This is a genomic window from Enterobacter sp. BWH52, assembly GCF_001037565.1.
GTDB lineage: Bacteria > Pseudomonadota > Gammaproteobacteria > Enterobacterales > Enterobacteriaceae > Enterobacter > Enterobacter hormaechei_C.
In genome coordinates this window covers 3,388,214-3,583,962 of sequence record NZ_KQ089854.1, presented here as the reverse complement: position 1 = coordinate 3,583,962, position 195,749 = coordinate 3,388,214, and the positions used below count along the sequence as shown (strand labels likewise).

Annotated in this window: 173 protein-coding genes, 1 tRNA gene, 1 other RNA gene, 7 pseudogenes and 2 other annotated features; of the genes and pseudogenes, 90 read left to right on the top strand and 92 right to left on the bottom strand. The window is 52.5% G+C overall.

Annotated elements, in window-relative coordinates; all coding sequences use genetic code 11:
* The first annotated feature begins 13 nt into the window (after nt 1–13).
* The 6 genes from SK47_RS16855 (at nt 14) to SK47_RS16830 (ending at nt 4,446) form a co-directional block, all read left to right on the top strand.
* Nucleotides 14–90 (top strand) — tRNA-Arg (locus SK47_RS16855).
* Nucleotides 91–340: 250 nt separating this feature from the next.
* Nucleotides 341–907, top strand: a complete 567-nt coding sequence (gene yqaB, locus SK47_RS16850; RefSeq protein WP_048244815.1) for a fructose-1-phosphate/6-phosphogluconate phosphatase — start codon at nt 341–343, stop codon at nt 905–907.
* Complete coding sequence (locus tag SK47_RS16845) at nt 904–1,332, top strand: YqaA family protein (RefSeq protein ID WP_017692791.1); 429 nt, start codon at nt 904–906, stop codon at nt 1,330–1,332. The genes yqaB and SK47_RS16845 overlap by 4 nt, the downstream gene beginning before the upstream one ends.
* An 83-nt stretch (nt 1,333–1,415) precedes the next feature.
* The gene (gene gshA, locus SK47_RS16840; protein WP_022649137.1) at nt 1,416–2,960 is read left to right on the top strand and encodes a glutamate--cysteine ligase; all 1,545 of its coding nucleotides are present in this window, start codon (nt 1,416–1,418) and stop codon (nt 2,958–2,960) included.
* Between the two features lie 152 nt (nt 2,961–3,112).
* Nucleotides 3,113–3,628: an S-ribosylhomocysteine lyase gene (gene luxS, locus SK47_RS16835; RefSeq protein WP_003862180.1), complete on the top strand. Its 516-nt coding sequence runs from the start codon at nt 3,113–3,115 to the stop codon at nt 3,626–3,628.
* A 53-nt stretch (nt 3,629–3,681) separates the two neighbouring features.
* Complete coding sequence (locus SK47_RS16830; RefSeq protein ID WP_003862181.1) at nt 3,682–4,446, top strand: AraC family transcriptional regulator; 765 nt, start codon at nt 3,682–3,684, stop codon at nt 4,444–4,446.
* Here SK47_RS16830 and leuA read toward each other — a convergent pair.
* The 13 genes from leuA to SK47_RS16765 form a co-directional block, all read right to left on the bottom strand.
* Nucleotides 4,433–6,088 carry a 2-isopropylmalate synthase gene (gene leuA / locus SK47_RS16825; protein WP_048244813.1) on the bottom strand — a complete coding sequence of 552 codons (1,656 nt, stop codon included), beginning with the start codon at nt 6,086–6,088 and terminating at the stop codon, nt 4,433–4,435. The genes SK47_RS16830 and leuA overlap by 14 nt on opposite strands.
* Nucleotides 6,089–6,254: 166 nt before the next feature.
* A complete protein-coding gene (emrB, locus tag SK47_RS16820) occupies nt 6,255–7,802 on the bottom strand; it encodes a multidrug efflux MFS transporter permease subunit EmrB (RefSeq protein WP_006811709.1) in 1,548 nt (515 codons plus the stop codon).
* Between the two features lie 16 nt (nt 7,803–7,818).
* Entirely contained in the window at nt 7,819–8,991 is a 1,173-nt protein-coding gene (gene emrA, locus SK47_RS16815) for a multidrug efflux MFS transporter periplasmic adaptor subunit EmrA (protein WP_022651722.1), read from the bottom strand.
* Between the two features lie 130 nt (nt 8,992–9,121).
* Complete coding sequence (gene emrR / locus SK47_RS16810) at nt 9,122–9,652, bottom strand: multidrug efflux transporter EmrAB transcriptional repressor EmrR (RefSeq protein WP_017694792.1); 531 nt, start codon at nt 9,650–9,652, stop codon at nt 9,122–9,124.
* Between the two features lie 314 nt (nt 9,653–9,966).
* Nucleotides 9,967–11,151, bottom strand: coding sequence for an MFS transporter (locus tag SK47_RS16805; protein WP_022651721.1), 1,185 nt, complete (start codon nt 11,149–11,151; stop codon nt 9,967–9,969).
* 188 nt (nt 11,152–11,339) lie between these two features.
* Nucleotides 11,340–12,335, bottom strand: a complete 996-nt coding sequence (gene proX / locus SK47_RS16800) for a glycine betaine/L-proline ABC transporter substrate-binding protein ProX (RefSeq protein ID WP_048244811.1) — start codon at nt 12,333–12,335, stop codon at nt 11,340–11,342.
* A 9-nt stretch (nt 12,336–12,344) separates the two neighbouring features.
* Nucleotides 12,345–13,409, bottom strand: a complete 1,065-nt coding sequence (gene proW, locus SK47_RS16795) for a glycine betaine/L-proline ABC transporter permease ProW (RefSeq protein WP_015571659.1) — start codon at nt 13,407–13,409, stop codon at nt 12,345–12,347.
* Nucleotides 13,402–14,604 (bottom strand): glycine betaine/L-proline ABC transporter ATP-binding protein ProV, encoded by a 1,203-nt coding sequence (gene proV, locus SK47_RS16790; RefSeq protein ID WP_048244809.1) that lies wholly within the window; start codon nt 14,602–14,604, stop codon nt 13,402–13,404. Before proV ends, proW begins: the two co-directional genes overlap by 8 nt.
* A 333-nt stretch (nt 14,605–14,937) precedes the next feature.
* Nucleotides 14,938–15,897, bottom strand: a complete 960-nt coding sequence (nrdF, locus tag SK47_RS16785; RefSeq protein ID WP_045335676.1) for a class 1b ribonucleoside-diphosphate reductase subunit beta — start codon at nt 15,895–15,897, stop codon at nt 14,938–14,940.
* Nucleotides 15,898–15,906: 9 nt separating this feature from the next.
* On the bottom strand, nt 15,907–18,051 hold the full coding sequence (gene nrdE, locus SK47_RS16780) for a class 1b ribonucleoside-diphosphate reductase subunit alpha (RefSeq protein WP_048244807.1): 2,145 nt from the start codon (nt 18,049–18,051) through the stop codon (nt 15,907–15,909).
* Nucleotides 18,024–18,434, bottom strand: coding sequence for a class Ib ribonucleoside-diphosphate reductase assembly flavoprotein NrdI (gene nrdI / locus SK47_RS16775; protein WP_003862188.1), 411 nt, complete (start codon nt 18,432–18,434; stop codon nt 18,024–18,026). Before nrdI ends, nrdE begins: the two co-directional genes overlap by 28 nt.
* Complete coding sequence (gene nrdH / locus SK47_RS16770) at nt 18,431–18,670, bottom strand: glutaredoxin-like protein NrdH (RefSeq protein WP_017382770.1); 240 nt, start codon at nt 18,668–18,670, stop codon at nt 18,431–18,433. Before nrdH ends, nrdI begins: the two co-directional genes overlap by 4 nt.
* 243 nt (nt 18,671–18,913) lie before the next feature.
* On the bottom strand, nt 18,914–19,240 hold the full coding sequence (locus SK47_RS16765) for an ElaB/YgaM/YqjD family protein (RefSeq protein WP_017382769.1): 327 nt from the start codon (nt 19,238–19,240) through the stop codon (nt 18,914–18,916).
* Between the two features lie 158 nt (nt 19,241–19,398).
* Between SK47_RS16765 and SK47_RS16760 the strand changes: the two genes are divergently transcribed.
* Nucleotides 19,399–19,743 (top strand): DUF2002 family protein, encoded by a 345-nt coding sequence (locus tag SK47_RS16760; RefSeq protein WP_006811693.1) that lies wholly within the window; start codon nt 19,399–19,401, stop codon nt 19,741–19,743.
* A 32-nt stretch (nt 19,744–19,775) separates the two neighbouring features.
* Here SK47_RS16760 and alaE read toward each other — a convergent pair whose 3' ends face one another.
* On the bottom strand, nt 19,776–20,225 hold the full coding sequence (alaE, locus tag SK47_RS16755; RefSeq protein WP_022651718.1) for an L-alanine exporter AlaE: 450 nt from the start codon (nt 20,223–20,225) through the stop codon (nt 19,776–19,778).
* A 496-nt stretch (nt 20,226–20,721) separates the two neighbouring features.
* On the opposite strand from alaE, the gene stpA reads away from it, so the two are divergent.
* Nucleotides 20,722–21,126, top strand: coding sequence for a DNA-binding protein StpA (gene stpA / locus SK47_RS16750; protein WP_022651717.1), 405 nt, complete (start codon nt 20,722–20,724; stop codon nt 21,124–21,126).
* A gap of 37 nt (nt 21,127–21,163) precedes the next feature.
* On the opposite strand, the gene SK47_RS16745 is transcribed toward stpA, so the two are convergent.
* Together SK47_RS16745 and SK47_RS16740 are read right to left on the bottom strand one after the other, a co-directional pair.
* On the bottom strand, nt 21,164–21,343 hold the full coding sequence (locus SK47_RS16745; RefSeq protein WP_003862199.1) for a hypothetical protein: 180 nt from the start codon (nt 21,341–21,343) through the stop codon (nt 21,164–21,166).
* Between the two features lie 82 nt (nt 21,344–21,425).
* Entirely contained in the window at nt 21,426–21,944 is a 519-nt protein-coding gene (locus tag SK47_RS16740) for a rhodanese family protein (RefSeq protein ID WP_022651716.1), read from the bottom strand.
* 179 nt (nt 21,945–22,123) lie between these two features.
* On the opposite strand from SK47_RS16740, the gene SK47_RS16735 reads away from it, so the two are divergent.
* Nucleotides 22,124–22,282 carry a YqaE/Pmp3 family membrane protein gene (locus SK47_RS16735; RefSeq protein ID WP_003862203.1) on the top strand — a complete coding sequence of 53 codons (159 nt, stop codon included), beginning with the start codon at nt 22,124–22,126 and terminating at the stop codon, nt 22,280–22,282.
* Here the strand turns inward: SK47_RS16735 and SK47_RS16730 are convergent.
* A complete protein-coding gene (locus SK47_RS16730; protein ID WP_015571650.1) occupies nt 22,279–23,208 on the bottom strand; it encodes a LysR substrate-binding domain-containing protein in 930 nt (309 codons plus the stop codon). The two genes, SK47_RS16735 and SK47_RS16730, sit on opposite strands and share 4 nt — an antisense overlap.
* A gap of 320 nt (nt 23,209–23,528) precedes the next feature.
* Here SK47_RS16730 and SK47_RS16725 point away from each other — a divergent pair, with 320 nt between their 5' ends.
* The 6 genes from SK47_RS16725 (at nt 23,529) to SK47_RS16700 (ending at nt 31,125) form a co-directional block, all read left to right on the top strand.
* Nucleotides 23,529–24,134: an ankyrin repeat domain-containing protein gene (locus SK47_RS16725; protein WP_022651715.1), complete on the top strand. Its 606-nt coding sequence runs from the start codon at nt 23,529–23,531 to the stop codon at nt 24,132–24,134.
* A 108-nt stretch (nt 24,135–24,242) separates the two neighbouring features.
* Nucleotides 24,243–25,784, top strand: a complete 1,542-nt coding sequence (fdrA, locus tag SK47_RS16720; RefSeq protein WP_048244805.1) for an acyl-CoA synthetase FdrA — start codon at nt 24,243–24,245, stop codon at nt 25,782–25,784.
* On the top strand, nt 25,784–27,199 hold the full coding sequence (locus SK47_RS16715; RefSeq protein WP_048244803.1) for a YlbE family protein: 1,416 nt from the start codon (nt 25,784–25,786) through the stop codon (nt 27,197–27,199). The genes fdrA and SK47_RS16715 overlap by 1 nt, the downstream gene beginning before the upstream one ends.
* 11 nt (nt 27,200–27,210) lie before the next feature.
* Nucleotides 27,211–28,791: a hypothetical protein gene (locus SK47_RS16710; RefSeq protein WP_022651712.1), complete on the top strand. Its 1,581-nt coding sequence runs from the start codon at nt 27,211–27,213 to the stop codon at nt 28,789–28,791.
* The gene (locus SK47_RS16705; RefSeq protein ID WP_022651711.1) at nt 28,788–29,744 is read left to right on the top strand and encodes a carbamate kinase family protein; all 957 of its coding nucleotides are present in this window, start codon (nt 28,788–28,790) and stop codon (nt 29,742–29,744) included. Before SK47_RS16710 ends, SK47_RS16705 begins: the two co-directional genes overlap by 4 nt.
* Nucleotide 29,745: 1 nt before the next feature.
* Nucleotides 29,746–31,125, top strand: coding sequence for an amidohydrolase family protein (locus SK47_RS16700; RefSeq protein ID WP_023314699.1), 1,380 nt, complete (start codon nt 29,746–29,748; stop codon nt 31,123–31,125).
* 18 nt (nt 31,126–31,143) lie between these two features.
* Here SK47_RS16700 and SK47_RS16695 read toward each other — a convergent pair whose 3' ends face one another.
* Nucleotides 31,144–32,064 carry a LysR substrate-binding domain-containing protein gene (locus SK47_RS16695; RefSeq protein ID WP_023323646.1) on the bottom strand — a complete coding sequence of 307 codons (921 nt, stop codon included), beginning with the start codon at nt 32,062–32,064 and terminating at the stop codon, nt 31,144–31,146.
* A 215-nt stretch (nt 32,065–32,279) separates the two neighbouring features.
* Here SK47_RS16695 and SK47_RS16690 point away from each other — a divergent pair, with 215 nt between their 5' ends.
* From SK47_RS16690 to SK47_RS16670, 5 genes are all read left to right on the top strand, one after another.
* The gene (locus SK47_RS16690) at nt 32,280–33,611 is read left to right on the top strand and encodes an MFS transporter (protein WP_023323645.1); all 1,332 of its coding nucleotides are present in this window, start codon (nt 32,280–32,282) and stop codon (nt 33,609–33,611) included.
* A 36-nt stretch (nt 33,612–33,647) separates the two neighbouring features.
* The gene (locus SK47_RS16685) at nt 33,648–34,397 is read left to right on the top strand and encodes an SDR family NAD(P)-dependent oxidoreductase (protein ID WP_003862216.1); all 750 of its coding nucleotides are present in this window, start codon (nt 33,648–33,650) and stop codon (nt 34,395–34,397) included.
* Nucleotides 34,398–34,409: 12 nt separating this feature from the next.
* Entirely contained in the window at nt 34,410–35,255 is an 846-nt protein-coding gene (locus SK47_RS16680) for a transketolase (RefSeq protein WP_022651707.1), read from the top strand.
* The gene (locus SK47_RS16675) at nt 35,255–36,253 is read left to right on the top strand and encodes a transketolase family protein (protein WP_045346167.1); all 999 of its coding nucleotides are present in this window, start codon (nt 35,255–35,257) and stop codon (nt 36,251–36,253) included. Before SK47_RS16680 ends, SK47_RS16675 begins: the two co-directional genes overlap by 1 nt.
* Nucleotides 36,254–36,327: 74 nt before the next feature.
* Nucleotides 36,328–37,059: a class I SAM-dependent methyltransferase gene (locus tag SK47_RS16670; protein WP_045343780.1), complete on the top strand. Its 732-nt coding sequence runs from the start codon at nt 36,328–36,330 to the stop codon at nt 37,057–37,059.
* On the opposite strand, the gene SK47_RS16665 is transcribed toward SK47_RS16670, so the two are convergent.
* A complete protein-coding gene (locus SK47_RS16665; protein ID WP_045343782.1) occupies nt 37,056–37,658 on the bottom strand; it encodes a short chain dehydrogenase in 603 nt (200 codons plus the stop codon). The genes SK47_RS16670 and SK47_RS16665 overlap by 4 nt on opposite strands.
* 97 nt (nt 37,659–37,755) lie before the next feature.
* Here SK47_RS16665 and SK47_RS16660 point away from each other — a divergent pair, with 97 nt between their 5' ends.
* Both SK47_RS16660 and SK47_RS16655 read left to right on the top strand, forming a co-directional pair.
* Complete coding sequence (locus tag SK47_RS16660) at nt 37,756–38,643, top strand: LysR substrate-binding domain-containing protein (protein ID WP_048244800.1); 888 nt, start codon at nt 37,756–37,758, stop codon at nt 38,641–38,643.
* A 20-nt stretch (nt 38,644–38,663) separates the two neighbouring features.
* Complete coding sequence (locus SK47_RS16655) at nt 38,664–39,845, top strand: aminotransferase-like domain-containing protein (protein ID WP_023314694.1); 1,182 nt, start codon at nt 38,664–38,666, stop codon at nt 39,843–39,845.
* A gap of 75 nt (nt 39,846–39,920) precedes the next feature.
* On the opposite strand, the gene SK47_RS16650 is transcribed toward SK47_RS16655, so the two are convergent.
* From SK47_RS16650 to SK47_RS16620, 7 genes are all read right to left on the bottom strand, one after another.
* Nucleotides 39,921–40,268: a HigA family addiction module antitoxin gene (locus tag SK47_RS16650; RefSeq protein WP_022651701.1), complete on the bottom strand. Its 348-nt coding sequence runs from the start codon at nt 40,266–40,268 to the stop codon at nt 39,921–39,923.
* A gap of 10 nt (nt 40,269–40,278) precedes the next feature.
* Nucleotides 40,279–40,578 carry a type II toxin-antitoxin system RelE/ParE family toxin gene (locus SK47_RS16645; RefSeq protein ID WP_015571638.1) on the bottom strand — a complete coding sequence of 100 codons (300 nt, stop codon included), beginning with the start codon at nt 40,576–40,578 and terminating at the stop codon, nt 40,279–40,281.
* A 250-nt stretch (nt 40,579–40,828) separates the two neighbouring features.
* On the bottom strand, nt 40,829–42,028 hold the full coding sequence (locus SK47_RS16640; protein ID WP_003862224.1) for an HlyD family efflux transporter periplasmic adaptor subunit: 1,200 nt from the start codon (nt 42,026–42,028) through the stop codon (nt 40,829–40,831).
* Nucleotides 42,009–44,201 carry a type I secretion system permease/ATPase gene (locus SK47_RS16635; protein WP_048244798.1) on the bottom strand — a complete coding sequence of 731 codons (2,193 nt, stop codon included), beginning with the start codon at nt 44,199–44,201 and terminating at the stop codon, nt 42,009–42,011. The genes SK47_RS16640 and SK47_RS16635 overlap by 20 nt, the downstream gene beginning before the upstream one ends.
* Nucleotides 44,198–45,601 (bottom strand): TolC family outer membrane protein, encoded by a 1,404-nt coding sequence (locus SK47_RS16630; protein WP_023295304.1) that lies wholly within the window; start codon nt 45,599–45,601, stop codon nt 44,198–44,200. Before SK47_RS16630 ends, SK47_RS16635 begins: the two co-directional genes overlap by 4 nt.
* An 82-nt stretch (nt 45,602–45,683) precedes the next feature.
* Nucleotides 45,684–57,107 carry a BapA/Bap/LapF family large adhesin gene (locus SK47_RS16625; protein WP_048244796.1) on the bottom strand — a complete coding sequence of 3,808 codons (11,424 nt, stop codon included), beginning with the start codon at nt 57,105–57,107 and terminating at the stop codon, nt 45,684–45,686.
* Nucleotides 57,108–58,000: 893 nt separating this feature from the next.
* Complete coding sequence (locus tag SK47_RS16620) at nt 58,001–58,918, bottom strand: LysR family transcriptional regulator (RefSeq protein ID WP_023323641.1); 918 nt, start codon at nt 58,916–58,918, stop codon at nt 58,001–58,003.
* Between the two features lie 98 nt (nt 58,919–59,016).
* On the opposite strand from SK47_RS16620, the gene SK47_RS16615 reads away from it, so the two are divergent.
* Nucleotides 59,017–59,739 (top strand): SDR family oxidoreductase, encoded by a 723-nt coding sequence (locus SK47_RS16615; protein WP_048244794.1) that lies wholly within the window; start codon nt 59,017–59,019, stop codon nt 59,737–59,739.
* Between the two features lie 39 nt (nt 59,740–59,778).
* Here SK47_RS16615 and SK47_RS24380 read toward each other — a convergent pair whose 3' ends face one another.
* Genes SK47_RS24380 through SK47_RS16575 form a run of 8 tightly spaced genes read right to left on the bottom strand, consistent with a single transcriptional unit; the run spans nt 59,779 to nt 71,638 of the window.
* The gene (locus tag SK47_RS24380) at nt 59,779–60,204 is read right to left on the bottom strand and encodes a Rossmann-fold NAD(P)-binding domain-containing protein (protein ID WP_232926573.1); all 426 of its coding nucleotides are present in this window, start codon (nt 60,202–60,204) and stop codon (nt 59,779–59,781) included.
* Nucleotides 60,205–60,239: 35 nt separating this feature from the next.
* Nucleotides 60,240–62,438, bottom strand: a complete 2,199-nt coding sequence (locus tag SK47_RS16605; protein WP_048244793.1) for a glycoside hydrolase family 2 protein — start codon at nt 62,436–62,438, stop codon at nt 60,240–60,242.
* The gene (locus SK47_RS16600; RefSeq protein WP_048244791.1) at nt 62,407–65,139 is read right to left on the bottom strand and encodes a hybrid sensor histidine kinase/response regulator; all 2,733 of its coding nucleotides are present in this window, start codon (nt 65,137–65,139) and stop codon (nt 62,407–62,409) included. The genes SK47_RS16605 and SK47_RS16600 overlap by 32 nt, the downstream gene beginning before the upstream one ends.
* Before the next feature lie 2 nt (nt 65,140–65,141).
* Nucleotides 65,142–65,576 carry a globin gene (locus SK47_RS16595; RefSeq protein ID WP_003862244.1) on the bottom strand — a complete coding sequence of 145 codons (435 nt, stop codon included), beginning with the start codon at nt 65,574–65,576 and terminating at the stop codon, nt 65,142–65,144.
* On the bottom strand, nt 65,573–66,967 hold the full coding sequence (locus SK47_RS16590; protein WP_022651690.1) for a DUF3131 domain-containing protein: 1,395 nt from the start codon (nt 66,965–66,967) through the stop codon (nt 65,573–65,575). The genes SK47_RS16595 and SK47_RS16590 overlap by 4 nt, the downstream gene beginning before the upstream one ends.
* A complete protein-coding gene (locus SK47_RS16585) occupies nt 66,952–68,499 on the bottom strand; it encodes a DUF3131 domain-containing protein (RefSeq protein ID WP_032609971.1) in 1,548 nt (515 codons plus the stop codon). The genes SK47_RS16590 and SK47_RS16585 overlap by 16 nt, the downstream gene beginning before the upstream one ends.
* Nucleotides 68,496–69,827: a DUF3131 domain-containing protein gene (locus SK47_RS16580; protein WP_048244788.1), complete on the bottom strand. Its 1,332-nt coding sequence runs from the start codon at nt 69,825–69,827 to the stop codon at nt 68,496–68,498. The genes SK47_RS16585 and SK47_RS16580 overlap by 4 nt, the downstream gene beginning before the upstream one ends.
* On the bottom strand, nt 69,824–71,638 hold the full coding sequence (locus SK47_RS16575) for a glycosyltransferase family 2 protein (RefSeq protein ID WP_048244786.1): 1,815 nt from the start codon (nt 71,636–71,638) through the stop codon (nt 69,824–69,826). The genes SK47_RS16580 and SK47_RS16575 overlap by 4 nt, the downstream gene beginning before the upstream one ends.
* Before the next feature lie 282 nt (nt 71,639–71,920).
* Between SK47_RS16575 and opgC the strand changes: the two genes are divergently transcribed.
* Genes opgC through SK47_RS16550 form a run of 5 tightly spaced genes read left to right on the top strand, consistent with a single transcriptional unit; the run spans nt 71,921 to nt 76,026 of the window.
* Entirely contained in the window at nt 71,921–73,138 is a 1,218-nt protein-coding gene (gene opgC / locus SK47_RS16570; protein WP_048244784.1) for an OpgC domain-containing protein, read from the top strand.
* Between the two features lie 10 nt (nt 73,139–73,148).
* Nucleotides 73,149–74,048, top strand: a complete 900-nt coding sequence (locus SK47_RS16565; protein WP_003862255.1) for a hypothetical protein — start codon at nt 73,149–73,151, stop codon at nt 74,046–74,048.
* Between the two features lie 8 nt (nt 74,049–74,056).
* Entirely contained in the window at nt 74,057–75,271 is a 1,215-nt protein-coding gene (locus SK47_RS16560; protein WP_032609966.1) for a PP2C family protein-serine/threonine phosphatase, read from the top strand.
* Complete coding sequence (locus tag SK47_RS16555; RefSeq protein ID WP_003862258.1) at nt 75,261–75,599, top strand: STAS domain-containing protein; 339 nt, start codon at nt 75,261–75,263, stop codon at nt 75,597–75,599. Before SK47_RS16560 ends, SK47_RS16555 begins: the two co-directional genes overlap by 11 nt.
* Nucleotides 75,600–75,606: 7 nt before the next feature.
* On the top strand, nt 75,607–76,026 hold the full coding sequence (locus SK47_RS16550; protein WP_022651685.1) for an ATP-binding protein: 420 nt from the start codon (nt 75,607–75,609) through the stop codon (nt 76,024–76,026).
* 100 nt (nt 76,027–76,126) lie between these two features.
* On the opposite strand, the gene SK47_RS16545 is transcribed toward SK47_RS16550, so the two are convergent.
* The 6 genes from SK47_RS16545 to SK47_RS16520 all read right to left on the bottom strand — a co-directional run bounded on the left by SK47_RS16545 (nt 76,127) and on the right by SK47_RS16520 (nt 82,243).
* Nucleotides 76,127–77,302, bottom strand: a complete 1,176-nt coding sequence (locus tag SK47_RS16545; protein WP_048209485.1) for a cupin domain-containing protein — start codon at nt 77,300–77,302, stop codon at nt 76,127–76,129.
* A gap of 11 nt (nt 77,303–77,313) precedes the next feature.
* Nucleotides 77,314–78,105, bottom strand: coding sequence for an HpcH/HpaI aldolase family protein (locus SK47_RS16540; RefSeq protein WP_048209482.1), 792 nt, complete (start codon nt 78,103–78,105; stop codon nt 77,314–77,316).
* Nucleotides 78,087–78,830, bottom strand: a complete 744-nt coding sequence (locus SK47_RS16535) for an alpha/beta fold hydrolase (RefSeq protein ID WP_048244783.1) — start codon at nt 78,828–78,830, stop codon at nt 78,087–78,089. The genes SK47_RS16540 and SK47_RS16535 overlap by 19 nt, the downstream gene beginning before the upstream one ends.
* Before the next feature lie 8 nt (nt 78,831–78,838).
* Entirely contained in the window at nt 78,839–79,603 is a 765-nt protein-coding gene (locus SK47_RS16530) for an SDR family NAD(P)-dependent oxidoreductase (protein WP_048244781.1), read from the bottom strand.
* Between the two features lie 3 nt (nt 79,604–79,606).
* A complete protein-coding gene (hisD, locus tag SK47_RS16525; RefSeq protein WP_048241972.1) occupies nt 79,607–80,929 on the bottom strand; it encodes a histidinol dehydrogenase in 1,323 nt (440 codons plus the stop codon).
* 75 nt (nt 80,930–81,004) lie between these two features.
* Nucleotides 81,005–82,243 carry an MFS transporter gene (locus SK47_RS16520; RefSeq protein WP_022651680.1) on the bottom strand — a complete coding sequence of 413 codons (1,239 nt, stop codon included), beginning with the start codon at nt 82,241–82,243 and terminating at the stop codon, nt 81,005–81,007.
* 308 nt (nt 82,244–82,551) lie between these two features.
* Here SK47_RS16520 and SK47_RS16515 point away from each other — a divergent pair, with 308 nt between their 5' ends.
* The 5 genes from SK47_RS16515 (at nt 82,552) to SK47_RS16495 (ending at nt 88,499) form a co-directional block, all read left to right on the top strand.
* A complete protein-coding gene (locus SK47_RS16515; RefSeq protein WP_003862277.1) occupies nt 82,552–83,622 on the top strand; it encodes a LacI family DNA-binding transcriptional regulator in 1,071 nt (356 codons plus the stop codon).
* A complete protein-coding gene (locus SK47_RS16510) occupies nt 83,619–84,590 on the top strand; it encodes a nuclear transport factor 2 family protein (RefSeq protein WP_015571630.1) in 972 nt (323 codons plus the stop codon). Before SK47_RS16515 ends, SK47_RS16510 begins: the two co-directional genes overlap by 4 nt.
* A 105-nt stretch (nt 84,591–84,695) precedes the next feature.
* On the top strand, nt 84,696–85,838 hold the full coding sequence (locus SK47_RS16505; RefSeq protein WP_048244779.1) for a nuclear transport factor 2 family protein: 1,143 nt from the start codon (nt 84,696–84,698) through the stop codon (nt 85,836–85,838).
* Nucleotides 85,839–87,134, top strand: a complete 1,296-nt coding sequence (gene hisD / locus SK47_RS16500) for a histidinol dehydrogenase (RefSeq protein ID WP_022651679.1) — start codon at nt 85,839–85,841, stop codon at nt 87,132–87,134.
* A gap of 54 nt (nt 87,135–87,188) precedes the next feature.
* Nucleotides 87,189–88,499 (top strand): amidase family protein, encoded by a 1,311-nt coding sequence (locus SK47_RS16495; RefSeq protein WP_048244776.1) that lies wholly within the window; start codon nt 87,189–87,191, stop codon nt 88,497–88,499.
* A gap of 312 nt (nt 88,500–88,811) precedes the next feature.
* Here SK47_RS16495 and SK47_RS16490 read toward each other — a convergent pair whose 3' ends face one another.
* From SK47_RS16490 to SK47_RS16450, 9 genes and pseudogenes are all read right to left on the bottom strand, one after another.
* Entirely contained in the window at nt 88,812–89,891 is a 1,080-nt protein-coding gene (locus tag SK47_RS16490) for an NADH:flavin oxidoreductase (RefSeq protein WP_219810790.1), read from the bottom strand.
* Between the two features lie 27 nt (nt 89,892–89,918).
* Nucleotides 89,919–91,034 (bottom strand): oxidoreductase, encoded by a 1,116-nt coding sequence (locus SK47_RS16485; RefSeq protein WP_075262108.1) that lies wholly within the window; start codon nt 91,032–91,034, stop codon nt 89,919–89,921.
* Nucleotides 91,035–91,098: 64 nt separating this feature from the next.
* Entirely contained in the window at nt 91,099–91,530 is a 432-nt protein-coding gene (locus SK47_RS16480) for an ArsR/SmtB family transcription factor (protein WP_255354012.1), read from the bottom strand.
* Between the two features lie 37 nt (nt 91,531–91,567).
* The gene (locus tag SK47_RS16475; protein ID WP_048244774.1) at nt 91,568–91,843 is read right to left on the bottom strand and encodes a PIN domain-containing protein; all 276 of its coding nucleotides are present in this window, start codon (nt 91,841–91,843) and stop codon (nt 91,568–91,570) included.
* Entirely contained in the window at nt 91,840–92,070 is a 231-nt protein-coding gene (gene vapB / locus SK47_RS16470) for a type II toxin-antitoxin system VapB family antitoxin (protein ID WP_048244772.1), read from the bottom strand. Before vapB ends, SK47_RS16475 begins: the two co-directional genes overlap by 4 nt.
* 485 nt (nt 92,071–92,555) lie before the next feature.
* Entirely contained in the window at nt 92,556–93,224 is a 669-nt protein-coding gene (locus SK47_RS23405) for a GntR family transcriptional regulator (RefSeq protein ID WP_075262107.1), read from the bottom strand.
* A 149-nt stretch (nt 93,225–93,373) separates the two neighbouring features.
* Nucleotides 93,374–94,485: pseudogene (locus SK47_RS24010) on the bottom strand (IS3 family transposase).
* Between the two features lie 172 nt (nt 94,486–94,657).
* Complete coding sequence (locus SK47_RS16455; protein WP_048244768.1) at nt 94,658–95,863, bottom strand: mandelate racemase/muconate lactonizing enzyme family protein; 1,206 nt, start codon at nt 95,861–95,863, stop codon at nt 94,658–94,660.
* Nucleotides 95,864–95,905: 42 nt separating this feature from the next.
* On the bottom strand, nt 95,906–97,192 hold the full coding sequence (locus SK47_RS16450) for an MFS transporter (protein ID WP_048244766.1): 1,287 nt from the start codon (nt 97,190–97,192) through the stop codon (nt 95,906–95,908).
* Between the two features lie 552 nt (nt 97,193–97,744).
* Here SK47_RS16450 and SK47_RS24005 point away from each other — a divergent pair.
* A pseudogene (locus tag SK47_RS24005) lies at nt 97,745–98,389 on the top strand (IS3 family transposase); the annotation flags it as partial.
* Between the two features lie 602 nt (nt 98,390–98,991).
* Here SK47_RS24005 and SK47_RS24370 read toward each other — a convergent pair.
* Both SK47_RS24370 and SK47_RS16430 read right to left on the bottom strand, forming a co-directional pair.
* Entirely contained in the window at nt 98,992–99,300 is a 309-nt protein-coding gene (locus tag SK47_RS24370; RefSeq protein ID WP_255354011.1) for a hypothetical protein, read from the bottom strand.
* Between the two features lie 153 nt (nt 99,301–99,453).
* Complete coding sequence (locus SK47_RS16430; protein ID WP_048244761.1) at nt 99,454–100,542, bottom strand: hypothetical protein; 1,089 nt, start codon at nt 100,540–100,542, stop codon at nt 99,454–99,456.
* An 870-nt stretch (nt 100,543–101,412) separates the two neighbouring features.
* Between SK47_RS16430 and SK47_RS16425 the strand changes: the two genes are divergently transcribed.
* On the top strand, nt 101,413–101,970 hold the full coding sequence (locus tag SK47_RS16425) for an NAD(P)H-dependent oxidoreductase (protein WP_048244759.1): 558 nt from the start codon (nt 101,413–101,415) through the stop codon (nt 101,968–101,970).
* 142 nt (nt 101,971–102,112) lie between these two features.
* Here the strand turns inward: SK47_RS16425 and SK47_RS16420 are convergent, their stop codons facing one another.
* Both SK47_RS16420 and SK47_RS16415 read right to left on the bottom strand, forming a co-directional pair.
* Nucleotides 102,113–103,030, bottom strand: a complete 918-nt coding sequence (locus SK47_RS16420; RefSeq protein WP_048244757.1) for a LysR family transcriptional regulator — start codon at nt 103,028–103,030, stop codon at nt 102,113–102,115.
* 27 nt (nt 103,031–103,057) lie between these two features.
* The gene (locus tag SK47_RS16415; protein WP_048244755.1) at nt 103,058–103,414 is read right to left on the bottom strand and encodes a winged helix-turn-helix transcriptional regulator; all 357 of its coding nucleotides are present in this window, start codon (nt 103,412–103,414) and stop codon (nt 103,058–103,060) included.
* A gap of 111 nt (nt 103,415–103,525) precedes the next feature.
* Here SK47_RS16415 and SK47_RS16410 point away from each other — a divergent pair, with 111 nt between their 5' ends.
* Nucleotides 103,526–104,551: an NADPH:quinone reductase gene (locus SK47_RS16410; RefSeq protein WP_255354010.1), complete on the top strand. Its 1,026-nt coding sequence runs from the start codon at nt 103,526–103,528 to the stop codon at nt 104,549–104,551.
* A 388-nt stretch (nt 104,552–104,939) separates the two neighbouring features.
* On the opposite strand, the gene SK47_RS16405 is transcribed toward SK47_RS16410, so the two are convergent.
* Nucleotides 104,940–105,695, bottom strand: coding sequence for an SDR family NAD(P)-dependent oxidoreductase (locus tag SK47_RS16405; protein ID WP_048244750.1), 756 nt, complete (start codon nt 105,693–105,695; stop codon nt 104,940–104,942).
* 254 nt (nt 105,696–105,949) lie between these two features.
* Here SK47_RS16405 and SK47_RS16400 point away from each other — a divergent pair, with 254 nt between their 5' ends.
* Nucleotides 105,950–106,810, top strand: a complete 861-nt coding sequence (locus SK47_RS16400) for an AraC family transcriptional regulator (RefSeq protein WP_048245094.1) — start codon at nt 105,950–105,952, stop codon at nt 106,808–106,810.
* A gap of 119 nt (nt 106,811–106,929) precedes the next feature.
* Here the strand turns inward: SK47_RS16400 and SK47_RS16395 are convergent, their stop codons facing one another.
* The 3 genes from SK47_RS16395 to SK47_RS16385 are packed head-to-tail and all read right to left on the bottom strand — an operon-like array spanning nt 106,930 to nt 111,058.
* A complete protein-coding gene (locus tag SK47_RS16395) occupies nt 106,930–108,465 on the bottom strand; it encodes an MFS transporter (RefSeq protein ID WP_048244748.1) in 1,536 nt (511 codons plus the stop codon).
* Between the two features lie 2 nt (nt 108,466–108,467).
* Nucleotides 108,468–109,610 (bottom strand): HlyD family secretion protein, encoded by a 1,143-nt coding sequence (locus SK47_RS16390; protein ID WP_053071091.1) that lies wholly within the window; start codon nt 109,608–109,610, stop codon nt 108,468–108,470.
* A 2-nt stretch (nt 109,611–109,612) separates the two neighbouring features.
* Nucleotides 109,613–111,058 carry an efflux transporter outer membrane subunit gene (locus tag SK47_RS16385; protein WP_048245090.1) on the bottom strand — a complete coding sequence of 482 codons (1,446 nt, stop codon included), beginning with the start codon at nt 111,056–111,058 and terminating at the stop codon, nt 109,613–109,615.
* A gap of 79 nt (nt 111,059–111,137) precedes the next feature.
* Here SK47_RS16385 and SK47_RS16380 point away from each other — a divergent pair, with 79 nt between their 5' ends.
* Both SK47_RS16380 and SK47_RS16375 read left to right on the top strand, forming a co-directional pair.
* Nucleotides 111,138–111,791, top strand: a complete 654-nt coding sequence (locus SK47_RS16380; RefSeq protein ID WP_048244746.1) for a TetR/AcrR family transcriptional regulator C-terminal domain-containing protein — start codon at nt 111,138–111,140, stop codon at nt 111,789–111,791.
* 19 nt (nt 111,792–111,810) lie between these two features.
* The gene (locus SK47_RS16375; RefSeq protein ID WP_048244743.1) at nt 111,811–112,176 is read left to right on the top strand and encodes a hypothetical protein; all 366 of its coding nucleotides are present in this window, start codon (nt 111,811–111,813) and stop codon (nt 112,174–112,176) included.
* Nucleotides 112,177–112,928: 752 nt separating this feature from the next.
* On the opposite strand, the gene SK47_RS16370 is transcribed toward SK47_RS16375, so the two are convergent.
* Nucleotides 112,929–113,696 carry an AraC family transcriptional regulator gene (locus SK47_RS16370; RefSeq protein WP_048244741.1) on the bottom strand — a complete coding sequence of 256 codons (768 nt, stop codon included), beginning with the start codon at nt 113,694–113,696 and terminating at the stop codon, nt 112,929–112,931.
* 108 nt (nt 113,697–113,804) lie between these two features.
* On the opposite strand from SK47_RS16370, the gene SK47_RS16365 reads away from it, so the two are divergent.
* The 4 genes from SK47_RS16365 to SK47_RS16350 all read left to right on the top strand — a co-directional run bounded on the left by SK47_RS16365 (nt 113,805) and on the right by SK47_RS16350 (nt 120,898).
* Complete coding sequence (locus tag SK47_RS16365) at nt 113,805–114,593, top strand: sulfite exporter TauE/SafE family protein (RefSeq protein ID WP_048244739.1); 789 nt, start codon at nt 113,805–113,807, stop codon at nt 114,591–114,593.
* Nucleotides 114,594–115,076: 483 nt separating this feature from the next.
* Nucleotides 115,077–117,386, top strand: a complete 2,310-nt coding sequence (locus tag SK47_RS16360; RefSeq protein ID WP_048244738.1) for a tellurite resistance TerB family protein — start codon at nt 115,077–115,079, stop codon at nt 117,384–117,386.
* Nucleotides 117,387–117,389: 3 nt separating this feature from the next.
* Nucleotides 117,390–118,706 carry an ATP-binding protein gene (locus SK47_RS16355; RefSeq protein WP_015063045.1) on the top strand — a complete coding sequence of 439 codons (1,317 nt, stop codon included), beginning with the start codon at nt 117,390–117,392 and terminating at the stop codon, nt 118,704–118,706.
* Nucleotides 118,703–120,898 (top strand): DEAD/DEAH box helicase, encoded by a 2,196-nt coding sequence (locus SK47_RS16350; RefSeq protein WP_048244736.1) that lies wholly within the window; start codon nt 118,703–118,705, stop codon nt 120,896–120,898. Before SK47_RS16355 ends, SK47_RS16350 begins: the two co-directional genes overlap by 4 nt.
* A gap of 390 nt (nt 120,899–121,288) precedes the next feature.
* On the opposite strand, the pseudogene SK47_RS24365 reads toward SK47_RS16350, so the two are convergent.
* A pseudogene (locus tag SK47_RS24365) lies at nt 121,289–121,519 on the bottom strand (LysE family translocator); the annotation flags it as partial.
* 335 nt (nt 121,520–121,854) lie between these two features.
* Between SK47_RS24365 and SK47_RS16340 the strand changes: the two are divergent.
* Genes SK47_RS16340 through SK47_RS16330 form a run of 3 tightly spaced genes read left to right on the top strand, consistent with a single transcriptional unit; the run spans nt 121,855 to nt 124,271 of the window.
* Complete coding sequence (locus SK47_RS16340) at nt 121,855–122,502, top strand: hypothetical protein (RefSeq protein ID WP_048244733.1); 648 nt, start codon at nt 121,855–121,857, stop codon at nt 122,500–122,502.
* Nucleotides 122,499–123,722 (top strand): helix-turn-helix domain-containing protein, encoded by a 1,224-nt coding sequence (locus tag SK47_RS16335; protein WP_048244731.1) that lies wholly within the window; start codon nt 122,499–122,501, stop codon nt 123,720–123,722. Before SK47_RS16340 ends, SK47_RS16335 begins: the two co-directional genes overlap by 4 nt.
* Before the next feature lie 54 nt (nt 123,723–123,776).
* Complete coding sequence (locus tag SK47_RS16330) at nt 123,777–124,271, top strand: hypothetical protein (RefSeq protein WP_156172563.1); 495 nt, start codon at nt 123,777–123,779, stop codon at nt 124,269–124,271.
* A gap of 360 nt (nt 124,272–124,631) precedes the next feature.
* Here the strand turns inward: SK47_RS16330 and SK47_RS16325 are convergent, their stop codons facing one another.
* Complete coding sequence (locus SK47_RS16325) at nt 124,632–125,624, bottom strand: ankyrin repeat domain-containing protein (RefSeq protein ID WP_048244729.1); 993 nt, start codon at nt 125,622–125,624, stop codon at nt 124,632–124,634.
* Nucleotides 125,625–125,765: 141 nt separating this feature from the next.
* Here SK47_RS16325 and SK47_RS24230 point away from each other — a divergent pair.
* Nucleotides 125,766–125,946 (top strand): annotated as a pseudogene (locus SK47_RS24230) (ATP-binding protein); the annotation flags it as partial.
* Between the two features lie 65 nt (nt 125,947–126,011).
* On the opposite strand, the pseudogene SK47_RS24495 reads toward SK47_RS24230, so the two are convergent.
* Nucleotides 126,012–126,140, bottom strand: a pseudogene (locus SK47_RS24495) (IS3 family transposase); the annotation flags it as partial.
* Nucleotides 126,141–126,366: 226 nt separating this feature from the next.
* On the opposite strand from SK47_RS24495, the gene SK47_RS16315 reads away from it, so the two are divergent.
* The 3 genes from SK47_RS16315 (at nt 126,367) to SK47_RS16305 (ending at nt 128,029) form a co-directional block, all read left to right on the top strand.
* Complete coding sequence (locus SK47_RS16315; RefSeq protein WP_048244725.1) at nt 126,367–127,221, top strand: DUF6387 family protein; 855 nt, start codon at nt 126,367–126,369, stop codon at nt 127,219–127,221.
* 122 nt (nt 127,222–127,343) lie between these two features.
* Nucleotides 127,344–127,550, top strand: a complete 207-nt coding sequence (locus tag SK47_RS16310; RefSeq protein WP_032625843.1) for a helix-turn-helix transcriptional regulator — start codon at nt 127,344–127,346, stop codon at nt 127,548–127,550.
* 203 nt (nt 127,551–127,753) lie between these two features.
* Nucleotides 127,754–128,029 carry a hypothetical protein gene (locus SK47_RS16305; RefSeq protein ID WP_032625841.1) on the top strand — a complete coding sequence of 92 codons (276 nt, stop codon included), beginning with the start codon at nt 127,754–127,756 and terminating at the stop codon, nt 128,027–128,029.
* 543 nt (nt 128,030–128,572) lie between these two features.
* Here the strand turns inward: SK47_RS16305 and SK47_RS16300 are convergent.
* Nucleotides 128,573–129,136, bottom strand: a complete 564-nt coding sequence (locus SK47_RS16300) for a helix-turn-helix domain-containing protein (RefSeq protein WP_032625838.1) — start codon at nt 129,134–129,136, stop codon at nt 128,573–128,575.
* Nucleotides 129,137–130,173: 1,037 nt separating this feature from the next.
* On the opposite strand from SK47_RS16300, the gene SK47_RS16295 reads away from it, so the two are divergent.
* The gene (locus SK47_RS16295) at nt 130,174–130,599 is read left to right on the top strand and encodes a hypothetical protein (protein ID WP_053071088.1); all 426 of its coding nucleotides are present in this window, start codon (nt 130,174–130,176) and stop codon (nt 130,597–130,599) included.
* Between the two features lie 137 nt (nt 130,600–130,736).
* Here the strand turns inward: SK47_RS16295 and SK47_RS16290 are convergent, their stop codons facing one another.
* From SK47_RS16290 to gcvA, 7 genes are all read right to left on the bottom strand, one after another.
* On the bottom strand, nt 130,737–131,057 hold the full coding sequence (locus SK47_RS16290) for a hypothetical protein (protein ID WP_048244719.1): 321 nt from the start codon (nt 131,055–131,057) through the stop codon (nt 130,737–130,739).
* Nucleotides 131,058–131,083: 26 nt separating this feature from the next.
* Nucleotides 131,084–131,470, bottom strand: a complete 387-nt coding sequence (locus SK47_RS16285) for a hypothetical protein (RefSeq protein ID WP_032625831.1) — start codon at nt 131,468–131,470, stop codon at nt 131,084–131,086.
* 48 nt (nt 131,471–131,518) lie between these two features.
* Nucleotides 131,519–131,791: a hypothetical protein gene (locus SK47_RS16280; protein ID WP_032625830.1), complete on the bottom strand. Its 273-nt coding sequence runs from the start codon at nt 131,789–131,791 to the stop codon at nt 131,519–131,521.
* 188 nt (nt 131,792–131,979) lie between these two features.
* The gene (locus tag SK47_RS16275) at nt 131,980–133,179 is read right to left on the bottom strand and encodes a relaxase/mobilization nuclease domain-containing protein (RefSeq protein WP_048244717.1); all 1,200 of its coding nucleotides are present in this window, start codon (nt 133,177–133,179) and stop codon (nt 131,980–131,982) included.
* A complete protein-coding gene (locus SK47_RS16270) occupies nt 133,176–133,583 on the bottom strand; it encodes a hypothetical protein (protein WP_048244715.1) in 408 nt (135 codons plus the stop codon). Before SK47_RS16270 ends, SK47_RS16275 begins: the two co-directional genes overlap by 4 nt.
* 201 nt (nt 133,584–133,784) lie before the next feature.
* A complete protein-coding gene (locus SK47_RS16265) occupies nt 133,785–134,735 on the bottom strand; it encodes an ankyrin repeat domain-containing protein (RefSeq protein WP_048244713.1) in 951 nt (316 codons plus the stop codon).
* A gap of 1,140 nt (nt 134,736–135,875) precedes the next feature.
* Nucleotides 135,876–136,799, bottom strand: coding sequence for a transcriptional regulator GcvA (gcvA, locus tag SK47_RS16255; RefSeq protein ID WP_048244709.1), 924 nt, complete (start codon nt 136,797–136,799; stop codon nt 135,876–135,878).
* 235 nt (nt 136,800–137,034) lie between these two features.
* Between gcvA and SK47_RS16250 the strand changes: the two genes are divergently transcribed.
* From SK47_RS16250 to SK47_RS16160, 21 genes and pseudogenes are all read left to right on the top strand, one after another.
* Nucleotides 137,035–137,316 (top strand): hypothetical protein, encoded by a 282-nt coding sequence (locus SK47_RS16250; RefSeq protein WP_048244707.1) that lies wholly within the window; start codon nt 137,035–137,037, stop codon nt 137,314–137,316.
* 21 nt (nt 137,317–137,337) lie between these two features.
* Nucleotides 137,338–137,679 (top strand): carboxymuconolactone decarboxylase family protein, encoded by a 342-nt coding sequence (locus SK47_RS16245; protein WP_004137105.1) that lies wholly within the window; start codon nt 137,338–137,340, stop codon nt 137,677–137,679.
* Between the two features lie 53 nt (nt 137,680–137,732).
* Nucleotides 137,733–138,404 (top strand): cupin domain-containing protein, encoded by a 672-nt coding sequence (locus SK47_RS16240; protein ID WP_048244705.1) that lies wholly within the window; start codon nt 137,733–137,735, stop codon nt 138,402–138,404.
* Nucleotides 138,401–138,613, top strand: a pseudogene (locus SK47_RS24490) (FAD-dependent oxidoreductase); the annotation flags it as partial. The gene SK47_RS16240 and the pseudogene SK47_RS24490, both read left to right, overlap by 4 nt.
* Before the next feature lie 42 nt (nt 138,614–138,655).
* Nucleotides 138,656–139,474, top strand: a complete 819-nt coding sequence (locus SK47_RS16235) for a flavin monoamine oxidase family protein (protein ID WP_369799490.1) — start codon at nt 138,656–138,658, stop codon at nt 139,472–139,474.
* A 3-nt stretch (nt 139,475–139,477) separates the two neighbouring features.
* A complete protein-coding gene (locus SK47_RS16230) occupies nt 139,478–140,503 on the top strand; it encodes an alcohol dehydrogenase (protein WP_048244702.1) in 1,026 nt (341 codons plus the stop codon).
* A gap of 43 nt (nt 140,504–140,546) precedes the next feature.
* Nucleotides 140,547–140,870: a thioredoxin gene (trxA, locus tag SK47_RS16225; protein ID WP_048244700.1), complete on the top strand. Its 324-nt coding sequence runs from the start codon at nt 140,547–140,549 to the stop codon at nt 140,868–140,870.
* 35 nt (nt 140,871–140,905) lie between these two features.
* On the top strand, nt 140,906–141,427 hold the full coding sequence (locus tag SK47_RS16220; RefSeq protein WP_048244698.1) for a carboxymuconolactone decarboxylase family protein: 522 nt from the start codon (nt 140,906–140,908) through the stop codon (nt 141,425–141,427).
* Nucleotides 141,428–141,538: 111 nt separating this feature from the next.
* Nucleotides 141,539–142,957 (top strand): cytochrome ubiquinol oxidase subunit I, encoded by a 1,419-nt coding sequence (locus SK47_RS16215; protein WP_048244697.1) that lies wholly within the window; start codon nt 141,539–141,541, stop codon nt 142,955–142,957.
* Entirely contained in the window at nt 142,950–143,954 is a 1,005-nt protein-coding gene (gene cydB / locus SK47_RS16210; protein WP_048244694.1) for a cytochrome d ubiquinol oxidase subunit II, read from the top strand. The genes SK47_RS16215 and cydB overlap by 8 nt, the downstream gene beginning before the upstream one ends.
* Nucleotides 143,955–143,992: 38 nt before the next feature.
* Nucleotides 143,993–144,106, top strand: a complete 114-nt coding sequence (locus tag SK47_RS23365; protein WP_075262121.1) for a DUF2474 domain-containing protein — start codon at nt 143,993–143,995, stop codon at nt 144,104–144,106.
* A 158-nt stretch (nt 144,107–144,264) separates the two neighbouring features.
* Nucleotides 144,265–145,203, top strand: coding sequence for a LysR family transcriptional regulator (locus SK47_RS16205; protein ID WP_048244691.1), 939 nt, complete (start codon nt 144,265–144,267; stop codon nt 145,201–145,203).
* Between the two features lie 363 nt (nt 145,204–145,566).
* Complete coding sequence (locus tag SK47_RS16200) at nt 145,567–146,847, top strand: amino acid permease (protein ID WP_048245085.1); 1,281 nt, start codon at nt 145,567–145,569, stop codon at nt 146,845–146,847.
* A gap of 193 nt (nt 146,848–147,040) precedes the next feature.
* Complete coding sequence (locus SK47_RS16195; RefSeq protein WP_048244689.1) at nt 147,041–148,225, top strand: aminotransferase-like domain-containing protein; 1,185 nt, start codon at nt 147,041–147,043, stop codon at nt 148,223–148,225.
* Nucleotides 148,226–148,305: 80 nt separating this feature from the next.
* On the top strand, nt 148,306–149,508 hold the full coding sequence (gene metC, locus SK47_RS16190) for a cystathionine beta-lyase (protein ID WP_075262105.1): 1,203 nt from the start codon (nt 148,306–148,308) through the stop codon (nt 149,506–149,508).
* A gap of 82 nt (nt 149,509–149,590) precedes the next feature.
* Nucleotides 149,591–150,511 carry a LysR family transcriptional regulator gene (locus SK47_RS16185; protein ID WP_048244687.1) on the top strand — a complete coding sequence of 307 codons (921 nt, stop codon included), beginning with the start codon at nt 149,591–149,593 and terminating at the stop codon, nt 150,509–150,511.
* A 72-nt stretch (nt 150,512–150,583) separates the two neighbouring features.
* Nucleotides 150,584–150,970, top strand: coding sequence for a RidA family protein (locus tag SK47_RS16180; RefSeq protein WP_048244685.1), 387 nt, complete (start codon nt 150,584–150,586; stop codon nt 150,968–150,970).
* A gap of 16 nt (nt 150,971–150,986) precedes the next feature.
* A complete protein-coding gene (locus tag SK47_RS16175) occupies nt 150,987–151,286 on the top strand; it encodes a DUF2913 family protein (RefSeq protein WP_048244683.1) in 300 nt (99 codons plus the stop codon).
* 41 nt (nt 151,287–151,327) lie between these two features.
* Nucleotides 151,328–151,795: a methyltransferase family protein gene (locus SK47_RS16170; protein ID WP_228732874.1), complete on the top strand. Its 468-nt coding sequence runs from the start codon at nt 151,328–151,330 to the stop codon at nt 151,793–151,795.
* Complete coding sequence (gene asd, locus SK47_RS16165) at nt 151,792–152,661, top strand: archaetidylserine decarboxylase (RefSeq protein ID WP_048244679.1); 870 nt, start codon at nt 151,792–151,794, stop codon at nt 152,659–152,661. Before SK47_RS16170 ends, asd begins: the two co-directional genes overlap by 4 nt.
* A 102-nt stretch (nt 152,662–152,763) precedes the next feature.
* Entirely contained in the window at nt 152,764–153,951 is a 1,188-nt protein-coding gene (locus tag SK47_RS16160; protein ID WP_048244677.1) for an MFS transporter, read from the top strand.
* A gap of 30 nt (nt 153,952–153,981) precedes the next feature.
* Here the strand turns inward: SK47_RS16160 and SK47_RS16155 are convergent, their stop codons facing one another.
* The 4 genes from SK47_RS16155 to SK47_RS16140 form a co-directional block, all read right to left on the bottom strand.
* On the bottom strand, nt 153,982–155,526 hold the full coding sequence (locus SK47_RS16155) for a GMC family oxidoreductase (protein WP_048244675.1): 1,545 nt from the start codon (nt 155,524–155,526) through the stop codon (nt 153,982–153,984).
* A 120-nt stretch (nt 155,527–155,646) separates the two neighbouring features.
* Nucleotides 155,647–157,197: a GMC oxidoreductase gene (locus SK47_RS16150; RefSeq protein ID WP_048244673.1), complete on the bottom strand. Its 1,551-nt coding sequence runs from the start codon at nt 157,195–157,197 to the stop codon at nt 155,647–155,649.
* 403 nt (nt 157,198–157,600) lie between these two features.
* The gene (locus SK47_RS16145; protein ID WP_048244671.1) at nt 157,601–158,908 is read right to left on the bottom strand and encodes an MFS transporter; all 1,308 of its coding nucleotides are present in this window, start codon (nt 158,906–158,908) and stop codon (nt 157,601–157,603) included.
* A 101-nt stretch (nt 158,909–159,009) separates the two neighbouring features.
* Nucleotides 159,010–160,212 carry an amidohydrolase gene (locus tag SK47_RS16140; RefSeq protein WP_048244669.1) on the bottom strand — a complete coding sequence of 401 codons (1,203 nt, stop codon included), beginning with the start codon at nt 160,210–160,212 and terminating at the stop codon, nt 159,010–159,012.
* Nucleotides 160,213–160,447: 235 nt separating this feature from the next.
* Here SK47_RS16140 and SK47_RS16135 point away from each other — a divergent pair, with 235 nt between their 5' ends.
* On the top strand, nt 160,448–161,326 hold the full coding sequence (locus tag SK47_RS16135) for a LysR family transcriptional regulator (protein ID WP_048244667.1): 879 nt from the start codon (nt 160,448–160,450) through the stop codon (nt 161,324–161,326).
* Nucleotides 161,327–161,867: 541 nt separating this feature from the next.
* On the opposite strand, the gene SK47_RS24485 is transcribed toward SK47_RS16135, so the two are convergent.
* Nucleotides 161,868–162,083 carry a 5' nucleotidase, NT5C type gene (locus SK47_RS24485; protein ID WP_075262104.1) on the bottom strand — a complete coding sequence of 72 codons (216 nt, stop codon included), beginning with the start codon at nt 162,081–162,083 and terminating at the stop codon, nt 161,868–161,870.
* A gap of 80 nt (nt 162,084–162,163) precedes the next feature.
* Here SK47_RS24485 and SK47_RS24480 point away from each other — a divergent pair.
* Nucleotides 162,164–162,397: pseudogene (locus SK47_RS24480) on the top strand (ExbD/TolR family protein); the annotation flags it as partial.
* A 76-nt stretch (nt 162,398–162,473) separates the two neighbouring features.
* Here SK47_RS24480 and SK47_RS16125 read toward each other — a convergent pair.
* From SK47_RS16125 to smpB, 5 genes are all read right to left on the bottom strand, one after another.
* On the bottom strand, nt 162,474–163,349 hold the full coding sequence (locus tag SK47_RS16125) for an ankyrin repeat domain-containing protein (protein WP_053071086.1): 876 nt from the start codon (nt 163,347–163,349) through the stop codon (nt 162,474–162,476).
* A 711-nt stretch (nt 163,350–164,060) separates the two neighbouring features.
* Entirely contained in the window at nt 164,061–165,299 is a 1,239-nt protein-coding gene (locus SK47_RS16120) for an ankyrin repeat domain-containing protein (protein WP_048244665.1), read from the bottom strand.
* A 1,205-nt stretch (nt 165,300–166,504) separates the two neighbouring features.
* Nucleotides 166,505–167,734, bottom strand: a complete 1,230-nt coding sequence (locus SK47_RS16115) for an integrase domain-containing protein (protein ID WP_181007764.1) — start codon at nt 167,732–167,734, stop codon at nt 166,505–166,507.
* A gap of 165 nt (nt 167,735–167,899) precedes the next feature.
* Nucleotides 167,900–168,263: a transfer-messenger RNA gene (ssrA, locus tag SK47_RS23355) on the bottom strand.
* A gap of 89 nt (nt 168,264–168,352) precedes the next feature.
* Complete coding sequence (gene smpB, locus SK47_RS16110) at nt 168,353–168,835, bottom strand: SsrA-binding protein SmpB (RefSeq protein ID WP_003863115.1); 483 nt, start codon at nt 168,833–168,835, stop codon at nt 168,353–168,355.
* Nucleotides 168,836–168,991: 156 nt separating this feature from the next.
* Here smpB and SK47_RS16105 point away from each other — a divergent pair, with 156 nt between their 5' ends.
* Together SK47_RS16105 and SK47_RS16100 are read left to right on the top strand one after the other, a co-directional pair.
* Nucleotides 168,992–169,429 (top strand): type II toxin-antitoxin system RatA family toxin, encoded by a 438-nt coding sequence (locus SK47_RS16105; RefSeq protein ID WP_003863117.1) that lies wholly within the window; start codon nt 168,992–168,994, stop codon nt 169,427–169,429.
* Nucleotides 169,419–169,706 carry an RnfH family protein gene (locus SK47_RS16100; RefSeq protein ID WP_003863119.1) on the top strand — a complete coding sequence of 96 codons (288 nt, stop codon included), beginning with the start codon at nt 169,419–169,421 and terminating at the stop codon, nt 169,704–169,706. The genes SK47_RS16105 and SK47_RS16100 overlap by 11 nt, the downstream gene beginning before the upstream one ends.
* 61 nt (nt 169,707–169,767) lie before the next feature.
* Here the strand turns inward: SK47_RS16100 and bamE are convergent, their stop codons facing one another.
* The 3 genes from bamE to nadK all read right to left on the bottom strand — a co-directional run bounded on the left by bamE (nt 169,768) and on the right by nadK (nt 172,870).
* Complete coding sequence (bamE, locus tag SK47_RS16095; RefSeq protein ID WP_003863121.1) at nt 169,768–170,106, bottom strand: outer membrane protein assembly factor BamE; 339 nt, start codon at nt 170,104–170,106, stop codon at nt 169,768–169,770.
* A gap of 138 nt (nt 170,107–170,244) precedes the next feature.
* Nucleotides 170,245–171,906, bottom strand: a complete 1,662-nt coding sequence (recN, locus tag SK47_RS16090; RefSeq protein WP_023314691.1) for a DNA repair protein RecN — start codon at nt 171,904–171,906, stop codon at nt 170,245–170,247.
* A gap of 85 nt (nt 171,907–171,991) precedes the next feature.
* Nucleotides 171,992–172,870, bottom strand: a complete 879-nt coding sequence (nadK, locus tag SK47_RS16085; RefSeq protein WP_003863124.1) for an NAD(+) kinase — start codon at nt 172,868–172,870, stop codon at nt 171,992–171,994.
* Nucleotides 172,871–172,992: 122 nt separating this feature from the next.
* Between nadK and grpE the strand changes: the two genes are divergently transcribed.
* The gene (grpE, locus tag SK47_RS16075; protein ID WP_003863126.1) at nt 172,993–173,586 is read left to right on the top strand and encodes a nucleotide exchange factor GrpE; all 594 of its coding nucleotides are present in this window, start codon (nt 172,993–172,995) and stop codon (nt 173,584–173,586) included.
* Between the two features lie 52 nt (nt 173,587–173,638).
* Here grpE and SK47_RS16070 read toward each other — a convergent pair whose 3' ends face one another.
* Together SK47_RS16070 and SK47_RS16065 are read right to left on the bottom strand one after the other, a co-directional pair.
* Entirely contained in the window at nt 173,639–174,925 is a 1,287-nt protein-coding gene (locus tag SK47_RS16070) for an HlyC/CorC family transporter (protein ID WP_026094274.1), read from the bottom strand.
* Between the two features lie 19 nt (nt 174,926–174,944).
* Nucleotides 174,945–175,736, bottom strand: a complete 792-nt coding sequence (locus SK47_RS16065; protein WP_003863130.1) for a cytochrome C assembly family protein — start codon at nt 175,734–175,736, stop codon at nt 174,945–174,947.
* 166 nt (nt 175,737–175,902) lie between these two features.
* Here SK47_RS16065 and ffh point away from each other — a divergent pair, with 166 nt between their 5' ends.
* The 7 genes from ffh to SK47_RS16030 all read left to right on the top strand — a co-directional run bounded on the left by ffh (nt 175,903) and on the right by SK47_RS16030 (nt 181,320).
* Nucleotides 175,903–177,264: a signal recognition particle protein gene (ffh, locus tag SK47_RS16060; RefSeq protein ID WP_003863132.1), complete on the top strand. Its 1,362-nt coding sequence runs from the start codon at nt 175,903–175,905 to the stop codon at nt 177,262–177,264.
* 116 nt (nt 177,265–177,380) lie between these two features.
* Entirely contained in the window at nt 177,381–177,629 is a 249-nt protein-coding gene (rpsP, locus tag SK47_RS16055; protein ID WP_003863133.1) for a 30S ribosomal protein S16, read from the top strand.
* A 15-nt stretch (nt 177,630–177,644) separates the two neighbouring features.
* A complete protein-coding gene (gene rimM / locus SK47_RS16050) occupies nt 177,645–178,184 on the top strand; it encodes a ribosome maturation factor RimM (RefSeq protein ID WP_048244661.1) in 540 nt (179 codons plus the stop codon).
* Nucleotides 178,185–178,215: 31 nt separating this feature from the next.
* Nucleotides 178,216–178,983: a tRNA (guanosine(37)-N1)-methyltransferase TrmD gene (gene trmD, locus SK47_RS16045; RefSeq protein WP_003863138.1), complete on the top strand. Its 768-nt coding sequence runs from the start codon at nt 178,216–178,218 to the stop codon at nt 178,981–178,983.
* 43 nt (nt 178,984–179,026) lie between these two features.
* The gene (rplS, locus tag SK47_RS16040; protein ID WP_002914145.1) at nt 179,027–179,374 is read left to right on the top strand and encodes a 50S ribosomal protein L19; all 348 of its coding nucleotides are present in this window, start codon (nt 179,027–179,029) and stop codon (nt 179,372–179,374) included.
* A gap of 132 nt (nt 179,375–179,506) precedes the next feature.
* Nucleotides 179,507–179,911 (top strand): DUF2946 domain-containing protein, encoded by a 405-nt coding sequence (locus SK47_RS16035; protein ID WP_046621127.1) that lies wholly within the window; start codon nt 179,507–179,509, stop codon nt 179,909–179,911.
* Nucleotides 179,912–179,949: 38 nt separating this feature from the next.
* Nucleotides 179,950–181,320 (top strand): PepSY-associated TM helix domain-containing protein, encoded by a 1,371-nt coding sequence (locus tag SK47_RS16030; protein ID WP_023314689.1) that lies wholly within the window; start codon nt 179,950–179,952, stop codon nt 181,318–181,320.
* Nucleotides 181,321–181,322: 2 nt separating this feature from the next.
* On the opposite strand, the gene SK47_RS16025 is transcribed toward SK47_RS16030, so the two are convergent.
* From SK47_RS16025 to SK47_RS16010, 4 genes are all read right to left on the bottom strand, one after another.
* Nucleotides 181,323–181,808 (bottom strand): OmpA family protein, encoded by a 486-nt coding sequence (locus tag SK47_RS16025; RefSeq protein ID WP_003863144.1) that lies wholly within the window; start codon nt 181,806–181,808, stop codon nt 181,323–181,325.
* 12 nt (nt 181,809–181,820) lie between these two features.
* Nucleotides 181,821–183,041, bottom strand: a complete 1,221-nt coding sequence (dgcN, locus tag SK47_RS16020; RefSeq protein ID WP_023323614.1) for a diguanylate cyclase DgcN/YfiN — start codon at nt 183,039–183,041, stop codon at nt 181,821–181,823.
* Nucleotides 183,034–183,570, bottom strand: coding sequence for a regulatory sequestration protein YfiR (locus SK47_RS16015; protein ID WP_023323613.1), 537 nt, complete (start codon nt 183,568–183,570; stop codon nt 183,034–183,036). The genes dgcN and SK47_RS16015 overlap by 8 nt, the downstream gene beginning before the upstream one ends.
* Nucleotides 183,571–183,723: 153 nt before the next feature.
* Nucleotides 183,724–184,098: a DUF2799 domain-containing protein gene (locus tag SK47_RS16010; protein ID WP_003863151.1), complete on the bottom strand. Its 375-nt coding sequence runs from the start codon at nt 184,096–184,098 to the stop codon at nt 183,724–183,726.
* A gap of 212 nt (nt 184,099–184,310) precedes the next feature.
* Between SK47_RS16010 and aroF the strand changes: the two genes are divergently transcribed.
* Genes aroF through SK47_RS15995 form a run of 3 tightly spaced genes read left to right on the top strand, consistent with a single transcriptional unit; the run spans nt 184,311 to nt 187,446 of the window.
* Entirely contained in the window at nt 184,311–185,381 is a 1,071-nt protein-coding gene (gene aroF, locus SK47_RS16005) for a 3-deoxy-7-phosphoheptulonate synthase AroF (protein ID WP_006811632.1), read from the top strand.
* Between the two features lie 10 nt (nt 185,382–185,391).
* Nucleotides 185,392–186,513 carry a bifunctional chorismate mutase/prephenate dehydrogenase gene (gene tyrA / locus SK47_RS16000; protein WP_022649060.1) on the top strand — a complete coding sequence of 374 codons (1,122 nt, stop codon included), beginning with the start codon at nt 185,392–185,394 and terminating at the stop codon, nt 186,511–186,513.
* A 60-nt stretch (nt 186,514–186,573) separates the two neighbouring features.
* The gene (locus tag SK47_RS15995; protein ID WP_032609874.1) at nt 186,574–187,446 is read left to right on the top strand and encodes an SMP-30/gluconolactonase/LRE family protein; all 873 of its coding nucleotides are present in this window, start codon (nt 186,574–186,576) and stop codon (nt 187,444–187,446) included.
* Here the strand turns inward: SK47_RS15995 and pheA are convergent.
* The 4 genes from pheA to bamD all read right to left on the bottom strand — a co-directional run bounded on the left by pheA (nt 187,443) and on the right by bamD (nt 190,210).
* A complete protein-coding gene (gene pheA, locus SK47_RS15990; RefSeq protein WP_003863160.1) occupies nt 187,443–188,603 on the bottom strand; it encodes a bifunctional chorismate mutase/prephenate dehydratase in 1,161 nt (386 codons plus the stop codon). The genes SK47_RS15995 and pheA overlap by 4 nt on opposite strands.
* A gap of 30 nt (nt 188,604–188,633) precedes the next feature.
* Nucleotides 188,634–188,759 (bottom strand) — a sequence feature (Phe leader region).
* Nucleotides 188,711–188,758, bottom strand: coding sequence for a pheA operon leader peptide PheL (pheL, locus tag SK47_RS24000; RefSeq protein ID WP_100229775.1), 48 nt, complete (start codon nt 188,756–188,758; stop codon nt 188,711–188,713). It overlaps the preceding feature by 48 nt.
* A 104-nt stretch (nt 188,760–188,863) precedes the next feature.
* Nucleotides 188,864–189,205, bottom strand: coding sequence for a ribosome-associated translation inhibitor RaiA (gene raiA / locus SK47_RS15985; protein ID WP_003863162.1), 342 nt, complete (start codon nt 189,203–189,205; stop codon nt 188,864–188,866).
* A 267-nt stretch (nt 189,206–189,472) separates the two neighbouring features.
* On the bottom strand, nt 189,473–190,210 hold the full coding sequence (gene bamD / locus SK47_RS15980) for an outer membrane protein assembly factor BamD (protein WP_003863164.1): 738 nt from the start codon (nt 190,208–190,210) through the stop codon (nt 189,473–189,475).
* 131 nt (nt 190,211–190,341) lie between these two features.
* On the opposite strand from bamD, the gene rluD reads away from it, so the two are divergent.
* The 3 genes from rluD (at nt 190,342) to clpB (ending at nt 194,753) form a co-directional block, all read left to right on the top strand.
* The gene (gene rluD / locus SK47_RS15975; RefSeq protein WP_003863165.1) at nt 190,342–191,322 is read left to right on the top strand and encodes a 23S rRNA pseudouridine(1911/1915/1917) synthase RluD; all 981 of its coding nucleotides are present in this window, start codon (nt 190,342–190,344) and stop codon (nt 191,320–191,322) included.
* Nucleotides 191,319–192,050 carry a purine nucleoside phosphorylase YfiH gene (gene yfiH / locus SK47_RS15970; protein WP_003863167.1) on the top strand — a complete coding sequence of 244 codons (732 nt, stop codon included), beginning with the start codon at nt 191,319–191,321 and terminating at the stop codon, nt 192,048–192,050. Before rluD ends, yfiH begins: the two co-directional genes overlap by 4 nt.
* A 129-nt stretch (nt 192,051–192,179) precedes the next feature.
* A complete protein-coding gene (clpB, locus tag SK47_RS15965; RefSeq protein ID WP_003863168.1) occupies nt 192,180–194,753 on the top strand; it encodes an ATP-dependent chaperone ClpB in 2,574 nt (857 codons plus the stop codon).
* 424 nt (nt 194,754–195,177) lie between these two features.
* Nucleotides 195,178–195,749 (top strand) — a sequence feature (16S ribosomal RNA rRNA prediction is too short).

Genomic DNA, 195,749 nt, shown 5'->3' with positions numbered 1-195,749 from the left:
AGTAAATCCCGATGCATCCGTAGCTCAGCTGGATAGAGTACTCGGCTACGAACCGAGCGGTCGGAGGTTCGAATCCTCCCGGATGCACCATATTCTCCTGGATAACAGCGATGCTGTTGTTTTAAGGTCTGCGAGTTAATCGCAAGCACCAGGGAGGATAACGTTGCTTTAGCAACGGCCCGCAGGGCGAGGCGTAAGCCGAGTAATCCTCCCGGATGCACCATCTTCTCCTTCTTTGTTCATTCCTTCGACGTTTCGTCAGCAATCACGCTCTCTGTCAGCGACAAAAATCCCCTTTTACGATAAAGTAATGCTTTGTTAATCGTTTAGCGAGAGCACGATGTACGCACAGTATGACGGTTTGATCTTCGATATGGACGGCACCCTCCTGGATACCGAACCCACGCATCGTCAGGCCTGGACCGAAGTCCTGGGCCGTTACGGTATGCGTTTCGATTTACAGGCGATGATTGCCCTCAACGGATCGCCCACCTGGCGTATCGCACAGGCCGTGATTGAGCTGAATCAGGCCGATCTCGACCCTCATCAGCTCGCGCGTGAAAAAACCGACGCGGTAAAAGCCATACTGTTAGACACCGTGCAGCCTTTACCACTCATTGACGTCGTCAAGGAGTGGCACGGCCGTCGTCCTATGTCTGTCGGTACGGGCAGCGAGAGCGCGATTGCTGAAGCGCTACTCAATCACCTTGGCCTGCGCCACTATTTTTCTGCCGTCGTTGCCGCCGATCATGTTAAACATCACAAACCCGCACCGGATACCTTCCTGCTCAGTGCAGAATTAATGGGTGTTCCACCTGCAAAATGCGTGGTGTTCGAAGATGCTGATTTTGGCATTCAGGCCGCGCGTGATGCCGGAATGGCGGCGGTGGACGTTCGCTTACTGTGAGTGACGCGCTGTCACTCGCTTCATTATTCGCCAGCAGTTTTTTAAGCTCCACCCTCTTACCGGGGAATTCGGAAGTGGTGCTGGTGGCGATGCTGTTGTCCGGCGTAAGTCAGCCCTGGTTGCTGGTCTTAATAGCAACAATGGGTAATAGCCTTGGAGGGCTGACTAACGTTATTCTTGGACGTTTCTTTCCGCTACGCGAAAAATCTCGCTGGCAGGAAAAGGCAGTGGGCTGGCTAAAACGCTATGGCGCTGCCACGCTGTTATTAAGCTGGATGCCTGTAATAGGCGATTTACTGTGTCTGCTGGCGGGATGGATGCGCATCTCCTGGGGACCGGTGCTCTTTTTTTTGTGCCTTGGCAAGGCGTTACGCTATGTTTTACTGGCATGGGTAACACTACAGGGTATGACGTGGTGGCACTAATTGGTGGAATGAATTCGCGACCTTCAATCGTCAACCATTACAATTATGCTGAGTGACAATTTTTTGACAGGCGGGAGGTCAAATTGATCCCGGACGTATCACAGGCGCTGGCCTGGCTGGAAAATCACCCTCAGGCACTGAAGGGGATTCAGCGTGGGCTTGAGCGCGAAACGCTGCGCGTAAATGCGGATGGTAGCTTAGCGACTACGGGACACCCGAAGGCGTTAGGCTCGGCGCTGACACATAAATGGATCACAACCGATTTCGCCGAAGCGCTGCTGGAGTTCATCACGCCAGTAGACGGTGATATTGATCATATGCTGACGATCATGCGCGACGTGCATCGCTTCACCGCCCGCAACCTCGGCGACGAGCGTATGTGGCCGCTCAGCATGCCGTGCTATATCGAGCAGGGGCAGGATATCGAGCTGGCGCAGTACGGCACCTCGAATATTGGTCGGCTGAAAACGCTGTATCGCGAAGGACTGAAAAACCGCTACGGCGCATTGATGCAGACGATCTCTGGCGTGCACTACAACTTTTCTCTGCCGATGGCGTTCTGGCAGGCGAAGTGCGGTGAAACGGATAAAGAAGCGATCTCCGCGGGCTACTTCCGCCTGATCCGCAACTACTACCGTTTTGGCTGGGTTATTCCGTATCTGTTCGGCGCGTCCCCGGCTATCTGTTCATCGTTCCTGCAAGGGAAACCGACCACGCTACCGTTCGAGAAGACCGAATGTGGCATGTATTACCTGCCATACGCGACCTCCCTGCGCCTGAGCGACCTTGGCTATACCAATAAATCGCAAAGCAATCTCGGAATTACGTTTAACGATCTGCACGAATATGTGGCAGGCTTGAAGCGGGCGATAAAAACCCCGTCGGAAGAGTACGAAAAAATCGGCCTCGAAAAAGACGGCAAACGCCTGCAAATTAACACCAACGTGTTGCAGATTGAAAATGAACTGTATGCGCCGATTCGTCCGAAGCGCGTGACGCGCAGCGGTGAAACGCCGTCGGATGCGCTACAGCGCGGCGGGATCGAATACATTGAAGTGCGCTCGCTGGATATCAACCCGTTCTCACCGATTGGCGTTGACGAGCAGCAGGTTCGTTTCCTTGACCTGTTTATGGTCTGGTGCGTACTGGCGGATGCGCCGGAAATGAGTTCCGACGAACTGCTGTGTACCCGTGCCAACTGGAATCGCGTGATTCTGGAAGGGCGCAAGCCGGGCCTGACGTTAGGTATTGGCTGTGAAACGGCTCAGTTCCCACTGTCTAAGGTAGGGAAGGATCTGTTCCATGACCTGAAGCGCGTAGCCCAGACGCTGGATAGCGTGTACGGCGGCGAAGCTTACCAGAAGGTCTGCGACGAACTGGTTGAAAGCTTTGATAACCCGGAACTGACATTCTCAGCACGTATTCTGCGTTCTATGATTGAGCAGGGAATTGGTGGCACAGGGCGTTCACTCTCAGCGGAGTACCGTGAGATGCTGATGCAGGAGCCGTTAGAGATCCTGAGCGAAGCGGATTTTGTGGCAGAGCGCGATGCGTCCGTTGTGCGTCAGAAAGAGGTCGAAGCGGCGGATACGGAGTCGTTTGAGGCGTTTCTGGCGAAGCAGGCCTGAACCAAAAGAAAAAGGCCACATCGCTGTGGCCAAAATATACATCTCTGAATTCAGGGATGATGATAACAAATGCGCGTCTTTCATATACTCAGACGCGCATTCTGTAGAAGAGTTCAGTTTATTTTAAAAAAAATCACTATCGGAGGTGACGTATGCCGTTATTAGATAGCTTTACTGTCGACCATACCCGTATGGAAGCACCAGCAGTCCGCGTGGCGAAGACCATGAACACGCCGCACGGCGACACGATCACCGTTTTCGACCTGCGCTTCTGCGTGCCGAATAAAGAAGTGATGCCAGAGAAAGGCATTCACACGCTGGAACACCTGTTCGCCGGATTCATGCGCGACCACCTGAACGGCAACGGCGTGGAGATCATCGATATCTCTCCGATGGGCTGCCGAACCGGTTTCTACATGAGCCTGATTGGTCAGCCTGAAGAGAAACGCGTCGCGGATGCGTGGAAAGCGGCGATGGAAGACGTGCTGAAGGTGAAAGAGCAGAACCAGATCCCTGAGCTGAACGTTTACCAGTGCGGCACTTACCAGATGCACTCTCTGGAAGAAGCTCAGGAGATTGCCCGTCATATCATCGAACGTGATGTTCGTGTAAACAGCAACGACGAGCTGGCCCTGCCAAAAGAAAAACTTCAGGAACTGCACATTTAGTATCGTGCCTGTGGATGCCCGGTGGCGCTTCGCTGACCGGGCCTACAATCCTGATGACGACAACCACCACCTTCTCCTTTACCCATCGCCCGCTTGTGCCGTTTTCGCATGATTATGCTCATGGCGACAGCGAGCCGTGGCATCAGCACGACTGCGCGCAGCTCCTGCACAGCCTCACCGGCGTCGTGCGGGTGGATACCGCATCCGGCTGCTGGGTGGTGCCGCCCGGTCGCGGCGTCTGGCTACCTGCGGGTACGCAGCACGCCCTGCGCATCACCGGCAACGTTGCCGCCCGCACGCTGTTTATCGACCCGCTGGCGCGCGCCGATCTCCCGGCGACCTGCCAGATCGTGCAGATCTCGCCCCTGCTGCGCGAGCTGATCCTGACCTCCCTCACGCTTCCTGAATCTTACGCACCCGGAAGCCGCGATGAACGTGTTTATGAGCTGATCCTCGATGAAATTCGTCTCATGCCGGTGCTGCCGTTTCACCTGCCCGAGCCGGAAAGCGAAGCGCTGCGCCATCTCTGCCAGCAGATTCGAATGGCCCCGGGAGAAAGCTGGAGCAGCGCCCAGGCCGCAGGTATTGTGGGGATGAGCGAACGCACGCTGAACCGTCATTTTCAGCAGCAGACAGGCCTGAGCTACGGCGAATGGGTGAGAAGGGCGCGACTGCTGGAAGCCTTAGTGCGGCTGGCGCAGGGCCAGCCGGTATTACGCGTGGCGCTGGATCTGGGGTATGGCAGCCACAGCGCCTTTACGGCAATGTTTCGCCGGGTAATGGGTCTCTCACCCAGCGATTACTTCAGGAACGACTGACCGCGTTAAAAAGCGCCTGAATCGACGCGCGTGCCACGTCGCTGTCGATGCCCACGCCCCAGCGGCTGGTCCCATCCTGGAACAGGCAGCGGATATAGGCCACCGAGCGGCTGTCGCTGCGTTCGCCTAACGTATGTTCGTGATAATCCTTGATCACAAACGACGCGTTGATCCAGCGGCTTAAGCCGTGAGCGGCGGCGGAGAGCAAACCGTTTCCCTGGCCTTCCAGCTGGCGGGTGCCCCCATGCGTGGCGACGCTTGCCGTCAGCCGCAGCTGGCCGTCCTGCTGACTGTCGCTGCGGTACGATTGTAGCGCTAATGGCGGGCTCGCCACCAGGCCGTAACGGGCGCGGAACAGCTGCCAGAGCGCATTCTGCGTCATCTCTTTTCCATGGTTATCCGTTTCCTGCTGCACGTGCTGGCTAAAATCCTGTTGCAGGGCGCGAGGCAATTTCAGGCCGTGGTTTTGCTCAATAAGCCAGGCGCTTCCGCTTTTTCCTGACTGGCTGTTCACGCGGATCACCGCTTCATAGGTACAGCCAATATCCTGCGGGTCGACGGGCAGATAGGGCATCTCCCAACGTTCGCCAGGCTTACGGGTATCGAAACCTTTCTTGATGGCATCCTGGTGCGAGCCGGAGAAGGCGGTGTAAGCCAGACGACCCGCCCACGGATGGCGCGGATGGACGGGCAGCTGGTTGCAGGTTTCTACCGTTTCAACCACCCGATTCATATCGCTGAAATCCAGATTCGGGCTAATGCCCTGGCTGTAGAGGTTCATCGCCAGCGTCACCAGGCAGACGTTGCCCGTGCGCTCACCGTTGCCAAACAGGCAGCCCTCCACGCGGTCAGCCCCGGCCATGACGGCCAGCTCCGCGCTGGCGACGCCCGTTCCGCGATCGTTATGCGGATGTACGCTGATACAGACGTCACTGCGGCGGCTGAAGTGGCGGCAGAAATACTCGATCTGGTCGGCATAGACGTTCGGCGTGCTCACTTCGACGGTAGCGGGCAGGTTGACGATCATCGGACGCGCCGCGCACGGCTGCCAGATCTCCGCCACGGCTTCACAAATCTCCAGCGCAAACTCCGGTTCGGTAAAGCAGAAGGTTTCCGGGGAGTACTCGTACTGCCAGCGGGTGTCAGGGTTCTCTTCACACAGCTGACGAATCAGGCGCGTCGCGCGCGTCGCCAGCTCGACGATTTGCGCTTTCTCCATGCCGAATACCAGACGGCGGAACAGCGGGGCGGTAGCGTTATACAGGTGAACGGTGGCCTGCTTCGCGCCGCGCAGGGAGTCGAAAGTGCGATGGATAAGATCGTCCCGCGCCTGCGTTAACACCTGAATGGTGACGTCATCCGGGATGCGGTTCTCCTCAATCAGCTGACGTACAAAATTAAAGTCCGTCTGCGAGGCGGACGGGAAGGCGACTTCTATTTCTTTAAACCCGCAGGTCAGCAGCAGATCCCAGAATTGCAGCTTGCGCGCGCTGTCCATCGGCTCGGCCAGCGCCTGGTTACCGTCGCGTAAGTCGGTCGAGAGCCAACGCGGGGCGCAGGTGATAATCTGCTCCGGCCAGCGGCGGTCGGGCAACGAAAGGGTGGGGTAAGGCTGGTATTTGTCGGCGGGTGTGTTCAGCATGGTGCGCTCCTGTTGTCTTTTCACTATCGTGAATCGATTTCAGGCGCGCTGCTTTATCGGAACTGACAATCGCTGTCGCGTTTTGGACAACCGTAGAAGTTGCCCGGTGGCGCTGCGCTTACCGGGCCTACGATCGTAGGCCGGGTAAGGCGTCCTGTAATGAGGGCTAATGCGCCCCACCGCCCCCGCTACCGGCCCCAAACGGTGGTTTGGCAAACCACACCAGCCCCAGCAGGACGATAAAGATCCCTGCCGATATCCAGAAAATCTCGTTTGCCGAGATAATCAGCCCCTGGTTGGTGATCTGCTGGGCAAGCCAGCCGGACGCCTGCTGCTCCGTCATCCCCATCCCCTCAAGCTGGCTATACATCTGCTGAGCGTTAGGGTTGAACGGGTTCACCGCTTCGGTGAGTTGAGCATGGTGCATCGATTCCCGGTTGGTCCACAGCGTGGTGGTGATCGATGTCCCGATGGAGCCCGCCAGCGTACGGGTGAAGTTCGACAGGCTCGATGCCGCCGCCATCCGCTCAGGCGGCAAGCCGGAAAGCGTAATGGTGGTTAGCGGCATGAAGAAGCACGCTACGGCGAAGCCCTGAATAAACTGTGGCCACGCGGAGGCGCCAAAGTCCATTCCCGGTTCAAACGTATACGCGCGCCAGTAGAAGCACACGGCGTACATGATGAAGCTGAACGTCACCAGCCTGCGCATGTCGAGCTTATGGGCGAAACGGCCAATAATCGGCGACAGCAGAACCGGAATTAACCCCACCGGCGCGGAGGCCAGCCCCGCCCAGGTTGCGGTATAGCCGTACACCTCCTGCAACAGCTGCGGCAGCAGAACAATCGCGCCGAAGTAGAGCATATAGGCGAGGCTGATACACAGGCAGCCGATGGTGAAGTTTCGCGATTTAAACAACGAGAGGTCGACTATCGGGTTATCGTCCGTCAGCTCCCAGACAATCAGGAAGCTGATGGCCACCACAGCGACCACCGTCAGTACGATGATTTCCGTAGAGGCGAACCAGTCCAGCTCTTTACCGCGGTCGAGCATGATTTGCAGGCTGCCGATGCCGACAACCAGCAGTGCCAGTCCGATGCCGTCGATCCGCCGCTGTTCGGTCCGCGTTTCGCGACCACGCAGAGACTGTAGCGTCATCAGTACCACCAGCGCACCGATGGGCACGTTGATGAAGAAGATCCAGCCCCAGTGATAGTTATCGCTGATATAGCCGCCGAGGATTGGCCCGCAAATCGGAGCGACAATCACCGTCATCGACCACAGCGCGAGCGCGATGGAGCGTTTGGCGGGCGGATAGTTGTTCAGCAGCAAACTCTGAGACAGCGGAATCAACGGCCCGGCGACAATCCCCTGGATGACGCGGAAGAAAATCAGCATCGTCAGGCTGCTGGACATGCCGCAGGCCCAGGAGGCCAGCACGAACAGGATCGTCGACCAAAGGAACAGCTTCACTTCACCGACGCGCTTCGCCAGCCAGCCGGTGATGGGAATGGAGATGGCGTTCGCCACCCCGAACGAGGTAATGACCCAGGTCCCCTGGCTCAGCGATGAGCCAAGGTTCCCGGCGATCGTAGGGATCGCCACGTTTGCGATGGTGGAGTCCAGCACCTGCATGAATGTCGCCAGCGACAGCGCAATGGTCATAATGACCAGTTGCGCCCCCTCCAGCGGTTTTTGCGGCTTTTGCTGTTGCATAACGCTCACCTTCGGCTTAACCGGCGTTTGCCTTCACGATGTCATCGATCAGCTTATTGACGGGATCGAGGCTAATTTCACGGGCGTTACTTTCATAAGCTGGCGTACTGCGCACCTGGCTTGCGAGGATCTGACCGTCTCGGTTGGCGGTATCGACCGTCACCAGCGTGGAAAGGCCAATTCGCAGCGGATGGTCTGCCAGCTGCTTAGGATCCAGTTCGATACGCACAGGCAAGCGCTGTACCACTTTGATCCAGTTGCCGGTGGCGTTCTGTGCAGGCAGCAGGCTAAACGCGCTGCCGGTCCCCATGTCCAGACCGACCACTTTCCCGGTGTACTTGATGTCATCGCCGTAAATATCGCTGACCACAGTTGCGGTTTGGCCGATACGCATATGCGCCAGCTGGGTCTCTTTGAAGTTCGCATCGACCCACAGATTGTTCGCCGGAACTACCGCCATCAGCGGCGTGGTGGTGCTAATCTGCGCCCCTGGCTGTACGGAACGACGGGAAACGTAGCCGGTCATCGGGCTGACGATTTTGGTACGTTGCAGGGCAAGCCATGCGTTACGCACTTCGGTCGCCGCCTGTTTCACCGCCGGCTGGTTTTCCAGAGAAGTACCCAGCACCATCGCCTGATTAGCGTTGTACTGTTGGATCGCCACGTCCAGCTGCGCCTGTGCGCTGGCCACCGCATCGCGGGCGTGCTGCAACTCTTCACGGCCAATCAGGTTGGCGGTGCCGAGAGGAACACGACGATTGAGGTCGCTCTGCGCCTGAGCCAGCGCCGTTTTCTGCACGTCGATATTGGCCTGAAGCTGCTTGCTGTTGATCATCAGCTGGCGGGTCTGGCGAACGCTGGAGGCCAGAGCCGTCTGTGCTTTTTCAAAAGCCTGTTGGGCGTCGGTTGGATCGAGCGTGACCAGCACATCGCCTTTTTTCACAAAGTCGGTGTTATCAGCCCAGACTTTCGTCACGCTGCCTGACACCTGGGCCATGATTTGAACCTGATTCCCTGCCACGTATGCATCGTCTGTCTCTTCAACATGACGCAAGACTAAAAACCAATAGATCCCATATGCCACGGCAATAATAATAAAGAGCAAGGTCAGCAGAATAAGGGCGCTCTTACGTTTGCCCTTTTTGTTGACCGGTTGCTGCGGGGGGGTGTTCTCCGCATTTGCGCTCATTGTTGTTCTCCACGATCTTTTTATTTTCACATCGGCTGAGCCGACCTGTTGTCAGAAAGGCCAGCAGTTTCACGTGCTGGCCTGTCAGTTTTTCTTTTTAGCAATCTGGAATGTTGAGCGGATCGTCGCGTTAGCGCAGCGCCTCAAGGATGACGCCATCTTCATCCATCTGGTCCAGACGGGTGAGCAGCTTGCGAGTAATATGCTCAAGCTGGTCGCGCTCGGCGGTGCTGAGGGCAGACCAGAGCTGGTGCAGGCAGTTGTGCTGCGGTGGCAGCACTTCGCGCAAGAATTCGTGACCTTTCTCGGTCAGTTGCAGATGCAGGCAGCGGCGATCGTTATCGCTTTCACGGCGTTCAATCCAGCCGCGCTTTTCCAGTTCATCCGCGATACGGGTTGCATTGGTACGGGATGACCCCAGCGCACAGCTCAGTTCCGATGGCTGAATGCTGTGATTTTCCTGAGACTCCAGCGTAATCAACGCCATAAACAACGTCTCGTTAATCCCTTGCGCTTTCAGCATCTTGTTACGATTTTCCAGCAGCTTACCCTGCATGTGCATGCACAGGCGGGTCAGCAGAATTTCCTGATACGGGAAGTCCTCATGACGACTGGCGCGGAACTTAAGCATTTGTTCAATGGGCGTAAACGAACTATCCATTTTGGGCATAACCTCATTAATTACAGCCGATATAGTAACGACAGTGACAAATAATGTAAATGAATTATTTGTGCGGTTATATCCGCCAAACGTATGTCACCATCAGAAAGCGCCGGGTAAATCCGTGACCCGGTGAGCACAGAGAGTGTGGGGTGTGTACCCGCGAAAGAGGGGATGTGAGGACAGGGGTCTGAACTATTCATGCCGGTAGTAAATATGTCACCCACAGTAAAATTTCTGGGATAAATGATTGCTGTTACCTTAACAGATGCAGGCCCCCTTTACACCCCGGGGGGCCCAAAGCAATGTAAAACTTAGTGAATTGCTTCCTGACGGTGATAGCCGCGCCACCATACCAGCAGATTTATCGCCGCGACGATGGCGCCGATGGCGCACACTCCCGTCCAGCCCGCATGCTGCCAGGCGGAGGCTGAGATGAGCGAGCCCGCCGCGCCGCCGATAAAGTAGCTGGTCATGTACCCGGCCGTCAGACGGTTACGGGCGTCCGGCTTCACGCGGTAAATCACGGTCTGGTTGGTGATGTGTACGCCCTGCACGGTGAGGTCTAGCACCAGAATACCGACAATCAGCGCCAGCACGGAGACGTGTCCGTACCAGATGGCCGCCCAGGAGAGCAGGAGTAAAACCAGCCCTGCGGAGGTGGTCATATGAGATTTACCTTTATCGGCCAGCCCACCCGCCGGGCGCGCGCCCAGTGCGCCAGCCGCGCCTGCCAGCCCGAACAGGCCAATCACGCCTTCTGAGTAGTTAAACGGTGGCGCGGCGAGCAGAAACGCCATCGACGTCCATAAGATGCTGAAGTTGGCGAAGGTGAGACACCCCAGAATGGCGCGCGTGCGCAGGAGTTTATCCCGGGTGAAAAGGCTGAAAACGGAGGCGAGGAGCTGCGGATAGTTCAGGTGATTTTCCTGCTTCACCTTTGGCAGGCCGCGCCACAGGGCCAGCGCCATGATAAGCATCAGCACGCTCGCCACCCAGTAAACGGTGCGCCAGCCGCCGAGGCTCGCCAGCAGCCCGGCAACGGTTCGCGCCAGCAGGATGCCCAGCAGCAGGCCGCTCATGATAGTACCGACCACTTTGCCGCGTTTTTCCGGGGAAGCCAGCGTCGCGGCGAGGGGAACCAGAATTTGCGCCACCACCGAGAACAGCCCCGTCAGCGCGGTGCCGATAATCATCATCGTTAACGACTGGCTGCTGGCGGTGATCAACATTCCGCCCGCCGCCAGCAGCGTCATGGAGACGATAAGCATCCGGCGCTCAAACATATCGCCTAATGGCACCAGGAACAGCAGCCCGGCCGCATAGCCGAGCTGTGCTGCGGTGACAATAAAGCCGGCGGAGCTGGCTGAAAGATCGAAGGCGCGTGCGATGGTGTCGAGCAGTGGTTGTGCGTAATAGTTGCTGGCGACGGCCAGACCCGTTGCCACGGACATTAAAAGGATGAGTGCGGGGCTAAGCCCTTGAGTTGTTTTTGTCATTAGTTTCAGGAATCGTGAGTTAAGTGATTATTTTTCCGGAAACATAATAACCAATGATGGTGAATGTTGGGGAATTGTTATGTGTGTGTTTGTGCGGTTAAGCCCCTCACCCTAACCCTCTCCCGAAGGGAGAGGGAACGCTAACACCCTCTCCCTTCGGGAGAGGGCTGGGGTGAGGGGAAAGTACTTTACTTCTGCGCCTCAAGCGCCTCTTTCACCCAGCCATCGAACTGCTGCTGGTGGGCTTTGATCCAGCCATCCACGTGGCCTTTGATATCTGCTTCGGATGATTTACCCGCGTGCATCATCGCGTTCTGGGCGTTAATGTCAGCCAGCGGCAGTTTCATCACCGAGAACAGCTTCGCCGCCGCAGGGTTTTTCTCGGCCCAGGCTTGGTTCGCCACGATATGCATGGTATTCACCGGGAAGCCATAGTTCATGCCATTTGGCAGTTTGGTGTCGATATCTTTCTGCTCGCCCGGCAGGGAAGAGAAGGGCACCTGCAACCACACCACGTCTTTGCCCGGCTTCAGCACGTCGCTCACCCAGTACGGCGTCCAGGTGTAGTAGATCACCGGCTTGCCTTCTTTAAAGCGGGCGATGGTGTCGGCCATCATCGCAGAGTAATTGCCGTGGCTCACGTCGACGGTCTTCGCCAGATCGAAGGCTTTGTTCTGGTGGTTAATTACCGCTTCACAGCCCCAGCCCGGCGAGCAGCCCATCATGTCGGCTTTGCCGTCACCGTTGGTATCAAAGAGTTTGGCGATCTTCGGATCTTTCAGCTGTTCAATATTGGTGATGTGATACTTATCGGCGGTTTTCTTGTCGATCAAATATCCCTGCGCAGCGCCGGTCACAAAGGTGCCTTCACGGTAGAATTTCTTGTCACCGCCTGCGGCGGCATACATATCGTCGTGCAGCGGCTGCCAGTTCACGGCGGTAAAGGTGGCATCGCCGGAGGCAATGGAGGTATAGCCCACGTTGTAATCCACTTCGCTGGCGGTATTCACCGTATAGCCCAGTTTCTCCAGCGCACGGCTGACAATCTGGGTCTGGAAGGACTCTTCCGAAATGGTGCTCTGCACCGGCTGCACGGTAATGCCTTTGCCCGGCAGGTCAGCGGCAACTGCGCTGGTGGAGACAAGGGTCGCAAACGCTGTGGCAAAAAGTACGTTATGTCGCATCGTTGTTCCTTATTTTGTGAATGGGCGGGTGAGTAACCCGACAGGGCCGGTGGTGTACCAGCGACGGTTGCCGCGACTGCGTGAATCACGACCGACAGCCTGGGTCAGGCGGTCAAGAATGATGGCGAGGATCACAATCCCGACGCCGCCGACGGTCGCCAGCCCCATATCGAGACGGCCAATGCCGCGCAGTACCATCTGACCTAACCCGCCAACGGCAATCATTGAGGCGATCACCACCATCGACAGCGCCAGCATCAGCGTCTGGTTAACACCTGCCATAATGGTCGGCATCGCCAGCGGAAGCTGAACCTTAAACAGCATCTGACGCGGGCTGGCGCCGAACGAGCGCGATGCCTCTATCAGATCCGCAGGCACCTGGTTAATGCCCAGAATGGTCAGACGAATAATTGGCGGAAGGGCGAAGATAATGGTCACGACCACCCCCGGTACGTTACCGATGCCGAACAGCATCACGATAGGCACCAGGTAAACGAACGCTGGCGTGGTCTGCATCGCATCCAGCAGCGGGCGGATAATTTTCGCGGCCCGGGGGCTGCGCGCCAGCCAGATCCCCATCGGCAGGCCGATCACCACGCAGAACAGCAGGGCGGTCAGCACCAGCGCCAGGGTGATCATCGCCTGAGACCACGCGCCAATCGCGCCGATGGCAATCAGCGAAATCAGCGTGGCGATCCCCATACCCGCGCTGCCGAACTGCCATGCGATCAGCGAGAACAGGATAATCGCCACCGGCGCGGGCATGCCCAGCATCAGCTGCTGGAAGCCGTTCAGGATGTAATCCACCGGGATGCGGATCCCCTGGAACACCGGACGGAAGTGGGTAACGACCCAGTCGATCCCCTCCGTTACCCAGCTATCCAGCGGGATCAGCGTCTTGTGGAACGGATCCATAATATTGAAATGCTCTGGGGCAGGCGCCGGTGCGCTGTTGAGCCAGTCTGCCGCGCCGCCGCCATCGGCAGGCGCAGGCGTCGAACCCCACGCATCGGCAGATTGCGCCGCGCTGTCCGCTGCTTCAGTGGTGCCCCATGGGTTTGATTGATCAGCCATTGTTTGTCCCCTCGCGATCTAAAGCCTGTAGCAGCATCCGTTTTGAGATGATGCCAACGTACTGTTGTTCTTCACCGACAACCGGCACGGCGCACGGCGCCTGACCCACGTGAGAGAGCAACTCGCTGAGCGGCGTTTCGGCGTCCACGGCAAGCGGAGCGTCAATCAACGCTGCATCGATTCCCTGGTTTTCGCTCAGGGCGGTTTTCAGGGAGTCGATGGAGACCACGCCGACAAATTTATTGCCGCGTTCAACCAGATAACCGTATTCACGGTCTTCGTCCTGCAACAGCTTCAGCGCGGAGCGCGGACCAAAACCTGGCGTTTTTCGAATAATGCCGTTTGGTGTTCGACGGGCAATATCTTTCGCACTGAATACGTGGCTAATATCCACGCCGCGGAAGAAGGTGCGCACATAATCATTCGCCGGATTATTGAGAATTTCATCCGGTGTGCCGACCTGCACCACTTCACCATTTTGCATAATGGCGATACGGTCACCAATACGCATGGCTTCATCCAAATCGTGAGAAATAAAAACAATGGTGCGCTGATGTTTGGCCTGTAATTTTACCAGCTCATCCTGCATCTCGGTGCGAATTAAGGGATCGAGCGCCGAGAAGGCTTCGTCCATTAATAAAATATCCGGATTAATCGCTAATGCGCGCGCTAATCCCACACGCTGACGCATACCGCCGGAGAGTTCATCCGGATACGCATGAGCATAATTTTCCAGCCCGACCTGACGCAGTGCATCAAGGACTTTTTCCTGACGTTCCTGAGCGGGGATACCGGCTAACTCCATGCCAAAGGCGGTATTATCGAGTACCGTCATGTGCGGCATCAGTGCAAATGACTGAAACACCATCGCAATTTTCTTTCTGCGCACCTCGCGGAGTTCCGCGTCTGATATTCTGGCGATATCAACGCCGTCAATCAGCACCTGTCCGCGGGTGGGTTCAATCAGGCGATTGAGAAGGCGAACCATAGTGGATTTACCCGAACCGGATAATCCCATGATGACAAAAATCTCGCCTTCTTCAATGGCCAGACTGGCGTCTTTAACGCCAAGCGATAGCCCGGTTTTTTCCAGAATTTGCTCTTTCGAAAGGCCTTTCTCAATATATTTGAAAGCACGCTGCGGGTGCTCGCCAAATACTTTATAAAGATTTTTCACTTCTAATTTAATTGCCATGCAATAGAGAGTGTCCTGTTATTTGTTTATGTCGATATGATTACCATGGTAAATAGTTAACTGGCATTACCCTAACATACTCAGAATCTGAGACAACCCTGGGCCAGCCGAAGGCCAGAATTTTGCCGCAAGCGAAACGGCTGAATTTCCCATGAATAAAGGGCTGAGGGCGGTTTGAATTTTTCTCAATTTTTTGCTGCTGCATGGGGAAATTTCGCCTGAATCGGTGTGTTTCAGGCGAATATGACGGGGAAATTACAGTGTAGTACCTGGTGGAATATTTGGCTGGAAATAATGAAATGCAGAGTTAATTAATGAACGTTAATTCATTCATTAAAAATCCCAGTCCTCGTCTTGCGTCTCCACCGCTTTACCCATCACGTACGACGAGCCGGACCCGGAAAAGAAGTCGTGGTTTTCATCGGCGTTGGGCGACAGCGCCGCGAGGATCGCCGGGTTCACTTCCGCCATGTCTGGTGGGAATAACGCTTCGTAGCCCAGGTTCATCAGCGCCTTGTTGGCGTTGTAGCAGAGGAAGGCTTTTACGTCCTCTTCCCAGCCCGTTCCGGCGTACAGCTCTTCGGTATAGCTCAGCTCGTTGTCATACAGATCCATCAGTAAATCGAGGGCAAAACCTTTGAGTTCCTCGCGTTTTTCCGGGGTGACTTTCTCCAGTCCTTTCTGGTACTTATAGCCGATGTAATACCCGTGTACCGCTTCATCGCGGATGATGAGGCGAATCAAATCGGCGGTGTTGGTGAGCTTGCCCCGGCTCGACCAGTACATAGGCAGCCAGAAGCCGGAATAGAAGAGGAAAGATTCCAGGAATACGCTGGCGATCTTCTTCTTCAGCGGCTCGTCGGCCCGGTAATATTCCAGCACCAGATCTGCCTTGCGCTGCAATGACGCGCTCTCTTCACTCCAGGCGTAGGCGGCGTCCACGTCCCTGGTCTGGCACAGAGTGGAGAAAATCGAGCTGTAAGAGCGGGCATGCACCGCCTCCATAAAGCTGATATTCGACATTACCGCCTCCTCGTGCGGGGTCAGCGCATCACTCATCAGCGCGGGCGCACCCACGGTATTCTGAATGGTGTCCAGCAGCGTCAGGCCGGTAAAGACGCGGATTGTCAGCTGCTGCTCGGCATGGCTCAGAGTTTGCCAGGCCGGAATATCGTTGGAGAGCGGCACCTTTTCCGGCAGCCAGAAGTTGCTGGTCAGGCGGTTCCATACCTCCAGGTCTTTATCATCCTGAATTTTGTTCCAGTTAACGGCGCTTACGCGTGACAGTTTCATCCTTTCTCCTTACAGCGCGCAGGACACGCAGCCTTCAATTTCGGTGCCTTCCAGCGCGAGCTGGCGCAGGCGAATGTAGTACAGCGTTTTGATGCCTTTCTTCCAGGCGTAGATCTGCGCTTTGTTGATATCCCGCGTGGTGGCGGTGTCCGGGAAGAAGAGCGTCAGCGACAGCCCCTGATCCACATGTTTAGTCGCCTCGGCGTAGGTATCAATGATCTTTTCCGGGCCAATTTGATAGGCGTCCTGGTACAGAGCCAGATTCTCATTGGTCATAAACGGGGCAGGGTAGTAGACGCGCCCGGTTTTGCCTTCCTTACGGATTTCAATCTTCGACACGATGGGGTGGATGCTCGACGTGGCGTGATTGATATAGGAAATGGAGCCGGTTGGCGGCACCGCCTGAAGGTTCTGGTTATAAATGCCGTAGCGCATCACCTCTTCACGCAGCTGTTGCCACATCTCACGCGTCGGCAGGGTGATGCCAGCGCGGGCAAACAGCGCGCGTACTTTTTCGGTTTTCGGCTGCCAGTCGCCTTCCAGATACTGGCTGAAATACTCTCCGCTGGCGTAGCGGGACTGCTCAAAGCCTGCGAACCGCTGGTGGCGTTCGCGCGCCAGCATCATCGAGGTATGCACCGCATGCCAGGTGACGGTGTAGAAATAAAGGTTGGTGAAATCCAGCCCTTCGGGGCTGCCGTAGGCGATGCCCTCCCGCGCCAGATAGCCGTGCAGGTTCATCTGCCCAAGGCCGATGGCATGCGACGCGGCGTTGCCCGCTTCAATAGACGGTACGCTGCGGATGTGGCTCATGTCTGATACCGCCGTCAGTCCGCGAATGGCGGTCTCTACCGTGCGGCCAAAATCGGGAGAGTCCATGGTGTGGGCAATATTCAGCGACCCGAGGTTACAGGAGATATCCTTGCCCACGTCCGCGTAGTCGAGGTTCTCGTCGTAGCTGGACGCGCTGTTGACCTGCAAAATCTCCGAGCACAGATTGCTCATGTTGATGCGCCCGCCAATCGGGTTGGCGCGGTTCACCGTATCCTCGTACATGATGTACGGATAACCGGATTCAAACTGAATTTCAGCCAGCGTCTGGAAGAAATCCCGGGCGTTGATGGTTTTTTTACGAATGCGATCGTCGGCCACCAGCTCGTCGTACAGCTCGCTTATCGCCACGTCGCCAAAGGCTTTGCCGTAAATCCGCTCAACATCATACGGTGAGAAGAGCGCCATGTCGGCATTCTCTTTAGCCAGCTTAAACGTGATATCCGGGATCACCACGCCGAGCGACAGGGTTTTAATGCGGATCTTTTCATCGGCGTTTTCACGTTTGGTATCCAGAAAACGCAGAATGTCCGGGTGGTGCGCGTGCAGATAAACCGCACCCGCGCCCTGACGCGCGCCAAGCTGGTTGGCGTACGAAAAGGCATCTTCCAGCATCTTCATCACCGGGATGACGCCGGAGGACTGATTTTCGATGCGCTTAATCGGCGCGCCCGCTTCCCGCAGGTTCGAAAGCAGAAATGCCACACCGCCGCCGCGTTTCGAAAGCTGTAGCGCCGAATTTACCGCACGGCCAATCGACTCCATATTGTCTTCAATACGCAGCAGGAAGCAGGAGACCAGCTCGCCGCGCTGGGCTTTCCCGCAGTTAAGGAACGTTGGCGTGGCGGGCTGGAAGCGGCCGGAGAGGATCTCCTCCGTGAGACTTTCGGCCAGCACTTCATCGCCCTGCGCCAGCGTCAGCGCCACCATCACCACCCGATCTTCAAAGCTTTCTAAATAGCGTTTGCCGTCAAAGGTTTTCAGGGTGTAGCTGGTGTAATACTTCCACGCGCCGAGAAACGTCTGGAAGCGAAAACCGCAAGCGTGCGCCCGTTCAAACAATGCCACCACGAAGGCGCGGTCGTAGCGGGTCAGGACACGCTCTTCGTAATAACCCTCTTTTACCAGCCAGTCGAGACGTTCCTGCTGGCTGCCAAAAACGATGCTGTTCGGGCGCACATGAGCAGCAAAAAAGGCGTCCACCGCCTCACGATCTTTATCAAACTGAATGCGCCCCTCCCGGTCATAGAGGTTTAGCATGGCGTTTAATGCGTGGTAATCCGGCGTTGCCTGAATCACGCGCTCTGCGGTTGTCGTTGCCAAAATTCGTTCACTCCTTTACGCACGTTCTCTACGTCCTGCTGTGTCCCCATCAGTTCAAAACGATAGAGATACGGCACGCCGCATTTTTGAGAGATGACATCCCCGGCGCGGGCAAAGGCCTCGCCGAAGTTGCGATTGCCTGCGGCGATCACGCCGCGAATAAGCTGCCGGTTATGGGGATCGTTCAGAAAGCGGATCACCTGACGAGGCACAGCCCCTGCGGTGCCGCCACCGCCATAGCTGGGCACCACCAGAATGTAGGGTTCGTCTACCTGAATACGCTCCCGCTCGTTCAGCGGAATGCGTATCGCGGGCAGCCCGAGACGCTCCATAAACCGAAGCGTGTTTTCCGAGCTGCTGGAAAAGTAGACCAGCGTGCTCATGCACTGACGCCCTGAGCGGCAAGGCGGTTGATCATGTCCGGACGGAAGCCAGACCAGCTGGTGTCGCCGGCAACCACAACCGGAAGCTGACGGAAACCCTGCGCCCGCAGGGTGTCTGCCGCGTCGGGCACCTGATCAATATTGACCATCTCAAATGCCACGCCGCGGCTCTCCATCGCCCGTTTCGTGGCGTGGCACTGAACACAATCGTTACGAGTGTAAATAATAATGCTCATGATTCGCATTTCCATTTAGAATGAGAGGACGGCGCGAGTAAACGCGTCATATTGTGTGTGTCTTACTAAAGGGAATACTAGATGTAGTTTATATAAGTTTCAACCACACAAGATATGGGAAATTCAGATTAATAAGGCCCCGATGATGAGCCTGGCGGGGCAGGGCGGGCTGTACGGTTTTTTCAGGTTGTCAGGCAAAGAAAAGCCCCGGCGCCTGAGGCTACCGGGGCTAAGAACGCGCGCTTACTTACGCAGACTAAGCAGGGCGCCGACAAAAATCCCGACCGCCGCGACCGTTCCCAGCGTACAAAGCGGTTTTTCACGTACGAAGGTGGTGGCGCAGCTGGCCATGTCGCAGGCCGCCTGAGTGGTACGTGAGCGGCCGTTCATCCTTGCCCGCGTTTCACGCAGCAGAGACTGAGCCTTACGTTTCGCGGCATCTGCTTCGTCCTTCGCGTCAGAGCCCCAGGATTTCAATACGGCTTCCAGCGTGTCCGCTAATTGGCTGACATCGTTACGAATATCCTGTGTGTCGTCATTAATATCGTTTCGGTTCGGTCTGTTAAACATACGATCCTCCATAATTTGTGTTCCCGTTTAGTTTAGTCCAGAAATGTAATATCTGAAGCGAGTCACGGCTTATTGGGCAGTTTATGGAATATTCTGAAAGCCCTGCTAATGCTGAATACTGTAAGGTTGCCGGGCAGGAATGATAATGAGGAAAAGATATGTATTTACGACCCGATGAGGTGGCGCGCGTTCTTGAAAAAGAAGGGTTCACCATGGATGAGGTAACATCAAAAGCGTACGGATATCGCCGTGGTGAGAATTATGTTTACGTCAACCGTGAAGCAAGAATGGGGCGTACTGCTCTCATTATTCACCCGACACTCAAAGACAGAAGCCTGTCATTTGCTGAGCCCGCCTCGGATATTAAAACCTGCGATCATTATCAGCAATTTCCGCTCTATTTAGGCGGCGAGACGCATGAACATTATGGTATTCCGCACGGTTTCAGCTCGCGTATGGCGCTGGAGCGATTCCTGAAAGGGCTGTTTGGCGACGTACAATAACTCTGCGACTGGCATGAGCCAGTCGCCTTACCTTACGCTTTTGCCTGGCTATAAGGGCTGACTTTGAACAGGCGGCGGCAGTAGTCAAGAAAGTAACCGTACACCGCACCCATCAGCATGGATACCACGATATTTGAACTTACCGCAGCGGCGATTTGATGCCAGTCTGCGCCCACCGTCAGCAAAATAAACACATACACCGGGGACTGGAACGTCACGTAAGCCAGCACGTCCGCCAGGTTTTTTACCCAACCCGCCGGGCTAATACGCCGGGCTAAACGCATCACTGCATCGCGGTACAGGCCGTACGGCCAGGCGATCATGATATTCACCGGAATGGCCACCAGGCGCGACGAGAGAGATTGCTCAAAGGACATTCCCGACAGGAAAATTTCAATCAGCATATTCACGACGGAACAGTAAACGACCATCGCGAACGTATCCGCTACCGCATGGCGCAGGCGAGACTGCGGTGAGAACATGTCTGAACTCCTCGAACAGGACAAAAAAGTGGCGTTTTACCTGCGGCCTTTAGTGCTTTAGGTTGGTTTGTTTTGAGTGTATAGCGTATCTCTCTGGCTTTTAACTAACAAGTAGTGATTAATTTTTATTTACTGGCGCTTTAGCCATAAAATTCTCTAAAATTGTGCGTTTTTTGCGCGCTTCGTTATTTTCTCTCCTCGCGCCTATTTTAGTGAAATATATCAATGAATTAGATTATCTATGCGCGTGTGAAACCTTTGTTGTGTGGGATTTTGGAGGCGGTTTTTTGAACGGTTTAAAACAGGGTTTTTTGGCCTGGGGAAGGGCGGTATATTACGCTTTAAAACAGACATATATTTCAGGGTTATATTAACGGGATATTCTAAAACATTTACAATAATGTCAAAACGTCACGGTGGGTAGATATCAGAACCAAAATCAATTATTCTGTTGCCTGATTTATGTTATACACAAGAAGAAAGGTTTTTCATTATTATGGCTTTAACGTTACAGAATCTTAATAATATTCGTACCCTCCGGGCGCTGGCACGTGAATTATCCATGGATGTTCTGGAAGAAGTGCTGGAAAAATTCCGGATTGTCACTGAAGAAAAACGCAGCGAGCAGGCTGAATTAGAGCGTCAACGCGCTGAACAGCAGGATAAAATTAATGCTCTGCTGGAACTGATGAAAGCTGACGGTATTTCTCCGAGCGATCTGTTAGGCAGTGACCTGGCGCAGGCGGGTCAGCCGACGAAAAAACGTAAAGCGCGTGCGGCGAAATATCGTTTTATTGACGCGAACGGTGAAGAAAAAACCTGGACCGGTCAGGGACGTACGCCAAAGCCAATTGCGACCGCACTGGCAAACGGTAAATCGCTGGACGATTTCCTGATCTGATGATTATTCGGGCGGTGTATTCCGCCCGATTATTGACTTAGCAGACGCCAAAGTCACCTTCTTCGGAGTACAGAACTACGTCCGCCGCTTTCAGGTGATATTTCTCGCCCTGCTCATCGCTGGCCTGCACGGCCACAATGTTTTCACCATTCACTTCGAGCACTTTCAGTTTCGGACCGCCCTGACGCGGTTGGACATAATCACCGACAGAAAACATAGCACCTCCTCATCATTGTCATGATCTTCACCATAGCCCACGTCCGGGACGGGGTACAGCCTAATCTTTCAGATACTCCTTATCAGGTACGTCGGTTCCACGGCATCACTTTCAGAAGTCGCGCCATACCGCAAAAACCTGTCACTCCGGCGAACAGCAGCCCGACGCCCACAAAACCGCTCAGCAGGAAAAAACCGCTGGAGACGCTGTAACCCAACACCACGCCGCAGAGGATCAGCAGCCCGGCAGCGATCTGCACCTGACGCATCAGCGGAAGCGGCTGCGATCGATCTTCAACGGTCAGCAGCCCGGCCTGTTTCCAGCCCTGAATGCCTCCCTCAACCACACAGGCGTTCGCAGGGGATGCTGCCTGCGCCAGACGAGCAGCATTGTTTGAGGTTCGTGCGCCGGACTGACAGTGGAAAATCACCGTTTCTCCCGGCGCCGCGTTAAGCCCGCCGGGTAACGAATCCAGCGGAATGGAGTGCGCCGCCGGAATATGCTCGCGGGCATACTCGTCGGGGTCGCGAATATCGATAAGTTTGGCGCCTTCAGCAATAAGCGCGTTTGCCTGCTGCGGCGAAATAAGAGGAAGAGACATTATGTTTCCTTACGGTCAATTTCAGAACAGTAGAGCATTTAAGGCCGGGTTTAAGCCAGTGTAAAGAGGGTAAAGGCAGGTAAAAGCGCGAGAGACGAATGGCAGTTACCCGTAAACTGGCTACGCTTAGAGAAGTGTCTTTTATAATTTTCAATTGGTTAGCTTGCACGGAGTTATTTATGGGTTTTTGGCGCGTTGTTTTTACGATTATTCTCCCGCCGCTGGGCGTGCTGCTTGGCAAGGGGCTGGGCTGGGCGTTTATTCTGAATATCCTTCTGACCATCCTGGGCTACTTCCCCGGTCTTATCCACGCATTTTGGGTTCAGACGAAGAGCTAGGTACGCCACAGTAAGTCACTGTAGATCCGGGTCAGCACGCCTTCGGGGCCAAATTGCTGTTTTATCCAGCGCGTGACCTGACCGGTCGCCGCATGCTGCGTGGCGAGCAGCATGCGCGAATCCTGGCGCGGATTATTGATTCGCCGCGTTACCAGCAGCCCATCCTCCACCGCCTCACGCGTCATGTATTCCGGTAAAAATCCAATACCTTCCCCCAGGATCTGACACTGGCATTTCGTGTTGAAGTCCGGCACCAGAATCGCCTCCTGACCGTGAAGCAGCCAGCCCACCTTCTTATTGATGGTATGCGCGGTATCCTCGACCATGATATTGGGATACAGACGCAGCTGACTTTCGGAGATGGGCTCCGGGGCGAACGCCAGCGGATGCGTGGGCGCGATGGCAAATACCCAGCGGATCGCGCCTATCTCGGTATAATCAATGCCGCCGCCGTCCAGCAGCGTATCCGGCGCGCCAATGGCGATATTGGCCTGATTATTAATGATGGAATCCCAGACGCCGTTATACACCTCGGTTGTCACCGTGATCTGGCAGGTGGGAAACTGTTTTTTCAGCACCTGGAGCAAACGCGCGGTATGGCGTGGCGTATACAAAAGCTGATTTATGCAGATGCGCACCCGCGTCTCAATGCCCTGAGAAATGGTATCAATCCCGCGCTTGATGGCATGAAAGTCATTCAGCAGGTCGGTCGCTTTACGATAAAAATAAAAACCGGATTCGGTCAGCTCAATGCTGCGCGTGTTGCGTACAAACAGCACCACGTCCAGGCCGGTCTCCATGCGTTTGATGGTGTAACTGATGGCCGAGGTGGTTACGCCCAGCTCGGCAGCCGCTTTGCTAAAACTGCCAAAACGTGCCGCGGTGGTGAAGGCCAGCAAATTCTCTTCGGTAAAGATGGAATTCATATTATGGCTCCTGGTGACCATCAGTTTTGAACATATTTTAACACTGGCGTTACATCATAGTTGATGTTGGTCACAGTTCTGTATTTTTACGTAGGGCCGCGCTGTGTAAGGCTTTTTCAGCCATAAGGATAATGCAGCCTGAAGTGTGTAAAAGCGGTAAAACATAAGAAAAAGGTTGCACAGACGCACGTTTCTGCCGGACCGTTGAATTTAACTCAACAATGAATTGCGTGTCGATGAATGATTTTTAAGCGGATTCTTTTATGACCAGGCTGTTGCTATTCTCAGGCCATCAGAAGTGAAACATAGGGAGTCTGAATATGTCTGCAACTGCACTGGTTACAGAATTTCTGCTGGCGGCAGAAGAGGGCAATATCGACGCGCTAAAAGCCTGCCTGGAAAAAGGCGTGGATATTAACGTAACCAACCGCCAGAAAAGAACCGCCATTATTATTGCCAGCCTGAAAAAGCATTACGCCTGTGTGGAATTTTTAATTGCCGCCGGGGCGGATATTGATAAACAGGACCAGACCTGTTTTAACCCCTTCCTGATCAGCTGCCTGACCAATGATTTAACCCTGCTGCGCATTGTCCTTCCGGCGGATCCGGATCTCGACCGTCTGACGCGCTTTGGCGGCGTGGGCATTACCCCTGCCAGTGAAAAAGGGCACGTTGAAATCGTGCGTGAGCTGCTGGAAAAAACCGACATCAACGTCAACCACACCAATTTTGTCGGCTGGACGCCGTTGCTGGAGGCCATCGTATTAAACGACGGCGGCGCAAAGCAGCAGGAAATTGTGAAGCTGCTGCTGGATCACGGCGCGAACCCGCACATGACCGATAAATACGGCAAAACCCCGCTCGAACTGGCGCGGGAAAAAGGCTTCAACGCGATCGCAGACCTGCTGCTGGCGGCAGGCGCGTAGCGCATTCGGTCAGCCTTCCCCTGGCTGGCCGTTACTGAAAAAACGCATTGTTACCGACGTGCATTTAGCACGACGGCGGCCCCCTTTTATCTTAAACAGGTGAAAATAATGCCAACCAAAATCGTCATAAAAAAGAATACGTATTTCGATTCGGTTTCCTTAATGTCGGTTTCCACCAAAGCCAATAAATTGCCGGGCGTCGAGCAGGCGTTTGTGGCGATGGCGACGGAAATGAACAAAGGCGTATTAAAAAACCTCGGGCTATTAACGCCGGAATTAGCGGACGCGAAAAATGGCGACCTGATGATCGTGATTAAAGGCGACGCGGCAAATGATGAAACCCTGGCCTCCATTGAAGCGCTGTTCACGCGTAAAGAGCGCACGGGCTCCCATGAAGCACGCTACGCGTCGATTGCCAGCGCCAAAACCCATCGTCCGGACAGCAACCTGGCGGTGATTTCCGTCAACGGCACCTTCGCCGCCCGGGAAGCGCGTCAGGCGCTGGAAAACGATCTTAACGTGATGCTGTTCTCCGATAACGTATCGCTCGACGACGAGCTGGCGCTGAAGCAGCTGGCGCATGAAAAGGGTCTGCTGATGATGGGGCCAGACTGCGGCACCGCCATTATCAACGGCGCGGGGCTGTGCTTCGCCAACGCGGTGCGTCGCGGGACGATTGGCATCGTTGGCGCCTCCGGTACCGGCAGCCAGGAGCTGAGCGTGCGCATTCATGAGTTCGGCGGCGGCGTGTCGCAGCTGATCGGCACCGGCGGGCGCGATCTTAGCGAGAAGATCGGCGGCCTGATGATGCTCGACGCCATCGACATGCTGGAGGCGGACGACGCTACTCGGGTGATAGCGCTCATCTCCAAACCGCCAGCACCCGCGGTGGCTGAGAAGGTGCTGGCCCGGGCACGCGCCTGCCGCAAGCCTGTAGTTGTGTGCTTCCTGGGCCGCAACGAACCGCCTGCCGATGAAGACGGTTTGCAGTTTGCTCGTGGCACCAAAGAGGCGGCCCTGAAAGCGGTGCTGCTTACCGGCATTAAAAAAGACGACCTGGATTTACATCCGCTCAACTGGCCGCTGATCGAAGAGGTACGCACCCGCCTGACGTCGCAGCAGAAGTACATTCGCGGCCTGTTCTGCGGCGGCACCCTGTGCGACGAAGCGATGTTTGCCGCGCTGGAGAAGTTTGACGATGTTTACAGCAACATCCAGCCGGACCCGGCCAGGCGTCTGAAAGATATCAGCGTTAGCCAGGCCCACACCTTCCTTGATTTCGGTGACGATGATTTCACCAGCGGCAAGCCACACCCAATGATCGACCCGACCAACCGCATCAGCCGCCTGCTACAGGAGGCGCGCGATCCGCAGGTGGGCGTCATCGTGATGGACTTCGTGCTGGGCTTTGGCGCGCACGACGATCCGGTGGGGGTGATGATCGAGGCGATCAAAGAGGCACAGGCGATCGCGAACGCCGACAACCGTCCGTTGGAAATTCTCGGCTACGTGCTCGGCACCGATCAGGATCCGCAGTCGCTGGCGCAGCAGTGCCAGCTGCTGACCGACGCAGGCGTCATCTGGGCCAGCAGCAGCACCAACACCGGATTACTGGCACGCGAATTTGTCTGCAAAGGGGAGAAAGCATAATGACCACTTTATTCAACCAGCCGCTAAACGTCATTAACGTCGGCATTGCGATGTTCAGCGACGACCTCAAAAAGCAGCACGTTCCCGTGACCCAGCTCGACTGGACGCCGCCGGGGCAGGGCAATATGCAGGTTGTTGAAGCGCTCGACCAGCTGGCGGAAAAACCGCTGGCGGAGAAAATTGCCGCCGCAAACAAAATTGCCCTGGAGCGGATTATTCAGTCCCATCCGGTGCTGGTGGGCTATGACCAGGCCATCAACATGGTGCCGGGCATGACCCGCACGACCATTCTGCACGCCGGTCCGCCAGTTACCTGGGAAAACATGTGCGGTGCGATGAAAGGTGCGGTTACCGGCGCGCTGGTGTTTGAAGGGCTGGCGACGGATCTGGAGGACGCCGCAAGGCTGGCGGCGTCAGGTGACATCACCTTCTCGCCGTGCCACGAGCACGACTGTGTGGGCTCTATGGCGGGCGTCACCTCCGCGTCGATGTTTATGCACATCGTTGAGAACAAAACTTACGGCAACCGCGCCTTCACCAACCTCAGCGAGCAGATGGCGAAGATCCTGCGTATGGGGGCTAATGACCAGAGCGTGATCGAGCGCCTGAACTGGATGCGCGACGTGCTCGGCCCGATGCTGCGCGACGCGATGAAGATTATCGGCGAAATCGACCTGCGCCTGATGCTGGCCCAGGCGCTGCACATGGGCGACGAGTGCCACAACCGCAACAACGCGGGCACCACGCTGCTTATTCAGGCGCTGACGCCGGGGCTGATCCAGGCGGGCTATCCCGTGACGCAGCAGCGTGAAGTGTTCGAGTTTGTCGCCAGCAGCGACTATTTCTCCGGTCCGACGTGGATGGCGATGTGTAAGGCCGCGCTGGATGCTGCCCACGGCATTGAGTACAGCACCGTCGTCACCACCATGGCGCGCAACGGCTACGAGTTCGGCCTGCGCGTTTCCGGCCTGCCGGGGCAGTGGTTCACCGGCCCGGCGCAGCAGGTGATCGGCCCGATGTTCGCGGGCTATAAGCCGGAAGACTCCGGGCTGGATATCGGCGACAGCGCCATCACCGAAACCTACGGCATCGGCGGCTTTGCGATGGCGACGGCCCCGGCAATCGTGGCGCTGGTGGGCGGCACGGTGGAGGAAGCCATCGATTTTTCTCGCCAGATGCGCGAAATCACCCTCGGCGAAAACCCGAACGTCACCATTCCGCTGCTCTCCTTTATGGGGATCCCGACCGCCATCGACATCACGAAGGTCGCGGGCAGCGGCATTCTGCCGGTCATTAATACCGCCATTGCCCACAAGGACGCCGGGATCGGCATGATTGGGGCGGGCATCGTTCACCCGCCGTTTAGCTGTTTTGAAAAGGCGCTGTTGACCTTCCGCGATCGCTACTTTTTATAAGGCATGCATCCATGAAAAACATGAAACTGGAGTGGAAAAGAGGTGACTGGGCAGCTTATTTCGGGTTGATGACCAACAACCTGACCAATTTGCTGACCATGATGGGGCTGCTCATTTTTGTCGTCGGCATCCCGAAGGAGATTGTTTATGGACGCATCGCGCCAGCCTTCGGGCTGGCGGTGCTGGTGGCGAGTCTTTGCTATACGTGGTTTGGCCTGCAAATGGCGCGCGCTACCGGACGAACGGACGTCACCGCGTTGCCGTCCGGCCCGAGCGCGCCGTCGATTTTTACCGTGACCTTCCTGGTCTTAATGCCGGTTTACCAGCAAACTGGCGATGCGGATTTCGCGATTCAGATTGGCCTGGTGTGGTGCTTTGTGGAAGCGATGATCCTCGCGGGCGGTTCCTTCCTGGGGGAAACCATCCGCAAGATGATCCCGCGCACCGTGCTGCTGTCGTGCCTGTCCGGTCTTGGCTTGCTGCTGCTGGCGATGAACCCGATGTTGCAGGCGTTCGAAGCGCCGACCGTGTCGTTTATCGTCCTGCTGCTGATCTTCATTAACTGGTTCGGTAAAAAGCCGATTTTCGCCCGTATCCCGACCGGCCTGCTGCTGTTAATTGCCGGTACTCTACTTGCGTGGATCTCTGGCCTGCAAAGCCCGGATGCCATTAAAGCGTCCATGTCATCCTTCGGCTTTAACCCGCCGGAAGTGCACGTGGACAGCTTTATGCAGGGGCTGCCGCACGCGCTGCCTTATCTGGCGTCCGCCGTACCGCTGGGGCTGGCAAACTACATCTTTGACCTGGAGAACATCGAAAGCGCCCACGCGGCAGGGGATGAATACCCGACCCGCAAGGTAATGCTGGCGAACGGTCTGGCCTCGATGCTCGGCTGCCTGATGGGCAATCCGTTCCCGGTCACGGTCTACGTCGGCCATCCTGGCTGGAAAGCGATGGGCGCCAGCATCGGCTACACCCTGGCGTCCGGCGTGACCATGTTCATCGTGCCGCTGTTCGGGCTGGGGGCCTTTATGCTCGCCATCATACCGATGACCGCCATCGTGCCGATTCTGGTGTTTATCGGTGTCGTCACCGCCAACCAGGTGGTGAGGGAAACCCCGAAAGTGGAGGTGCCCGTCATCTTCATCTGCCTGTTCCCGTGGATCGCCAACTGGGCGCTGACCATGATGAACAGCGTGATGAGCGCCGCGGGGACCAGCGCGGCGAAAATCGGCACCGACGTGCTGCACAGCAAGGGGATCTACTACGAAGGCCTGATGCATCTCGGCAACGGCGCGCCGCTCGCCAGCATGCTCTGGGGCTGTATCGCCATCTTCGCCATTATCAACAAACCGCTGCGCGGGGCCGTCGCCGCCGCAGGAGGCGCGCTGCTGGCGCTGTTTGGCGTGATCCACGCCCCGGTGGTGGGCTTTGCCGAGGGCAGTTCCCTGATGTTTGTCACGGCCTACCTGATGATGGGCGGGATGTTTGTGGTGAAGCATGTGCTGGATACCTCTGTTAATCCCCCTCTCCCTGTGGGAGAGGGCCGGGGTGAGGGCACCAGAACGCACCTTCTAAAGGAAACAAAATGAAAGAGCTTATGGTCGTCGCCATCGGCGGCAACAGCATTATCAAAGACAACGCCAGCCAGTCGATTGAGCATCAGGCGCAGGCGGTCAAAGCGGTGGCTGAGTCGGTGCTCGAAATGCTGGCCTCGGACTATGACATCGTGCTCACCCATGGCAATGGCCCGCAGGTGGGGCTGGATCTGCGCCGCGCCGAAATCGCCCACGAGCGGGAAGGGCTGCCGCTGACCCCGCTGGCAAACTGCGTGGCGGATACCCAGGGCGGCATCGGCTACCTGATCCAGCAGGCGCTCAACAACCGCCTGGCGGCGCGTGGCGAGCAAAAGGCGGTCACGGTCGTCACCCAGGTGGAGGTGGATAAAAACGATCCCGGCTTTACGCACCCGACAAAACCGATCGGCGCGTTCTTCAGCGAGGCGCAGCGCGACGAGCTACAGCTCGCGCACCCGGACTGGCATTTTGTCGAGGATTCAGGCCGGGGCTATCGCCGCGTGGTGGCCTCGCCCCAGCCGCGGCGCATCGTCGAGGCGGATGCGATTAAGGCGCTAACGCAGAAAGGTTTTGTGGTCATCGGCGCGGGCGGTGGAGGCATTCCCGTGGTGCGCAGTGAACAGGGCGATTACCAGAGCGTGGATGCGGTTATCGATAAAGATCTCTCCACCGCGCTGCTGGCGCGCGAGATCCGCGCCGACGTGCTGGTGATCACCACCGGCGTGGAAAAAGTGTGCGTGAACTTCGGCAAGCCGAACCAGCAGGCGCTGGATACCGTCAACGTGGCGCAGATGACGCGCTACATGGATGAAGGCCACTTCCCGGCAGGTAGCATGTTGCCAAAAATCGTCGCTTCGCTGGAATTTTTACGCCATGGCGGCAGGCGCGTAATCATCACCTCGCCGGACTGCCTGCCCGCAGCGCTGCGCGGTGAAACGGGTACCCATATTATTAATGAAGGAAGATAAGATGAGTGAGAATAAAAGCCGCCGCGAGTTTATCAGCCAGAGCGGCAAAATGGTTACTGCCTGCGCGCTGTTTGGCGCCACGGGTTCCGTCGCGTATGCTGCCGATTCTGTAAAGGCAACCTGCGAGACGGGTAAACCGATGAACATCACCGCAAAACATTACTATCTCGACAACGTGCTGCTGGAAGCCGGGTTTAACTACGACGGCAGCGTGGCGACAAGCACCCGCACCGAGCTGAAAACGCTGGAGATCAAAGACGGGAAAATCGTCGCCCTGCGCGATAACGGCAGCCACGCCGACGCGACCCTGCCGCACTACGACGCGGGTAAAAAGCTGATGCTTCCGGCGATGCGCGACATGCACATTCACCTGGATAAAACCTTCTACGGCGGCCCATGGCGCTCCCTGAACCGTCCGGCGGGCACCACCATTCAGGACATGATCCGCCTGGAGCAGAAGCTGCTGCCGGAGTTACAGCCCTACACGCAAGAACGCGCCGAAAAGCTGATCGACCTGATCCAGTCCAAAGGGTCCACCATCGCCCGCAGCCACTGCAACATAGAGCCGGTTTCCGGCCTGAAAAACCTGGAAAATTTGCAGGCGGTACTGGCGCGCCGGGGCGCAGGCTTTGACTGCGAAATCGTTGCCTTCCCGCAGCACGGCCTGCTGCTGTCGAATTCTGAAAAGCTGATGCGCGAGGCGATGCAGGCGGGGGCGCATTATGTGGGCGGGCTGGACCCAACCAGCGTCGACGGCGCGATGGAGAAATCGCTAGATACCATGTTCCAGATTGCGCTGGATTACGACAAAGGGGTGGATATTCACCTCCATGAAACCAGCCCGGCGGGCGTGGCGGCGGTGAACTACATGGTAGAAACCGTGGAGAAAACGCCGGCGCTGAAGGGGAAGCTGACCATCAGCCACGCCTTCGCGCTGGCCACGCTTAACGAACAGCAGGTGGATGAGATCGCCACCCGCATGGCGGCACAGCAGGTAACCATCGCCTCGACCGTGCCGATTGGCACCCTGCACATGCCGCTGAAGCAGTTACGTGATAAAGGCGTGTTTGTCATGACCGGTACCGACAGCGTGATCGACCACTGGTCGCCGTACGGTCTGGGGGACATGCTGGAGAAAGCCAACCTCTACGCCCAGCTCTATATTCGCCCGAACGAGCAGACGCTTTCGCGGGCGCTGGGCATCGCCACCGGCGACGTGCTGCCGCTGAACGACAAAGGTGAGCGCGTGTGGCCTAAAGCGCAGGACGACGCCAGCTTTGTGCTGGTTGACGCCTCCTGTTCCGCCGAGGCGGTGGCGCGCATTTCTCCGCGCACCGCGACGTTCCACAAGGGGAATCTGGTCTGGGGCACGGTCGCCTGACGCCACGTTGGGGTATCGCTACAGGTGATACCCCGACAATCGCAACTCACGGTCAATCCACTCGACGAACTGCTGGATCTTCCACGCGCGTTCGTTCATGTGCGGCATCACCAGATGGTGCGCGTTGATGGCGATACCCATTTCATCAGGCAGCACCTGCACCAGCGAGCCATCCTTCAGGTGATCGGTAGCCATCATTTTGCTCTCCAGAATAAACCCAAGCCCCATGCGCGCCGCTTCAAAGCTCATGTAGGAGCGGTCGAAGCTGAGGCTGAAATTAAGCCAGGGCCTGTCGATATTGTGCCAGGCGAACCATTTCTCCCAGTTCACGAGAGTGCTGGTGGACGAGATAAGCGACTGTTGCAGCAGATCGGCGGGCGTGCTGATGGGATGCTCTTCTGCATAGTCCGGCGAGGCCAATACCACCAGCGTGTCGTTTTTAATGGTCATCACCCGGTAGGCGTCCCAGTCCGGAATACCGTGACGGATATCAATGTCGATATTATCTCTGGCGAACTGTAGGTTCTCATAGGAGCAGGTGAGATTGATGGTGATATCAGGATATTCGGCGCGGAATCTGCCCAGACGGCGCAACAGCCAGGACAGCCCGAAGGTGGGGGAAGAGTGCACGCGAAGCACAGCATTGTCTTTTTCTTTCACGATTTGATCGGTGGCGCGCCCGATGGCGCTCATCGCCGCCGAGACCTCCCGCAGATATTTTTCTCCCGTCGGGGTGAGTTGAACCCCTTTGCCGCTGCGGATAAATAATTTCTTGCCCAGCCACGATTCCAGCGACGCGATCTGGTGGCTTACCGCCGAAGGCGTGACGTTGAGCTGTTCCGCCGCCTGATGGATGCTCAGGGCGTTAGCAACGGCGATAAACGCCTGCAAATTTCTGAGCGAGGGCAGCGATAACGTCTGGCGATCCTGCGCGGACATGGCCTACTCCTTACACGATAATTGATAAAAAACATAACATTGAGACTGCGAGCGGGCAATTTTATCCCGATGTTATTTTTTTGAGCTGTATCGCGAATCAAATTTATCTCAGCAATAAATGAGCTTTATTGAATGGCGTTTCATGGGTGAGCCGATATATTGACGTTGAACGCAATAATAAAACGACTCACGGTGTTCGAATAATGAGGTAAGTTATGTCTCGTATAGAACAAGCTGTCCCCTACATAAAGACTAAAAAAACCAATTACCGTTTCGTTGTGCTGGCATTAATTTTTATTGTTTATGCCATTAACTATGCTGACCGAACAAATATTGGTGCAGTACTGCCGTTTATCATTGACGAATTTCATATCAATAATTTCGAAGCCGGTGCCATCGCCAGCATGTTTTTTTTGGGATACGCCCTGAGCCAAATTCCTGCGGGCTTTTTTATTGCCAAAAAGGGAATTCGCGGCATGGTGGCACTGTCGATATTCGGCTTCTCTGCCTTTACCTGGCTGATGGGCACCGCAACCTCAGTTCTGGGCCTGAAGTGTATCCGCCTGGGGCTGGGGTTAACAGAGGGGCCGTGCCCGGTCGGGCTGGCCTCCACCATCAATAACTGGTTTCCGCCAAAGGAGAAGGCCACGGCCACGGGCGTCTACATCGCCGCCACCATGTTCGCGCCCATCCTCGTGCCGCCGCTGGCAGTGTGGATCGCCATGACCTGGGGCTGGCGCTGGGTCTTCTTCTCCTTTGCGATCCCAGGATTGGTCATTGCCGTCCTGTGGTATCTGCTGGTACGCACCAGGCCGTCCGAGAGCGCATTCGTCTCGAAAGCGGAGCTGGAGACCATTACCGCCGGTCAGGAGACCCCGGACGCCAGACGGGAAAATATCGTGATTTCACCAGGCTTTGCACGCCTCGATCGGCTGATCCGCGTGCGGGAATTAGCCCCGGTAAGCACGGTAAAAGGGCTGTTTACCTCGAAGAATATTCTCGGCGACTGCCTGGCCTATTTTATGATGGTCAGCGTGCTGTACGGACTGTTGACGTGGATCCCGCTCTATCTGGTGAAAGAGAAAGGCTTTACGTTTATGAGCATGGGGCTGGTCGCCAGCATGCCGTGCATCGGTGGATTTATCGGTGCGATTTTTGGCGGCTACGTCTCCGACAAACTGCTCGGCCGCCGACGTAAACCGACCATGATGTTTACAGCCATCAGCACCGTTTTAATGATGGTTATTATGCTGAATATTCCGCAAAGCACCGTCGCGGTTTGCGTCGGGTTATTTTTTGTCGGCCTCTGTCTGAATATCGGCTGGCCCGCTTTTACGGCTTATGGAATGGCTGTTGCGGACAGTAAAACCTATCCGATTGCCGCGTCCATTATCAATAGCGGCGGTAATCTCGGCGGATTTGTTTCCCCGATGCTGGCAGGTTATCTGCTGGATAAAACAGGTAGTTTTAATTCCGTGTTTATTTATTTCGGTATTTGCGCAGCCATTGGCTTAATAATGATTATGCTGCTGGAAGAGCCGAAATAAAACATTAAATCTCTCTTGTCCTAATGGAGTAAATGTATGCTACTGAAAAATAAAGTCGCCGTTATTACCGGCGCGGCTTCCGTACGCGGTTTGGGTTTCGCTACGGCGAAATTATATGCTGAACAGGGTGCGAAAGTGGTGATTATCGATTTAAACGCTGAAGCCAGCCGGGCTGCCGCCGCGAGCCTTGGCGACGAACATCTGGGCCTTGCGGCGAACGTCAGCAATGAATTACAGGTTAATGCCGCCATTGAGCAGGTGCTGGGGAAATACGGGCGCATCGATATTCTGGTGAATAACGCCGGCATAACTCAGCCGATCAAGCTGATGGATATCAAACGCGAAAATTACGATGCGGTGCTTGACGTCAGCCTGCGCGGCACGCTGCTAATGTCCCAGGCGGTTATTCCCACTATGCGCGCGCAAAAGTCGGGCAGCATCGTCTGCATTTCATCGGTATCGGCCCAGCGCGGCGGCGGCATCTTTGGCGGCCCACACTACAGCGCTGCAAAAGCGGGTGTGCTGGGGCTGGCAAAAGCCATGGCGCGTGAGCTGGGGCCCGACAATGTGCGCGTAAACTGCATCACGCCGGGTCTTATCCAGACGGACATTACCGCAGGCAAGCTGAGCGATGAGATGAAAACGTCCATTCTGGCGGGCATTCCGCTTAACCGCCTCGGAGACGCGCAGGATATTGCCCGCGCCGCGCTGTTCCTCGGCAGCGACCTCTCTTCTTACTCCACCGGTATCACGCTCGACGTGAACGGCGGGATGCTGATCCATTAAGGAGATACGACGATGACGGATACCACAGTTCAACAGGTTGCCGCCGCGGCCTGGCGCATTCGCCGCTACGCGCTGCGCATGGGCGAAGTGCAGGGGCAGGGCTACATCGGGCAGGCGCTGGGCTATGCCGATGTGCTGGCCACCGCGTTTGCCCACGGGATGAACCTTAAGCCGGGCGAGCCGGAGTGGGAGGGGCGTGACCGTTTTTTGCTCTCTCACGGCCACTACGCCATTGCCTGTTACGCCGCCCTGATTGAAGCGGGGATCGTTCCTGAAGAGGAGCTGGAGACCTACGGCGCGGACGACAGCCGCCTGCCGATGTCCGGCATGGCAACCTACACGCCGGGCATGGAGATCTCCGGCGGTTCGCTGGGGCAGGGCTTAAGCATTGGCGTTGGCATGGCGCTGGGGCTGAAGCGCAAGCAGAGCGCGGCATGGGTCGTTAACTCCATGTCGGACGGCGAGCTGGACGAAGGGTCAACCTGGGAAGCTGCGATGTCGGCGGCACATCACGGCCTGTCGAACCTGATCGTGCTGGTGGACATTAACCGCCAGCAGGCGGATGGCAACTCGCACGCGATCCTCGGCTTTGAGCCGCTGGAAGATAAATGGACCTCCTTCGGCTGGTACGTGCAGCGCGTCAACGGCAACGATGTCCCTTCACTGGTAACGGCGTTTGATAACGCCAAACGCTACCCGGAAAACCAGCCGCGCGTCATTTTGTGCGACACGCTGATGGGCAAGGGCGTGCCGTTCCTCGAAAAGCGTGACAAGAACCATTTTATTCGCGTGGATGCTGACGAGTGGCAAAAGGCACTCGCCGTGCTGGATGCCAACAAACCTGAAGGAGTGCTGTAATGAGCCAGACCACGGAGAAAAAACCGCGTTTAACCACGTCGGCGATGATTGCCTCTATCGCGGAAGAGGGCCAGGAGACGCGAGCCGCACCGTTCGGTCACGCGCTGGTGAAGCTGGCGGAACAGCGACCGGAGATCGTCGGCATGACGGCGGATCTGTCGAAGTACACCGATCTGCATATTTTCGCTCAGGCCTACCCGGAACGCTTCTTTCAGATGGGCATGGCCGAGCAGTTGTTAATGGGGGCCGCGGGCGGCATGGCGAAAGAGGGTTTTATTCCTTTCGCCACCACCTATGCCGTCTTCGCCACCCGCCGCGCCTACGATTTTATCCATCAGGTGATTGCTGAAGAGCACCTGAACGTGAAGATCTGCGCGGCGCTGCCGGGGCTAACCACCGGTTACGGGCCGAGCCACCAGGCGACGGAAGATATTGCGATTATGCGCGGTATTCCGGGCATGACGATTATCGATCCCTGTGACGCAATCGACACCGAACAGGCGGTGCCGGCGATGGCAGCGCACGATGGCCCTGTCTATATGCGCCTGCTGCGCGGCAAGGTGCCGGTGGTGCTGGACCAGTACAACTACCAGTTTAAGATTGGCAAAGCTGCGCTGCTGGAAGAGGGGAACGATGTCCTGATCGTCGCCTCAGGCCTGATGACCATGCGTGCGCTGGAGGCGGCGAAGCAGCTGCGTAAGGATAACGTCAGCGTGGCGGTGCTGCACTCGCCCACCATTAAGCCGCTGGACGAAGAGACGATCCTGGCGCAGGCTGCGAAGCCGGGACGGCTGGTCATCGTGGCGGAAAACCACAGCAGCGTAGGCGGGTTGTGCGAAGCCGTCGCGTCGCTGTTGATGCGCAACCGCGTGAACGTGGATTTCGATACCGTCGCGCTGCCGGACGCGTTCCTTGATGCGGGCGCGCTGCCCACCCTCCATGACCGCTACGGGATCTCAACCACAGCCATGGTGGAGAAAATCCGGCGCAGGCTGTGATTTATAAGACGGATACGTTGTCAACGGGCGAGGGGTGCTTTACCCTCGCCACTGTTGCGATAAAGGAATCCGTTATGGCACAAAACATCTACGACAACCCGGCATTTTTTGAAGGCTATGCCCAGCTTCCGCGCTCGGTTCAGGGCCTGAACGGCGCGCCGGAGTGGCCCGCGCTCAAGGCAATGCTGCCAGATTTAACCGGTAAAGCGGTTGTCGATCTCGGCTGCGGCTACGGATGGTTCTGTCGCGCAGCGCGCGAGCTGGGCGCGTCTGACGTCACGGGTGTTGATATTTCAGAAAAAATGCTCGCCCGCGCGGCTGAACTGACTGATGACAATCGGATTCACTATCAGCGTAGCGATCTGGAATCTCTTCAGCTTCGCGAAAACAGTCTCGATCTGGTCTACAGCTCGCTGGCGCTGCACTATCTGCCGGAACTGGACGCGTTATTCGCCAGGGTGCAGCGTGCGCTTAAACCCGGCGGCAGCCTGGTCTTCTCGATGGAGCACCCGATTTATACCTGCGCCACCCGTCAGGGCTGGCTCACCGACGACAGCGGTGAGCGGTTCTGGGGCGTGAACCATTATCAGGACGAAAGCCAGCGCGTCAGCAACTGGCTGGCGGACGGGGTAATCAAATACCACCGCACGCTGGGTACCACGCTTAACGCGCTGATCAAGGCCGGATTGACGATAAGCGAAGTCAATGAGTGGGGACCAACGCAGACGCAGGTTGACGCCTGGCCCGCGCTGGCCGAAGAGGCGGAACGCCCGATGCTGGTGCTGATCGCCGCCCGTAAGGCTTAATAGCCGACTTTATATACCCGCCCGCTCTGTACCCCTTCCACGCTGCGGCGGTAGGCCTGCGCAACGGTCGCAGCGGGAACGCTTTCAAACCCGGGGAAGAAGCCATCATATGCTTCGGCGGATTCGGTCAGCACCGTCGGGCTGATCAGGTTAATGCGGATCCCGCGCGGCAGTTCACAGGCCGCGGCGCGCACAAACCCTTCCAGCGCCGCATTCACCGTGGTGGCATTGACGCCCTGAGCAATCGGCTCGTGAGCCACAATGCCGCTTATCAGCGTAATCGAGCCGCCTTCGTTCAGGTAGTGCTGGCCGGTCAGCGCCAGACGAATCTGCCCCAGCAGCTTATCCTGTAAGCCCCAGTTGAACTCGCCGTCGGTCATGGTTGCGAGCGGGCCGAAGTGTACCCCACCGCTGGCGGAGACAATCGCATCCACCGGGCCGATCTTTTCGAACAGCGCCTGTACGCTCGCCTGCGAGGTGATATCCACCTGATGGTCGCCCTGCGTGCGACCCACGCTGATCACCTCGTGACGACGGCTTAGCTCTTCTGTCACAGCACGACCGACCGTACCGCTGGCACCAATAATGACGATTTTCATAGCAGACTCCTTATGTTGTGAGCCTTCATTCTTTAATAAATAAAAATTCAGATAAACTGGGTTGATGTTAGAAGATTGCTAACCAGAGGTTCGGAATATGGATAAGCTTCGCGGCATGGAGACGTTCATCGCGGTGGTGGAAAGCGGCAGCTTTACCGGCGCGGCGGCCCGGCTGGAGATGTCGGCGGTGATGGTCGGGAAGTATATTACGCAGCTGGAATCGCAGCTCGGTACGCGGCTGCTGGAGCGCAACACCCGTCGCCAGAGCCTGACGGATGCCGGACGCGTTTATTTCGAAGAGGCCAGGCGCGTGCTGGAGCAGGTCTCGATTGCTGAAAACGCGGTTGAGCGCCTGCGAGCCACACCCGCCGGCACCCTGCGCGTGACAGCGCCCACCTCGTTTGGCGGCTGCGTTATCGCGCCTCTGACGGCCACGTTTTTGCAGCGTTACCCGGAAGTGCGCATCGAACTGGATCTCACCAACCGAATGGTTGATCTGGTCGAGGAAGGGGTCGATCTGGCCATTCGTATCGGTGAGATCCGTAATGAGGACCTGGTGGCGAAATATCTGTGTCCCTACAACATGGTGATCTGCGCCGCGCCGGATTATCTGGCGCGTCACGGTACGCCGCAAACGCCAGCCGATCTGGTGGATCACCTGTGCCTGTCGCACACGGTATGGACGGCGCGTAACGAGTGGCGGCTGCCGGGTGTGGAAGGCGAAGTGCGCTGGAAGCGTGATGCCGTCTTACGATGCAATGACGGCTACGGCTTACGCATGGCGGCGCGAGCCGGGGCGGGACTCCTGCTGCAACCGGAAGTGCTGGTGGCGGAAGAGCTGGCGAGCGGCAGGCTGGTTCGGGTTCTGGAAGCGTTTACGCCCGCGCCGAGGCCGGTGCATTTACTGTGGCGCCAGGATTTGCGGCCGCTGCCTAAGCTAACGGAATTTATTGCCCATATTCTGCTAAGATTGGGCACAATATAAAAAAAGAAGGTAAGTAAAGAATGTCTGCAAACAAACTCGCCAGCAGCGCGCAGGGCCTGCAATCCTCTGCCATCCGTGAATTATTAAAACATAGCAAAATGGCAGGCGTGATTTCGCTGGGTGGCGGTATTCCAAATCCGGACCTGTTCGATCATGAAGGTTTAAAAATCGCCGCTGATGCCGTGCTGTCTCAGCATTTTGGCGAAGCATTCCAGTACGGTCTGACGGAAGGCGTCCCGGGGCTGCGCGAAGAGATCCAACGCATCTCTGAAGGTCGCGGCATCGCCTGTAAAGCCGATGATGTGGTCATTACTTCCGGCTCGCAACAGTCGCTTGACGTGCTGGCGCGGGCGTTAATCAACCCGGGCGATACGGTCGTCGTGGAGCGGCCTACCTACCTCGCCGCGTTGCAGGTCTTTGGCCTGGCGCAGGCGAAATTTGAATCCGTCGGTACCGACGGCGACGGCATGAAAGTGGATGAACTTGAAGCGCTGGTGGCAACTAAAACCATCAAAGCGGTTTATATCGTGCCAACCTTTGGTAACCCGGGCGGCGTGACGCTCTCCGAAGCGCGTCGTAAACAGCTGGTGGAATTATCGAAGCGCTATGACTTCGTGATTATCGAAGACGACCCGTACAGCGAGATCAACTACACCGACGAAGCGTTCCGCCCGCTGATTGCTCATGCCAAAGATATCGGCAATGAGGATAACGTGGTGTACACCTCCACCTTCTCTAAAATCCTCGCGCCGGGCACCCGCGTGGGCTGGGTGCTGGTGCCGGAGTGGCTAAAGCGCGCGGTAGTGAACCTCAAGCAAACCACCGATCTGCACACCAGCACGCTGTCGCAGCTGATGACGTACGAATATCTGAAAACCGGTCGTCTGGCGAATCAGATTAAAATGATCCGCGAAGCCTACCGCCAGAAATACCAGACCTTTGCCAGTGAACTGGAAGCGGAGCTGGGCGATGTGATGTCGTTCCACAAGCCAAAGGGCGGCATGTTCCTGTGGGCGAAAATGAATAACGGCATCAATACGACGAAATGGCTGGAAAAAACGTTGAGCAACGGCGTCGTGTTTGTGCCGGGTGAGTTCTTCTACTGCAACGAGCCGGACCACACCACGCTGCGCATGTCTTTCGTTACCCCAACGGATGAGCAGCTTAAAGAAGCGGTTCGACGCCTGAGAATTTCCCTGTAACCGGATGCGCATAATGGCAGATGCCGTTATGCGCCGTTCCCGTGTCGGGTAAGCGTATTGCGTGGCGCGGGCGGATCAGGCGACGTCCGGCTTGCCGGATTTTCGCTTCGCCATGACTTCCGCAACGGTTTTTATCCGGCTTAACTCCTCCTGCGTGCGGGAGTTAGATTGCGCTTCCCAGATATCAACGTTTAGCTGTAAGTTCAGCCAAAATTCAATAGTGGTATTAAAGGCTTTTGCCAGTTTGATCGCCATATCGGCAGTAAGTTTGCGATTGTTATTGACCAACGCGCTTACGGTATTGCGGTGTACATTTAGCATCTCTGCCAGATCGTTGATTTTCAGATTGAGCGGTTCAAGATACTCATACTGCAACACCTCGCCCGGCGTGGTGGGTTTGCGGAGTGCCTGTTGAAGTGTCATAGGTGATGCCTCACTTGTGTTGCGTGTACTTGTGTGGAGAGAGATAGAGATCGTCTGCTTTTCCCTCTGACCAGCGAAATACAAGCCTGTATTGTCTGTTTACCCGGATAGAGGAGTATCCCTTCAACGGAGGACTCAATGCTTCATACATATTGCCCGGTGGCGATCGTAAATCCAGGTGCGACATGGCCGCATTGATGATGTCGAGCTTTCTTGCAAGCGCTGTTTCCAGATTCAAAGGAATAACATTGCTCGATCTCCCGTAGAGAAAAAAATCCTCAAGCCATTGATCCCGAAAATGATTAATCATAATGCTGGTAAGCTCCAGTCCTTGAAGCTGAGTGGATATTAATGCACTCCTGCACTGTGCGCAAGTGCGTTTTGTCTGCGAGTAATATTACCCTGGTCATGGCTGAAGGGAAGTGTGATGCATGACTAAAGGTTAATTCTTCGAGGCGGATTCCACGTCTTGCGTGCGGATTAATGCCCGGCGGCGCTGCGCTTGCGCGGGCCTGCGAGAATGTAGGCCGGGTAAGGCGCAGCCGCCACCCGGCGTTTGACTACCGCTCCCTCAGCGCCTCCTTCGCCCGGTTAAACGGTTTGATCATATAATCCAGCACCGTTTTCTCTCCGGTCTTAATATCCACCGTCGCTATCATCCCCGGCACGATCGAGAAGTGCCTGCCCGCCTTATTCACCAGATAATCCTGGCTGGTACGGATAAATACCCGGTAATAGAACACCTCCGGCTTCGCTTCGTCCTGAATGGTGTCCGGCGAAATGGTCTCCACCACCCCGTGCAGCCCACCGTAAATCGCGTAATCGTAGGCAGTGATTTTCACCAGCGCCTCCTGATTAGGGTGGATAAAGGCGATATCCCGCGGCGAGAGGCGGGTTTCAATCAGCAGGTGATCGTCCACCGGCACAATCTCCATTAACTCGCCGTTGGGCGGTATGACGCCGCCGATGGTGGTCACCTTGATGTTTTTCACGATCCCGCGCACCGGAGACTTCACCGTCAGGCGGGTAACGGAATCCTCGCGGCCTTTCAGGATCGCTGACACCATATCCACCTCGGCGTTGGCCTTCGACAGCGCTTCACGGGCCTGCACGTAATACTGGGAACGGACGTCAGTGAGCTTCAGCTCCAGGTCGCTTTTCTGCCGTTGCAGGCGCAGCACTTCCACGTGGCTGGCGGCCCCGGTTTTCACCAGCCGCTGGGTGATCGCCAGTTCTTTGTTCGCGAGATCTAACGCGGCGCGCAACTCCCGCTGGGTATCCTCCAGCTGGGCGCGGCGCGAGTTGTAGAGCCGCGTTTCAGCGGCGGTCAGGTCGGTCCATTTCGCCAGGGACGGCGGGAATTTGAGCGGCAGATCGTTCACCTCGGCATACAGACGCGCGCTGGAGGCCAGCGACGCGCGGTAACGCGCCGCGCTTTCGCCGACGTTAGATTCCGAGCGGGTAGGATCCAGCCGCGCCAGCACCTGTCCGGCCTGCACCTGATCCCCTTCGTGCACGTTCAGCTCGGTGAGGATCCCCCCATCCAGCGACTGCAACACCTGCTCGCGTGAGCTGGGGATCACTTTACCGGTCCCGGTTGAGACTTCGTCCAGCACGCCGAACCACGCCCAGACGCCGAGCACCACAAACATCACCAGGGAGAAGAAAACAATGCGCCGGGCGCCGGTATAACCGCTTTCGGAGTCGAGCGCGTTATCCAGATCTTCTACTGCGGCAACGTCACGCTGACTGATTTTCATTTTTCCACTCCCGTCCGGTTGCCTGCTGCTGTTGCTGCATACGGCTGTTGTTCAGCGCCTGGGCTTTTGGCGCGTCCATCACCAGCATGCCATCTTTGAGTACCACCACGCGCTCCACCAGCTCCAGCACCGGCACGCGGTGGGTCGCGACAACCAGCGTGCGGTTGCCGAGCCACGCCCCGAGACGTTGAATAAATTCCCGCTCGGTATGTTCATCAAGGGAGGCGGTCGGTTCATCCATCAGCACGATATTCGGGTCGCGCAGCAGCATCCGCGCCAGCAGAATAGACTGCCGCTGCCCGCCGGACAGCCCGACGCCGTTCTCCATAATCGGGTAATCCAGCCCCTTTGGCAGCTTCTGCACAAAGCTGGCCGCGCCGCACATCTCCAGCACCTCGAAGATCTCTTTATCGGTGGCGCGCGGCATGCCGAGCGTGATGTTCTCGCGCAGGGTGCCATAAAACAGCCGGGCGTTTTGGGTCATAAAGCCGACGTTTCTCCGCACGTCAGCCACGTCCAGATGCGGCAGGCTGAGGTTGTCGAGCCGCAGTTCACCACCCGCCAGATCCATCCCGCCCGCCATCGCCTGCAACAGGGTTGATTTGCCCGCGCCGTTGCGCCCGAGGATCGCCACTTTTTCGCCCGCTTTGATCTCCAGGCGGTTAATGCGCAGCGCCATGCGGGGATCTTCCGGGTGATAGCGGAACTGCGCCTGCTCGAAAAGATAGTGGCCGCGCAGCACGTCCTGGCGGATCGGTGTCTCTTCGCGCTGGTTCTCGGTCGGCAGCTGCATAATGCTGTCCAGCCCCTCTTTGGCCGCCTTCACCTGCTGCCAGCGGGCCAGCACGCCGCATAGCGTCGCCATCGGGGCGATCATCCGTGAGGCGAGCATCGAGGCGGCCACCACCGAACCGGTGGTTAAGGTGCCGTCGATCACCATCGGCGCGCCCACCACGATCACCCCGGCATAGACCAGGCTCTGAATGGTCATCCCCCAGCTGATCAGGTTCTGCGTCAGTTCGCGGGTGCGCAGGCCGGATTCGGCGGTGATCTGGATATAGCTGTTCCACTGCTGCAAAAAGCGGTTCTCTGCCTGCATCAGCTTGATGTCCTCCAGCCCCTGCACGCTTTCCACCAGCACCGCGTTGCGCAGGGTTGATTCATGCGCCGACTGCTTCGCCAGCTCCGCCAGCTTCTTTTGCAGCAGCAGGCCAGGCAGGACCATGATCACCGCCGCCACCGGAGCGATCCACGCCAGCTGCGGCGCGATGATCGCCAGCACAATCACAAACAGGATAAAAAACGGCAGATCGACGATGGTGGAGATGGTGGAGGAGGTGACCATCTCGCGGATCTGCTCCAGCTCGCGCAACTGGGAGATAAAGCTGCCGGTGGATCGCGGAATGGCGCTGTGGCGCAGCCGCAGCGCGTGGCCGAACACCCGATCCGAGACGCGCAGATCCGAGCGTTTGCCCAGCAGATCCATAATGTGTCCGCGCGCCACGCGCAGCACAAAGCCAAACAGCGTGGCGATCAGCACCCCGATAGTCAGCACATAGAGCGTCGGATAGGACTGGGCGGGGATCACCCGGTCATACACCTGCATGGAAAAGACGATGCCCGAGAGGGAGAGCACGTTAATGAACAGTGCAGCCAGCATCACCCAGCTGTAAGGGCGAAGGTCGCGCATCACCAGCCGGTAGAGCCAGTCCGGGCGGTATTTTGAGATATAGGCATCCACGCGGCTGTCCTTCAGCGCCGCCAGCGGACGCAGGGCGATGACGTGGCGGATGGCAGGCAGCATCGCGCTCATCGACAGGCGGTTGGTGTGCGTGCTGTCGTCGAAAAAGCTGACCTCCAGCGTATCCTCGCCGTCGAAATTGTCGATGACGCCGATTTTTCCGTCGTTCAGCTCCACCACCACCGGCAGACGCCAGCTGTTGATGGACTGCTGATCGGCCGTCAGCAGCTGGAATGTCAGCCCGGCTTCACGGGCGAGCTGCGTCAGCGCGGGCACCATCGGTTTGCCTTTCAGCCACGGCGCGCCTGCGACGAGCGAGCCTGGCGAGCAGGCAACGCGATAGCGCGTCGCCACGTAGCCAAACGCCTGCGCCCACTGCTCTAGCGCCTCATCCGTCATGTTTTCACCCTGCGGGATATCGCGTTGCTTCATGGCTGGATCTCCACGGTCTGGATGGTGCGGTTTTCAAGATCGAACGCGTGACGCAGGCGCCCGGTGTTGTACAGACAGTTGAGCTGAAGCTGATGCAGCTGTCCGGCGGTTTGCTGTTGGGTAAAGCGCGCCTGATACACCTCCTGCTCGGCGTTGAGCACGTCGAGCAGCGGGCGGGAACCAAGATCGAGATACTGCTGCTGATACAGCTCGCGGGTGCGGGCGCTGAGCGCTTCCTGACGGCCCTGGATCTGAAGCGTGCTCATCAGGCTCATCACCTGGCTGCGCGCTTCCAGCAGTTTTTGCCGCACCTCAAGACGGGTGCGCTGGATGGTGGACTGGGCGGATTCCACCGCGTGTCCGGCGGCGTTACGCCGGGCAGTGAGGCCGCCACCCTGATAGAGCGGCATTTGCACTTTAACCCACGCGGAGTACTGGGTGCGGTCCCGCGTTTCGTTGCCCGCGTAGCGGTCGTTCAGGTAGTGACGAACTTCCGGCTCCAGAGAAACGGTAGGGGTCATTTGCGCGTTGGCATAATCGAGATTTGCCTGCGCGACGTTGGCCTGCGCCCAGGCCGCTAATACCGAGGGCACCAGACGATCGTCCGGCTCGGCGATGTCGCAGCTGCGGGCCAGGCTTTGCGGAAAGTCATTGCTGACCGCGTTCAGGCTGTCCCAGCCCAGCAAGCTCATCAGCGTGGCGCGCGAGCTGTCGAGGCTCGCCTGATACTGCATCAGCTGCGCACGCGCCCCTTCGATACGGGCATCGGTCTGGACCACGTCAGAGAGTGACGTTGCGCCTTCATCATTACGTTGTTTCGTCAGGGTGCCGATGGAGGACAGGGCATCCAGCTGTTCTTTGGCGGTCTCGACCATCTGCTGCCAGGTCTGCACCTGCACCATGGCGATGGCGGTATCGTGGGCGATGGTGTCGATGCTCACCAGCACGTTGGCCTGCTGCTGGGCGACGCCCGCGTTTTCGGCGCGCACCTGGCTTGCGACTTTGCCGAAGTCGTACAGCATTTGCGAAAGAGAAAGCACCAGCGAGGGGGTAAAGCCATTATCGTCGCCGTCGTGGCTATAGCCGTTATCCATGCCAGCGTTAATTTGCGGATAATATTTCGATTTAGCGACGTCCACATTTTCGCTCTGCTGATAAAGTTTGCCGACGGCTTCACTGATAGCCGGATGCCAGGTCACGGCGCGGTTAACCGCTTCATTCAGCTGTAGCGTGCCGGGGGCGGCTTTGCTGGCTACGGGCGCCACGCGGCCATTTAAAGAGGGGAGTTCCTGCGTTTCGCTTAATTGTCCGGTATTAATCATCGCCGCAGGGTTTGCCGCGATAGCGGGCACAGATATCAGGCAGCACGAGAGCCACCAGTAAGGCATCTTCTTTCCCATGTCTTGTCCCTAATAAAAAAGTACTGCTTTTTTGTTTATGCCCGGGCGCTGCGCGCGCCCGGGTCATTTCTTGCAGGTGCTATCAGGTAATGATGTGTTGCTGGTTTACAAGCTCGTCGTAGGTGGTCTGAACATTGTCCAGCGTAACGAGTGTAGATTTAGTGTAGGCGGCTCCCGTGCCGTCACGGTCGATGGAGATCACAGTATTGTTACCGCTTTGTGAAACAGAGACATAGTTCCCCAGCGTCGACGCGCTACCGTTCCACCCCACCAGCAGATCGCCAATGTCGATCTTGTCTCCCTGCGTGAGGGAGAAGTTCGTCCAGTGGTCGCCCGTGCTGTTACCTGCGGTGGCGTTACCCGCCGTGTTGTTCAACACCTGATAAATCAACGTGTCGCCGTAGGCCGTACCGCTAATCACATCGTTATGCTCCGAACTGACAAATTTCGGCGCCATGTCAATGGTCAGCGACGCGGTATCTTTAACACCGTTGGCATCGGTCAGGGTGTAGTTAAAGACCTCCTTGCTGGTAATGGTAGAGAGCGAGATACCCGGGTTGAGGGTGTAGGTGTAACTGCCGTCAGCGGCAATCGCCAGCGTCCCGTAGTGGCCCGTGATGTTTGACATCGTGCTGCCGGTGTACGGATCCAGCGTAGTGGTAACGCCGTCGTAGCCGGTAATGCTCACGCGGGTATCAACCGAGTGGAGCTGGTCCATCGCCCCTGCGGAGTCGGTGCCGTCGAAGATATTGCCGTCAACGGTGTGGGTACCCGTCGCGTCGAACTGCGACAGCGAGTAGCTGGTGCCGGTCACGCTTGGGGTGATGGTGATATTTCCTACCCCCAATGGCCCCATTTTGCCCGTATAGCTCAGCGTATAGGTTCCCGCCTCCAGATCGAGACCCGTCAGGTTGATGGTCGCCGTGCCGCCCAGCAGTAACCCACCGTTAAACGAGCCGGTTCTGACGGTGGTTGCGCCGTTGGACAGCGTCCAGTCCACCGTTAACCCGGTAAGCGTCAGCAGCGAGGCGACGTTAAACGACAGAACCACGTTATGCAGCGCGGTATTAGGATCCACCACGAAGGTCCCGCTCCCGCTGCCCTGGGTTGAGGCAAGCAGCGCAGCGTTCCAGCTCGCCGACCCGACCGTCGTATCGGAATAGGCGGCCGTATGGTGAACCGACGTGACGTCCATCGCGGTGCTGACATCGTTTACCGCATCCATTGGGCGCGCGGTTGGGGTGATGTTCAACGATGCCGTGTCTTTCGAGCCGTCAGGCGCGGTGATGGTGTAAACGAAGGTATCCGGCGTGCTGATATGGTCCGCGCCGACCCCGCTGTCCAGGGTGTAGGTGTATTCCCCGGCCGCGTTGATCCGCAGCGTACCGTACTCGCCGGTGATCTCCGTCAGGCCGCTGCTGTTCACCGCCACGCCGTTAACGTCGGAGACCACGGTACCCGCTGGCGCAATATCATCCGCCAGCACATCCCCGGTGGTGCTCTCGCTCACGCTTGCCACGCTGTAGACATGATCCTGCAAGACGTTCAGCGTGTAGGCCGTCAGCGCGGTGATCCCCGCCGCCGTATTGAGCAGGAACAGGTACTCGCCAGCGGGCAGGTTCAATGTCAGCTGCGGGGAGGTGCCGCCCAGCAGCGGCGCGCGCAGCCAGCCGGGTTCAACGCGCATCTGCTCGAAGGTCTGTGTCGCATTGTTGAACTTATAGATGTAAAGGTCGAACACCGAGGCCAGCGCGACGCCGCCCACGGACGCCTGAACGGTCATGGTACGGGTGGTGCCTTCTTCCACGTTATAGATGATCGGGTTGGCCAGATCGTCCAGCAGGTTCAGCCCCAGCGTATTGCCAAGGTTGATCCCCACCAGGGTAAAGCCGCCCTGCGACGAGGTGCCGTTGTTGATCGCCTCCACGGTGGTATCGAAGGTCAGCGAGGCGGTATCGTCCACGGCCACGATACCGCTGCTGCTGGTGCCTTCGCCCAGCGACAGCACCAGATTTGCCGAGGCGCTGGTGCCGTTGTGGGTGATGGTGTAGGTAAAGTTCTCCGTGCGGCCAATGACGGCGGCGCTGGTGTTGGTCAGGTTATAGGTATAGCTGCCGTCCAGGTTGATGGTCAGCGTGCCGTACTGCCCCTGAATCACCGTGCCGTCAGCCGTAACGCTGGTGGTGGTGCCCTGGGCGTTGGTGACCGCAGTGACGGTGGTGCCCGCCGGGGCGTTGTCGCTGCCTGCGGTTGGATCCACGTCGGTGATGACGTTACCGACAATGTTGGTTTCGCCGGACACGGTGCCTGCGCTGGTCTCTTTCACCGCCACATCGAGGCTGGTGTAAGAGCCGGTTGCCAGCAGGTTAGTGTTGTAGCTCAGGACGCGATACTGACCATCCGCCAGACCGGTCAGGTTCAGCGACACCCCCGTCGCGCCGAGGGTCAGCAGGTCAGCGAACTGCGGCTGTCCGGTATCGACCACGGTGGTCCAGGTGTTGTTGGCGGCGTCAAAGCGCTGTACCACCAGCTCAAGGGTATTGAGCAGGGAAAGAACGGCACCCGTGGCGTTGGCGTTCACGGCAATATCCGCACTGCCGCCGTTGCCGACGGTGAAACCTACCTGCGCGGTGTCGTTGCCGAGCAGCGTCAGCACGTTACCTACGGCGCCCACCAGCAGGAAACCATAGTCGCTGTACTGCGAGTTGGTCACCGTTGCGGTGGTCGTCAGCGCCAGCTCTTCAACGTTGGTGCTGGCAGAGAGCGGCACCACCGGCGCAAGGGCTGAGCCGGGCAGCGAGACGTTCCCTGCCGCATCGGTGGCGGTGATTTGCAGCGTCTGGCCTTCCGTCTGTTTATTGAGGAAGGTGTAGCTCCAGGATCCGTTGCTGTCTGCCGTGGCGGTGACCGTTGAATTGTCCGCCAGACGGATGGTGACGGTGCTGCCCGCTTCGGCGCTACCGGTCAGTACGCTGCCGTCTGCGTTGAAGGTCCCGGTTGGAGCCGTTGGCGCAGTGAGATCGACAATGACGGTGGTCGACGTGGAAATCGGGCTGGTGCCCGAGCCGTTGCTCGCCGTGGCGGTGAAGGCATGTGGCCCTTCGCTCAGCACCGGCGTGGTGAAGCTCCAGTTGCCGCTGGCATTCGCGGTGACCGTGCCCATCAGCACCCCGTTGTTATAGAGGGTGATGGTCGCGTTCGGCTGCGCCGTGCCGCTCAGGGTTGGCGTGGTGTCATCGGTGGTTTTCCCGTTGGTCAGGTTGCCCGTCACCGTGCCGACGTTATCGTCGATGTTAGCGATAACCGGCGCGTTCGGGATCGTGGTGATCGGGGCAATCACGGAGGTGGTGATACCCGCGTTACCGGCCTTATCGGTAGCAAAGACAATCAGTGACTCCCCGCCGGTCTGTGGAGGGGTGAGGGTGGCGCTGAAGTTTCCGCTGCCGTCCGCAACGGCTGTGCCAAGCACGGTTCCGGTGCTGCTGGTGATGGTGACGGTACTTCCCGCTTCCGCCGTACCGGTAACCTGCGTCCCGTTGGTGATCACCGCCAGCCCGGTTGGGGCTGCTGGCGGCGTCAGGTCAACATTGATCGTGATAATCGGCGATGGCGCGCTGGTATTGCCCGCGGCATCGGTGGCGGTGGCGGTGAAGCTATGCGCGCCTTCGATCAGCGTGGTGCTGGTTTGCGGCAGCGTCCAGTTGCCGTTGGCATCGGCGGTAACGGTTCCCACCAGCGTCGTGCCGTCGTAAATACGTACGGTGGCATTGGCTTCCGCCGTGCCGTTTAAGGTCGGACGGGTGTCGTTGGTTGGGTTGGTGCCGGTGACAGGGCCGGTGACGGTTCCCACATCATCCACAATCGAGGTGATTGCCGGTGCGACAGGGGCGGTGGCATCCACATTGATGGTGTAACCCCCGGTCTGCGCGCTGGCGTTGCCCACGGCGTCGGTGGCGGAGAAGGTCAGATTATGCGGCCCGTCAGCCAGCGGGGTGGACGGCGTAAAGCTCCACGCGCCGCCGGTGGCGACCGCGGTGCCAATCTGTACCCCATTGTCGTAGATGGTTACCGTCGCGCCGGCTTCTGCCGTACCGGTGAGCGTTGGTCGTGCATCGTTGGTTAACCCGCCGTTGGCGACAGGCGTCGCAGCATTACCGACGTCGTCGGTGACACTGGTCAGCACCGGTAGGGCTGGCGGCGTGGTGTCAATGATCAGGCTGAAGTCGGCGGACGGCGCGCCGGTGTTACCCGCCTGATCCGTTGCTTCTGCGGTAAAGGTGTGTGACCCGGTGCCCAGCGGCACGGTGATATCGACGGTCCAGTTGCCGTTAGCATCGGCAGTACCGGTGCCCACCAGCGTAGTGCCCTCGTAGATATTCACGGTGGCCAGCGGCTCGCTGGTCCCCACCAGCCGCGGGAGAGGATCGTTCGTGGTCTGGCCGGAGCCAATCGCCCCGGTGATGGTGCCAACATCGTCTATCGCCTGGGTGATAACCGGCGCGGCAGGCACAGTTGTATCCACAACCAGCGTAAAGCCCGGTGAGGCAGGACTGATGTTGCCCGCGGCATCGGTTGCCGTGGCGGTCCAGGTGTGGCTGCCGTTTGCCAGCGTGCCGGTAGTAAAGCTCCATACGCCGTTGGCATCAGCCACGGCGGTGCCCACCGGCTGACCATTCTCATAGATGGTAATGGTCGCGTTGGCTGCCGCGGTGCCGTTCAGCGTTGGCGTGGTGTCGTCTGTGCTTTGTCCCGAGGCGACCGGGCCCAGCACGGGACCGGCATTGTCGGTGGCAGGGGTAAAGACCGGTGCTTCGGGCACCGACGTATCCACCGTCAGGTTGAACGGTGGCGAGGTGACCCCGGTATTGCCTGCGGCATCGGTGGCGTTAAAGGTAATGGTATGCGGCCCTTCACCCAGCGCGGTGGTCGGCGTGAAGGTCCAGTTACCCTGGGCGTTGACGACCGCCGTGCCGATTTCCACATCATCGACAATAACGTGCACCGTTGCGCCCACTTCCCCCGTACCGTTGAAGGTTGGACGGGTGTCGTTGGTGGAACCGTTGCTGGCGATGATTCCCGTTCCCGGGCTGACATCGTCTATCACCGTGGTGACCACCGGGGCCGCAGGGCCAGTGGTATCCACCGTAAAGGCGAACACTGGCGAGTTGGCGGAGACGTTTCCGACATCATCGCTGGCGTTTACGCGCAGGTTATAGGTCCCGTCCGTCAGGACCGGATCCGGCGTAAAGGTCCAGTTACCGTTGCCGTCGACCGTAGTGGTACCAATCTCCACGCCGTTATTCAGAACGTGAATAGTGGTGCCCGCCTGGCCGGTGCCGCTCAGGGTTGGCGTGGTGTCATTGGTCACCTGCCCGGCGGTAAGCGGGCCGGTTACACCACCCGGGGCGTTGTCGCTGACCGTAACGATCGTCGGCACCTGTGGCGCAGTAAGATCGATTTCGACGCTCCAGGCGTTGGACGGCTGGCTGACGTTGCCCTGCGGATCCGTGGCTCTGACGGTAAAGTCATGCGTCCCTTCGCCGAGGGCGGTTTCAGGAGTAAATGTCCAGGCGCCGGTACCGTCTGCTGCCACGGTACCAATCTGCGTGGTGCCATCAAAAATGGCGACGACGCTGTTCGGCTCAGCGGTACCGGTCAGGGTTGGCGTGGTGTCGTTGGTTGGATCGCCGCTTGGAACAGGCGTTGCCGCATTGCCTGCGTTATCCGTCACGCTGGTAATCACCGGCGTGGTGGAGACGGTGTCGACCACAATGGTGATCCCGGCCGACGGGGTGCTCTCATTGCCTGCCGGATCGGTGGCGGTCACGGTCAGGGTGTGGCTGCCGTCGTCCAGCGCAGGCGGCGTGTAGCTCCAGGTGCCAGTCGGACCGACAATAACGGTGCCCAGCGGGTCGCCGTCATCGTACACCGTAATGGTGTCCCCGGCCGTGCCTGTCCCGGTCAGGGTAGGACGGTTGTCGTTGGTACTCTGCCCGTCGGCGATTGGCCCGGTGATCGGACCTACGTCATCGGTCACCGCACCGATGGCTGGCGCTGTCGGGGCGGTAAGGTCGACGGTGACGGTCGCGACAGGCGACTGCCCGCTGGTCGCGCCGGTGGTGGTGTTAGTGGCGGTCACGGCGAAGGTGTGTGGCCCTTCCGTCAGCGGCAACAGCGGCGTGTAGCTCCAGTTGCCGTTGGTATCCGCAACAACGTTAGTCAGCGGAACCAGCACCCCATCCTGATAAATGGCGATCACGCTGCCCGGATCGGCGGTGCCGGTAAGGGTAGGCGTGGTGTCATTGGTGGTTTTATCTTTCACGTCGCCAGTGACAGGATCGACGTCATCGTTGATCGCCGTAATCACCGGCACCGCAGGCAGATCGAGCGGGGAGTCCGGCACGTCAAAGGTGGTTGACGGGCTGGCATTGCCTGCGGGGTCCGTGGCGATCAGCGTCAGCGTCGCGGCATCCAACTGGGCCGGGGAGAGGGCAATGGAGAAGGAGCCTCCCGTCGCGACCCCGGTCCCGATGATATTGCCGTTGGCGTCACGAACCGTCACCGTGGTTCCGTCATCCGCCGTCCCGGTCAGCGGGGTGCCCTCCGCGGCAATGGTCATATTCGTTGGCGTTGCAGGCGGCAGGGTATCCACCGTCACGCTGAGATCGCCGGAGCTGGCGGAGGTATTCCCCGCCGCGTCACTCGCGACCACTGAGAAGGTATGCGGCCCCTCGGTGAGCGCAGGGTCGGCGGTCCAGGACCATGTCCCGTTCGGCTGAACCTCCACGACCACCGGCGAGGCGACACCATCAACGGAGACGGTGACGCTCGAACCCGGCTCGCCAATCCCGGTGAGGGTTGGCGTACCGTCGCGGGTGTAAAGCACGCTGTTGGTCAGCTGGCTGTCAGAGACGGCGTCAATTTGCGGCACGGTTGGCGCCTGCGTATCAACCTCCACCGTAAAGACCGGACTTACCGGGCTAACGTTACCGGCATCGTCCACCGCGGCGACGGTGATATTCAGCGGGCCGTCGGTTTGTGTCGGCAGGGTATAGGACCATTCATTATTGACGACTTCTACGCGCGCGACTTCCACGCCGTTGTTGTAGATGATCACCGTCTCGCCGGTGGTGCCGGTTCCGCCGATGCCTGGCGTAGTGTCGTTGGTAGACTCGCCATTCTGCACGCCACCAATGGCACTGATAACCGGAGTATCCGGGGCGAGGGTATCGACCGTTATCGTGATACCGGCTGATGGCACAGATTCATTCCCGGCTTCATCGGTGGCGGTCGCCGTGTATTCGTGCGTCCCTTCGCCAATGTTGCTCTCAGGACGCCAGCTCCAGTTACCGTTACCGTCCACCGTAACGCTGCCCACGGCCTGCGGCTCGCCTGTACCCACCTGGTCATAGATGGTAATGACGTCATTCGGCGTACCGGTGCCACTCAGGACCGGACGCGGATCGTTGGTGGATTCGCCATCCAGCACGGGTCCGGTGATCTGGCTTACGCTGTCTGTCACCGTTGGGGTTCCCGGTTGGGCAGGCGCGTCAGTATCAATGGTAATGGTCACCGGCGTGGACGGCGCGCTTTCGTTCCCGGCGCTGTCCTGGTTAGTGACCGTCAGGGAGAGATCGTAGGTGCCGTCAGGGAGCGGATCATCCGGCGTCCAGCTCCAGTTACCGTCGCCATCGATCTCGGCTTCACCAATTTTAGTAGCGCCATCGTAAATGTTCACGATATCCCCCGGCGTGCCCGAGCCGCTCAGGGTTGGCGTGGTATCCCGGGTGGTCTCCCCTGGATTCAGGGCCGTCCCCGGCGTGCCGCCGTCCGGGTTGACGGTGATCTCAGGAATATCCGGCGTTGCAGGCGCGGTCGTGTCGATCGCCAGTTCAAACGGCGGCGAAATGGTGGTGTTACCCGCCTCATCCGTTGCGTGGACCGTCAGCGAGTGCGGGCCGTCCGTCAGCGGCGTGGTTGGCGTAAAGCTCCAGCCGCCGCTGCCGTCGAGCACCGCCGTGCCGAGCAGGGTGGTTCCGTCATAGATCGTGATGGTGGTGCCGTCCGGTGCGGTTCCCTGCAACTGCGGCAGCGTGTCGTCGGTGGTGTCCCCGCTGTTAAGCGGAAGCTGCACGGGCCCCACGTTATCGGAGACGGTGTCAATGGTGGCCGCTGGTGGCGGGGTGGTATCGACGGTAAGGGTAAAGCCGGCTGATGGTGCGCTGGCGTTACCGGCCGCATCGCTCGCGACGACGGTGAACGTATGCTGCCCGTTCACTAATGGGGTAGCAGGTGTGAATGTCCATGCGCCACCGCTGTTAACAACGGCAGTACCAATATCCTGTCCGTCCAGGCGGATCGTCACGGTGGAGCCCGGCTCACCGGTACCGTTCAGCGTCGGGAGCGTGTCGTTGGTAGTTTCATTGGTGTCGAGCGCACCCGTGCGGCCCGGTACGTCATCAATGACCTGCGTAATGGCCGGCGCGCCCGGCGCGGCGGTATCCACCGTGATGCTCCAGGTGTTCGATGTCCCGCTGAGGTTATTATTGGCGTCAACCGCCGTCGCCGTCAGCACGTGCCCGCCGTCCGGTAGCGCGGTTTCCAGCGTGATGGACCACTGACCGTTCGCCGAAACCAGCGCGGTGCCAAGCACGGTAGTACCGCTGTAGAGGGTGATGGTGGTGCCAGGCTCGCCCGTTCCGTTGATGGTTGGCGTGTTGTCGTTGGTGAGACCGTTCTGGCTGACAGGACCGGTGACGCCTGGGGCATCATCCACCACGCCCGTGATGACCGGGGTTTGTGCCGCGGTGATGTCCGGCGCGTCAAACGGCGCGGTCGGGCCGGTGTTTCCGGCGGTATCGGTGGCATCGGCGGTCAGGGCTTCGCCGTTGGCTTTCGGCGGGATCAGTTCAACGCTGAAATTCCCCTGATCGTCGGCGACCGTTTCCCCGACCTTCACGCCATTTTCACGGATGGTGACGGTGCTGCCCGGCTCGGCTGTACCGGTTACGGTGGTGCCGTCGGCAGAGATCACCACGTTTTCCGGCGCCAGCGGTGGGGTGCTGTCTGGCGCGTCGGCAAAGCCAGACGGGCTGGTGTTACCGCTGCCGTCGGTGGCCGTCACTTCAAGGGCTTCGCCGTTGGTCTGGGCTGGCGAAATCGGGATGGTGAAGGTGCCGTCCGGGCCGGCGGTGGCCTGGCCGATGATCGTACCGTCCGGCGCTTTAATGATAATCGTGCTGTTTGGCTCGGCGGTTCCGCTGACGCTGGCCCCGTCTTCCGCCACCACCAGGTTGCCCGGTGCGGCAGGTGGGGTGATATCCGCTGCGTTGACCAGCGCCGGTGAGCTCTGGTTGCCTGCGGCATCGGAGGCGACCACGGAGATAATCTCGCCGTTGGTCTGCGCAGGGTTCAGGTTGACGACATAGTTGCCGTTGCTGTCGGCAGTGGCGGTCCCGATTTGCAGCCCGGCATTGTTGGTGATGACGATTTTACTGCCCGGCTCGGCGGTACCGGTGATCTGGGTGCCTGCGGAGTTGAGCGTCGCAACCGGCATGTCTGGCGGCGTAAGATCGACGGTAAAGTTGATCGGCTGAGACAGACCGCTCTGGTTGCCTGCCGCATCGGTTTCCCGCAGGGTAATCGAGTGTGCGCCTTCTGCCAGTGGACTCGTCGGCGTGATGCTCCAGGTGCCGTTCGGCAGAACGGTGGTGGTGCCGATAACAACGCCGTTATCGTAAACCGTGATCGTGCTGCCCGGTTCGCCTCTGCCCGTCAGACGTGGCTCTGAGGCATCGGTAAACTGCCCGGCACCGATCGCTCCTTTCAGTACGCCCGTGTCGTCGTTAATGATAAACCCGGAAGGCGTTTGCGGCGCGGTGACATCTACCGTGACGGTAAAGACCGGCGAGGCTGGGCCAGTGTTACCGGCGACGTCGGTGGCGCGCACGGTAAGCTGGTGGCTGCCTTCGCTCAGGTTCACCGACGGCGTAAAGCTCCAGCTTCCGTTGCTGCCCACAATCGCTGTGCCAATAGCAATGCCGTTATCATAGATGGTGATCGTCGAGCCCGCTTCCGCCGTACCGGTGAGCTGTGGCCGTGGGTCGTTGGTGCTGCTTCCACTCCCGAGTGTGCCGGTGCCAGGCGCAACATCATCGGTGATGCTGACGATCGCTGGCGCGCCAGGCGCGACGGTATCGACCACGAAGCTTACCGCCGTGGACGCCGGGCTAGTATTGCCTGCGGCATCGGTCGCGGTGGTGGTAATGGCGTGGTTGCCTTCAGACAGGTTGGTCGACGGGGTAAAGCTCCATTTCCCGGTGGCATCGGCTGTGGCGGTGCCAATCGGTTTCCCGTTGTCATAGAAGGTAATGACGGTGCCGGCTTCACTGATGCCGCTGAAGGTCGGGCGGGCATCGTCCGTGCGTTGTCCGTTGCTCAGCGGGCCTGTTTCGGCGCCTACGTTATCATTGACGGTGACAATCTCCGGTGCATCCGGCGCGGTTAAATCCGGTGCCGTGACCTGAACGCCCGGGCTGGTATTGCCGGACGGATCGGTGGCGGTAGCGGTGATCTGTTCCCCGTTGGTGAGCGGCGTACCCAGATCAATCGTAAATTTCCCGTCGCTACCCGCTTTGCCCGTTCCGATGGTGTTGCCATCGGCATCTTTCAGGGTAACGGTGCTGCCCGGCTCAGCGGTACCGGTGACGGTTTTGCCGTCAGGGGAGACCTCCAGATTGGCCGGGGCATCCGGTGCGGTGAGATCCGGTGCCGTGACCTGACCGCCCTGGCTGGTATTGCCGGATGGATCGGTGGCGGTGGCGGTGATCTGTTCCCCGTTGGTGAGTGGCGTACCGAGATCAATCGTAAATTTTCCGTCGCTGCCCGCCTTGCCCGTTCCGATGGTGTTGCCATCGGCATCTTTCAGGGTAATCGTGCTGCCCGGCTCAGCGGTACCGGTGACGGTTTTGCCGTCAGGTGAGACCTGTAGATTGGTGGGGGCATCCGGAGGCGTGGTATCTGGCTCGGAAGGATTTCCCGGATTGCCGGGATTCGGGCTGTTGTTATCGTCATCTCCGCCACCTCCACCGCCGGTTCCCGCCGCAATGGCAATCCCACCTGCGACGGCCAGGCCACCCAGCACCCAGGGCCACGCAGCGGCGCCGCCGGCATCACTCCCTGACGCCGCCAGTAATGCATCGGTGGAGGCGATGGATTCATAGGTTGCGGCACCGGTTGGATCTTCAATCCACCACAGCGCACCGTCGCTCTCCTCAAGCACCAGCTGGCTCACGCCCTGCGCGTCGGTGACGTAGAAATTCTTGAGGGTAATCACTTCGCCCGAGTTGAGGGTAATCACCAGATCGTTTCCGCTGCGGGAGTAACCTGAGATGTCGGCGCGATCCACGTTAAGTTTAACGATTGAGGAGTGATCGAGTGTTATCTGTGTCCCTTCCGTGGTCGTTTCCACGCCAGTTAATTTAGATATAACAGATATTTGGCTCATACAATTATTACTCCAGCTGAGTGATTGGTTACGGCGTGTAAAACAAAGCCATCGTTTCTGAAGAGACGAACGCGCTCCCGGCGAAAATACTGTTTAATAAACAGGATTTACCGTTACTTTCTTTAGCGCGACCGATGCCCGCCAGGATTAAAAGTGGCAACCTCAGGGCAAAGCTAATTATTTACACAGGAAATAGTTGTTTATTTATATGTTTGCGATTTATAAGCCTTATTATTTGTGCAGGTATTGATTTATTTCGTTATGAAAATGATATAGCTATAAATGTCTGAATATGCAAATTAAGTGTTCGTAAACCCAGTACGGCTATTGCAGGGGCGATTAATTGATAGCGTTAATATATTTCGTTAGCTATGAGGGCTCGTGGGTAAAGGGTTTTGGCGTTAAAGGTGCAACCCTTAAAACGCTGCTGGTGGGGCGATAATAATAATTAAAATGTGCGGTAAATATTTAATTTTGGTTATGTTTAATTTCTGCTTAATAGTAATTTAAGTTAGGGTAAAATTTCTGGTGTATGATATATTTTAAATTCTCTCATTTATAAAATATATTTTTGCGTGCGGGTTAATTTCTGCTACTCCAAAAATAACGTGATTTCTTCTCATGTTTTATAAATAAAAGGCCGCAAGCGTGGCCTTTCAGAGGCAATCGGTATTAGTCTAAAGAAATTAAGCCGATTTCCACGAGGGCGGCTAATGTCAAAAGAATAAAAAGGATAACAACTATTGGTCTGTACATTTTTAAGGTTCCATCCTTGTGTGAAGTCCTGCCCATCGTGTCCGTTGTCATTTTCCATGGTAATGACGTGCTGTCGTTGATGCTCATCAAAGGGACGCAGCAGATTGAGGAAAATCTGCATTCAGGGTTGGAACCATTCAACGCTGTGTGGGTTGCGTGGCGGGGAGCTGTCGCCACTGGCGGATGTGCTCGATCAGGGCTCTGAGCTTGGGGGCCATATTGTGGCGCTGGGGAAAATAGAGATAAAAACCAGGAAAAGATGGAAGAAACGCATCCAGTAAGGAAACCAGCTGTCCTGATTCAATGTACGGTGTGAAGGTGTCCTCGGTGGCAAAGGTTATACCACCGCCGGCCAGCGCGAGGCTGAGCATAAGACGCAGATCGTTAGTGGTGATTTGTGGTTCAATTGCCACATCGAAAGGGACGCCTGCTTCCTCAAACTCCCAGCGATAGGGGGCAACGTCCGGGGAAGGGCGCCAGCCGATACACCGATGAGCGACCAGCTCACGGGGATGCGCCGGTGCGCTGTGTGTCGCCAGATAGGAAGGTGAAGCCACCACCCGTTCACGCTGCTGGCCCGTAAGGGGAATCGCGATCATGTCTTTTTCGATAACTTCGCCCAGTCTCACCCCAGCGTCATAGCCCGCTGCCACGATATCGAATTCCTCATCTGACACGAAGACATCAAGCGATACCGCAGGATGCGCTGCCGCAAACGAGGCGAGCAGTGGGCCAGAAAGAAACGCTTCCGCTATTGAGGTGACAGCGATCCTGAGCTGTCCGCGCGGCATGCTGTCCGAGGTGACATCGTCAAAGGCCGCCTCAATGTTGGCGATGGGCCCCAGCAACGATTTATGCAACCGTTCACCCGCTTCGGTGAGCCTTACCGAGCGCGTGGTGCGCATCACCAGCAGGGTCTGAAACCCATCTTCGAGACGTCTTATCCCCTGGCTGACAGCGGAACGGGTGATGCCCAGCCGCCCGGCGGCCGCGCTGAAGCTGCGCTCCTCGGCGACCGCCAGAAAAAGCGGTAACAAATTAAGATCAATTTTCATTGTTTAACATCGCTAACCAGTGAGTCCAGTAAAGGCAGGATACAAGAAACAATGTTGAGACTCTATGATTGCTTTGAACTCAACTGAAGGAGCAAAACATGAACAAAGTGATCTTAATTACCGGTGCCTCCAGCGGTATTGGAGAAGGTATTGCCAGAGAGCTGGGAAAGGCAGGCGCAAAAGTTTTCCTGGGGGCACGCAGGCTGGAGCGCATCCACGCCCTGGCTGATGAAATCCGCAGCGCAGGAGGAGAGGCAGAGGCTCAGGTATTAGACGTTACCAGCCGCCAGTCGATGGCCGCCTTCGTTGAGGCTGCACGGGAAAAGTGGGGCCGCATTGACGTTCTTATTAACAATGCGGGCATTATGCCTCTGTCTCCGCTTTCGGCTGGCAAGCAGGATGAGTGGGAACGCACCATTGACGTGAATATTAAGGGGGTACTGTGGGGAATTGGCGCGGTTCTGCCGATTATGGAAGCCCAGAACTCGGGGCAGATCATTAATATTGGCTCGATCGGTGCCTTGTCCGTCGTGCCCACGGCCGCCGTCTATTGCGCGACCAAATTTGCGGTCCGGGCCATTTCCGATGGTTTGCGTCAGGAAAGTTCAAACATCCGCGTGACCTGCGTCAACCCCGGAGTGGTGGAAAGCGAACTGGCCTTGACCATTACGCACGAAGAAACCATGGCGGTGATGGATGCGTACCGGGCTATTGCTCTCAAACCAGCTGATATCGCTCGCGCCGTGCGCCACATCATCGAGGCGCCTGAGAGTGTCGATACCACCGAAATCACCATCAGACCTACGGCCTCCGCAAACTAACGTAGCGTGTCAGGCATCAGCCTGACCCGCTTCACTCTCTTACCACGGCTGTTCGGGCGGCATAATAAACAGCTCTGCCACGTTCACATGTTCCGGTGCCTGCAACACGTAAGGAATCGAGTCGGCGACATCATCGGCTTTCAGGAACGTCATCTTTTCCTTCAGCTGTTCCATCTGTGCACGATAATTTTTGTCACTGATATGCTCGAATAATTCACTTTCAACGGCACCCGGCTGAAGCGAGGTGACGCGAATGTTGAACTGAGGCGCCAGCTCCACGGACGGGGGGGTTATATGCCGCTGCCAATGGTCGAGGAAGATTTCGCAGCGGGAAAACGGGTTACGCTGAACGTGCAGATGCAGCCCGACGTCGGGACCGGTTTTTCCTTGTGGGCAGTGCACCTGGAAGAACCTCCGCCCGGCCTGGCCAGGTGCTGGTTCGTTAACACGCTGAAAGGCTGACATGCCGGGTATCATTAGCATCGTTGGGTAGCCAGCATTCATTGCTCAGGAGGGCTTTCCACTCTCTCATTGCGCTGGTTGGAACCCACGGTGTTACCGGCGCGATCCGAAATCTCATACTCAATGGTAACGTTATGCCTGGTGGTCGGTGTGACGGTGATGTCCTTGATCCTGCTGCCCGAATCGGGGGGAAGCGTGAGGCTTGTATTGCCTTTAGCCAGCACCCGACCATTTTGCTTCACCTGCCACTTCAGACGACACGCCTCACAGGCGGACCAGGTGTCATTGATCGCCCACAGGCGAACCGTTGCTTCGCTTCCCTGACGCCACACCGCCGTCACGGGTTCAATCGACGGCAGAATGGGCTGATAGGCTTTTTGCAGGGCGTAGTAGCCCGCTTTCGGCTTACGCAGATAATCCACGACGCCCCAGTTGATGGAGGGCCAGGTTTCTACAAACATAAAGTGGAAGAGGGCAGTTACCGGCTGGTAGCGCTGCCGACGATAGCTCTCTGCCGCCATTGCCACCAGCTCTGCCTGGTAACGCTGGGTGTTGGCAATCATCTCCTGAATGGTATTGCCCCGCGGAATATTGGCAAATTTAAAGGTCTGGAAGGGCTGGAAGTTATGGTATTTCCAGTGCGTCCAGCCGGGATCGTCGGCGGAGGTGCTTTTCGGCCACATCAGGCGGGCGGGAATGATGGTTTTCAGGGTTGAGAGTCGCGGTAGCGCCTGAGCGCCAAACTCCGTGATGATCGCGGTTTTGGCGGGGCCAAGAAGATCGCGCATGGTGCCAAAGTACCATCCGGCCCAGTAGTGTTCTTCCACCGCAGAAAAACGATGCACTATGCGCGAGGTATCTTGCGAAAGCGCGTCTCCGACGCGTTTCGTCAGCGTCTGGTTCAGGTTTTTATTCCAGTCGGGAAAGCGTTTTTCCATCCACGGTGAATTCCATGGCGGCTCGTTATGACCGCCCCAGACGATAATGGCCGGGGAATTACCAAACTGTTCAACCATCTCGCGGGTCTGTCGCGCGGCATTATCCGCGAAGGCGTCGCTGTTATTGTAACCCCATTGCAGGGGGACATCCTGCCAGATCATCAGCCCCATTTCGTCAGCCACATCGTAAAGTGCCCGGCCTGCCACATGCGAGTGAACGCGTATCGCGTTGGCGTTCATTGCCTGCACCAGCCTGAAATCGCGGCGATATTTTTTGCGTGTCATGGTGCTAAGCCACGGGGAGCCGATGTAATTACTCCCTTTGATAAACAGGCGTTTGTCATTAAAGAGCCAGCCCTTGTTGTCAGGCTGCTTCACTATCTTGCGTAACCCGGTACGGGCAACTGCGGTATCCATCACTCCTTGCTTATCCGTCAGGGTTGCGCGCACTCGGTACAGGTTTGGCCTGCCATAGCCCACTGGCCACCAGAGCCTGGCGCCTTGCATTGGCAGCGTGACGCGAAGCGATTGCGGCTTTCCGTCCGTTCTCGCAAGGTTTACAGGGAATTCCTGCTTTACAGGCGGGCCCGTAAAATTGTCTGGCGTGGCCGACAGGCGCAAAGTTACGTCACCGGCAGACAATGCCCGGTAGCGGATCTCGGCGTGCAGCGCTGGTTTGCTCAGCCCTTCACGCCAGTCCGGACGCAGTATTACCTCGTCGATGGTCACTCCGCGGCTCAAATGTAGCTTTACCGGCGACCAGATCCCCCCGGAGTTGGCATCCTGGCCGTCCTCTGACCAGGCCCCGCCAGGGCGGGTATCGTGCTGGTTAAGTACGCCTTTAACCATCGTTTTATGCAGCGGCCAGATTGTTTTCGGATCTTCCCAGGGACTGTCCACCCGCACGGCGAGCTTATTGTGTCGCTGCAAAGCATCGCTTATGTCTACCGAGAAGCGCTGAAAATACCCCTCGTGATGGGCAAGATGCCTGCCGTTGAGCGTGACGTCGGCAAAATAGTCCACGCCATCAAAGACCAGGGTGGCCATGGTATCGGGCGCGCGCCTGGGCAGGGTAAATTCGTGCCGATACCAGAGGGCACCCTGATGATCGTATCCGGCGCTGTACCAGTTGGCCGGAACCGCAATCGATCGCCAGTCGCGGTCAGGCGCGCTGGCGCCATCAAAGGTGCTGAGGTTGGCGTCATGCACGCGCCACATTCCGGCCAGTGACCAGGTGACGGGCTGGCTGGCCTGGGCCAGCAGAGGGCTAATTGCCAGCAGCAGAAGAAGCCTGATCATCTTTAACCTCCTGTGCTCTGCGGCGCAGCCAGGCCGCAGAGCGTCTGGCCTCCTCGATAAGCTCGCCATGTAAAACGCTCAGCCCCGTCTGGTTCAGCGAGACCGCCTGACTCTCCAATTGCTGGAGCACTTCTGAAAGACGAATGAAACCGAGGGTGACGGCTTCGCCGCGAAGCTTATGAGCGGCCCGCCGCAGGGCATCGCGGTCATTATGCGCAATGTTCAGCGCCATGGCTGCCACCGCCTCGTCAAGACCGTTGCCGAACAGCGCCAGCAATTCATTAACCAGTTCAGGATCGTCCGCGCACTGTTTTAACAGCTGTGCCTCATCCGGCAGACCCTTATCTTCTCCGGCGAGAACATGGGCTATCTCCTCCCTGAGCGCCTCCTGACTTACCGGCTTGGCAATATAGCCGTCGAAGCCCATTGCCAGACAGCGCGCCTTGTCACCCTGCATGGCATGGGCGGTCATCGCGATGGCGGGCTGGTGGCTACGCCCCCGCGTCAGTGTCTCCTCACGAAGCAGGCGAATGGCCGTTTCACCGTCCATTTCTGGCATTTGCAAGTCAACCAACATCAAATCCCAGGACTGTTCACGCCAGCGTTCGAGTGCCTCCCGGCCATTGGATACCACTTCGCAACGGTGGCCGAGCTGCTCCAGCAGGCGTCTGGCGACTTTCTGATTCACCAGGTTGTCCTCGGCCAGCAGGATACGCAGACTGGCCTGCGCAGTAACGGGCGCAGTAACGGGCGCAGTAACGGGCGCAGTAACGAGCGCAGAAGCGGGCACAGCCGTGGGAGAGGCAAGGGGAGCGGGTGCCAGGACGCTGGCTATGGTTTGATAGAGTTCACGTTGGGCAACCGGCTTATGCAAATAGTGGGCAACCCCGATGCGCTTGAGCATATTGGCATCGAAATGGCGGCTCATGGAACTGAGCATAATGATGTGGCTTTGCTCGGCCTGCGGCATAACAGAGAGCTCAATGGCCAGCGATACACCGTCCATATCCGGCATCTGGGCATCCAGCAGGATCAGCGGCCAGTATCCCCTTTTTGCGGTCAGGCTTAACGCTTCCCCGGCGTTGTTAACACAGGTCGGTGTCAGACCCATCTGGCGAAGCATGGTGTCCAGCAGCCGCAGGTTGGTACTGTTGTCGTCTACCACCAGTACCGATTCGCCGTTAAAGCGTGCTACAGGAGCATCGGTTGCTGAGACAGCCAACTGACCTTCCAGTGGCAACGTAAAAGCAAATTCGCTGCCTTCACCCGGCTCGCTCTGAACCGTTAGCTCTCCGCCCATCAGACTTACCAGGCGGGCAGAAATGGTCAGCCCGAGGCCAGTACCGCCGTAGCGGCGGGTGGTAGAGCTATCGGCCTGGCTGAACGCCTCGAAAATGGCTTTTTGTTTCTCCATCGGGATGCCAATGCCGCTGTCGCGTATGCGAAAACGCCAGTGCCCTTCACTTTCTGTAGGCTCTATTGCCAGCATAACCTCACCGTGATGGGTGAACTTCAGCGCGTTGCCCAGGAGATTAGTCAGAATTTGACGTAGTCGGGGACCATCAACGATGAGCACTTCCGGCACCCCCGGAGCGATATCCACCAGCAGTTCAATGCCTTTTTCGCTGGCGGAGGGCATATGCGGGCGGATGAGCGACTGCACAAAGGGGCGGATTTCCAGCGGCTCTGTATCGACGGTCATCTTACCTGACTCAATGCGTGAGAAATCGAGAATGTCATTGATGATATGCAGCAGTGACTGCGCTGAACTCATCACCAGAGAAAGATATTCACGCTGTTCGGGGGTGAGCTGTGTATCGAGGCAGAGCTGAGTCATGCCCAGAATGCCGTTCATCGGGGTGCGAATTTCGTGGCTCATGTTGGCGAGAAATGCACTCTTCGCCTCGTTGGCCTCCCGGGCCACTTTCGCCGCTTCAATGGCTAACAACTCGGCCTCCTTGCGGCGGGTGATGTCCTGTAGGGTGCCGATCACCCGTTCGGCCTGCTGCTGCATACTGAGGGTGACCACCTGTCCCGAAACCAGCATCCAGCGCCAGCCCTGCGTCGCGTGTTGCACGCGAATCTCACTTTCAAACACCGGCATGTGCTCCTGCCTGGAGGCGATCATCGCGTTGCGCAGGACGGCACGATCCTCTTCATGGACCAGATTCAGTAAAAAGCGCAGCGGGTAGTGCAGCTGCGTACGCGACTGACCCACCATCGCCAGCAACGTATCGTTCACCTCCAGGCTGTCGTGAGAGACCTGCCAGTTCCAGATGCCGATCTGAATGGACTCTGCGGTCAGTAAAAAATCATCGTGCAGCTGCTGGCGCGAGCGCTGGGCGTCGTCAAGCTCGGTAATATCGGTATGCAGGCTGAGAATGCCGCCATCGGCGAGACGCTGATGCTGCACGTAGAGCCGCCGGTTTCCCGACTGCCGCACCTCTCGATGGCTTGACTGACGGCAGTTGCGAACGATCGCTTCACGCAGGGTCCGGCGGCGGGTGGAGTCGATGTTATAACCCGCATCAATAAATTTCTCCGCCAGGCTCTCGAGGGAAGCGCCGGCGATCAGCCAGGGGGCGATCACCGGGTAAAAGCGCGATATCTGGTCATTCCAGGCCAGCAGATGCTCGGCGGGATCGTAAATCATCACCCCCACAGGCAGCGCGTTGAGATCGAAACGGGATGTGGCTCGCATGGTTACTCACCTCTGGCCTTATAATGCAGCTCCGCCTGGCGGCGCAGATACTCCAGCCCGGGGGCAATTGCCATCGCCCAGGCTGTGAGGATCTCTTCATCGCAAAGTGGATCGCAGGCGCGCACGGTCCTGAGCATTGCCTCCCGCCAGAGGCCGAAAAATCGCGGTGGCAGGCCTAGTCCTTCATCACTCTGCTCCCGCGCCAGGCGTTCCAGAAAATCGGGTACAAACAGCGCACCGTCAACGGCAAGCATGGCGAAAAAGCTCTTGAAGATCGTCTGCTGGCCATCTCCGCCCTGGTCCCGGGCAAAGTGCTGTTCTGTCTCCGGTGACATATGGATAAACGTTTCCCAGAACGTTTCAAAAAAGTGCCGTTTATCATTCTCCGGCAGGACGCGGTTCAGGCTGGCGTCAAAGAGATCGCGATAAAATTTCATGGTGCGGCCCTCAAGGCACGTTCGCCGGGCAGACAGAGGCCGGGCGGATTGAAAGGATCCGACGTGCGGCGGGCAAAATAGCCATCATTCTTCACAAGGCCGTTTTCAAACAGCGGTCCGGCGTTGTGTTTGTACAGCAGCGCTTCCAGCACCATGGCGTTCGTCGAGAGGGTTAGCGTCGGGTTGATATCGCCGGTGGCCTCAACGCGGCCCTCAAACCAGCCCTGTTGCGGGTTATTCAGGTGTCGGGTTATAGCCATCAGGGCATCGGTATATTCGTTTTCCCACAGCGTCCAGAGCATGAAGACCGCTTTGGTGGTCACCTGTGCCAGCCGGGGATAGCTTTTACCGTCATCGCCCAACGTATTCCAGGCGTAACCATTTCCCCAGACGGTGTCCTCGACGTGCCATGGCGCCTGAGAGAGGTAAAAATCGGCGCGTGCGGTGAGTATGCCGTCGTGCTCCCAGCGCGTTTTTTGGCTGAGCCATACTCCTTCGGCCCGGGCGCGCAGCCTTTTTTGAATATCGACGGCCACTCCGGGAGCCTGCCAGCCAAACTCCAGACCCGGGAGCATCGCGGGGAGGGTGGAGAGCAGCGATGGCTGCCAGGTTGTTCTTGGATCGCGCGCGTCAACGGCGAGGCTGCGCTGGTACATGATGACGTTCTGGGAAGGCGGGGAAAATGCCTTGCCCGCCGGGAATCCCCACAGCCGAAACGCGCTGGCGGCATATTCGCTTTCACCCAGCCGCAGTTCGTCGCGTACCAACAGCTGTTCGTTCTGCTCGGACGCAGACCACAGCTCCCCGTCTTTATCCACCACCGGACAAAAATTCCAGCGCAGGATGATCTTTTCCAGATATTCGCGGTACTCAGGTGCTCGCTCGGCAGTGAGACGCAGGGCCAGCATCAGCCGCGCCATATCTTTCGCCGACCATCCGCGCTGCGCCGGTTTTCCTGTGAAATCGATGGGCGTGGCCGTACGGCTGGAATAGAGTCTGCCTGGCGTGCGGGTTTCGGTCAGCGTCAGGCGATTGAGTGTTCCGAGCAGGCGCGTCAGCCGTGCATCAAACTCGGCCGCCTGGATCAGACCCAGCTCGCGGGCTGCCAGCAGGGCGATAAGCGTATCGCCCATTTGCCACAGCGTAACGCGTGGCTGTTTATCGCTACCGTTGACCAGCCCTGTCTGAGGCTGTGTGTTATTCTCAAAATAGCGCCAGGCGATACCCGCCCACTCCCGCTCCTGCGGGGTCAGGCTACTGATGCGAGCGGTGGTGTGCCAGCCGCCTTTGGTCAGCCAGCGCCACCCTGCGCTTTCGCAGCTGAACAGGGCGAAGGCGATAATAAGAATGAGGACGGCGGCAGCCAGCCAGCGGGCTAAGGTCTTAAGCATTGTGCGGTCACCGGCGGCAGTTTCACAGGCTCGTCCGTATTACAGGTAGCACATTGACAGGCCTGGCAAGCGGGTTTGGTGCGCAGAGTGGTCCCGGTTTGTTCACACCATGTCTTCACTGCGGGCGTACTGTTCAGGAATGGACGGTTGCGCGAGGCATTATTAGGCTCAAAGAGATCCACCAGCTTTTTTTCCCACAGGGAAGGGGCAAAGTGGGGATCTTTGGGATTATCGCTGTTGAACTGCAACAGCTTGCCCTCTTTTTTGAACAGCAATGCTTCAAGCATGATGCCGTTGTTATTGGCCGTGAATTCTTTGATGGGGCCGTCGCCGTTTTCGTACAGCCCTTCATAGTAGCCTTTGCCCGCCTCGTTGGCGTTTTCAATGGCGTCCAGCAGGCGGTCGGTATAAGGCGAATTCCAGAGAACCCACATCCCGAGCGCCGCTTTCAGAGAGACGGCGGCCGTATTGGGAACGTACACGCCTTTATCGGTGATGGTGTTCCAGTTGAAGCCGTCGCTAAAGACGGTGTCGTAGACGAAGTAGGGTGACTGATCGAGTTGATGCTCAGAGCGAGCAGATAAAATACCGGTGATGGCGTAGCGATTCTCCTGAGCCTGGTAAACCCTGTCGGCGAAGTTTTTCATCCACGGATGGGTGTAGTCACGCGGGCTGTTTTCCCTGTCCGTCGGTTTGTCGAAACCAAATTCGAGGCCGTAAAGCACATAGGATTCGGTTACGACGTAATTATGCTGGCTGGTAAGGCGCGGATCGCGCGAGTCATAAGGCACCATTACGCAGTAGATCTCAGCCAGCTCGTAGGGCTGAGGCTGGCTGGCCTGACAGGTGCCAAAGCCCCACAGCGCAAAGCCCGCTGCACCATACTCTTCGTAGCCCAGCCGCCCCTCCTGCACGTACTTTGGCTGGCCATTTTCCAGGTAGGCTCCGTACATCATTCCACAGGGGTTGATGACGTTGGTGAAGTTCCATCCCAGCAGCACGTTATCAATGCTGTTGCTGTATTCCGGATAGCGCTCCTTAATGACCTTCAGCCAGATCAACATCCTGCCGATGTCCAGCGCCGAGAAGCCAATCTCGCCAGGTTTGTTCTGGTAGTTAACCTTCTGACCTGTGATGGTGTTATAGGCTTTATTGGGCAGTTCGTTGCGGAATAAATCCAGTTTGTTCAGGGTAGCGAGTAATTTCAGCATTCTGCGATCGAACTCAGCTTTATCAATAATCCCCAGCTCCCTTGCGGCCGTCATCGCGGCCATATAAGAGGCGCTGTCCCACATAGTGGTTGAGGGGTATTTATTAACGGCATTTACCAGGCCGGTTGTGGGCTGATAGTTAGCAACGAAATATTGCCAGGCGTTTTTGGCAATAGTCATCTCGCGAGGCGTGAGTTCGCCGCTACGCGGTGGGTAATCAGAAGCGGGAAGTCCAGCCGCTGCCTGTGCCGCAGAGAGTGAGAGCCAGCACGCCACAAGCCCGGCCAGAAGAGGAAAAAAGAGTATTGATTTCAGCTTCATGGCTTCGCTCCTGCTGAAGAGGTTTGGGGAGTGGCGGGGCCAGGGCAGGCCAGACAAAGCATCTGACCGTGCGCAATGTACGCCAGGCTTTCGAGGACGACCGCATTGGTATCGGCATCAACGATCTCGTTCACGCTGCTGTTGAGGTTAAGCCCGCGCTGCCAGCCCTTGCCTGGTACCTGTAGCTTTTGCACCTGCTGGCGCAGTGCTTCGCTCCAGCCGTTGCGGAACAGGGCGTACCAGGCAAAGGCGGTGCGGGTCGAAGTCATCGCCGTTTGCTCCGGCGTGGCGTCAAGCAGAGCGCTATTTTGCAGCGGCTGGCGATTGGGCAGATCGTTGACGTAATCCGGCGCGGGCTCGGCGTAATCGGTGCTGATCGGCGGCTTGCGGACCCGAAGGCTATGTCGACGCTGTTGGATCTGCATTATGCGCCATGTGATTTCTGCGCTCTGCGCATCAAAACCCAGCTCAAGCCCCGTTAATAAATAGGGAAGGCTGATAAGCGAAGGTTGGCGACCCCACGGCGTACGCAGCCCCTCGTCGGGCACCATTATTCCGTCGATGTCGATCATCTGCTGCCCTTCTGGTGGATTCGTCACGGCCAGTCCCGCCGCGCTGTCGATCAGCCGAAGCGTATGGCTTGCATAAAGACGATAGCCGAAGCTGTTTCTCGGCTCGTCCGTCGCCAGCGCCCAATGGTGGAGCGGGACCGCGGCCTGGCTGGTGGTGTTATTGGCAATCAGGGCGCCCATCTTCCAGCGATCGAGCAGATTGCGTACGGCGCCAGCGTGCTGAGGATAGCGCCACAGCAGCGTTTGCAGGGCGTTAAGCAGGCGGCCCATGCCGATAGCCGAGGCGTCCGGTATGCCCAGGGTCTCAAGTGTGTCGGCATGGTAATAGGCGGCGGGCAGCCCCTGAGGATTGAGTGGAAGGCTTGCGAGGGCCGCCAGTGCGGCCGCGATGCGTTCATCAAACTCCTCGGAAGTAAGAACGTTGAGCTGCCTGGCGGCTGCAACCGCAAAAAGATAGCTGCCGGTGCTCCACAGGCTGAGCCAGGGTTCACCGTCGTGCGCGTTGGCCAGGCCATTCGGCTGCGTGTTGTTCACATAATATTGCCAGGCCACCCGCGCCCAGATGGCTTCTTCGAATGTCAGTTCACGCGGAGCGGGCAAGGGTGGGAAATCGTTACTCAGCGATATCCCTGCGCTGCTCTCAACGCGTGTCGGCATCTGTTTTTCAACCCAGACGACAATAGCGAATCCCAGCAGAAAGCCGAGCAGAATGGTGAGGTAGCTGCGGGCTGACAAAAGTGCGTCGCGTTTTCTCATTCGCTCACCTCTTCTTCAGCCGGGGTCCACATGGCGGCGAAGATCAGCGGCAGCATGGCGGCAATGTTGACTGCACCCCAGAAGATATTGATAACGTAGCCGGACGGATCGTCAACCTGCCCACGTGCAACCTGAATACCGCCCCAAATCAGCCCCGCCAGCGTGAGCACGACGATGGCGATTTGCGGTTTCACCAGGTATAGAAACCGTCCCGTCTGCCTCTCTTTGGGGGTAACGTGGAATTTGATCTGCTCTCCGCGCAGGACTGTGTTGAGCGCGCGCAAATTCATGGAGAAGAATGAGAGATACGATGCTCTGCCATCCCAGGCTGATATTCCCCAGGTGCCGAACATAAACGCCAGCTCCGAAACAATAAAAAAGGGCAAAAAATGAAGATAAAAGGGTTCAGACCAGGCTGATACAGGCGGAATGCCGGTAAACAGGTACACAATGGGCGATATCAGGAAAACAGTGTTCCACACGCAGGCCAGATAGGACCAGAAGGTGGTGGCGTACATCAGCGTTTGCGGCAAAGAGAGCTTAAAACGGCGGCGGCTGAAAATATTGTCATGGAACAGAATATCCAGTGAACCCGCGGCATATTTGAAGCGCTGGATCATCCACGTCAGCATATCCTGCGGTGAGAGCATTTTCGATTCAATCCGCGGGTGCATTACCGAGCGCCAGCGGCGGGCGGCATCGCCGTGGAGCAGGATGGAGGTATAAATATCTTCTGAAACGTGAAACTTATAGGGCGTAAGTTCTGTGTCGAAGGCCACGTGAGGACGCATGGCGTCCTGAAGGGTTTCACGCATGACGGGATCGCGTATATCCCGCGTGTGGCGATCGATCTCTTCTTCTATCGTCCAGACGTAGCTGCGCAGCGCTGCCTGCATTACCGCTTCGCGCCTGTGTATAGAGGCCGCACCGCAGCAGAAGGCGGCGTTGGCCCAGTTTCGCCGTCGCAGAATGACGTCATAAAACATGCGCGGATCGTTAAAAAAGGGATCGCGGCCGATGGTTACTGGCCCGATGAACTTCTGGGCGAGCCATCCGAGCCCGTATCCCGTTTTGCCCGCTTTTCGCCCAAGCCAGCGCGCGAGGTTTTCCCCCTCCGGCAGGTCGAAGAACCACTGCGGTGTCTGAACCCAGGCCACGTCAGGGTCACGAAAGTAGCCCAGCGTGTGGCTGAGCAGAGTGGGGAAGACCCGGGTATCGGCATCGCAAATGATCAGGAAATCACCGTCGGTTTGCTCAAGTCCGTTTCGCAAGTTACCGGCCTTAAAGCCAATATTGGTCTGGCGGGAGATGTAGTTTGCGCCTTCCTGATCGCAGACGGCTTTCATCTCCGGACGCCGGCCATCATCGAGCACGTGCACCTTGTAGTCCAGCGGGCCGGGGTAATCCATCTTCATGGCGTCCCGAATTGAAAGCCTGACCAGCTCAACATCTTCTGAATAGGTTGCGATAAAAAGATCGACCTTGATGGGTCTTGAGGCTTCCGCGTCTTCGGAGCGCAGGCAATCATTGATCTCAATCGGGGGCGGATTTTGCGGCGGATCGTCTTCTTTCCACAGGTTTATGGTGAATAGCACTGTGCCGATCCAGGCCAGGGTTTCAGCCAGCACCAATGGAATGGCATACCACAGCGCGTCGGTATTTAAGGAAGCTGTCCAGCGCCAGTAAATATAATTAGCGCCTAAAATCAGCGAGGCAACCGCCAATACCTGCCATGTTAACATGACCCATCGCGGTGTCTTAAGCGGTTCAGGCGGCTGGCGATGTTCAAAACGGGTAAAATAAAAATCCATAGAGAAGGATATCCTGTTTCCACGATAGTTATTAATTACAGACCCGTTACTGACAGGGAGCGCAAAACGGAAAATAACGTCCGTAAACAAAAAGTAAAGTAAGTGTAGATGGCGGAGGAAATAATTCCAGAGAGGTTAAAACTCGATTGTTTACACGCGCTAAAATAACTGTTAACTACGCTTAATAATATTTGAAGCGTTATCAAAAATTGCCAGATGCTTTTGTTTACGCTATCTAAATAAAATACAAGAAACTTTTTAGCATGGAGAACGCGACGCCCCATGAGCCAGATTGCGCCTGTGCTTATAAATAAAGACGTTGAAAAACCAACGACATGGCGTTACATCGCGTCGGATAAACGTGATTTACGTATTGATTTTATGCGCGGTATCGCCTTAGTGATGATGGTGGTGGCGCACACGGAAGTGATGTCGATATTTAATATATTTACCTGGGAAAGGTTTGGTCTGGTCACCGGCGCTGAGGGTTTTGTGATCCTTTCAGGATTTATGCTGGGAATGTTAAACCGTGTAAGATTGCAAAAAGCAGTATTGTTGACTATATCCTGGGGACTTTATCTGCGTGCATGGAAAATATATCGGATAAATATCATCATTATTCTTTCATTTTTACTGTTAGGATATCTGCCGTTTATTAACGTCTTTGAGGTGACCCATTTTACCGATCGTTACTCAGGTACAACCTGGTCACTGTATCCGGTGACGCCGCAAATTAAAGAAACCTGGTTTAACATTGTCCTCTACCTGCAAATTGGCCCTCATCAAACGCAAATCCTTGGGCTCTATATTTTTCTTCTGCTGTTAAGCCCCCTGTTTTTGGGGATGCTCCAGAAAGGATACGTCTACTGGCTGCTGGGTTTATCGTTGCTCGTCTACGGCGGCTGGCAGATGTGGCCGGTACGCGCTACGCCGTCTCAGTTTGAATTCGCGTTTCCGCTGCTGGCCTGGCAGTTTATTTTCGTGCTGGGTATGTGCAGCGGTTGGTACAAAGAGGATTTGATCTCTTTTGCCCGTACGCCCGCCGGTAAGGTCGTGCTCGTGGCGCTGGTGATAATTGCGCTGCTTCTTGGCTTTATCGCCCAGAACCATACCAACCCGTTTATGCCGCCCGCACTGCTAATGCACAGCCTCTCGCCGGAGGACTTCAACGCTTTTTATCATACCTGGGCGGCAAAAAATGGCCTTGGGCCCGTCAGGGTACTTAACGATATCTGTCTGATGGTGACCGTCTATTTGGTGCTGACCTGGTGCTGGCTGCCCCTGTATCGCCTCGCAGGCTGGTTTCTTATTCCGCTGGGTCAACATTCGCTTTATACCTTTATTTTGCATGTCTACGTCGTATTTCTGATAAGCCAGTTCGTCACGTTCGATCTGTGGCGCCAGGACTGGATAGTGAACACCTTCATTCACGCTGCGGCGCTGGGCGTGCTGTGGCTGATGGCGAAATATAACGTCGCCGCGCGCTGGATACCTAACTAAGGAAGGGCTGATGCGGGATAAATTTTTGCTGACCTGCGCACTGCTGTGCGTTGCCACTGGCGCAGAGTCGGCGCCGAAGGACGATGCGGATTCACTACGTGACAAGAACGGCGAGCCGGTGCAGGCTGGCGTGTTCACCAGCCGCTGGGGTCGCCTGTTCTCCGGTAATGAAGACGTCTTCTCTGGCGCGCTGAGCTTTAGTTCGGGACTAAAAGAGCAGTGGATGACTATCCCTAACAGCTCGGACACCGCAGAGCAGAAACGTAAATACAACCAGACGCTTAATCTCAGCCTGCAATACTCACCCTACAGTTACTGGTTTGCGAACGTGACATCGCGTTTGCCGGTGACGGACACCAGCCGCTACACGGCCGATTTTCGTTACAGTTTTGGCTATGATGACTGGCATGCCAACACTTTCAGCCTGGTGTACAGCAATTACGGGGATAACCGCTTCTGGACGTCAGGAAACCGTCGCCACACCTATTTTGAGCAGGGGGCCGTGACGCTGGCGTATAAATTTTCACTGCCGAAACCGATAGAGAATACGCTCCTGATTAACAAAGGCGACTCTATCATTTGCCAGATGGGCTACAGCTGGGTTCCGCGTTATTACGATCTGGACAGCAACGATATCCGCAAAAACAAGAACGTGGTATTGGGCGGGTGTGGTTATACCTTTAAGCAGCACTTCTTCGTGCGCGCCACGGCGTTCTGGTTTCCGGACAGCAGCCAGCAACAGCCCTGGAACGGCGACTACAGCTATAGTTTTGGCTATGCGGGTTATACGCCAGGTTCATTCTCTGTTCAGTATGCTAACTACTCCGGCACCCGTTACCCCGGTCACCAGAGCGGCAGCGGTAAATTCCGGGAAGGCACCGTCAGCGTCATCTGGTTCTTACCGCTTTAGGAGGGCGTATGTTGTCACAGCACGTCCTGATAGTTGAAGACTCACTGGTTTATCGTCGCCTGCTTAGCCGAATGCTGACGCAGTGGGGGTATACCGTCTACGAGGCGGAGAACGGCGTTGCCGCGCTTGAGATCCTCGAAAACCAGCCAGTCAGCCTGGTGATCAGCGACTGGGATATGCCGGAAATGGATGGCCTGACGTTGTGCCGGGAGGTTCGCAGCCGTCAGTTCGGACATTATGTTTATTTAATTTTGCTTACCGCACGCGAAGAGCCGGGCGATCTGACGGTGGGGTTTGACGCCGGTGCGGATGATTTTCTCAACAAGCCGGTCGAGCAGAGTGAGCTGCGGGCGCGATTGCACGCGGGGGCACGGGTTCTGTCCCTTGAGGCCACGCTTGCTACGCGTAATGCACGTCTCAGTGAGGCGTTAAGGCAGATAGAGCAAGACCTTGAAGTGGCGGCGCGGATCCAGCAGTCGGTTCTGCCTGCGCATCAGTTGCGTTACCGGGATTACTTTGCAGACTGGATTTTTTTGCCGTCAGCCTGGGTGTCCGGCGATATTTTCAATGTCTTCCCGCTGGACAATCACCTGGGATTCTACTGTGTAGATGTGTCGGGGCACGGCGTTGGTGCGGCGATGATGTCACTTGCCGTGGCCCGTCAGTTTCTGCATGGCAGGGCGGTAGAGCGTTTTCTGTTTGCGGACGATAGCGACGTTGCTTCCCCTGCGGAAGTCGTTCGGATCCTGAATGGTCGCTTTTGCAGCGAAGAGGTTGAGATAATGAGTTATTTCACCATGATTTACGGTGTTATCGACCTGACAACAGGTGAAGGCAAGCTTTGCCAGGCCGGGCATCCTACGCCGTTCATTGTGAACCCTGGCGGCGAGGTCAGGACGGTAGGTGAAGGCGGCGCGCCGGTAGGATTGATGCCGGATCTCAGCTGGTCAGACGTAAGCTTCTCGCTGGCGCCGGGTGAGCGCCTCTGCCTGTTTAGTGATGGCATCACCGAGTGTGAAAATCCTGACAACGAACAGTTTGGTCAGGCTCGTTTGCAGCGTCGGCTTCAGGATGACGCCACGCTCGCACTGGAACGGCTCTTACCGCAGTTTGCGCAGCATCTTATACGCTGGCGCAGCGGAAAATACCGTGAACAGCAGGCCATGGCGGACGATGTTTCCTTATTAGTGATTGAGCGTACAGGAGTAAACGATGAACATTGATACAGACCGACTGGACGACGTAAACATTATGACGCCTTCGGTGCGCCGACTGGACGCCTCGGTGGCGGCGGTATTTAAGGAAGCTATTGCCCGGGAGATTGGGGTGGATCGTAAAGCCCTGATAGTCGATTTCAGCAAAATCGATTTTATCGACAGCAGCGGCCTTGGCGCACTGGTTTCCCTGCTGAAGATGATGAATGGTAAAGGTGAAATGATGCTGTGTGCGCTGAACCCCGGTATACGCAACATGTTCACCCTGACCCGTATGGATCGCATATTTCGCATTTGCCCGGATCGCGCTACGGCACTTTCGCATCTAAATCAGTGAGTTGACTGTGGCTAACGACATTACTTTTCCCGCCACGTTAACCTCCGTCTCGCCGCTTGCGGCATGGCTTGAGCGTCAGATGGCTTCGCTGTCCGTTAGCGATGACTGGCGCTTTGCGCTCGATCTCGCCGCCTGTGAAACGGCTACCAACATTATTCGTCATGCGCTACATGAGGATCCGGAACGTTGCTTCACCGTGGAGTTCATCGTTACCGTCTCGGACGCGGCGCTGCGTTTTACGGACGATGGCGATAAATTTCCCGCTGAACGTCTCGCGGCGGTGCGTGACGACGCGACGTTCGATGCCTCTCTTTTGGCTGAAAGCGGCAGAGGACTGAAACTCATTTTGTTGTATGTGGATAATTTCACGGTGGAAAATATTGCAGGGAAAAATATCACCGTTCTGGAGAAGAGGATGGTCGGATAATTGTGACGTTTAAGAAGGTCCGATCAGGGCTGTATGTGGGTATTCACAATGGCGCAGTGATCAATCTGCGCCAGTATCGTGATGACGAGCACAAGCCCAGTCAGGCCTCCGCCAGCCATTTTGCCAGTATCGCACCGGCCCGACGGGCCGTGGCTGGCAGGATGTCGGCATCCGCCACGTAGCCATCAGGATCGATACAGCGATTGTGTTCTCTCGCCTCGTGCAGGATCGCCTCGTCCCAGTAGAGGCGCTTACGCTGATCGCCCCGGGTCGTCAGAATAAACTCCACATTGCCATCAACCGCGCGGTAGCGGCGCCAGCTGTTTGCCGGAATGGAGATCACCGAACGTTCCGGGGCGATAATGCTGACTTCCTTACCCGCCTCGTTCCAGGTCACCTCCAGCTGGCCTTTAAAGACCATGATCACCTGAATATCCGGGCAGAGATGGCGACCGACAATGTGGTCGTCAGCAAGACGCAACCATTCGACGGAAAAACCGTGCGGGCTCAGGATAGCGGGAGCGGAATCCCGATCCTGTGAAATGCCGAAACCGATAACCGGCGCAATTTCGCCGCCGTGTCCCGGCAGCACCGAATCCAGCAGTCCCTGTGCTGACCAGCGGCGGTCATCGCCGGTTACCGCACGCTGGCGCATCTCCTCAACGCTGTAGTCACGCAGACCGGCAATATATTGCTCTGACAGCGGCGTCAGCAGCGCGGCGGGATCGGGCGTTGGCTCACCTGGCTCCTGCGCAATCAGCATATTATCCTTGCTGAGATACATACCGTACTCGCTGGCGGCCGCCAGCACTGACGGGTGCCAGATGATGCCGCCCGTGTTGTCCCCGCCGAGCACGGTAAATACCATGCCGCAGGTATCTTCTTTACTGACGTTGGTGAAACCGCGGAAGATCCAGGTCGGTATTGAGAGGATGGTGGGCGCGCTAAATTCAGCTTCATGCTCGCCGTTGGCGCCCCAGCGAAAACGCCACGTCCCTTCATGGATCAGGAACACTTCTGCGGTGAAATGCAGATGCAGGTTATTCGTCACCCCTTTTGGCATAGCCGCCGCGCCAATGTTAAAGCCGTGCGGCTCGGGAATATTGACGACCTGCTCGCTGGACTGGGTTACACCCGGGCCGATGAAGGAATAGTTTTGTTTGAGATGCGAGCCGGGCAGCTTGCAATCAATAAAAGCAAGATTGCAGGAGACCATATCGTCGGGGGCGATTAACCGTGTTCGTGCCTGGCTCTGGGTAAGATGGATAGTTTTCATCATTTCTCCTTTTAATAACCGGATGCACCGGTGGTAGGGATGGCGTTGCCGCGGGCGAGGGCAATGGCTTCACGTGAGGCGCGACCCAGCTGCATAACGTCGTTTGCAGGGGTAACAAACTGGAAACCCTGAGCAATACGCGCTGCCGCGGCCGCGCCGGAAGTGCAGAAAATACCGGCAATCTTTTGCTGCTGGCGGCAGCAGTGAATCACCCGCTCAATAGCAGCAAGCATTTCGGGATGTTGGGATTCGGCGCTGGCACTGCCGGTCAGCGTCAGCGAGAGATCGTTGGGGCCAATAAACACACCGTCCAGCCCTTCGGTATCAAGGATGGCGTCAAGATCCGCCAGCCCTTGGCGGGTTTCGATCATTGCCAGCGTCAGGATCTCGTCGTTGGCGTGCTGTGGATAATCGCTGCCGCCATAGAGTAGACCTCTGGCCGGACCAAAGGAGCGAACCCCCAGCGGTGGATAGCGACAGGCCGCGACAAAACGGCGAGCCTGTTCCGCGCTGGAGATCATCGGGCAGATTACGCCGTAGGCTCCTGCGTCTAATACGCGCATGATTTGCGCCGGATCGTTATCTGCCACCCGCACCAGCGGCACGGCATGCGTGGCCGATAGCGCCTGTAGCATCGACAACGCGCTGGCAAAATCAATCATGCCGTGCTGCAAATCGACGGTGACGGCGTCGTAACCCTGATGGCCCATAATTTCCGCGCTATACCCGGAGGGGATTGCCAGCCAGCCGTTAACGATCGGGGTATTTTCCAGAAATGCGGTCTTTAAACTGTTTTTGCGCACTGTATGCACTCCGTTATCCACTGACGCAGCAGCGGCGCGATCTCATCCGGGGTTTCCAGCGGAATAAAATGCCCGCCAGCCTCCACCGTATGCCTGGTCACGTTCGCATTGCCTGCTGCCAGTAGTTGATGATGATGAGGCGTGCAGATAACGTCCTGCGCGCCGTTTAGAAGTAATGTGGGGCAGTCGAGGGCGTTAAACGCAGTCCGGTTGTCCTGCCGGTGAATGGCCATTTCCGTTTGCCCGGCAAAGGTCTCAATGCCGCACTCTTGCGCCATTCGGCAAATAGTCTCTTGCAGGATCCGATCGGACAGACGTGACGGGGTGACATAGCTCTGCCACAGCGAGGAGACCAGCCAGTCGGCCAGGCCCCGCGCCTGTGCGGTGTGTACCGCTTCCCGGCGTGAAGCGAGGGTTTCTGGCGCAACGGGCAACGGATTAACGGAAATCAGCGTCAGCCCGTTCACTCTTTCTGGCGCGTCGGCGGCCATTTGCAGCGCGACAATCGCGCCGAGCGAAAAGCCCGCCAGCAGAAAGCGCGGCGGCAGAACCTTTAATAACCGCCGTGACGCCTGCGGCGCGGACTCTGCGCCCGTCAGCGTGATGCACAGCACCGCTGAGATGTTCAGCCTTTCAATAAGGGGCTGCCAGAGCCGGGCGTTACACAGGGTGCCACCAAGCAGCACCAGCGGCAGATCGGTATTGTCCAGAAGCGGATATTCCATTGCATCCCTCACGTAGCCGTCCAGCCGCCGTCAACCATCAGGGCACTGCCGGTGATCAGCCCGGCGGCGTCTGAGGCGAGGAACACCACCGGCCCCATAATGTCCTCCAGCCTGCCTAACCGGCGCAGCTTGATATTGTCCAGCACGTAGTGGCGGAACGCCGGATCGGCAAGCGACGAACGCGTCAGGTCGGTTTCAATGAAGGTCGGGCACAGCGTATTGACGCGGATCCCCGCATCGCCCAGCTCCAGCGCCATCGTTCGGGTTAACCCTTCAAGCGCGAATTTGGAGGCACAGTACACGCTACGCTCGGGGCCGCCAACGTGTCCCATTTGCGATGAGATGTGAATAATCGATCCCCCCTTACCGCCCGCCCGCATTCTGCGCGCCACGCGCTGGCTGACAAAAAAGGTGGCGCGCAGGTTAAGCGCCATCACCGCATCGAAATTTTCCTCGTTTACCTCAAGAAACGGCTGGTGGCGGGCCAGCCCGGCACTGTTCACCAGAATGTCGGGCGTGGGCAACGTTGTCAGCACACGCTCCACCTCCTGAGCGTCGGTAATATCCAGTTCCAGCGGGTGAAATGCGAGGCTGTGTTCCGCTGCCAGACCTGCGGCATGCGCCAGCGCCTCGCGGCCCCGGGCGGCAATCCAGACCTCTGCCCCTGCCTGTGCGAGGGCGACGGCGGCAGCGAAGCCAATCCCTCTTGACCCGCCGGTCACCAGCGCGCGTTTGCCGTGCAGGGTGAAAGAGGGCGTTTGCAAAAGCGTCATGGCTTACACCTTTTCCCTGACCGGGGCCGGTGTGGCGTAGGGAACTTCCGTCTGGCCATAACGGCGCACGCGAATATTGGCCTGCTCGGCATGTCCGGCGAACCCCTCCAGGAGCGACAGACGCGAACAATAGCTGCCGATTTCGGCGGTGGCTTCGTCGCTGAGGACTTTCTGGAAGGTGCAGGTTTTCATGAACTTGCCCACCCACAGGCCGCCGGTATAACGTGCGGCTTTCTGCGTGGGCAGGGTGTGGTTGGTGCCGATCACCTTATCGCCGTAGGCCACGTTAGTACGTGGTCCAAGGAACAGCGCGCCGTAATTGGTCAGGTTAGCCAGGAACCAGTCGTCCCGGTTGGTCATCACCTGAACATGTTCGGAAGCGATACGATCTGCCTCCAGCAGCATCTCATCGTAGCTGTCGCAGACGATGATTTCCCCGTAGTCCTGCCACGACTGGCGGGCAATGTCGGCGGTAGGGAGCTTTTCCAGCAGCCGTTCCACTTCGCTGAGCGTCTCTTTGGCAAGCTGGAGCGAGTTCGTCAGCAGGATGGCAGGGGTGGTGACGCCGTGTTCGGCCTGGCCCAGCAGATCCGTGGCGCACATTTCCGCGTCAACGGTGTCATCGGCAATCACCAGCGTTTCCGTCGGACCGGCAAACAGATCGATACCTACCCGGCCGAACAGCTGTCGTTTGGCCTCCGCGACGAAGGCGTTACCGGGGCCGACCAGCATGTCGACCGGTGCCAGCGAGTCCGTGCCCAGCGCCATGGCGCCTATCGCCTGAATGCCACCAAGGGCATAGATTTCCGTTGCGCCAGCCATTTTTTGCGCCGCGACGATCGCCGGGGCGGGCTGACCGTTAAACGGCGGGGCACAGCTGATAATTCTTGAGCATCCCGCCACGCTGGCGGTGATGATCGACATGTGCGCGGAGGCGAGCAGGGGATATTTTCCGCCAGGCACGTAACATCCCACGGCGTTAATCGGAATATTTTTATGCCCGAGAATAACGCCGGGACGCGTTTCAATTTCCAGGTCCCGCAGACATTCTTTCTGCGCGCGGGCAAAATTCGCGACCTGCTGTTGGGCGAATTCAATATCCTGAATATCCTGACGGCTTAACTGTTTTATGCAGCGGTCAATCTCCGCGGACGTCAGACGATAATCCTGACGGTCATAACGATCGAATTTAATGGATAATTCGCGAATGGCTTTATTTCCGCGTTTTTCAATATCCGCAAGTATTTGTTCAACCGTTTCTCTTATTTGCTGGTTGGCTTGCTGGCGCTCTTCGGTAGATTTACCGGTTTTTAATTTCCAGGACACTCGCTTCTCCTTACCTTTTTCAGATGTCAGTTGTCCTCCCGGCGAGCCGGGAAAGGGTATTTACTTCAGAAAGGGTTATTGATCCGGCGCGGCAGCGTACGCACCGTTTTTTAATAATTGGGCTGAGGTTTGCGTTTTACGGGCATATACCCATCGAGCGGACAGCGGCGTGGCAATAGCGGCCACAACGGAAAGGGCGGCAATCAATATATAACCGGACGACAGGTTAATATGTTGCATCATTACGCCCATCATTACCGGCCCGACAAACATGCCGCAGGAATAAATGGTCTGGAATAGCCCCATTCGCGTGGATTGTTCATCAGACGAGGTATTCACTACGCTGAGCGACATGAATGCCGCAAAGGCCATACCGAACGAGAACCCCGCCAGCGCCTGCCACAGGTAAATAACATAGATATTGCTGGTGAAGGGAATGCCGAAAGTGGATATCACCTGTAAAACGATGCCGAGCACGGCGGTTTTTACCAGCCCAAGTCGCTGATAAAACACCGAGCTGCACAGGGCGATGGCCAGCCCGTAAAAAAGAAGGTGAATGTTACCCAGCAGCGCGAGGATCCCCGCCCGGGCGCCAAGCTGCTCGGCATAGACCGGCGTCAGCGTGTCGCGGGTGGCGAAGGGCACCAGAATGACGACGGTCGCCAGAATGCCAATCAGCCAGACGGAACGGTCGGCCAGCTGCTGGCGCGCGCCGGTAATGCAGGCTTTAAGCGTGGGGGCCTGAACCGGGTCGTGCACGTCCTGAATGCGGGTCGTCAGGATCAACGCCACCAGGGCGGAGATGCAGGAGACAAAAAAGGCGATGTTATTGGCGAAATAGTGAATCAGCACCGCGCCAATACAGTTGCCGAGAAACACGCCGATGGGCCCTGCAAGCGCCAGCAGCGCGACGGCGGCAGGGGCTTCGTTGCGACCGAAGTAACGCATGAACAGGATGTTGTACAGCACCCAGGTCGCCGCCGTGACGCCGTCTGCCGCTTTCGCCAGATACAGCGTAATGGCATTGGGTTCAAGCCAGGCAATCGGCCAGGCGATAATTGGCAGCAGCAGGCCAATCTGGATGAAGATCCTGCGGCTTTTAACCACGTCGGAAATAATGCCTAACGGGAAGCGTATCAGAAGGGTTGCCAGACCAGACGCGCCCATAATGATGCCCATGATCTGTGGCTCAATGCCCTGGTTGATCATCATGGGGGCCAGGAATGCATCAATGCTATGGATGCAGATAAAGAACAGGATGCTGATGATAAAAAAGAGCCGGGCTTCCCGACGGCGTAACAGTGCTTGAAACATGGTTTTGAACCTCTTGAGAATTAATGGGTTATAACCAGTCAGGGACGACGTTTACCGGTTCAATCCTTTGGGCGACTCCTGTTCTCTCCGGTACCATTGACGGTATGAAAACTCTTTGCATACGTATTCAATATTTGAAGTTACGAAAAGGTTTCATGTTTGTAAAGTGATCTCGATCTTGTTGTGAGAATTTTAATTTTTTGTGTTGCATACGCATGCAAAGGTGGTGTAAGTATAAAAAAAACCCACTTGCTGAGGCGTTTGAAGCACGCGCAAATGGGCAGGACGTTGATAAGGAATCAGGGGTAATGAAACGTAAGACTTTTGCAGCAGTCACATCCCAACAGGTCGCTCAGCTGGCGGGGGTATCGCAATCTGCGGTGTCGCGAACGTTCACGCCGGGGGCCAGCATTTCGCCGGCAACGCGTGAAAAAGTGCTGAAGGCAGCGCGCGAGCTGGGTTATCGCCCGAATGCGATTGCCCGTTCGCTCAACACGGCTCGTTCGCGCATTATCGGTGTCGTCATTTCTTACTTTGATAACCCCTTTTACTCGCAGGTGCTGGAGGCGCTGGCGCAAAAGCTGGATACGCTGAACTATCACCTGCTGCTGTTCGTTGGCGACCGGGAAGGCAACGTTGACCGTATTTTTGACCAGATTATGCAGTACCGGGTGGATGGTATTGTGCTGGCCTCGGTGACGCTGTCGCTGGAGTTATCTGAAGAATGCCTTGCCGCCGGGATCCCGGTAGTGCTGTTTAACCGCAGCGAAGAGAGTGGCATGGCCTCCAGCGTCAACAGTAATAACGAAGCGGCCGCGCGGCAGATTGCCGAGTTTCTGCTGGCGGGGGAGCACAAGCGTTTTGCCTACGTGGGCGGCGTGGCCGATTCCCCGGTCAATATTGCCCGCCAGCGCGGGTTCATCTCCACGCTGGAAGAACATGGCATCACCGATGTGCGGGTGGTGCACGGGAATTACGACGCTCAGCAAACCACCCGGGCAGCCTATACCCTGTTTTCGACGTCGCCAGCGCCGGATGCGGTCTTTGTCGCCAACGATCATATGGCCGTCACGGTAATGGATGTGGCGCGCTATGAGTTTGGTTTGCGCATTCCGGAGGAGGTCTCCGTTGTCGGGTATGACGACATTGGCCCTTCCGGCTGGCCCTCTTATGCGTTGACCTCGGCGTCGCAGCCGGTCGGCGCGATGGTGGATGCCACGGTGGAACTGTTAATGAAACAAATTGACAGCGGAACCATAGAGCCTGAACAGATTACGGTGCCCGGTACGCTGGTGATACGCCACTCGGCGCGTCGCCCACGCAGCGGCGTTATCGAAACCAATGGTTTAACGCTATTCCAGTCTAAGGAGCGCACATGACCAGATTGCGGGGCTTCAGCCCTCAATTCGACTCTATCCAGCAGTTCATTTTGACGCTGACGCACGTGGTGTGGGAGCAGAAAGATATCGGCCAGCTGGCGGATTTTTACGCCACGCCGGTGGTTTTCACTACCCCCGAAAAACAGCTGCATGAGCTTTCCCAGTTTATGCGCCTGACGCTTGAGGCGATGCACAGCTTCCCGCAGCGAGCGGTGCTGACGGAGGATATTCTGTGCAGCCAGAACCCGGGGGATGAGTACTATGCGGCGCAGCGTACCGTAGCCCGCATTCAGCATCAGGGGGAGGGGTTTTTTGGCCCGCCGACGGGGAAAAATGTCTGGGTCCGCACCTGGGCCGATCGCATTTGTGTTGATGGTGCCGTACGCCAGGAGTGGCTGCTTCAGGATCGTGCCGCGATTGTGGCGCAACTGGGGCTGGATGTCCGCGACTTTGCTTTTAACCTGGCGACCATGCGCCAGCAGCTTGGGCTGGAATCTGTGTCTGCTGAGACGCTGGACGCCCGCTGGGCGGGCGGGCCCGAGGGCGACGACGTGGAAGGGGCGCTGGCCGGGGTCGTTGAGCGCTACTTAACGATGTGGGCGGGCGGTAACAGCGGCGTGGTGCCCGGTCTCTATCACCCGGCGGCGACGCTGTACGCGCCGGGGCACTGCCTCTGCACCGGCGAACAGGAAATTGGCGCACAGCTTTCCGGTTATCGCGCTTCATTTGCCGACAGCGAAACGCAACTTCATCACCTGATTGTGCGTAAAGATCCTAATGAGCCGATTCGACTTTCATTGCGCTGGTCGTTGTTAACCTGGCATGACGGTTACGGCAAATTTGGTGCGCCGACCCGTAAACCCATATCAATTACCGGTATCAGTCAGCTTGAATTACGTGATGGTTTAATTTTCCGTGAATACCTGGGGATCGATGAATTAGCGATTTGGTCGCAAATATTTAATTAATGGGGCGGCAGCCCCCTTATTCCGGCTGCAAATATTAACCGTGTTTAATTCACCCTCACTTACGGGTGCGGGTTCTTATTGTCTGAAAACAGAGAAGGAGTTTATATGTCTTCCACCGAAGCAACAAATAAAGCACCAGCCGTACCCGAAAAAAGCAGCGTGAAATCGCTGAAAGAGGAACCTGTATTACAGGTGGAGCGTCGTGATTTTCTCGATCTGGTACCGGAAAAAAGACCGCGTGTGCAATCATTACGCGGCTTTGATGACTGCTATACCGATATTGTCGATTATATCGTTCGCTGCACCCATAAAATATGGGATGAGCGCGATGTCGGCTTAATTTATTCTCACTATACCCATAACTGCGTGCTGTATAACGCGCTGGGGACACTCTATAACCGTGAACAGGTGGTACAGGATACGCTGCAACGCTTAATTGCCTTCCCGGAACGGCGCGGAATGGCAACCCAGGTTATCTGGAACGGAAATGATGTTGACGGTTTTTATACCTCTCACCTGGTGACGGGAAGCGGGCGGCATACCCAGCACAGCCATTTAGGCAAGCCGACCAACCGCACCTTCGTTACCCGGACCGTGGCGGATTGCATGATCCACGAGAATAAAATTTATCGGGAGTGGGTGGTCAGCGACAACATGTCGTTAATGAAACAGCTTGGCCTGAACACCGATCAAATCGCATTTAATATGGCAAAAGAGCAGTTCGATAAAGGCTTCCGCGTGATGGACATCGGCGAAAACGGCCGCATGCTGGGGCAATATCCGCCGGAGATGGAGTGCGATGTTTCCATTGCGCACACCGATACTGAGGAGCAGTGCCTGCGTTGGCTGCATGAGATCTACAACCGCCGGATGTTTGGCAAGATCAAAGAAGTGTATGCGCCTAACGTACAGTGGCACGGTCCGCTGATGAAAGAGCTGTACGGCACCGCGGCGGTAACCCATCAGACGCTGGCGCTGGTGGGGATGATCCCTGACGGCGCGTGGCTGCCGCAGCATATTTGTTCCAACCCGTGCGATGAAGGCGGCGTCAAAGTGGCCGTTCGCTGGATCATCGAAGGGCATCACCTGGGTTACGGCGAACTGGGCAAGCCGACCGGAGAACGACTGTTTGTGATGGGCATGTCGCACTACCACATCGTCAACGGAAAAATTGTTGATGAGTGGGTGGTTTACGACCATCTGGCGCTGTTGGCGCAGATCAAACTCGGCCAGATGGAGGACGCGTAAATGTTAAATAAGGTGAGCTGGATTAAGCGCCCGCAGGGGCAGGATGCGCAGGCCGATCGTTCCCTGACGGAGAAGGTCAGCGCCATTATCGAGCGCGTGAAAACCGAAGGCGATACGGCGCTAAGAGCCTTTTCGCAGCAGTTTGATAAGGTCGTGCCCGCGCAGTTTGAGGTGAGCGAGCAGGAGATCGCCGAAGCACTGGAGGGGATGGATGCCCAGACGCGCCGCGACAGTGAGTTTGCGATTAATCAGGTGCGTCGTTTTGCGCAGGCGCAGCTGGCGACCATGCAGCCGCTGGAGGTAGAGACGCTGCCTGGCGTGCATCTCGGTCACCGGATCATCCCGGTGCAGACGGTGGGCTGCTACGTGCCGGGCGGTCGGTATCCGATTCTCTCCGCTCCCGTGATGTCGATTGTTCCTGCGACGGTGGCGGGTTGTGAACAGATTATCGCCTGTCTGCCCCCGGGCGCCCATCCGGCGATGATTGCAGTTTGCCATCTGGCAGGCGCGCACCGCATTTTCAAAGTTGGCGGCGCGCAGGCCATTGCGGCTATGGCCTGGGGAACGGAGAGCATTCCGTCGGTGGACAAAATCGTTGGGCCAGGCAACGCCTTCGTTAATGAAGCGAAACGCCAGGTTTTTGGTCGGGTCGGCATTGATGCCCTCGCCGGGCCGAGCGAGATTTTCACTATCGCGGACGACAGCGCCGACCCGCGCATTCTGGCCGCCGATATGCTGGCGCAGGCAGAGCACGATATTCATACCCGCGTCGGGCTGGCGACAACCAGCCGGGATATCGCTGAGCGTACCCTGGCGGAGGTTGAGCGTCAGCTCGCCAGCCTGCCAACGGCGGCAACGGCGGGGGAGGCGTGGCGCCGGCAGGGTGAGATTGTGCTCTGCGAAGATGAAGCGCAGCTGATTGCTTTTGCTGACCATATGGCGACGGAGCATTTGCAGGTGCATACCCGCGATCCGCACGCGACGGCGGCGAAGATCCGCAACTATGGCTCGCTGTTTATTGGTCAGAACGCCAGTGTGGTGTTCTCTGATAAATGCTGCGGCACCAACCACACGTTACCGACGATGGCGGCGGCACGCTATACCGGCGGTCTGTGGGTTGGCGCGTACGTCAAAATCTGTACCCATCAGTGGATTGACGAGCAGGGTATCCCGGCAATCGCAGAACCGGCGATCCGCCAGAGCCGTACCGAGGGGATGCAGGGGCACCGACGGGCGGCGGAAATTCGTCTGCGTCCGCAGGACATTGATGCCATTACTACCGGCATGCGGGACTAAAACGTATCCCGGGCAGCCTTCTGCCCGGTTTTCATCACGAGAGAGCCTGAGACTATGAAGCGCCTGATACCGCCAGACGACTGCCCGGAGGAAATTGCCCACCGTCTCGACGTCATACAGCAGCACCGGGCGCTCAACGCGATCCTCGGGGTTAACCCTGACGCTATGTCTCAGGCGGAACAGCATCAGCAGCAGCGTCGACGTGGAGAACCGATCGGCCCCCTGCACGGCGTGCCGCTGATCGTCAAAGATAATATTGCCTGCGCGCCGATGCCCATTACTCTTGGCTGCCGGGCGCTGGCCTCACTTAACGCGACAGCGGATGCACGGGTGGTGCAGCGATTGCGCAGCGCGGGGGCGATTATTCTCGCCAGGGCCAATATGTCCGAGTTCGCGTTCGATGTGCGCTCGCGAAGCTCGCTGGGGGGCGATGTGGCGAATCCACTTTGCCCGACACTCACCGCCGGAGGTTCCAGCGGAGGATGCGCTGCGGCCGTGGCGGCGGGAATGGCGGATGGCGCATTGGGTACCGATACCGGCGGCTCTATCCGCATTCCCTGTAGCTATACCGGGCTGGTGGGGCTACGGCCTGCCTTTCGCCGTTCACAGCTGGACGGTGTAGCGCCGCTCTCGCCCAGCAAAGATACCGTTGGGCCAATGGTACATAGCGTTGAAGATGCCGCCTTGCTGCATGCGGTGATCCATGGCCTGCCGCCGGTTGCGCTTCCTGTGCGTTCGCTGAAAGGCGTTCGCTTTGGTGTGGTAACCGCGTTACAGGGAGAGGATGAGGTACAGCTGGAGGTCTGGCAGTCGGCGCTGCACACGTTGCGCCGTGCCGGAGCGACGCTGGTGGAGGTTTCACTCCCTTTCCTTGAAGAGGTGAGGCAGGCCACCTGCCTCAGTCTGTATGAATTTCGCGTGGCGATTGACGACTGGCTTAGCAAACAGCCTGGCGCTCCCTCCGGACTGACAAGCATTGTGGACTCCGGCGCTTTCCTGCCGGAGTTTGCGCCGTTTCTACGTCAGATGCTGGCGAGTAACACGCTGAAAACCCCGCTCTGGCTGGCGGGGCGTCGCTTTCAGCGCCTGTTGCGGCAGAACCTTTGCCAGGTGGCTGAGGCGCAACGCATCGTCGGATTTGTGTATCCCACCGTACAACGGTTACCAGAAAGTATGGCGAAGATGCCGCCAGGCTGCGCGCCAGAACTGGCCGCTATCAGCGGCCTGCCTGCCATTACGTTACCGTGCGGCGTAAGCCGTATCGGTCTGCCGGTGGGGATGGAGATGTTATCGGTGCAGAAGGATGAGGCGGCACTGATGGTGCTGGCGCTGGCGTGTGAGGGGGCGCTGGGCGAGAAGGGATAGATACAAAAAAGCCCGCAGAGCTTGCGCAGTGCGGGCTTTCTGTACTTCACCGGACATATCCGTATCATTATTTGGTGGGCTGGCGTCTCTGTGCTTTGAATTATATCTTGTTGATATTTAAAATTTTATTTTAAATTCATTTCGTAGAGGGTTCCAAAAAGGTACCTTAAAATATAACCATAGCACGTTGAATGGTTCCAGTACGCCAAGTAACTTCAAAATAACATGCCAGTGTAGTCATGTCTGCTATGAGCGAAGAGCGGACGTTACGCATTAGATCAGCAACAGTTACGGTCTCTGTTTCATACGCAGTTAGTCACTTACAAAATTATCCCAGTGGCGCATGTAATCTATAAAATCATTACTGAGTCCATTTTCCCTTAGATATGCTTCGGTAACCGGAAGGGATGGTGATGTATGATGGGGATCGTTTTTGATCTTTTCGGGGAAATCCGTTTCCAGGATTGCGGCCCGTCCAATCATGACAAAATCAAGCCCTGCCTCGATAACCCTCCTGGCATCGTTCGCGTTCATCAGCTTCCCTGATGCGCCCAGCTTCACCTTCCCGCGGGGCAGACTTGAAAATACATCTATCGCTCGTTTTCCGGCATAAGCGCCGCTCTCCAGCACATATCTCACATCCCATGGCGCAAGGTCGAGATAATCAATCAGCTCTTCTGCCAGACACTTTCTGGCGACATACAGGATATCTTCAAAGTCCATCCCATACCGTTCGAAAGACAGTCTGAGTCCAATCTGGAAATCCTGACCGCATTCCCGGCGGATGCCTTCGATGATCTCAATAATAAGCCGGGCCCGGTTTTCACGGTTCCCGCCGTATTCATCCGTGCGCTGATTCAGTGTGTATGAGAGAAACTGACTCAAAATCCAGCCAAACGCACCGTGAACTTCTGCTCCGTCAAACCCTGCTTTTTTGGCCCTGCTCGCTGCACCGATAAAATCATCACGCAGCTGTTGTACCTCTGCCCGGGTAAGGCAGCGTGCGTTATAAGTGAGGTTATCAGAAGGGCCAACGCTTCTTCCGCCTTTAAGGTTAAACCCCGCCCGGAAACCACCGTGATGCAGCTGAATGGAGGAGACCGCACCTTGTGTGCGTATTATGTCGGCCATCCGGCGAAGACCCGGCAGCTGATCGTCATTCCAGATGCCGAGCTGATTTTTGAATGTTTTCCCGTTTTCCTGGACATTGGCTGCACACGCCATAATCATGCTATAGCCACCGCGCGCAACACGTTCTATCCATTCAAAATCCGCCAGTGAGGCTGTGCCGTCAACCTCACTTTGCTGGTTGGTTAACGGGGCGAGGAGCATTCGGTTTTTAAGCTCTGCCCCCCGCATTAATGAAAGGGTGTGGAATAATGGATCATTCACGGTTGAACCTCCTGTGGATGCGAAAAATTAGCTCAAGCTTGTTTCAAGGAGAGGCTCGAAGTATTCAATTCCTTCAGGCACCTCTTCGCTACCATTGGGATCAAGCAGCCATTCAATCATGCGGTGCGGCCACCGCAGGCTTTCCGCCATCGCGGTCGATGTGATAGCGGTAATGATTTCACTTTCCCGGCCTTCATTGATTTTGCTGGCAAACTCAGGCTCGATGAGACAAGCCCGTGCCAGGGAAACCATATCGGCATGCTCCAGTTCTTTTTGGGTTTCTGACGCTGAGAACGTGTGTGGCACAGTGATAAAGACTGTTCGCCCATTAATGGTGCTGGATATTGCTTCATTAAAGCTGTTATCACAGGCCTGAATGTAATCCAGCTCCTTACCGGCAAGCGCATCAATCAGCTGTAACGTTTCCTCGATGCCGTAGCCGTCACCGTTGGCATGCCGTTTCTCTTCGGTAAGCCGGTATCCAACGATGTAGTTTTCACCCCAGCAGTCACGGGCAACTTTCTGCACTTCATCCACTATTGCCAGGGCAAAGTTCATCCGCTTCTTCAGCGTTCCGCCGAAAAAATCCGTCCGTTTATTTGAATAAGGTGAGAAGAACTGCTGAATGAGATGACTGTAAGCGCCGTGAATCTCCACGCCATCAAAACCCGCGAGGTATGCGCGCCTTGTCGCAGCACCAAACATGCGCACCACGTCCCAGACTTCATCTTCGGTAAGTTCAGTGATTTCATAAGGAATTTCACCAAACTTAACGTTGCTCGGCCCGAATACCTTGCCGTGTTTTTCCAGTGACACGACAGAACGCAAACCCGAGTGATAGATTTGCACCAGGGCTTTATTAGCGTGACGCTTCATTCGCTCAGCAAGTTGACGCATTCCTGGGATAAAGCTGTCGTCATAGAGGGACATCTGAAATGGAAATTTTTCACCGTACTTACTCACCGCTGTCGCGCCGGTCACCAGGATGGACGCGGCTTTAGAACGATGGCCAAAGAAAGCCAGGTCTTCATCTTCAATATACCCTTCCCAGGACGCCGCTTTAGATGTCATGGGTGCCATCATTACACGGTTGGGGATCTCGATGCCGTGTCTAAAAGTAAGAGGGGAGTTAAGTTTACGCATAATCAGAAGTACCTTGTTAAGATAAACATCTACATATTGCGAATTATCAATATGTATGGATAAATTAAAGACCGTCAGAGATGTACCTGGCGAACTGCTTGATAACAGCCTCATTCCTGCGGTAGTAAGTCCATTTCCCGATACGGGTAGCAATCACCAGGTCTGCTTTCTGTAAGGTATTGAGATAGATCGATGCGGTTGACTGAGTCATATCCAGCTTTTTGGTTATCTGACTCACACATACCCCCGTCGCCACAAGATCCACATCGGCCTGAGTGACAGGCGTAAAGTGCTCAAGTGGATGTTTGAGCCAACCAAGAATCTGGCGTCGGGAATCGTTGGATATGGCTTTGAGTATCGCAGATACGTTCATAGATACATCTCGTTTTGATGTTGTAATGCCCTTTACGGTATCAACATATTTAAATATGTCAATATGAAGTGTGCCAACAGCATTTTGGCAATAGAGTGCGCTGGCAATGTCCGCTTCTGGCACTAAGCGGATATGCGTCCCTTATGCGTTATTTCTGCCGTCAGTTAACCCAGTCTTCCAGCACCAGACCCGGCACCCGCTCAAACTCCCGCACATTTTTTGTCACCAGGACGGCGCTGGCGGCGATGGCGTGCCCGGCGATAGCCGTGTCGTTCGGGCCGGTGGCACCGAAGCGCATCTCGGAGTAGGTGATGGCCGAGATCACGATGCGCTGGTTGCGCAGCACCGCCTGCTCTAGGCGCTTCAGGACGGCTTCCGGCTGCTCGCGCATGATGAAGGAGCAGATACAGGTGTCGAGCATCCAGGTCTTGTTCAAAGGTCAAATCGTCCTTCGTCGGTGACAACGTCCTCGCGCTCCGCCATAAAGTCCGGGTCTGCCTTTTCCAGCTGTGCAAACGAGCCCCAGGTCGGCCGGACGGGGCGCAGGATGATGCTGTCCCCTTCCAGGACGATCTCCAGCTCGCTCACCCCCTCAAAATCCAGATCGCGGGGCAGACGGATGGCGCGGTTGTTGCCGTTTTTAAAAATGGATACGGTTCTCATGGTTTCATCTCCCGTGTCTAGCTGGATATGTTGCACATATGCTAAATGTGTTCATTACACCGGGTGTGTACATATGCCAAGTATAGGCAGATGTGTTGCATATGTATGTGGATTGCATATGCAGATGGCAGGGATATGCGTATGCCGAACCTATGCAGATGCATGGCATATGGATATGTTCAGCCTATGCTATTTCTTCTCTTTCTCCGGTCAGATCCGAAAAATAGCATAGCCGGATCTGGACTGACTAATCGCATGGAAGAGTGAAGAAGATAGGGTAGGCAAGTTTTTAACTTGCATATTGGATAATATTGATGCCGATTAGCTACTAATACGTTAAAGTCGAAGCACCGAAATGGCGGTAAAATTGCAGGTTTTTTTAATCTTCTCGTAAGATAGTACATCCTCCGGTCAATGGTAATCTATAAGCGAAGAGAAGAAGCTACATTTACAGAAGCACTTAAGGGATTTAAATAACCTCAAGTCTAATCGCAAAAATTTGTAAGGAGAAGTTTTGCACGCTTTGTAAAACTCACATCAATATGTAATTTATTTAATCTGCATGCTTCTTCAATGTTTTTTTCTCTTATGCTTTCAAAAATATCAATATGATAAGCAATGGATTTAAATTGATATTCAGGTGTGAAATTGATTCGGTTACGCATAGCATAAAATCTGGAATCAATCAATTTATAAGCATTCCTTAGTGTTAGATCACCACAGGATTCTAGAAAAAGTCGATGAAAAGATACATCCAGTTTTCGATAAGATGAAAAATTATTTTTTTCTATCATGTCAGATTGCAGGGATATGTTTTTTGATAAGGATTTAACAAATGAAGAGTGATTGTTTTCGATTGCAAGGCGTAATGCCTCATTTTCAAGTAACACCCTGATTCTAACAAGTTCTTCTATCAATGTTGATGTAATACTAAAAACAAAAGATCCGATTCTAGGCCTGACATCAATTAGGCATTCTTGAATGCTTAATCTTAGAAGTGCATCCCGAATAGGGGTTTTACTAACGTTGAGTATTTTTTTTAAATCATCTTCTATTATTCTTTGACCAAAATGTAATTCATCGCAAATTATCATTTCTCTTATTAAATCGGTAACCACATCAGTAACGGATTTTGGAATCGGAACATGAATCATTCTTAAGGAGCCTTTGTTATGATTGTTCTGTTGATCATATCATAGTTAAATGCCTTCACTAATTGTATTATTGATACAGTGTGATTCTTATCAAAGATTAGTTGACTATTGGGGGATTTATGACCTGGCCCCGGTATTAGATACAACGATCAGTTAGTAATGTCGGTTTGTTTGCCTTCTAATTTTCCATTTCTCCAGCTTGTTGCAAATTCAGCCGGCATCTGGTAGTTCAGCGATGAATGAGGTCTGGACTCGTTATATGCCTGCGGCCAGTCATTAATGATTTTCCGGACATGAAGAATATCGCTGAACAAGTGTTCAATCAGGCATTCATCCCAAAAGCGACCGTTGAAACTCTCAATAAATCCGTTCTCCGTTGGTTTAACTGGCTGGATAAGCCGCAACTCCATACCATGCTCAAATACCCATTGATCGAGCGCGCGGCAGGTAAATTCCGGGGCCTGATCGGTCGCCGGATAGCCACGAAAGAGCGCGATGCTGTCCAGAATACGCGAAACCTGAACGCCTGAAATACCGAAAGCAGCGGTGATCGTCAGACACTCCTTCGTGAAATCATACACGCAAGTCAGGCACTTAATCCGACGGCCGCTGGCAAGTGCATCCACGACAAAATCCATCGACCATGCCGGGTTCGGTGCATCCGGACGAAGAAGCGGAAGCCACTCAATCGCCAGACCTTTACGACGTCATCTGCGCTTCACACTCAGGCTGTTAAGGTGGTAAATGCGATATACCCGCTTGTGGTTGACGTGAAGGTCTTCCCGACGTGATAACTGCCTGATGCGCCGGTAACTAAAACGCCTTCGTTCGAGTACCAGTTCTGTGATACGCCCTGGTAAATGCGCATCAGCCGCCGGACGCTGGATCTCGTAGCAACAGGTCGACAGTGACAAACCTGTAAGCCCGCAGGCACGACGTTGTAACAGACCGGTCTCATCACACATAAACTCAACGGCTTCCCACTTCAGGTCTGTCGTCAGTACTTTCGCCCCAAAGTCACCTGAAGTGCCTCCTTATCCGGCATGGCTTCGCCAAGCAGCATCTTGAGTCTAACGTTCTCTTCCTCAAGCAACTTCAGGCGTTTAACCTCGGGTACTTCCATACCGCCATACTTCTTGCGCCACGTGTAAAAGGTGGCGTCGGAAATGGCGTGCTTGCGGCAGAGCCCACGAGCAGAAACTCTAGCTTCAGCCTCGCGGAGAATACTGATGATCTGTTCGTCGGAAAAAAGCTTCTTCATGGAGGTGTTCTCATGGGGCTTATGAAGACATTACTAACATCGCGGTGTATTAATCAACGGAGAGCAGATCATTGAAGGGGTAAATATAATAGCCGAAATTCAATGCTGCAGAGGCACAATGCATTTTCAATGATATAAAAAGGCGGTGAGGGATAACCCTCACCGCTAAATATTATTTAATCTCGTAAGCAAAAAATTCTTTCACTACATCGTTATTCAGTTCCTGCCCAAGCCCTGGCAATTCTGGGACATGGAAGAATCCATTGACAGGCTGATAATCATATTTGCAAAGTTCAATCATTCCTTCTTTTAATGCAACAGTATGATGTTCATGTACAATAAAGTTAGGGATGGCGGTTTCTATATGAAGTGATACAGCTGTAGAGATAGGTCCACCACATACATGGACTTGGACAGTGGCATGATAAATATTTGCATAATCACAAACCTTTTTAGTTTCAGTCACACCGCCAACCAAGCAGGCATCAGGCTGGATAACTGCGACAGATTGTTTCTCAAGAAGTTCACGATATCCCCAACGGGTGTAACTTCTCTCTCCGGTAGATACTGGGATATTGATCCGGTTAGCGACTTTTGCAAAGGCATCAGAATTCATTGGGTTTGTTGGTTCTTCGAAGAAATAAATACCTAATTCTTCAACAGCATTCGCTAATTGAATGGCTGCATTGGCTCCCAAAAGTGAATGTACCTCCAAAATGATTTTAATATCTGGCCCTACGGCATCACGCATTGCTTTAAGTCTGTTGTATGCACGTTTGATATCTGAAGGATCGAGTAAGCCAAAGTAGCTTTGTTTTGGATTCCTTAATGCATTGAACTCTGGAGTTTCCCCGTAGAATTGGATCGGATCGACTTTGAGACAGTCATAACCTTCTTCTACTGCTTTAACTGCGGCTTCCGCGTACTCCGCGGGATCCAATAATGCTCTCTGATTTTTATCCCAGCCAAATTGAAGTTGGCTCGCATAAGAACGCAATTCGGGATTAGTTTTCCCCCCAATCATCTGGTAAATTGGGGCGTTGAAATATTTACCTTTGATATCCCATAATGCAATATCGATAGCACTCATTCCCGCGTAAAAGATTGGGCCTCCGCTCATCCCCCAGAATGTCCCTCGGTAAAAATGCTCCCAGATGGCTTCAATGTTTAATGGATCTTGACCAATGAGGAATGGTGCCAAGTCTTTAAAAATGCCGACGGCAGCATTGGCACCACTTCCGTAAGCCAGGCCAGCTTCACCAATACCAGATATTCCTTCGTCAGTATTAATACGAATAAATACTGGGTTGAAATAACTTAATGATGGGTCTTTTTTTCCCAGCTTGCAGTCAAAAACTTCAATGCTTGTAATCTTCATATTACTCTCCAATTATTTACATATAAACTTAGTTAGGGGTATTTAAAATTTTCGCAATGTCAGTATGATGCCGCATATAAATCCAACAACGGCCAAACCAATAATAAGACTTAAGGCTGCACTGAAACTTCCGTAATTCGACATAATAAAACCAATTACAACGGGCCCTAGCGCGGCAACAGCATAGCTAATGCCGTTGAGCAATCCTGTCCCAAAAGATAATGCATTTTTGGGAAGGATTTCCTGTAACATCGTCATCATTATTGGCGCGCCTGGAGTGATGACTCCCATCGCGATAAGAATATATATTGCTGCCGCCCAGTTATTTACTTCATTTGCAGAAAGATAGAGCATAATAGCTGCTCCCCCCATGGCAATGATACAGAATGGTGCCCGTTTGCCAATTTTATCGGAGGCCCATCCTGCTAATAATTTACAGATAATCCCGAGAATAAATGGCATTGATGCTAGCACACCCATCTCTGTCCAGGAAAATCCTCGCTCTGCCTTTAAATATGTAGGAAGCCAGGTCATCAGAGTCCACCAGACGATATTATGGATGCTGTAATATATCACCATTATCCAGTAAAGATAATTTTTTGAAACGAGGTTAAAACTAATTTTAATGGTGTCAGTTAGTTTCTTTGTATTGTCATTTTGCTCAGGTTCTGGCATTCCTGATTCTATATAATCTATTTCCTTCTGGTTGATTGTTGGATGTTCCCTAGGAGTGTCTGCGGTGTGAAACCAGACAAAATACATCGGGATCAGACCCAGTATGGCGCATAAAATAAATGTATAGTGCCAGCTATAATTCGCTACCAGCCATACAAATACTGGTAACCCAAACGCCGGGGCCAGTGATGTACCTATAAACCATACAGCATTAGCCTTGGCTTTTTCATGATTAGGAAACCACGGGCGGCAAAACACATTCATGGTAGGAAAATGCAAGCCCTCTCCGAGTCCCAGCAGGAATCTGGAAATCAGCATAACCATCAGCGTCGGCGCAAGTCCACCAATGACCATCGCGATAAACCATCCTAACATAGCAATAACCATTGTTTTCCTAGCACCTAAATAATCGCCCAGCCCGCTAAGAACTACGTTGCCGACACCATATGCGATGAGGAATAATGTCATTATTAGTCCAGCTGCAGCAGGATCGCCCATTATCCCAAGGTCTTTCTGAAATGTTTCATCTGCTATTAATACTGTTACGTTGACTCTGTCAAAATACGCAATAGTAATAGTCAGCAGCAAAATCAAGAGCAACGATATTCTTTTTTTAGTCGGTTTATCTATCTGTTTAATGATTGTTTGACTCATATTTGTCACCGTAGGGTAAGTTTTTGTAATTGGTTTTTTTGTTCTTGTCATCGATTTTATGTATGAATTTTTTACTGTCAATTTGTGATGTATCACAAGTAGAAAAGGGGGCTTAGAGATAGTCATTTTTAACCAAATTTCTTATGTATAACATACAGATGAAATAAAAAATAATTATCTGATATATCAGATCCAATTAGATTATTAAATGGAATTGATGAAAGATATCACTTGGATATACGAATTATTTTTTGGAACATTTTTGATGTTAATCACAAAGTTATGGTGATCTGTGTCACGTTATGGATAAGCATATCGCATGTCTATAATTATCATTGAAGTCATTTCACTATAAAGTGCTTCGAATTAGATATTACGACTCAAAAGCGGCGAAAAGATTGGCTGGAATTGGCCTTGCTAAAGCGGGCACGGCTAGTTAAATGCTAACATGGCATCACGGTATTCATAAGGGGATTTCATATTCAGCTCTGAATCGCAACGGGTTTAACACATTCCTCAGAGTCATTTAAGATGGCCTGAAGAGAGGTGCACATGAGCAGTAAGCGTTATCCTAAAGAGTTTAAAATTGAAGCAGTCAAACAGGTTATTGATCGTGGCCATTCTGTTTCCAGCGTTGCAACACGCCTCGATATCATCACCCATAGTCTTTACGTTTGGATAAAGAAGTACGGGCCGGACTCTTCCATCAACAAAGAGCAGTCAGATGCTCAGGCCGAGATCCGCCGACTCCAGAAGGAGCTGAAGCGGGTTACTGACGAACGGGACATATTAAAAAAACCGCGGCGTACTTCGCAAAGCTGTCCGACTGAGGTACACCTTTATCCGTGACAACACCTGTTGCTGGCCTGTTCGTCTGCTTTGTCGGGTTCTGGATGTTAATCCGAGTGGGTTTTGCAACTGGCTTCAGCAGCCACATTCACTACGACATCAGGCGGATCTGAGTCTAACAGGACAAATCAAACAGTTCTGTCTGGAGTCCGGTTGCGTTTATGGCTACCGCAAGATCCATCTCGACCTACGAGATAGCAGGCAACAGTGCGGGATTAACCGGGTCTGGCGGCTGATGAAGCGTGCCGGATAAAGGCTCTGGTAGGATATCGAAGCCCACGAGCGCGTAAAAGGGAGGCCAGTATCGTGACACCCAACAGCCTCCAGCGGCAGCTCAACCCGGAGGCCCGCTCCATTTCAACCGCACAGTCGTGTAATGCACGCCGGAAAGCTATCACGCTCTGCTCATAATCGGTGCGGATATGGAAAATGTCCTGTAACGAAAGATCCTGCAGAAACGGGAGATTAACCTTGAGCATCCTGCGTGAAAGTTTTCCTGAGGCATCCAGTTTCTGTAGTATTTTGCCTTGTACCGGGCAACGGGTGACAAGTGAGACGCCGGCCCGGGCTGGCTGGTTGATATCGGTGAGCAGTCCCCGGTAGTGAAAATAGACGCTCCGGTTTATGGCCCCGCGCACCCACGGTCATATCCTTTACGACTTTCGTGTCTCCCGCGTGGGATCCTTGCCCTGAATGTCCCGTCCTCCTTCACTTCGACTGGCTGAAACTCTTGGTACATATACGCATTGGTAAAAGGACTCAGGCAGTCCCGCAGCTCCTGCATGATTTCGTCCGGGAGCGTTTTTGCTGACACAAAACGGAAATGCCCTTCGTCGCTAACCCGTCTTATGCCCCGCACGGTGAGGCCACGCTCGTAAAGCTGAACTACTTCCGGTGGCATCACGCTGTAGAGGAAATGCCGGGCGGGGTTATCCTGCAGGAGCTGCATCTTACGCTGCTGCTCCTTGCCTGACCGATTCACAGGGTGTGAAAGCAATGAAATCAGCTTGGATATGATGAAAATGTTCCTTCACAAAACTCACAAATTGCGTCACGCCGGCCCTGATATCTGCAAGCTGATCAGTTGCACTGTTAAGTACCAGATGGTCCATAGCTTGCGAAGAATCCACGGTATCAAGGCGTAACGCCGCTTCCTCCAGCCTATCGGTCAGGATGATTCGCTCAGCCGACAGCAATCCGGGACGATAAAGAGTCAGCTGATCGTGACGGGCAATCCACAGGCTGGCAGGGTATGCCACTCCCCGCGGAGCATGGCGAGAGCCTGAAGGTAGCGCCTGAGCGCATCCCCGAGGGCCTTAGCATCCAGCTCTGAATAGTTTTTTGCCAAAAGGCGGTTATCCCTCAGAATACTGTCGCTGAGGGCGGGCAGGTTAATTTACATATGGTTCTCCTTACATGTCTCCGTATAGACAGCGCAGCCCGATTAGGGCCTCTGACAACGTGCCTGTTTCTGCTGCAGAAGTCAGCTGGCTGACCAGAGTTTCAAACCCATCCGCTGGCATAAAAATCCGCAGCCCGTCGATCCCGAAAAATCCCTCTTTTGATACGTGTCCGGGCGGGGAGAACATGACGCGCTCCCCCTGGTGGCCGTGCGCCAGGGCTTCAGGATGACGGGCATAGAGCGTGAACAGGCCCAGCAGTTCGGAGAACGCTTCCCAGCCGTACGGCACCACAAAGTCCTGGCCGGTGATGATCAGGTGCAGACGGGGCGTGGTGTACCAGGCCCCCGGGCGCTCGCCGGGCTGCTGGCCGTCGGTGCGGATCTGGAGGCGCAGCGTGCCGGCTTCGATGGTTTCCGTCACGGCCGGGATTGCCGGGCGCAGATCCTGTGCTAGGGCGGTGGCCTTCCCTTCTGTCCAGTCCAGCCCGCGCAGAAGCAGGGGAAAAATGGCCTTCAGTCGCGGCAGGGTGAAGATTTCCGCCAGGACCGCGTCAGGCACGTCCGCCAGGCCAAAACAGTCGCTCTCCAGCGGGCGCAGCAGGTGCTCGGCATACATCTGATCCACAACAGGACGCAGATTTGCCAGGAAGGCGTCAAACTCTTCCGTCCAGTTTTCCCCGGCCAGGCGGAATATCCCCGTCAGGTAATGGTCGTCCAGAGGACGGTCGGAAGCCACATGCCAGGCCAGCAGATCCCGGGTGATGTCCATGAGGGTACGCAGGGCCGGGAGAGTGGCCAGTCTGCCCTGCCCACGCAGGAAGGCCTCCCTGGCATGAACTAGGATGAAGCGCAGCTCATCCCGGGAGACGGTTGCGGTACCGAAGGTCTGGCCGAGGATAATATGCCGGTACAGCTGCCGGACCGTGGCCTCCGGATCGGCGATCAGCTGAAAGTACCCGTCGCCGGGCGCGACCGTTTTCAGGCCGTCATCAAGGAAGCGTTCGGCCAGGGCATTGACCGAGGTATTTTCGCGACCGGCACGCACTTTCAGCGCCTCGATCAGCTTTTTGTGAAAACGCAGGTTAAGCTGGCTAAGCATCATCGTTCCTTTCATCTTTGTTTTGCTTATTATGCTAACCTAGCATTCATAATGTGCGTTATTAAATTCTGTCCTTCAAAGCTGTAATTTGTGATGGGTCAGTCATTGCTGAAAGTGATGCTGAGCTTAGTATGCTGGTTCCTTTCTCTTCTCATTTCAGTAGAGATCCGAAAACCCTGAAAGCCGGATCTGGACTGATTAATCGTATGGAAGGGCAAACGAGATACGGCAGAAAGGAGTTCAAGGCAAAAGGCAGGTGGGAACGGAAGGTCCGCTTTGAGCGAAAAGCGGACATTATGGTTAAACGGTAATATCGTTCTGATGTTATTAATTATGAGCTGTTATCAGAAAACATATTTTCAGCCATAGCCACCAGGAAAGCGTTAGCAGAGTTAGCGTAAGTAATGTGACTATTGACTATTGACTATTGATTGAGAAAAGAGACTGCTTTTATTTTTTTTAGCGTCAATACCCTAAAATAGCCTTGACGGTAACGGGATGAAACTTCATCTCCAAAAAAATTGCAGTAAAGTGACCTTCAACGGCAGGTTTTACTATATAGTGACCATAGCATCAAGAAAATACTGCAAAAAAATAATTAATAATCTTAAAGTTACACAACTTCCCGTTCGCTATCGATAAACTCTAAAACACGTATCCTTCACTTCTGTAACAGCTCCTTGAGTTTCGTAGACTGTCGCTTGACGGGGTTGTCTTCGCTCATCATGCGCTTCTGATGGCTGCGTTAAGGCATCAATAATATTCAATGCCATACATTCACACAATCAATAATCTGTCATATCAATAATCCATTAGACAAATAACACGTACAGGATAAAGCTAACAGGATATACCAGCCGGAGTATTCCCATGTCGAAAACGCTTGTGTTACTTTTCCATCCTGATATTACTCGCTCCTGTGCAAACGCTGCTCTTTCCACTGCCGCCTCCCAGCTTGCTGAGGTCGAAATCTTCGATGTACAGCAGGCCTATCCCAATGGCGTGATTGACACCGATGCCGAGGTGCATCGCTTGTTGGGCGTGGAGCGTATCGTCCTGCAGTACCCTATGCAGTGGTACGCTACCCCACCGATATTGAAGGCATGGCTTGATGCCGTGCTAACTCGATTGTTCTACATTAACTACGAGTCGGAGGGGCGCAGGCTACGAGGCATGCCTATAATGGTCTCGGTTACCGCAGGCAATAGTCCTGACGCTTATAGCCAGGGCGGACGTAATATGTTCACCATGTCAGAACTACTTGCTCCTATTCGCGCTACAGCCCACCGTTGTGACCTGACCTGGAATACCCCATTTATCGTGTACCGTGCCAATCAGCTGTCTCGGGACGAACTCAAGGATGAGGGAACCCGCTATGTTGAGGTATTAAAATCCTGGATTTCTTCAACCGGGCTGCAGGAGATCTGATATTGGTCAGTAGTCCAGGATAGCAGACAAACTTGGTCTTTCTTCGTAAACATCAACTTGTCTCAGCTACTAAGCCCTTCAGGGACTGATATAGCTTTCGACATTCGTACTTATGCCAGAAAGATTAAAGTTCGATAAGATACTATCGAACAGAAGTTACGTTACCCTCTTTTTGAAAGAAGGATCGTAGTGTTTCGATTACATGTTTCACGACCAAATCGCTATCTCTTCGCGTGTGCCAGGCTAAATGCAGACTGAAGCCTGGCAACGGGGTAGGTGGCTCGAAAATCGCCAGGGATTGGGTGTCAGAAAGACAATTTATAGGCGTAATAGCAATCATATCCGTTGCTTTAAGCAAAGGTTCGATCATGGTGAAATTCGGTACAACCGCGCCAACATGACGAGCTTTTCCTTGTTGAGCTAATACTTCTTCCAGAGACCCACGTATATTCCCTTCGCCGGAAACAACTATATGGGGCCATGCCAACCACTCATCCACGTTAAATTTTTGAACGGCAGGATGCGAGGCCCGCATGGCCACAACATAGCCTTCATGTCCAATTTCCTGGCGATGAAATTCTGGAGGAAGCGCAGGAAACGTTGAGATCGCAATGTCAGCCTCACCATTCTCCAGACGATGGAGGGCATCCTTACTGCTGCGCCATGGCAATAGCGCTAAATTCACCTTCGGAGCGCTGGTACTTAATTTGGTTAAAAGATGGGTCATGACCGCCAGGCCTGGTTGATCAGCCATTACCAGATGAACAGTTTGACGAATATGCGTCAAGTTAGTTTGTGGTGTCTCTACAACAGCCGATATGGCAAGCAGTGCCTGGGACAACGGCTCTTTTAACGACTGTGCCTTAGCCGTTAATCGCATTTCACCTGCGACACGCTCCAATAATGGATCATCAAAGACATGTCGACACCTGTCCAGAGCGTTACTGGTTGCTGGTTGTGACAGCGCGAGACGTCGTGCAGCTCGTGTTACGTGCCGTTCCTCTAACAAAGCATGCAGGACGACCAGCAGATTAAGATCCAGAGAGCGAAGATTGGCCATGTCAATTACCAGGATTAAAAGAGTCTGTTATTCAGCATGTTTATTGTTCCCATTGATTTCTTGCCAGATGAGATAGCTATCTCCCCACTCTTTCATAGCGTTGAGAACGGGGGTCAGAGTCAGCCCAAACTCTGTTAGCGAATACTCGACGCGTGGTGGAACTTCGGCAAACACCTCCCGAGAAATAATACCGTGCGATTCAAGCTCCCGAAGTTGCAGTGTCAACGAACGCTGAGTGATGCCGCCGATGAGTTTTCGAAGTTCTCCAAATCGTTTGGTTCCGCTAAGCAGGTAGTAAATAATCAGCGGCTTCCATTTTCCTCCAGCAACCACAACGGTCGCTTCAACAGTGCACCGATACTCATGAGTCGCTTGCTTCTTCATCAGTCGAACATCTACCATTAGTATAAAATATATCCCTATGTATCAAAAGACTCCCTACTTTTCAATGTAAACCATAGTATCTAAAATATCTTTCTCGTAGCGGACGGTACCGTGCCGCGTTCTTTTTTCTTGAAGAAATTGAAGGATACAGTGATGAAAGCCGCTTTTTATGAAGTCCAGGGCAGTGCTCGTGATGTTTTGAAAGTCGGCGAAATGCCAATACCGGAACCGGGTCCAGATGAAGTGCGCGTGCGCATTCATGTTTCTGGGTTAAATCCTACCGATGTTAAAGCAAGAACTGGCTTCTCCGCAGATATGCCTTATCCACGCATCATTCCTTATCAGGACGGCGCAGGCGTTATTGATGCGGTTGGCGCGAACGTGTCACCGGAAAGGCTTGGTGAGCGGGTTTGGGTATACGAAGCACAATACGGCCGGGCAACAGGCACGGCAGCAGAGTTCGTTGTGGTTCCGTCTCGTCAGGCGGTTCACTTGCCAGATACGGTCTCATTCGAAGTAGGAGCTTCCCTCGGGATCCCCGCGCTCACCGCTCATCATTGCCTGTGTTCTGATGGCCGTCTCGAAGGCCGGCGAGTGCTGATTCATGGCGGAGCTGGAGTGGTCGGAACAGCGGCAATTCTGTTGGCAAAGTGGGCAGGCGCATGGGTTGCAACTACAGTAATGAACGCAGAACAAGCCGCCGTAGCGAAGGAGAATGGTGCAGATTTAGTGCTTGACCGGACATCGGAAGATATCGCGACTATTATTATGAAAATGACCGAAGGATTCGGCATTGACCGTATTGTTGATGTCGCTTTGAAAGATAACCTTGATATCAATTTAGCTTGCTTGTCCCAGGGTGGGGTTATAAGCGCCTATGCAACTTCCAGCGCATCGGACGAGCTTTCCATTCCCTTGCTGAAGGCAATGAAGCATGGCTGTGTTTTGCGTTTCGTATATATCTACAATGTTCCTGACGAGTTAAAAAAAGCTGCTATAGAAGATATCAACTCGTGCCTTGAATCAGGATGCTATTTGCCAAAAATCGGATTAAACATGCCTCTCCAAAATATAGCCGAAGCTCACGAGGCACTGGAATCATCCAAAATTATAGGCAAGGTTCTTATACACATGTGAGCTGAATTGCGCATGGTAACTGTCACCGGATTAAGTGTCTGACCTGATTTGCAACAGACTGGAGAAAGGTAATTTTGAAAGTGAAGGATCCGACATTATTAACTGAGGGCTGTATCTAATACAGGCGGCAGGTTAGTCGGGGTGTTCAGGCAAAACTGCCATTGATGCCGTCCGCCAGGTGATGTAAACAAATTTTTCGTCTGGCAGTGCTGTCGCTGTTACGGGCTGCACCTGCAGCCCGTCTAGTAACGTTTCCAGTTCATTTGGTTCGCTTACGTTTAACGCTGTACCGGTCTCCGCGTATTATCCCGCACCAGGACCTCTTATGGTTATGGTAGACAGGGGGAAACGATAGATCCCACCAGGAGCGGAATCTATTACGGAGCGGTTAAATCGACTGCCCGCCGGAAACTTCAATGCGTTGACCATTGACCCATCGGTTGTCCTCGCCCAACAGGCTTGCGATCATCGGGCCGATATCATCAGGTAGTCCCACGCGACCAAGCGCCGTCATACCTGCAAAGGCTTTGTTATAATCGGGAATGTCACGTACAGCGCCGCCAAGGAAGTCCGTTTCGATCGCGCCAGGAGCAATGGCATTAACTGTAATGCCGCGGCTGCCTAACTCTTTAGCCATATAAACGGTGAGCACTTCTACCGCACCTTTGGCTGCCGAGTAGGCCGAGAACCCAGGGAATGACACCCGAGTCAGACCCGATGAGAAATTGATAATCCGTCCATAATCGGTCAGGATCGGCAGAAGTGACTGAGTCAGGAAAAATACGCCCTTCACGTGGACATCAAAGAGCGCATCAAACTGCTCTTCTGTGGTATTCATGAAATCGGTCATTTCTCCATGTCCGGCATTATTGATCAGATGGTCGAACGTATCGCGTCCCCAGTTGCTTTTCAATGCCGCGCTTATGGCGGTCACGAAATCGGGAAAGGAGGACATATTGCTCACGTCCAGTTGAAGTGTAATTGCCTTACGGCCAAGGGACTGGATGTCTGCCGCCACTGCGTCTGCAGCTTCTTTACCATTACGATAGGTGATGATCACATCGCCACCATAGCGGGCGATGTTCAGTGCTGTGTTTCGACCAAGGCCGCGACTGGCACCGGTCACAAGAGAAATGGTTGTCATGAAATATCTCCCGATGAATGGAGATAAAATACTACCCATCACGAAGCATTTCAGGTTGCCCGATAATATCGAAAACTTGCCTGATAATTTTGAAATTTCTATTCAACCAGAACCGCACTAAGATTAGCGCACAATCAAATCACATTTCTTAGCCTAAAAATATGATAGCGATGGCCCGATTATCTGAAGGATGTGCCTTAGACACCGATCAGTCTGAAGGTGCAAAGACGACTACGACTGCGGCGCTACTACGGGTGGCGCGGAAATATGCCGACGCGCACCTCAATAAAGAAGGTGTGGCAACAACCCCCATTCCAGGAGTATTCATTTTAAGCGAGACCGCACCTTCAATGTTGCAGTTCGCCATTACTAAACCACTGCTCGCACTTGTGCTGCAAGGCCGAAAGCGCGTGACGATGGGAAGTCATACTTTCGATTTTGGCATGGGGGAGTCTTTGCTGGTCACGATGGATGTGCCGACAGTAAGTCAGGTAATCACGGCCAGCGCCGCCACCCCATATTATTCATTTGTCGTGGAGCTTGACGCCGCTGTGATTACCGAACTGGTTGACGATATGGACAAACTGGAGGCGTCTCCGGATTTGCCCGTGAGGGTTGACCAGATCGAAGAGGATGTTGCAGAAACTGCGTTGCACCTGCTGAAATTGCTCGACAGACCGCACGCGTTGAAGATGCTGGGTCGCCAGTTGGTACGCGAGTTGCACTACTGGCTGCTGTCCGGACGATATGGCAAATCTATGCGCGCCCTGGGAAATACTGATAGCCATGCCCGTCGGATCGCCCGGGCTGTCGAGATTATTCGGGCTAAATATGATCAGCCGTTGCGGATCAAAACACTGGCCGATGCAGCGGGTATGAGTATTTCGGTGTTTCACAAGCATTTTCGCAACGTCACTACGCTTACACCGCTGCAATTTCAAAAACAGTTGCGCCTGGTCGAAGCCCGAAAACTTATGCTTGTGCAAGGTGCTGCAATCAGCACTGCTGCCCACCGCGTAGGCTACGAGAGCGTGACGCAGTTTACACGTGAATATTCGCGTATGTTCGGTCAACCACCGGCTCGCAGTATCCGTGACGCTCGCGAAAGTGGATAGTCGGTGAAGTGCGTTGCGCCGACAGATGGCCTGACTTAACAGGAGGAATCGTTTTCAGCGCATGCCCTATCCCGAAGCTCATCCAGTCATCATCAGGAATAACCAGCGTCGACTGCCGGTTACGTACCACTGGTTACTTTCAACAGCGGAGGTGCAATCTGATTAGGCGGGGATGGACGTATGAAGACGGCCAGGCTAAGTGCCAGCAAACTGCACCAGAAAACAAGGTGATAACCGCTGATATGTGCGGCAACGTGCGCTTCTCGCGCCAGTAATTGAGCGATTCCCGCCACCCCTGTTTCAGCACGTTCCACTACCCAGGGATCGCCAGCCGAAAAATAATTGCTCAGGCTTGCGCGACTGGTGTCACCGGATATTCGCAGCCACGTTGACATGACTGTACCGGCCGCAACCGGCATCAGCACGCGGGCGATGGATACGTATGCCCCCAGTGCCACACCGTGCAGTGGATTGAGATTGGTGACGAAAGCGGCAATAAGGCCGGTAAGCATGATGCTTTCGCCTAACGACTGCATGACAAGGATCGTGACGAATTGATCCACCCTCCAGTCATGGCTGATGTGAGAGCCTTGCCAGGCGGTCAAGGCAATAACGATAAGGCCGCAGATGATAAGGAGCCGGGGTTCCATTCGTCTTGCCAGGTAAATGGCCAATGGTGTCGCAGCAAGGTAGGCACCGAAAGCAATCCACGTCGATGTGCCGGTCTGCATTGGCTTCAGGTTCTCCATTTGCGTCAGAAATGTCGGGATCAGTAGAGACGTGGGGGTCATCAGCACGCCGAACAGGCAGGCGATCACCAGACAGATGCAAATATTGCGGTTGCCGAAGGCAATGAGACTTGAAAAGCTGTTTTTCTTGCTCAGGGCGCGCAAGACGGATGTGCAGAACAAAACGGATCCACCGGCCAGCGTGGACATGGCGAGTCCAGAATCGCTCCAGCCCAGCCGCTCAGCCGAGTCAATGCCAATGAAGGCCAGTACCAGTCCCAGGCAGAACATGGCCATCCCCGCCCAGTCGCCCTGCCGCAATTGGGATTGGTCGAGCGGTGACAACGGCATCGCCTTCCATGCCAGAAAAGCGATGATCGGGCCGACAAAGGCAGTTATCCAGTATACCCAATGCCAGCCAATATCCTCGATCAGAAAAGCGGAGGTGCCATAGCCCGCGTCCATACCCGTGGACACGCGCAGGCTGTATGCCCCCATGATCAATAACCAGAAACGGGGGTGTAAGCTTCGCAGCGCCAGCGAAATGGTTAACGGCAGATAAATTCCCAGGCACAACCCGGCAATGGCGTGCAGCGTGACCAGCACCGGATAGTGGTGGGAAAATGCGGGGATCAGAAAGGTGACGAGCCCCAGCAGGAGGCTGGGCGCGATCAGTACACGGGTTGGACCAATTACCGTGGCAAGCCAGGGAACGATCGGCATTGTGACAAGTTGCGCGCCATTCAATGCCGTACCCAGCCAGGCGGCTTCCAACAAGTCTAGGCCGAACTGTCCGCGCAGGTCAGGCAGGGCCGCCGAGAATAAGCGCCCCTGCAATGTGGTGAGCACCGCGCCAAGAAAAATTGTCGCGACCGTCAATATGGGGCGCGGACGCGTCGTGTTAGCAAAAAAGTTGATCAGCGCCATAGTTAGTCTCCTGCACGGCCAGGGCCGGTGGCAAGTTGCACTGTTTTCTGCATGCCCGCCGCATAGGGCGCAACAATCTCCCCTCTGGTGTCGATGCGTGTTTCTACCGACATGCCGGCCCGCAAGCGGCTCAGATCATTCTGGCCCGGCTCCAGCTCGATACGCACGGGGATCCGCTGTACCACCTTGGTGAAATTGCCCGATGCGTTATCCGCGGGCAGCAGAGCGGACTCTGCACCGCTCATGGGCGCTATTTCAGAAACGCGGCCCCGGAACGCTTTGCCTGGCAAGCCATCCACAGTCAGTGTCACAGATTGTCCCGCTTTAACATGGGCAAGCTGGGTTTCCTTATAGTTGGCAACCACGTAGGACTGAGAGTCCGGCACGATCGACACAATCTGCGCTCCATTGCCGATCAGGTTGCCCACTTGCACATGGCGTTTATTCAACATGCCGTCAAAGGGCGCGACAATACGCGTATAGGTCAGATTTCTGAGTGCGGTTTCCAGCTGAGCGCTGGCGGCATCGATATCAGCCTGTCGCACGGCACGCTGACCCTTCAGGACTTTCATAGAACGGTTTGCCAGTTCCAGCTCTGCAGCAGTCGCGTCACGCTGGCTGACGGCTTGATCGAAGTCTGCCTGAGCCGTTTCGAAACGCTGACGTGACAACGCGCCTTGCCTGACGAGTTCCGCCTGTCGTGCCGGATTATTCTTGTACTGGATAATCCTTACCTCTGCCGTTTTGACGTTGGCTTGCGACGCTTTGATACGCGCATGTTGCTGGGCAATTTCACCGTCCAGGTTATCCAGGTTCGCCTGTGCCTTAGCCAGGGCAGCCTGTGCCGCCGCTACCGCAAATCCATATTCGCTGTCATCTATTTGCGCGATCAGGTCACCTGCGTGTACTTTTTCATAGTCACCCACTGGCAGGCTTTTGATATAACCAGATATTTTGGCACTTAATACAGCGTAATCCGATTTCACATACGCATTCTGGGTCGTCTGGATTCTGTGTCTGCTCGTCCATTCAGACCATTGCGTCGTTGCCAGGAATACGAAGGTGATGACGGCAACGCACCCCAGCCAGGGCACAATACGTAGCGCAAAAGGACGTCGTTCAGTTGCTTTTTCAGGAGTGCTCATGATTATTTCCACAGGATATTGCTTGTTGCATCGGTTGCACTAAAGCCACCGCCCAAAGCGCGATTGAGCTCCGCGTCCAGAACAAGCGCACGTTTTTTTAGGGTTAACTGCTCACGACGCTCATACAGCAGCGCGTTTTGGGCGTTCAGAACTGTCAGGTAGTCGGTCAGTCCAGATTCGTATTGCCTTCGTGCCAGGTTGAAAGCAACTTGTCTGGCCGCCAGTGCCTGTTTTTCCGTGTTGAGTTGCGGTAGCAGAGCATCCAAAGACACCAGCCGATCCGCCACATCGCGCATGGCGTTCAACAATGCTGAATTGTAAGTCTCAATGGCGGCATCCAACTCTGCTGCCCGGCTTTTGTATTGCGCCCGCAATCGGCCGGCATCGAAAATGGGCAAGCTGATGGCAGGAGCCACACCATAGGTGCGACTGCCTGCGGTCAGCCAGTCAGACAAACCGACAGTCAACCCTGTGCGTGCCAATCCCGCGAACGCACGCAAGCTGATATTGGGGTAGAAATCCGCCCTGGCGACTTCGACATGTTGTGTGGCAGCTTCCACTCGCCAACGGGCAGCAACAACATCTGGACGATGCCCAAGCAACTCTGCGGGTATCGAGTCAGGAAGCTCGCCGTCCACCGCCGCCGTCATCAAATCCGGTCGCGCATTCTCCAGCGCATCCAGCGGTAGCCCTGCCAGAGTGGATAAGGCATGCCGTTGCAAGGCGATCTGCTCATTCAGTTGCAGGATGTCGCGCTCGGTCACCGGGAGGTCACCCTGTGCCTGCTGACGCTCCACTTCGGTATCCAGGCCAGCGTGAACTCTTCGTTCGACTAACTGAAAGGTCTGACGCCGCAATTCCAGTGATTGCTGTGCCAAATCCCGCATGGCAAACAAATGGGACAATTCAAACCAGGCGCTGGCGATACGGCTGGTCAACATCAGCCGGGCGGCCTCGACCTCGGCATCTCGCGCCGCCGTCTCTCCCAGTGCTGCCCGCAGCGCAGCACGCTGCCCCCCCCAGAAGTCAAAGGTGTATTGCACGTCCGCGCTCAGCGTAAACGTCGTGCCGAAATTTCCTGCGAGTGGCGGGGCCGCGTCATACGCCTGCGCGTAGCGCTTGCGTACCGCATCAGCATCTGCGCTAATCGTCGGCCATCGCTGCGCACCGGCCTGTTCAGCGATGGCGGCGGCCTGTACCAGACGGGCCCGGGCCAAACGCACATCCGGACTCAACGACAGGGCGCGATCCATGAGGCTGTTCAGTTCCGGGTCACGATAACGCTCCCACCAGTGAGGGGATGGCCATCGCCAGGGCGCATCGCTGACGGTGCCTACTGCCGTCGTTGTGAGCATCTTTGCGCTGGGTGTATTGCGATCCAGCACCCCCATACCGGCACACCCTGTCAGGCTTGCCGTCAGTAAACCGATCAAAAGATGGTGTTTCATTTCAAACCTAACGTTGTTAGTCTTTGGGTTGGATGATACACTAACATTGTTAGGTTGCAACCCCATAAGGGATGAGAGAATGAAAGCCCCACGAATACAACGAGAGCAGATTATCCAAACCGCTCTTGCACTGCTGAATGAGAATGGCCTCGAAGGGTTGACCCTGCGCAAGCTCGCACAGGCATTGCGCATCCAGGCGCCCTCTCTGTACTGGCATTTTGGAAGTAAGCAGGCGCTGATCGACGGCATGGCCGATGCATTGGTGCAGGACGTCGCCCTTCACTTTGCCGACGCGCAAACATGGGCAGACCGCATCCGACAAGTCGCCGGAGAACTGCGTCAGGCGCTACTGCAACATCGTGACGGCGCGCGTGTATTCGCTGGCACATACGTCGTCACAGACAATGTGCTGAGAACCAGCGAAGCGTTGATTTCCGCTATTGTTCAGGCAGGCGCAGACGTTCAACTTGCAGCGACGTGCAGTTTCAGCGTGACCTATTACGTGCTGGGTTTCGTGATGGAAGAACAGGCCCTGGGACCAGGCAGTTCGCTTGATCTTCCTTCGAGAAAGCAGGCATTCATCGAGCTGGCTCAAAAGAAATACCCCCACAACTGGCGTGCGCGTGAAGCGATATTTTCGGAAGAGTTCGAGGGGAGGTTCTCGGTCGGTCTGGATCTGTTAATCGACGGGATACAACTGCGTATTCATGCAGGCACCTGTCCGCCTGGCTGACGTGACAAGGATTTTTCTCATGCACATTTTGCTCGATCAATTCCCGCAAGTATGGGTATCCGCTGCGCCTTCATCCACCTGGGAGGCCGAGCTGGATGCTTTGCTAAGCCGGGGCGAACGTTTTGTCTTATTGACCCGCAACCTGCCTGATAAAGAGCACTCCAGTAGCACAGAGAAAAAAGTGTTCGCTCTGTGGTTTAAACGCAATCGGAAACGGCTTGCCGAAGTTTGCGCGGGCAGTATTGTGATCGTCCCCAACAAAATGGTTGCGACTGGTTTGGCTCCTCTGTTAGTTCCGTTGTGCAGGGTGTTCGGTTATCCGGTTCGGGTCGTGACAGAAGATCGTCTTGATGGCGAAATAGCCAATCTGATTGGCGAATGTTGATGCACGGACATAGCGACCGGATATGGCTGTTATTTACATTCCGCGACAGGGAAGCCGGATTAATGAGGATGCTTTAATGCAAGTCAATTTCCTGTTTTCGCAGCATTCACACAGTTCAAGCTGGCCGGTCCTGTGAAATTGATTTCGTTTCGATATCAATGGAGCCGCTATGTTCCGATAGGGTGTTAACCATGTTTTCTCCGTCACGCTCGACCTTGCGACCAACCGGTTGTGGCTGGCGGACCAGGAACGGATTATGCCTGGGTGGAATTACCACTCGCCAGGCTAAGCAGACCCTATTCATCCCGGGTATTTGTACCTGTTTCATTTTGCCTGGTGCGGCCGGACTGTTGTGTGGAAAGCGCGTGGCCAGCCACAGACAGGCGCGGGAGTTCTTGAGTGCATTTGACGCCATCCCGACGAGTTCTGTATATGTGTGGACGGCAATGTTTTGACTTCAGACGGCGTAATTTCTGGCCTCGATATGCTTTTCAAGACAGTCGCCCTGATACTCGGCGAGGACACTGCACGCCATACTCAATTGTAAATCGATTACGGCCCCGAACCCGAACTGCTTTTCCCCAGCGTAATCCGTGCTAAAGCTGTAGCGCGGACGATGGAATAACGGCTGCGTGTCCGGTGTTTTACTGGTTTAACCGTGAACTGCAGTTGTTATAGTGCCAGTTTACTGGCTATGTTTGCTTCTGATACAAAGCTGCCGTGATGACCGTTACCCTGTGTGACTTTTGAAATCAAGCAGGATGGTAATATGACGGTGGCTGCCCTGTAACGCGGCGGAACATCGTTGCGAAAGAGGAGGCACTCTCATATCCAAGAGACAAAGCCACTTCATTCACGGGTTTGCCTGTTATCAGCAATGCCAGCGCACTAACCACACAGGCTTGCTGGCGCCAGGCGGAAAACGACATGCCAGTTTGCTGTCGAAAATGGCGACGAAAGGTGCTGGCGCTCATAAACAGCGCGCTGGCCCAGCGCTCGACCGGATCGTGGATGGCTGGGGCGAGTAAAAAAGCCTGACACAGCGCCAACAACCCTGGCTGCTGCGGCAAAGGAATATCGAACTCGCGCACCGGCATCGCCGTCAGTTCCAGCAGCATCAAATCCGTCAGCGCCCGATCGCGTACGCTGTCATAGCATGGCGGCAGATCCACCGCCTCCAGCAGTAGCTGCCGCAACAGCGGCGATACGCTGATCACTTCGCACCGGCTGCTGTTACGTAATTTGTCCGCGCAGGCGGGTTCGATATACAGGCTGCGCGTCGTGACGCCCACAAACTTTACGGCATGCAGTGTTTTGGCAGGGATCCATACCGCATGCTGGGGCGGTACCACCCATTCTCCGTCACAGGTTGAAACGTGCATCAGTCCTGTTGCGCCATACAGAAGCTGCGCGCGGCGGTGCTGGTGTGGCGGCAGGAAAAAGCCCTCCGCATAGTCATTTCCTAGCGCTACTACCTCCCGATTCAGCCGATCGAAATCGTCAATTTTTCCGTTTCGCACATCCGCCTCCTTCTGACCGGTTTGAAAGGATAATTGAGCGCTATGCAAATGGGAAGCGGGGCGCTGGCGCGATAAGCTGCTGGCTCATTTTCACAACGGGATACTTCTTTGAACGATCTGATTATTATCGCACTGGCCGGTTTTACTACCGGCATGACAACAGTGCTTTTTGGCTTTGGCGGCGGCTTTGTAGTGGTGCCCTTTGTTTACCAGCTGCTGGTGCGGCAGCCACCGCTGGCAGGTGATGCGATGCATATCGCCGTGGCCACTTCAACGGCGGTGATGATTTTTAACGCGGGCTGGGTCAGCTTTCAAAACTGGCGTGCGGGCAGGCTTTCTTTGCCCATCTTATTCCCGCTGTTGTGGTTTATCGCCGTGGGCGCAGTGGCCGGTTCGTGGTTGGCGGGAATATTAAGCGAGGTGGTGATTCGCGAGCTGTTTATTTTTTATATGCTGATGACGATTGGGGACTGTCTGTTGCGCAAAGGTTTCTTAAGCGGCAATGCGCCGCGTCGTTTGTCGCTTTTGACGGTCACCGGTGGCGGTATGCTAATCGGCACGATTGCCGCATTGCTGGGCGTGGGTGGCAGCGTAATGACGGTGCCGTTGTTGCGGCGACACGGTCATACGATGCGAGAGTGTATTAGCGCGGCCAACCCGCTTTCCCTGCCGGTGGCGTTGTGCGGTGCGGTGACCTATGCGATAAGCGGTTGGCACAAAATTTCGGCAGGCGGTTTTGTAGGTTTTATCAGCCTGAAGATTCTGGGCCTGCTCCTGGTGGCTGGCTGGGTGGGTATAGTATTTAGCCGCCGGGCGATCCCCGCCGTCCCTGATGTCTGGCATGCGCGAATCTACGTGATGCTGTTGTGCATGGTACTGGTGGCTATGTTGCTTTAAGCAAATCCTGCTTTGCAAATTTAGTTGCTTTTACAGCGGCAATATCTGCAAGAACGTCCGTTTCTGGCACAAAGTGGAGGGCCGTAGTCAAGGTCCGCTTAGAGCGATAAACGGAAATTCGAGACGGTATAGTCTCTAAAAGCTTCCCTGCCATAAAGTTGCCGACATTCTCAGCGAATAGGTAAGTATCATCATACAGTGGTCAGGTGTGCATCCGCAGTACATTTGCTCGCATGTTAACGTAGCAGTAGTACAACATCATTTAGAGACGAATAGCCTAACAGGTTTTAACACCTTAAAATTTCACTGCTGGTTAAACACATTATTAAATGATTTTTATCATTTAAATCATTGGGTTAATTTTAATTGTGATTTGCTTTTAACCCTCGCAATTTAGAAGTATTATTTTGAGATTAAACCACTTGCCCTGCCTTCATCACTGCTTGTAAATATGCGTGAAGAATAATTTTAAGGTTATATATCATGGAGTTATTGAAGTTTTTGGCGGCGATTTTTGTCATTTACTTGTTGTTTTTTAGAAAGAAAAAACGTAAATCTCCAAAGTCTTATGCTTCAGACCCCGTGAAAGCACCGCCAAAAGAATGGCTCGCTGACATCAAGAAAAAAGAGGCGGTTGTGCGAAACGATGATAGTGAAGACGATAACCTTGCAACTTTTACATTGAGCGGTGGCCGGGCTGTTGAACTTCGGGTGACAACCAATCATTACCGGAACACCTCAAAGTCAGCAGGTGCACTAGCTCGATGGGTACTTCCGGGTGAGATGATAACTGTAGCTGGTGTAGCAATTAGCGGTGGCCACATTTACGTGGGGCAACGTATGAAGCCCTCCGGTCAGGAATCAGGCGGCTATTATGACGATGGAAGTGAGGCATCATTAATTGATGACACATGTAAGATAAAACCTACTTCTTATCTTTACGAGGACAGTTCATTAGGATATTGGCCCAGTTTTTCCTCTCTTTCCCCAGAAGCCCGCGGTGCGTATGTCAGTTGGCTTGCCAGCGATAGGTCTGATCCATTGTGTCCTATCGGCTATGTTTTTATCTACCTCTACGGCCTGGAAAGAAAAGCGCTCGTAGATTCCACTGATCCAAAATTCCCTGATGCTGAGTTCCGTAATCTGTTCAATGAAGTCGCTCGGTTAAGATCGGTATTCATTGAGAACCGCTCCTTCCGTGGATATTCGACCCAATTACTCGAAGCCATGTCTATTCTGCGCCCGAACATGGGCTTAGCCACTGAGCTCGATAGCAATTCAGGTTTCAGCAACAGCATGCAATTTAAGCTGGCTCTGGCAAAAACTGTACATGAAGGAGTTGCTGTATCAGCTGAACTGGCGTTGAACTGGGTAATAAACCACACCGAGTATTCGCTGCGTACCCCGGCTCGCCGCTGTGCTAAAGAGTTTGCTGCGCTTTTCAAACGGCGTTACACCCTCAAATATGGTGAAGGGATGGTCGTTAAGGCGAATAAAACGCGCCTAAGGTTAGATTACACACCAGCAAGTCCTAGTTTGCGAGGTGTTCGACTTCCTGTTCCCGACCTGCCTGATCCAAGTGCGTTGAAGAGCCCTGTCCAGAAAATTATGGCTCTTGCCGATATATGTACAGATGAACTTGATGCTTATAGTCGCTACCTTGGTAGGAAAGGTACGTCAGTCAATGATACGGCTGCAATTATGCTGCTCCCTTCAGAGATCGTTAATGAAAGCGCAGAAAAAATATTAAGCTCATTCAAACGCTGGGCTGATGAGGCGATCCTCGTCAAGGAGGGGTTAGTCTCAGTTGCTGACTTTTGGGCACATATGAATGCCAGTTGCCCCAATAAGATCAATAAAAAAGAGGCCGATTTGATGCAGGCCTTTGCTCTGAAGATGGGTTACGGTCTGGCACCTGACCCGTATTATCACCATGTGAAGGCGGATGTTGATGGGACACTTGTTCTATTTCCTGCCGCCGAAGGTGGACGCTTCTCACCTTCTCTTGAATTTATCTCAGCCGTAATGACGCTCAGATTAGGGGCGATGGTCGCCTTGATTGACGATTCTCTTGATCAAGCTGAACAGAAAGTGCTTGAGAATGCCATCAACAACAATCCTGGCTTCACCGATGATGAAAAACGCTCTCTACATGCGTATTTAACGTGGCAACTTCATACCCCAGCTAATATGACAGGAATGAAAAGTAGGATTGAGTTGATGGGGGCCGCAGAAAAAGCTGCTGTGGGTAAGGTTATCGTTAGTGTTGCCTGTTCGGATGGGACAATAGCGCCTGCCGAAATCAAACAGCTTGAGAAGATTTATTCAAGTTTGGGGCTGGATCCCTCATCTGTCTCGAGCAATATCCATCAGCATTCCGCAACTGAACATGATCTCGTCTCGTCTGTACCAACTGATCAGCCAGCAGCAGGGTTCACACTGGATGCTAATGTACTTGCCCGCCACGAATCTGCCACGGATGATGTTCGTAAATTGCTGAACACAATTTTCACCGAAGAAGAACCGGAAGAGCCAGAAAGCGCTCCAGCCTCATCAACGGAGGCGGGGGGGCTTGACTCCGCACATAGCCAGCTTTATCGCAGTTTGCTGGAGAAAGAACAGTGGTCCCGAAAAGAGGCGACAGAATTGTGCGGAAATTTGAATTTGATGCTCGGCGGTGCGCTTGAGGTGATCAATGACTGGTCCTATGCGGTGGTTGATGCTCCAGTACTGGACGATGCCGATGATGATATCTGGGTTGACCTGGAAATTGCCAAAGAATTAGAGGGATAGTGAATGTCTGTAACACGTATAAGAGTGAAAGAACGTGACGCTATTATTCAGTCACTTAAGTCAGGTGTAACGCCAAGGATAGGCATTCAGCATATCCAGGTTGGCCGCGTGAATGAGATCACCGCTCTCCACCAAGATATCGAGAGGACTGCTGACGGTGGTGCAAGCTTCAGACTTATCATCGGTGAATATGGTTCTGGTAAAACGTTCTTTCTGAGTGTTGTGCGCTCTATTGCGCTAGAGAAGAAGCTGGTGTCAGTCAGTGCAGACCTTTCTCCTGACAGACGCATTCACTCATCGGGAGGTCAGGCTCGTAATCTCTATTCTGAGCTTATGAAAAACATGTCCACCAGAAACAAGCCAGATGGTAATGCGTTACTTAGCGTTGTTGAAAGATTCGTTACGGAGGCAAGAAAGGAAGCGGACACGGACGGCTCCGAGGTTTCATCAGTTATTCATAAACGCCTGGCAGCTCTGTCAGATATGGTGGGTGGATATGACTTTGCGAAGGTCATTGATGCATTCTGGCGCGGGCATGAGCAGGATAACGAAACGCTAAAATCCAATGCTATTCGCTGGTTGCGGGGAGAGTACACCACCAAAACTGATGCCCGTAACGATCTCGACGTTCGGACTATTATCTCAGACGCATCATTCTATGATTCTTTGAAGCTGATGAGCCTTTTTGTCCGCCAGGCAGGCTATGCCGGTCTTTTGGTCAGCCTCGACGAAATGGTGAACCTCTTTAAGCTGAATAATACGCAAGCAAGAACAGCGAACTACGAACAGATTTTGCGGATCCTGAATGACTGCCTGCAAGGCTCAGCCGAGAACATTGGTTTTATCCTCGGGGGTACGCCAGAGTTTCTTTTCGATCCGCGTAAAGGTCTTTACAGCTATGAGGCGCTCCAGTCGCGTCTGGCGGAAAACCGGTTCGCGCAAAAAGCAGGAGTGATTGACTACTCATCCCCCACTTTGCATCTTGCCAGCCTCACCCCTGAGGAACTGTATATTTTGCTGAGAAATCTTCGTCATGTTTATGCAGGTGGAGATCCAGAGAATTATCTGGTACCAGATGAGGCACTGACTGGATTCCTGCATCACTGTAGTAAAACCATTGGAGACGCTTACTTCCGTACCCCCCGTAATACCATAAAAGGTTTCCTGGACATGCTGGCCGTGCTGGAACAAAACAGAACGATGAACTGGCAAACACTAATCGAGGGTGTGGCGATTGAAGAGGACCGGCCCAGCGATATGGATGACACCACTACGGAGGAAAGCGATGACGACGACGGACTGGCGAACTTCAAACTATGAGCAGTGCCTACGATAGCCTCGATCCCCGCGTCCGTAAGTGGGTTTACAAGCAGGGGTGGTCGACATTAAGGCCCTTGCAGGAGAGTTCTATCCCGGCAATTTTAGCCCGTGATCGAGACGTGCTAATCAGTGCAGGTACAGCAGCGGGTAAAACAGAGGCTTTCTTTCTTCCTGCCTGTTCGGCAGTTGCAGATCTCACGAATGGATTTGGCATCGTCTATATCAGTCCGTTGAAGGCATTGATTAACGATCAGTACCGTCGTCTTGGGAGCCTTGGAGATGCATTGGAAATGCCAGTGACTCCCTGGCACGGGGATGTACCACAAAGCAAAAAGAAGAAGGCTCGGACGAACCCTGCTGGCATTTTACTGATTACACCTGAGTCACTTGAGTCTTTGCTCATAAATTCAATGGGCTGGCTCAAACAGGCATTTTCTTCAGTCGCATACATCGTTATTGATGAGTTTCATGCTTTTATTGGCTCAGAGCGTGGTGTACAGCTGCTTTCTCTGCTCAATAGAATTGACCATGTGCTAGGATGCCAGGTAAATCCAATTCCCCGCGTTGCGTTGAGTGCCACGCTGGGGGAACTGGAGAAAGTGCCCGAAATGTTGCGCCCGGACAAACGACTCCCCTGCGTAACTGTTACAGATAGTAATAGCACGGCCACTCTTCAGGTACAGGTCAAAGGGTACCTGGAGCGAGTGATCCAAAAAGAGGAAGAACTTCAGAGTTCAGCTGAACATGACGTTTGCGCTGACATTTTTAGACTTTGCCGTGGCGATTCTCATTTGGTCTTTGCAAACAGCCGAAAACGCACTGAAAGCATTGCGGCAACGCTGAGCGACATGTGTGAGGAACAAATTGTTCCGAATGAATTTTTCCCCCACCATGGTTCCCTTGCCAAGGAATTACGTGAGGCGCTTGAATCTCGTCTTCAGAAAGGAAATTTGCCCACAACAGCTGTTTGTACAATGACGCTTGAGTTGGGAATAGATATCGGTAAGGTTAAGTCGGTTATCCAAGTTACGCCTCCGCATTCTGTTTCCAGTTTGCGCCAGCGTATGGGGCGTTCTGGGCGACGCGATTCCCCGTCAGTACTCAGAATGCTAATTACAGAAAATGAGCTTACTGTGAGTAGCAGTATCGTTGATCACCTACGACTCCAGTTGGTGCAGTCGATGGCAATGATCAGGTTGATGATCTCTAAACAATGGTTTGAGCCTGCCGATTCCCGGCAGATGCATTACTCCACGCTGCTACACCAAATACTTGCAATTACCGCACAATGGGGTGGAGTTCGTGCCGACCAGCTCTGGTCACAACTATGCCAGACAGGGCCGTTCAGAAATGTAGATTTAAACGATTTCAAAAGCCTGCTTAAACATATGGGAGCATGTGGCCTGCTCACTCAACTTGCTAGCGGTGAAATAGTTGTTGGGGTAGAGGGGGAGAAACTGACTAACCATTACACTTTTTATGCCGTGTTCAATACACCAGAAGAGTTCCGCATTGTCACCGGAAACAGAACCCTTGGAACAGTGCCTGTGGACTCCCCACTGCTACCAGACCAACACATCATCTTCGGTGGGCGGCGCTGGAAAGTGACAGAGATCGAGACAGAGAAAAAAGTTATCTATGTAGAGGCAACCAAAGGCGGTCAGCCACCACAATTTAGTGGGGGAGGTATGTCTGTTCATGATGCCGTTCGTCAGGAAATGCTCGCTATCTATAGGGAAGGTGATTACCGCATAGCAATAGGTAGCAAGAAAGTAGATTATGCCGATACTGCCGCCAGAAACCTATTTGCGGAAGGCTGTAGTAACTTTCAGCGTTTTAAACTTCAAAATGAGTGTTTTATTGCGAGTGGACAACACTGTTACGTAATACCCTGGATGGGGGATAAAGTTGTCAATACGATTACAGCCTTGCTCATACGTTGTGGTTTTAAAGCAAATTCATTTGCTGGCGTTATAGAAATCGATAACTCCAGTGTAGCTTCCGTTCAGCACGCGCTCAAAGAAATGCTGTTGTCAGGCTTGCCATCTGCATTTGATCTTGCCACAGATGTTCCAGAAAAGTACTTAGATAAATATGACGAGTATTTACCAGAGTCCCTTCTTGCGAAAGGGTATGGTACAAAGGCGTATGAAACAGAAGGTACGCGCATCTGGTTGCAGAAACATTTTTAGTAATCTGGATATGTAATCAGGGTATAAATAAGACATATATACCCTGAATTTTTTATTTCCCTGTAGATTTACTAGGCTTTAGTCCCGGGGTATTACCAGGAGTATCTTTATTATCACGTCGACGTTGATCCGGTTTTCCTGTCGATTTAGCAATTGGTTTTGGACCAGGTTTAAGACCCATGATAGTTATCCTTTAGAGGTGTAAGAGGGAAGCCTCAACATTGATATATTGGATAATGTGAAATTTTTCAATGGGAGCGAGCAACATATCCAATGATTAACTCGATATTGTGAACAGTGTCCGCTTCTGGCACGCAGCGGACCTTCTTAAGCGTCGCTATGCCCGCTTAGAGCGAGGTGCGGACACTGGGTTTACCGTTTCGGCAAAACTTAACTGGCAGATATCGATACGACACCAGACCCGCTAAACAACATGCGGATACCGAGGCTTATCATGACAACGCCTGGGTGTTTACCTAGCCAGTTCTCAAATGTTCCTGATGCCTTCACGACTGACCTCAGGGAAACAATTCCAGCCAGCTTCTGGATACTGCCCAAGACAAGAAATTGCAGCCAGACAGGATCCGCCGCGGGATCGACAAACTGAGGAAGAAAAGCAAACTCATTGCAGTTGAGCCGCAAGAGACAGAGGATAGTATTACAACAGGTTTTCTAGAGCACTCATGTATGTTCGCCTTACACGTCACCGCCTTGAGAAAATAGGTGAGGCAAGCTGCAAGGCGTGATCATTTTTCTCCCCATCGGGATAGACTCAATTCTCTTATTATACCGCTTTATTTCAGAGCAAAAGTACAACTTCGGTACTATCGGGTCGATAAAATAAATACCATCATCAATGTTATTTTCCGCGTAAAGGAAATTTTTTGATGTTTTTTTGTGGACACACGAAAAAAATATGGGTGTAAAATCACACCTATCAGTGACAGTGATAGGAAATGGTCGTGAAAAAATCAAAAGTGGCAGATCTCATTGTTCAGCATGTACAAAAACAACTCTTCATGGCCCTTTCTGACGCGATTTACGCGGCATCAAAGCGTTCTTACGATTATGCGCAAAAGAAGAAGCTAGACCACAGAGCGACCGCGCTTGGTTATGATCGTCATTTAAACCTGAATGAAACTATTTATGAGGTGTTTGAGGCCAACGGTTGTAACCCCGGCAAGCTGCGTGGTAACCGTATTGTAGAAGGCCATAGCGGTATTTTCACGATTGTTCGTGAAAGCTACAATGATAACCAGTGGAAGAGACTATTTCGCAGCAAACGTAAGCAAGAGCTCATTGCCGAAAACGTTTTTGTGGAAAAAGTGGTTCAACCGGATTTATTCTCCGATGGTTCTGATGTACCGAAAGCTACACTGTTCGTAGTATGCCGTTTTTCCGGTTCATTGCAGAATCAACCCGAAGCCCCGATGTCTATAGAGCTTGTCGTTCCAAGTTCTGACGGGAAGAGCTGGGTTTTCCATGAGCCACTTGAACTTTTTTTAACCCGATATGATATAGTTCCATTCCAAGAAGATAATGCATTCTCTGCACTCAAAAAGGGCATTATCAAAAAAGATGGAACCGAGGAAGATGATGTATGAGCCGAGGCATCGCTGAATTTCAACCGGATAGGTTAGTGCAAGTACTAGCCGCCCGGCGGCTATCCCAAACTCAATTAGCTACGATGGTTGGCGTATCGCCAGCTACCATCAGTAAATGGCGTTCTGGCCAGCAAGCTCCAGAATCCGAGGCCTTAGAACGCTTGGCTACAGTCGTAAATGTTACTCCTGAATGGTTTACGCGCCCTCTGTTGCCGGGTATGTCAAAGCCCCTGTTCAGAAGTAATGCATCAGCTCATGTAGCAGCACGAGCAATGTTAGAAACTCGAATCCATTGGGCTAATGAGTTGGTTACTAAGCTGACTGAGTTTGTAGATCTGCCGGAGCTAAAATTACCGCACCGTAGTTTTACAAACATCGATCAGATTAGTGATGCAGATATCGAAGATGCCGCTAGTGAGTGCCGTGCCCTTTGGAATCTTGGTACAAAGGAAATACCGGACCTTACTTTAGCCGCAGAGAGTAACGGTATTATCGTTGTCAGAGAGGAAACAGGTGTCGCGCAGATTGAAGGGCTTTCCGCTTGGAGTGAGACTCTAAGTGTTCCTTTTGTTCTCCTCTCTTCGGATAAAGGTAATGCTTTTCGCAGCAGATTTGACCTTGCTCACGAAATTGGACATCTAATCCTTCACCGCTACGTTGGCAACGAGCTCGAAGCTGAACGTTATAAGCTGAAGGAAAGCCAGGCTCATAAATTTGCGGGGGCGCTGCTGCTTCCTGCCGAGACGTTTGCCGAAGAAATTAGAACCCCGGTCACATTAGATAGCTTGCTTTTAATTAAACAACGCTACGGTATTTCTGTCGCGGCAAGCATCATGCGTTTGCATGTGCTGAATATTATTACTGAAGAAGAGAAACAAAATCTTTATAAACGCCGTTCAGCACGTTGGGGAGTGAAATCAGAGCCGGGAGATGATTATCGTGAGCCTGAAAAACCACGTTTGTTGAAACGTACTATTGAATTGTTGGCGTCTTCTGGAATTATTTCAGTTGAACGGCTTGCTGCCTTTGCGGGATTGTCTGCTATCGATGTCGAAATGATGGTTGGTTTACCAGAGGGCTATCTGACCGGCAAGAAAGCTGCTGTTGTGCATCTGGCAAAATTAAAATCTATGCTGGCCGAGCGGCGTGAAGAGCAGGCTAACGAGCATAAAGGAGCTTTGGTACAATTTACGAGACCACCTAAGCGCTCTAATTCTTAAGGTTCACGTAGCCATGCATGTTAAATGCATGGCTTCTTTATAGTAGAAACAATCATGGACGGATTAGTTACAAAGCTTGCCAAAGACCTGCGGAATGTCTTTGAAGAAAATTTCGATTATTTTGATGAGTCGGGTGTGCCATTCTTCGGTATGTTTCCTGAGAATTGTTGCCAAGGTGCATCTGTATTTCTGGGGATGCTTCTTAGCCACTTTTTTACCCGCGATATCATAAAAGTAGTACATGGTTCTACTCGTAATAGGCTATATCATCATTTTTGGGTAGAGGTTGATTCAAAGATCTATGATCTTACCTTGGACCAATTCTATAAAAATATTGGGGATAAGTATACTGGGATCGAATTTCCAGTATATGGCGAAGATAAACATCCACTAAGAAAATACTTTTTCTATAAAGAAAAAATGAGTGCGGTTCTGGCTTTTTCAATCTTCGTACAAAAACATGCGAATCTGGAAGAGGTACTACCTGCATACCAATTCATTTGTAGAGAACTCGAAGTTATGGGATGGAAAATCCCATCCCCAGAATAAACTTAATACTTATGGCGGTATTTATCGTTACACGCTTTCAGATTGTGCCGTTCATAGCGCATCCCCTTCGCAGAAAACCGGAACGGTGCCAGCAATTGGCGTTACCGGTGCATATTGCTCCGTTCACAAATTGTCTTTTGGGTTATCCGTAGGAGCCCGCATACCTCGTCTGGAGTGAGTAGATCATCATCTGTTTCACCGGGTTTTGTTATGATGCCCATCCCTTTATGTTCGGAGGGTAATTGTATATTTCACCATCAATGGTAAAGGTATGACCACATGTATAAAGACTTAACTACGGATCTGGATACCCTCAACGCCTTCAATTCGGTGGCTCAGACAACACTCTGCAAATAAATATCACAGCCTTCCACCGTTTTTGACTTTTGCAATTATATTTTTAGCATGTTTTAAATTTCTGGATAACTCTTTTTGTTCGTAACTGATTTTATATTTTAATATATGATCATGATTTTTATCATCAGAAATTTTTGTAAGATCAATGAGAAAATTATTTCTTATCATCCACTTTACAATTCGCTCATCGATATCTTTGTAAAGAGGATTACCGCCATAATTATAGAAATTAACATCTTGAATGTCACTAATACAATCAAGAGTGCTTAAAATATCTTTGTAATCTCTAATGTTACTGTTAATTACGAAACGGTCTTTATTGAGCTCTATTTTGAATCCATATTCAGAGAGCTTATATAAAAATAATACTGAGTTGGTATTGCAAAAATCGACATGCAACGTTCTTCTTTCGAATTTATCAATATGGCGGAGAATGATCTTGTGTTGTTCATCATCATATTCTTCTTCGATGAACCCTTTTTCTGCATGATTAATATGGTTGACATTGCATCCGGCATCTATTGCTATGGATAAAACATCAGGGGAGAGGGGAAGGAAGAGAATATTTCTTCCTCTGTTATCGACATGATTTATGTCACAACCTGCATTAAGTAATACTTGTAGTCCTTCAGCATCCCTATAATGTTCAAAAATACAGGTATAGCCTTTAGCATCTGTATGCGAGGTGTCTAAACCTAGTTCAATCAGCTTCTTTAGTATTTCGGGATTTTTTTGATGGAAGAGAGCATTTTGTCCCTGCTCGTTAATATGGTTTGCATTAATTTCATGGCTGAGCAGAAAATCCAGTGCTTCAAGGGTTCTACAGCCAAAAATGGCATTGTTGCCGTTACTGTTAACAGCATTAATATCATACCCAGCTTTTAAAGCATGCTTTATATCATCAGGTGATCTTGAATTGAAGAATGATTCAGAAATGGCAAGGTCTAATGCCCTTTCTAATAATCCCCTTTGTAATAATGACGTAACTAAGTCCATAAACACCCCCATGAAAAAATGTTTAAATTCATTAGATATCAGAAATTCTGAGAAATGCAACAGAGGGGACAGGCGTTTCTGATGTAAGGAAGTATAATTTTAACAAACCACCCATGGAAACATCAGAAACCCCTGCTGTAAATTTACGTCTGTAACCTGCCGTTCGGACTATAGGACCAAACATTCGCGGGAGATGCTACCATTACATCGGCAATGTTGAACTGGATTTTACATCACACACGTCGTGCAAATAAAAGGAGAAGGCTATCGACTGAAGCAAAAACAGAAAGCCGGGGTTATCGCTGAAGCTAATACTGAGTAAACAAGGTGGATCAACACTAGACCGTAGGTGGTGCGGTATGTGGATCACTTTTTACCCGTTGTTGACCCATGGCGCTCCCACGCCATTTCCAGTGCTCTGATGGCAAGTTTGCTCTCAGGTGAGAATTGAATTTCATTGCCCACCCCTCTGGGTTTTCTGGCGAACAGGTCGAGAACAACGACAAGATACGCCCAGAGTAAAGTAAGAGGCAGGGTGTAGTCGGGCCATTTCCCTGCCAGGACGTAGACCTTGGCAAGATGCATCAAAAGTTAACAAATTTCTCAGTCCAACTTCCTTCTGTCTAGGTTAACTTGCAAGCAGGAACTGCTTTTCATCGATTAGTGAATACGGTAGTTTTTTCAAACTAAATGAAATGTATTCGTATGACTTAAATCTTTAAGAAGGCAGGAGATTTGAATTTTGAAAAACTGGTCACCAGAGCATACTAAAGAAATCAAAGCTTGGCTTGACATAGATAACTATCGCAAGCTCGAAGACATCAGTTTAAATGCCTTGTATCACGAACTTTGGGCAAGAGCACTTCTGTACAAGCCATGGCCTACTGAAGAAGAAAAGAAAGGGCTTTGGGTGTACATGACTGAAATTTTCAGTGGGAACCCCCATCTATTCAAAGGGAAGCAACTCGATTATCCAACCGTTAACTATACCCTCTACAGTCCTCCACACATTTTTATCACCGATATCACCAGGCTTGCTGAACTTAGTGTGATGGCCCTTAGTGTCAATCTTTTCACCTGGGAGGAAGGAAACGATGAATATTGTGTTAATGCGCCTCATCACGAAGCTTATGTGTCACAACTCTTGTCCCCCTTATGCGAGAAAACGGTGTTGCTTGAAATCGATCTTGGTAGTGGTACTGACGATGAAATAGCCGAATCGATAAAAGCGGCCCTGCCACAATGGAGATCGGTCAAAGGAGTGGAAGTTAATGAAACCGGTATCGTTCGTTTCGGCTATGGAACCATTAAAAAAATCATAAATTATAGGTTGATTGCGATGCTGGACATCTTACTTTGGGCAAAAAGGAAAGAACTAAGAATCTCAGATGATCGCCTCTCCCGGCTTCTTTATACTGATGAAGATGAAGAAACAACTATCCGTTTAGGGTATCACATTAAAGACTCAGATCGTCCACTTGCGATGAAAGCTGCAACGATAGACTTCATTAGGCAGTTCAATTTTTTCATGAACCGAAATCCCCACCTGAAAAACATGAGAGTTTCAGATGTGATGAAACTCTCTGATTCTAACTGATCCCAAATTCCCGAAGTCTACTACTGCAGGGCAGACCATGACCCTGCAGTTAGGAAGCTCGCTCCTTTCTTTTCCCAACTGTTCGTATAGTGACCCCATTACAACGACAAAGGGAAAACAAAATGAACAATAAAAATATACGCCTGCTCCGACTTCCTGAAGTTATGAATAAAACCGGCTATGGTAAAGCCTGGATTTATCGTCTAATCAACGAAGGTTTATTTCCACAACCAATAAAAATTGGTTCGCGTGCAATTGCATTTGTTGAAAGTGAAATTGATGAATGGATCGCATCTGCAATTGAACGTTCACGTAATAATGCAGCCTGATTACGGGGTTAACGATGAATATATTAAATTTAGTATGTAAAAACAAATGGCGATATTCAGCAGTGAGCAGAGGGCCACCTGATATGTCATAAGTAGTATTAGGTCAGGCTTTAGTATTAGGAAGTAATAAAAATAGTTATGGGGGAATATTATTATGATAGTTCGCCGTGACACTATATATTAATAAGAATAGGGGATTTAAAATGAATGATTCTATCAGAGTGCCGGAAGATAAAGATTTTGTATGTGCATTTGTAGCTTCACCGAATAGCTTGTATGAAGCTATTGAGGCCTATTGTGATTATGTAGATCCAGTCGAAGAGATAGCGTTTGAGCACGTGCTTCTTTATGTGTTGTGTTCTATACTCGTCGAGGGTGGTACAGATATTACCATTAATGATGAGTTACGAATGTGTATTGAGCAAATTGTCAATGAAAAAAATAGTGCCATAAATAATAATGTGGATAAAAAGATGTAAGGTCTGTAGTAAATTATCATGGGTACAGACAGCACAAGTCTGTACCCTATCATTTGAATTCAACTGGTTATAATATATGAAAATTATGTTCTTTTAATCGTGGTCATCTGGTTTTGCTATAGTAAATATTATAGGGGTAATAATATCCTGGGCTTTTATTTCCTGCTGTTTGTTTTTTTAGAAAACTGAAAAATACAGGGTTTAAACGATACTGATATTTTAATTCAGTAGGCATAATAACCTTAACATCAATCAATTTATCGATGGTTTTATAAAATGGGCAGGTGTGTTTAGTAACCCTTCTTGCTGTGCAATGGATGTAGCGCGATGAAAACTCAGGTAAACTATGCTCTTATCTGGTGTATACGACGCGATTAATGTAAGCAACCAGAATACATAGTGAATAGTATTATACAGATTATGACTTTCAGCTGATGATTTATTCTTTTGAAGATAAGTGGAGAGTCTTTGTTGCATATAGATATCCTTTGTTTTGTTAAAGTTTTCACTCGCGTGTAGAAAATTACCACGCTGTAATGTTTTTTAAAATGGAATGCCGTCTGCAGGATATCGTCTTCTGGAGTTTTTAACTGGCTTGGTTTTGTTCCCTGCACGATAAAAATTAAACGAATTGGCAAAGTCTTCTGTCTCCAGTCTGGACTTTCTGAATTTATCCATCAGATCCTCATTGAAACGACGAGGAATTCCTTTAACACACAAATTTGAATTCAGGTATACTTGATTATCTATGGTGTCACGAATAAGTATTTTCCTCCCAAATAACTCTTTGAATGCACGTGAAACATTTGATTTATTCAGCCCAAGCTCTTTGGCAGTACGTGACTGTGAAAAATCAGGAATAATATTTCCATAATCAATGGCTGAGAAGAGATAAAGCACAATTCTAAATGCTGTGGGCGTCAAATCCATTCTGGCGAGTGTAGCCATATTACCTTTGAAGATCATTGAAAAATCGTCTCTGAATGACGTTTTTTTATAGCTGTTTGCTTTTATTTTTATTTCTTCCAGATCTTCGGGCATAACCTCTAATGCTTCTGCAATAATGGATTTTTGTTCTTTAGTTAATACAACACTTGTGATTGACATAATGGCTCCTTTTTTATTGTTATCATTACAGATATGGCATATTTAATTTATTTGTCAACGGCTTTGGTGATATTATTTTAATTATATTTTACTTGAATTTTTTATCCGTTATTTTGTGGTGGTAACAGGTTGTAGAATTTAAAACAAGGGGTGCTAAATTTAACCATCACCTGTTATGTGATTGATAATTTTTGGTGCTGAAATCAATAACGGCAGATCTTGTGTAAATATATGATTTTATTATGTAATTTTCGATTTTTATCTGCAAGATAAAAGAGTGATAAAGAAATAAGAAACCACAGTTTTGCATTAGATCGATACTCAAGGCCTTGGTGTACCTGATGAAAACACTTTTATTATTGTTTTTCTTACATAATATCATTTTATTAAATGAAGCCTGCGCAACTGTGTGTTGCGCCCTTGGGCTTCAGAACATTACTACAGTGTTTTCTATTAGTATAAATACGCTTCGCGTACGAGTTCATAGACCTGAGGTTAACTGTCATTACAAATACGCTTCGCGCAGAAGTTCATACAAATGGGTTTAGCTGTCAGCACAAATACGCTTCGCGCAAAAAAAATCAGGAGGCTGAGTTGATCGGGAAAGCGAACACAGATACATGATTTACCCGTTTTCTGACTACGGCTCACGCCGGGACCCTTCGGAAAAATCCTTTCTGCTTCAGCGAGTGAGTGCTGCGGGCACTCAGCGGCGCTGCCAGGGAAACAAAATTACGGTTTTTCAATTGTTCGGTAAAAATAATTAACATTTATCGGTAGTAAGGGCGTAAGCCAGTGCGTAGCACGCTCTCAAAAATATTCCTGTGGTTTCTTATCTGCAATAGGGAAATAACTCAGATAATTGAAATATGAAACAGTAATGCAATCGGTAAGACAAAACATTTCCACAGTAAAAGCTGTTTTTTATTTATGGAAGAAGAAAAACATATATAAATAATAAAATATTCCATTTTACTATTGATTTTAATTTTTAAGATGATAGTACTTAATTATAAAAACAAAAAATGGAGGAAATCATGAGTGCTATTAGTGTATTATCTCAGGAAGAAAAATTTATACATGTTGTTGATAAATTTATAACCCATCATCACAACAGCGTTAATAACAATACCTTTTATAAAAAACTTTATGTTCTCTTCGCTGGGTATCATCTAAAGTATTTTTATTCACGGGCGCAGTACCGCAACTCTTGTTATCACGTTGATAATATTATGCAGATGTTTACAGGAGTCGTTTCGACCCTGAACACAACGCTGCTCAGGAAGCTTGCAAATAGCGACACGTTGCTGCATTGCCTGAATTCACTCGTGAATTATATTTCAGGCAATCTGGATGAAGCAGAGCATATTTATGCTGATTTGCTGGCACAGTATGAAAAGAAACGCATTACAGGCTCTCTGGCTTATACTCCTCCTGGCTCAGTGATCAGAAAAAGACTGTGACAGCGACAGCGGCGTGGATAGGGCATGGGATACTGGAGATAAATGGGGCTGGCGTATCCGGCAGGACACCAGATGCAATAAAAAAGGCAGGGCCACCCATTCGGTGTCCCGCCTGTCGTGATGGTTTTACGGTAGGTTTACTTATCAACGACCTGCCAGCCATCATCCGTTTTGACAAGGATTACAGCAGCAGTACGCTTTTCGTTATCAACAACAACCGTCACACTACATTTATAGCTTTTATCCGATACTTCTACGCAGTCATGCTTTTTGACAGATTTTAATTCCCGCAGTGCGTCTTTCGGGACATCTTTACCTGCTATGGATTTAACGATGGCATTCGTCTGCTCTACGACCTTATTCATGGCATTATAAAGATCCTGTTCAGAGGGCTCACTGTTACAGCCGCTCAGCAAAAAGACAGCGGTAACGAGTGTGATAACGGCAGAGGTTTTCATAAATTGATTCCTGGCTGTAGGATGAATTACTGAATAAGACCCGTGTTCATTCTGCTGTTATTTTCAGAGAACGACCACTTGCTGACTGTTTCGCCTTTAAATTCGATTTCCAGCGTTCTGGCCTGCGTCTGTGAACCCCCCGTCAATAGCCCAATCACGGGAATAAATGTGGTGGCATCGAATTGATTGTTATCCATCGTGTACATCCATTCTTCATTGCCATCATCCAGCGTGGTCCGGGTATCTGGTTCACCCAGACTGGCCGTTATTTCTGATTTGGTTGTTTTATTTTTGATAATTTTTGACTGCAGACTTTGTGATGTTTCATTTTTAAGATGCTGATTGCCTGATGTTGAACATCCAGCGATAAGGAAAGTAAAAATAAAAAATACAGAAGCAATGAGTCTGTTCATAAGTTCTCTCAATTTAATTTTTATGTTTGCGGTGGTGCGAAATTAATATCACCGTATAAAAACGACTCTGTCTGCATATTTCTTTTTTATAATGCAGAGAAGAATAATGACGCTGGCAAAAAAAGTAATGACTGAGGTAGGAGTGCTGCCGGTCAATGAAAATACTAACCAAGCGAGAGCTAATGCCACGAATTGAAACAGGAATGCCACACTGAGCGGGCTTTCACCATAGGCCACTTTTGCATGGCAGCCTTTGCAAATCCGCACGCCGTGGGGACTTTGTGTAAAGCAGAAGGGGCACTGAACGGTCTGGTTACTCATTGCGACTCCGGGGCCTGATTTAAGATGATGTCTTTTTGAGCATTTTCGTTGAATGATCCTCTTTAGTAAAATTGCTTGTACCGATCGATGGATCTCCTATGATAGGTTATAACTATCATAAATATATTATCGATCTATATAAACGATCAATATTTTATTGACTATCCTTGATTTATGTACTAATTGGATTATGGTATGCGATGAGTGTGATTGCTAACTGTTTGTTCCTTAAGAGAATGACCTGCTCTGAAATGAACAGGGGTCAACAACTCCAGGTGCAGGATCTGGCGGAAAGGATGTCTGGTGGCATTCAGCAGAGACAGCCCCCTACATTTGAGAAGTACAACAATATGACTGAGTAATAAAAGCCACAACTGAAGACGACGCTGGGGGGGTATCTGACGAGCTGTATTGTGCAGTTTGCTCCTGAGTTGAATGATACCCACGGTTTCCTGCTGCCTTTCCCGACAAATTTTTTCTTCAAGCTGATGGATTTTCTCGAGGATTGTTTCCCGGTTTACAGTCTGTTTTTCAGGTCTGCATGATGGCACTGGCACAGAAGCAGGCTCTGTTGGGTTTTGCTCTTGTTTCAGTAAAGTCAGATGCTCCGGTGTAAAATCAATCAGTGTTTGCAGGGAAGACCAGCCATATTTTTTCCCAAACTGAGAAGCTTTAAAGGCAATGCCCTGGTACTGAAATGAAAAGCCGTTCATTTTTCCTGTCGACGCGATATTGGGTTTACAGGTCACACCTTTCCGTTCCAGCATATCGATAAAAGTCAGTAAATCGGGACGGCCGGTTAACGCATTATCAATCAGGCTCTGTAGAGTGGACTTAGGGCAGGGAGTTGTCGTTCGTTCAGCCATCATCAGCTCATTGCGGGAAGGCTTTCTTTTCTCCTGACGCTGACTACCGGTGGCAGGTGTGGTTTGAGTGAGTTTGTGGACTTTCTCCAGTTCGCTGATAATCCGGGTACTGATGAGATTTTCATTTTTTCCCAGGTACAACTTTCCATCGGCTATATCAATCCTGCTGGCAAGAATATGAATATGCTGCCCGTCTGTATCGTCGTGCACGATATAACAGCGAAGGTGCGTGTCAGTGAACCCCATCCGTGTCATGTAATCGTCAGCAAATGCCGCCCATTGTCTGACTGACAGTGTTTCTCCTTTGGGCAGTCGAAGCGAATTATGCCAGACAGGTTTAGCGACGTCGGGGCGCAGCAGTCGGGTACCTTCAAATTCACTGATAAGCTCAGCAGCAGTACTTCCGGTCATATTACCACCGATGACATAAGGCGTGATTTTGTGGTGAGAGCCTGACTTCAGGCTATAGAGAACTACACCTGTAAATTGTTTACCCCGCTTTATTTTCTGCATGCCTTTCATTGATTTGGATCCAGAAAGGCTGAAGGAATAAGGTGATCGCGAAGCGTTTTGATTTGTCTGCGCAGGGCGAAGAGTTCTGTTCGGGTCAGTTCGCTGTCAGAGCTTTTGCTGTCGAGATGACTCAGCAGGTGGTTTAAATCCTGTGAAAGGCTGCCAAGTTTAATCCATGCTTCACGATTGATTTCTGGCAGAACCGGCGGGAGTTTATTCAGGGAAGCCATCCTGAGCCATTCTCCTTTTTTATACTGACCTCTTTTACTGTCGAGAATAATTAACTCTTCTTCATTTAATCTGACACTGACGCAGTGATGTCGTATTTCATTCTCAGGAAGTTTGTCCGTATGGAATTTACCGCGTTTTGATACTCTGGTTATATCATCATCATTACTCATGTCACTGCTCATAGTTATCCTTTTATTGCATGTTTATTACTACAGATAACCGATGAAGTGAATAAGTCAAGCTGTTACGGGGTAAATAATTTAATTGGCTGGATTGAAAAAGGTATACCATTTGATAAATAGTATACCCACGAGGACATATCGGATTAATGATCATGAAATAAAATCTTTCAGACTAAGAAAAGGGTTGTTTACTCCAGAATTTTAGAGTCTTTTTCGCACAGGTGCACGGGGGATCTCTGGCTTCATTTCTTTTAACAGGGTTTTTTTCTCTCTTCTGGCGATATAATCAAAAATTTTATCAGCGTCAGAACGTTGTCTCAGTATATCGTCGTCCATTCTGATATCATTTCGGATAAACCATTTCACTCTCTCAATGCCGGTGTATACACCAATATGTTCATTACAAAAGTTATAAAACTGAGTGTTCCTAATATCGACAAGCTTCTTAAGTTCAGTAAAGAATGGCTTCATATCTTTTACATTTAAACTGAGTGTACAGTGATCAGCGATCAGGACATTTAGCCCTCTCTGATAAAGGAAATTAATCAGGTTTAGAGAGTGGTATGTCACATGTCTGATCAGAACAGGAGTACAGTCTATTTTATCAATATGCCGCATAAGCGCATTGACATTGAAATCATATGCGTAGCCCCCGTATACAGTTGACAAATCGAGCGCTGGTATACCATTATAGTCTCTGTAATTTATGTCGCAGCCTTTATCTATCCAGTAATCAAAATGTTCCTCTATGTAATGATTAATGAGAACAGTCTGACCTTCATTATCGACGCAGTGGATATCAGCCCCCGCATTAATAAGAACCTCCCTGCCTTCTGTATTGTCGCGTTGATGATGAAGGCATGACTTTCCTCTATTGTTTTTGTGATGAATATTAACGCCTGAATAGATTAGAAACAGCAGCATTTGTGGGTTATAATTAACAAAGAGTGCATTATTGCCATAGTGGTTTGTATGGTTTACCTCTATGCCAGCTTCAATCATTGCTTTTGCAGCTTCCACGTGGTTGCAGGAGAAAAGAGCATTATCACCGTCTTCATTTAATGCATTAATATCGATTCCTGCCTTAATACAATCAAGGACATTATCTCTGGTCCAACTGTAAAATAAATTATCTGTTGTATATTTTGTCATGGTTATTCTCCTTTGTTAAGCTGCGAATTTGTTATAAATTTCATTGTTAGTACTATACTCTTTTATTTTTATGATATCGTCGTAGATCCGCGAAAACGAAAACCATGAGATCTCTTTAACTTCTCTTTTCTTGTTTTGATAAATGATATTGCACCCGCGAAACAGGAATGCATTGTTGAAGGTGTCATGGTTTGCGTTTCTGAGAAAATGAACAAATGATTTAATTGTCTCTTTCTTGCTTATGTTATAAGAGAGAAAAGTATGGATAGAAAAGAGGGTTAAGATATTTCTCTGAGTGATCATATGTCTTGCGAAGTAACAAAAGTAAAAATCCTGCTCTTCACTTACTGGTTTTCCGAATACAGAAAATTGTGGGTTATATAATCTATAGAGATCTGCATTCTTTTTGATTTTGGCAAGGTGGTTAGTCAGTGTTGGGCAATTATGTTTTTTCATTTTTATTCTCCTTTATTGTTTTGGAGAAATGAATATATATTATTAAATAAATATAAATCAAATTTATTTTTAATGATAAAATAACGTAAACTTTTTATTTTCATTTTATTGATCTAATATCATGTTTTATATAATAAAAATACATTTTAGCAAAAAGTGCTTTATATACTAATGCTTTATCATTTTAGTTATAGTTGATACTTATTTAGAGAGGGTGATGTCATTATCTTTCAAAGGGGGCTTGTGTTGAGGTTAATGCATGTTCTGTTATCAATTTTGCAAGTTATCATTCAAAAATTAACTATTCGTTATTTGTATTTTACCAACACAGGCTAAATTTTCAGAAATGCTTACCATGCGCAATACTCGGTTCTTATGTACTTAAAAGCAATAACCTGGAAGCGTTGTCTTATCGTTCAGACTTTTCCCCGGCAGGAACAATTTTTGCCTTTTACTGTGCCTGACCTCCACGGCAGGGAAAAACTACCAGTCATTCTTACTTGACAACGCCGACTAGTACAGCGCAATAGCGACATACATTAGCATCCTTTATTCATGCTGGAGTGGGGCTGATATAAAATAGCAATCCGAAGCAGGCTGATAGGTATGTCGAGATGCGGTTTGACTTGAAGGAGTAACTCTTTTCGCAGGTTAAGCCGCTGTCATGCGGTTTAACCTTGGATTCTAACTGTTGTCACAAATTCTTGTTTGCTCAATAACCCATTCCCTGAAGTAAGCGATTTTCGGCAGGCTGTCGCAGCCAGGCCGATAAACCAGATAGTAAGATAATGGGCTGACCAGTGAAACATCCGGGCACAGGCGGATAAGACGTCCGCTTTTAAGATCATCTTCGACCATTATACTGCGCGCTAGTGCAATGCCTTGGCCTTCCACGGCAGCCTGAAGGACGGCTGCAGAATTATTAATTCGAAGGCCTGGCTTGCGGGCAATAGCCTGGACGTTGAAGCGGCGTAACCAACGATCCCAAGTGATGAAATCTTTGTGCTGCTCCATCGACAAATCATGAATCAACGTTTGCTCGGTTACTCCCGTCAGGCAATTAATAGCAGGGTTAACTGCTATAAGAGAAGGGGCGCAGACCGGGAAAACTTCTTCTGACATCAATAGTTCTGCATGTAGTCCTTCCCAACGTCCCAGACCGTAGCGAATACCGACATCCATTCCCTGTGCAGTAAAGTCCATCAGCTTAAGACTGGTTTCCAGGCGGACGTCAATATCGGGCCAGCGATGCTGGAAATCTTCAATTCGCGGCAAGAGCCATTTGGCTGCAAAAGCTGGGCTAATGGTGACGTTAAGAATGCCGTTAGATGCACCTTCACGGAGGAGGGTCATTCCCAGGTTCAGGCTTTGGAAACCCATACGGATATCGGGCAGGGCGCGCTGGGCAGGATCTGTTAACACCAAGGCTGCTCGGCGATTATTGCTTCGATGAAACAATGGAAATCCAACAACGTCTTCAAGAGCGCGCACCAGCTGGCCAACAGCAGCTGGGGTGACATTTAATTCTTCTGCCGCAAGCGAAAAGCTCAGATGCCGAGCGCTGGCTTCAAAAGCACGTAGCGCATTGAGATGAACGGGTACTTTCATATCTGATAGAAAACCTTTTTAAAAAGCCAAGATTATCTCATTTGTTCATGAGCCCTTCGCTAAACATAATGCAGAAGCAGTAAGGGATACAAAAGAAATTGTGGAATTCTCAAATCTGATGATGACTTTATGCGCAAAGATATTCTTTGTGTTTTAAAGAATCGATGACACCGTATCGAAGCGGAACCTTAAGCACTTTTTTGGCTTCAGCGAACAAACGAATGAAGGAGTAAATATGGCTTACTTGCAGATCACCCTGGATATCAGCGAACAGAACCGTGCAGCAGCAGCAGCGGTTTATCAGAAATATAAGGCACCATTCCTCTCGACTATTGAAGGCGCGGTCTCAAAAGAGTTGCTGGTACGTGCAGAAGATGTGCAGGTGCTGCATGGCTTTGAAACGACCAAACAGGCCGAAGCGTATCTCGGATCCCAGCTGTTTAACGCGGATGTAGTTGAAGCCTTGAAGCCTTATCTTAACAGCGCGCCAGACGTGCGCATCTATGCCGTTGCCTGATTGCTTTAAAAAGGGGCTGTTATGTTTTTGAACTGGACTGAAATGCGTAAAGAGATACGTGCCGCGATCGGGAAATTTGCAGGTCTGCAGCCCGATGTGATGCAGGGCATCGATAAAATGCAAAACGGTGCGGCGGCAACAGGACACCTGGATGCCAAAACCCACGAGCTTATTGCGTTGGCTGTTGCCGTTACCACGCGCTGTGACGGATGCCTGTCGGTACATGCCGAAGCTGCCGCCAAACACGGCGCTACACGCGAAGAGATTGCCGAGGCACTGGGTGTTGCTATTACGCTCAACACCGGGGCTGCGCTTGTTTACTCCAGCCGCGCTCTTGATGCTTTTGATTCATTACCGAAGTAACTCTCATAAAGCGGTTTCGCCTCGAAGCCGCTTTTTCTTTTCAGGAATGCCGCATGTTGATTAACCACGATTTTACCCGGCGCGTTACAGTTGCCACAGACGATTACCACTGGGTTCACTCCCCGCAGGGAGGTATTGATCGTGTGATGCTGGATCGCATCGGCGATGAGCTGGCGCGTGCAACCAGCCTTGTTCGTTATTTGCCTAAGACCTCTTTCCCACACCATGTTCACCCGGGCGGTGAAGAGATTCTGGTGCTGGACGGGCGGTTTTCGGAAGGTGAACGAGATTATCCCGCAGGCTGGTATCTACGCAATCCACCGGGTTCTTCCCATCAGCCCCACAGCACCAACGGTACGCTGCTGTTCGTCAAACTCGGACAGATGAGCAAAGATGAAAATCGTGCTCTGCGTATCGATACCCGCGATGGAGCAAACTGGCAGAAGGGAGAGGGTATCTCGACCTGCTCACTGTTTGAAAATGCCTGTGAGAACGTCTGTCTCTTACGCATGGCATCCGGCTCGCTTCTGGTTGAGCCGGATCTCCCGGGCGGCGCAGAGCTGTTGCTCTTACAGGGCTGTCTGATTGAAGGTAACAGTATTCATGCTGAAGGAAGCTGGATCCGCATTCCTGCCGGGCAGCAACTGGCGTTTATTGCTGAAAAAGATAACACCCTCCTGTACCTGAAAAAGGGCCACCTCGGCGCTATGCAGGAACCTCAATGATGGTAAAGACCCAGGTTGCGATTATTGGGGCTGGGCTCAGCGGACTCTATGCGGCCTGGCTGCTGCAGCGGGCCGGGATTGATTACGTTGTATTCGAAGCGCGCAGCCGCACAGGCGGCCGTGTCCTCGCAACTGCTAATTCAGGTGCAGACCTTGGGGCAACGTGGCTCTGGCCGGGGATCCAGCCCGTACTCTCCAGGCTTCTTGCTGAACTGGACATTGGGGTTTTCTCCCATCAGGAAACGGGGGACATGCTGTTTGAGCGAACAATGGATGGCGCTTCGCGCCATCAGGGATTTGTCTCTTCACCTGCGGCGGCTCGCGTGCGTGGAGGGATGTCACAGCTGACCGATGCGCTGCTGGCGCGTCTCGAGCCTGAGCGTGTTGTCATGGAGGTGCAAGTAACGCAGGTTGAACAAACTAACGAAACGCTGACTGTTCGTGGACAGAATGGAGATAAACAGGCTGTGACCGTGCATGCCCAACACATCCTGCTGGCATTGCCTCCGATGCTGGCAGCCCGGATCGCATTTACGCCTGCACTGCCTGAACCCTGGCTACAGGCGTGGCGTGATACCGGCACCTGGATGGCGCCGCATGCCAAATATGTCGCGCTCTATTCCCGCGATTTCTGGAAAGAAAAGGGCCTCTCCGGTGAGGCACGAAGCAGCGTCGGACCCATGGTGGAGATCCACGATGTTTCTGAGCCGGATGGGATGTACGCCCTGTTTGGTTTCATCGGGCTACCGTATAGCGCGCGCCGGGCTATGGGAGAGAATGCTTTACTCGAGCAGTGCAGGGCGCAACTGACGCGACTGTATGGCCCCGACGCAGCATATCCCTGTGCTGAATTTATCAAAGACTGGGCGGCCGATCCTTTTACCGCAACATCGCGTGATCTGTCTTTGCAGGCGGGCCATTCCGTACCGCCAGCCCTGGTGGATGATGGGTCCTGGCGACATGCAGTAACAGGAATCGCCAGTGAGTGGTCAACCGCATTCCCGGGCTATCTTGCTGGTGCGATTGATGCCGCTGCCGAAGGCGTTCAACGAATCTTAAACGAGAGATAAGGTATGAAAGAAACCTATAAGGCCATCCAGGTTACTCGTCCGGGTCTACTTGAAATGGTGGAGAAAGATCTCCCAGAGCCGGGGCCGGGTGAAGTGCTCATCAAAGTCGAAGCCTGTGGTATTTGTGGGGCGGACGCCGGGGCTATCGAGGGACTGGAAAAGGGGGTTGAATACCCACGCGTTCCGGGCCATGAAGTGGTTGGAACGCTCTGCAAAACATCCGATCCGTTGCCCGCATGGCTGAAGCCAGGCCAGCGTGTCGGGGTAGGGCGTTTAGGCGGGCATTGCAACGCCTGCGAACAGTGCCGTCTGGGGCACTTTAACCTTTGCCAAAACCAGCCGGTCACCGGCAGCTCACGTGATGGGGGGTATGCCGAATATATGCTGGCGCGGACCACGGGGCTGGTCGCCATCCCGGACGATCTGTCATCCGTAGAAGCCGCACCGTTGCTTTGCGCCGGTATAGCGACCTTTAACGCCCTTAAAAAATCGCATGCTCAGGCTGGAGATACTGTCGTGATCCAGGGAATGGGTGGTTTAGGTCATCTGGCCGTGCAGTATGCCCGGAAAATGGGTTTTCGTGTCGTCGCTGTGGGCAGAGGTGATGATATCGCGGATGAGGTTATGGCGCTTGGCGCGCACCACTACGTCGACACACATAGTCAAGATACCGTGGAAACAATCAAAGCGCTTGGTGGCGCGGAAGTGATCTTGTCGACCATAACGGATAGTTCTGCTGTATCGGCGTTATTACCGGCGCTGGTGCCGCAGGGGCGGTTAATGATCGTCGGCGTAGGCAAGGAGCCTTTGACGCTGATGCCGGGTGTGATGATAGGAAGAGAATTAGCGGTCAGGGGCGCTATTACCGGTACGGCCATTGAGTTAGAAAAGGCTCTGAAGTTCAGTCTGCTGACAGGTGTACGAGCAATGATCGAAACGCGGCCTCTGGGTCAGGCGCAGGAAGCCTTTGAAAAAATGCGCAGCGGTCAGGCCAAATTCCGCATGGTTCTCACACTGGACCATAGCTAAATCCAAAGTGAGCAATAGATACACAGATTGAAAGGAGAAGGTCATGTCCATCCGCGAGCTATCAACAGCTGAATTTTCTACTGAAGTTTTAGACGCTTCTGTTCCGGTATTAGTCGATTTTTGGGCGCCATGGTGCCAGCCTTGTCGCTCGGTTGCACCTGTGATTGATGCTCTGGCTCGTGAAAACGCCGGAAAACTGGCGGTATTTAAAGTCAATATCGACGAGCAGCCGGAGCTGGCGGCTAAGCACGGTATTCGTTCTATTCCCTTCTTTAAGATTTTTGTGCGTGGCGAATCCGTAATGGAGTTTTCTGGTGCCAGACCAAAAGGTGATTTTGATGCGTTGCTAACTACCGTTATTGATTGATTTACAAGTTAATACATTCATCTGCGAGAATAATTATGAGCAAAGTACGTGTTACGCCGTGGCAGGATAACGATCCTGTTCAGGCTGAGTTACTGGCTGCTATGCAGGCCCGCCGCCCCGGCGGCGAATTAATTGGCATTGACAGGGTATTATTGAAAAGCTTCCCGCTGGCAACCGGCTGGAATGCGTTGCTGGGAAGGGTTCGGGCCGATTTTAGCCTCGAGCTGATCTATCTCGAGTTGATAATGCTCCGCGTTGCGGTACTTAATGGCGCTGAATTCGAGTGGGGCGTGCACTACCCGGTTTATTTAAAGGCGGGAGGATCGGAAGCAAAGGCACAGGCACTGAAACAAACCGAGCCGGAACGCAACCTATTTGATGAACGCGAATGGACGCTAATTACCTTAACCGATCAATCAACCAAAAAGGTGGATGTCGATATTCAGGTGATCGAGTCATTGAAAGCCCTTTTTGGTGAACCCAAAACGGTGGAGGCTGTCGCGACCGTTGCCGCTTATAACATGGTTTCGCGTTTTCTGGTCGCGCTGGATATCTAGCGTCGCCATTCTCTCCCTTCTGTTGTCTGGATATCTCTGTAGTGCACGCTGCGGTGATGCTATGGGCGAGAACTGGCGGATCGCTCGCCGCGCCCATAAAAAGGAGTGCGTATGTTCGAATTAGATGCTTTTCATCTGGCAAGGATCCAGTTTGCCTTCACGGTTTCGTTTCATATTATCTTTCCTGCGATTACCATTGGCCTTGCCAGCTATCTGGTGGTGCTGGAAGCTTTGTGGTTGAAGAAACGCGCGATGGTATATCTGGATCTTTATCATTTTTGGTCCAAAGTTTTTGCCGTTAACTTCGGTATGGGCGTGGTCTCCGGGCTGGTCATGGCCTATCAGTTTGGTACCAACTGGAGCGGATTCTCTCAGTTCGCCGGTAGTATTACGGGGCCTTTACTCACCTATGAAGTCTTAACGGCCTTTTTCCTCGAGGCTGGTTTCCTGGGCGTTATGCTGTTTGGTCGTAATAAAGTCGGGCCAGGCCTGCATTTTTTTGCCACCTGCATGGTGGCGTTAGGCACATTAATTTCGACCTTCTGGATCCTTGCTTCCAACAGCTGGATGCACACGCCGCAGGGGTACATTATTGAGAACGGCGTGGTAATGCCTCAGGATTGGCTGAAGATTGTTTTCAACCCCTCATTCCCGTGGCGTTTAGCACATATGACCACTGCCGCCTTCCTGGCGAGCGCCTTTTTCGTCGGGGCATCCGGCGCGTGGCATCTTCTAAAAGGTCAGGATACGCCAGCGATCCGTAAGATGTTTTCAATGGCGCTGTGGATGGCGGTCATCGTTGCGCCCGTCCAGGCTTTTCTGGGCGATGGACATGGGCTGAATACGCTAGAACATCAACCTGCAAAAATTGCCGCTATTGAAGGACACTGGAAAAATATCCCCGGTGAAGCTACACCACTCATTCTGTTTGGCATTCCAGATATGGCGCAGGAGCGCACCAAATATGCTCTTGAAATACCTTATCTCGGTAGCGTGATCCTCACTCATAGCCTGAACAAACAAATTCCCGCCTTAAAAAGCTTCCCGCCTGCTGACCGGCCAAATTCCACTGTGGTGTTCTGGTCATTTCGCATCATGGTGGGGCTGGGGCTGTTAATGATTGCCCAGGGCGTATTGAGCCTCTGGCTGCGATATCGCAAAAACCTTTACTCGTTCCGGCCTTTCCTGTGGTTTGTGATGTTAATGGGGCCTTCAGGGCTGATTGCGATCCTGGCAGGGTGGTTCACCACCGAGATAGGGCGGCAGCCCTGGACCGTTTACGGCGTTCAGCGTACCCGGGATGCGGTATCGGCCCACGGCAGCTTACATATGAGCTTTAGTTTGCTTGCTTTTATCGTGGTTTACAGTGCGGTATTCGGTGTGGGTTATATCTATATGATGCGACTTATCAAAAAGGGGCCCGTTAGTGGCGAAGGTCAGCATCTGGAGGAAGGGGGGCCAGGCCAGTTGCGCACCCCGGCGCGGCCTCTCTCTGCGAGCAGCCAGCAAGAAGGAACCTGTCATGATTGATCTCTCGCTTATCTGGTTTGGCATTATCATCTTCTCCATACTGATGTATATCGTTATGGACGGATTCGATCTGGGCATTGGGATTATCTTCCCGTTCAGTCAGGATGCCGAAGAGCGTGATGTAATGGTCAACACGGTGGCGCCGGTATGGGATGGCAACGAAACCTGGCTGGTGATGGGCGGTGCCGGTCTATATGGCGCGTTTCCGCTGGCCTACGCCGTCATCACCGATGCGCTGGCCGCCCCCTTAACGTTGATGCTCATCGGTTTAATCTTCCGCGGAGTGGCATTTGAATTTCGGTTTAAGGCCACGCTCGCCCATCGTCCTTTCTGGGATAAAGCATTTATCTCTGGGTCTGTTATCGCCACTTTCTCACAGGGTGTAGTGGTTGGCTGCCTGATTAATGGTTTGCCTGTAAGTCATCGTGCTTATGCAGGGCCGGAGCTCATCTGGCTGGATCCGTTTGCGCTGTTTTGCGGCCTGGGGCTCGTCATTGCCTATGCGCTATTGGGCAGTACTTGGCTGGTGATGAAAACAGAAGGGCACTTACAGCAGAAAATGGCCAGGCTCACGCTACCTTTAGTCATGGCGTTACTGGTGGTGATGGGAATCGTTAGCCTGTGGACGCCGCTGACGCATCCGCTCATAGCCACGCGATGGTTCAGTCTGCCAAACCTGTTCTGGTTTTTACCCGTCCCTGTGCTGGTATTAATCTGCTCATGGGGGATAATCCGCTCCATTCGCCGTGGAGCGCACTACTCCCCCTTCTTATTGACGCTAATGCTCGTTTTCCTGGGCTTTTCCGGGCTCGGTATCAGCATCTGGCCCTGTATCATCCCGCCGTCGGTCACGCTTTATCAGGCAGCATCACCAGAAAGTAGTCAGGCGTTTATGCTGGCCGGCAGCCTGGCGATCATCCCGATAATTCTGGTTTATACCTTCTGGAGCTATTACGTCTTTCGCGGGAAAGTCAGGGCCGGGGAGGGATACCATTGAAAAACAGGGTCACGCGCACCGACAAGAAAAATCGTACGTTGCTGAAAGGGCTGTTCTGGCTGGTTGTCATCTGGACCGCCAGCGTCCTGGCGTTGGGAATCGTTTCACTGCTGTTCCGCGCGCTAATGTCTGCGGCAGGTATGAAGGCATAATCCAAAACAGACGCCTGGTCTATTCCATTCAGGCGTCTTACATGAAAGAAAAACTTCTCTGGTAAACAAGTTTATCTGCTTTGTCTGGAGCGACGTATCCACCTCATACTGATTCGGATATACCCTTTCGTCCTACGCCATACCTGCCGAACAAATCTATGACAATTCCATTGACGATCAAACAAATTGAGATGCTGGTGAAAATCAGTGAGGGAAAAGGGCTGTCGGAAGCGGCGCGCCTGCTCAATATCTCTCCTTCCGCCGTCAGCAAGGGGCTGGCTGTGATGGAGGAAAACCTGGGTGTGCCGCTCATTCAGAGAACGACCCGTTCATTTCAGTTAACAGAAGCCGGGGAATACTTTGTCTCAAGAGCCACCGAGCTTCTGAAAGAATTTGACGATATTGTCAACACGACATGTGGGTATTTCAACCACCCTCACGGTGCCCTGCGAATCACCTGTTCCGTGGCGTTCGGTTATGCCCATTTAATTGATCTTTTCGAAGAATATCGCAAGAAAAATCATGACGTTGAGTTAATCCTCGATCTCGACGACCATCTGACGAATCTCAATGAGAATAACGTTGACATCGCGTTGCGGATCACCGCCACGCCACCACAAAACTATGCAGCCAGGAAGTTATCCAAAATAAGCTGGTTGTATTGTGCTTCACCTGCCTACCTCGCCCGAAATGGCACCCCGACCAAACGGACGGAGCTCGCAAGCCATGAGTGCCTCGTATATCCGGGCTTAACGCCACCGCTTCGCTACAACGAGATAGCGTCCCAGCATCCACAGTGCAATATCAAATCCAGAACGCCTGTGCAGGCTAATAGCAGCCTGTTGCTGCTCAAGGCGGCACTCTCCGGACAGGGAATCGCCTGGCTTCCTTCCTATCTTATCAGTCGACACATTGATAACGGGGAGTTGGTTCCGCTGACGCTGGATGGTAAATGCGCTTATCCGACCCATAGCCTCTACGCTCTCTATTTCCCGAGCAAGTTCCGCAATCCCAAAGTGAGATCCTTTATCGATTTCCTGGTTGAGGAGAATCAACCCTGGAATCGTTGGGAACAGGCAATTGAGAACCTGCTTTAACCGGCAGGTTTTTTATGTGATATAGTTCACAAATATTATTAGGTATAAGAATGAATTCATAAGAAAAAACTATTATCCAGATCACATTGGTTGATAAATAATTTTATATTTTGTGGTGCTTGTCATGTTGTTCTTAAATAAATAACTTGTGAGTAAAAGTGGAAACTGTTTTCTTAATTTTTCATTCGCTACGTCTTTGTTGCTGTGTAAAGCTTCTGGCATTCAATCATTAATACCTGCGGTTGCATGGTTGAAATATCGGCAGGGACTTGTTTATTTCGCTTAAGGAATTAAACAAGTTAATACAGCATGTATTAAGTCATGCTCAACCTGGTGGTTATATTTAGTCAGTTGGGGTCTCCTATGACTGTAGAAATTAATAACGAAGCAATTAATAAAAAGAATATTCCTTTTAGTATGTATGATTTAGGGTGGGTGGTGCTCTGTATCGGCGCAGCCATTGGATCAGGCATTGTTTTTTTCCCATTACAGGTTGGTCTGAAAGGGGTATGGGTATTTGCACTGGCGGTTATCCTTGGTTATCCGGCCGTCTATTACATGCAAAAATTGTTTATCGAAACCATGGCACGTAGCGATGAGCAGGATTCCTATCTGAGTATCATTGCCAGCTACGTTGGCAATCGCTGGGGAGTGCTGCTGGGGGCGCTTTACTCTATCACCATGCTGAAATCGATGGTGGAGTACGCTCTTGCCATCACCAATGACAGCGCCTCGTACCTGAAAACGTTTGGCCTTACAACCCAGACGCTCTCAGAACACTGGTGGTGGTCGCTGTTGTTAATCGCAGGGCTATCTCTTGTGGCTTCAAAGGGGGAAAAGGTCCTGTTCAAAGTCTCGGGAAGCATGATTGCCGTAAAACTGGTTATCATCGTAGCCATTGGCTTTGTGGTTGTACCTTTCTGGGATGTGAGCAATATTAGCGAATTTCCTACAGTTAGCCATCTCGTTGTTGGCACCTTCCCAACACTGCCATTCGCTATCTTCTCTATCATGTTCGTTGGGATTTTGAACCCCATGAATATCGCTTATAAAAAGCGCGAAGAAGATAAAGACGTGGCGAAGTACAAAATATTGCGTGTACACAAAGTGGCGTATCTGGTTCTGGTGGCTACCGTACTGCTGTTCGTAGTGTCCATCGTACTTTCCATTAGCGAGGCAGACGCGTTGCGGGCTTACCAGGATAACATCTCGGCGCTTGCCCTGGCCGCAAAGGTGATTCCGGGAGCCGCGGTGAAATACATGAGCGTGATTCTCAATGTGTTCTCCATCGTAACCGCATTCCTGGCGCTTTACCTCGCCGTTCATGAGTCTTTTGTTGGCTTGATCAAAGTGGCTGTGAAAAAGCTGTTTAAGTCGCAGGACCACAATAGCAATGCCATTTCAGTTGCTGCATTTTTCATGGTGGTGTTGGTACTGTGGCTTATCGTCCTGACGAACTTCCCGATTCTTAAGGTGTTTGTATTTGGCGGTGTCACTTATGGTCTGATCAGCTGCATCATCCCTGGGTTAATTATATTAAAGAATGATAAGTTCACCGATCTGCGTGGCGTATCGGTCTACTACGTAATCTTAATTGGTATGCTGATGTGCATCGGTCCATTTGTGATGCTGTTTTCACAATAGAAAACTTACCTCTGTAACTCACACTATGCTGTAACCATAATAATTAAAATGCTTTATCATTAGTTATATTCCGGATCATCATTAATTACATTCATGATGATCCGGCAATAAAGTGTTGCGAGTGGAAAATAATTATCAAAGACGCTTGCCTGTGATATTAAGAAAGAGACGTGAAAGACAATGGGGAGCGGAGATGTCGCAAAATAAAATCGCAAAAAAATTACAGAACCTTCAGTCATCTGCAATTAGAGAATTATTAAAACATAGCAAAATGGAGGGCGTCATTTCTCTTGGCGGAGGCATTCCGGATCCCAATCTGTTTGATCTCGAAGGCTTACAGATCGCCATGGATAATGTGCTTACGCACGACTGGAAAGACGCTTTTCAGTATGGGCTTAGCGAAGGTAGCCCACAACTGCGGGGCGCTATCTGCCAGCTCATGAGAGAAAGGGCGATTCGCTGTGATATAGATGATGTCGTCGTAACCTCCGGCTCTCAGCAGTCGCTGGATATTCTGGCTCGCGCGTTGCTTAACCCGGGCGACGTTGTCGTGGTAGAGCGGCCCACCTATCTCGCGGCATTGCAGGTGTTACAGCTTGCGGAAGCAAATCTGATGTCAGTCGGCACAGATGGCGAGGGGATGATCGTCGATGAGCTCGAAGCGTTGCTGAAAACCACATCGGTGAAAGCAGTTTACATCGTGCCTACCTTTGGCAACCCCGGCGGCGTTACCCTTACGGAGCAGCGACGCAAGCAGCTGGTTGCCCTGTCTCAGCGCTACGACTTCGTCATCATCGAAGACGATCCTTACGGCGAGATTAACTTTACCGATACGACTTTTATTCCGCTCAGAGCCTGGGCGGTGGAAATGGGTAACAGCGATAACGTGATTTATACCTCCACGTTCTCCAAGATCCTTGCGCCAGGCGCACGGGTAGGTTGGTTAGTGTTGCCGGACTGGCTGAAACGGCAGGTGGTAAACCTCAAGCAGGCCACGGATCTGCATACCAGTTCGTTATCCCAGTCGCTGACGTACCACTATCTGAACAATGGCCGCCTGGCTGGGCAGATTGCACTTATCCGCGAAGCCTATAAGCAGAAATGCCTTGTCCTGAGTCAACACCTTCAAAACGAGCTGGGTGACCATCTGACTTTCCATCAGCCGATTGGCGGCATGTTTTTATGGGCAAAATTTAGATATGAGATGAATACCACGCAGTGGCTGCAGAAAACGCTGAATAACGGCGTGGTGTATGTGCCAGGCGAGTTCTTCTATTGCAATGAGCCAGATCACTCCACGCTGCGTATGTCGTACGTCAGCACCACGGAAGAGAATCTGAAAGAAGCGGTAATGCGCTTAAAAGCCGCACTAAATTAAACGTCTTCGCCATCTGGTCATGGGCGGGGGCATTGGTCAAAAACAAGTCAGTAAGTGTTGTAAAAAGAGGAAGTGTAATAATGTCCAGTCATAATTTTGATAACCAGGTGTCCCCGGAAACCTATCTTTGTCACGGCCCGTTCGATCCTGACGTGTTTGGAGGAGTAGTTAACCCACCGGTCTATCATGCCTCTACGGTCATTTTCAAAAACTGTAAAGAGCTCAGCGAGCGTCACCAGGCACTTTTTGAAGATGCTGAAGACGAGGTAATGTACTACGGCCGTTTTGGCACTCCGATCACCTTTGCTGTACAAAAGGCACTGGCAGAGCTGGAGGGTGGCTACCGTTCTTTACTGGTTCCTACGGGTCTGGCAGCCTGCACAAGCGCGTTACTGGCCCTGGTGAAAAGTGGCGATCATATTCTGGTCAGCAGTAGCGTGTACGGCCCCACGCGCGGATTCGTCAATAACGTTCTGGCGAAAATGGGCGTCACGGCAACCTTTTTCAATCCGGTTATTGGCGATGGTATTGGCGATCTGTTCCAGGAAAACACTACCGTGGTGTTTACGGAATCTCCAGGGTCGCAAACGTTTGATATGCAAGATATCCCGGCGATCACTCGTGTGGCGCATGCCCGTAACGCGAAAGTTATTGTTGATAATACCTGGGCGACGCCGCTGTTTTTCAAACCTTTCGACCACGGTGTGGATGTCTCTGTGCATGCCGCCACCAAATATATCGTCGGACACTCTGATGCGCAGATGGGTCTTATAACGACCAATAAAGAGACCTGGCTGGCGATTCGTCGCTTCGTTTATCTTTTTGGCCTGCATGCGGCACCGGACGACGTTTATCTTGCTCAACGCGGTCTGCGCACTATGTCCCTGCGCCTTGAGCGCCACCAGGATTCAGCGCTTAAAATTGCAAAATGGTTTGAAGAGCGTGAAGAGGTTGAGCAGGTGCTGCATCCGGCATTGCCTTCCTGCCCGGGTCATGAAATCTGGAAACGTGATTTTACTGGTTCGAGCGGTCTGTTTAGCGTGGTGCTTAAACCGCACTATTCAAAAGAATCAGTCGAGAAGTTTATCGATAGTCTGGAATATTTCGGCATCGGTTTCTCCTGGGGGGGGTTTGAAAGCCTGGCCATCCCGTTTAACCCGCGTAAAGATCGCCCGGAATACCACTGGCCGTACGAAGGGCAATCCTTCCGTTTACAGATTGGCTTAGAAGACCCGGTAGATTTAGTAAAAGATCTGGATCAGGCGCTTCGTCATCTGAAGTGATAAGTTCCCCTCAGAGCGCCAGCCTGGCTGGCGCTTGTTATACTCACGCAATAACGAAATGATCTGATTGACGGAAGCAGTAATGGATATTCCGATAGACCTTAAGCACTTACAAACTCTTCTTACATTGCGTAAAACGGGAAGCTTAACGCGCGCGGCGGCGGCCCTGCAACTGACTCAGTCGGCGTTATCGCACCAGATTAAACAGCTGGAAGATCACTACGGTATCATACTGTTTGTGCGTAAAACATCCCCGGTGAAGTTTACCCAGGCCGGGGAGCGTCTGTTACAGCTTGCTGAAACGGTGCTAAATGCAATGGAAGAGGCCAATCGGGATCTTTATCAGTTCGCCAGTGGGAAACAGGGGACGCTAAGGATCACACTTGAGTGTCACACCTGCTATGGCTGGTTGTTACCGGTGATGGACGAGTTCCGTAAGAAATGGTCTGAGGTTGAAATCGATATTCTGCCGGGTTTCCAGCCGGATCCGGTGGGCCTGTTGCTACAAAACAGAGCGGATGTGGCTATCGTGGATGAAACTGAGCAGACAGAAATGGTGAGCTATAGCCCGCTTTTCAAATATGAGATGGTGGCCATCTTGCCCAACGAGCATCCTTTAGCGCAAAAGCCCTGGCTGGAGGCGGAGGACTTTCGTGGCGAATCGCTTATTACCTATGCGGTGCCGGAAGATCGTATCGATCTGTGTCGTAAAGTGCTTAAACCTGCCGGTATTCCGGTACGGCGAAAAACAACGGAACTGACTATGGCGATTGTTCAACAGGTGGCCAGCCAGCGGGGTATAGCCGCGTTGCCAATCTGGGCGGTATCAGAATATCTGGATAAAAAATATGTTACGGCCAGGTCCATTACGAAAGATAAATTAATGTCAGAAATTTGGCTCGCATCGCTAACCGATAACCTGGATAAAGATTTTGTGCGCGACTTTATTCATTTTATTAGGCAGCGCTGCATGCGCCTTTTGCCTGATATCCAGATTACGTAATTATATATTGCGAAAATAAGGGGTGTGTTGATTCATACTCCGATGTGACGCTATTTCTTAACAGGAGAAAAGATGAAAAACATTATTAATACTGAAGCCGCTCCGGCAGCTATTGGACCTTATTCCCAGGGCGTTTCATTTGGTGATTTGGTGATGACTTCTGGCCAATTGCCGCTTGACCCGGCGACGATGGCCTTCCCTGAGGGCGGGGTAAAGGAGCAGACACGCCAATCTCTGTTAAACGTTAAAACGGTTCTGGAACAGTCAGGCGCTTCGCTGGAAACTGTGCTGAAAACCACCTGTTTCCTGGCCAGGATGGAGGACTTCGCAGCCTTCAATGAAGTGTACACCGAGTTTTTCGGTTCAACAGGGGCACCGGCGCGCTCATGCATTCAGGCAGGGAAACTACCAAAAGATGCTTTAGTTGAAATTGAAGCTATCGCCTACATTAAAAAGTAACAACAAAGGAGGCTGGGTGGATATTCACCGCATAAAACGTGTGCATCATTTCTATTACTGCCTCCTCATTGCAGTAAAAATGTATCGTTGTGAGCGTCCTTTTCTGAACAGAATTGATGAGAATGTTTTTATTTACACGTGGTTAAAGAAAGCAGCGAAAAACAATATTTTTGAATGCACTTTGCATAATGAGATCGCGTGGTTGAAAACACAGTTACGCGGCCATGGAATAAGATCAGACGTGGCAGCAATAATTGAGAATATCGTTGTTAAATTAGATTTCCTTTTGAGCATAGAGGAGGAGGGGACAACATGAATGGACTGCGAGACAGCGTCAGGAAAGGATTGCCGCCGCCGATGCTGTTGCTGCTGTTTCTGTTGTTCGACGTGGGAAGCAGTTGGCCCACGCTTTATTATCTGGATGAAATTATACGCTGGCCGTGGCGCACCTGCGCAGCGCTGCTCGCAGGCGGGTTAAGCCTTAGTCTGACCCTGGCAGGGTTATTAACCTTAACGAATAATAAGACGTCCCTGAATGCACTGCATCCGGATCGCACCCGTAAACTGGTGACCGAAGGCTGTTATCGCTTCTCTCGTAACCCGGTCTATTTAGGTTTTGTGGGGCTGCATTTTGCTACCGCCCTGTTATTGGGCAGTGTAGTTGGCTTACTCGTTACCCCTTTTCTGATTTTACTCCTGACAATCCTGCATATCCAGGTTGAAGAGGCAGGAATGCAGCGGCTTTTTGGCCTGCAGTGGGAGCAATATTGTAATAAGACCCCGCGCTGGTTCTGCCGGGCGTTATTCCTACGGAGCTTTACATGAGTGTGCTGGGTAACCGTTTATTTGTACTGGTGCAGTACTTTGTACCGCAACATCTTTTGTCTCAGCTGACGGGTTATGTTGCCCGAAATCGGGTTCACTGGTTTAAAACCCTGCTGATAAATGCATTTATCGCCCGATACGTTGTGGATATGCAGGCTGCGCGTGGGGAAACGGCAGAAGATTATGAAAATTTTAACGCCTTTTTTACCCGCCGACTGAAAGCACATCTGCGTCCGATTGCTGCCCGACCGCAGGATATTGCCAGCCCGGCGGACGGCACTCTCGGGCAATTTGGAACGCTGGAGAGCGATACGCTTGTGCAAGCCAAAGGACACAAATATAGCCTGCAGGAGCTTCTCGGCGGTGATACAGAACGCACTCTTCCCTTTATCAATGGCGAATATGCGACGATCTATTTATCACCACGAGATTATCACCGTGTCCATATGCCTCTGTCCGGAACGCTGCGTGAGATGGTGTATATTCCCGGAAAACTGTTTTCAGTAAATAGCGTAACTACTGGCGCCGTGCCGCGTCTTTTTGCACGAAACGAGCGTGTCGTTTGCCGGTTTGATACGGAGCAGGGGCCACTGGCTATCGTTCTGGTAGGGGCAATGATCGTTTCCTCTATCCATACCGTCTGGCATGGGCTGGTTTCTCCCCATGCTGACCTGATCCAGACCTTCACTTATCAGGAGACGGATAATACGGCGATAAGGTTAAACAAAGGCGATGAGCTTGGCCACTTCATGTTGGGATCGACGGTCATTATGCTCTTTGGGGCAAATCAAATGCAGTGGGATAAAGCCTTACTGTCAGGTAAGGGCATAAATTTTGGGGAGGCGATGGCAACCTCCCTGATTTGATGCCTGCAGCAGCGCAGGCACGCCTGAAGATCTCGCCGGATCGCCGCTTAACCTTGCCCACTTAAACGTTCACCTGCAAGTAAAACAAGGATATTGCATTAGATGACCACAGAACATGCTCTCTCCGTACCTGAGCAAAATAACAATATCATCCGCCTGTCGGCCGCTCAGGCACTGGCAGGAGCAAATTCGGTTGTGTTTTATGCTACCGGCGCCATCGTCGGCAACGCCATAGCCCCCAGCGCGTCGCTCTCGACGCTCCCTGTCACCATGTTCGTCCTGGGGATGGCAGCGTCAATCCTGCCATTTGGCGCGCTGGCAAGACATCGGGGACGTAAAGCCGCATTTATGACCGGCACGGGAGCGGGGGTTATTACCGGGCTGACGGCTGCTCTTGCGGTGGTTATCGGTTCGTTTTTGCTCTTTTGTATTGCCGCTTTTGTGGGAGGGGCCTACGCGGCGGTTGCGCTCAGCTTCCGTTTTGCGGCGACGGATGGTGTCTCGCCGGAACGCCGAGCCCGAGCGCTGTCACTGGTCATGGGCGGCGGTGTTGTCGCCGGAGTCATTGGGCCTGGGCTTGTGACCGGGACAATGGATCTATGGCCACCCCATACGTTCGCCATCACTTTTATTGCCCAAGGGATGGTAGCGGCCGTTTCAGCCGTTATTCTGATGGGCGTTAAACCGGTAGAGGTCGTTGCGGCCTCTTCTTCCGGTGGCCGTCCGCTCAGAGAAATTGTTCGCCAACCGGGTTTCGCCAGAACCGTATTCAGCGGTGCAGTAACCTATATGGTGATGAATTTTCTGATGACTGCGGCACCACTTTCTATGCATATGCACGGGATTTCGCAGGAAGCCTCAAACCTCGGTATTCAGTGGCATGTCATTGCCATGTACGGCCCGGGATATTTTACCGGTAAGCTTATCAGTCGGTTTGGCGCGCTGCGCGTTGCGGCGGTCGGGTTGTTAATTACCGCTGGCTCTGTGGTTGCTGGTCTAGGTGGAACAGAGATCCATCATTACTGGCTATCGCTAATATTATTAGGGATAGGCTGGAATTTCGGCTTTATCGGCGCATCGGCCAGGATCATTGATTTCCATAGGCCAGAAGAGAAGACCCAAGTGCAATCGCTGAACGATTTTGTGGTGTTTGGCGTGATGATCGTTGGCTCGTTCTCGTCAGGAGCGCTACTGAATCTCTATGGATGGAACGCCGTATTATGGGGTTCACTGGTTCCGGTTATCCTGGCATTTCTGGCGATAATAGTGGGGGAGCGCCATCAAAGGTAACAAGCCCGCAAAAGGCGGGCTTGATTCCTGTTAGGCCACTGCCTGCTGTTCTTTAACGGCGGTGGCGTCACTTTCTTCCAGTTTTATTATCAGCCTGTCCGCGACGTTGGCCGACCAGGCGGCAATAGTCAGGCTAGGCGCGCCGCCTGGAGAGGCTGGTAGCGCAGATGAGTCGGCAATGTACAATCCAGGATGATCGAATACTTCACCATCCGCACCGACCACGCCATCCGCATTTGACGTCCCCAGACAGGCTCCCCCCATAGGGTGAACGGTAACCGGATTACGCGGCGCATAGATTTTTGTCTTAGTACGCGCCTTAATGTTTTTTAACTCATCACTAATGTCTGTATAAATACTGTTCTCTTTTTTACTGTAATTAATTTTAAACTTACCGCCCCTAGTGGTGACGGAGCCGTTGCTGTCGTCGCCGCCAAAGGCAATGATGACCGATTGTTTACGTAACCAACGCTTAAGGAACGACGGTACAGGGATATCGTCCAGGCCCTGAATGCTGGCGCGAAGGACAATCACTCGCTCGTTAGTGGAGTCCTTCAGGCGGAAAGGGGAAGCAATAGGCATACCTTTCGACAGATCGGTAGCGCTGTTCTCTTTCCAGACGCCGAAGAAGTCACCGTTACCACTGAATTTCTGGCCGAGCCGGGGCATACCCGTGAGACCCCCTTCAATGTCGCGGCTGCGAAGTAGCAGTCGCAGGGTATTCAGGGCTCCGGCAGCCAGAATAAGATGTTCTGCCTGTACGCTTTCTACTTTACCACTAAGATGATTGCGATAACGCACTTCATAGCGCATGGACGTGTCTGCTTGCGATTCAAGCCTGTAGATCGACAGGGCTTCACACATCTCTTGTACAACCAGCCCCTGTTTTACCGCAGGCCAGATAAAGGTAAAGTCGAGGGTGGTTTTTGCCCCCGAAGGCGAACCCAGGAAGCTGTTATTTTTCATATCACACTCCCAGCGCTCGATACCATTATGATCCGTTATTTTGACCGGGAAGCCGGGCTGTTCTGGCACCAGCATGCCGATTGCCGGATCGCCGAGGGGGGTGAGCAAGCCATCATAATTCGCTTCTTCGATGCGGTTTGGCGCTTTGTCGGCAGCAGTAAGCGGACGGGCATTAAAGGCTTTAATGATCTCGTCATAGTAGCGCTCCATTTTCTCCTGGGTAATCTCCGGATGATGGTTATCCCAGTAGTTTGCGGCCAGTGGCCTGTCCAGAAAACCGGCATAAACATGGCTGCCACCACCGACACCCGACGAGCATATGATATTGATACCCTTACCGGCGTAGGCTTCGATAAAGCCTTTGTTATTAAGCGTAAATGTCTTTTTGAACAGGTGCGAGCCTACCGTTCTCAGACCATGCGTAAAGGCTTTATTTCCCTGGGGGAGTGGCACGAGATTTTTGAGTCCGATTGAACGGTTCGGCACCGTATCGCGCCAGGGACCACGCTCAAGCATTAAGACATCTCGGCCCGCAGCGGCCAGGCGTCGTGCGGCAATCGCGCCGCCAAAACCGCTGCCAATAATCAGTACTTCAACTTGCTTTGTCATTGACCAACCTTGTAACTGATCCCGCCGGGACACTGTTAAGCGGACATCCGGGTGGGACGGTGGGAAGGGCGGAGCGGCTGGCTAAACTGCTCCGTTCGGAAAAATTCACGCTTTGGGGTACTAACGGGATTGCGAAGCCGGATCGTGCTGTTGCAAAGACTCATGCCTGAGCGTGTCGAGGAGTCTGTCGGCAACGTTGGCAGCCCAGACGGCAATGGTCAGGCTGGGTGGTCTGCCAGGGGACTCGGGTAGCGCGGCCGCATCGGCGATATACAGGCCCGGATTGTCAAACACCTCACCGTTGGCACCAATCACGCCGTCCTGATTAGAAGTACCCAGACTGGCGCCTCCGAGGGGCTGGACGGTGACGGGTGAAGAAGGGGAGTAGATTTGGGTACCGGTCCTGGCTTTAATCTCACTGACTTCGTTATCTATCTCCTGATAGACGTGACTTTCCGCCTTGTTATAGGCCACGTTGAATTTGCCACGTTTTAAAGACATTACGCCGTTGTTATTATCTTTGCCCAGCGCAACGATAAAGGCGTTTCTTCGAAACCATTTTTTAAGGAAGGCGGGGCATGGCATGTCGTCCAGTCCCTGGATTGCGGCGCGCAGTACCTGAACGGATGTGCTGGTGGAATTTGCCACCCGGAACGGGCCGCACAGGGGAAGGCCGGTTGAGAGATCGTGAGTGCTATTCTCTTTCCAGAAACCGAAATAGCCGCCATTGGTCCCAAATCCTTTACCCAGGTGCGGCATACCCACCAAGCCCGAGCTATCGTTACGACTGTTCATCAGCAAACGGACCGTGTTCAGACAGCCTGCGGCTAAAATCACATGCCGGGCACGCACATGTTCATTCCTGTTTTTATGATGATCGCGATAGTGGATTTCATAGCGCATACCGTCAGCATCGCTTGTTTGTAGCCTGTGTATGTCAGTAACTTCGCACATATCACGAACAACGAGGCCACTGCGTATCGCAGGCCAGACAACCGAAAAATCGAGCGTGGTTTTGGCACCTGTGGGGGAGCCAAGAATGCTGTTATTCTTATATTCACACTCCCAGCGCTCTACACCATGGGTATCCACGACTTTGGCAACAGTGCCGGGATTTGCAGGAAGCAGGATCCCGATAAAAGGATTAGCCATTCCCTGCGAAGATAATGTTCCATAGTAACCGGTCTGGCTGAGATTATTCGGCACGCGATCGTCATCGTTAACAGGTCTGGCCTTCAGAAGCGCCAGAATTTCGGCATAATAACCATCCATTACCGTTTTTGATAACAGGGGATGACGATTGGCCCAGTAATCGGGATCTGAGGGTTTGGCCAGCATAGCGGCATAGACGTGACTGCCCCCACCGACGCTGGAGGAGCAGATAATATTAATGCCTTTACCACTAAAGGCTTCAATAAATCCTTTTTTATTAAGCAGGACAAATTTCTTTAATCGGTGCGAACCGAGCGATCTTAAACCGTGCGTAAAGGCTTTTCTTCCCTGAGGCAGAGGCGCAAGGTTATCAAGGCCAAGCGAGCGATTGGGTACCGTATCGCGCCACGGACCTCTTTCCAGCATCAGCACATCGCGTCCGGCATCCGCAAGACGTTTCGCTGCAATTGCACCGCCAAAACCACTTCCTATAACAACTATTTCTGCCTGGTTTTTCATTAAGACACCTGAACTTTTGAATAGTGATTTTCCTGCATCAATGATGAAAATCTGGTAGTAAAAATAAATAACTCAGTTAATGTGGTTATTATTGTTAAGGGCTGTGTTGTTTCATGTTGCAAAATCATTGTCTGGAGTAAATAAAAGAGCTACAAGGTAGAAAATGTATCAATTATTAATAGATTATCTTTCCCGCTTGGTAAGTTAGCGATTTCTATGTGTTTTTTTAGAAAACTATCGCTGCATGAAATAAAACTCACAATTAAAGTGAATCAGTTTCACAAAAAAAACTTAATGAAAGGGCTGAGTCAGGTCAATTTTTTCAATATAAAGATGAATGGCGACATTAGAATGCCGCCATTTTCATGATGACGAATTTAAGAAGAGATTTATAAGCTAAAAATTAAAGGCGCCTCACAGCAAAAAACAGTGAAACCAGTCCGCCGATGAGTACTATGCCAACCAGTAAATACATAACAGAAGAAAAGTTTTGGGTTAAACTTAATATCAAACCTATTAATACCGGGGATAAAGCACCAAAACCTACCGCCATTCCATTCAGTGCCCCTGCGGCAGAGGATATCGCTTCAGAAGGAACCATACCTTGCAACAAGGTAAATACACAGGGAAGTTGCATTGATGAGGCCCCAATACCAAATGATATCATTATCGCAGCTATGTTATTGTTAGTGATATTCACTCCAGCCAGAATGCCAGCAGCGCACAACAGGGCAGAGATAAGCATAATTATCCCTTTTTTACCCGTTCGATCGACTACAATTCCGGAGGCGATCTTGAAGAGTAAACCAAAAATAAAGGGTAATGATGACATCCAGCCGACATTAGACCATGAAAAACCGCGTTCAGTATTCAGATAGGTTGGAAGCCAGGTAACAACTCCCCATGACAACATTGAATTTGAAGAGAAAATGATTAGCAGCATCCAAAAATTAGCATTGCAGAGATAGATTTTAGAACGCGTAATGATTGATGGCTTTTCACTTGAATTACTTACTAAGTTATTGGTTTTTCCGCTTTTCTCTATGATCTCAAGCTCATGTTTATTGATATATTTGTTTTCGCGTGGCGTATTTGTTGCGAACAAATAAATCAAGATAAGAGGAATCAAACTTAACGCAAAGGAGAAATAAAATGTATGCCGCCATGAGTACTCTGCAATTATCCAGGTAAAAACAGGCATGGCGACAGCTGGGGAGAGAGACTGTCCTAAAATCCATGCTGTATTTGCTCTTCCTCTTTCTCTGGGTGGAAACCAGTTTTTGATAAATGTATTTTGCATGGGATAGTAAAGGCCTTCACCCAACCCTAATAATATACGAGTGCCTAATAACATCCCAAATATACTTGATAACCCACCCAAAAGAAGAGATAAGCTTATAATGATATAGGCTATAAGCATCGCTTTTCGGGGGCCAATGAGATCACCTATAGGGCTTAACACAACATTTGAAACTCCATAGGTAATTAAAAACAAACTCATTAATAATCCGATGTATATCGGTTTGCCTACCAGATCCATCTCTTGTAAAAACTGAGTGTTTGCAGCAATGATAGAAATATTAACGCGGTCTAAATATATAACCGAAAGGCTAATAAAAAGAATCGCTAACACATAAAATCTTTGCCGGGTCGGTTTCTGTGCGATTTCTTCGATATCTACTCTTTGGGAAATATTATTATCACTGTTCATTTTTATTCCTTATCGGCCTGACGGGTGGTAAAAAACAGTTTCTGTTAGCCTGAGAAGTAAAGTGGTTTACCTTTTAAATATTTATCTCATTGTCAATGCTGTTAACTGTTTTTTGCCTCAGTAAGAAACCATTGGCGAGCAAGTTTTTCCCAAAAGTATGCACCTAACGTAATGTTTTTGTCGTTAAAATCGTAAGACGTACTATGAAGATCTCCACCAACAACGCCAGTGCTACCATTCCCAATCCACCCATACGCCCCTGGTACTTCTTTTAGCATGAACCCAAAATCTTCAGCGGTCATAGCAGGGCGGACATTAGTATTAGCATTATTTTCACCCACCATTTCGTCCATGACTCTTGCCATAAAATTAGCTTCTTCAGGATGATTAGTGGTGTTGGGATAGCCCGCCCCGTTAATAATCACCTCGGCATGTGCATCATGTGCTTCAGCTATATAGTGAGAAATACGTTTTACACCCTCTAAAAGTAATAATTGAGTGTCATCTGTCAGAGTCCGACATGTTCCAGAAATTCTGGCTTCAGCAGGTATGATGTTCGGGGAGCTTCCCGCCTCTATTTTACCTATAGTCAGAACCGCTGCATCCAGTGGATTAATACGGCGTGAAACTAATGTTTGCAGTTGTGTAACTATGGCGCAAGCTATCGGAACAGGATCAATAGTCGAATGTGGCAGAGCGGCGTGTCCGCCTTTACCTTGAACAATGACTTCAAATGTAATTCCTGAAGCCATAATTGGGCCGCTTTTTATACCCATCTGTCCTTGAAGTAAATCTGGCCAGTTATGTAATGCAAAAACCGCCTGGCAAGGAAATGCTTTGAAAAGTCCTTCATTCATCATGACGCGAGCTCCGGCACCGCCTTCTTCCCCTGGCTGGAAAATAAGGTGAACAGTGCCATCGAAATTACGATCGGCAGAAAGAAGTTCAGCAGCACCGAGCAACATTGCTGTATGTCCGTCATGACCACAAGCATGCATACATCCTTTATGCTTACTTACATACTCGAAATCATTAGCTTCTTCCATTGGAAGAGCATCTATATCAGCTCTGATTCCCAGAGCTGGGCCCGGGTTATCAGCACTACGATTAATCCCATATATGCTGCCAACAATACCTGTAGTCGCCAGACCACGTTTGAAGGGGACGCCCAAAGTAGTGAGGTACTCGGCGATTTTCTCTGACGTACGATATTCTTCAAATTTCAGCTCAGGATACATATGTAAATCATGTCTAAATTCTGTGAGACGTTTCACATTTAGCTTCATTTCATTTTTATAGGACATACCATAACTCTCATTATTCATAGGGTTTAGAAGTAAGTTTTTAAGGAGGTAAAGCAATTTTTCATTTTTTAGTGAGTAAATTCACATAACAATTCCTGGTCACTGGATTGTTTAATTATTATCTCGACCGCCGCTCGACACGGGCTTGAACCCACTCAACAGGAATGATAGATATACGGTGGGTATAACGTAAAATACCTTTTAAACATCTCACTCATGCCATTGAGGTATAACTATGGAACTACGCCAATTTCGTTACTTCACCACAGTGGCTAAACTGGGTAGCATCAGTCAGGCGGCCAAAGAACTTCATATCGCTCAGCCAGCGTTAACTCGTCAGATCCAAAAGCTGGAGGATGATTTGGGAGTGCTGTTATTGGAACGAACGGGAAGGGGAGTAACGCTTACAGATGCCGGCACTCAATTCTGGTTAGACGCGGAAAAGTTGCTTGATGCTGCAGGCGCAGCAAGGGAGCGAGCGTCACGTGCTTCACGCGGAGAGAGTGGAAATATCTCTCTTGCTCTTCCTGTTATACAAAATGCAGCCCCCTCAATAACGAGTTTGCTCAGAAAATTTAAAAACGAGGTGCCGCATGTAGGTATCACTCTTCACCATCTTGTTTCGGAGGTTCAGCTTAAAAAGATTGCAGAAGGTCAACTGGATGCAGGCTTTTTATTATTCAGACCTCAGAATGATCCCTCATTTGAGGGGATCCCCATTTTCAAGGAAAGAATGTTATTAGCATATCCCTCAGAATGGCGTTGGCCAGATAATAAAAAACCTCAATATTTGAGAGAATTACAGGATTTGGATTTTATTTGGATCCCAAGAACTGCTGCGCCTGTATGGCATGACAGACTCATACATTGCTTTTTCAAAGCAGGTTTTACACCGCGTTCCGTTATGCAGGGTGTTGATGCGGTATCGATGCTAACATTAGTATCCGCTGGAATGGGATGTACCATTGTTGCGGAGGGCACCCAACATTTGGCACCGCCTAATGTAACATTCTTGACTTTAGACGATTTAAATTTGATACAGGAATGGGAGTTAGTATGGAAAAAAAAACGTTGCTCGGAGGTTTTGAAAAAGCTGATACAAATGATTGAATAAATAAAAGTTAACTGATAGTTGAAAATCGCGTTTACTTCAAGAGAGAAACAATTAAGACGTGTTAGTTATTTTAGCTAATCTCATTATGGCGTTACAGGGGAATTAGTTTGATTAATTGGTATTTGTATTGTTTTTAAAAAATTCTGAGGCTAAGTAACGTTGATTCCCTGTTATTCAATGAAGAACCAACTCTCACTGAGTTCATTCACAGAAATTGGTCGTGCATATGAGATAAATACATACTAAAGTAAAGTATTCTGCATAAGTGTCATGCGTTTTTAGTTGCCAGTTTAAACATCTGAAAAGCGAGATCTTGAAGCGAAGTACTGTCCATTCAGACATCCTCATGAAGAAGTTCCCAAAACTCTACGTACCTTATTAAGTTAAGTAATCCCTAATCTTTCGGCCAACGCAATGTCAACTGCGACACTGTTAAATAGGTGAACTTCCGCTTGCCGCTTACAGCAGACCTCGCCACGTTTTATGCGGTCCGCTAAGTGCCAGAAGCGATAATTGTAAAAGTGTCGTCTCATGAAAACATTCAGTTGAATCCAGGCACTGTACCGCAGTTTATTACGATTATACATTGTGGGAATTTACCATTCAGCAGTAAAATACTTTCAATTTCCAGCAAGTTGTATATACGGTGGAAACCTCTGACCGGCTTATTATGTGGTATGGAAAACAAAATACCTTCTCCACGAAATTGCCCGAAATGCCGTGCGTTATCATCGATAAGAATATGCGCATTGAGCATACTTTTGCTGCTATAGACACTATATTCATCGGGCTGATTAACGGAAAATGCTCCGCAAGATAGCGGGATTTACCTCAACTAAACCACAAAAAACCATTATTTCCCTCGGCGCCAATGAACAGCTGCAGTTGGACGGCCAACCGCTGGTCCTTGATAGGTTGGTACAGACCCTGAAGCAACAGTAGCAGGAAAACCAAACTACCACCGTTATCGTGAACAGCGATAAAGACGTTGCGGTGGAACGCCTGATTGCAGTGTTGGAGACCTTACATCAGTGCGGCTCCTTCTCCATTTCCATCCCCACACGGAAGTAAAGATATACATCTACTTTATCGCTCACGTCTTGCCGTTAGCTGGCTACTCGGGTTGTGCTTCGGTAAAGTCTCAGGGTTAAATATTTTTGTATTGAATTATTTCATCGTAGAGATCGCGATCTTTCAATAAATCTGTATCCACTGTTATATTGCAGTCGATAAGTAACTTTATAAAAGATTTACTTGCATGTTTTATAATAGGTAATCCAGAGTTACCAAGACAAAATGTTACATGGCTGAGGTCTGTAATTTCCTTTGCTAACGTAATGATTTCTTTAGTCTCGTTTTCATCGATAGATAATCTGCACTGGTTGCCTATACCAAAATCTATTCCTTGTTGATTCAGTTCATACATCAACTCTATACTGGAATATGTTAAATGTTTAAAAATGACGGGTGAACGGTCTTTTAAATGAACAGAACAAGCCAGCGCGATATCGTACTGGCTTGATTGCAGAAAATCAAAAGCAGTCTGGCCATTATGATCCCTGTGATTTATATCACAGCCTGCTTCAATTAATAAAATATAGATACCAGCGAGCAAGGGGTTGAAAAGGAGTGTACGCCCATGATTATCAAGTGAATGGATATCAAGGCCTGACTTGATAAGTAGTGTCATTACTTCTGGTGTGACGGAAAAGTTCGGAAAGGCTAACCGACCAGACTGATCTCTGTGATTGATATTAATTCCATTGCGAATAAGGAGTTCAATGATATTTTTATCATTGATATGGAATAATGCATTTTCTGCCTTATTATCCAGGTGGTGAATGTTTATTCCCGCATCAATCATGGCCTGCGCCGCCTTGAGAGTGCGACAGTGAAATAATGCATTTTGTCCATGCTCATTGAGCGTATTGATATCTGCACCCATCTTTAGTGAACGAATAACATCTTTTCTTGATTTGGCTGTGAACAGACTGTCATTGTTTTTATTATTTTTGTTTTTCATTATATATCTCCTGCGGTTTATAATAAAAATAACAATAACCAATGATTTTTTATTTTTCAAATTTATTTTTAATTATTTTTTGCATGAAGGTGCAATATAGGTTTAAAATGAGTGGCATAAATGTCAGGTGGAATAATAAAATTAACTTAAGATTGTAGAGTGGTTATTGTATTTGTTTGTCGGAATAAATAAAATGGTAGTTCTTGCTATTATTCATATAACAAAAACCATAGGTTCTGTTGGGACGTTATTAGCTATATCATCAATACCTGATTATATGTCTAAAATATTTTTAGACTGGTGTGTAATGTACGGTTGCCATATGTTTTTGCTCTCCGCTGAAAATTGTTGTTAAGATTAACAATGAAGATGATGGATACAAATAATATGTTGTTTATTAATGTTTGTTTTTATGTGATGTAAAAAAATGGCTTATCTCCTGGTTATTCTTTCCTCCTGTAGCGGATTACAAAATCAGCATTTAAGTTCATTTAGCGGGGCGGAAATTTTACTGTACTCTATAAACTGCGGTGTTTTTTATTTTGTCAGAGCGCCAGGAACACTATTCACACAACCTTTAATTATACGTAGCATGTCAGAGGGCGCTGACAGCTTTATCACGCTGTACAGTGACCCTGTTGACTGCCGGAGCATAAAGTCTTTATGTATGCTCCTGCGGTTGAACAAAAACTGAAAATGAGAAGGCAGTCCTCACAGCCTTCTTTTACCGTTAGCGTGTTTTTTATCCGATTTCATAATGATTTTGATTTCTTTACTTTCCCTGAGTGCAAGATAGGAAAGGATTTCAGTGCGAACCTCTGGTTCTTCAATATCATTAACGTTTACCTTAATATTATTCCTTATAAACCACTTAATAATTTCCTTGTTTTTTAAACTGACAAGCGGCGTATCATACCATGAGCAAAGCGTAATGTGGCTGATATCAGTGACTTTCTGCACTTCAGTAATGAATTTTTTAATGTCTTTGTTGGCGTATCTTACAACGCAACGCTCATTGATTTTGTAATCGATATTCTGGCTTTGTAATATTTTGATCAACTCAAGGCAGCCAAAAGTGAGACGATTAAAAATTAATGGTCTGGCTTTAATCAGGTGAATGTAATGCGTTACTACGCTGAGACACTGATCAAGTTGACGGTTGCTGAATAACATGGTCTGTATGTATTCAAAGACGGTTTCCCCATTGTTATTAACACGATTTATATCGCAACCATTGTTGATTAAAATGTCTGTGATTGATTTGTTATAAGGGTAAAAAATTAAGCTGTTTCCATAGTAGTCCAGTATGTCAGGATCAAGGCCTGCAGCGAAATAAACATTCAGCAATTCAGGAGTAATGCCGGTAATATTAACAGGATTATGACCGTATATGTCCCTGTTGTTAACATTTATACCTCGTTGAATGAGCAGGCGTACAACGTCAGGTTCACAGTTGTAAAAAAGCGCATTTCTTCCAAAGCTGTCAGTGTGATTAATATCGATACAGCTGTCGATTAGTTCTCTGGCTGAGCTTTCGCTGGCCGCAAAGAAAAGAGCATTTTTATCTTCAAGGTCAGTATGGTTTATGTTGATTCCATGTTTTACCAGTAACCGGGCAGATTCAGCGTCATTGGTGTAAAAGAGCGCATTTCTGCCCAGCGTGTCTGTATGGTTGATATCAACCCCGTTCTCAGTCAGTATATTCATAGTTTCTGAGCAGGGTGCATAAAAAAGTGCATTCCTGTTGAACGTGTCAGTATGGTTAATATTTATTCCGGCGTTAATCATTGCTTTCATAAGTTCAGGGTATTTGCAATGAAACAAAGCATTCTGGTTCGATGAACTGAGTGTGTTTATGTCCACCCCTGCCTTTAATAGTTTTTTGAGTTCTGCGGGTGATTTTATTTTGAAGAGGTTCAGTGTGTTTTTGTTCTGTGATTTCTGGCTCATGTTTTATCTCCTTTGTTATAATGTTAAATAACAATAATCAATGAATTTTTGTTTTTCAAATTTATTTTTAATTATTTTAAATGCGAATGATGAAATTTTATTGCATATTAATATGAGAGATAACTTTCTGACATAAAGATAAGAGAGTAATAATTGAAAAATAACGTCTGAATCGATAGCGGATTTATATTCGAATGGATCATTATTTAGCATGCGTTCTCCGATAGTGGTTTGATATACGACAATAACGTCAGGGAAGCTTAGATGCTGATCCCACATAGTCTGCAGAAGAACGTGCACAGTATTACCGTATCAGCAGAATGAACAGCATTACAGGCAGGTGGCACGGGGGCCTGCTTTTCTTTTCTGACCAAAGGGAAGAAAAGCAAGGGCAATCCGGAGAAGCAAGCGCAGCGGCTTCGCAGGGTTAGCCCTTGCTTCATTTCGTATAATAATAAAAAATCGTAGGGGGCTATGTTATTATATAAATACATAAAGCTTCTTTTGTATTTCTTTTAAAGCTTCTATTGTAGTTTAGGAGAAGTTCCGAGTCCATCGCTTTGGTAGCTTAAAGGAAGCTAAATGAAAAGGCTGTTTAAATGTTTCGCTTACAATGATTTTAACAACTTCTCTTATAGTTTAAGAGAAACACCAAATTCATTGTTTTAGTAGCTCAAAGGAAGCTAAATGAAACCTTTGTTTAAATGCTTCACTTGCATTGATTTCAAAGGCTTCTCTTGCAGAGTTGCCAGGGCTTGTAATATATATCTTCGATTGTGCAAGTGAAGTCCTGAAATACACTTCTTTAGATCAGTATTATAATGGCTATAAAAGTGAATGGTAACTGTGTAGGTGTGAAATCATTATCGAACATAAAGTTTTCTTAGTTCTTTTTTTAAAGTTGATTGCCTGTAAGTAAAAATTAGTTTTATTTGGCAGGGTTGTGATGAATTATATCTTCATTTAATTATAAGTAACGAGGGGAGGGGTATGGATTTTTTAAAAAATATAATGGCATTACCAGATTTAATATTAATTATAGAAATAAATTATTCACAGGAATGGATGTTATTGAAAAATGATTTATTAATAATATATGTCATCAAGAGTTTTTGCTGATATCTATCCTGTATTATGTACAGTTTGTTATTTGCCCCATGTATGGGGAAATTGGAAAGGCTACTGATTAGTAGCCTTTCGTCCATTCAGGCAGCAAAAATTTTAAGCTGTTGCGCCTGGACATACTCTCCCCACCACTGCATGAGAGCTACTCGTTCGGTAATATATTCCGCCCGATTATATGCAGCGATAATTTCGTCTTTTTTTGAGTGGGCAAGGGCCGCTTCAAGTGCATCTGTCCTGAATTTTCCTGACTCTTCCGCTGCCGTTCTTGCAATAGATCGCATTCCATGGGCAACAAGTTCACCTCCAAAACCCATACGGATAATTGCTGCGTTCGCTGTTTGTTCATGCATATGGTTTAATGGAGCCTTTATGCTGGGAAATACCCACTCGCGGTGCCCACTGATTGATTCCATAGATTTAAGTATCCGAAGAGATTCTTTGCTTAATGGAACCTTATGAGGTTTTTTCATCTTCATAAATTCAGCCGGGATGTTCCACATGCTGTTATCCATATCTATATCAGACCATCTTGCACGGACAGCTTCACCGGGGCGAACCCATGTGAGAAGTTGCCATTCAATCAGTAGTCTTGTTTCTAAACGGACAGATGCATTGTTCAGTGCTGCCAGAAAACGAGGGAGTTCAGAGGGGGGTAGGGCAGGCATATTCTGCTTTTTAGGCTTACTGAAACGTTGGCCCAGATTATCTGCGGGGTTAAATTCAATCAGCTCTTCTGTCGCCGCCCAACGGAAGATTTCATTCAACCTGGAAATGAGCCGTCGCAAAGTTTCCAGTACTCCTCGTTGTTGAATTGGATCAAGATGCTGTTTTAAGAGCTTGGGACGGATCTCATTGATTGGCACATTACCCAGACCGGGGAAAATATTTCGTTCAAGGCTTCGCCAGATGTCGTTAGCATGGTCCTGGGAGATGCCTGACGTTTTGACTTTCTCATCAAGCCACTTCTTGGCTACTGCTTGAAATGTATGTTCCGTTGCATCTTTTAGGGCATTGGCTTTCTGGGTGTTATGAACTTGTGGGTCTATACCATTTGCAAGCAACGACAAGTATTCATCACGTAAAGCTCGTGCCTTGGCAAGTGTAAGATGAGGATAGGTTCCTAAGCTCACCTTAGTTCGCTTTTTGGTCACAGGCACTGTATATCTGAAATACCAATTTTTCTTCCCTCCCTTCGCCAGGGGAGCGATTCGCAGGAGCAAACCATCGCCGTCAAAAAGGTTAACCTCTTTCTCGGCAGGTTTGGTGCTTTTGATTTCAGTGTCAGTAAGCTTCTTAGCGATTTTTGCCATTTTGGGACCCTCAAGTTTTGGACCCTTTATTTTGGGTCCCAAAAAGGGTGCCATAACGAGTAGCTTCTAGCAATTCTCGGTAGACTACCATAGACGTAAAAAAGCCCGCAGACCTTGCGCTGTGCGGGCTTGGTAGACTTCATTGGACTTCAAATAACTAAAAAGTGGTGGAGCTGGCGGGAGTTGAACCCGCGTCCGAAATTTCTACATCCTCGGTACTACATGCTTAGTTTGTCTTTACATTCGCACGCCAGCTGCGGACAGACACGCCACTAACGAACTAGCCTGATTAGTTTTAACGCTTCAACCCCAGGCAGGGTTTCCACGCGATCTCTTTTGGGTTTGACCTCTCTTTGATCCCCGTCTTAAGAGCGGAAGCTAGGGAGAGAGGGCTCTTAGCAGGTTATTAAGCTGCTAAAGCGTAGTTTTCGTCGTTTGCGACTATTTTTTTGCGGCTTTTAACGAGGCAAACCGCCCCTCGGCATGCACCTTGGGTTTCGCAAATCCCGTCGAATCCAGAATCAGCCCCAATAGTGTTGAACTCAGTATACCAGATTTTACTTCCTCGACACCAGCCCGAAACGCTAACTTATTGAATAGTACAATAAGCGCGCAGAATCAACGTCCTGCGTTTTTCATGATACGTGCTTTGTCGAGCTGCCACTCGCGTGCTTTCAGGTCAGTACGCTTGTCGTGTTGTTTCTTACCTTTCGCCACGCCGATTTTCACTTTGCACCAGGCGTTTTTCCAGTACAAAGAGAGTGCCACCACTGTGAAGCCTTCACGGTTGATGCGTCCGTAGAGGGATTCCAGTTCGCGCTTGTTCAGCAGCAGCTTACGGGTGCGGGTAGGATCGCAAACGTAATGTGAAGAGGCGACGGTCAGCGGCGTAAAGTTCGCGCCGAACAGGAAGGCCTCACCGTCTTTCAGGATCACGTAGCTGTCGCCGATATTGGCTTTCCCGGCACGCAGCGATTTTACTTCCCAGCCCTGCAACGCAAGGCCGGCCTCGAATTCTTCTTCGATGAAATACTCGTGGCGAGCACGCTTGTTAAGCGCAATGGTCGCCGAACCAGGTTTATGTGCTTTTTTCTTCGTCATAAGTGTCGTAAAGCCGTCGGTAATCTGATTTTAAAAAGTCACCTCATTGCGTCCTGTGAGGTCTAACGCGCTATATTAGCACGAGATAAGGCTTAGCGTTTTTTTAACAGGTGATAAATGTTATTATTTGTCTGTTGTGTGACCATGGAAAATGCTATGCCTCAGATTAGCCGTACTGCGCTTGTTCCCTACAGCGCGGAACAAATGTATCAGTTAGTGAACGACGTTCAGTCCTATCCGGAATTTATTCCAGGATGCACCGGTAGCCGAGTGCTGGAATCCGGCCCGACGCAGATGACTGCGGCCGTGGATGTCTCCAAAGCGGGGATCAGCAAAACGTTCACCACGCGCAATACCCTGACGAGCAATCAGAGTATTTTGATGCATCTGGTGGATGGTCCGTTTAAAAAACTGATGGGAGGGTGGAAGTTTACGCCACTGAGCGCTGACGCCTGCCGCATTGAGTTTCATCTGGATTTTGAATTTACCAATAAGCTGATCGAACTGGCGTTTGGCCGAATCTTTAAAGAGCTGGCCTCGAATATGGTTCAGGCGTTCACCACGCGCGCCAAAGAGGTTTACAGTGTCGCATAAGATTGCTGTTGAGGTGGTGTATGCGCTGCCGGAGAAGCAGTATTTGCAGCGCGTGACGCTTGAAGAGGGCGCCACCGTTGAGGCGGCTATCCGGGCCTCCGGCATCCTTGAACTTCGCCGTGATATTGACCTGGCGAAGAATAAAGTCGGCATTTATAGCCGTCCGGTTAAGCTCGGTGATGTGCTGAAAGAGGGCGACAGGGTTGAAATCTATCGTCCTCTGATTGCCGACCCGAAAGAGTTGCGCCGTCAGCGAGCAGAGAAATCCGGTAAGTAGCCAAATAAATGTACACAAAAAAGGTGCTCATTGAGCACCTTTTTGCGTTGCTGACGCCTGATTATTTGGTCAGGGCAGGCTTGTTGTCGATGTTGGTCAGCACGCCGGCACTGCTGAAGGTCAGCGTCAGGGTTTGCTGGGTTACATCTTCATGACCAGGCTGCTGGCGGAATACATAGAACCAGGTGTTTGTGCCGAAGGGATCGGACATCATCGGGGTTCCCAGGGCATAAGCGACCTGCTGTTGTGTCATACCCACGCGGATTTTGGACACATCGTTAGGGGTAAGGTAGTTCCCCTGGTTGATGTCAGGACGGTAAACCACTTTCTCCAGAGTGGAACAGCCTGCGGTCAACATCAGAAGAACCGCTGCGGCAGCGGTCAGCGTTTTACAGCGCATAGTGATTTGATTCCTTTTCGGGCCCGAGCAGTACGCGGCTCATATGTAATATGCCGATGATAATAGACCTTGCCCCACTTTGAAACCGGTCTGGCGGCGTTTTTGTTGTTCTGTATGACCCTGAGATCCCGAAAAAGTTTATGCCGCCAGCAGTTCTTTCGCATTCGCGAGGGTATTGCGAGTGACTTCACTGCCACCGAGCAAGCGTGCCAGCTCCTGCAAGCGTGAGCGTTTATCCAGCGGCTTCATGTGCGTTTCCGTCATTTCACCATCGGTTTCCTTGCTGACGATAAAGTGGTGATGACCACATCCGGCGACCTGCGGCAGGTGAGTCACACACATGACCTGCGTCGATTCACCCAACTGACGCAGCAGTTTGCCGACAACGGCCGCAGTCGGGCCGCTGATACCCACATCCACTTCATCGAAAATCAACGCCGGGGTTTCCATTTTACGGGCGGTAATCACCTGAATGGCCAGGGCGATACGCGACAGTTCACCACCGGAAGCCACTTTCGAAATTGCCTGCAAAGGCTGGCCCGGGTTGGTGGTGACGCGGAATTCTACGCGGTCTGCGCCTTCCGCCGTCAGGTGATTCTCTTCAAAGCGAACATCTATGGTGAACACCCCATGCGGCATCGCCAGCGTATGCATGCTGTCGGTAATGTGCTGGCTAAGCTCCTGCGCATAGTGTTGCCGCACGTCGTGCAGCCGTTTCGCCGTTTCCAGCGCCTGCTGATGATGCAGATTAACCGCCAGAGACAAGGTTTCAAGGGAATCGGCCTGATCGTCCAACTGCTGCTGTTCCTCCAGCAGAGACTGATAGTAATTCGGCAGCTCTTCCGGGGTAACGTGATGCTTACGCGCCAGTGAAATCTGACGGGAGATGCGTTGCTCAAGCTCGAACAGACGGTTCGGATCGAGATCCAGACGTTCACAGTAGTGGCGCAGCTCATCCCCGGCTTCTGAAATCTGAATCGCGGCCTCTTCCAGCATTTCCAGTACGCCAGAAAGCTTATTGTCCATGCCGGTCAGTTCGGTCACAAGCTGACGCACGTTGTACAGCTGGCTCTGCAAATTCACGTCTTCGCCATCCGCCAGCATGTTAAGGGCAGTCTGGCTGGTGGAGAGCAGCTGACCGCTGTTGGCCAGACGCTTGTACTCTTCGTCGATTTGCTCAAATTCACCCGCCTGCGGGTTAAATTCGTTCAGCTCTTTCAGTTGATATTCCAGCAGCTCGGCGCGCGCGGTACGCTCCTGGCTTTGCTGCTGATGCTGCGCAAGTTCGCGGCAGCTTTGATGCCACTGACGATAGTGCTCCGCCATGAGTTGAGTAAGCGCGTACTCACCTGCGTAGCCATCAAGCAGGGCTTTTTGTTGTTCGGGTTTGATTAACTGCTGGTGCGCATGCTGACCATGGATCTGGATGAGCAGCTGGCCCAGCTCGCGAAGCTGGGAGAGGGGAACCGCTGTACCATTGATAAAACCACGGGAGCGGCCATCGCTGCTGATGACGCGGCGAAGTAAACACTCACGTCCGTCTTCGAGCTGGTTTGCTTCCAGCCAGCGCAGGGCGGCAGGTGTGTCTTTTAACGAGAAGCGGGCGCAGAGATCGGCACGGGCGGCGCCTGTGCGCACCATATCCCCCTCTGCACGACCACCGAGGCACAAGCCGAGGGCATCAATGGCAATGGATTTACCTGCACCGGTTTCACCGGTAATCGCCGTCATTCCGCTATGGAAGTCGATCTCAAGCTCACGAACAATGGCAAAGTTGCTGATGGTCAGTTGTGCCAGCATAATTGTTTTCCTGTATGAAAAACCATAACTGTGTTTGTATACAGTATAAACTGGTTTTATATACAGTAAAGTGCTGGATGCAAAATCAGAACAATTTTTTTGACCAGCCGAGCTTGGAGCTTAATGTGTTGAAATAGCTGTAATCTTTTGGGTGAATGAGGTTCAGGTGGTAATCGCAGCGGCGAATGAGGACATCTTCACCTTCCTGAATGGGGAGCGCAATCTGACTGTCGCAGCTGATCTCCAGATCGCTGCGGCGATGAGAAAAACGCAGGCGGATGGTGCTGTCGCCGTTGATCACCAGCGGACGCGCCGAGAGCGTATGCGGGAACATCGGCACCAGGGTAATGGCATCCAGCGATGGCGTAAGGATTGGACCTCCGGCTGAAAGCGAGTAGGCGGTGGACCCCGTCGGGGTTGAAATAATCAGCCCGTCAGACCGCTGCGAGAAAGCGAAGATTTCGTCGATATAGACTTCGAATTCGATCATGTGCGCCACTTTACCGGGGTGGAGAACCACCTCGTTAATGGCGGTGCTGATGCGCTTCTGGCAGTCCTGCTGACACACCTGGGCTTCCAGCAAAAACCGTTTTTCACTGATATAGTGGCCTTCCAGCACGTCCGCCAGCTGCTGCTGCGCATTGTCCGGGTCGAGGTCGGTAAGGAAACCGAGATTGCCACGGTTAACACCAATAACCTTAATATCATAGCGAGCCAGCGTTCGCGCCGCGCCCAGCATATTGCCGTCGCCACCGACCACCACGGCGAGATCCGCCTGCTGGCCAATTTCCGCCAGCGTGCCGGTTCTGACGCTTTTAAGCTGCAACTCCTGGGCAATCTGCTGCTCGACCATCACTTCATAGCCTTTACCACACAGCCAGCGATACAACATTTCATGTGTCGTCAATGCGGTAGGGTGACGCGGATGGCCGACGATCCCAATACACCTGAAATGATTATTCATTTTCTGGAGGTCCTTGTGCCTGATGAATGATGACAATCTGCCTTGTTCCCTTGAATCCAGGAAACTGATCCCCATAATAAGCGAAGTTAGCGAGATGAATGCAGAAAAACGCGGAGAAATTCATGAGTAGTAAAGAACAGAAAACGCCTGAGGGGCAAGCCCCTGAAGAAATTATCACGGAACAGCACGATGAAGTTGAGGCAGTAGAGCCAGACACGTCTGCTGAGCAGGTGGACCCGCGCGATGAAAAAATTGCCAACCTGGAAGCTCAGTTGGTAGAAGCGCAGAATCGCGAACGCGATGGCGTACTGCGTATCAAAGCGGAAATGGAAAACCTGCGCCGTCGTACCGAGCTGGACGTTGAAAAGGCGCACAAATTTGCGCTGGAGAAATTCGTCAACGAACTGCTTCCGGTGATCGACAGCCTGGATCGCGCGCTGGAAGTGGCGGATAAAGCTAACCCGGATAACGCGGCGATGATTGAAGGCATTGAGCTGACGCTGAAATCCATGCTGGATGTGGTGCGTAAGTTCGGTGTTGAAGTGATTGCCGATACGGATGTACCGCTGGATCCAAACGTTCACCAGGCCATTGCGATGGTGGAATCCGAAGACGTTGCCGCGGGTAACGTGCTGGGCGTGATGCAGAAAGGGTATACCCTGAACGGTCGTACTATTCGCGCTGCGATGGTGACCGTGGCGAAAGCGAAAGCGTAATTTGCCGACCCGTAGTGCCGGGTGGCGGCTTCGCCTCACCCGGCCTACAACATTACTCGGCGATACTTTCGCGTAAAGGTTTAACGGGCAGGACCTTCACCTGCTTAATCATGTTGTCCTGAACGTCCAGAATATCAATATCATACTGTTCAATGCGCACGCGCGTGCCTGCCGCCGGGATCTCTTCCAGCGCTTCCAGGATCATTCCGTTCATCGTCCGCGCTTCGTCTTCCGGCAAATGCCAGTTGAACGCTTTATTGATTTCACGAATGTTGGCGCTGCCGTCGATAAGCACTGACCCGTCGTTTTGCGGGGTGACTTCTTCCGCAAGGGAAGGCGACATTGAGGTGGTAAAGTCCCCGACAATCTCTTCCAGAATATCTTCGACCGTCACCAGCCCCTGTATATCGCCGTATTCATCCACCACCAGGCCGACTTTCTTCTTGTTGCGCTGGAACTTCACCAGCTGCGTGCTGAGTGGGGTGCCTTCCGGCACGTAGTAAATTTCGTCGGCGGCGCGCAGCATTACCTCTTTGGTGAACTCGTTTTTCTCAGTCATCAGGCGATAGGCCTCGCGCACGCGCAGCATGCTGATGGCATCGTCAAGAGAATCGCGATAGAGGACGATACGCCCGTGCGGGGAGTGCGTCAGCTGGCGGACAATGGCCTTCCAGTCGTCGTTGATATCAATCCCGACGATTTCATTGCGCGGCACCATGATGTCGTCAACGCTGACCTTTTCCAGATCCAGCACCGACAGGAGCATGTCCTGATTGCGGCGGGAGATCTGCGAGCGGGATTCGTTCACGATGGTACGCAGTTCGTCTTTGCTGAGCGCGCTACTGATGGTGACGTCTGCCTTTATACCGACCATGCGCATCAGCACCCGTGTCACCATATTCAGCAGCCAGACCAGCGGCATCATCAGAATAAGCAGCGGTGCTAACAGGAAGCTGCTCGGGTAGGCGACTTTTTCCGGGTAAAGCGCCGCGATGGTTTTGGGCAGCACTTCCGCAAACACCAGTACCACAAACGTGAGCACACCTGTGGCAATCGCCACGCCTGCGTTGCCGTACAGACGCATCCCGACGATGGTGCCCAGTGCAGAGGCGAGAATATTGACCAGGTTGTTACCGATAAGCACCAGGCTAATCAGACGGTCCGGCTTACGCAGAAGCTTTTCGACACGACGCGCGGCACGGTTACCCTGCTTGGCGCGATGACGTAACCGGTAGCGGTTCAGCGTCATCATGCCGGTTTCAGAGCCAGAGAAATAAGCGGAGATGACCACCATGATGACCAGAATGACGATCAGCGTGGTGGTAGAGATGTGTTCCAGGGGGAACTCCTTTTGTTACTTAGCCAGCAAATTGCTGTATGAAGCGGCTACCAAAATAGGCAAGGGTGAGAATGCCCGCACCCGCGACGTTGAACCAGACCACGCGGCGACCGCGCCAGCCTTCATGATAATGGCCCCATAACAGGACAATATAGACAAACCACGCGATGATGGAGAGCACCGCTTTATCGATATTCTCCACGCTGAACAGGTTCTTCATATAAAACAAGCCTGTGCACAGCGTGAGCGTCAGCAGCACCACTCCGACCTGGGTGATGTGGAACATCTTACGCTCAATCACCATCAGCGGCGGCATTTCGTGGTTAAACGCCAGCTTTTTATTTTTCAGCTGGTAGTCAATCCAGGCGAGCTGCATGGCGTAAAGGGCGGCGATGATCAGCGTCGCGTAGGCAAAGAGCGACAGGCCGATATGCACCAGCATCCCCGGCGTGGCTTCCAGGTGAGTAATAAACTCATTGGGCATGAACGTGGCTAACGCCAGATTGATCAGCGCAAAGGCGTAGACTATCGGCAGCAGCAGCCAGCCACGGTTTTTAGACGCGACAATGGTCATGACCGTACAGATCATCAGGCTGACCAGCGAGCCGACGTTCAGTACGCTCAGATTTTGCACGCTGCCGTCGCCGGGGATAATGCGTGATTCCAGCGCAAAGGCGTGGCTAATCAGTGCGATCACTGCCGAAAGAATAGCCATGCGCCGCCAGCCGCTGTTTTTTTGCAGCAGGCCAGGAATGATCAGCGCGAGGCTGACAGAGTAGGCAACAAGGGCGATCAGTGCGAAAACAGGCATATAGGCGTCGACAGTTGTCTTAATAAGAAAGAGAAGCAGTATAACGTTACGTGACGCCTGCTCCAACCGTTGCATAACAACAAAGGCGCCTTCATGTTATACTCCGGCAAAATTCTGTGTATGTGTCGCCCAGGCGACCTAACGTTTCTACCCCAGGCGAGAGACAATGTTTGATAATTTAACCGATCGTTTGTCGCGCACGCTGCGCAACATCAGCGGCCGTGGACGCCTCACCGAAGAGAACATCAAGGAAACGCTGCGCGAAGTGCGTATGGCGCTGCTGGAAGCAGACGTCGCGTTGCCGGTCGTGCGTGACTTTATCAACCGCGTGAAAGAGAAAGCGGTTGGCCATGAAGTGAACAAGAGCCTGACTCCGGGTCAGGAGTTCGTCAAAATCGTCCGTAACGAGCTGGTTTCGGCGATGGGCGAAGAGAACCAGGTGCTTAACCTGGCGGCTCAGCCGCCAGCCGTCGTGCTGATGGCGGGTCTGCAAGGTGCGGGTAAAACCACCAGCGTCGGTAAGCTGGGGAAATTCCTGCGCGAAAAGCACAAGAAAAAGGTGCTGGTGGTGTCGGCGGACGTGTATCGCCCGGCGGCGATCAAACAGCTGGAAACGCTGGCCGAGCAGGTTGGCGTGGACTTCTTCCCGTCCGACGTGGCCCAGAAGCCTGTCGACATCGTTAACGCGGCGCTGAAAGAGGCGAAGCTGAAATTTTACGACGTGCTGCTGGTGGATACCGCCGGTCGACTGCACGTTGACGAAGCGATGATGGACGAAATCAAGCAGGTTCATGCCTCTATCAATCCAGTAGAGACCCTGTTTGTTGTTGACGCCATGACCGGTCAGGATGCGGCAAACACCGCAAAAGCGTTTAACGAAGCCCTGCCGTTAACCGGCGTGGTGCTGACCAAAGTCGACGGCGATGCCCGCGGCGGTGCGGCGCTGTCTATTCGTCATATTACCGGTAAGCCAATTAAGTTCCTCGGCGTGGGCGAGAAAACCGAAGCGCTGGAGCCGTTCCATCCGGATCGTATTGCCTCCCGTATCCTCGGCATGGGCGACGTGCTGTCGCTGATCGAAGATATTGAAAGCAAGGTTGACCGCGCCCAGGCGGAAAAACTCGCCAGCAAGCTGAAAAAAGGTGACGGTTTCGATCTGACCGACTTCCTTGAGCAGCTGCGTCAGATGAAAAACATGGGCGGCATGGCAAGCCTGATGGGCAAACTGCCAGGCATGGGCCAGATCCCGGACAACGTCAAATCCCAGATGGATGACAAAGTGCTGGTGCGTATGGAGGCCATCATCAACTCGATGACGCTGAAAGAGCGCGCGAAGCCAGAAATCATCAAAGGTTCCCGTAAACGCCGTATCGCTGCCGGTTGCGGCATGCAGGTGCAGGACGTAAACCGCCTTCTGAAACAGTTCGACGACATGCAGCGCATGATGAAGAAAATGAAGAAAGGCGGCATGGCGAAGATGATGCGCGGCATGAAAGGCATGATGCCGCCCGGTTTTCCTGGGCGATAATCGCTTTTGAGATTGCTTTTTGCCCGAAAATGAGTAAAATTTTCGGGCTTTTAATATGACACCCGGGCTCCGTTCCTCGATGGGGCCCGGTTGTTTTATTCACACAAGAGGATGTTATGGTAACTATTCGTTTAGCACGTCACGGCGCTAAAAAGCGTCCGTTCTACCAGGTTGTTGTGACTGACAGCCGTAATGCACGCAACGGTCGCTTCATCGAGCGCGTTGGTTTCTTCAACCCACTGGCCGCTGGCGCAGAAGAAGAAACCCGTCTGGATCTGGATCGTATCGCTCACTGGGTTGGCCAGGGCGCTACTGTTTCCGATCGCGTTGCTACGCTGATCAAAGCAGCAAACAAAGCAGCTTAATCTGTCACGGTGGTCATGATGAGCAATAAAGCACCTGTTGAACCGATCGTATTGGGAAAAATGGGTTCTTGCTACGGTATCCGTGGTTGGCTCAGAGTGTTTTCCTCCACTGAAGACGCTGATAGCATTTTTGATTACCAGCCCTGGTTTATCCAGAAAGCCGGTAAGTGGGAAGAGGTCGAGCTGGAAAGCTGGCGTCACCACAATCAGGACATCATCATCAAGCTGAAAGGCATTGACGATCGTAATGCCGCGAATGCGCTGACTAATTGTGAGATTGTCGTGGATTCGTCGCAGTTGCCGCAGCTGGAAGAGGGTGACTACTACTGGAAAGACCTTATGGGTTGCCAGGTAGTGACCACTGAAGGCTACAGCCTGGGGAAAGTCATCGACATGATGGAAACCGGGTCAAATGACGTTCTCGTCATTAAGGCAAACCTGAAAGATGCATTTGGCATCAAGGAGCGGTTGGTTCCGTTCCTCGATGGACAGGTTATCAAGAAAGTCGATCTCACTACTCAAACCATTGAAGTAGATTGGGATCCTGGTTTTTAAATTCTCCGGATAAACGGTAAAAGACGGCGCTATGTGGATTGGCATAATTAGCCTGTTTCCTGAAATGTTCCGCGCGATTACCGATTACGGGGTAACTGGCCGGGCAGTAAAGAATGGCCTGCTGAGCATCCAGAGCTGGAGTCCTCGTGACTTCACGCACGACCGGCACCGTACCGTGGACGATCGTCCTTACGGCGGCGGACCGGGGATGTTGATGATGGTGCAACCCTTACGGGACGCCATTCACACAGCAAAAGCCGCGGCAGGTGAAGGCGCGAAGGTGATTTATCTGTCACCTCAGGGACGCAAGCTTGATCAAGCGGGCGTGAGCGAACTGGCGACGAATCAAAAACTGATTCTGGTCTGTGGTCGCTACGAAGGAATAGATGAGCGCGTAATTCAAACCGAGATTGACGAAGAATGGTCTATCGGCGATTACGTTCTCAGCGGTGGTGAGTTACCGGCAATGACGCTGATTGACTCTGTCGCCCGGTTTATTCCGGGGGTTCTGGGCCATGAAGCTTCGGCAACGGAAGATTCCTTTGCCGATGGGTTGCTGGACTGTCCACACTATACTCGTCCTGAAGTGTTAGAAGGGATGGAAGTCCCGGCAGTGTTACTGTCTGGAAACCATGCCGAGATACGTCGCTGGCGTTTGAAGCAGTCGCTGGGCCGAACCTGGCTTAGAAGACCTGAACTTCTGGAAAACCTGGCTCTGACTGAAGAGCAAGCAAAGTTGCTGGCCGAGTTCAAAACTGAACACGCGCACCAGCAGCATGAACATGATGGGAAAGCGTAATACGCTCCCGAATATCAGTTTACCCAGGATAAGAGATTAAATTATGAGCAACATTATTAAGCAACTTGAACAAGAGCAGATGAAGCAGGACGTACCTTCCTTCCGTCCAGGTGACACCGTGGAAGTGAAAGTATGGGTTGTTGAAGGTTCCAAAAAACGTCTGCAGGCATTCGAGGGCGTGGTTATCGCTATTCGTAACCGCGGTCTGCACTCTGCATTCACTGTTCGTAAAATTTCCAACGGCGAAGGCGTTGAGCGTGTCTTCCAGACTCACTCTCCGGTAGTTGACAGCATTGCTGTTAAACGTCGTGGTGCTGTACGTAAAGCTAAACTGTACTACCTGCGTGAGCGTACTGGTAAGTCTGCTCGTATTAAAGAGCGTCTGAACTAAGATTCGCTTAAGCGACATCCTGTTAGAAAGGGCTGGCCGAAAGGCTGGCCCTTTTTTTATCCCATCGCACCTCTCGCGTTAACCCTTCCGTCATAAATCATTTACAATGTTCGCCTCTTGGGTGGAGGGTAAGTGGATAACGTACTGCATCAGCATAGCTGGAAACGCACAGCGGCATTGACCGCGCTGTTTGCGATCCTGCTGATCGTCGTGGCGCCGCTGATCTCCGTCTCGCTGCAAAAAGATCCCATGAGCGCCATGCCGGGCATGCACCACGACATGAGCATGATGTCGGTGGACGAGCATCATGGTGATATGCCGCATTCTATGCCAGTTGACCATGCTGAAGCATGCGGCTACTGCGTGCTGTTAGCGCATGTACCGGGCGTGATGCTGGCGCTTATCGTTCTGCTCAGCGTGGTGTTGCAGCGGCTGCGCGTGAAGCCGCCTCGTCAGGCGGTCAGCCACTGGCACTTCTTCCCCTGGCTTTACCCCGATACCCGCGCGCCGCCGCGTCGGTCTGCTTTCTCCCTTTAAAACAAAATCACTCACTTTTTGCCTTAAAAAGGAAAAGTATGACTACCTGCACTCCGCGCGCGGCATGGGGAAACCTGCTGCGTCGCCTCCATTTCTATATCGGGCTGTTTGTCGGTCCGTTTATCTTCTTCGCAGCGCTGACCGGTACGCTGTATGTCGCCACGCCGCAGCTTGAAAATGCGCTGTACCATTATGCACTCCACACGGATGCCGTTGGTGAGGCGCAGCCTCTTGCTGAACAAATTGCCGTGGCAGAAAAGGCCGTGGGTTCAGCGCTGCGTTTACATGCTGTTCGTCCGGGGCTGGAAGAGGGTGAAACGACCCGCGTGATGTTTGCCGACCCGGCGCTGGGTCCCTCCGAGCATCGGGCTATTTTTATTGATCCCGCCAGCCTTGAGGTTCGAGGGGATATGACTGTGTACGGCACCAGCGGGATTTTACCGCTGCGTCAGACTATCGATTATCTGCATACCTCGCTGATGCTGGGCAACATCGGACGCCTCTATAGCGAGTTAGCCGCCTCGTGGATGTGGGTTGCTGCCCTGGGCGGGATCGCGCTGTGGTTCTACACCCGACCGAAGCGCCGTATTAACAATCGTTTCCAGAATCGTCGTCGCCTGCATGTGATCTTAGGCTGGACGTTACTGACGGGAATGCTGCTGTTCTCAGTCACCGGGTTAACCTGGTCACAATGGGCCGGTGGCAACGTCGATAAGCTGCGTGCAGAGATGAACTGGCTGACGCCGCAGGTAAATACCACCCTTTCCGGTGCGCCGGAAATGAGGGATGAACACGCCGAACATCGTGGTCATCACGGGGGAATGACGATGCCTGAAATGCCTGTTGAACTGTCGCTTTTTGACAGCGTATTGCAGGCCGCCCGCCAGTCAGGAATTGATGCGAAAAAGGTTGAGATCCGCCCGGCAAGCAGGGACGACCAGGCCTGGACGGTGACGGAAATCGATCGCCGCTGGCCGACGCAGGTTGATGCCGTTGCCGTGGATCCCCACTCACTGAAGGTGCTGGACAGCACTCGCTTCGGGGATTTCCCGCTGATGGCTAAACTCACCCGCTGGGGCGTGGATTTCCATATGGGGATCCTGTTTGGTCTGGCAAATCAGCTGCTGCTCATCGCGTTTGGCGTTGCGCTGTGCGTGTTGATTATCTGGGGATACCGGATGTGGTGGATGCGTCGCCCTGCAACGTCAGCCGCGAACCCGGTACAGACGCTCTGTCAAAGCTGGCTGGCATTGCCGCTGTGGGGAAGGGGAGTGACGTTCCTGATAAGCCTCCTGCTGGGGCTGGCGTTGCCAGTAATGGGCGTCAGTCTGGTGGTCTTTATTGTGATTGACTGGCTGCGCTGGCGAGCGGTTTCAGGCGTGTCGCTCGCCGGAACATCCGTTAAATAGCCTTAAGGCGTGCTGATGACTACCGCAACCCGGCGGTTTTCAGCGCGCCCCTGTGCAGTGCGGTTGCTGCTGACAGGGTATTTTTTGCCTAAGCCCCGCGTGGTGAGGTTGCTGCGCGGGATGTTCGCGCCCTTCGCCCAGGCATCCGCCACAACATTGGCACGTTTTAACGAAAGCGCTTCGTTGTAGCTCTCTTCGCCATAGTTATCCGTATGGCCATCCATCCGGGCGTGGTTCAGGCCGGTTGCCGCCAGGCGTGAGGCCATAGTCTGGATCTGCGTTTCACTTTCCGGGCGCAGCCTGGCGTCATTTTTATCAAACAGGATCTTATCTGACAGGCCCAGAGACCAGTCGCCATTCAGTTCGTTAAAGCCATAGGATTTCATGGCCGCGATTTGCTCTGGCGTGAATTTCCCTTCAGGGGATGACTGGCATCCGGACATTGCCAGTGATGCCAGTAACAACGGCGCAAAATATCGCTTTAACATATCGTCTTCCTTTCAGGATATTGTTTTCGAACGCTGGTTTTTGACCAGATACATATTGCGATCGGCTTGCTCCAGTAAGGCCTCAACGGAGGCATTTTCCCATGCCAGAGCAAAGCCAATGCTGAGTGACATTGATGCTGTGTGCCCGTTATGCAGATCAAACGGACGGATAAATTGCTGCGATAGCGCAGCGCAAATATATTCGACCTCACGCGCGGTGTGGACGCCGTAAAGGATCATGGCAAATTCGTCGCCGCCAAGACGGTAAGACTGATGACGTTTTTCGCCAAATTCGACCATCCTTTTTGCGGCTTCGATCAGAACGCAGTCACCCGCGGCATGACCCCAGGTGTCATTGATAAACTTGAAGTTATCACCGTCCAGAAATAGCAGGGCGGAATTGGTTTTTGCCGAAGCGTCATTCATTAATGCTGCAATGTTGTTGCGAAACGCGGCGCGGTTTGCAAGCCCCGTGAGCGGATCGTGCATGGCGGTACGCAACAGTTGAGCGTTTTTCGCCTGTAGTTTGAGCTGCCACTCTTCCATTTCATCCAGCAGGCTGTTGAAGTCTTCTCCAAACTGGTGGAACTCTTCAATGCGGCCTTCTGTTACCCGGCGAGAAAAGTTGCGGTTGGTGCGAACGTCATGCACAACGTCAGTGATGTTTTGCATTTCAACAACCATGCCATGATGTAGCGAGCGGGTGATGGTCAATGCGACGGCAGAAGCAAAAAGAATGCACCCGGTGAGGACTGCAAACGAGAGCCAGATAAAGTGGCTAATCAGGCTGTCGCGTGCGGTCAGACGAATTTCGCCAATCACATTGCCGTTATGTATGATGGGCTGTGCGACAGGAACAGGGAACAGCCACCGGTTGACCAGCGCGCCCAGCGTGTCGGTATTATCCGCCGGGTTCCACGACCACCAGGCAAACCGTTTATGATGTGCATTAAGCACTTCCGCCACGGCAAACTGCCCCTGCTTGCCGAGGGTCGCCAGCGTTTCATTTGCTGCCATGGCATCGTTGAACACCAGAGAGGCTTCAAGGCTGTGGCTCATGGTGGCGCCGGTAAGTTCGAGGTTTTTTTGCGCGTATTGCTTTAATGTCACCACGGAAGCGAAACACAGCAGCAACCATATAAACGTCATCGTTATAATGACGCTTATCATGCTGATTCGCCGCAACGTTCTTTTAAACGTCGGACGCGGTGTTGGTACGACTTCCTTATTCATGCTTCTTATTCCGTGCGAGCATTAATACATCCGGATTGACTCTTACGCCACTGCGCGCCAGCGCATCCAGATTTACGGAAAACCTGACCTGGTTGTGCTCTATTATCAGACAAAATGCGCTGCCAATAACGCATTCAGGATTTTGTTCTGACATTAATAGCAACGCCTGGTCCTGATATTGATTTATTATTTCCTGTTGTTTTGCTGGCGACTCGCTCCCGAAATAGAGGGCATCGCACCTTGCTGTGAGTGCTTCCCGATCGCTATGCACAATGACAGGACTATAGGGCAACGGGTTGTGTTCATCTTCACTGCTGAGCGCCTGTCTGTAATGGGAAGAGGCATAAATACAGAGCTTAGGCTGGCCAGACAGTGCTGGCCATCGGGTGTAGCTCACAATACCAGAAACAATCGAACGTACTGATTTATCCGTTTCAGTGAACGAGCCTGCCTTTGCAGGGGCCACTAAAATGAACAGCATTAGCGCCAGGGGGAGTCGGAGCAAAGCGATCAAGATTGCATTTCTCATCAGAATCCGCCAAACCGCCCCGGAAATAGATGTCCTTAAGAATTGTCGGCAGAATACCATTGTTTATCAAAGCCGTCATTATGTCAGAAATATCCCTGTTTTGACCTAAGCTAAATCTTACAGTGAGCTATATTCAGAGGAATTAAGGCAGGCTCAATTAAGCCTGCTGGAACGCATACTTTCATCCAATCCTTGTTGCCAGGATTCATGCAGTTTTACTGCATTTTCAGTTGTATCGCAGCTGGCAGGAAATGATTTTCCCGCTAATCCCCAGGCGTGAATAAAGCCCTCTTCGCATATTTTTTTCTGTCCGTCAGCGTAGCCACGAAGATATTCCCCTCGATCAACCTGGGGGTCATTAAAACTATCGGCCAGCGCCTGGTTATCTTTAACCGGAACACCATTCATAGCGTCTTCTTTACCGGCAGTGAACCAGTCCGGGCTGGTCCAGCCAGGCTGAAAAGTATAAGGATTGATCTGGCAACCCGACAAAATCAGCGACAACAACATGAGAGTAATTGAACGCATGGCTATTCTCCTTTTTGTGAGCATAGCCTGGCTTACAAGTGTGCGTGTGTAATTTTAAATTTACGGTTTTAGGCCATTAATTTTGCAACTAAAGGGCTTCTGTAAAGTAATGTGTACGTATTTTGGATTGAAATCTTTACTTGATGTGATATCGTTGTGTCACCTCTTCGAGGAAAACCACTATCGCAAACGAGTTTGACAGGATCGCAATCATGCAAAAAGACGCGCTGAACAACGTACATATCACTGACGAACAGGTGTTAATCACCCCGGATCAACTGAAGGCGGAATTCCCGCTGAGCGTCGCGCAGGAAGCTCAGATTGAGCACTCGCGCCAGACCATTTCTGACATTATCGCAGGCCGCGATCCGCGCCTGCTGGTGGTATGTGGTCCTTGCTCCATTCACGATCCTGAAACCGCCATTGAGTACGCTCGTCGATTTAAAGCATTAGCGGAGGAGGTCAGCGATAGCCTCTATCTGGTGATGCGCGTCTATTTTGAAAAGCCACGTACTACGGTTGGCTGGAAAGGGTTGATTAACGATCCGCACATGGATGGCTCGTTTGATGTGGAAGCGGGCCTGAAGATTGCGCGTCGCCTGCTGGTGGAGCTGGTCAGCATGGGGCTGCCGCTGGCAACCGAAGCGCTGGATCCGAACAGCCCGCAGTACCTCGGCGATCTGTTTAGCTGGTCTGCGATTGGGGCGCGCACCACCGAGTCGCAAACCCACCGCGAGATGGCGTCTGGCCTGTCTATGCCGGTTGGTTTTAAAAACGGTACCGACGGCAGCCTGGCTACGGCGATTAACGCCATGCGCGCCGCCGCTATGCCCCATCGTTTTGTCGGGATCAACCAGGCGGGCCAGGTATGCCTGCTGCAAACTCAGGGCAACCCGGACGGGCATGTGATCCTGCGCGGCGGTAAAGCGCCAAACTACAGCCCGGCGGATGTCGCGCAGTGTGAAAAAGAGATGGAACAGGCGGGACTGCGTCCGGCGCTGATGGTAGATTGCAGTCATGGTAATTCGAATAAAGATTACCGTCGCCAGCCTGCGGTTGCAGAATCTGTGATTGCACAGATTAAAGATGGTAACCGTTCAATTATCGGCCTGATGATTGAAAGTAATATTCATGAAGGCAATCAGTCATCGGAACAGCCGCGTAGCGCGATGAAGCCCGGCGTCTCCGTCACGGATGCTTGCATCAGCTGGGAAACCACTGATGCGCTACTGCGTGAGATCCACAAAGATTTGAACGGCCAGCTGGCGACGCGTCTGGCATAAGAGGATAGTTATGGTTGCTGAATTGACCGCATTACGCGATCAAATTGATGAAGTGGATAAGGCGTTGCTGGACCTGCTGGCGCGCCGCATGGCACTGGTTGCTGAGGTCGGCGAAGTTAAAAGCAAATACGGCCTGCCAATTTACGTTCCGGAGCGTGAGGCCTCTATGCTCGCCTCCCGCCGTAAAGAGGCACAGGCGCTGGGCGTTTCACCGGACTTAATTGAAGATGTCCTGCGTCGTGTGATGCGGGAATCCTATTCCAGCGAAAACGACAAGGGCTTCAAAACCCTCTGTCCGTCGCTGCGTCCGGTGGTGATTGTCGGTGGCGGCGGCCAGATGGGGCGTCTGTTTGAAAAAATGCTGACGCTTTCTGGCTATCAGGTGCGCATCCTGGAAAAAGAGGACTGGCCGCATGCACCGGAACTCATGAAGGATGCCGGAATGGTTATCGTCAGCGTACCGATTCATGTGACGGAGCAGATTATCGCGAAACTTCCTCCGCTGCCGGAAGATTGCATTCTGGTGGATCTGGCGTCCGTTAAAAATGGTCCTCTACAGGCAATGCTGGCGGCGCACACCGGGCCCGTGCTTGGGTTACACCCGATGTTTGGCCCGGACAGCGGCAGCCTGGCGAAGCAGGTAGTGGTTTACTGCGACGGTCGTCAGCCGGAAGCGTATCAGTGGTTCCTGGAACAGATTCAGGTCTGGGGGGCACGTTTGCACCGTATCAGTGCGGTTGAGCACGATCAGAACATGGCGTTTATTCAGGCGCTGCGCCACTTTGCAACCTTCGCCTATGGTCTGCACCTGGCGGAAGAGAACGTTCAGCTTGAACAATTGCTGGCGCTTTCCTCGCCAATCTATCGTCTGGAGCTGGCGATGGTGGGGCGACTGTTTGCCCAGGATCCACAGCTTTACGCCGACATCATCATGTCGTCTGAAAATAACCTGGCGCTGATCAAGCGCTACTATCAGCGTTTTGGCGAAGCGATCACCTTGCTGGAACACGGCGATAAACAAGCGTTTATCGACAGTTTCCGTAAAGTGGAGCACTGGTTCGGTGATTACGCCACGCGATTCCAGAGTGAAAGCCGCACGCTGTTGCGCCAGGCAAATGACAGTCGCCAGTAATCTAATGATGTATATACTGAAAGCCAGCATTGCTGGCTTTTTTCATTTTGGGGAACTGTCATGGCTGAACCGCAGCTGCTGTTGAACTATACCGGGCATCTGCCTGAATGCCCGACGTGGAGTGCAGAAGAGAAGGCGCTCTACTGGGCGGATATCCTGGAAGGGGAGATCCATCGGTACCATCTGCCCACCGCGGAACACTCGGTGCTCTCATTCCATGAAGAAGTTGGGTGTTTTGCCCTGCGTGAACGCGGCGGATTTATCGTCGCAATGCGAAATGCCATCTGGCTGACCGATAAACACGGCCTGCTCCAGCGTAAGGTTTGCGATAACCCGTCCAACCCGCAGCTTGCACGCTTTAACGATGGAGGCACCGACCATCAGGGACGGTTTTATGCGGGCACGTTCTGGGGGCCGGGAGATTATAACGGGGCCATGTTGATGCGTATCGACAACGACCTGACGCCGAAAGTGATCCAGTGCGATATCCAGGGGCATAACGGTTTAGCGTTTAGTCCTGACAAACGGTGGATGTTTACTTCTGATACGCCGAACGGTGTGATCTACCGTACGCCGCTTGATGAGCAGGGGGAACCCGGTAAGCGCGAAGAGTTTCGCCGGTTTAGCGAGGGAGACGGTATTCCCGACGGTGCGGCAATGGATGAGGAAGGCTGCTACTGGAGCGCACTGTTTGACGGCTGGCGTATCGCACGGTTTTCACCGCAAGGCGAACAGCTGGAAGAGCACCGGCTGCCGGTACGCTGCCCGACAATGGTCTGCTTTGGCGGCGACGATATGAAAACGCTGTTTATCACCACCACGCGGGAAAATATGGAGGCGGAGGAGCTGGAGAAATACCCGCTTTCCGGTGCCATCTTCACCCTGCCTGTAAATGTGGCAGGGATGAAGAAAAGCCGCTTTATCGAACATTAAGCCGGATCGACCGGGACCACGGTTTCGCTCGGATAGCAGCCCAACACTTTCATGGAGCGTGTGATCTCGCCCAGTTCGCGCAGGGCTTTCTGCATGGATGCAGACTCCAGGTTGGCCTGAACGTCGAGATAGAACATCTCTTCCCACGGGTTGCCATGTATTGGGCGGGATTCCAGCTTCGTCATGATCAGGTTGTGATTACGCAGCACCAGCAGCGCTTCAACCAGCGCACCCGCCTGCTGGCCGGTCGCCATCAACAGGGTGGTTTTCGCCGGGACCTGGTCCGACACGTTGATGGCCTTGCGGGCCAGAACCACGAAACGGGTGATATTCTGCGTCTGGTTGGCCAGATTGCGTTCCAGCACCTGTAAGCCATACAGCGCGCCGCCCGCTTCGCTACCGAGAGCCGCGACGGCAGGAGAGTTTGCCTGCGCCACTTTTTCCATCGCCGCCGAGGTGCTTTCGGTGTACTCAATTTTCCAGTGCGGATAACGGTTCAGGAACTGGCTGCACTGCTGGAACGGCTGCGGGTGACTGTACACCGTTTCGATCTGACTCAGATCGGTTGAGCCAGAGACCAGCACACAGTGATCGATAGGGATGGTCAACTCGCCGACTAACGACAGGCTGGTGTGCTGGAGCAAATCGTAAACATCGTTGATGGCGCCGGAACTGGTGTTCTCAATAGGCACCACGGCGTAATCTGCCTGGCCGGTTTCGACCTGGTTGAAAATGTCTGCAAATTTCGCGCAGCCGCTCTCAATAAACTCTTCGAAATGGCGGGCTGCGTACTGGCGAGCCGCCAGGTGAGAATAGGACCCTTTCGGGCCGAGGAAAGCGATACGAGCAGAGTGCGGGTTGGTTTTGTTCAGATGCTGCTGGAGCAGGGCCTGTTGCGTCAGAACGGAGTCTTCGATGATGAGCTGGAACAGGCGGGTGATGTAGTGCGCATCCAGATGATGCGCTTTGCCGAGTTGAATCAACCGTTCCAGTAAATCACGTTCGCGATCGATATCGCGCACCGGCCGATGGGACTCGAGCTTGGCTTTTCCCACTTCAACGGCGAGTGCGCGGCGTTCTGCCAGCAGGGCCAGTAATTTTTCGTCGAGTGCACTGATTTTTACGCGTAAATCCAGGAGCGGGTTTTCCGGTGTCATAGTGTTGTCTGTCTCATTTTATCGTTATCAATAAAAAAGGCCTCCCGGTGTGGGAGGCCTTGTTGTTCGTCTTCGCATTCTTTATCACACGACGAAACGCCTCCCGGTCAGGGGAAGGTAAAAAAGAATGCGAAGAAAAACGGCGTCTGTTTCATAAAGTCATCCTGAAATTGATAGGGTTAAAGTACCTGCACTGTTTTGATCCTGTCAATAAAAAACGCGCCCGAAGGCGCGTTGTCGGTACACTCAATTTTAGAGGATTACTCTTCTTCAACTTCTTCCGCGAAGCTGGCGTCTTTCACCGAGGTTGCGGCGCGACGTGCTTCACCTTTGTGTTGCACTTTATTGAGCTGCCGTTCCAGCTTGTTGATCAAATCGTTAATTGCGGTGTACATATCCTCGTGTTTTGCGCTGGCGACCAGATGGCCGTTTGGAGTATTGATAGTTGCATCAGCGATGAAACCCTGCGGCTCCTTGGACAGGATGATATGTGGATTAATCAAATGTGTTTGCCATTTATCCAGTTTGGCGAGACGGTCTGCGACGTGCTGGCGGATTGCCGGAGTAATTTCCATTTGTTTACTGGTAATGTTCATTGTCATAAATTTTACCTCTTGTCTTTCCGTCTTGGTGATTCCAGCATACCCGACCCAATGTCAAAATGTGTGATTTATATCACGTTATTTTGTCGGTTTTTGTCAGGGAATCTTTTTTGTGAGGCAGGGCAGGAAGAGGTGAGATTTACCTTGTCGAAGCCAACAATTGCGGTCATAGTTGAATGGATATGTTGAAGCTAAACCGCTTCAGCGTAAGTCTGAAAGAATAAAAAAACGGCAGCCCGCGGGCTGCCGTTATGCGTTGTAGCGGTATCAGGTGTTGCTGCTGTTCGCGGCGATGATTTTCGCCACTTTGTCAGCCTGAGCCGTCATCTGCATCTGGCGATACGCATTTTCCATCAGCTTCAGGCCATCACGCGTGGCTTGGGTATCCGGATAATCACGCAGCATGCCTTCTACACGGTTAACCACGGCAACCCATGCGCCACGGCGGGTGTAGTATTCCGCAACGGAGTACTCATATTTCGCCAGACGATCTTTCAGGAACACCAGACGCTTAGTGGCATCGGTAATGTACTGGCTGTTCGGGTAGCTACGCACCAGTTTGGAGAAGTCATTGAAAGCATCACGCGCATGTTGCGGGTCACGGTCAGAACGATCCACCCCGAAGAAGCCCTGCAATGCACTGTCATCCAGCGCCATGTTAGTCAGGCCGCGCATGTACATCACGTAATCGATGTTAGGATGGGTAGGGTTCAGACGCATGAAACGATCGATCGTTGCCTGAGCCAGCGGCAGATCGGCATTTTTGTAGTAGGCGTAGATAAGATCTAACTGTACCTGCTGCGAATACGGACCAAACGGATAGCGATTATCCAACGCTTCCAGTTGCGTTATCGCCTGTTTCCAGTTACCGTCCTGCAACTTTTGTTGTGCAGTCGCATAGATTTCATTCGGCGGATTGTCAGGGACCTGTTCATTCGAACCGGAGCAGCCCACCAAAGCCAGGCTCAACGTGGCCGCTGCCACCAGATATTTCATGCGCGTCATGACGTTTTGACTTTCCTCAAATGTTTGTCCGGGAGAAACTCAGTTCCTGCTCCCGATTAAGACCAGCTACAATAGCACACTATATTAAACGGCAAAGCCGTAAAACCCAACGTTAAACGAAGAAGCAGTTTATGGCACAACGAGTAGAACTCACCGCAACAGTCTCCGAAAATCAGCTCGGTCAACGCTTAGATCAGGCTTTGGCCGAATTGTTCCCTGATTATTCGCGTTCACGCATAAAAGAATGGATCCTTGACCAGCGCGTGCTGGTAAACGGCAAGATCTGGGACAAACCAAAAGAGAAAGTGTTTGGTGGGGAAGCTGTCGCCATCAATGCTGAAATCGAAGAGGAAATCCGCTTCGAGCCGCAGGATATCCCGCTGGATATCGTCTACGAAGATGACGACATTCTGGTCATCAACAAGCCGCGCGACTTTGTTGTTCACCCGGGCGCGGGCAATCCTGACGGTACGGTACTTAACGCACTCCTTCATTATTATCCGCCGATTGCCGACGTACCGCGTGCCGGTATTGTTCACCGTCTGGATAAAGACACCACGGGTCTGATGGTGGTGGCGAAGACGGTTCCCGCCCAGACTCGCCTGGTGGAATCGTTGCAACTGCGCGAAATCACCCGTGAGTATGAAGCGGTGGCGATTGGTCATATGACCTCTGGCGGCACGGTGGAAGAGCCTATCAGCCGTCACCCAACCAAGCGTACGCATATGTCCGTACACCCGATGGGTAAACCGGCGGTAACCCATTACCGCATCATGGAACATTTCCGTATTCATACCCGCCTGCGTCTGCGCCTGGAAACCGGGCGTACTCACCAGATCCGCGTGCACATGGCGCATATTACCCATCCGCTGGTGGGTGACCCGGTTTACGGCGGTCGTCCGCGTCCACCAAAGGGCGCATCGGATGAATTCATCTCCGTGCTGCGTAAATTCGATCGCCAGGCGCTGCATGCGACGATGCTGCGTCTTTACCACCCAATCACCGGAATTCAGATGGAATGGCATGCGCCGATCCCACAGGATATGGTGGAACTTATCGACGCGATGCGCGCAGATTTCGAAGAACATAAGGATCACGTGGACTGGTTATGACCAAACTGATTGTCCCGGAGTGGCCACTGCCTGAAGGCGTGGCCGCCTGTAGTTCAACCCGTATCGGTGGCGTGAGCCAGGGCGCGTGGGAGTCTTTGAACCTCGGTGCGCACTGTGGCGATAACCTGGAGCACGTTGAAGAGAACCGTAAACGCCTCTTTGCTGCGGGAAACCTTCCTTCAAAACCGGTCTGGCTTGAGCAGGTGCACGGTAAAGCGGTGCTGAAGCTGACGGGTGAGCCCTATGCGTCTAAACGCGCCGATGCTTCGTACAGCAATACGCCGGGAACGGTTTGCGCGGTGATGACTGCTGATTGCCTGCCGGTGTTGTTCTGCAATCAGGCAGGAACTGAAGTGGCTGCTGCCCACGCCGGATGGCGAGGCCTGTGCGAAGGCGTGCTGGAAGAGACCGTCGCCTGCTTTCAGGACGATTCTGCAAATCTTATCGCCTGGCTTGGCCCGGCGATTGGCCCGCAGGCATTTGAGGTCGGGCCCGAAGTGCGCGATGCCTTTATGGAAAAAGATCCGCAAGCGGTCGAAGCGTTTGTGGCTTCCGGAGATAAATATCTGGCCGATATTTACCAGCTTGCCCGCCAGCGCCTGAATAACGTCGGTGTGACTCAAATCTTCGGCGGAGATCGCTGTACCTTCACCGAAAAGGGTGATTTTTTCTCCTATCGCCGCGACAAGACGACAGGCCGTATGGCAAGTTTCATTTGGCTGATATAACCTAAAGAATCAAGACGATCCGGTACGCGCCGTTTTCTTTTCACATAATTCAGGTTATTAACCTTGAATAATTGAGGGATGACCTCATTTAATCTCCAGTAGCAAATTTGACCTGTTATGGGAGGAGTTATGCGTCTGGATCGTCTTACTAATAAATTCCAGCTTGCTCTCGCCGATGCCCAGTCCCTCGCACTGGGGCACGACAACCAATTTATCGAACCTCTTCATTTAATGAGCGCCTTGCTGAATCAGGAAGGGGGATCGGTACGTCCGTTATTAACGTCCGCTGGCATTAATGCCGGCCAGTTACGCACCGCCATCGATCAGGCGCTGAGCCGTTTACCGCAGGTCGAAGGTACCGGCGGCGACGTGCAGCCGTCGCAGGATCTGGTGCGCGTGCTGAACCTTTGCGACAAGCTGGCGCAAAAACGTGGGGACAACTTTATTTCGTCAGAGCTGTTTGTTCTGGCGGCGCTTGAATCACGCGGTACCTTAACCGACCTGCTGAAATCCGCCGGTGCAACCACCGCTAATGTGACCCAGGCGATTGAGAAAATGCGCGGAGGTGAAAGCGTGAACGACCAGGGAGCCGAAGACCAACGTCAGGCTTTGAAGAAATTTACGGTCGACCTGACCGAACGTGCCGAGCAGGGCAAACTTGACCCGGTGATCGGCCGCGACGAAGAAATCCGCCGGACAATCCAGGTACTGCAACGTCGTACCAAAAACAACCCGGTGCTGATTGGTGAGCCAGGCGTCGGTAAAACCGCCATTGTTGAAGGGCTGGCGCAGCGTATCGTTAATGGCGAAGTGCCCGAAGGGCTGAAAGGCCGTCGCGTACTGGCGCTGGATATGGGCGCGCTGGTGGCCGGGGCGAAATACCGCGGTGAATTTGAAGAGCGTCTGAAAGGCGTGCTGAACGATCTGGCGAAGCAAGAAGGTAACGTCATCCTGTTTATCGACGAACTGCACACCATGGTGGGGGCGGGTAAAGCTGACGGCGCAATGGATGCCGGGAACATGCTGAAACCTGCTCTGGCGCGCGGTGAACTTCACTGTGTCGGCGCCACTACGCTTGACGAGTATCGTCAGTACATTGAGAAAGATGCCGCGCTGGAGCGTCGTTTCCAGAAGGTGTTTGTCGCTGAACCAAGCGTTGAAGATACCATCGCCATTTTGCGTGGTCTGAAAGAGCGTTATGAGCTGCACCATCACGTGCAGATCACCGACCCGGCCATCGTTGCGGCGGCGACGCTTTCGCATCGTTACATTGCCGACCGTCAGTTGCCGGATAAAGCCATTGACCTTATCGATGAAGCGGCGTCCAGCATCCGTATGCAGATTGACTCGAAACCGGAAGAGCTTGACCGACTCGATCGCCGTATTATCCAGCTCAAGCTGGAACAGCAGGCGCTGAACAAAGAGTCTGATGAAGCGAGCAAGAAACGCCTTGATATGCTCAACGAAGAACTGGACGAGAAAGAGCGTCAGTATTCTGAGCTGGAAGAAGAGTGGAAAGCTGAGAAAGCCTCCCTCTCTGGCACCCAGACAATCAAGGCGGAGCTGGAGCAGGCTAAAATTGCCATTGAGCAGGCGCGTCGCGTAGGGGATCTGGCACGGATGTCCGAACTACAGTACGGCAAGATCCCTGAGCTGGAAAAACAACTCGAGATCGCCACGCAATCAGAAGGCAAAACCATGCGTCTGTTGCGTAATAAAGTGACGGATGCCGAGATTGCCGAAGTGCTGGCGCGCTGGACGGGTATTCCTGTGGCTCGCATGATGGAAAGCGAACGCGAGAAACTGCTGCGTATGGAGCAGGATCTGCATCAGCGCGTCATTGGACAGAACGAAGCGGTCGAAGCGGTATCTAACGCCATTCGTCGTAGCCGTGCGGGGCTGTCCGATCCGAATCGTCCAATCGGCTCGTTCCTGTTCCTGGGGCCAACCGGTGTCGGTAAAACCGAGCTGTGTAAAGCGCTGGCTAACTTTATGTTCGACAGCGATGACGCGATGGTGCGTATCGATATGTCCGAGTTTATGGAGAAACACGCCGTCTCGCGTCTGGTCGGTGCGCCTCCGGGATATGTCGGTTATGAAGAGGGCGGTTATCTGACGGAAGCGGTTCGCCGTCGTCCTTATTCCGTCATCCTGCTGGATGAAGTGGAAAAGGCACATCCTGACGTATTTAACATCCTGTTGCAGGTACTGGATGATGGACGCCTGACGGACGGGCAGGGGAGAACGGTTGACTTCCGTAACACGGTGGTGATCATGACCTCGAACCTGGGTTCCGATTTAATTCAGGAACGCTTCGGTGAGCTGGATTACAGCCATATGAAAGATCTGGTGCTGGGTGTGGTCAGCCAAAACTTCCGTCCGGAGTTCATCAACCGTATTGATGAAGTGGTCGTGTTCCATCCGCTGGGCGAGAAACACATTGCGTCGATTGCGCAGATCCAGTTGCAGCGTCTGTACAAACGTCTGGAAGAGCGTGGGTATGAAATCCACATTTCCGACGATGCGCTGAAACTGCTGAGCGAGAATGGTTACGATCCTGTTTATGGTGCGCGTCCGTTAAAACGTGCTATCCAGCAGCAGATCGAAAACCCGCTGGCGCAGCAAATCCTCTCTGGGGAGCTGGTTCCGGGCAAAGTTATCCGTCTGGAAGCCAACGAAGACCGAATTGTGGCAGTGCAGTAAGTCACAAAACGCAAAAACGGGCCGCTTGCGGCTCGTTTTTGTTTAAAAACCAGGCAAGAATTAATGTCTGAGATGTGTTTTGCCTGGAAAGTGAGCAGTCGGTAAATAATTTTCACTTTGCACTTGCAGCCTCAGAATAACTCCCTATAATGCGCCTCCACTGACACGGAACAACGGCACGCAAGCCGCCGGGTCAGCAGAGAAAAGCAAAATAAACGCTTGACTCTGAAGCGGGAAAGCGTAATATGCACACCCCGCGCCGCAGCGAAAACGAAGCGGCACTGCTCTTTAACAATTTATCAGACAATCTGTGTGGGCACTCAAAGCGACATGGATTCTTAACGTCCTCGGACGAAAAATGAATACCAAGTCTCTGAGTGAACACGTAATTCATTACGAAGTTTAATTCAAGAGCATCAAACTTAAATTGAAGAGTTTGATCATGGCTCAGATTGAACGCTGGCGGCAGGCCTAACACATGCAAGTCGAACGGTAACAGGAAGCAGCTTGCTGCTTTGCTGACGAGTGGCGGACGGGTGAGTAATGTCTGGGAAACTGCCTGATGGAGGGGGATAACTACTGGAAACGGTAGCTAATACCGCATAACGTCGCAAGACCAAAGAGGGGGACCTTCGGGCCTCTTGCCATCGGATGTGCCCAGATGGGATTAGCTAGTAGGTGGGGTAACGGCTCACCTAGGCGACGATCCCTAGCTGGTCTGAGAGGATGACCAGCCACACTGGAACTGAGACACGGTCCAGACTCCTACGGGAGGCAGCAGTGGGGAATATTGCACAATGGGCGCAAGCCTGATGCAGCCATGCCGCGTGTATGAAGAAGGCCTTCGGGTTGTAAAGTACTTTCAGCGGGGAGGAAGGCGATAAGGTTAATAACCTTGTCGATTGACGTTACCCGCAGAAGAAGCACCGGCTAACTCCGTGCCAGCAGCCGCGGTAATACGGAGGGTGCAAGCGTTAATCGGAATTACTGGGCGTA

Coding starts and splice junctions, on each gene's coding strand:
- yqaB (WP_048244815.1), top strand. CDS start 341: ATGTACGCACAGTATGACGGTTTGATCTTCGATATGGACGGCACCCTC.
- luxS (WP_003862180.1), top strand. CDS start 3,113: ATGCCGTTATTAGATAGCTTTACTGTCGACCATACCCGTATGGAAGCA.
- SK47_RS16830 (WP_003862181.1), top strand. CDS start 3,682: ATGACGACAACCACCACCTTCTCCTTTACCCATCGCCCGCTTGTGCCG.
- leuA (WP_048244813.1), bottom strand. CDS start 6,088: ATGCTGAACACACCCGCCGACAAATACCAGCCTTACCCCACCCTTTCG.
- emrB (WP_006811709.1), bottom strand. CDS start 7,802: ATGCAACAGCAAAAGCCGCAAAAACCGCTGGAGGGGGCGCAACTGGTC.
- emrA (WP_022651722.1), bottom strand. CDS start 8,991: ATGAGCGCAAATGCGGAGAACACCCCCCCGCAGCAACCGGTCAACAAA.
- emrR (WP_017694792.1), bottom strand. CDS start 9,652: ATGGATAGTTCGTTTACGCCCATTGAACAAATGCTTAAGTTCCGCGCC.
- SK47_RS16805 (WP_022651721.1), bottom strand. CDS start 11,151: ATGACAAAAACAACTCAAGGGCTTAGCCCCGCACTCATCCTTTTAATG.
- proX (WP_048244811.1), bottom strand. CDS start 12,335: ATGCGACATAACGTACTTTTTGCCACAGCGTTTGCGACCCTTGTCTCC.
- proW (WP_015571659.1), bottom strand. CDS start 13,409: ATGGCTGATCAATCAAACCCATGGGGCACCACTGAAGCAGCGGACAGC.
- proV (WP_048244809.1), bottom strand. CDS start 14,604: ATGGCAATTAAATTAGAAGTGAAAAATCTTTATAAAGTATTTGGCGAG.
- nrdF (WP_045335676.1), bottom strand. CDS start 15,897: ATGAAACTGTCACGCGTAAGCGCCGTTAACTGGAACAAAATTCAGGAT.
- nrdI (WP_003862188.1), bottom strand. CDS start 18,434: ATGAGCACGCTGGTCTACTTTTCCAGCAGCTCGGAAAACACGCTTCGG.
- nrdH (WP_017382770.1), bottom strand. CDS start 18,670: ATGAGCATTATTATTTACACTCGTAACGATTGTGTTCAGTGCCACGCC.
- SK47_RS16765 (WP_017382769.1), bottom strand. CDS start 19,240: ATGTTTAACAGACCGAACCGAAACGATATTAATGACGACACACAGGAT.
- SK47_RS16760 (WP_006811693.1), top strand. CDS start 19,399: ATGTATTTACGACCCGATGAGGTGGCGCGCGTTCTTGAAAAAGAAGGG.
- alaE (WP_022651718.1), bottom strand. CDS start 20,225: ATGTTCTCACCGCAGTCTCGCCTGCGCCATGCGGTAGCGGATACGTTC.
- stpA (WP_022651717.1), top strand. CDS start 20,722: ATGGCTTTAACGTTACAGAATCTTAATAATATTCGTACCCTCCGGGCG.
- SK47_RS16745 (WP_003862199.1), bottom strand. CDS start 21,343: ATGTTTTCTGTCGGTGATTATGTCCAACCGCGTCAGGGCGGTCCGAAA.
- SK47_RS16740 (WP_022651716.1), bottom strand. CDS start 21,944: ATGTCTCTTCCTCTTATTTCGCCGCAGCAGGCAAACGCGCTTATTGCT.
- SK47_RS16735 (WP_003862203.1), top strand. CDS start 22,124: ATGGGTTTTTGGCGCGTTGTTTTTACGATTATTCTCCCGCCGCTGGGC.
- SK47_RS16730 (WP_015571650.1), bottom strand. CDS start 23,208: ATGAATTCCATCTTTACCGAAGAGAATTTGCTGGCCTTCACCACCGCG.
- SK47_RS16725 (WP_022651715.1), top strand. CDS start 23,529: ATGTCTGCAACTGCACTGGTTACAGAATTTCTGCTGGCGGCAGAAGAG.
- fdrA (WP_048244805.1), top strand. CDS start 24,243: ATGCCAACCAAAATCGTCATAAAAAAGAATACGTATTTCGATTCGGTT.
- SK47_RS16715 (WP_048244803.1), top strand. CDS start 25,784: ATGACCACTTTATTCAACCAGCCGCTAAACGTCATTAACGTCGGCATT.
- SK47_RS16710 (WP_022651712.1), top strand. CDS start 27,211: ATGAAAAACATGAAACTGGAGTGGAAAAGAGGTGACTGGGCAGCTTAT.
- SK47_RS16705 (WP_022651711.1), top strand. CDS start 28,788: ATGAAAGAGCTTATGGTCGTCGCCATCGGCGGCAACAGCATTATCAAA.
- SK47_RS16700 (WP_023314699.1), top strand. CDS start 29,746: ATGAGTGAGAATAAAAGCCGCCGCGAGTTTATCAGCCAGAGCGGCAAA.
- SK47_RS16695 (WP_023323646.1), bottom strand. CDS start 32,064: ATGTCCGCGCAGGATCGCCAGACGTTATCGCTGCCCTCGCTCAGAAAT.
- SK47_RS16690 (WP_023323645.1), top strand. CDS start 32,280: ATGTCTCGTATAGAACAAGCTGTCCCCTACATAAAGACTAAAAAAACC.
- SK47_RS16685 (WP_003862216.1), top strand. CDS start 33,648: ATGCTACTGAAAAATAAAGTCGCCGTTATTACCGGCGCGGCTTCCGTA.
- SK47_RS16680 (WP_022651707.1), top strand. CDS start 34,410: ATGACGGATACCACAGTTCAACAGGTTGCCGCCGCGGCCTGGCGCATT.
- SK47_RS16675 (WP_045346167.1), top strand. CDS start 35,255: ATGAGCCAGACCACGGAGAAAAAACCGCGTTTAACCACGTCGGCGATG.
- SK47_RS16670 (WP_045343780.1), top strand. CDS start 36,328: ATGGCACAAAACATCTACGACAACCCGGCATTTTTTGAAGGCTATGCC.
- SK47_RS16665 (WP_045343782.1), bottom strand. CDS start 37,658: ATGAAAATCGTCATTATTGGTGCCAGCGGTACGGTCGGTCGTGCTGTG.
- SK47_RS16660 (WP_048244800.1), top strand. CDS start 37,756: ATGGATAAGCTTCGCGGCATGGAGACGTTCATCGCGGTGGTGGAAAGC.
- SK47_RS16655 (WP_023314694.1), top strand. CDS start 38,664: ATGTCTGCAAACAAACTCGCCAGCAGCGCGCAGGGCCTGCAATCCTCT.
- SK47_RS16650 (WP_022651701.1), bottom strand. CDS start 40,268: ATGACACTTCAACAGGCACTCCGCAAACCCACCACGCCGGGCGAGGTG.
- SK47_RS16645 (WP_015571638.1), bottom strand. CDS start 40,578: ATGATTAATCATTTTCGGGATCAATGGCTTGAGGATTTTTTTCTCTAC.
- SK47_RS16640 (WP_003862224.1), bottom strand. CDS start 42,028: ATGAAAATCAGTCAGCGTGACGTTGCCGCAGTAGAAGATCTGGATAAC.
- SK47_RS16635 (WP_048244798.1), bottom strand. CDS start 44,201: ATGAAGCAACGCGATATCCCGCAGGGTGAAAACATGACGGATGAGGCG.
- SK47_RS16630 (WP_023295304.1), bottom strand. CDS start 45,601: ATGGGAAAGAAGATGCCTTACTGGTGGCTCTCGTGCTGCCTGATATCT.
- SK47_RS16625 (WP_048244796.1), bottom strand. CDS start 57,107: ATGAGCCAAATATCTGTTATATCTAAATTAACTGGCGTGGAAACGACC.
- SK47_RS16620 (WP_023323641.1), bottom strand. CDS start 58,918: ATGAAAATTGATCTTAATTTGTTACCGCTTTTTCTGGCGGTCGCCGAG.
- SK47_RS16615 (WP_048244794.1), top strand. CDS start 59,017: ATGAACAAAGTGATCTTAATTACCGGTGCCTCCAGCGGTATTGGAGAA.
- SK47_RS24380 (WP_232926573.1), bottom strand. CDS start 60,204: ATGTCAGCCTTTCAGCGTGTTAACGAACCAGCACCTGGCCAGGCCGGG.
- SK47_RS16605 (WP_048244793.1), bottom strand. CDS start 62,438: ATGATCAGGCTTCTTCTGCTGCTGGCAATTAGCCCTCTGCTGGCCCAG.
- SK47_RS16600 (WP_048244791.1), bottom strand. CDS start 65,139: ATGCGAGCCACATCCCGTTTCGATCTCAACGCGCTGCCTGTGGGGGTG.
- SK47_RS16595 (WP_003862244.1), bottom strand. CDS start 65,576: ATGAAATTTTATCGCGATCTCTTTGACGCCAGCCTGAACCGCGTCCTG.
- SK47_RS16590 (WP_022651690.1), bottom strand. CDS start 66,967: ATGCTTAAGACCTTAGCCCGCTGGCTGGCTGCCGCCGTCCTCATTCTT.
- SK47_RS16585 (WP_032609971.1), bottom strand. CDS start 68,499: ATGAAGCTGAAATCAATACTCTTTTTTCCTCTTCTGGCCGGGCTTGTG.
- SK47_RS16580 (WP_048244788.1), bottom strand. CDS start 69,827: ATGAGAAAACGCGACGCACTTTTGTCAGCCCGCAGCTACCTCACCATT.
- SK47_RS16575 (WP_048244786.1), bottom strand. CDS start 71,638: ATGGATTTTTATTTTACCCGTTTTGAACATCGCCAGCCGCCTGAACCG.
- opgC (WP_048244784.1), top strand. CDS start 71,921: ATGAGCCAGATTGCGCCTGTGCTTATAAATAAAGACGTTGAAAAACCA.
- SK47_RS16565 (WP_003862255.1), top strand. CDS start 73,149: ATGCGGGATAAATTTTTGCTGACCTGCGCACTGCTGTGCGTTGCCACT.
- SK47_RS16560 (WP_032609966.1), top strand. CDS start 74,057: ATGTTGTCACAGCACGTCCTGATAGTTGAAGACTCACTGGTTTATCGT.
- SK47_RS16555 (WP_003862258.1), top strand. CDS start 75,261: ATGAACATTGATACAGACCGACTGGACGACGTAAACATTATGACGCCT.
- SK47_RS16545 (WP_048209485.1), bottom strand. CDS start 77,302: ATGAAAACTATCCATCTTACCCAGAGCCAGGCACGAACACGGTTAATC.
- SK47_RS16535 (WP_048244783.1), bottom strand. CDS start 78,830: ATGGAATATCCGCTTCTGGACAATACCGATCTGCCGCTGGTGCTGCTT.
- SK47_RS16530 (WP_048244781.1), bottom strand. CDS start 79,603: ATGACGCTTTTGCAAACGCCCTCTTTCACCCTGCACGGCAAACGCGCG.
- SK47_RS16520 (WP_022651680.1), bottom strand. CDS start 82,243: ATGTTTCAAGCACTGTTACGCCGTCGGGAAGCCCGGCTCTTTTTTATC.
- SK47_RS16515 (WP_003862277.1), top strand. CDS start 82,552: ATGAAACGTAAGACTTTTGCAGCAGTCACATCCCAACAGGTCGCTCAG.
- SK47_RS16510 (WP_015571630.1), top strand. CDS start 83,619: ATGACCAGATTGCGGGGCTTCAGCCCTCAATTCGACTCTATCCAGCAG.
- SK47_RS16505 (WP_048244779.1), top strand. CDS start 84,696: ATGTCTTCCACCGAAGCAACAAATAAAGCACCAGCCGTACCCGAAAAA.
- hisD (WP_022651679.1), top strand. CDS start 85,839: ATGTTAAATAAGGTGAGCTGGATTAAGCGCCCGCAGGGGCAGGATGCG.
- SK47_RS16495 (WP_048244776.1), top strand. CDS start 87,189: ATGAAGCGCCTGATACCGCCAGACGACTGCCCGGAGGAAATTGCCCAC.
- SK47_RS16485 (WP_075262108.1), bottom strand. CDS start 91,034: ATGCGTAAACTTAACTCCCCTCTTACTTTTAGACACGGCATCGAGATC.
- vapB (WP_048244772.1), bottom strand. CDS start 92,070: ATGAGAACCGTATCCATTTTTAAAAACGGCAACAACCGCGCCATCCGT.
- SK47_RS23405 (WP_075262107.1), bottom strand. CDS start 93,224: ATGATTCATGTTCCGATTCCAAAATCCGTTACTGATGTGGTTACCGAT.
- SK47_RS16455 (WP_048244768.1), bottom strand. CDS start 95,863: ATGAAGATTACAAGCATTGAAGTTTTTGACTGCAAGCTGGGAAAAAAA.
- SK47_RS16450 (WP_048244766.1), bottom strand. CDS start 97,192: ATGAGTCAAACAATCATTAAACAGATAGATAAACCGACTAAAAAAAGA.
- SK47_RS16430 (WP_048244761.1), bottom strand. CDS start 100,542: ATGCTTAGCCAGCTTAACCTGCGTTTTCACAAAAAGCTGATCGAGGCG.
- SK47_RS16425 (WP_048244759.1), top strand. CDS start 101,413: ATGTCGAAAACGCTTGTGTTACTTTTCCATCCTGATATTACTCGCTCC.
- SK47_RS16420 (WP_048244757.1), bottom strand. CDS start 103,030: ATGGCCAATCTTCGCTCTCTGGATCTTAATCTGCTGGTCGTCCTGCAT.
- SK47_RS16415 (WP_048244755.1), bottom strand. CDS start 103,414: ATGAAGAAGCAAGCGACTCATGAGTATCGGTGCACTGTTGAAGCGACC.
- SK47_RS16405 (WP_048244750.1), bottom strand. CDS start 105,695: ATGACAACCATTTCTCTTGTGACCGGTGCCAGTCGCGGCCTTGGTCGA.
- SK47_RS16395 (WP_048244748.1), bottom strand. CDS start 108,465: ATGGCGCTGATCAACTTTTTTGCTAACACGACGCGTCCGCGCCCCATA.
- SK47_RS16390 (WP_053071091.1), bottom strand. CDS start 109,610: ATGAGCACTCCTGAAAAAGCAACTGAACGACGTCCTTTTGCGCTACGT.
- SK47_RS16385 (WP_048245090.1), bottom strand. CDS start 111,058: ATGAAACACCATCTTTTGATCGGTTTACTGACGGCAAGCCTGACAGGG.
- SK47_RS16380 (WP_048244746.1), top strand. CDS start 111,138: ATGAAAGCCCCACGAATACAACGAGAGCAGATTATCCAAACCGCTCTT.
- SK47_RS16375 (WP_048244743.1), top strand. CDS start 111,811: ATGCACATTTTGCTCGATCAATTCCCGCAAGTATGGGTATCCGCTGCG.
- SK47_RS16360 (WP_048244738.1), top strand. CDS start 115,077: ATGGAGTTATTGAAGTTTTTGGCGGCGATTTTTGTCATTTACTTGTTG.
- SK47_RS16355 (WP_015063045.1), top strand. CDS start 117,390: ATGTCTGTAACACGTATAAGAGTGAAAGAACGTGACGCTATTATTCAG.
- SK47_RS16350 (WP_048244736.1), top strand. CDS start 118,703: ATGAGCAGTGCCTACGATAGCCTCGATCCCCGCGTCCGTAAGTGGGTT.
- SK47_RS16340 (WP_048244733.1), top strand. CDS start 121,855: ATGGTCGTGAAAAAATCAAAAGTGGCAGATCTCATTGTTCAGCATGTA.
- SK47_RS16335 (WP_048244731.1), top strand. CDS start 122,499: ATGAGCCGAGGCATCGCTGAATTTCAACCGGATAGGTTAGTGCAAGTA.
- SK47_RS16330 (WP_156172563.1), top strand. CDS start 123,777: ATGGACGGATTAGTTACAAAGCTTGCCAAAGACCTGCGGAATGTCTTT.
- SK47_RS16325 (WP_048244729.1), bottom strand. CDS start 125,624: ATGGACTTAGTTACGTCATTATTACAAAGGGGATTATTAGAAAGGGCA.
- SK47_RS16310 (WP_032625843.1), top strand. CDS start 127,344: ATGAACAATAAAAATATACGCCTGCTCCGACTTCCTGAAGTTATGAAT.
- SK47_RS16305 (WP_032625841.1), top strand. CDS start 127,754: ATGAATGATTCTATCAGAGTGCCGGAAGATAAAGATTTTGTATGTGCA.
- SK47_RS16300 (WP_032625838.1), bottom strand. CDS start 129,136: ATGTCAATCACAAGTGTTGTATTAACTAAAGAACAAAAATCCATTATT.
- SK47_RS16295 (WP_053071088.1), top strand. CDS start 130,174: ATGAGTGCTATTAGTGTATTATCTCAGGAAGAAAAATTTATACATGTT.
- SK47_RS16290 (WP_048244719.1), bottom strand. CDS start 131,057: ATGAAAACCTCTGCCGTTATCACACTCGTTACCGCTGTCTTTTTGCTG.
- SK47_RS16285 (WP_032625831.1), bottom strand. CDS start 131,470: ATGAACAGACTCATTGCTTCTGTATTTTTTATTTTTACTTTCCTTATC.
- SK47_RS16280 (WP_032625830.1), bottom strand. CDS start 131,791: ATGAGTAACCAGACCGTTCAGTGCCCCTTCTGCTTTACACAAAGTCCC.
- SK47_RS16275 (WP_048244717.1), bottom strand. CDS start 133,179: ATGAAAGGCATGCAGAAAATAAAGCGGGGTAAACAATTTACAGGTGTA.
- SK47_RS16270 (WP_048244715.1), bottom strand. CDS start 133,583: ATGAGCAGTGACATGAGTAATGATGATGATATAACCAGAGTATCAAAA.
- SK47_RS16265 (WP_048244713.1), bottom strand. CDS start 134,735: ATGACAAAATATACAACAGATAATTTATTTTACAGTTGGACCAGAGAT.
- gcvA (WP_048244709.1), bottom strand. CDS start 136,799: ATGAAAGTACCCGTTCATCTCAATGCGCTACGTGCTTTTGAAGCCAGC.
- SK47_RS16250 (WP_048244707.1), top strand. CDS start 137,035: ATGGCTTACTTGCAGATCACCCTGGATATCAGCGAACAGAACCGTGCA.
- SK47_RS16245 (WP_004137105.1), top strand. CDS start 137,338: ATGTTTTTGAACTGGACTGAAATGCGTAAAGAGATACGTGCCGCGATC.
- SK47_RS16240 (WP_048244705.1), top strand. CDS start 137,733: ATGTTGATTAACCACGATTTTACCCGGCGCGTTACAGTTGCCACAGAC.
- SK47_RS16235 (WP_369799490.1), top strand. CDS start 138,656: ATGCTGTTTGAGCGAACAATGGATGGCGCTTCGCGCCATCAGGGATTT.
- SK47_RS16230 (WP_048244702.1), top strand. CDS start 139,478: ATGAAAGAAACCTATAAGGCCATCCAGGTTACTCGTCCGGGTCTACTT.
- trxA (WP_048244700.1), top strand. CDS start 140,547: ATGTCCATCCGCGAGCTATCAACAGCTGAATTTTCTACTGAAGTTTTA.
- SK47_RS16220 (WP_048244698.1), top strand. CDS start 140,906: ATGAGCAAAGTACGTGTTACGCCGTGGCAGGATAACGATCCTGTTCAG.
- SK47_RS16215 (WP_048244697.1), top strand. CDS start 141,539: ATGTTCGAATTAGATGCTTTTCATCTGGCAAGGATCCAGTTTGCCTTC.
- cydB (WP_048244694.1), top strand. CDS start 142,950: ATGATTGATCTCTCGCTTATCTGGTTTGGCATTATCATCTTCTCCATA.
- SK47_RS16205 (WP_048244691.1), top strand. CDS start 144,265: ATGACAATTCCATTGACGATCAAACAAATTGAGATGCTGGTGAAAATC.
- SK47_RS16200 (WP_048245085.1), top strand. CDS start 145,567: ATGACTGTAGAAATTAATAACGAAGCAATTAATAAAAAGAATATTCCT.
- SK47_RS16195 (WP_048244689.1), top strand. CDS start 147,041: ATGTCGCAAAATAAAATCGCAAAAAAATTACAGAACCTTCAGTCATCT.
- metC (WP_075262105.1), top strand. CDS start 148,306: ATGTCCAGTCATAATTTTGATAACCAGGTGTCCCCGGAAACCTATCTT.
- SK47_RS16185 (WP_048244687.1), top strand. CDS start 149,591: ATGGATATTCCGATAGACCTTAAGCACTTACAAACTCTTCTTACATTG.
- SK47_RS16180 (WP_048244685.1), top strand. CDS start 150,584: ATGAAAAACATTATTAATACTGAAGCCGCTCCGGCAGCTATTGGACCT.
- SK47_RS16170 (WP_228732874.1), top strand. CDS start 151,328: ATGCTGTTGCTGCTGTTTCTGTTGTTCGACGTGGGAAGCAGTTGGCCC.
- asd (WP_048244679.1), top strand. CDS start 151,792: ATGAGTGTGCTGGGTAACCGTTTATTTGTACTGGTGCAGTACTTTGTA.
- SK47_RS16160 (WP_048244677.1), top strand. CDS start 152,764: ATGACCACAGAACATGCTCTCTCCGTACCTGAGCAAAATAACAATATC.
- SK47_RS16155 (WP_048244675.1), bottom strand. CDS start 155,526: ATGACAAAGCAAGTTGAAGTACTGATTATTGGCAGCGGTTTTGGCGGC.
- SK47_RS16150 (WP_048244673.1), bottom strand. CDS start 157,197: ATGAAAAACCAGGCAGAAATAGTTGTTATAGGAAGTGGTTTTGGCGGT.
- SK47_RS16145 (WP_048244671.1), bottom strand. CDS start 158,908: ATGAACAGTGATAATAATATTTCCCAAAGAGTAGATATCGAAGAAATC.
- SK47_RS16140 (WP_048244669.1), bottom strand. CDS start 160,212: ATGTCCTATAAAAATGAAATGAAGCTAAATGTGAAACGTCTCACAGAA.
- SK47_RS16135 (WP_048244667.1), top strand. CDS start 160,448: ATGGAACTACGCCAATTTCGTTACTTCACCACAGTGGCTAAACTGGGT.
- SK47_RS24485 (WP_075262104.1), bottom strand. CDS start 162,083: ATGCTCAATGCGCATATTCTTATCGATGATAACGCACGGCATTTCGGG.
- SK47_RS16125 (WP_053071086.1), bottom strand. CDS start 163,349: ATGAAAAACAAAAATAATAAAAACAATGACAGTCTGTTCACAGCCAAA.
- SK47_RS16120 (WP_048244665.1), bottom strand. CDS start 165,299: ATGAGCCAGAAATCACAGAACAAAAACACACTGAACCTCTTCAAAATA.
- SK47_RS16115 (WP_181007764.1), bottom strand. CDS start 167,734: ATGGCAAAAATCGCTAAGAAGCTTACTGACACTGAAATCAAAAGCACC.
- smpB (WP_003863115.1), bottom strand. CDS start 168,835: ATGACGAAGAAAAAAGCACATAAACCTGGTTCGGCGACCATTGCGCTT.
- SK47_RS16105 (WP_003863117.1), top strand. CDS start 168,992: ATGCCTCAGATTAGCCGTACTGCGCTTGTTCCCTACAGCGCGGAACAA.
- bamE (WP_003863121.1), bottom strand. CDS start 170,106: ATGCGCTGTAAAACGCTGACCGCTGCCGCAGCGGTTCTTCTGATGTTG.
- recN (WP_023314691.1), bottom strand. CDS start 171,906: ATGCTGGCACAACTGACCATCAGCAACTTTGCCATTGTTCGTGAGCTT.
- nadK (WP_003863124.1), bottom strand. CDS start 172,870: ATGAATAATCATTTCAGGTGTATTGGGATCGTCGGCCATCCGCGTCAC.
- grpE (WP_003863126.1), top strand. CDS start 172,993: ATGAGTAGTAAAGAACAGAAAACGCCTGAGGGGCAAGCCCCTGAAGAA.
- SK47_RS16065 (WP_003863130.1), bottom strand. CDS start 175,736: ATGCCTGTTTTCGCACTGATCGCCCTTGTTGCCTACTCTGTCAGCCTC.
- ffh (WP_003863132.1), top strand. CDS start 175,903: ATGTTTGATAATTTAACCGATCGTTTGTCGCGCACGCTGCGCAACATC.
- rpsP (WP_003863133.1), top strand. CDS start 177,381: ATGGTAACTATTCGTTTAGCACGTCACGGCGCTAAAAAGCGTCCGTTC.
- rimM (WP_048244661.1), top strand. CDS start 177,645: ATGATGAGCAATAAAGCACCTGTTGAACCGATCGTATTGGGAAAAATG.
- trmD (WP_003863138.1), top strand. CDS start 178,216: ATGTGGATTGGCATAATTAGCCTGTTTCCTGAAATGTTCCGCGCGATT.
- rplS (WP_002914145.1), top strand. CDS start 179,027: ATGAGCAACATTATTAAGCAACTTGAACAAGAGCAGATGAAGCAGGAC.
- SK47_RS16030 (WP_023314689.1), top strand. CDS start 179,950: ATGACTACCTGCACTCCGCGCGCGGCATGGGGAAACCTGCTGCGTCGC.
- SK47_RS16025 (WP_003863144.1), bottom strand. CDS start 181,808: ATGTTAAAGCGATATTTTGCGCCGTTGTTACTGGCATCACTGGCAATG.
- dgcN (WP_023323614.1), bottom strand. CDS start 183,041: ATGAATAAGGAAGTCGTACCAACACCGCGTCCGACGTTTAAAAGAACG.
- SK47_RS16015 (WP_023323613.1), bottom strand. CDS start 183,570: ATGAGAAATGCAATCTTGATCGCTTTGCTCCGACTCCCCCTGGCGCTA.
- SK47_RS16010 (WP_003863151.1), bottom strand. CDS start 184,098: ATGCGTTCAATTACTCTCATGTTGTTGTCGCTGATTTTGTCGGGTTGC.
- aroF (WP_006811632.1), top strand. CDS start 184,311: ATGCAAAAAGACGCGCTGAACAACGTACATATCACTGACGAACAGGTG.
- tyrA (WP_022649060.1), top strand. CDS start 185,392: ATGGTTGCTGAATTGACCGCATTACGCGATCAAATTGATGAAGTGGAT.
- SK47_RS15995 (WP_032609874.1), top strand. CDS start 186,574: ATGGCTGAACCGCAGCTGCTGTTGAACTATACCGGGCATCTGCCTGAA.
- pheA (WP_003863160.1), bottom strand. CDS start 188,603: ATGACACCGGAAAACCCGCTCCTGGATTTACGCGTAAAAATCAGTGCA.
- raiA (WP_003863162.1), bottom strand. CDS start 189,205: ATGACAATGAACATTACCAGTAAACAAATGGAAATTACTCCGGCAATC.
- bamD (WP_003863164.1), bottom strand. CDS start 190,210: ATGACGCGCATGAAATATCTGGTGGCAGCGGCCACGTTGAGCCTGGCT.
- rluD (WP_003863165.1), top strand. CDS start 190,342: ATGGCACAACGAGTAGAACTCACCGCAACAGTCTCCGAAAATCAGCTC.
- yfiH (WP_003863167.1), top strand. CDS start 191,319: ATGACCAAACTGATTGTCCCGGAGTGGCCACTGCCTGAAGGCGTGGCC.
- clpB (WP_003863168.1), top strand. CDS start 192,180: ATGCGTCTGGATCGTCTTACTAATAAATTCCAGCTTGCTCTCGCCGAT.